The sequence below is a fragment of the Streptomyces zhihengii genome (assembly GCF_016919245.1).
Taxonomy (GTDB): Bacteria; Actinomycetota; Actinomycetes; order Streptomycetales; family Streptomycetaceae; genus Streptomyces; species Streptomyces zhihengii.
Map to the genome: position 1 here is coordinate 2,735,632 of NZ_JAFEJA010000001.1, position 227,469 is coordinate 2,963,100.

The 227,469-nt window shown below is 73.0% G+C and carries 201 protein-coding genes, 3 tRNA genes and 1 riboswitch (2 of these 205 cut by a window edge); of the genes, 92 read left to right on the forward strand and 112 right to left on the reverse strand.

The window, feature by feature from the left end:
• The 5 genes from JE024_RS11100 to glgB form a co-directional block, all read left to right on the forward strand.
• A protein-coding gene (locus JE024_RS11100; RefSeq protein WP_205373425.1) for an alpha-1,4-glucan--maltose-1-phosphate maltosyltransferase crosses the window boundary here: on the forward strand, nt 1-874 show its 3' end. 1,235 nt of this gene lie to the left of the window's left edge; the window shows 874 of its 2,109 coding nt (coding positions 1,236-2,109); the start codon falls outside the window, past its left edge; it ends in the stop codon at nt 872-874.
• Entirely contained in the window at nt 871-2,649 is a 1,779-nt protein-coding gene (treS, locus tag JE024_RS11105; RefSeq protein ID WP_205373426.1) for a maltose alpha-D-glucosyltransferase, read from the forward strand. Before JE024_RS11100 ends, treS begins: the two co-directional genes overlap by 4 nt.
• Before the next feature lie 184 nt (nt 2,650-2,833).
• Nucleotides 2,834-4,213, forward strand: coding sequence for a maltokinase N-terminal cap-like domain-containing protein (locus JE024_RS11110; RefSeq protein WP_205373427.1), 1,380 nt, complete (start codon nt 2,834-2,836; stop codon nt 4,211-4,213).
• A 54-nt stretch (nt 4,214-4,267) separates the two neighbouring features.
• Nucleotides 4,268-5,152 (forward strand): hypothetical protein, encoded by an 885-nt coding sequence (locus tag JE024_RS11115; protein WP_205376772.1) that lies wholly within the window; start codon nt 4,268-4,270, stop codon nt 5,150-5,152.
• Nucleotides 5,104-7,302 carry a 1,4-alpha-glucan branching enzyme gene (glgB, locus tag JE024_RS11120; protein WP_205376494.1) on the forward strand — a complete coding sequence of 733 codons (2,199 nt, stop codon included), beginning with the start codon at nt 5,104-5,106 and terminating at the stop codon, nt 7,300-7,302. Before JE024_RS11115 ends, glgB begins: the two co-directional genes overlap by 49 nt.
• 57 nt (nt 7,303-7,359) lie before the next feature.
• Here glgB and JE024_RS11125 read toward each other — a convergent pair whose 3' ends face one another.
• Nucleotides 7,360-9,660, reverse strand: coding sequence for a HelD family protein (locus JE024_RS11125; protein WP_244882766.1), 2,301 nt, complete (start codon nt 9,658-9,660; stop codon nt 7,360-7,362).
• A gap of 267 nt (nt 9,661-9,927) precedes the next feature.
• Between JE024_RS11125 and JE024_RS11130 the strand changes: the two genes are divergently transcribed.
• Complete coding sequence (locus tag JE024_RS11130; protein ID WP_205373428.1) at nt 9,928-11,367, forward strand: WGR domain-containing protein; 1,440 nt, start codon at nt 9,928-9,930, stop codon at nt 11,365-11,367.
• 44 nt (nt 11,368-11,411) lie between these two features.
• Here JE024_RS11130 and trxA read toward each other — a convergent pair whose 3' ends face one another.
• Together trxA and JE024_RS11140 are read right to left on the reverse strand one after the other, a co-directional pair.
• Nucleotides 11,412-11,762 carry a thioredoxin gene (gene trxA, locus JE024_RS11135; RefSeq protein WP_280521555.1) on the reverse strand — a complete coding sequence of 117 codons (351 nt, stop codon included), beginning with the start codon at nt 11,760-11,762 and terminating at the stop codon, nt 11,412-11,414.
• Nucleotides 11,759-12,160 carry a MerR family transcriptional regulator gene (locus JE024_RS11140; protein ID WP_205373429.1) on the reverse strand — a complete coding sequence of 134 codons (402 nt, stop codon included), beginning with the start codon at nt 12,158-12,160 and terminating at the stop codon, nt 11,759-11,761. Before JE024_RS11140 ends, trxA begins: the two co-directional genes overlap by 4 nt.
• A 112-nt stretch (nt 12,161-12,272) precedes the next feature.
• Here JE024_RS11140 and JE024_RS11145 point away from each other — a divergent pair, with 112 nt between their 5' ends.
• The gene (locus JE024_RS11145) at nt 12,273-12,614 is read left to right on the forward strand and encodes a hypothetical protein (protein ID WP_205373430.1); all 342 of its coding nucleotides are present in this window, start codon (nt 12,273-12,275) and stop codon (nt 12,612-12,614) included.
• A 142-nt stretch (nt 12,615-12,756) separates the two neighbouring features.
• Here the strand turns inward: JE024_RS11145 and JE024_RS11150 are convergent, their stop codons facing one another.
• Nucleotides 12,757-14,121, reverse strand: coding sequence for a cation:dicarboxylate symporter family transporter (locus tag JE024_RS11150; protein ID WP_205373431.1), 1,365 nt, complete (start codon nt 14,119-14,121; stop codon nt 12,757-12,759).
• A 128-nt stretch (nt 14,122-14,249) separates the two neighbouring features.
• Between JE024_RS11150 and JE024_RS11155 the strand changes: the two genes are divergently transcribed.
• From JE024_RS11155 to JE024_RS11165, 3 genes are all read left to right on the forward strand, one after another.
• Nucleotides 14,250-15,875: a sensor histidine kinase gene (locus JE024_RS11155; RefSeq protein ID WP_205373432.1), complete on the forward strand. Its 1,626-nt coding sequence runs from the start codon at nt 14,250-14,252 to the stop codon at nt 15,873-15,875.
• Nucleotides 15,872-16,552, forward strand: a complete 681-nt coding sequence (locus tag JE024_RS11160; RefSeq protein WP_205373433.1) for a response regulator — start codon at nt 15,872-15,874, stop codon at nt 16,550-16,552. The genes JE024_RS11155 and JE024_RS11160 overlap by 4 nt, the downstream gene beginning before the upstream one ends.
• 142 nt (nt 16,553-16,694) lie before the next feature.
• The gene (locus tag JE024_RS11165) at nt 16,695-17,375 is read left to right on the forward strand and encodes a helix-turn-helix transcriptional regulator (protein ID WP_372449791.1); all 681 of its coding nucleotides are present in this window, start codon (nt 16,695-16,697) and stop codon (nt 17,373-17,375) included.
• 49 nt (nt 17,376-17,424) lie between these two features.
• Here JE024_RS11165 and JE024_RS11170 read toward each other — a convergent pair whose 3' ends face one another.
• Nucleotides 17,425-18,450, reverse strand: coding sequence for an ATP-dependent 6-phosphofructokinase (locus JE024_RS11170; protein WP_205373434.1), 1,026 nt, complete (start codon nt 18,448-18,450; stop codon nt 17,425-17,427).
• Nucleotides 18,451-18,708: 258 nt separating this feature from the next.
• On the opposite strand from JE024_RS11170, the gene pta reads away from it, so the two are divergent.
• The 3 genes from pta (at nt 18,709) to pyk (ending at nt 23,562) form a co-directional block, all read left to right on the forward strand.
• Nucleotides 18,709-20,835 carry a phosphate acetyltransferase gene (pta, locus tag JE024_RS11175; RefSeq protein ID WP_205373435.1) on the forward strand — a complete coding sequence of 709 codons (2,127 nt, stop codon included), beginning with the start codon at nt 18,709-18,711 and terminating at the stop codon, nt 20,833-20,835.
• The gene (locus JE024_RS11180) at nt 20,832-22,052 is read left to right on the forward strand and encodes an acetate kinase (RefSeq protein ID WP_205373436.1); all 1,221 of its coding nucleotides are present in this window, start codon (nt 20,832-20,834) and stop codon (nt 22,050-22,052) included. The genes pta and JE024_RS11180 overlap by 4 nt, the downstream gene beginning before the upstream one ends.
• 82 nt (nt 22,053-22,134) lie before the next feature.
• Nucleotides 22,135-23,562: a pyruvate kinase gene (gene pyk, locus JE024_RS11185; protein WP_205373437.1), complete on the forward strand. Its 1,428-nt coding sequence runs from the start codon at nt 22,135-22,137 to the stop codon at nt 23,560-23,562.
• A 130-nt stretch (nt 23,563-23,692) separates the two neighbouring features.
• Here pyk and JE024_RS11190 read toward each other — a convergent pair whose 3' ends face one another.
• From JE024_RS11190 to JE024_RS11205, 4 genes are all read right to left on the reverse strand, one after another.
• A complete protein-coding gene (locus tag JE024_RS11190) occupies nt 23,693-24,961 on the reverse strand; it encodes a hypothetical protein (protein ID WP_205373438.1) in 1,269 nt (422 codons plus the stop codon).
• On the reverse strand, nt 24,951-25,538 hold the full coding sequence (locus JE024_RS11195) for a DUF6114 domain-containing protein (RefSeq protein WP_205373439.1): 588 nt from the start codon (nt 25,536-25,538) through the stop codon (nt 24,951-24,953). Before JE024_RS11195 ends, JE024_RS11190 begins: the two co-directional genes overlap by 11 nt.
• A gap of 95 nt (nt 25,539-25,633) precedes the next feature.
• Nucleotides 25,634-26,278 carry a DUF6230 family protein gene (locus JE024_RS11200; protein WP_205373440.1) on the reverse strand — a complete coding sequence of 215 codons (645 nt, stop codon included), beginning with the start codon at nt 26,276-26,278 and terminating at the stop codon, nt 25,634-25,636.
• 682 nt (nt 26,279-26,960) lie between these two features.
• Nucleotides 26,961-27,926 carry a tetratricopeptide repeat protein gene (locus JE024_RS11205; RefSeq protein WP_205373441.1) on the reverse strand — a complete coding sequence of 322 codons (966 nt, stop codon included), beginning with the start codon at nt 27,924-27,926 and terminating at the stop codon, nt 26,961-26,963.
• Nucleotides 27,927-28,154: 228 nt separating this feature from the next.
• Between JE024_RS11205 and JE024_RS11210 the strand changes: the two genes are divergently transcribed.
• Nucleotides 28,155-28,790, forward strand: a complete 636-nt coding sequence (locus tag JE024_RS11210; protein WP_205373442.1) for a TetR/AcrR family transcriptional regulator — start codon at nt 28,155-28,157, stop codon at nt 28,788-28,790.
• 133 nt (nt 28,791-28,923) lie between these two features.
• Here JE024_RS11210 and icmA read toward each other — a convergent pair whose 3' ends face one another.
• The 4 genes from icmA to JE024_RS11230 form a co-directional block, all read right to left on the reverse strand.
• Nucleotides 28,924-30,624: a coenzyme B12-dependent isobutyryl-CoA mutase large subunit gene (gene icmA, locus JE024_RS11215; RefSeq protein WP_205373443.1), complete on the reverse strand. Its 1,701-nt coding sequence runs from the start codon at nt 30,622-30,624 to the stop codon at nt 28,924-28,926.
• A gap of 88 nt (nt 30,625-30,712) precedes the next feature.
• Nucleotides 30,713-31,045: a DUF3817 domain-containing protein gene (locus JE024_RS11220; protein WP_205373444.1), complete on the reverse strand. Its 333-nt coding sequence runs from the start codon at nt 31,043-31,045 to the stop codon at nt 30,713-30,715.
• 92 nt (nt 31,046-31,137) lie between these two features.
• Nucleotides 31,138-31,647 carry a MarR family winged helix-turn-helix transcriptional regulator gene (locus tag JE024_RS11225; protein ID WP_205373445.1) on the reverse strand — a complete coding sequence of 170 codons (510 nt, stop codon included), beginning with the start codon at nt 31,645-31,647 and terminating at the stop codon, nt 31,138-31,140.
• 9 nt (nt 31,648-31,656) lie between these two features.
• Nucleotides 31,657-32,946: an MFS transporter gene (locus JE024_RS11230; protein ID WP_205373446.1), complete on the reverse strand. Its 1,290-nt coding sequence runs from the start codon at nt 32,944-32,946 to the stop codon at nt 31,657-31,659.
• Nucleotides 32,947-33,021: 75 nt separating this feature from the next.
• On the opposite strand from JE024_RS11230, the gene JE024_RS11235 reads away from it, so the two are divergent.
• The gene (locus JE024_RS11235; RefSeq protein WP_205373447.1) at nt 33,022-34,011 is read left to right on the forward strand and encodes an ArsR/SmtB family transcription factor; all 990 of its coding nucleotides are present in this window, start codon (nt 33,022-33,024) and stop codon (nt 34,009-34,011) included.
• 160 nt (nt 34,012-34,171) lie between these two features.
• Here the strand turns inward: JE024_RS11235 and JE024_RS11245 are convergent, their stop codons facing one another.
• Nucleotides 34,172-34,465, reverse strand: coding sequence for an MTH1187 family thiamine-binding protein (locus tag JE024_RS11245; protein WP_205373448.1), 294 nt, complete (start codon nt 34,463-34,465; stop codon nt 34,172-34,174).
• Nucleotides 34,462-34,806 carry a DUF3817 domain-containing protein gene (locus JE024_RS11250; RefSeq protein WP_205373449.1) on the reverse strand — a complete coding sequence of 115 codons (345 nt, stop codon included), beginning with the start codon at nt 34,804-34,806 and terminating at the stop codon, nt 34,462-34,464. Before JE024_RS11250 ends, JE024_RS11245 begins: the two co-directional genes overlap by 4 nt.
• 170 nt (nt 34,807-34,976) lie before the next feature.
• Between JE024_RS11250 and JE024_RS11255 the strand changes: the two genes are divergently transcribed.
• From JE024_RS11255 to JE024_RS11270, 4 genes are all read left to right on the forward strand, one after another.
• Nucleotides 34,977-35,615 (forward strand): AIM24 family protein, encoded by a 639-nt coding sequence (locus JE024_RS11255; protein ID WP_187742430.1) that lies wholly within the window; start codon nt 34,977-34,979, stop codon nt 35,613-35,615.
• Nucleotides 35,615-36,265 (forward strand): AIM24 family protein, encoded by a 651-nt coding sequence (locus JE024_RS11260; RefSeq protein WP_205373450.1) that lies wholly within the window; start codon nt 35,615-35,617, stop codon nt 36,263-36,265. The genes JE024_RS11255 and JE024_RS11260 overlap by 1 nt, the downstream gene beginning before the upstream one ends.
• Entirely contained in the window at nt 36,262-37,044 is a 783-nt protein-coding gene (locus JE024_RS11265; protein ID WP_205373451.1) for an AIM24 family protein, read from the forward strand. Before JE024_RS11260 ends, JE024_RS11265 begins: the two co-directional genes overlap by 4 nt.
• Nucleotides 37,045-37,169: 125 nt before the next feature.
• Nucleotides 37,170-37,646, forward strand: a complete 477-nt coding sequence (locus tag JE024_RS11270; RefSeq protein ID WP_205373452.1) for a MarR family winged helix-turn-helix transcriptional regulator — start codon at nt 37,170-37,172, stop codon at nt 37,644-37,646.
• A 23-nt stretch (nt 37,647-37,669) separates the two neighbouring features.
• On the opposite strand, the gene JE024_RS11275 is transcribed toward JE024_RS11270, so the two are convergent.
• From JE024_RS11275 to JE024_RS11285, 3 genes are all read right to left on the reverse strand, one after another.
• Nucleotides 37,670-38,983 carry a sulfite oxidase gene (locus JE024_RS11275; RefSeq protein ID WP_205373453.1) on the reverse strand — a complete coding sequence of 438 codons (1,314 nt, stop codon included), beginning with the start codon at nt 38,981-38,983 and terminating at the stop codon, nt 37,670-37,672.
• 568 nt (nt 38,984-39,551) lie between these two features.
• Nucleotides 39,552-40,991: a sensor histidine kinase gene (locus JE024_RS11280; RefSeq protein WP_205373454.1), complete on the reverse strand. Its 1,440-nt coding sequence runs from the start codon at nt 40,989-40,991 to the stop codon at nt 39,552-39,554.
• Complete coding sequence (locus JE024_RS11285; RefSeq protein ID WP_205373455.1) at nt 40,988-41,653, reverse strand: response regulator transcription factor; 666 nt, start codon at nt 41,651-41,653, stop codon at nt 40,988-40,990. Before JE024_RS11285 ends, JE024_RS11280 begins: the two co-directional genes overlap by 4 nt.
• Before the next feature lie 119 nt (nt 41,654-41,772).
• Here JE024_RS11285 and JE024_RS11290 point away from each other — a divergent pair, with 119 nt between their 5' ends.
• Complete coding sequence (locus JE024_RS11290) at nt 41,773-42,396, forward strand: PepSY domain-containing protein (RefSeq protein WP_205373456.1); 624 nt, start codon at nt 41,773-41,775, stop codon at nt 42,394-42,396.
• Between the two features lie 504 nt (nt 42,397-42,900).
• Here the strand turns inward: JE024_RS11290 and meaB are convergent.
• Nucleotides 42,901-43,857, reverse strand: coding sequence for a methylmalonyl Co-A mutase-associated GTPase MeaB (meaB, locus tag JE024_RS11295; RefSeq protein ID WP_205373457.1), 957 nt, complete (start codon nt 43,855-43,857; stop codon nt 42,901-42,903).
• Between the two features lie 29 nt (nt 43,858-43,886).
• On the reverse strand, nt 43,887-45,089 hold the full coding sequence (locus tag JE024_RS11300; RefSeq protein WP_205373458.1) for an acetyl-CoA C-acetyltransferase: 1,203 nt from the start codon (nt 45,087-45,089) through the stop codon (nt 43,887-43,889).
• Between the two features lie 143 nt (nt 45,090-45,232).
• Between JE024_RS11300 and mce the strand changes: the two genes are divergently transcribed.
• The 7 genes from mce (at nt 45,233) to JE024_RS11335 (ending at nt 54,991) form a co-directional block, all read left to right on the forward strand.
• A complete protein-coding gene (gene mce, locus JE024_RS11305; protein ID WP_205373459.1) occupies nt 45,233-45,661 on the forward strand; it encodes a methylmalonyl-CoA epimerase in 429 nt (142 codons plus the stop codon).
• 166 nt (nt 45,662-45,827) lie between these two features.
• The gene (gene scy, locus JE024_RS11310) at nt 45,828-49,805 is read left to right on the forward strand and encodes a polarized growth protein Scy (protein WP_205373460.1); all 3,978 of its coding nucleotides are present in this window, start codon (nt 45,828-45,830) and stop codon (nt 49,803-49,805) included.
• A gap of 114 nt (nt 49,806-49,919) precedes the next feature.
• A complete protein-coding gene (locus JE024_RS11315; RefSeq protein ID WP_205373461.1) occupies nt 49,920-50,858 on the forward strand; it encodes a coiled-coil domain-containing protein in 939 nt (312 codons plus the stop codon).
• Between the two features lie 242 nt (nt 50,859-51,100).
• The gene (locus JE024_RS11320) at nt 51,101-52,081 is read left to right on the forward strand and encodes an ABC transporter ATP-binding protein (RefSeq protein ID WP_205373462.1); all 981 of its coding nucleotides are present in this window, start codon (nt 51,101-51,103) and stop codon (nt 52,079-52,081) included.
• A 3-nt stretch (nt 52,082-52,084) separates the two neighbouring features.
• A complete protein-coding gene (locus JE024_RS11325; RefSeq protein WP_205373463.1) occupies nt 52,085-52,864 on the forward strand; it encodes an ABC transporter permease in 780 nt (259 codons plus the stop codon).
• 136 nt (nt 52,865-53,000) lie between these two features.
• Nucleotides 53,001-54,161: an ABC transporter ATP-binding protein gene (locus JE024_RS11330; RefSeq protein ID WP_205373464.1), complete on the forward strand. Its 1,161-nt coding sequence runs from the start codon at nt 53,001-53,003 to the stop codon at nt 54,159-54,161.
• Nucleotides 54,158-54,991 (forward strand): ABC transporter permease, encoded by an 834-nt coding sequence (locus JE024_RS11335; RefSeq protein WP_205373465.1) that lies wholly within the window; start codon nt 54,158-54,160, stop codon nt 54,989-54,991. Before JE024_RS11330 ends, JE024_RS11335 begins: the two co-directional genes overlap by 4 nt.
• 42 nt (nt 54,992-55,033) lie before the next feature.
• On the opposite strand, the gene JE024_RS11340 is transcribed toward JE024_RS11335, so the two are convergent.
• Nucleotides 55,034-55,363: an Rv1322 family protein gene (locus JE024_RS11340; RefSeq protein WP_205373466.1), complete on the reverse strand. Its 330-nt coding sequence runs from the start codon at nt 55,361-55,363 to the stop codon at nt 55,034-55,036.
• Between the two features lie 213 nt (nt 55,364-55,576).
• Here JE024_RS11340 and JE024_RS11345 point away from each other — a divergent pair, with 213 nt between their 5' ends.
• Nucleotides 55,577-56,608, forward strand: a complete 1,032-nt coding sequence (locus JE024_RS11345) for an LLM class flavin-dependent oxidoreductase (protein WP_205373467.1) — start codon at nt 55,577-55,579, stop codon at nt 56,606-56,608.
• 121 nt (nt 56,609-56,729) lie between these two features.
• Here the strand turns inward: JE024_RS11345 and JE024_RS11350 are convergent, their stop codons facing one another.
• Nucleotides 56,730-57,122: an SCO5389 family protein gene (locus JE024_RS11350; protein ID WP_205373468.1), complete on the reverse strand. Its 393-nt coding sequence runs from the start codon at nt 57,120-57,122 to the stop codon at nt 56,730-56,732.
• Between the two features lie 240 nt (nt 57,123-57,362).
• Here JE024_RS11350 and nucS point away from each other — a divergent pair, with 240 nt between their 5' ends.
• On the forward strand, nt 57,363-58,025 hold the full coding sequence (nucS, locus tag JE024_RS11355; protein WP_205373469.1) for an endonuclease NucS: 663 nt from the start codon (nt 57,363-57,365) through the stop codon (nt 58,023-58,025).
• 79 nt (nt 58,026-58,104) lie between these two features.
• Here the strand turns inward: nucS and JE024_RS11360 are convergent, their stop codons facing one another.
• The 4 genes from JE024_RS11360 to JE024_RS11375 all read right to left on the reverse strand — a co-directional run bounded on the left by JE024_RS11360 (nt 58,105) and on the right by JE024_RS11375 (nt 62,958).
• On the reverse strand, nt 58,105-60,459 hold the full coding sequence (locus tag JE024_RS11360; RefSeq protein WP_205373470.1) for a chromosomal replication initiator protein DnaA: 2,355 nt from the start codon (nt 60,457-60,459) through the stop codon (nt 58,105-58,107).
• Between the two features lie 406 nt (nt 60,460-60,865).
• Complete coding sequence (locus JE024_RS11365; RefSeq protein ID WP_147988162.1) at nt 60,866-61,189, reverse strand: STAS domain-containing protein; 324 nt, start codon at nt 61,187-61,189, stop codon at nt 60,866-60,868.
• Nucleotides 61,190-61,341: 152 nt separating this feature from the next.
• Nucleotides 61,342-62,190: a 3-hydroxyacyl-CoA dehydrogenase family protein gene (locus JE024_RS11370; RefSeq protein ID WP_205373471.1), complete on the reverse strand. Its 849-nt coding sequence runs from the start codon at nt 62,188-62,190 to the stop codon at nt 61,342-61,344.
• Between the two features lie 129 nt (nt 62,191-62,319).
• On the reverse strand, nt 62,320-62,958 hold the full coding sequence (locus JE024_RS11375; protein ID WP_205373472.1) for a TetR/AcrR family transcriptional regulator: 639 nt from the start codon (nt 62,956-62,958) through the stop codon (nt 62,320-62,322).
• A 79-nt stretch (nt 62,959-63,037) separates the two neighbouring features.
• On the opposite strand from JE024_RS11375, the gene JE024_RS11380 reads away from it, so the two are divergent.
• The 3 genes from JE024_RS11380 (at nt 63,038) to JE024_RS11390 (ending at nt 65,306) form a co-directional block, all read left to right on the forward strand.
• Nucleotides 63,038-63,820: an ABC transporter ATP-binding protein gene (locus tag JE024_RS11380; RefSeq protein WP_205373473.1), complete on the forward strand. Its 783-nt coding sequence runs from the start codon at nt 63,038-63,040 to the stop codon at nt 63,818-63,820.
• Nucleotides 63,821-63,964: 144 nt separating this feature from the next.
• Nucleotides 63,965-64,720: an ABC transporter permease gene (locus tag JE024_RS11385; protein ID WP_205373474.1), complete on the forward strand. Its 756-nt coding sequence runs from the start codon at nt 63,965-63,967 to the stop codon at nt 64,718-64,720.
• A 13-nt stretch (nt 64,721-64,733) separates the two neighbouring features.
• On the forward strand, nt 64,734-65,306 hold the full coding sequence (locus JE024_RS11390) for a cob(I)yrinic acid a,c-diamide adenosyltransferase (protein WP_205373475.1): 573 nt from the start codon (nt 64,734-64,736) through the stop codon (nt 65,304-65,306).
• Between the two features lie 72 nt (nt 65,307-65,378).
• On the opposite strand, the gene JE024_RS11395 is transcribed toward JE024_RS11390, so the two are convergent.
• Nucleotides 65,379-65,957, reverse strand: coding sequence for a hypothetical protein (locus JE024_RS11395; protein ID WP_205373476.1), 579 nt, complete (start codon nt 65,955-65,957; stop codon nt 65,379-65,381).
• Nucleotides 65,958-66,109: 152 nt separating this feature from the next.
• Here JE024_RS11395 and JE024_RS11400 point away from each other — a divergent pair, with 152 nt between their 5' ends.
• The 3 genes from JE024_RS11400 to JE024_RS11410 all read left to right on the forward strand — a co-directional run bounded on the left by JE024_RS11400 (nt 66,110) and on the right by JE024_RS11410 (nt 70,023).
• Nucleotides 66,110-67,324 (forward strand): sensor histidine kinase, encoded by a 1,215-nt coding sequence (locus JE024_RS11400; protein WP_205373477.1) that lies wholly within the window; start codon nt 66,110-66,112, stop codon nt 67,322-67,324.
• Entirely contained in the window at nt 67,321-68,013 is a 693-nt protein-coding gene (locus JE024_RS11405; RefSeq protein WP_205373478.1) for a response regulator, read from the forward strand. Before JE024_RS11400 ends, JE024_RS11405 begins: the two co-directional genes overlap by 4 nt.
• 150 nt (nt 68,014-68,163) lie before the next feature.
• Nucleotides 68,164-70,023: a glycosyl hydrolase family 18 protein gene (locus tag JE024_RS11410; protein ID WP_465270492.1), complete on the forward strand. Its 1,860-nt coding sequence runs from the start codon at nt 68,164-68,166 to the stop codon at nt 70,021-70,023.
• A gap of 139 nt (nt 70,024-70,162) precedes the next feature.
• On the opposite strand, the gene JE024_RS11415 is transcribed toward JE024_RS11410, so the two are convergent.
• From JE024_RS11415 to JE024_RS11535, 25 genes are all read right to left on the reverse strand, one after another.
• The gene (locus JE024_RS11415) at nt 70,163-70,609 is read right to left on the reverse strand and encodes a DUF2550 domain-containing protein (protein WP_205373479.1); all 447 of its coding nucleotides are present in this window, start codon (nt 70,607-70,609) and stop codon (nt 70,163-70,165) included.
• A gap of 148 nt (nt 70,610-70,757) precedes the next feature.
• Nucleotides 70,758-71,132: a F0F1 ATP synthase subunit epsilon gene (locus JE024_RS11420; RefSeq protein ID WP_205373480.1), complete on the reverse strand. Its 375-nt coding sequence runs from the start codon at nt 71,130-71,132 to the stop codon at nt 70,758-70,760.
• A 192-nt stretch (nt 71,133-71,324) separates the two neighbouring features.
• Nucleotides 71,325-72,767, reverse strand: coding sequence for a F0F1 ATP synthase subunit beta (gene atpD / locus JE024_RS11425; RefSeq protein ID WP_205373481.1), 1,443 nt, complete (start codon nt 72,765-72,767; stop codon nt 71,325-71,327).
• Nucleotides 72,767-73,681: a F0F1 ATP synthase subunit gamma gene (locus tag JE024_RS11430; protein ID WP_205373482.1), complete on the reverse strand. Its 915-nt coding sequence runs from the start codon at nt 73,679-73,681 to the stop codon at nt 72,767-72,769. Before JE024_RS11430 ends, atpD begins: the two co-directional genes overlap by 1 nt.
• Nucleotides 73,682-73,702: 21 nt before the next feature.
• The gene (atpA, locus tag JE024_RS11435; protein ID WP_205373483.1) at nt 73,703-75,301 is read right to left on the reverse strand and encodes a F0F1 ATP synthase subunit alpha; all 1,599 of its coding nucleotides are present in this window, start codon (nt 75,299-75,301) and stop codon (nt 73,703-73,705) included.
• A gap of 137 nt (nt 75,302-75,438) precedes the next feature.
• Nucleotides 75,439-76,254, reverse strand: coding sequence for a F0F1 ATP synthase subunit delta (locus JE024_RS11440; protein WP_205373484.1), 816 nt, complete (start codon nt 76,252-76,254; stop codon nt 75,439-75,441).
• Nucleotides 76,251-76,799, reverse strand: a complete 549-nt coding sequence (locus tag JE024_RS11445; RefSeq protein ID WP_147988147.1) for a F0F1 ATP synthase subunit B — start codon at nt 76,797-76,799, stop codon at nt 76,251-76,253. The genes JE024_RS11440 and JE024_RS11445 overlap by 4 nt, the downstream gene beginning before the upstream one ends.
• A 39-nt stretch (nt 76,800-76,838) precedes the next feature.
• A complete protein-coding gene (gene atpE, locus JE024_RS11450; protein ID WP_147988146.1) occupies nt 76,839-77,075 on the reverse strand; it encodes an ATP synthase F0 subunit C in 237 nt (78 codons plus the stop codon).
• Between the two features lie 80 nt (nt 77,076-77,155).
• Complete coding sequence (gene atpB / locus JE024_RS11455) at nt 77,156-77,974, reverse strand: F0F1 ATP synthase subunit A (RefSeq protein WP_484600522.1); 819 nt, start codon at nt 77,972-77,974, stop codon at nt 77,156-77,158.
• Nucleotides 77,975-78,200: 226 nt separating this feature from the next.
• Nucleotides 78,201-78,638: a Cg1360 family ATP-synthase-associated protein gene (locus tag JE024_RS11460; RefSeq protein ID WP_205376499.1), complete on the reverse strand. Its 438-nt coding sequence runs from the start codon at nt 78,636-78,638 to the stop codon at nt 78,201-78,203.
• 274 nt (nt 78,639-78,912) lie between these two features.
• Nucleotides 78,913-80,292 carry an MraY family glycosyltransferase gene (locus JE024_RS11465; protein WP_205373485.1) on the reverse strand — a complete coding sequence of 460 codons (1,380 nt, stop codon included), beginning with the start codon at nt 80,290-80,292 and terminating at the stop codon, nt 78,913-78,915.
• Nucleotides 80,293-80,391: 99 nt separating this feature from the next.
• Nucleotides 80,392-81,651, reverse strand: a complete 1,260-nt coding sequence (gene glyA, locus JE024_RS11470) for a serine hydroxymethyltransferase (RefSeq protein WP_205373486.1) — start codon at nt 81,649-81,651, stop codon at nt 80,392-80,394.
• A 597-nt stretch (nt 81,652-82,248) separates the two neighbouring features.
• On the reverse strand, nt 82,249-82,896 hold the full coding sequence (locus tag JE024_RS11475) for an arsenate reductase/protein-tyrosine-phosphatase family protein (RefSeq protein WP_205373487.1): 648 nt from the start codon (nt 82,894-82,896) through the stop codon (nt 82,249-82,251).
• A complete protein-coding gene (locus JE024_RS11480) occupies nt 82,893-83,540 on the reverse strand; it encodes an L-threonylcarbamoyladenylate synthase (protein ID WP_205373488.1) in 648 nt (215 codons plus the stop codon). Before JE024_RS11480 ends, JE024_RS11475 begins: the two co-directional genes overlap by 4 nt.
• Nucleotides 83,541-83,568: 28 nt before the next feature.
• Nucleotides 83,569-84,414, reverse strand: a complete 846-nt coding sequence (prmC, locus tag JE024_RS11485; RefSeq protein WP_205373489.1) for a peptide chain release factor N(5)-glutamine methyltransferase — start codon at nt 84,412-84,414, stop codon at nt 83,569-83,571.
• A gap of 60 nt (nt 84,415-84,474) precedes the next feature.
• Entirely contained in the window at nt 84,475-85,554 is a 1,080-nt protein-coding gene (prfA, locus tag JE024_RS11490) for a peptide chain release factor 1 (protein ID WP_205373490.1), read from the reverse strand.
• Nucleotides 85,555-85,668: 114 nt separating this feature from the next.
• The gene (rpmE, locus tag JE024_RS11495; RefSeq protein WP_147988138.1) at nt 85,669-85,890 is read right to left on the reverse strand and encodes a 50S ribosomal protein L31; all 222 of its coding nucleotides are present in this window, start codon (nt 85,888-85,890) and stop codon (nt 85,669-85,671) included.
• 186 nt (nt 85,891-86,076) lie between these two features.
• A complete protein-coding gene (locus tag JE024_RS11500; protein WP_205373491.1) occupies nt 86,077-87,210 on the reverse strand; it encodes an LCP family protein in 1,134 nt (377 codons plus the stop codon).
• 272 nt (nt 87,211-87,482) lie between these two features.
• Nucleotides 87,483-89,522, reverse strand: coding sequence for a transcription termination factor Rho (rho, locus tag JE024_RS11505; RefSeq protein WP_205373492.1), 2,040 nt, complete (start codon nt 89,520-89,522; stop codon nt 87,483-87,485).
• A 394-nt stretch (nt 89,523-89,916) separates the two neighbouring features.
• Entirely contained in the window at nt 89,917-90,837 is a 921-nt protein-coding gene (gene thrB, locus JE024_RS11510; protein ID WP_205373493.1) for a homoserine kinase, read from the reverse strand.
• Nucleotides 90,838-91,186: 349 nt separating this feature from the next.
• A complete protein-coding gene (thrC, locus tag JE024_RS11515; protein ID WP_205373494.1) occupies nt 91,187-92,257 on the reverse strand; it encodes a threonine synthase in 1,071 nt (356 codons plus the stop codon).
• A gap of 7 nt (nt 92,258-92,264) precedes the next feature.
• Nucleotides 92,265-93,554 (reverse strand): homoserine dehydrogenase, encoded by a 1,290-nt coding sequence (locus JE024_RS11520; protein WP_205376500.1) that lies wholly within the window; start codon nt 93,552-93,554, stop codon nt 92,265-92,267.
• Between the two features lie 98 nt (nt 93,555-93,652).
• The gene (lysA, locus tag JE024_RS11525; protein WP_205373495.1) at nt 93,653-95,044 is read right to left on the reverse strand and encodes a diaminopimelate decarboxylase; all 1,392 of its coding nucleotides are present in this window, start codon (nt 95,042-95,044) and stop codon (nt 93,653-93,655) included.
• A 14-nt stretch (nt 95,045-95,058) separates the two neighbouring features.
• Nucleotides 95,059-96,240: an ArgS-related anticodon-binding protein NrtL gene (gene nrtL / locus JE024_RS11530; RefSeq protein WP_205373496.1), complete on the reverse strand. Its 1,182-nt coding sequence runs from the start codon at nt 96,238-96,240 to the stop codon at nt 95,059-95,061.
• A gap of 103 nt (nt 96,241-96,343) precedes the next feature.
• Complete coding sequence (locus JE024_RS11535) at nt 96,344-96,955, reverse strand: response regulator (RefSeq protein ID WP_205373497.1); 612 nt, start codon at nt 96,953-96,955, stop codon at nt 96,344-96,346.
• A gap of 161 nt (nt 96,956-97,116) precedes the next feature.
• On the opposite strand from JE024_RS11535, the gene JE024_RS11540 reads away from it, so the two are divergent.
• The 3 genes from JE024_RS11540 (at nt 97,117) to JE024_RS11550 (ending at nt 99,185) form a co-directional block, all read left to right on the forward strand.
• Nucleotides 97,117-97,188, forward strand: a tRNA-Arg gene (locus tag JE024_RS11540).
• A gap of 140 nt (nt 97,189-97,328) precedes the next feature.
• Nucleotides 97,329-97,994 carry a hypothetical protein gene (locus tag JE024_RS11545; protein ID WP_244882770.1) on the forward strand — a complete coding sequence of 222 codons (666 nt, stop codon included), beginning with the start codon at nt 97,329-97,331 and terminating at the stop codon, nt 97,992-97,994.
• A 192-nt stretch (nt 97,995-98,186) separates the two neighbouring features.
• Complete coding sequence (locus JE024_RS11550; protein WP_244882773.1) at nt 98,187-99,185, forward strand: helix-turn-helix transcriptional regulator; 999 nt, start codon at nt 98,187-98,189, stop codon at nt 99,183-99,185.
• A gap of 194 nt (nt 99,186-99,379) precedes the next feature.
• On the opposite strand, the gene JE024_RS11555 is transcribed toward JE024_RS11550, so the two are convergent.
• Both JE024_RS11555 and JE024_RS11560 read right to left on the reverse strand, forming a co-directional pair.
• On the reverse strand, nt 99,380-99,646 hold the full coding sequence (locus tag JE024_RS11555) for a hypothetical protein (RefSeq protein WP_307840697.1): 267 nt from the start codon (nt 99,644-99,646) through the stop codon (nt 99,380-99,382).
• Nucleotides 99,643-100,992, reverse strand: a complete 1,350-nt coding sequence (locus tag JE024_RS11560) for an amidohydrolase (RefSeq protein ID WP_205373499.1) — start codon at nt 100,990-100,992, stop codon at nt 99,643-99,645. The genes JE024_RS11555 and JE024_RS11560 overlap by 4 nt, the downstream gene beginning before the upstream one ends.
• 337 nt (nt 100,993-101,329) lie before the next feature.
• Here JE024_RS11560 and JE024_RS11565 point away from each other — a divergent pair, with 337 nt between their 5' ends.
• Nucleotides 101,330-101,506 (forward strand): thiazolylpeptide-type bacteriocin, encoded by a 177-nt coding sequence (locus tag JE024_RS11565; RefSeq protein ID WP_015609023.1) that lies wholly within the window; start codon nt 101,330-101,332, stop codon nt 101,504-101,506.
• A gap of 109 nt (nt 101,507-101,615) precedes the next feature.
• Here the strand turns inward: JE024_RS11565 and JE024_RS11570 are convergent, their stop codons facing one another.
• From JE024_RS11570 to JE024_RS11625, 12 genes are all read right to left on the reverse strand, one after another.
• The gene (locus JE024_RS11570) at nt 101,616-103,643 is read right to left on the reverse strand and encodes a TOMM precursor leader peptide-binding protein (protein WP_205373500.1); all 2,028 of its coding nucleotides are present in this window, start codon (nt 103,641-103,643) and stop codon (nt 101,616-101,618) included.
• Nucleotides 103,640-104,395: an ABC transporter permease gene (locus JE024_RS11575; protein ID WP_205373501.1), complete on the reverse strand. Its 756-nt coding sequence runs from the start codon at nt 104,393-104,395 to the stop codon at nt 103,640-103,642. Before JE024_RS11575 ends, JE024_RS11570 begins: the two co-directional genes overlap by 4 nt.
• A gap of 52 nt (nt 104,396-104,447) precedes the next feature.
• A complete protein-coding gene (locus tag JE024_RS11580; protein WP_205373502.1) occupies nt 104,448-105,368 on the reverse strand; it encodes an ABC transporter ATP-binding protein in 921 nt (306 codons plus the stop codon).
• 89 nt (nt 105,369-105,457) lie between these two features.
• Entirely contained in the window at nt 105,458-106,570 is a 1,113-nt protein-coding gene (locus JE024_RS11585) for a M50 family metallopeptidase (protein WP_205373503.1), read from the reverse strand.
• Complete coding sequence (locus JE024_RS11590; RefSeq protein WP_205373504.1) at nt 106,567-107,616, reverse strand: lantibiotic dehydratase C-terminal domain-containing protein; 1,050 nt, start codon at nt 107,614-107,616, stop codon at nt 106,567-106,569. Before JE024_RS11590 ends, JE024_RS11585 begins: the two co-directional genes overlap by 4 nt.
• On the reverse strand, nt 107,613-110,561 hold the full coding sequence (locus JE024_RS11595; RefSeq protein ID WP_244882774.1) for a lantibiotic dehydratase: 2,949 nt from the start codon (nt 110,559-110,561) through the stop codon (nt 107,613-107,615). Before JE024_RS11595 ends, JE024_RS11590 begins: the two co-directional genes overlap by 4 nt.
• Before the next feature lie 27 nt (nt 110,562-110,588).
• Complete coding sequence (locus JE024_RS11600) at nt 110,589-112,214, reverse strand: SagB family peptide dehydrogenase (protein WP_205373505.1); 1,626 nt, start codon at nt 112,212-112,214, stop codon at nt 110,589-110,591.
• Between the two features lie 79 nt (nt 112,215-112,293).
• On the reverse strand, nt 112,294-114,228 hold the full coding sequence (locus JE024_RS11605; RefSeq protein WP_205373506.1) for a TOMM precursor leader peptide-binding protein: 1,935 nt from the start codon (nt 114,226-114,228) through the stop codon (nt 112,294-112,296).
• Nucleotides 114,229-114,230: 2 nt separating this feature from the next.
• Nucleotides 114,231-116,666: a TOMM precursor leader peptide-binding protein gene (locus JE024_RS11610; protein ID WP_205373507.1), complete on the reverse strand. Its 2,436-nt coding sequence runs from the start codon at nt 116,664-116,666 to the stop codon at nt 114,231-114,233.
• 4 nt (nt 116,667-116,670) lie between these two features.
• Nucleotides 116,671-118,458 (reverse strand): AfsR/SARP family transcriptional regulator, encoded by a 1,788-nt coding sequence (locus tag JE024_RS11615; RefSeq protein ID WP_205373508.1) that lies wholly within the window; start codon nt 118,456-118,458, stop codon nt 116,671-116,673.
• An 8-nt stretch (nt 118,459-118,466) separates the two neighbouring features.
• Nucleotides 118,467-118,775 (reverse strand): hypothetical protein, encoded by a 309-nt coding sequence (locus JE024_RS11620; RefSeq protein ID WP_205373509.1) that lies wholly within the window; start codon nt 118,773-118,775, stop codon nt 118,467-118,469.
• A 455-nt stretch (nt 118,776-119,230) separates the two neighbouring features.
• Entirely contained in the window at nt 119,231-120,694 is a 1,464-nt protein-coding gene (locus JE024_RS11625; protein ID WP_205373510.1) for an MFS transporter, read from the reverse strand.
• A gap of 156 nt (nt 120,695-120,850) precedes the next feature.
• Between JE024_RS11625 and JE024_RS11630 the strand changes: the two genes are divergently transcribed.
• Complete coding sequence (locus JE024_RS11630; protein WP_205373511.1) at nt 120,851-121,306, forward strand: MarR family winged helix-turn-helix transcriptional regulator; 456 nt, start codon at nt 120,851-120,853, stop codon at nt 121,304-121,306.
• Between the two features lie 358 nt (nt 121,307-121,664).
• On the opposite strand, the gene JE024_RS11635 is transcribed toward JE024_RS11630, so the two are convergent.
• A complete protein-coding gene (locus JE024_RS11635) occupies nt 121,665-124,487 on the reverse strand; it encodes a helix-turn-helix transcriptional regulator (protein ID WP_205373512.1) in 2,823 nt (940 codons plus the stop codon).
• A 401-nt stretch (nt 124,488-124,888) separates the two neighbouring features.
• Between JE024_RS11635 and JE024_RS11640 the strand changes: the two genes are divergently transcribed.
• From JE024_RS11640 to JE024_RS11655, 4 genes are all read left to right on the forward strand, one after another.
• Nucleotides 124,889-125,830, forward strand: a complete 942-nt coding sequence (locus JE024_RS11640) for a carboxypeptidase-like regulatory domain-containing protein (RefSeq protein ID WP_205373513.1) — start codon at nt 124,889-124,891, stop codon at nt 125,828-125,830.
• Between the two features lie 369 nt (nt 125,831-126,199).
• The gene (locus tag JE024_RS11645) at nt 126,200-126,409 is read left to right on the forward strand and encodes a DUF5988 family protein (RefSeq protein ID WP_205373514.1); all 210 of its coding nucleotides are present in this window, start codon (nt 126,200-126,202) and stop codon (nt 126,407-126,409) included.
• A gap of 75 nt (nt 126,410-126,484) precedes the next feature.
• On the forward strand, nt 126,485-128,092 hold the full coding sequence (locus tag JE024_RS11650; RefSeq protein ID WP_244882776.1) for an acyl-CoA carboxylase subunit beta: 1,608 nt from the start codon (nt 126,485-126,487) through the stop codon (nt 128,090-128,092).
• 20 nt (nt 128,093-128,112) lie between these two features.
• Nucleotides 128,113-128,316, forward strand: a complete 204-nt coding sequence (locus JE024_RS11655; protein ID WP_205373515.1) for an acyl-CoA carboxylase subunit epsilon — start codon at nt 128,113-128,115, stop codon at nt 128,314-128,316.
• 152 nt (nt 128,317-128,468) lie between these two features.
• On the opposite strand, the gene JE024_RS42270 is transcribed toward JE024_RS11655, so the two are convergent.
• The 3 genes from JE024_RS42270 to ku form a co-directional block, all read right to left on the reverse strand.
• Nucleotides 128,469-128,543: a 50S ribosomal protein bL37 gene (locus JE024_RS42270; protein ID WP_372449862.1), complete on the reverse strand. Its 75-nt coding sequence runs from the start codon at nt 128,541-128,543 to the stop codon at nt 128,469-128,471.
• A gap of 83 nt (nt 128,544-128,626) precedes the next feature.
• Nucleotides 128,627-129,259 carry a hypothetical protein gene (locus JE024_RS11660; RefSeq protein ID WP_205373516.1) on the reverse strand — a complete coding sequence of 211 codons (633 nt, stop codon included), beginning with the start codon at nt 129,257-129,259 and terminating at the stop codon, nt 128,627-128,629.
• 78 nt (nt 129,260-129,337) lie between these two features.
• Entirely contained in the window at nt 129,338-130,603 is a 1,266-nt protein-coding gene (gene ku / locus JE024_RS11665) for a non-homologous end joining protein Ku (protein ID WP_205373517.1), read from the reverse strand.
• 50 nt (nt 130,604-130,653) lie between these two features.
• Between ku and ligD the strand changes: the two genes are divergently transcribed.
• The 8 genes from ligD to JE024_RS11705 all read left to right on the forward strand — a co-directional run bounded on the left by ligD (nt 130,654) and on the right by JE024_RS11705 (nt 140,505).
• Complete coding sequence (ligD, locus tag JE024_RS11670) at nt 130,654-131,529, forward strand: non-homologous end-joining DNA ligase (RefSeq protein ID WP_205373518.1); 876 nt, start codon at nt 130,654-130,656, stop codon at nt 131,527-131,529.
• Nucleotides 131,526-132,434: an ATP-dependent DNA ligase gene (locus tag JE024_RS11675; RefSeq protein WP_244882778.1), complete on the forward strand. Its 909-nt coding sequence runs from the start codon at nt 131,526-131,528 to the stop codon at nt 132,432-132,434. Before ligD ends, JE024_RS11675 begins: the two co-directional genes overlap by 4 nt.
• 104 nt (nt 132,435-132,538) lie before the next feature.
• Complete coding sequence (locus tag JE024_RS11680) at nt 132,539-132,970, forward strand: Cif family virulence factor (protein WP_205373519.1); 432 nt, start codon at nt 132,539-132,541, stop codon at nt 132,968-132,970.
• A 280-nt stretch (nt 132,971-133,250) separates the two neighbouring features.
• Nucleotides 133,251-135,347, forward strand: coding sequence for a HEAT repeat domain-containing protein (locus JE024_RS11685; protein WP_244882780.1), 2,097 nt, complete (start codon nt 133,251-133,253; stop codon nt 135,345-135,347).
• A gap of 55 nt (nt 135,348-135,402) precedes the next feature.
• Nucleotides 135,403-135,717 carry a zinc-ribbon domain-containing protein gene (locus JE024_RS11690; protein ID WP_205373520.1) on the forward strand — a complete coding sequence of 105 codons (315 nt, stop codon included), beginning with the start codon at nt 135,403-135,405 and terminating at the stop codon, nt 135,715-135,717.
• A 168-nt stretch (nt 135,718-135,885) separates the two neighbouring features.
• Nucleotides 135,886-137,268: an FtsW/RodA/SpoVE family cell cycle protein gene (locus JE024_RS11695; RefSeq protein WP_205373521.1), complete on the forward strand. Its 1,383-nt coding sequence runs from the start codon at nt 135,886-135,888 to the stop codon at nt 137,266-137,268.
• Entirely contained in the window at nt 137,265-138,722 is a 1,458-nt protein-coding gene (locus JE024_RS11700; RefSeq protein ID WP_205373522.1) for a penicillin-binding transpeptidase domain-containing protein, read from the forward strand. The genes JE024_RS11695 and JE024_RS11700 overlap by 4 nt, the downstream gene beginning before the upstream one ends.
• A 682-nt stretch (nt 138,723-139,404) precedes the next feature.
• Nucleotides 139,405-140,505, forward strand: a complete 1,101-nt coding sequence (locus JE024_RS11705) for an amidase family protein (RefSeq protein ID WP_205373523.1) — start codon at nt 139,405-139,407, stop codon at nt 140,503-140,505.
• A gap of 25 nt (nt 140,506-140,530) precedes the next feature.
• Here the strand turns inward: JE024_RS11705 and JE024_RS11710 are convergent, their stop codons facing one another.
• Complete coding sequence (locus JE024_RS11710) at nt 140,531-141,655, reverse strand: ferritin-like domain-containing protein (RefSeq protein WP_205373524.1); 1,125 nt, start codon at nt 141,653-141,655, stop codon at nt 140,531-140,533.
• 175 nt (nt 141,656-141,830) lie between these two features.
• Between JE024_RS11710 and JE024_RS11715 the strand changes: the two genes are divergently transcribed.
• From JE024_RS11715 to JE024_RS11725, 3 genes are all read left to right on the forward strand, one after another.
• Complete coding sequence (locus tag JE024_RS11715) at nt 141,831-142,766, forward strand: AurF N-oxygenase family protein (RefSeq protein ID WP_205373525.1); 936 nt, start codon at nt 141,831-141,833, stop codon at nt 142,764-142,766.
• A 151-nt stretch (nt 142,767-142,917) separates the two neighbouring features.
• The gene (locus tag JE024_RS11720) at nt 142,918-143,646 is read left to right on the forward strand and encodes a TetR/AcrR family transcriptional regulator (RefSeq protein WP_205373526.1); all 729 of its coding nucleotides are present in this window, start codon (nt 142,918-142,920) and stop codon (nt 143,644-143,646) included.
• Between the two features lie 81 nt (nt 143,647-143,727).
• Nucleotides 143,728-144,003, forward strand: a complete 276-nt coding sequence (locus tag JE024_RS11725) for a DUF8847 domain-containing protein (RefSeq protein WP_205373527.1) — start codon at nt 143,728-143,730, stop codon at nt 144,001-144,003.
• Between the two features lie 530 nt (nt 144,004-144,533).
• Here the strand turns inward: JE024_RS11725 and JE024_RS11730 are convergent.
• Nucleotides 144,534-144,776, reverse strand: a complete 243-nt coding sequence (locus JE024_RS11730) for a hypothetical protein (RefSeq protein WP_205373528.1) — start codon at nt 144,774-144,776, stop codon at nt 144,534-144,536.
• Nucleotides 144,777-145,720: 944 nt separating this feature from the next.
• On the opposite strand from JE024_RS11730, the gene JE024_RS11735 reads away from it, so the two are divergent.
• Nucleotides 145,721-146,914 carry an outer membrane protein assembly factor BamB family protein gene (locus JE024_RS11735; protein WP_205373529.1) on the forward strand — a complete coding sequence of 398 codons (1,194 nt, stop codon included), beginning with the start codon at nt 145,721-145,723 and terminating at the stop codon, nt 146,912-146,914.
• Nucleotides 146,915-147,210: 296 nt separating this feature from the next.
• A complete protein-coding gene (locus tag JE024_RS11740) occupies nt 147,211-148,056 on the forward strand; it encodes a hypothetical protein (protein ID WP_205373530.1) in 846 nt (281 codons plus the stop codon).
• A gap of 74 nt (nt 148,057-148,130) precedes the next feature.
• Here the strand turns inward: JE024_RS11740 and JE024_RS11745 are convergent, their stop codons facing one another.
• From JE024_RS11745 to JE024_RS11765, 5 genes are read right to left on the reverse strand one after another with little or no spacing between them, the layout of a single operon-like run.
• Nucleotides 148,131-149,366, reverse strand: coding sequence for a styrene monooxygenase/indole monooxygenase family protein (locus tag JE024_RS11745; protein ID WP_205373531.1), 1,236 nt, complete (start codon nt 149,364-149,366; stop codon nt 148,131-148,133).
• 43 nt (nt 149,367-149,409) lie between these two features.
• Entirely contained in the window at nt 149,410-150,126 is a 717-nt protein-coding gene (locus tag JE024_RS11750; protein ID WP_372449793.1) for a GTP-binding protein, read from the reverse strand.
• On the reverse strand, nt 150,107-150,517 hold the full coding sequence (locus JE024_RS11755; RefSeq protein WP_205373532.1) for a DUF742 domain-containing protein: 411 nt from the start codon (nt 150,515-150,517) through the stop codon (nt 150,107-150,109). Before JE024_RS11755 ends, JE024_RS11750 begins: the two co-directional genes overlap by 20 nt.
• Nucleotides 150,514-151,002: a roadblock/LC7 domain-containing protein gene (locus tag JE024_RS11760; RefSeq protein WP_205373533.1), complete on the reverse strand. Its 489-nt coding sequence runs from the start codon at nt 151,000-151,002 to the stop codon at nt 150,514-150,516. The genes JE024_RS11755 and JE024_RS11760 overlap by 4 nt, the downstream gene beginning before the upstream one ends.
• Entirely contained in the window at nt 150,999-154,295 is a 3,297-nt protein-coding gene (locus JE024_RS11765; protein WP_372449794.1) for a nitrate- and nitrite sensing domain-containing protein, read from the reverse strand. The genes JE024_RS11760 and JE024_RS11765 overlap by 4 nt, the downstream gene beginning before the upstream one ends.
• Before the next feature lie 365 nt (nt 154,296-154,660).
• Here JE024_RS11765 and JE024_RS11770 point away from each other — a divergent pair, with 365 nt between their 5' ends.
• Nucleotides 154,661-155,455: a protein phosphatase 2C domain-containing protein gene (locus JE024_RS11770; protein WP_205373535.1), complete on the forward strand. Its 795-nt coding sequence runs from the start codon at nt 154,661-154,663 to the stop codon at nt 155,453-155,455.
• A 49-nt stretch (nt 155,456-155,504) separates the two neighbouring features.
• On the opposite strand, the gene JE024_RS11775 is transcribed toward JE024_RS11770, so the two are convergent.
• Nucleotides 155,505-155,936 (reverse strand): MarR family winged helix-turn-helix transcriptional regulator, encoded by a 432-nt coding sequence (locus JE024_RS11775; protein WP_205373536.1) that lies wholly within the window; start codon nt 155,934-155,936, stop codon nt 155,505-155,507.
• Between the two features lie 281 nt (nt 155,937-156,217).
• Between JE024_RS11775 and JE024_RS11780 the strand changes: the two genes are divergently transcribed.
• A complete protein-coding gene (locus JE024_RS11780) occupies nt 156,218-157,039 on the forward strand; it encodes a lysozyme (protein WP_205373537.1) in 822 nt (273 codons plus the stop codon).
• Nucleotides 157,040-157,085: 46 nt separating this feature from the next.
• Here JE024_RS11780 and JE024_RS11785 read toward each other — a convergent pair whose 3' ends face one another.
• Together JE024_RS11785 and lon are read right to left on the reverse strand one after the other, a co-directional pair.
• On the reverse strand, nt 157,086-157,883 hold the full coding sequence (locus tag JE024_RS11785; RefSeq protein WP_205373538.1) for a pentapeptide repeat-containing protein: 798 nt from the start codon (nt 157,881-157,883) through the stop codon (nt 157,086-157,088).
• Nucleotides 157,884-158,038: 155 nt separating this feature from the next.
• Complete coding sequence (lon, locus tag JE024_RS11790; RefSeq protein WP_205373539.1) at nt 158,039-160,456, reverse strand: endopeptidase La; 2,418 nt, start codon at nt 160,454-160,456, stop codon at nt 158,039-158,041.
• A gap of 211 nt (nt 160,457-160,667) precedes the next feature.
• Between lon and JE024_RS11795 the strand changes: the two genes are divergently transcribed.
• The 6 genes from JE024_RS11795 to JE024_RS11820 all read left to right on the forward strand — a co-directional run bounded on the left by JE024_RS11795 (nt 160,668) and on the right by JE024_RS11820 (nt 168,509).
• Entirely contained in the window at nt 160,668-161,315 is a 648-nt protein-coding gene (locus JE024_RS11795; protein ID WP_205373540.1) for a GNAT family N-acetyltransferase, read from the forward strand.
• Nucleotides 161,316-161,454: 139 nt separating this feature from the next.
• A complete protein-coding gene (locus JE024_RS11800; RefSeq protein ID WP_205373541.1) occupies nt 161,455-162,156 on the forward strand; it encodes a spermidine synthase family protein in 702 nt (233 codons plus the stop codon).
• Nucleotides 162,157-162,259: 103 nt separating this feature from the next.
• The gene (locus JE024_RS11805; protein ID WP_147988102.1) at nt 162,260-162,997 is read left to right on the forward strand and encodes a response regulator transcription factor; all 738 of its coding nucleotides are present in this window, start codon (nt 162,260-162,262) and stop codon (nt 162,995-162,997) included.
• Complete coding sequence (locus tag JE024_RS11810; protein ID WP_205373542.1) at nt 162,994-164,097, forward strand: HAMP domain-containing sensor histidine kinase; 1,104 nt, start codon at nt 162,994-162,996, stop codon at nt 164,095-164,097. The genes JE024_RS11805 and JE024_RS11810 overlap by 4 nt, the downstream gene beginning before the upstream one ends.
• A 268-nt stretch (nt 164,098-164,365) precedes the next feature.
• On the forward strand, nt 164,366-168,175 hold the full coding sequence (locus JE024_RS11815) for a multifunctional oxoglutarate decarboxylase/oxoglutarate dehydrogenase thiamine pyrophosphate-binding subunit/dihydrolipoyllysine-residue succinyltransferase subunit (protein ID WP_205373543.1): 3,810 nt from the start codon (nt 164,366-164,368) through the stop codon (nt 168,173-168,175).
• A 151-nt stretch (nt 168,176-168,326) separates the two neighbouring features.
• Nucleotides 168,327-168,509 (forward strand): DUF6104 family protein, encoded by a 183-nt coding sequence (locus JE024_RS11820; protein WP_005312030.1) that lies wholly within the window; start codon nt 168,327-168,329, stop codon nt 168,507-168,509.
• A 55-nt stretch (nt 168,510-168,564) separates the two neighbouring features.
• Here the strand turns inward: JE024_RS11820 and JE024_RS11825 are convergent, their stop codons facing one another.
• Entirely contained in the window at nt 168,565-169,350 is a 786-nt protein-coding gene (locus JE024_RS11825) for a hypothetical protein (RefSeq protein WP_205373544.1), read from the reverse strand.
• Nucleotides 169,351-169,656: 306 nt separating this feature from the next.
• On the opposite strand from JE024_RS11825, the gene JE024_RS11830 reads away from it, so the two are divergent.
• Together JE024_RS11830 and JE024_RS11835 are read left to right on the forward strand one after the other, a co-directional pair.
• Complete coding sequence (locus JE024_RS11830; protein ID WP_205373545.1) at nt 169,657-170,517, forward strand: DUF4097 family beta strand repeat-containing protein; 861 nt, start codon at nt 169,657-169,659, stop codon at nt 170,515-170,517.
• A gap of 1 nt (nt 170,518) precedes the next feature.
• Nucleotides 170,519-171,487 carry a PadR family transcriptional regulator gene (locus JE024_RS11835; protein WP_205373546.1) on the forward strand — a complete coding sequence of 323 codons (969 nt, stop codon included), beginning with the start codon at nt 170,519-170,521 and terminating at the stop codon, nt 171,485-171,487.
• 72 nt (nt 171,488-171,559) lie between these two features.
• Here JE024_RS11835 and JE024_RS11840 read toward each other — a convergent pair whose 3' ends face one another.
• Together JE024_RS11840 and JE024_RS11845 are read right to left on the reverse strand one after the other, a co-directional pair.
• Nucleotides 171,560-172,525: a zinc-binding dehydrogenase gene (locus JE024_RS11840; RefSeq protein ID WP_205373547.1), complete on the reverse strand. Its 966-nt coding sequence runs from the start codon at nt 172,523-172,525 to the stop codon at nt 171,560-171,562.
• A 153-nt stretch (nt 172,526-172,678) separates the two neighbouring features.
• Entirely contained in the window at nt 172,679-173,890 is a 1,212-nt protein-coding gene (locus JE024_RS11845; RefSeq protein ID WP_205373548.1) for an NAD(P)-dependent malic enzyme, read from the reverse strand.
• 516 nt (nt 173,891-174,406) lie between these two features.
• On the opposite strand from JE024_RS11845, the gene JE024_RS11850 reads away from it, so the two are divergent.
• Genes JE024_RS11850 through JE024_RS11860 form a run of 3 tightly spaced genes read left to right on the forward strand, consistent with a single transcriptional unit; the run spans nt 174,407 to nt 177,136 of the window.
• Nucleotides 174,407-175,372, forward strand: coding sequence for an ABC transporter substrate-binding protein (locus JE024_RS11850; protein WP_205373549.1), 966 nt, complete (start codon nt 174,407-174,409; stop codon nt 175,370-175,372).
• Between the two features lie 43 nt (nt 175,373-175,415).
• Nucleotides 175,416-176,378 (forward strand): amino acid ABC transporter permease, encoded by a 963-nt coding sequence (locus JE024_RS11855; RefSeq protein ID WP_205373550.1) that lies wholly within the window; start codon nt 175,416-175,418, stop codon nt 176,376-176,378.
• On the forward strand, nt 176,375-177,136 hold the full coding sequence (locus JE024_RS11860; RefSeq protein WP_280521556.1) for an amino acid ABC transporter ATP-binding protein: 762 nt from the start codon (nt 176,375-176,377) through the stop codon (nt 177,134-177,136). Before JE024_RS11855 ends, JE024_RS11860 begins: the two co-directional genes overlap by 4 nt.
• Nucleotides 177,137-177,219: 83 nt before the next feature.
• Here the strand turns inward: JE024_RS11860 and JE024_RS11865 are convergent, their stop codons facing one another.
• Complete coding sequence (locus tag JE024_RS11865) at nt 177,220-177,987, reverse strand: class I SAM-dependent methyltransferase (protein ID WP_244882785.1); 768 nt, start codon at nt 177,985-177,987, stop codon at nt 177,220-177,222.
• Between the two features lie 89 nt (nt 177,988-178,076).
• Here JE024_RS11865 and JE024_RS11870 point away from each other — a divergent pair, with 89 nt between their 5' ends.
• Nucleotides 178,077-178,706, forward strand: coding sequence for a CGNR zinc finger domain-containing protein (locus JE024_RS11870; RefSeq protein ID WP_205373551.1), 630 nt, complete (start codon nt 178,077-178,079; stop codon nt 178,704-178,706).
• On the opposite strand, the gene sodX is transcribed toward JE024_RS11870, so the two are convergent.
• Nucleotides 178,610-179,029 carry a nickel-type superoxide dismutase maturation protease gene (sodX, locus tag JE024_RS11875; protein ID WP_205373552.1) on the reverse strand — a complete coding sequence of 140 codons (420 nt, stop codon included), beginning with the start codon at nt 179,027-179,029 and terminating at the stop codon, nt 178,610-178,612. The two genes, JE024_RS11870 and sodX, sit on opposite strands and share 97 nt — an antisense overlap.
• 146 nt (nt 179,030-179,175) lie before the next feature.
• Here sodX and sodN point away from each other — a divergent pair, with 146 nt between their 5' ends.
• Nucleotides 179,176-179,571 carry a superoxide dismutase, Ni gene (gene sodN, locus JE024_RS11880; protein ID WP_100109020.1) on the forward strand — a complete coding sequence of 132 codons (396 nt, stop codon included), beginning with the start codon at nt 179,176-179,178 and terminating at the stop codon, nt 179,569-179,571.
• Nucleotides 179,572-179,729: 158 nt separating this feature from the next.
• Here the strand turns inward: sodN and JE024_RS11885 are convergent, their stop codons facing one another.
• Complete coding sequence (locus tag JE024_RS11885) at nt 179,730-180,707, reverse strand: LysR family transcriptional regulator (RefSeq protein WP_205373553.1); 978 nt, start codon at nt 180,705-180,707, stop codon at nt 179,730-179,732.
• A gap of 227 nt (nt 180,708-180,934) precedes the next feature.
• Between JE024_RS11885 and snpA the strand changes: the two genes are divergently transcribed.
• Complete coding sequence (gene snpA / locus JE024_RS11890) at nt 180,935-181,600, forward strand: snapalysin (RefSeq protein ID WP_205373554.1); 666 nt, start codon at nt 180,935-180,937, stop codon at nt 181,598-181,600.
• Between the two features lie 176 nt (nt 181,601-181,776).
• Here the strand turns inward: snpA and JE024_RS11895 are convergent, their stop codons facing one another.
• From JE024_RS11895 to JE024_RS11905, 3 genes are all read right to left on the reverse strand, one after another.
• Nucleotides 181,777-182,220, reverse strand: a complete 444-nt coding sequence (locus tag JE024_RS11895) for a DUF6304 family protein (RefSeq protein WP_205373555.1) — start codon at nt 182,218-182,220, stop codon at nt 181,777-181,779.
• Nucleotides 182,221-182,489: 269 nt separating this feature from the next.
• Nucleotides 182,490-182,681: a hypothetical protein gene (locus JE024_RS11900; protein ID WP_205373556.1), complete on the reverse strand. Its 192-nt coding sequence runs from the start codon at nt 182,679-182,681 to the stop codon at nt 182,490-182,492.
• A 63-nt stretch (nt 182,682-182,744) separates the two neighbouring features.
• Complete coding sequence (locus JE024_RS11905) at nt 182,745-183,788, reverse strand: family 2 encapsulin nanocompartment cargo protein polyprenyl transferase (RefSeq protein WP_244882788.1); 1,044 nt, start codon at nt 183,786-183,788, stop codon at nt 182,745-182,747.
• 178 nt (nt 183,789-183,966) lie between these two features.
• On the opposite strand from JE024_RS11905, the gene JE024_RS11910 reads away from it, so the two are divergent.
• Nucleotides 183,967-184,905: a 1-aminocyclopropane-1-carboxylate deaminase/D-cysteine desulfhydrase gene (locus tag JE024_RS11910; protein ID WP_205373558.1), complete on the forward strand. Its 939-nt coding sequence runs from the start codon at nt 183,967-183,969 to the stop codon at nt 184,903-184,905.
• Nucleotides 184,906-185,152: 247 nt separating this feature from the next.
• On the opposite strand, the gene JE024_RS11915 is transcribed toward JE024_RS11910, so the two are convergent.
• Entirely contained in the window at nt 185,153-186,748 is a 1,596-nt protein-coding gene (locus JE024_RS11915; protein WP_205373559.1) for a Na+/H+ antiporter, read from the reverse strand.
• Nucleotides 186,749-186,792: 44 nt separating this feature from the next.
• Here JE024_RS11915 and JE024_RS11920 point away from each other — a divergent pair, with 44 nt between their 5' ends.
• From JE024_RS11920 to JE024_RS11930, 3 genes are all read left to right on the forward strand, one after another.
• Nucleotides 186,793-187,053 carry a UBP-type zinc finger domain-containing protein gene (locus JE024_RS11920; RefSeq protein WP_205373560.1) on the forward strand — a complete coding sequence of 87 codons (261 nt, stop codon included), beginning with the start codon at nt 186,793-186,795 and terminating at the stop codon, nt 187,051-187,053.
• A 239-nt stretch (nt 187,054-187,292) separates the two neighbouring features.
• The gene (locus JE024_RS11925; protein ID WP_018845530.1) at nt 187,293-187,706 is read left to right on the forward strand and encodes an ATP-binding protein; all 414 of its coding nucleotides are present in this window, start codon (nt 187,293-187,295) and stop codon (nt 187,704-187,706) included.
• A complete protein-coding gene (locus JE024_RS11930) occupies nt 187,595-188,665 on the forward strand; it encodes an RNA polymerase sigma factor SigF (protein ID WP_372449863.1) in 1,071 nt (356 codons plus the stop codon). Before JE024_RS11925 ends, JE024_RS11930 begins: the two co-directional genes overlap by 112 nt.
• A gap of 252 nt (nt 188,666-188,917) precedes the next feature.
• Here JE024_RS11930 and JE024_RS11935 read toward each other — a convergent pair whose 3' ends face one another.
• Nucleotides 188,918-189,328 carry a hypothetical protein gene (locus JE024_RS11935; RefSeq protein WP_205373562.1) on the reverse strand — a complete coding sequence of 137 codons (411 nt, stop codon included), beginning with the start codon at nt 189,326-189,328 and terminating at the stop codon, nt 188,918-188,920.
• Between the two features lie 71 nt (nt 189,329-189,399).
• Here JE024_RS11935 and JE024_RS11940 point away from each other — a divergent pair, with 71 nt between their 5' ends.
• Together JE024_RS11940 and JE024_RS11945 are read left to right on the forward strand one after the other, a co-directional pair.
• Complete coding sequence (locus JE024_RS11940; RefSeq protein WP_147988078.1) at nt 189,400-190,368, forward strand: diacylglycerol/lipid kinase family protein; 969 nt, start codon at nt 189,400-189,402, stop codon at nt 190,366-190,368.
• Nucleotides 190,369-190,687: 319 nt separating this feature from the next.
• Nucleotides 190,688-190,945 carry a WhiB family transcriptional regulator gene (locus JE024_RS11945; protein ID WP_003953983.1) on the forward strand — a complete coding sequence of 86 codons (258 nt, stop codon included), beginning with the start codon at nt 190,688-190,690 and terminating at the stop codon, nt 190,943-190,945.
• A 237-nt stretch (nt 190,946-191,182) separates the two neighbouring features.
• Here the strand turns inward: JE024_RS11945 and JE024_RS11950 are convergent, their stop codons facing one another.
• The 6 genes from JE024_RS11950 to JE024_RS11975 all read right to left on the reverse strand — a co-directional run bounded on the left by JE024_RS11950 (nt 191,183) and on the right by JE024_RS11975 (nt 199,079).
• Nucleotides 191,183-192,658: a GAF domain-containing sensor histidine kinase gene (locus JE024_RS11950; RefSeq protein WP_205376510.1), complete on the reverse strand. Its 1,476-nt coding sequence runs from the start codon at nt 192,656-192,658 to the stop codon at nt 191,183-191,185.
• A 360-nt stretch (nt 192,659-193,018) separates the two neighbouring features.
• The gene (locus tag JE024_RS11955) at nt 193,019-194,098 is read right to left on the reverse strand and encodes an SIS domain-containing protein (RefSeq protein WP_205373563.1); all 1,080 of its coding nucleotides are present in this window, start codon (nt 194,096-194,098) and stop codon (nt 193,019-193,021) included.
• A gap of 81 nt (nt 194,099-194,179) precedes the next feature.
• Complete coding sequence (locus JE024_RS11960; protein WP_205373564.1) at nt 194,180-195,721, reverse strand: glycoside hydrolase family 3 protein; 1,542 nt, start codon at nt 195,719-195,721, stop codon at nt 194,180-194,182.
• A gap of 9 nt (nt 195,722-195,730) precedes the next feature.
• On the reverse strand, nt 195,731-196,612 hold the full coding sequence (locus JE024_RS11965) for a carbohydrate ABC transporter permease (RefSeq protein ID WP_205373565.1): 882 nt from the start codon (nt 196,610-196,612) through the stop codon (nt 195,731-195,733).
• Nucleotides 196,609-197,619 (reverse strand): carbohydrate ABC transporter permease, encoded by a 1,011-nt coding sequence (locus JE024_RS11970; RefSeq protein ID WP_205373566.1) that lies wholly within the window; start codon nt 197,617-197,619, stop codon nt 196,609-196,611. Before JE024_RS11970 ends, JE024_RS11965 begins: the two co-directional genes overlap by 4 nt.
• Nucleotides 197,620-197,771: 152 nt before the next feature.
• Nucleotides 197,772-199,079, reverse strand: a complete 1,308-nt coding sequence (locus tag JE024_RS11975) for a sugar ABC transporter substrate-binding protein (protein ID WP_205373567.1) — start codon at nt 199,077-199,079, stop codon at nt 197,772-197,774.
• A 306-nt stretch (nt 199,080-199,385) separates the two neighbouring features.
• Here JE024_RS11975 and JE024_RS11980 point away from each other — a divergent pair, with 306 nt between their 5' ends.
• The 6 genes from JE024_RS11980 to JE024_RS12005 all read left to right on the forward strand — a co-directional run bounded on the left by JE024_RS11980 (nt 199,386) and on the right by JE024_RS12005 (nt 206,620).
• Nucleotides 199,386-200,150, forward strand: coding sequence for a GntR family transcriptional regulator (locus tag JE024_RS11980; protein ID WP_205376511.1), 765 nt, complete (start codon nt 199,386-199,388; stop codon nt 200,148-200,150).
• A 277-nt stretch (nt 200,151-200,427) separates the two neighbouring features.
• The gene (locus JE024_RS11985; RefSeq protein WP_205373568.1) at nt 200,428-200,700 is read left to right on the forward strand and encodes a DUF3311 domain-containing protein; all 273 of its coding nucleotides are present in this window, start codon (nt 200,428-200,430) and stop codon (nt 200,698-200,700) included.
• Nucleotides 200,697-202,331: a monocarboxylate uptake permease MctP gene (mctP, locus tag JE024_RS11990; RefSeq protein WP_205373569.1), complete on the forward strand. Its 1,635-nt coding sequence runs from the start codon at nt 200,697-200,699 to the stop codon at nt 202,329-202,331. Before JE024_RS11985 ends, mctP begins: the two co-directional genes overlap by 4 nt.
• 97 nt (nt 202,332-202,428) lie before the next feature.
• Nucleotides 202,429-202,926 carry a GNAT family N-acetyltransferase gene (locus tag JE024_RS11995; RefSeq protein ID WP_205373570.1) on the forward strand — a complete coding sequence of 166 codons (498 nt, stop codon included), beginning with the start codon at nt 202,429-202,431 and terminating at the stop codon, nt 202,924-202,926.
• A 64-nt stretch (nt 202,927-202,990) separates the two neighbouring features.
• Nucleotides 202,991-203,115: riboswitch (cobalamin riboswitch) on the forward strand.
• Between the two features lie 137 nt (nt 203,116-203,252).
• The gene (locus JE024_RS12000) at nt 203,253-205,607 is read left to right on the forward strand and encodes a ribonucleoside-diphosphate reductase subunit alpha (protein ID WP_205373571.1); all 2,355 of its coding nucleotides are present in this window, start codon (nt 203,253-203,255) and stop codon (nt 205,605-205,607) included.
• The gene (locus tag JE024_RS12005; RefSeq protein ID WP_205373572.1) at nt 205,598-206,620 is read left to right on the forward strand and encodes a ribonucleotide-diphosphate reductase subunit beta; all 1,023 of its coding nucleotides are present in this window, start codon (nt 205,598-205,600) and stop codon (nt 206,618-206,620) included. Before JE024_RS12000 ends, JE024_RS12005 begins: the two co-directional genes overlap by 10 nt.
• 67 nt (nt 206,621-206,687) lie before the next feature.
• Here the strand turns inward: JE024_RS12005 and JE024_RS12010 are convergent, their stop codons facing one another.
• The 9 genes from JE024_RS12010 to JE024_RS12050 form a co-directional block, all read right to left on the reverse strand.
• Nucleotides 206,688-207,425, reverse strand: coding sequence for a D-Ala-D-Ala carboxypeptidase family metallohydrolase (locus JE024_RS12010; protein ID WP_205373573.1), 738 nt, complete (start codon nt 207,423-207,425; stop codon nt 206,688-206,690).
• Nucleotides 207,426-207,667: 242 nt separating this feature from the next.
• On the reverse strand, nt 207,668-208,309 hold the full coding sequence (def, locus tag JE024_RS12015; protein ID WP_205373574.1) for a peptide deformylase: 642 nt from the start codon (nt 208,307-208,309) through the stop codon (nt 207,668-207,670).
• Nucleotides 208,310-208,390: 81 nt separating this feature from the next.
• A complete protein-coding gene (locus JE024_RS12020; protein ID WP_205373575.1) occupies nt 208,391-209,371 on the reverse strand; it encodes a tetratricopeptide repeat protein in 981 nt (326 codons plus the stop codon).
• A gap of 159 nt (nt 209,372-209,530) precedes the next feature.
• Nucleotides 209,531-210,862, reverse strand: coding sequence for an HD domain-containing protein (locus JE024_RS12025; RefSeq protein WP_244882791.1), 1,332 nt, complete (start codon nt 210,860-210,862; stop codon nt 209,531-209,533).
• Entirely contained in the window at nt 210,859-212,196 is a 1,338-nt protein-coding gene (locus JE024_RS12030; RefSeq protein ID WP_205373576.1) for an HD-GYP domain-containing protein, read from the reverse strand. The genes JE024_RS12025 and JE024_RS12030 overlap by 4 nt, the downstream gene beginning before the upstream one ends.
• A 173-nt stretch (nt 212,197-212,369) precedes the next feature.
• Nucleotides 212,370-212,666, reverse strand: coding sequence for a mycothiol system anti-sigma-R factor (rsrA, locus tag JE024_RS12035; protein WP_205373577.1), 297 nt, complete (start codon nt 212,664-212,666; stop codon nt 212,370-212,372).
• A complete protein-coding gene (locus JE024_RS12040; protein ID WP_205373578.1) occupies nt 212,663-213,328 on the reverse strand; it encodes a sigma-70 family RNA polymerase sigma factor in 666 nt (221 codons plus the stop codon). The genes rsrA and JE024_RS12040 overlap by 4 nt, the downstream gene beginning before the upstream one ends.
• 263 nt (nt 213,329-213,591) lie before the next feature.
• Nucleotides 213,592-214,209, reverse strand: a complete 618-nt coding sequence (locus tag JE024_RS12045) for an alpha/beta hydrolase family protein (RefSeq protein ID WP_205376513.1) — start codon at nt 214,207-214,209, stop codon at nt 213,592-213,594.
• Between the two features lie 74 nt (nt 214,210-214,283).
• The gene (locus JE024_RS12050; protein WP_205373579.1) at nt 214,284-215,099 is read right to left on the reverse strand and encodes an SOS response-associated peptidase; all 816 of its coding nucleotides are present in this window, start codon (nt 215,097-215,099) and stop codon (nt 214,284-214,286) included.
• 50 nt (nt 215,100-215,149) lie between these two features.
• On the opposite strand from JE024_RS12050, the gene JE024_RS12055 reads away from it, so the two are divergent.
• The 4 genes from JE024_RS12055 to JE024_RS12070 all read left to right on the forward strand — a co-directional run bounded on the left by JE024_RS12055 (nt 215,150) and on the right by JE024_RS12070 (nt 218,734).
• Nucleotides 215,150-215,878 (forward strand): M50 family metallopeptidase, encoded by a 729-nt coding sequence (locus JE024_RS12055; RefSeq protein WP_205373580.1) that lies wholly within the window; start codon nt 215,150-215,152, stop codon nt 215,876-215,878.
• 83 nt (nt 215,879-215,961) lie between these two features.
• Complete coding sequence (aroA, locus tag JE024_RS12060; protein WP_205373581.1) at nt 215,962-217,299, forward strand: 3-phosphoshikimate 1-carboxyvinyltransferase; 1,338 nt, start codon at nt 215,962-215,964, stop codon at nt 217,297-217,299.
• Between the two features lie 4 nt (nt 217,300-217,303).
• Nucleotides 217,304-218,317 carry a ribosome small subunit-dependent GTPase A gene (gene rsgA, locus JE024_RS12065; RefSeq protein WP_205373582.1) on the forward strand — a complete coding sequence of 338 codons (1,014 nt, stop codon included), beginning with the start codon at nt 217,304-217,306 and terminating at the stop codon, nt 218,315-218,317.
• 93 nt (nt 218,318-218,410) lie between these two features.
• Nucleotides 218,411-218,734, forward strand: a complete 324-nt coding sequence (locus JE024_RS12070) for a DMT family transporter (RefSeq protein ID WP_205373583.1) — start codon at nt 218,411-218,413, stop codon at nt 218,732-218,734.
• Nucleotides 218,735-218,747: 13 nt separating this feature from the next.
• Here JE024_RS12070 and JE024_RS12075 read toward each other — a convergent pair whose 3' ends face one another.
• Nucleotides 218,748-219,071 carry a TetR/AcrR family transcriptional regulator gene (locus tag JE024_RS12075; protein ID WP_372449795.1) on the reverse strand — a complete coding sequence of 108 codons (324 nt, stop codon included), beginning with the start codon at nt 219,069-219,071 and terminating at the stop codon, nt 218,748-218,750.
• Nucleotides 219,072-219,238: 167 nt separating this feature from the next.
• Here JE024_RS12075 and hisN point away from each other — a divergent pair, with 167 nt between their 5' ends.
• Complete coding sequence (gene hisN / locus JE024_RS12080; RefSeq protein WP_205373584.1) at nt 219,239-220,039, forward strand: histidinol-phosphatase; 801 nt, start codon at nt 219,239-219,241, stop codon at nt 220,037-220,039.
• 190 nt (nt 220,040-220,229) lie between these two features.
• Nucleotides 220,230-220,631, forward strand: a complete 402-nt coding sequence (locus tag JE024_RS12085) for a CBS domain-containing protein (protein ID WP_205373585.1) — start codon at nt 220,230-220,232, stop codon at nt 220,629-220,631.
• Nucleotides 220,632-220,703: 72 nt separating this feature from the next.
• Here the strand turns inward: JE024_RS12085 and JE024_RS12090 are convergent, their stop codons facing one another.
• Complete coding sequence (locus JE024_RS12090; protein ID WP_205373586.1) at nt 220,704-222,155, reverse strand: catalase; 1,452 nt, start codon at nt 222,153-222,155, stop codon at nt 220,704-220,706.
• 159 nt (nt 222,156-222,314) lie between these two features.
• On the opposite strand from JE024_RS12090, the gene JE024_RS12095 reads away from it, so the two are divergent.
• Complete coding sequence (locus tag JE024_RS12095; RefSeq protein ID WP_205373587.1) at nt 222,315-222,734, forward strand: Fur family transcriptional regulator; 420 nt, start codon at nt 222,315-222,317, stop codon at nt 222,732-222,734.
• Between the two features lie 237 nt (nt 222,735-222,971).
• On the opposite strand, the gene JE024_RS12100 is transcribed toward JE024_RS12095, so the two are convergent.
• From JE024_RS12100 to JE024_RS12115, 4 genes are all read right to left on the reverse strand, one after another.
• Nucleotides 222,972-223,045 (reverse strand) — tRNA-Met (locus tag JE024_RS12100).
• Nucleotides 223,046-223,122: 77 nt separating this feature from the next.
• Complete coding sequence (locus JE024_RS12105) at nt 223,123-225,180, reverse strand: tetratricopeptide repeat protein (protein ID WP_205373588.1); 2,058 nt, start codon at nt 225,178-225,180, stop codon at nt 223,123-223,125.
• Nucleotides 225,181-225,408: 228 nt separating this feature from the next.
• Nucleotides 225,409-225,482, reverse strand: a tRNA-Met gene (locus JE024_RS12110).
• Between the two features lie 96 nt (nt 225,483-225,578).
• A protein-coding gene (locus JE024_RS12115) for a UPF0182 family membrane protein (RefSeq protein WP_205376514.1) crosses the window boundary here: on the reverse strand, nt 225,579-227,469 show its 3' portion. The gene runs 989 nt beyond the window's last position; only the last 1,891 of its 2,880 coding nucleotides appear in the window; its start codon lies off the right edge, out of view; it ends in the stop codon at nt 225,579-225,581.

Genomic DNA, 227,469 nt, shown 5'->3' on the forward strand with positions numbered 1-227,469 from the left:
GATGGACCGCGGGGTGCGCATCTTCCGGGTCGACAACCCGCACACCAAGCCGGTGGTGTTCTGGGAGAAGGTGATCGGCGAGATCAACGGCGCCGACCCCGACGTCATCTTCCTGGCGGAGGCGTTCACCCGGCCGGCGATGATGCACGCGCTGGCCGCCGTCGGCTTCCAGCAGTCGTACACGTACTTCACCTGGCGTAACACCAAGCGGGAACTGACCGAGTACGCGACGGAGGTGTCCGGCGAGGCCGCCTCGTACATGCGGCCGAACTTCTTCGTGAACACGCCCGACATCCTGCACGCCTACCTGCAGCAAGGCGGCCGTCCGGCCTTCGAGGTGCGCGCGGTGCTCGCCGCCACCCTGTCGCCGTCCTGGGGCGTGTACGCGGGGTTCGAGCTGTGCGAGAACACCCCGGCGCACCCCGGTGGCGAGGAGTACCTCGGCTCGGAGAAGTACCAGCTCAGGCCGCGTGACTGGGAGTCCGCCGAGCGCGCGGGCCGCACCATCACCCCGCTGATCACCGCGCTCAACCGGCTGCGCCGCCGCCACCCGGCGCTCCAGCAGCTGCGCGACATCCACTTCCACCACACCGACAACGACGCGGTGATCGCCTACTCCAAGCGCAGCGGCCAGGACGTCGTCCTGGTGGTCGCCAACCTCGACCCCCACCACACCCAGGAGGCCACGGTCTCGTTGAACATGCTGCGACTCGGGTTCGAAGAACACGAGACCGTACCGGTGCGCGACGAGCTCACCGGCGAGACCTATCACTGGGGCAGGGCCAACTACGTGCGCCTCGAACCGGGCAAGGCCCCGGCGCACGTCGTCGCCCTGCGACCGTCCCCGCAGACCGGAGGGTCACCCACCTCATGATCGTCAACGAGCCCGTCCCCGACACCTTCGAGGACACCCCCGCCCGCGACCGCGACCCCGACTGGTTCAAGCGCGCCGTCTTCTACGAGGTCCTGGTCCGCTCCTTCCAGGACAGCAACGGCGACGGCGTCGGTGACCTGAAGGGCATCACCGCCAAGCTGGACTATCTGCAGTGGCTGGGCGTGGACTGCCTGTGGCTGCCGCCGTTCTTCAAGTCCCCGCTGCGCGACGGCGGTTACGACGTCGCCGACTACACCTCCGTGCTGCCGGAATTCGGCGACCTGGCCGACTTCGTCGAGTTCGTCGACGCGGCCCACCAGCGCGGCATGCGGGTGATCATCGACTTCGTCATGAACCACACCAGCGATCAGCACGAGTGGTTCCAGCAGTCCCGGTCCGACCCGGACGGCCCCTACGGCGACTACTACGTCTGGGCCGACGACGACAAGCAGTACCAGGACGCCCGCATCATCTTCGTGGACACCGAGTCGTCCAACTGGACGTTCGACCCGGTACGCAAGCAGTACTACTGGCACCGGTTCTTCTCTCATCAGCCGGACCTCAACTACGAGAACCCGGCCGTGCAGGAGGAGATCATCTCCGCGCTGCGGTTCTGGCTCGATCTCGGGATCGACGGCTTCCGGCTCGACGCGGTGCCGTACCTCTACCAGGAGGAGGGCACCAACTGCGAGAACCTCCCGCGCACCCACTCGTTCCTCAAGCGGGTCCGCAAGGAGATCGACGCGCACTACCCGGACACCGTGCTGCTCGCCGAGGCCAACCAGTGGCCGGAGGACGTCGTCGACTACTTCGGCGACTACTCGGCCGGCGGCGACGAGTGCCACATGGCGTTCCACTTCCCCGTGATGCCGCGGATCTTCATGGCGGTGCGGCGGGAGTCGCGCTACCCGGTCTCGGAGATCCTGGCGAAGACGCCGTCCATCCCGCAGAACTGCCAGTGGGGCATCTTCCTGCGCAACCACGACGAGCTGACGCTCGAGATGGTGACGGACGAAGAGCGCGACTACATGTACGCGGAGTACGCCAAGGACCCGCGGATGCGGGCCAACATCGGCATCCGCCGCCGTCTCGCGCCGCTGCTGGACAACGACCGCAACCAGATCGAGCTCTTCACGGCCCTGCTGCTGTCGCTGCCCGGCTCGCCGATCCTCTACTACGGGGACGAGATCGGCATGGGAGACAACATCTGGCTCGGCGACCGGGACGCCGTTCGCACCCCCATGCAGTGGACCCCGGACCGCAACGCGGGCTTCTCCTCCAGCGACCCCGGCCGGCTGTACCTGCCGACGATCATGGACCCGGTCTACGGCTACCAGGTCACCAACGTCGAGGCGTCGATGTCGTCGCCCTCGTCGCTGCTGCACTGGACCCGCCGGATGATCGAGATCCGCAAGCAGAACCCGGCCTTCGGGCTCGGTTCGTACACGGAACTGCCCTCGTCCAATCCGGCCGTCCTGGCCTTTCTGCGGGAGTACCAGGACGACCTGGTGCTGTGCGTCCACAACTTCTCCCGCTTCGCGCAGCCGACCGAGCTGGACCTGCGGGCGTTCAACGGACGCCATCCGGTGGAGCTGATCGGCGGCGTGCGGTTCCCCGCGATCGGCCAGTGGCCCTACCTCCTGACCCTCGCCGGCCACGGCTTCTACTGGTTCCGGCTGCGCAAGGACGCCGCTCCGGGCATCGCGCCGGGCACGTCGGCCGGCACCACGACCGGTCCGGCGGCGGGTGCCGCGGCGGGCGGTCTCACCCCCTGACGGCCCGTGGGGAGAGCCGGGGGCGCGCAGGTCCGAAAACGCACCCCCTGCTCCGGCGGGGCGGTTTCCACCGCCCCGCTCCGGGCACTCTCCCCTTCATCCCCGCGCGCCGCCGGACAGCAACCGCTGCAATCCGGGACACTTTGCGCATTCGTGGTGTACCCGGGGAAAGGACGCGATGCCCATGTCGGAGGCTGCTTCCACCCGGACCTCGCCCGCACTACTTGCGTCGCTCGCACCGCTGCTGCACTCCTGGCTGCCGGCACAGCGCTGGTTCGCCGGCAAAGGATCACCGGTCACCGGCTTCACCCTCGACCTCGCGACCGAACTGCTGCCGGTGCGCGGCTCCGGCGGACCGGGCCTGCTGCATCTGCTCCTGCGGGTCCACCAGCCGGACCGGCCGCCGAGGGCCGAAGGCGACTGCTACCAGCTCCTGATCGGCACCCGTCCCACCCTGCCGCCCGCCCTCGCCCCCGCGCTCATCGGCCACGCCGCCCAGGGCCCGCTGGCCGGACTCACCCTCTACGAGGGGACCCACGACCCCCGCCTCGCGGGCCTGCTGCTGGAACGGCTGCGCACACCCGGCACGTTGGGCCCCCTGCGCTTCGAACGGTTCGACGGCTCCGCCCCGGTCCCCCGCGACCTGCCGGCCCGCCCGCTCGGCGCCGAGCAGTCCAACTCCTCGCTCGTATACGGCGACAGCTACATCCTCAAGATCTTCCGCAGGCTGCACCCAGGCGCCAATCCGGACCTGGAGCTGCCGCTGGCCCTCGCCCGGGCCGGATGCCGCCGGGTCCCCACGCCCGTCGCCTGGTACCGGTCCGCCGCGCCGGAACCTTTCACCCTGGGCGTGCTCCAGCCCTTCCTGCCCGGCTCGCGGGACGGCTGGGTGCTGGCCCTCGACGCACTGGCGGCCGGCCGCTCGTTCCGTGCCGAGGCGCGTGAACTGGGCCGGGTGACCGCCGAGGTGCACACGGCACTCGCCGACGCGCTCCCGGTGGTGAAGCTGAGCGGCCCCCAGTCCGAGCGGCTGGCGGCCGGGATGACCGACCGGCTGGAGGCCGCCGCGCGCGCGGTCCCCGCGCTGGGCCCGTACGCGCCCCGGCTGCGCACGGCCTTCGAGGCCGTCGGCGTGCTCGGCAGACGCGGCCGCATCTGGGCGGCGCAGCGCGTCCACGGCGATCTGCACCTCGGCCAGATACTGCGCGGCCCCGTGGACACGCCCTGGTCCGTCATCGACTTCGAGGGCGAGCCGGCCAGCCCGCTCACGGAACGCTGCCGTCCGCAGCCCGCCGTCCGCGACGTCGCCGGGATGCTCCGCTCGTTCGACTACGCCGCCCGCACACACCGCCCGTGGAACCCGGCCTGGGCGGAGGCGTGCCGCGACGCCTACTGCGCGGGCTACGCGGAGGCCGCGGGCTGCGACCCGCGCGAGGAGCCCGAGCTGCTGCGCGCGTACGAGACCGACAAGGCCGTCTACGAGGCCGTCTACGAGGCACGCCACCGGCCCGACTGGCTGCCCGTCCCGATGGCCGCGATCGAACGCCTCGCGTCGGTCGGCTGACTCCCCCCACTCCCCCGTCCCACCTCCCTTTCCCGTGCCCAGGAGGCCGAACCCGTGACCCCCCGCCGTGCCCCTCGCCCCTCCGACTCCTCGCCCACTCCGCAGCCCCCCGACGCCACGGGCGCGCAGGACGCCCCGCCCGCCGCGGAGACCGGCCCGACGGGCGCGGCGGCCGCCCCGGACGCCGCGCCCGCCGGTTCCGGCGGGCCGGCGGACACCGCCGGTCCGGGGCGATCCGCACGCAGGGCCCGGGCGAAGTCCGGGTCGGCGGCGGACGCTCCCCCGGCGGCGAGCACGGACGCGGACGGCGCGGGCGAAGCAGGTGCGGCCGACGCCCTCGGGGCGGCGGGGCGCACCGGGGCCAAGGCCAAGGGCAAGGGCAGGAAGGGTGCCAAGGGGGGCGGCAAGGCCGCCCGGGACGGCGCCCTCGCGGAGCCGGGGGTGCCCGGAGCCGAGCCCGGGAAGGCGGCGGAGGCCGAGCCGGTCGCCGAGGTGGCGCGGCCCGGAGCGGAGACGGGCGCACTCACCGGGACGGAGGCGCCCGGCCTGCCCGGACAGGGCGCGCCGGCCGCGGCGAAGGCGCCCGGTCTGCCGGTGCAGGGGCGTCTCGACGACGCCGTGCCCGCCGCGATGGCGAGCGCCGGCACCGGCCCCGCCCGTTCGGCGTCCCGGTCCGCACCGGGCACCCGGGCCACCGAGCCGCCGGGGCCCCGGCGGCCGCCGGACGGCGGTCCGCCACCGGCGGCACGGGCGGCACCGGCGGACGCGGCGGGGCCCGTGACGCGGGCTCCGCATCCGGATCCGGCCGCACCCCGCGTGCCGCGGCGGCGGACGGCACCGCCTCCGGGCCCCGGAACACCGCCGCCGCCCCCGCACCCCGCCCCGGCGGCCTGCGGCCCGCGGCGGACCTGGGCGACGAGGACCGCGGGCGGCTGCTGAGCGGCGGCCACCACGACCCCCACTCCCTGCTCGGGGCCCACCCGGTGCGCGGCGGCGTGCAGTTGCGGGTGCTGCGCCCGCACGCCACCGCGGTCACCATCCTGGCCAAGGGGCTGCGCACCGAGCTCCACGACGACGGCGACGGCTTCTTCTCCGGTGTGCTGCCGCTGCGCACGATGCCCGAGTACCGGCTGCTGGTCGCCTACCCCGACCACGCGGAGGGCTACGAGACCGACGACCCGTACCGCTTCCTGCCCGCCCTCGGCGACCTGGATCTGCATCTGATCGGGGAGGGCCGGCACGAGGAGCTGTGGAACGCGCTCGGCGCGCACCCCCTCACCCACCAGGGCGTCACCGGCACCCGGTTCACCGTCTGGGCGCCCAACGCCCGCGGGGTGCGGGTGGTCGGCGACTTCAACTACTGGGACGGCACCGGCTTCCCGATGCGCTCGCTGGGCTCCACGGGCGTGTGGGAGCTGTTCCTGCCCGGGGTCGGCGAGGGCGCGCTCTACAAGTTCGAGATCATGCGCCCGGACGGCTCGCACACCCTGCGGGCCGACCCGATGGCGCGCGCCACCGAGGTGCCGCCGGCGAACGCCTCCGTGGTGACCCGCTCGCGGCACGAGTGGACGGACCACGAGTGGATGGCGCACCGCGGCGACCGGCCCGTCCACGAGGCGCCCCTGTCGGTCTACGAGGTGCACCTGGCCTCCTGGCGACCCGGGCTGACCTACCGCCAGCTCGCCGAGCAGCTCCCCCGCTACGTCAGGGAACTCGGCTTCACCCACGTCGAGTTCATGCCGGTGGCCGAGCACCCCTTCGGCGGCTCCTGGGGCTACCAGGTCACCGGCTTCTACGCGCCGACCTCCCGGATGGGCAGCCCGGACGACTTCCGCTTCCTCGTCGACAGCCTGCACCGGGCGGGCATCGGCGTGCTGGTCGACTGGGTGCCGGCGCACTTCCCCCGCGACGACTGGGCGCTGGCCGAGTTCGACGGCCGCCCGCTGTACGAGCACGGCGACCCCTCGCGGGCGGCGCACCCCGACTGGGGGACGCTGGAGTTCGACTACGGGCGCAAGGAGGTGCGGAACTTCCTCGTCGCCAACGCGGTCTACTGGTGCGAGGAGTTCCACATCGACGGCCTGCGGGTGGACGCCGTCGCCTCGATGCTCTACCTCGACTACTCCCGCGAGGACGGCCAGTGGTCGCCCAACGAGCACGGCGGCCGGGAGAACCTCGACGCGGTGGCCTTCCTCCAGGAGATGAACGCCACGGTCTACCGGCGCTGCCCCGGGGTGGTCACCATCGCCGAGGAGTCCACCGCCTGGGACGGCGTCACCCGCGCCACCCACCATGTGGGCCACGGCGGCTTCGGCGGCCTCGGCTTCGGCCTGAAGTGGAACATGGGCTGGATGCACGACTCGCTCGGGTACATCGAGCACGAGCCCGTGCACCGCAAGTTCCACCACAACGAGATGACGTTCTCGATGGTGTACGCCTACAGCGAGAACTACGTGCTGCCGATCTCGCACGACGAGGTGGTGCACGGCAAGCGGGCGCTGGTCAGCAAGATGCCCGGCGACTGGTGGCAGCAGCGTGCGAACCACCGCGCCTACCTGGGCTTCATGTGGGCCCACCCGGGCAAGCAACTGCTGTTCATGGGACAGGAGTTCGCCCAGGGCGCCGAGTGGTCGGAGGGCCACGGCCCGGACTGGTGGCTGCTCGACCCGTCGTACGCGGCCGAGCCCGACCACCGCGGTGTGCGCGACCTGGTGCGCGAGCTGAACACGGTCTACGCGGGCACCCCGGCGCTGTGGCAGCAGGACACGGTGCCGGACGGCTTCGACTGGGTGGACGGCGGCGCCGCCGAGGACAACGTCCTCGCCTTCCTGCGCTTCGACCGCGACGGCGCCCCGCTGCTGGCGGTGAGCAACTTCTCGCCCGTGGTGCGCCACGGCTTCCGGCTCGGCGTGCCCGGTTCCGTGCCGGTGTGGTCGGAGGTGCTCAACACCGACGAGGAGCGGTTCGGCGGTTCCGGAGTGGTCAACGCGGACCCGGTCAAGACCGAGCAGGCCGAGTCCCACGGCCGCCGGACGTCGGTGACGCTGACGCTGCCGCCGCTGGCGACGCTCTGGCTGCGGCCGGCCTGACCCGGGGCGGCGGGGGCGCGGTCACCGGGGCGGTGACCGCGCCCCCGGCCCGTCCGGTCACCGCCCGGGCGTCCGGCCGCGGACGACGCCGAGGCGCTGGGTCGCCCGGGTGAAGGCGACGTACAGGTCGTTCACGCCGTAGGGGGAGGCGTCCCGGATGGTCTCCGGCTCGACCACGATCACGGTGTCGAACTCCAGCCCCTTCGCGGCCTTCGGGTCGAGCACCACGACCGGGCGGGTCAGGTCCGGATCGGGCCCCGTCCCCGCGTCCGGCAGCCGGGCGGCGAGTTCGCGGTGGAGTGCCGCCGGGGCGATCACGGCGGTCCGGCCCTCGTCCGGTGTCCCGGCCACCCGCCCGGCCACGGTGGCGGCGATCTCCTCCGGCGCGACGGACACCTCCCAGGGCTCCACCCCGGTGGAGCGCACCGAGCGGGGCGGCTCGAAGGCGGGGTCGGCGGCGCGGCGCACCGCGGCGGCGAGCTCCATGATCTCGGCGGGCGTGCGGTAGTTGACGCCCAGCCGGGTGTGTTCCCAGCGGTCGCCGACGAACGGTTCGAGGATCTCCCGCCACGATCCGCAGCCCGCCTCGTCGCCGGTCTGGGCCGGGTCGCCGACGAGGGTCATCGAGCGGGTCGGGCAGCGGCGCATCAGCAGCCGCCACGCCATCGCGGACAGCTCCTGCGCCTCGTCGACGATGATGTGCCCGAAGGCCCAGGTGCGGTCTGCCGCGGCGCGTTCGGCGGCGGTGCGGTGGTCCGCCTCCTCGTGGCGTTCGGCCATCCGCTCGGCGTCGATGACGTCGTGCGCCGCGAGGACCTCGGACTCCTCGTCCTCGAACTCGTACGTCTCGGAGCCGTGGGAGAGCTCCAGCACGCCCTGGGCGTAGGCGATGCGGTCCTGGCGCTCGGCCTCGGCCGCGGCGCGGGCCGCGCTGTCGTCGGTGCCGAGGAGTTCGGCGGCCTCGTCGAGCAGCGGCACGTCGGCGGGGGTCCACGGGCCGCCCTCGCGCCGTACGGCGTCGGCGTCGGCGGCGTCCAGGTACTCCTCCGGTCCGGCGAGCAGGTCGGCGACGAGCCGCTCGGGGGTGAGCGGGGGCCACAGCGCGTCGACGGCGGCGTGCACCTCGGCGCTGGTGGCGATCTCCTTGCCGAGCTGGGCGATGTCGTCGGGGCCGAGGAGGTTCTCCCCGCCGAAGGGGTCGGCGCCGAGCCGGTCGGCGAGCTGGGCGGTCAGGGCGTCGATGATCCGGAAGGCGAAGTGCGGGCGGGCCAGGTTGTGGGGCAGTCCGGTGGAGCGGGCGCGGTCGCGGGCCTCGTACGCCATCTCGCGGTGCAGCAGCAGTGTCCCGTAGCCCTCGTGGTCGATCTCCAGCGCCGGTTCGGGGACTTCGCCGTGGTCCTCGCCGCTGGTGGCGGGCACCGCCTCGGGCAGGGTCTGCCGGTCGGCGACCGCGCGGGCGAGGACGGCGGCCATCGAGGCCCGCCCCTTGACCGCGGCGGCGCGGGGGGTGTCGGTGCCGGTGGCGTGCACTCCGGGGAAGAGTTCGCCCATGGTCGACAGCAGGACGCCGGTCTCGCCGAGCGACGGCAGCACCTCCCCGATGTAGCCGAGGAAGGCGGGGTTCGGACCGACGATCAGCACCGCCCGGCGGGCGAGCTGCTCGCGGTACTCGTAGAGCAGGTACGCGGCGCGGTGCAGCGCGACGGCGGTCTTGCCCGTGCCGGGACCGCCCTCGACGACGAGCACGCCGTGCCGGGGCGCGCGGATGATGCGGTCCTGCTCGGCCTGGATGGTCTGCACGATGTCGGCCATGCGTCCGGTGCGCGCCGTCGCGAGCGCGGCCAGGAGCACCTCGTCGGCGTCACGGGACTCGTGGCCCGTGCGGGTCGGGTCCGTCAGGTCGAGGATCTCGTCGTGGAGCGCGGTGACGGTGCGGCCCGTGGTCCTGATGTGCCGGCGGCGCACGAGTCCCATCGGCTCGAATCCGGTGGCGAGATAAAAGGGGCGGGCCACGGGAGCGCGCCAGTCGATGAGCAGCGGGGTGCGCCGGGCGTCGTCCAGGCGCATTCCGACGCGGCCGATGTGGCGGGTCGTGCCGTCCTTCTCGTCGATACGGCCGAAGCACAGTCCGTCGTCGACCGCGTTGAGCGCGTTGAGGTGGGCGAGGTGCTCGGCGACGCCGATGTCGCGCTCGACCCGGGCCTGCCGACCGGTCGTGACCTGGGCCGCGGTCGCGGTGGCGGCGTTCTCGGCCTGCTCCCGGAGCGCGTCGAGACGCTCGTAGAGCCGGGCGACGAATTGCTGTTCGTTCCGCAATTCCTCGGTTGACAATTCAGCTCCTGACGCGATATGGTTCATCCAGTGAAGCCCCCTCCGTAAATTCTCCGAACATAACGGTTCGAGGAATCCACGAGCAGGGAACCATCAAATATACGCAGGCAATACCCCCGGCCGTCAATTCGGTTCCGGGGATTTTTTGTGTTCCCGGCCGAGTCCGGCCGCGGCGCAGGCCCGCCGTCCGGCAGCCCCCCGCGCACCGGCGGTGTCAGTGGCCCCCCGTAGCGTTCTCGTCAGTGGGAACGAGCCGGAGACGGACGGCTGTTCCGTCCCGGGGAGGGGTCTGTCATGTCTGGTACGACGACATATCTGGAGCTGTCGCAGGACGACGGCTCGGCGCACAAGTTCTACGAGGTGACGGTGGACGGGACGGCGGTCTCGGTGCGCTACGGGCGCATCGGCGCCGGCGGTCAGCTCCAGACCTCGTCGTTCCCGACGGCGGAGAAGGCGCAGGCGGCGGCCGCCCGGAAGATCGGCGAGAAGGTGCGCAAGGGGTACGCCCCTGCCGTGCGCGGACAGCGCGCGGCCCGCCCGGTGACCCGCCGTCAGGTGTCGTCCGCACCGTCCACCGCGCGCTCCACGGCTCCGGTGCTGTGGCGGTTCCGCACCGGCTCCGCGGCCTTCGGCATCCACATCGACGAGGACCGCTGCTGGGTGGGCAACCAGGCGGGCGACGTCTTCACCGTCAGCCACGGGGGCGACGTGCTCGCCCGGTTCTCGCTGCCGGAGGGCGTCAAGTGCCTGGTGGCGGACGACTTCTGGATCTACGCGGGCTGCGACGACGGCAAGGTGTACGACCTCTCCTCCAAGCTGCCCTTCGCCGCCTACGACATCGCCGCCGACGTCGACATCTTCTGGCTCGACATCCGCGAGGGCGTGCTCAACGTCTCGGACGCCGACGGCGGTCTGACGGTCATCGACCACGAGGACGAGTACCAGTGGGCCCGCCGGTCCGCCGGCGGCCAGGCGTGGATGGTGCGCGCCGACGACCGGGGCGTCTACCACGGCCACCAGAGCGGTGTGACGGCCTACGCGCCCGACGGCAGCGGGGAGTTGTGGCACACCCGCACCTCGGGCGGAGTGCTCTTCGGCTGGCAGGAGGACGAATCCGTCTACGCGGGCACCGCGCGCCATGTGGTGCAGCGGCTCTCCAAGGCCACCGGCGCGGTGGAGGCGACGTACCGCTGCGACACCGCCGTCTACTCCTGCGCGACCTCGCCCGACGGGCGGCATGTCTTCGCCGGCGACTCGGCGTCCTCCGTGTACTGCTTCGACACCGACGGCACCCGGCTGTGGAAGCTGCGCACGGGCGGCGGCTCGGCGCTGTCCATGCAGTACCACGACGAGAAGCTGTACATGGTCACCACGGACGGCTCCCTGGTGTGCGTGGACGCGAGCGAGGCCGCGGTGGCCGCCGCCCAGCAGGGCACCGTCCCGGTCGCGAGGGACGTCAAGTCCGCCGCCGCGCTGCCGACGTACACCCCGGCCGTCTCGGCGGCCTCGGTGGCGACGGTCTCGGAGCCGCCCGCGGGCGGTGTGGTGGTCGAGTGCGTCGGCAGCGGCGGCCGGGTGCGGGTGCACGTGGTCTCCGAGGGCTACGACCGCTCCTGGTACGTGCAGTTCCCGCGCGGCATACGCGAGGTGGGCGCCCGGTACGTGGTCGACGCCCTGCACCCCGCGCAGGCCGGGTTCTACCGGGTGCGCGGCGAGATCCGGCGCCTGGTCTGAGCCGTGCCGGGCGCCGGCTCCGCGGGGAGCCGGCGCCCGGGGGCTCAGGTGCCGAGGACGTCGGCCAGTTCCTGGAGCAGCTTGCGCTTGGGCCGGGCGCCGGTCATCGAGCGCACCGGCTCGCCGCCGTCGAACACCAGCAGCGTCGGCAGCGACAGGACGCCGTAGCGGGCCGCCGTCTCCGGATTGGTGTCCGCGTCGATCTCCACCACCTTCAGCCGGTCCGCGTGCTCGGCCGCCACGGCCCTGAGCACCGGGGCGAGCTGACGGCACGGACCGCACCAGGCGGCGGAGAACTCCACCAGGACCGGCCGCCCGGCCGCGAGGACCTGGGCGCCGAAGTCCGCGTCCGTCACCCTGGTGACGCCTTCTGTACCGATCTCCGTACCGATCACCGCTCGACCTCCGAGAATTCGCAGTGGGGTTCCGGGCCCTCGGGCAGCTGTGCCTCGGCCCGCAGCAGCGACGCCGCGACCTGCGCCCGCACGGTGGCGAGCTGCTCGATCAGGACGTCCAGCTCCGCGAGCTTGGCCCGGTAGACGGCGAGCGAGGCGGGGCAGGAGTCGCCCTCCGGGTGCCCGGCCCGCAGGCATTCGACGAACGGCCTGGTCTCCTCCAGGCCGAAGCCGAAGTCCTGCAGCGTCCGGATCTGGTGCAGCAGCCGCAGGTCGTCCTCGTCGTACGTCCGGTAGCCGTTCACCGTGCGCCGCGCGGGGAGCAGCCCCCGGGCCTCGTAGTAGCGCAGGGCCCGGGTCGTGGTCCCGGCCCGCTCCGCAAGCTCGCCGATTCGCATGCCGCGACGGTATTCCTTGACGTCGGCGTCAAGGCAAGGGCGGTGTCGGGACAAGGGCGGTGTCCCGCCTGCCCTGCGCGTCCGTGCGCCGCGCGCGAGACTGGAGGTGGGGGTGGACGAGGCCCGGCCCGCACCGGCGGTGGTCCGCGAGGGCGCCGTCCGCGAGGGCGTGCCGGGCGATGTCCCGGACACGGAGGCGGTCATGACGGAGCAGCGCGAGCGGGCGGGCACGGTCCCGGAGGAGTTCGGCCAACTGGTCACGGAGTTCCGCGGTCTGCTGGAGAGGTATCCGGGCGCGGACGGGTTCTTCGCGCTCGCCTACCACCCCGACGGCCTCGGGGACGGACCGGAGCGGCCGGGCACGATGAGCACGGCGGGCATCACCCAGCCCGTCTACGAGTGCGAGAAGATCGAACCCGGCCTCCAGCAGTGCAGGCGCGCCCCGGAGCAGTGACCGGAGGCACGCCGCCCCGCCTTACCGCCGCCCGGCGCACCGCGCCGCCCCGTCGGCCGGCCGGCCACAGCGCATACGCGCAGGCCCCCGGCGTCGACGGTGCGTCGGCGCCGGGGGCCTGCGCGGAGCGGGCGGGGAGGGGTCAGACCTTGACCGGCTCCCGCTCGTCGTCACGCGGCTCGGGGAGTGCGGCGGTCTCCTCGGCGGGGCTGTGGTCGTCGGTGAGGGTGGCCTCGTCGAAGGGGGCCTTGCCCGCCAGCACGAGTTCGACCCGCTCCTTGTCGATCTCCTTCGTCCAGGTGCCGACGAGGACGGTGGCGACGGCGTTGCCCGCGAAGTTCGTCAGGGCGCGGGCCTCGCTCATGAAGCGGTCGATGCCGACGATCAGGCCGACGCCGTCGACGAGTTCGGGGCGGTGCGACTGCAGACCGCCGGCCAGCGTCGCCAGACCGGCGCCGGTGACGCCCGCCGCGCCCTTCGAGGCGATGATCATGAAGACCAGGAGCGAGATCTGCTCCCCCGCGCTCAGCGGGTCACCGGTGGCGTTGGCGATGAACAGCGAGGCCATCGTCAGGTAGATGGCGGTGCCGTCCAGGTTGAAGGAGTAGCCGGTGGGCACGGTGATGCCGACCACGGGCTTGCTGACGCCCAGGTGCTCCATCTTCGCGATCAGCCGCGGCAGGGCCGACTCGGAGGAGGACGTGGACACGATCAGCAGGAACTCGCGGCCCAGGTACTTCAGCAGCGAGAAGAGGTTCACCCCCGCGACGAAGCGCATCAGCAGTCCGAGGATCACGAAGACGAACAGCGCACAGGTGACGTAGAAGCCGATCATGATGACGGCCAGCGACTTCAGCGCGTCGAGGCCGGTCTCGCCGACGACCGCGGCGATCGCGCCGAAGGCGCCGACGGGCGCGGCCCACATGATCATCGCGAGGATGCGGAAGACGAGGCGCTGGATGTGGCCGATGCCGCGGAGGACGGGCTCGCCCGCCGAGCCCATCGCCTGGAGCGCGAAGCCGGCGAGCAGGGCCACCAGCAGGGTCTGGAGCACCTCGCCCTCGGTGAAGGCGGAGACCAGGGTCGTCGGGATGATGCCGAGGAGGAAGTCCGCGGTGCTCTCCCCCGTGCCCTCGGCCTGCGCGGCGCCCGCCTCGCGGGTCGCCTCCGTGATGTGCAGGCTGGAGCCGGGCTCCAGCAGGTTGCCGACGAGCAGGCCGATGGCCAGGGCGACGGTCGACATCACCAGGAAGTAGCCGAGGGCGAGCCCGCCGACGGCGCCGACCTTGGCGGCCTTCCGTACCGAGCCGATGCCCAGCACGATGGTGCAGAAGATCACCGGCGAGATCATCATCTTGATGAGGTTCACGAAACCGGTGCCGATGGGCTTGAGCTCGACAGCCACCCCGGGGGCGGCGAACCCCACGGTGATACCGAGAGCGACCGCGGCGATGACCGCGATGTAGAGATAGTGCGTACGGTCCCGCCTGCCGTTGGCTGTGGCCACGGGGTCCTCCTCGTCGAGTGTGCGCGTCCATGTCCCGATGGATCCCCGCGACTATCCACCAGCGCTGTGACCCCGGTCACCGTTGCGTTCGTTTCGTTCACACAATTCCGGCCAGGCAGACTGAACGCATGCGCCTCCCCCGTCCCCGCAGCCTCGCGGGCCAGCTCTTCGCCATGCAGGTCGTGCTGGTCGCGGCGATCGTGGCGGGCTGCGCGCTCTTCGCCTACCTCACGGACCAGGCCCAGGCCGAGGAGTCGGCCCGGCACCGGACCACGGCCACCGCGGCCGCCGCCGCCCGCTCGCCCTCGGTCGCCGAGGCGGTGCGCTCCGCGGACCCGTCGGCGGTGCTCCAGCCGTACGCCGAGGCGCTGCGCAAGGACGCCGGCATGGACTTCGTCGTGATCATGGACCCGCGCGGGCGGCGCTGGACCCATCCGACGCCGGAGCGGATAGGGGAGACCTATCTCGGCCACATCGGGCCCGCGCAGCGCGGCGGCGTCCTCAGCGAGCAGTTCGAGGGGACGCTCGGTCTGTCCGTGCGCACCGTGGCGCCGGTGCGCGACGGCGGGCAGGTCGTCGCCATCGTGAGCGCCGGCATCACCGTCGAGGAGATCACCCAGCAGGTGCGCGAGCAGGTCACCGCCCTGCTCGTCGCCGCGGGCGCGGCCCTCGCCCTCGGCGGCGCCGGCACGTATGTGATCAACGCCAGGCTGCGCCGCCACACCCACGGGATGAACGCCGCGGAGCTGGGCCGGATGCACGACTTCCACCAGGCGGCGCTGCACGCCGTGCGCGAGGGCCTGGTGATGCTCGACGGCGGCCGGCGGATCGTGCTGGCCAACGACGGCGCACGGGAGCTGCTGGGGTTCGGCGACGAAGCGGTGGGCCGGCCCGTGGCGGAGCTCGGTCTGCCGGCGCCGCTCACGGGGGCGCTGCTCGCCTCCGAGCCGCGGGTGGACGAGGTGCATCTGACCGCCGACCGGGTCGTGGTGGTGAACACCCGGCCGGTGGTCGGCGGCGAGCAGCGCGGCACCGTCGTGACCCTGCGGGACCACACCGAGCTCCAGGCGCTCTCCGGCGAGCTGGACTCGGAGCGCGGCTTCACCCAGGCGCTGCGCTCGCAGGCCCACGAGGCGGCGAACCGGCTGCACACCGTGGTCTCGCTGATCGAGCTCGGCCGGGCCGAGGAGGCGGTCGAGTTCGCGACGGCCGAACTGGAGCTGGCGCAGGTGCTGACGGACCGGGTGGTCGGGGCGGTGGGCGAGCCCGTCCTCGCGGCGCTGCTGCTCGGCAAGACGGCGCAGGCCAACGAGCGGGGCGTGGAGCTGGTGCTGGCCGAGGACAGCCGAATCGACGACCACGTGCTGCCGGGGACCCTGCCGCCCCGGGACCTGGTGACCATCCTGGGCAACCTGATCGACAACGCCGTCGACGCGGCGGGGGGTGTCCCCGGGGCCCCGGCGCGTGTCACCGTGACGCTGCGGACCGAGCGCACGGAGCTGGTGGTGCGGGTGTCCGACAGCGGTCCCGGGGTGTCGCCGGACCGGACCGAGGACGTGTTCCGGCGCGGCTGGTCCACCCACGGCCCCGGACGCGGCATCGGCCTGGCGCTGGTGCGGCAGGCCGTGCGCCGCGGCCACGGCACGGTCGCGGTGGGGCGCGGCGCGGACGGCGGGGCCGAGTTCACGGTCCGGCTGCCGCTGATCACCGCCGGGAGACCGGCGCCGGACCGGCCGACGGAGACGCACGCATGACCATCAGGGTTCTGGTCGTCGAGGACGACCCCGTCGCAGCGGACGCCCACGCGCTCTACGTGGGCAGGGTGGACGGGTTCGCCGTCGTCGGTGTCGCCCACTCGCGGGCCCAGGCCGTCCGGGCGCTGGAGCGCACCGAGGTGGATCTGCTGCTGCTCGACCTGTACCTGCCGGACGGGCACGGCCTCCAGCTCGTGCGGTCGCTGCGCGCCGCCGGCCACTCGGCCGACGTGATCGCCGTGACGTCCGCCCGCGATCTGGCGATCGTCCGGGAGGGGGTGTCGCTCGGCGTGGTGCAGTACGTGCTGAAGCCCTTCACCTTCGCCACGCTCCGCGACCGGCTGGACCGCTACGCGGAGTTCCGGGCGGCCGCCGGGGAGGCCAGCGGCCAGGACGAGGTGGACCGCGCGCTCGCCGCGCTGCGCGCCCCGCGCACCGGTACGACGCTGCCCAAGGGGCTGAGCGGGCCCACCCTGGAGGCGGTCACGCGCACCCTGCGCGAGTCGCCGGAGGGCCTGACCGCGACGGAGGCCGCCGCGGCGGTCGGGATCTCGCGCATCACGGCCCGGCGCTATCTGGAGCACCTGGTCACCGCGGGCCGGGCGGACCGGGCGCCCCAGTACGGGCAGGTCGGCCGGCCGGAGCTCCAGTACCGCTGGCTGAGCTCCCGCCGCTGACGCCGCGGCCCCCGCGCCCTCGGGCGGGGGCGCGGGCTACCCCCGGGTAGCCGGAACACCCGCCGGCCGTCTCGGACCTTTCCACAAGCTGTGGCTTGGGGTGAACGCACCGTAGTCGCCGCCGGTCCCCCGACCGTACGGTGTGCGCGTGCAGCCCTCCTCCCCGCCCTTCGACTCCCTCGCCGCGCGCCGTCTGCGCGAGGCCCTGGGCATGGCCCCCGGTCATGTCTCCTACGGCCTGCGGGCCCAGTACGGCCTGGCCGTCACACCCGACACGGTCGTCGCCTGGGAGCGGGGCACCGCCACCCCCGGCACCCGTGAACTGACCGCCCTCGCGGGCGTCCTGTGGTGCTCGCCCGCCGAACTGCTGGCCGGCGCGACCACCTTGCGTGAGCACCGCATCGCCCGCGGCTGGACGGCCGCCGACCTGGCCCGCCGGGTCGGCCTGGACGCCGGGGCGTACACGCGGATGGAGGAGTCCCGCCGCTGGCGCGGCAGCGAACGGCAGACCGCCGCCCTCGCCGAGGCGCTGGAGCTGTCCCCCCGTGACCTGCTGGCCGCGACCGGCCGGGACCAGGAGCTGGCCGAGCTGCTGCGCGGCGCGGTCGGCGCGCGGTGGCAGGCGTACGTCCGCCCGGTCGCCCGGATGCTGCCGATGGAACGCGGCCCGCTCGAAGCCGTGCTCCAGCGGCTGCACTCCGACTACCAGTCGCGCACGGTGGCGACGCTGAGCTGGGGGGACGCCTCGGAGGACACCGGCGGCCCCGGGCGGGACTTCCTGGACCGGATCCTCGAACACTTCTGGGCCCTGGCCCGCGACTGAGGCCCGGCCCGGGCGGTGCGCCGGGCCCCGCCGGCGCCGCCCGCACCGGTCAGAAGACGGACTCCGCCTCGAACATCCGGTCCGCGGGCACCGTCTTCAGCCGGGTGACCGCCTCGGCCAGCGGCACCATCACGATCTCGGTGCCCCGCAGCGAGGTCATCATGCCGAACTGGCCCCGGTGCGCGGCCTCGACGGCGTACCAGCCGAAGCGGGTGGCGAGGACGCGGTCGTACGCGGTGGGTGTGCCGCCGCGCTGCACATGGCCGAGGATGACGGGCTTGGCCTCCTTGCCCAGCCGCCGCTCCAGCTCGGCGGCGAGCCGGTTGCCGATGCCCTGGAACCGCTCGTGGCCGAACTGGTCGATCTCGCCCTTCTCGTACGCCATGGACCCCTCGGCGGGGTGGGCGCCCTCGGCGACGCAGACCACGGCGAACTTCTTGCCCCGGGCGAAGCGCTCCTCGACCATCTTGACCAGGTCGTCGACCTGGAAGGGCCGCTCGGGCAGGCAGATGCCGTGGGCGCCGCCGGCCATGCCGGACTCCAGCGCGATCCAGCCGGCGTGCCGCCCCATCACCTCGACGACCATCACCCGCTGGTGGGACTCGGCCGTGGTCTTCAGCCGGTCGATGGCCTCGGTGGCGACCATCACGGCGGTGTCGAAGCCGAAGGTGCGGTCGGTGGCGAAGATGTCGTTGTCGATCGTCTTGGGGACGCCGACCACGGGCATCCCGGCGTCCGCGAGCATCCGGGACGCGGTGAGCGTGCCCTCGCCGCCGATTGGGATGAGCGCGTCGATGCCGTAGCGCTTCGCCAACTCCGGCGCGTTCTCGGCCGCTTCGCGCAGCCGGCCGCGCTCCAGGCGGGTGGAGCCGAGGATGGTGCCGCCGCGCGCGAGGATGCCGCCGACCGCGTTGAGGTCGAGGGGCCGGTAGTGGCCGTCGAGCAGCCCCCGGAAGCCGTCCTCGAAGCCGATGACCTCGTCGCCGTGCCCGGTCAGGGCGCGGTGCACCACTGAGCGGATCACTGCGTTCAGCCCCGGACAGTCGCCGCCTGCGGTGAGAATGCCGATGCGCATCGTGCTGTCTCTCCTGCTCCTCGCCGAACGTGTGAGCCGGTCCGATTCTCCCACGGGCCCGCCGTGCGCCGCGCTTCCGGCTGCTCCGGCGGCTCCCCGCCCGCCCTTCTGCCCGGCGGGCGCCCTATCTACACGCGAGGGTATTGTCAAGAGGGCGAGGCCGCCCCGGGGCGGTTTCCGCGCGTCCGGCCCCGCCGTCCGGCGGCGGCGGGCACCGTGGAGCACGACGGACGACGACACAGGGACGGGAGAGCACGCGTGACGCGGAGCGTGTACGTGACCGGGATCGACCGCGGCGACGGCCGGCAGGTGGTCGAGCTGGGGGTCATGGAGCTGCTGACCCGGCAGGTGGACCGGGTGGGCGTCTTCCGGCCGCTCGTCCACGACGGTCCCGACCGGCTCTTCGAGCTGCTGCGGGCGCGCTACCGGCTCTCCCAGGACGCGTCCGCCGTCCACGGCATGGACTACCACGAGGCGGCCACCCTCCAGGCCGAGCGGGGCACCGACGAACTGGTGTCCGCACTCGTCGAGCGCTTCCTGTCGGTGGCCCGGGAGTACGAGGTCGTGCTGGTCCTCGGCACCGACTACGCCGCCACCCAGCTCCCCGACGAACTCGCGCTCAACGCGCGCCTGGCCAACGAGTTCGGCGCCTCCCTGATCGCCGTGGTCGGCGGGAAGGACCAGACGGCGGAGTCGGTGCGGGCCGAGGCCCGCAACGCCTACCGCGCCTACGAGGCGCTGGGCTGCAACGTCCTCGCCATGGTCGCCAACCGGGTGGCCCCCGAGGAGCGGGACACCATCGCCGAGCGCCTCGCGGCCCGCCTCCCGGTCCCCTGCTACGTGCTGCCCGACGAGCCCGCGCTCGCCGCGCCCACGGTCGCCCAGATCACCCACGCCCTCGGCGGCACGGTGCTGCTCGGCGACGACTCGGGCCTCGCCCGCGACGCCCTGGACTTCGTCTTCGGCGGCGCGATGCTGCCCAACTTCCTGCCGGCGCTGACCCCCGGCTGCATGGTGGTCACCCCGGGCGACCGGGCCGACCTGGTCGTCGGCTCGCTCGCCGCGCACTCCGCCGGCACCCCGCCCATCGCGGGGGTGCTGCTCACCCTGAACGAGCGGCCGAGCCAGGAGATCCTCACCCTCGCCGCCCGCCTCGCGCCGGGCACACCGGTGATCTCGGTCGCCGGCAACAGCTTCCCCACCGCCGCCGAACTCTTCGGCCTGGAGGGCAAGCTGAACGCCTCCACACCCCGCAAGGCGGAGACGGCGCTGGGCCTCTTCGAGCGCCATGTGGACACCTCCGACCTGCTGGACCGGCTCGCGGTGGCCCGCAGCGGGCGGGTGACGCCGATGATGTTCGAGCACGAGCTGCTGGAGCAGGCCCGTGCCGAGCGGCGCCGGGTGGTGCTCCCCGAGGGCACCGAGGAGCGGGTGCTGCGCGCCGCGGACGTGCTCATCCGCCGCGACGTGTGCGACCTGACCCTGCTCGGCGACGTGGACGTGATCCGCAAGAAGGCGGCCGACCTGGGCGTCGACCTGTCCTCCGCGCAGCTCGTCGACCCCGCCGTCTCCGAGCTGCGCCAGGAATTCGCCGAGCGGTACGCGGCCCTGCGCGCCCACAAGGGCGTCTCCGTGGAGCTGGCCCACGACGTGGTCACGGACGTCAACTACTTCGGCACGCTGATGGTGGCCCAGGGCCTGGCCGACGGCATGGTGTCGGGCGCGGTGCACTCCACGGCCGCGACCATCCGGCCGGCGTTCGAGATCATCAAGACCACGTCGTCGGGCGCGCCCTCGGGGGAGAAGCCCGCGGGCGGGGCGGCGATCGTGTCGTCCGTCTTCTTCATGTGCCTGGCCGACCGGGTGCTGGTCTACGGGGACTGCGCGGTCAACCCGGACCCGGACGCCGAGCAGCTCGCGGACATCGCGATCCAGTCGGCGGCGACCGCGGCCCGCTTCGGCGTGGAGCCGCGGATCGCGATGCTCTCGTACTCCACCGGCACCTCCGGCTCCGGCGCGGACGTCGACAAGGTGCGCGAGGCCACCAAGCTGGTCCGGGCCTCCCGGCCCGATCTGCTCATCGAGGGCCCGATCCAGTACGACGCGGCCGTCGACCCCTCGGTGGCGGCGACCAAGCTGCCCGGCTCCGAGGTCGCCGGCCGGGCGACGGTGCTGATCTTCCCGGACCTCAACACCGGCAACAACACCTACAAGGCCGTGCAGCGTTCGGCGGGCGCGGTCGCCGTCGGCCCGGTGCTCCAGGGGCTGCGCAAGCCCGTGAACGACCTGTCCCGCGGGGCGCTCGTGGGCGACATCGTCAACACGGTCGCGATCACCGCCATCCAGTCCCAGGACCCGTCCAAGGCTCAGGAGTACTCCGCATGACGGCCACCCGTGTCCTCGTCCTCAACTCCGGTTCGTCGTCGCTGAAGTACCAGCTCCTGGACATGCGCGACGCCGCGCGGCTGGCGACCGGGCTGGTCGAGCGGATCGGCGAGGCGACGTCGCGTCTCGTGCACACCCCGCTCGCCGGCGGGGCCGCGCCGCGCGAGCGGACCGGGCCGATCGCCGACCACGACGCCGCGCTCAAGGCGGTGGCCGGCGAACTGGCCGAGGACGGCCTCGGCCTGGACTCCCCCGAACTGGCCGCGATCGGGCACCGGGTGGTGCACGGCGGGCTGCGCTTCACCGAGCCGACGGTGATCACCGACGAGGTGCTCGCCGAGATCGAGCGGCTGGTCCCCGTCGCGCCGCTGCACAATCCGGCGAACCTCACGGGCATCCGGACGGCGCAGGCGCTGCGGCCCGAGCTTCCCCAGGTCGCCGTCTTCGACACCGCCTTCCACACCACGATGCCGGAGGCGGCGGCCCGCTACGCCATCGACGTGGAGACCGCCGACGCGCACCGCATCCGCCGCTACGGCTTCCACGGCACCTCGCACGCCTACGTGTCGCGGGCGACGGCCCGGCTGCTCGGCAAGGACCCGTCCGAGGTGAACGTCATCGTGCTGCACCTCGGCAACGGCGCGTCCGCCTCGGCGGTGGAGGGCGGGCGGTGCGTGGAGACCTCCATGGGACTGACCCCCTTGGAAGGGCTGGTGATGGGTACCCGCTCGGGCGACATCGATCCGGCCGTCACCTTCCACCTCAAGCGGGTCGCGGGCATGTCGGCCGACGAGATCGACGTCCTGCTGAACAAGCGGAGCGGTCTGGTGGGACTCTGCGGCGACAACGACATGCGGGAGATCCGCCGGCGCGTCGACGAGGGCGACGAGCGGGCGAAGCTGGCGTTCGACGTCTACGTCCACCGGCTGCGGAAATACATCGGGGCCTACTACGCCGTGCTCGGCCGGGTGGACGCGGTGGCGTTCACGGCGGGGGTCGGCGAGAACGCGGCGCCGGTGCGGGAGGCGGCGATCGCCGGTCTCGACCGGCTCGGGCTCGCCGTCGACCCGGACCGCAACGCCGTGCGCTCCGGGGAGGCGCGGCTGATCTCGCCGGACGGCGCCGGGGTCGCGGTGGCCGTCGTGCCCACCGACGAGGAACTGGAGATCGCCCGTCAGACGCATGAATTGGTGAAAAGGGTGAACGCCCGAACGTGAACGCCTGAGCGGGCGGGCGCCCATTTGTACATTCCACCAGACGGAATATTCCGCAGGGAAACAAACCGATAGGATCCGCCTTATGCGCCGTTCCAAAATCGTTTGCACACTGGGCCCCGCCGTCGACTCCTACGAGCAGCTGAAAGCGCTCATCGAGGCCGGCATGAACGTGGCCCGATTCAACATGAGCCACGGGTCCCACTCGGAGCACGAGGAGCGGTACCACCGCGTGCGCCAGGCCTCCGAGGACACCGGCCGCGCCGTGGGCGTCCTGGCCGACCTCCAGGGGCCCAAGATCCGCCTGGAGACCTTCGCCGAGGGGCCGGTCGAACTGGTCCGCGGCGACGAGTTCGTCATCACCACCGAGGACGTGCCCGGCGACAAGTCGGTCTGCGGGACGACGTACAAGGGTCTGCCCGGTGACGTCTCCAAGGGCGACCAGATCCTGATCAACGACGGCAACGTCGAACTGCGGGTCGTCGAGATCGAGGGCCCCCGGGTCAAGACCATCGTGGTCGAGGGCGGTGTCATCTCCGACCACAAGGGCATCAACCTGCCCGGTGCGGCGGTCAACGTGCCCGCGCTGTCCGAGAAGGACATCGAGGATCTCCGCTTCGCCCTCCGCATGGGCTGCGACCTGGTCGCGCTCTCCTTCGTCCGCGACGCGAACGACGTCAAGGACGTGCACAAGGTGATGGACGAGGTGGGCCGCCGGGTCCCCGTCATCGCCAAGGTGGAGAAGCCGCAGGCCGTCGAGAACATGCAGGACGTCGTGATGGCGTTCGACGGCGTGATGGTGGCCCGCGGCGACCTGGCGGTCGAGTACCCGCTGGAGAAGGTCCCGATGGTGCAGAAGCGCCTCATCGAGATGTGCCGCCGCAACGCCAAGCCGGTGATCGTCGCCACCCAGATGATGGAGTCGATGATCACCAACTCCCGCCCCACGCGCGCCGAGGCGTCCGACGTCGCCAACGCGATCCTGGACGGCGCGGACGCGGTCATGCTCTCCGCGGAGTCCTCCGTGGGCGCTTACCCGATCGAGACGGTCAAGACGATGTCGAAGATCGTCAGCGCCGCCGAGGAGGAGCTCCTCTCCAAGGGCCTCCAGCCGCTGGTCCCGGGCAAGAAGCCGCGCACCCAGGGCGGTTCGGTCGCCCGTGCCGCCGCGGAGATCGCCGACTTCCTGGACGGCAAGGCCCTGATCGCCTTCACCAAGTCCGGCGACACGGCCCGCCGGCTGTCGCGCTACCGCGCCCAGCAGCCGATCCTGGCCTTCACCACGGACGCCGCCACGCGCAGCCAGCTCGCGCTGAGCTGGGGCGTCGAGTCCTTCGTGGTCCCCCACGTCAACAACACCGACGCGATGGTGGACCTGGTCGACGCGGAGCTGCTGAAGCTCCAGCGCTACAACGAGGGCGACACCATGATCATCACGGCCGGCTCCCCTCCGGGCGTCCCCGGCACCACCAACATGGTCCGCGTCCACCACCTCGGCGGCGACAAGGCCTGACGGCCCCGCCCCGGCGGGCCCGCGTACGAAGAGGCCGTGGGCCGCACCCCCCTGAACGGGTGCGGCCCACGGCCTCTTTCGCGGCTCCCGGTGGTCCGGGGCGACGGCCTCGCCGGGCCGACGGGCCTGCCTACTTCTCGATGTAGTTGTGCAGGCCGGGGATCGTCAGCGTGCCGCCGAACTGGCCGGCCTGACGGACCTTGGCGTTGGTGAACATCGCGAACGGGACGTTCAGCGGCGGCGGGGACTCCGGGCTGAAGGTGATCGGGATGATGCCGAAGAGGTTGCCCTTCAGCTCCTCCGTGTACATGGTCACCGTGCCGCCCCGGATGGTCGACGTCGACCCGGACCGGGCCTCCACGTGCCCCTTGGTGCCGTTCGGCCCCTCGGTGATCTGGTGCAGGTCCTTGATGTCCACGCCGTCGGCGGTGAACTTCAGGACCTTCTTGACCTTTCCGCTGCCCGTCTTCACCTCGACGATGCCGTGGTAGTCGAGCCCGGTGAGGGTGAGCATGGAGGTCTCGAGGATCCACGGCTCGTCCGGGAGCAGCGGGATGCCCGGCTCCAGTTCGGCGGCCGCGAGCGCCTCGGGGTCGGCGGTCGGACACGGGAAGCGCGGCTTGGCGCCCTCGGGTATCTCCTCGTCCTTCCGGGGCTCCAGACCCTTGGCGTCCTCGTCCAGCTCCTCGACCGTGGCGCCGGCCTTGTCGGCGGCGTCCTTGATCGCGTCCTTGGCCGCGTCGGCCGGGTCCGCGGGCTTCTCCGACGGCTTCTCGGACGGCTTCTCGGAGGGCTCCTCGGCGGGCTGGGACGGCTCCTCGGCGGGCGTGGTGCTCGCGGAGGGCGTCGGGGTCGCCTCGGGCTCCTTCTCCTTGCCGATGCCGTCGAACAGGTCCTTGAGGGCCTCTCCGACGCCCAGCGGGTCCAGCGGGTTCCTGGTCTCGCTCGGGGCCGGTGCGGGCTCCTCGGACGCCTTCTGCTGCTCGGCGGCGTCCACCGCGGCGCTCTCGGCGGGCGCGGGCTCACCGCTGTCGGCTCCAGCCGTCTCGCCGGCCGTGGGCTCGGGCTCGGGCTCGGCGGACTGGGACGCGGACGGCGTCGGCTTCGGCTTCGCCGTCTCGTCGGGCTTCGGCGTCTCCTCCTCCACCGGCTCGTCCGAGCGGGTCACGCACGGACCGGGCGCGAAGGGGATGTCCTTGTTGTCGGCCAGGGCCAGTTTGGGAGTGAGACCCATGCCCACGAACACGGCGGTCGGCATCGCGGCCAGGGCCACGGCCTTCGTCGCGGGCAGGTGGAGCTTGGTCAGCAGTGATTTCCGGGGGGCGGCGTGGCGCGGCCCTCTTCTCTCGCGGATCTCACCGCCGTCAGCCGCGCTCGGCTGCAGTTCGTCACCCCGCACTGTTCCTCCCGCCGTCGGCGTGGGCAGTCGTTCCGGTCACGTTCGGGTCGTACACCTCGTCGGCACGCGGCGCCGGCAGGGTCGGCTCGTCCCTGTGGTCGGGCTCGTCCAGGGGGTGCCGTCCGGCCGCCGGCTCGGCGGTGTCCGACGGCCCGGCCGCCTCGGCGGCCGGCTTGCCCGGCGCCCAGGAGATGGCGAGGGCGCCGCCCAGCAGGGCGCACAGGAAACCGATGAGGAAGCCGCCGATGTTGGCCACCGGGATGGAGATCAGGGCGAGCACGATCGCGGCGATGCCCGAGAACACGCGGACGGGGGCCTGGAACCACATGGTGAGGCCGAGCGTGACCAGGAGGACGCCGATGATGAGGGACCCGGCGCCGGCCGTGGTGGCCATCGCGAGGGTGATGTTGCCGAGGCGGAGGTCCGCGTACGGCAGGTACGCGATCGGCAGCCCGCCCAGCATGGTGAACAGACCCGCCCAGAACGGCCGCTGGCCCCGCCAGGTGCGAAAGCTCCGCTGGAATACGCGCAGGAAGTGCTCGTCCCGCCCCTGTGCTGCTGAAGTCTCGGCGCTCATGGAAAAAGCTCCCTGATGCTGGTGGTGCGATGTGATGGGGGACGGGCGGGCGGAACCACGGGGGCCCACCCGCCCGTTCCCAGGGGCGTCAGCCCTTAAAAGCACTCCTTGACGCCCTTGTGGAGCTTGAGCGACAGGCCGCTGAGCTTGAAGGTGCCGGCGGTGGTCGCCCACGCCTTCTGCTCGACGCCGGTCAGCTTGGCCGTGTCGGCGCGCTGGGCGAAGCCGTACGGGTTGGCCTTGGTCCCGGGCTGGATGCCCGGGTCGCCGTCCTTCTTGGCCAGCGAGCCCGCGGCCACACCGATGTCGATGTTGCCGAACTCGGCGTCCGCCTTGAGCTCGGAGACATCCAGGTAGAGGTTGGACGCCTCGACCGGCTTCTTCGGGTCCGTACCGGCACGCAGCTCAAGGCTGACGCTGCCGAGGAACGGGACGTCGGGCGTGACGACCGACTGGCACATGTTCGTGATGGTGGCGCTCTTGAACCCGGACACGGCCACCGGAGCGGCGAAGTCCTTGCCGTCCAGGGTCTTGCCGGACGCGACGCTGCCGTACTGCACGAAGTTGGTACCGGCCAGGCTGTCAGCCTTGACCTTGAACTCCTGGCCGGAAATGCTGAACGACGCGGCGAGCGCGCCCTGGGCCAGGCCGATGCCTATCGCGGCCGTCGCGGCCACACTCGGCACCATGACAAGGGCGAACCGCTTCCATCTGGTTCCGCCTCGAGCCACAGACTCCATGACTTTCCTCCTTCTCGGACGTACATCTCCGGTCCGGACCGTCGGCCCGTCCTGGGATGGGAGAAGTGCTACGTCCTCGGGAAGGAGAGCGCCCGTACCTCCGGCCGCGTACGCGTCCGGAACACCGGCGATCACCCCCGAGCGACAACCACTGGCCGCACTCTCGCGCAACCGGTCGGACAGGCCCCGCCGTTCGGCAGGAACCCCCCTGTCCGCGGCCGGCGCCACTGCCGCCGGCCGGCCCGGTGGGGACCCAACGGACCGCGGCACGACTGGGAGCCGGGCTGGTGCGGTATTGGACCGAGCGTCGCCGATCGTTGTCCATTACCCGCCCTGGCACAAGGGGGTTCGTTACTCGCTAGTAACGGCCTGATAACCACGCCACAACTGGCTGACGCCGAGCGTGTACACAGGGTGTCGCTTTGTGACGAACCACAAAGGAGGAAAGGAGGCGATAACCGGACAGATGCGCCGAGTTGGAGTACTCGCAGTAACAGCCGCCCCGATTGCCAAGTTTTGGTAAAGCAACCACGCGTTTTGTCACCGTGTCGCCAAAACGGCGGCGGCACCGAGGCGGCGCCACCGCCGTAAAACCGTCAGAAGCACCCGTACGGGACGCCGTTGTCAGATGTGCTGTCAACGTGACGCCAACAGGGTGTCCGCGATCCGGACCGGCGGGGTCTCAGAAGAGCACCCGCGCCAGCGCCTGGCGTGCGGCGGTCACCCGCGGGTCGTCGGGTCCGACGACCTCGAAGAGTTCGAGCAGCCGCACCCGCGCCGCGTCACGGTCGGCTCCGGCCGTGCGCCGCACGGTCTCCACCAGCCGGCCGAAGGCGTCCTCGACATGGCCCCCGACGAGATCCAGGTCCGCGGCGGCGATCTGCGCCGGGACGTCCGCGGGACCGTCGGCGGCGGCCTTGCGCACCGCCCCCGCGTCCATGCCCGCCACCCGGCCCAGCAGTTCGGCCTGGGCGAGGCCGAGCTTGGCCTCCGTGTTGCCCGGGTCGTCCGCCAGGACGTTCCCGTACGCCCGGACGGCGCCGTCGAAGTCGCCGGCGTCCAGCGCGTCCATGGCGGCGCCCAGCAGCCCGTCGTGCGGGCCCGCGACGGGCTCCGCGGCCTCCGGGGCCGCTCCGTCCGCGTCGACGGTGAGCCCGGTCAGCCCGAAGCGCTCCTCGGCGACCTGGACGAGCTGGTCGAGGGTCTGGCGGATCTGCGCCTCGGGAGCGGCCCCCTGGAAGAGCGGCAGCGCCTGGCCGGCCACCACGGCGAACACGGCCGGAATGCCCTGCACACCGAACTGCTGCATCAGCATCTGGTTGGCGTCCACGTCGATCTTGGCGAGGACGAAGCGGCCGTTGTACTCGTGGGCCAGACGATCGAGCAGCGGGCTGAGCTGCTTGCACGGCTCGCACCACTCGGCCCAGAAGTCGATGACGACCGGGACCTCGGTGGAGCGCTGCAGGACGTCGCGCTCGAAGCCCGCCTCGTCGGTGTCGATCACCAGGCTCGCGGGCGGCACGGCACCGCCGCCGCCCTGCCGGGCGGCCTCGGCGCGGGCCTGCTCGGCCTTGGCCTTGGCCTCACCGGCCGCCTTCACCGCGGCGAGGTCGACGACGCCGCTCATGGACATGTTCCTTGGCTGCATGCGTACATCCTCCCCCCTCCGCGCGCACATGTGAAAAGCCGGACGCAGGTTCCGGCGGTACGGCGCCGGGTCCCCACCACGGCGCCTTGTGGTCGTCGCTCGGCCCGGCCGGTGCGGACGGGCTTTCGCTACGCGTCGTAGCGTATCTGTCCGGGGCCGGACGGGTGTGAGATTTACCCGGTGAACTGCCTCACAGGGAATCGCCTACCGGCCGGTATGGTCTCGGTCATGTCCAGCAGAAGCCACCCCGAACCACCGCGTAAGGGTCGTACCGGCCGGCCCCGGAGCACCGAGGCGGACGCGGCGATCCTCCGCGCCACACGGGAATCGCTGGTGGAACTGGGCTGGTCGAAGCTGACCATGGCCGATGTCGCCGCCCGCGCGGGCGTCGCCAAGACCACCCTGTACCGCCGCTGGGCCAACCGGAACGAACTGGTCGTCGACGCGGTCGCCGTCCTCTTCGACGAACTCGAACTCCCCGACCGCGGCAGCCTCGCCGCCGACGTGGAGGGCGTGGTCCTCCAGTTCGCCGATCTGCTCGGACAGCCGGAGACCAAGACGGCGCTGATGGGCGTCGTCGCCGAGTCCACCTGCGACGACGCGCTGCGCGCCCGGATCCGCTCGGCGATCGTGGAGCGGCAGAAGCGGCTGGTGGTCGACGGCCGCCGCCGCGCCCAGGAGCGCGGCGAACTGCCCTACGAGGACGACCCCCGGGCCGCGGCCGGCAACACCGACCTGGTCTTCGACGTGGTCGCCGGCGCCGTGGTGCACCGGACCCTGGTCAGCGCGGAGCCCGTGGACGCGGAGTGGGCCCGCCGCTTCACCCTGCTGCTCCTCTCCGGCCTCGGCGCGCTCTCCGGCTGACGCGGGGGGGCGTACGGGCCCCGGGGACGCCCCCGAGCGGGCCCGGGCCCGGAACGCCCCGAGCGGGCCCGGAACGCGAACGCCGCGAGCGCCCGCCCGGGCACGGCCCGGGCGGGCGCTCGCGGCACCGCCGTCAGAAGCCCGCGGGCTCCGTGTAGACGCCCCACTCGTCCCGCAGGACGCCGCAGATCTCGCCGAGCGTCGCCTCGGCGCGCACCGCCTCCAGCATCGGCCCGATCATGTTGGAGCCGTCACGGGCGGCGGCCAGCATCGCGTCCAGCGTGGACCGCACCCGGGCCTCGTCGCGCCCGGCCTTGCGGTCGCCGAGCGCCCGCACCTGCTCCCGCTCGACCTCGTGGCTGACCCGCAGGATCTCCAGGTCCCCGGTGACGGAACCGGTCGCGGTGTTGACGCCCACGACCTTCTTCTCGCCCTTCTCCAGGGCCTGCTGGTAGCGGAAGGCCGACTCGGCGATCTCGCCGGTGAACCAGCCGTCCTCGATGCCGCGCAGGATGCCGGAGGTGATCGGACCGATGGGGTGCCGGCCGTCGGGGTGGGCCCGCAGCCCCCGCTCCCGGATCCGGTCGAAGATCTTCTCGGCGTCCGCCTCGATGCGGTCGGTGAGCTGCTCCACGTACCAGGAACCGCCCAGCGGGTCCGCCACGTTGGCGACGCCCGTCTCCTCCATCAGCACCTGCTGGGTGCGCAGGGCGATCTCCGCGGCCTGCTCCGAGGGGAGCGCCAGGGTCTCGTCCAGGGCGTTGGTGTGGAGGGAGTTGGTGCCGCCGAGGACGGCGGAGAGCGCCTCGACCGCGGTGCGCACCACGTTGTTGTAGGGCTGCTGGGCGGTGAGGGAGACACCGGCGGTCTGGGTGTGGAAGCGCAGCCACTGGGCCTTGTCCGTCTTCGCGCCGTAGACCTCCTTCATCCAGCGCGCCCAGATCCGGCGCGCGGCGCGGAACTTGGCGATCTCCTCGAAGAAGTCGAGGTGTGCGTCGAAGAAGAAGGAGAGCCCGGGGGCGAAGGTGTCGACGTCCAGACCGCGGGAGAGCCCGAGCTCGACGTAGCCGAAGCCGTCGGCGAGGGTGTACGCGAGCTCCTGCGCGGCCGTCGCCCCGGCCTCGCGGATGTGGTAGCCGGAGACCGAGAGCGGCTTGTACGCGGGGATGCCCTGCGCGCAGTGCTCCATCAGGTCGCCGATCAGGCGCAGGTGCGGCTCGGGCTGGAAGAGCCACTCCTTCTGCGCGATGTACTCCTTGAAGATGTCCGTCTGGAGGGTGCCGTTGAGCACGGCCGGGTCGACGCCCTGGCGCTCGGCCGCGACCAGGTACATGCAGAAGACGGGGACGGCCGGACCGGAGATGGTCATGGACGTCGTGACGTCGCCGAGGGGGATGTCCTTGAACAGGACCTCCATGTCGGCGGCGGAGTCGATGGCGACACCGCAGTGGCCGACCTCGCCGAGCGCGCGCGGGTCGTCGGAGTCGCGGCCCATGAGCGTGGGCATGTCGAAGGCGACCGAGAGCCCGCCGCCGCCGGCGGCGAGGATCATCTTGTAGCGCTCGTTGGTCTGCTCGGCGTTGCCGAAGCCGGCGAACTGGCGGATCGTCCAGGTGCGGCCCCGGTAGCCGGTGGCGTGCAGGCCCCGGGTGTACGGGTACTCGCCGGGCCAGCCGATGCGCTCGAAGCCCTCGTAGTGGTCCCCGGGGCGCGGGCCGTAGACCGGCTCCACCTCGTCCCCGGAGAGCGTGGTGAAGTCCGCGTCCCGCTTGCGGGCCTTGTCGTAACGGGCCTGCCAGCGACGGCGGCCTTCCTCGATGGCGTCAGCGTCCATGCTTCGAATTTACTAGGACGTCCTAGTATCTGTCGACGGCAAAGCGCCGCGAGCCGTGCCCGCGGCGCTTCGGACCGCTCCGGTGGCCCTACGCCTCGGCGCGGGCGGGGGCGGGCGTGCCGCCCTCGATCAGGGCGCGGGCCTCGCGGGAGACCTTCGGCTCCACGAAGAAGGAGGCGAAGGGGATGCAGCCCGCGGCCAGCACCCACAGCAGCTTCCCGAACGGCCACTTCGCCTTCGAGCCCAGGTCGAACGCGAAGATCACGTAGACGATGAACAGCACACCGTGGATCTGCGAGATCAGCATGGTGTCGCCGGTGTCGAACCCGTACTTCAGGACGATGGCGCCCGTGAACACGAGCAGCCAGACGGCGGTGATGTACGCCATCACCCGGTACCGGGTCAGCACATTCGCTTTCATGCCGTCGAGCGTAACCGGGCCCGACGGGGCGATCTTCGACGGGGTTCCCGGGGGCGGGGCCCCGCGCCCGGCGGGTGGCGGGCCCGCGTGGCCTACGTCTCGTCGAAGTCCTGCGCCGCGACCCGCAGGGGCCGGAGCATCGCGAAGATCTCCGCGCACTCGTCCGCGTCGTAGGTGCCGAGGCCGAAGTCCATGCCCATCAGGTCGCGGGTGGCCGCCTCGACCACCTCGCGGCCCTTGCCGGTGATGGAGGCGAGGGTGCCGCGCCCGTCGTTCGGGTTGGGGCGCTTGGCCACCAGCCCGGAGCGGACCAGCCGGTCCACGGTGTTGGTCACCGACGTGGGGTGCACCATCAGCCGCTCGCCGATCTTCGACATCGGCAGCTCGCCCGCCTTGGAGAAGGTGAGCAGCACCAGCGCCTCGTAGCGGGCGAAGGTCAGGCCGTACGGCTTGACGACCGCGTCCACCTCGGAGAGCAGGATCTGATGCGCCCGCATGATCGAGGTGATCGCCGCCATCGAGGGCACGGGCCCCCATCGCTGCTTCCAGAGCTCGTCGGCCCGGGCGATGGGATCGAAGGAGAGACTGAGCGGCTTCGGCACGGCATGACCTTACCTACTGGTCACATGGCGGTCAGCCCCGTCTCGCACCTCGGTCGGCGCGGGTGCTCCGGGGCCCACTCCGTGCCGCCGCGCCCGCCCCACCAGCACCAGGCAGCACAGCGTCCCGACGGCTCCGGAGCCCGCCACCACGTGGTGCACCGGCCAGAATTCGGCGGCGAGCCCGGCGAGCGCCATGCCCACGCCCTGGGCGGTCATCAGGCCCGCGGTCATCAGGGTCATCGCCCGCCCGCGCAGTTCCCCGGGCACCGCGTCGACGAACCAGCGGTCGAGCCCGATGAGGTAGGCGGCGCTCATGCCGCTCACCACCAGCAGGAACAGCGCCCAGCCCAGGCCGGGCAGCAGCAGGTAGCCGGTCAGCGGCAGCACGCCGAGGGCGGCGAGCGGGAGGACGATCCGGTCCCGGGCGCGGGGGCCGAGCCGGGACCCGGCGTACAGCTCGGAGCCCACGTGCCCGACGGCCATGGCGCTCATCATCAGCCCGACGGCGCCGGGGCCCGCGCCGAGCGCGTCGGCGTAGGGGGCGGCCAGCGCCTCGGGCGCGACGACGAACAGCGCGGGGATCCAGAAGAGCAGCATCAGCAGCCGGACCCGCCGGTCGGACAGCAGCAGCCGGGCGGCGGCGAGCGAGTCCGCCGTCGCCCGGGCAGCGCCGGGCGCCGCGGCCCGCGCGGGCCTGGCCCGGGTGCCGAAGCGCAGCAGCAGCGCCGAGCACAGGAACGTCAGCACGGTCAGGCAGATCGCCCGGCGCGGTGACACGACGGCGAGCAGCAGGCCGCCCGCGCCGAACCCGGCGAACATCGCGCTCTGGGAGACGATCCGCAGCACCGAACGCCCGAGGACGTAGAGCTCCCCCTCGCCGAGGATGTCGGTGAGGGCGGCGGCCCGCGTCCCGGTGAAGACGGGCGCGACGGCGGCGAGGGCGCAGCGCAGCACCAGCAGGGCCGCGACCGGGGTGCCGGGGAGCGCCATCAGCAGCGCGCAGGCCCCGCACACCAGGTCGCAGACGACGAGCACCCGCCGGGCGGGGTGGCGGTCGGCCACCGAGGCGAGCAGCGTCCCGCCGGCGAGGTAGGGGAGGAAACCGAGCGCGAAGGTCAGCGCGCTCAGCAGCGGGGACCCGGTGAGCCCGTAGACGAGGACGGTGAGCGAGATCTCGGCGACGACGACGCCCAGCAGGGAGAGCAGATGGGCGGCGAAGACGGCACGGAACTCGCGGACGCGGAACACGGCGCGGTAGCCGGGGAGGGCGGGCTCCTCCGGGTGACTGGGGCTCGACATGGCGAACAGCGTGCCGGGACCACCCCGGGCTCCCTAGACTTTCGCCCCCAGCCGAATCTCCGCCCCGGGGGCCGGATGCCGTTCCAGTTGCTGCTCGACGAACAGGACCTGCTGCGCTGCCGGTTCGCGGTGTCCCCGCTGTGGGAGACCCAGGAGGCCGTGCGCACCCTGGACCGGCCCCGGCGCCACGGCTACCACCTGCCGTGGCTGCGGCGCATCAGGGAGGCGGCGGCCGGACTCGATCTGCGCCCGCTGTGGACGCTGATGCCGGACGGCGGTCACAACCCGGACTTCTTCTGCCCGATGCCCCGCGGGCCGGTGGCGTCGTTCGAGGAGGAGATCGCGCGGGTACGGGCCACGCCCGCCGAGGCCGCGCTGACGGACATCGGGGCGGCGCTGGACTCCGTCCCCGGGGGGCGCGGCAGCCCGGCCGGGCGCGAGCTGCTCGCCGACCCGGCGCGCACGGTCCGCAGGACGGCGGACCTCCTCGAACAGGCGTGGCACGTCCTGGTCGAGCCGGAGTGGCCCCGGCTGTGCGCGCTGCTGGAGGCCGATGTGGCCTACCACTCGCGCCGGCTGGCCGAGGGCGGCTTCGCGCAGGTGGTGGGCGAGCTGAGCCCGCGGCTGGTCTGGGAGGAGTCCACGCTCACCATCTCCGGTATGCGGGGCGACCACACCCGGGTCCTCGGAGGCGCCGGCCTGGTGCTGATGCCGAGCGTGTTCTGCTGGCCGGACGTGATCAGCGGGTACGAGCCGCCGTGGCAGCCGGCCGTGATCTACCCGGTGCGCGGGATCGGCGGTCTGTGGACCAGGCCGACGGGGCGGACCCCGGCGGCGCTGGGCGCGCTGCTGGGCCGGGTGCGCGCCGATGTGCTGTGCGCGCTGGACGAGCCGGCCGGGACCTCGGTGCTGGCCCGGCGCCTGTCCCTCGCGCCGTCGACGGTGTCGGCGCATCTGTCGGTGCTGCGGGAGGCGGGGCTGCTCACCTCCCGCCGCTACGGTCACCAGGTGCTGTACGAGCGCACCCCGCTCGGGACCACCCTCGCCGCCTCCCCGGAGGACTGACCGCGCGGCCCGGGGCCCGTGCGAGGGGCCCCGGGTCAGCGGCGCGCGGCGCGCTTCACCCGGAGGCGGACGGCACGCCGGGCGACGGGCCCCAGGGACTCGAAGGCGGCGAGCAGGACGCCGGGCTGCTCCAGCGCGTCGAGGGCCCGGCCCACCGGGGTCAGGCGCCGAGGTGCCGCTCCACCGTCTCCACCTTGGCGGTGAGACCGTCCGTGACACCGGGGCGGATGTCCGCCTTCAGCACGAGCGAGACGCGCGGCGCGCGGGCCTCGACGGCGGCGACGGCCCGCTTCACGACGTCCATCACCTCGTCCCACTCCCCCTCGACGGAGGTGAACATCGCGTCGGTGCGGTTCGGCAGCCCGGACTCGCGGACGACGCGCACGGCGTCGGCCACGTAGGCGCCGACGTCCTCGCCCACACCGAGCGGTGTGACGGAGAACGCGACGATCATGCGCTCACCGTGCCCTCGGCGCGGGCGCGGGAGGCGATGACGGCGTCGGCGGCCTCACGCTTCAGCCGGCGCTCGGCGAAGAACCCGCCGAAGGGCAGCACGGACATCGCGAAGTAGAAGGCGGCGGTGCCGAGGCCCCACTTGGTGCGGTTCCAGGCGTCCAGCCAGAAGAGGACGTAGACGACGAAGAGGAAGCCGTGGATCGCACCCATGACCGGGACCGCGTTGAAGTCAGTGGTGCGCTTGAGCACCGAGCAGACCAGCAGCAGGAGGAAGGACACGGCCTCGGGAGCCGAGACCAGGCGGAGACGGTGGAGGGAGGATGCGGTCTTGATGTCCACGTGAGGCACCTTCGACGTCGAAGCGGGCATGGCGGGGCGAGGCGATCTTGTGAATCGGTGCACAAGCGCCGGACCCATTGTGGCAGCCTTCCTTGCCAAGCCTTTGTCAGGGTCCGGATCCTCCTCGAGGGCCCTGTCCGGGGGCGGGATGACCCGTTAACGTCCTGTCCGTGGCAACGTTCCGGCTCCAGGGGAGCAAGGTGCTCGCCGTCGACATGACGGGCGACACCGTGAAAGCGAAGAACGGCTCGATGGTCGCCTACGACGGCCAGATGGCGTTCAAGAAGATGACCGGCGGCGGTGAGGGTCTGCGCGGCATGGTCACCCGGCGGCTCACGGGCGAGCAGATGACCGTGATGGAGGTGAAGGGGCAGGGGACCTGCTGGTTCGCCGACCGGGCGAGCGAGATCAGCCTGGTGCACCTGCGGGGCGAGACCCTCTACGTCGAGTCCAGCAACCTGCTGTGCACGGACGCCGGACTGCGCACGGGCACCACGTTCACCGGCCTGCGGGGCGCCTCTCAGGGCAACGGCCTGTTCACCACGACCGTCGAGGGCAGCGGCCAGGCCGCGATCATGTCCGACGGGCCCGCGGTCGTGCTGCGGGTCACGCCCCAGTACCCGCTCTCCGTCGACCCCGGCGCGTACATCGCCCATCAGGGCGACCTGCGCCAGGACTTCCAGTCGGGTGTGACCTTCCGCACCTTCCTCGGCGAGGGCGGCGGCGAGGCGTTCCAGATCCGCTTCGAGGGCGACGGCCTGGTGTACGTGCAGCCCAGCGAGCGCAACACGGTGGGGGGCGACGTCTGATGCCGTTCCGCGAGGTCAACTCCCGGGTGGTGGAGGCGGTGATCGCCCCGGGCCAGAAGATGTTCTCCCAGCGGGGCGCGATGCTCGCCTACCGCGGCGAGGTCTCGTTCACGCCCAACGTCCAGGGCGGCCAGGGCGGGGTGATGTCCATGATCGGGCGCCGGGTGGCGAACGAGGCGACGCCCCTGATGACCGTCGAGGGCAACGGCACGGTCATGTTCGGCCACGGCGGACACCACATCCAGGTGATCCAGCTCTCCGGCGACACCCTGTACGTCGAGGCCGACCGGCTGCTGGCCTTCGACGGCACCCTGACGCAGGGCACGATGTTCATGGGCTCGCAGGGCGGGGTCATGGGCATGGTGCGCGGACAGGTCACCGGCCAGGGCCTGTTCACCACCACCCTGAAGGGCCACGGCGCGGTCGCGGTGATGGCCCACGGCGGGGTGATCGAACTGCCCGTCACCCCGGGGCGGGCCGTCCACGTCGACCCGCAGGCGTACGTGGCCCACCACGGCGACGTGCGCAACAAGCTCTCCACCGCGCTCGGCTGGCGCGACATGGTGGGGCGCGGCTCGGGCGAGGCGTTCCAGCTCGAACTGAGCGGCAGCGGTGCGGTCTACGTCCAGGCGTCGGAGGAGAAGCTGTGAGCACGCCCGTCATCCACGACCCGACGACCCTGCCGAGCGACGACAACGTCGACGCGTACACCTTCTGCGTGGAGCTCAAGGGCAGCCCGTGGTTCCTCCAGAAGGGCAAGATGATCGCCTACTACGGGCGCATCGAGTTCAACGGAATCGGCCACGGGCGGCTCGACCGGCTGATGCGGACCTCCTTCCACTCGCCGCTGCACGCGGGCGACTGGGTGGTCGCCGAGGGCAGCGGCAAGATGCTGCTGGCGGACCGCGCCTTCGACGTGAACTCCTTCGACCTCGACGACGGCAATCTGACGATCCGCGCCGGCAACCTGCTCGCCTACCAGCCGACGCTGGCGCTGAAGCAGTCGATCGTGCCGGGATTCCTGACGCTGATCGGGACGGGGAAGTTCGTGGCCGCGTCCAACGGACCGGTGGTGTTCATGGAGCCCCCCGTGCGGGTGGATCCGCAGGCGCTGGTGGGCTGGGCGGACTGCCCCTCGCCCTGCCACCACTACGACCACGGGTACATGTCCGGGGTCATGGGCGGACTGCGCGCGCTCACCGGTGTGGGCGGGGCGTCCGGCGAGGAGCACCAGTTCGAGTTCGTCGGCGCCGGTACGGTGCTGCTGCAGTCCAGCGAGGTGCTGATGCCGGAGCAGACGACCGGTGCGGTGGGCGGCGGGCCGGGTGTTCCCGGCGGGCACCAGGGGGCGCCGGGCGGCGGTCAGCACGGATCCGCACCGCGTCTTCCCGGCCAGCTCGGCGACCTCCAGCGTCGCTTCGGCCTGTGAGCGGTAGTCTGCGGAGTGTGACGTCGAACGTCTGCACCCCTGGCGCGCACGCTTGCGCGCGGGGTACCGGACGTCACACTCCCCAACTTCGTCCATATTTCAACTTCTTAGGATAGTATCTCTATATGGAGACCGATACGGCCACGCGCTGGCTGACCGACGAAGAGCAGTGCACCTGGCGCACGCACCTGGAAGTCAACAAGCTGCTGATGCACCAGCTCGAAAAGGACCTCCAGCCGTTCGGCCTGACCAACAACGACTACGAGATCCTGGTCAACCTCTCCGAGTCGCCCGAGCGGCGCATGCGGATGAGCGACCTCGCCGCGGCCACCCTCCAGTCGAAGAGCCGCCTCTCCCACCAGATCACCCGCATGGAGACCGCCGGCCTCGTCCGGCGCGAGAACTGCGAGTCGGACCGCCGCGGCCTGTACGCGGTGCTCACCGACGACGGCGTCGACACCATGCGCAAGGTCGCGCCGCACCACGTCGCCTCCGTGCGCAAGCACTTCATCGACATGATGTCGCCCGAGGCGCTCGCCGAACTGCGCGCCTCGCTCACCCCCGTCGCCGAGCACCTGCGGGGCAGGCGCGGCAAGCTCTGACCGGCACGGCCGCCGGCACCCGGTCAGACCACGGTCACCGGGTGCCGTACGACCGCGTCGAAGAGATAGCCCTGGGTGTTGTGCACCGACACGTCCGGCTGGGTCCGCCCCGCGCGGTCCGTCGCCCGGGCGAGCAGCACGGCGGGCCCGGGGGTCCGCGGCACCCAGCCGGCGGACCAGCGCACCCAGCTCCCCGGGCGGGGCGCGTCGTGCAGACGCGCCCGGCGCCAGTGGGCGCCCCCGTCCGTACTGATCTCCACCTCGCGCACCGGCGCCGCGCCGGACCAGGAGCGCCCGGTGAGCAGCACCGGCCGCCGGGCCGGCAGTGCCGCGTCCCGGTCCAGCTCGAAGGCGCTCTTCAGCGTCTGCCGGGTCAGCGGAGCGCTGCCCTCCGGCGGGTGCTCCGGGCCGAAGAGGCGGTACATGTCGGTGTTCCACGGGGAGTAGAGCGGCTCGTCGCTCACCTCGATGTCACCGAGCCACTTCACCGAGGAGATGCCGACCCAGCCCGGCACGATCAGCCGCACCGGGTGGCCGTGGTCGGGCGGCAGGGGCTCGCCGTTCATCTCGTACGCCAGCAGGACGTCGTCCAGCGCCTTGGCGAGCGGCAGCGGCCGGCGCACCCGGCCCAGGTTCACGCCCGCGCTGACGACCTCGTCGTCGAGGCCGCGCGGCAGCACGTCGACGGCGCCGCGTGTGACGCCCGCCCGGCGCAGCACCTCGCCCAGGCGCACCCCGCGCCAGCGGGCGACACCGATCGCGCCGAGCGTCCACGCGGTACCGCCGACCTGCTGGCCCTGCTGGGTGGCGTAGAAGCTGCGGCCGTTGCCGGCGCACTCGACGAAGGCGGTCACCGTGCTCGCCGGCAGCGCCCTCAGCTCGTCGTACGAGAACCGGACCGGACCGCCGGCCAGCCCGCTCCCCCACACCGTCAGCTCCCAGCCGGCCGCGTCGATGCGCGGGGTGACGGTGTGGTTCCGGACGAAGAAGCGGTCTGCGGGGGTGAGCACACCCGTGCCGCGCAGGGACGAGAAGACCGTCTCGGCGTTGGTCCCGCGCACCGTGAACAGCTCCGGCGGCAGCGGCTTGACGATGCCGGGGGCGGTGGCGGTGGCGGTGGCGGGCGCCACGGGGGCGGTGGGCGCGGTGGGCCCCGCGCCGGGGGCGGCCGCCGCGCTGCCCGCCGCGGCGCCCACGAGCGGGGCGGTGGCCCCCGCCGCGGCCAGCAGCCGCAGCATCGCGCGCCGGTCCAGGCCGGCGGTGCGGGCCTCGCCCCGCGACCACTGGCGCAGCCGCCTGCGGTCGTAGGCGGACTCCGACAGGTCGTGGTGGGCCATGGTCGCTCCTCGGTCGCGTGCGCGGACGGCGGCCGGCGCGGCCGTGCTCCCGGCGGCCCGGCACCGGACCCCGGGGTTCCGTCAGGGCCCCGGCGGGCTCGTGCCCTGATCCGGACGAGACCCTAGGGTCGCCCCGGACCGGGCGGAAGAGCGCTCCGGCGGTTGGCCAGAAGACTGCAACACCGCCGCAACATCCGGGCGCCCGCCGCGGCGGGGCGCCCCGGGCGCGTCACGGCGGACGCCGCGCCGGGGGCGGGCCGGGGAAGGCGTCACCGCCCCCGCCGTACCCGAGGCACCCCGGGAGACGCCACCGCCCCCGCCGTACCCGGGCGCCCCGGGAGGCGTCACCGCCGCCGCCGTACCCGGGCGCCCCGGGAGACGCCACCGCCTCCGCCGCGAGGCCGGGCGGCCCGGGGGGCGTCACCACCCCCGCCGCACCCGAGGCACCCCGGGAGACGCCACCGCCTCCGCCGCGCCCAGGGCGGCCCGGGGGCATCACCGCCGCCGAGCCGACGACACCCGCAGGGGCGTCACCACCCCCGCCGTACCCGAGGCACCCCGGGAGGCGTCACCGCCTCCGTCGCTGGGCCGGGCCATCGCCCGCCGGTGGCAGGCGGAGTTCGAAGAGCGCGCCGCCCCGGGGCGAGGAGCCCACGGTGAGCGTGCCGCCGTGGCGCCGGGCCACGTCCCTGGCGATCGCCAGACCGAGCCCGGCCCCGCCGTCGTCCCGGGTGCGGGCGTCGTCGAGGCGCACGAACCGCTCGAAGATGCGCTCCCGCTCGGCCGGGGGGACGCCCTCCCCGTCGTCGGCCACCGTCAGCACGACCCCGCCGCGCTCGGACCGGACGGCCGCGGCGACCTCGGTGGCCGCGTGGCGCTGGGCGTTGTCCAGCAGATTGCCCACCACCCGGGCCAACTGGCCGCGTGCTCCGCTCACTTCGAGCCCGTCGCCGGCGTCCACGGTGACCGTCACCCGGTCGCCGGACCGCTGGGCCACCTCCTCGCGCAGCAGCCGCCCCATGTCCACCGTGGCACCGCCCGGCCGCTCCCCCGCGTCCAGGCGGGCCAGCAGCAGCAGATCGGCGGCCAGTTGCTGGAGCCGTACGGTGTCCTCGACCGCCCCGGGCACGTCCAGCAGCTCGGGATGGGCGGCGCCCACCTCCAACTGGGTGCGCAGCGAGGCGATCGGGCTGCGCAGTTCGTGCGAGGCGTCGGCCACGAAGCGCCGCTGGCGCTCCACCGACGCCTCCAGCGCGGCCAGCGTCTCGTTGGTCGTGCGCGCCAGCCGGGCGACCTCGTCCCGCGAGGCGGGCTCCGGCACCCGGCGCGAGAGGTCCTCGGAGGCCGTGATCGCCGCCATCTCGCGCCTGATGCCCTCGACGGGCCGCAGCGCCCGGCGGGTCACCAGCCAGGTCACCGACCCCACGACGGCCAGCAGCAGCGGCAGGCCCACCAGCATCGCGTCCCGGACCGTGCCGACCGCGTCCTGCTCGGTGGCCAGGGGCGCCCCGGCGTGCACGGTGTAGGTCTGCCGCTCCCCCGACGTCACCTCCACCGAGGCGAACCGGTAGTCGGCCCGGTCCCCGTCGACCGTCGCCGCCCCGGAGGAGAAGCTCGGCTCGTCGCCCGAGACCTCGCCCCGCGCGGGGTCGTCGTCATCGTCATCGTCGTCGTCGCCCGCGGCCCCGTCCCGCGCCGGACCGGGCAGCACCTCGGAGCTCGACGTCCCCGAGATCGCCTCCAGCTGCTTGCTGACCGCCACGACCCGGCCGTCCTCGGCGACCACCTGCACCGGCCGCCGCTCGTCGTCCGGGAGTTCCAGCCGGCCCGGCGGCACGTCGGTCGCGAGCTGCGCCGCCACGTCGCGGGCGACGACCTCGGCCTCCAGGTCCGTACGGTCGATCAGGCTGGAGCGCAGCGTCAGCAGCACCGCGGCGCCGGCCGCGATCAGCGCCACCGCGACGACGACCGTGGCCCCGATGGCCGCCTTCGCCCGTACCGACCTCATGACGCCTCGACCAGCCGGTACCCGGCGCCGCGCACCGTCTGGATGCGCCCGGCCCCGAGCTTGCGGCGCAGGGTGCTCACATAGACCTCGACGATGTTCGGATCGCCCTCGTAGGCGAAGTCCCAGACGTGCTCCAGGATCTCCGGCTTCCCGACCACCTGGCCCGCGCGGTGGGCGAGCTGCTCCAGCACGGCGAACTCCTTCGCCGTCAGCGTCACCTCGGCCTCGCCGACGTGCACCCGGCGGGCCGCCGTGTCCACCCGCAGATCGCCGACCGCCAGCACCGGCGACCCGCCGGCCCGGCCCCTGCGCCGCAGCAGCGCCCGGATCCGGGCGAGCAGCACCACGTACGAGAAGGGCTTGGTCAGATAGTCGTCGGCGCCGGTGTCGAGGCCCTCGGCCTCGTCGTACTCGCCGTCCTTGGCCGTCAGCATCAGGATCGGCATGTCGTGCCCGGCGGCGCGCAGGGCGGCGCACACCCGGTAGCCGTTCATCCCGGGCAGCATGATGTCGAGCACGACCAGGTCGTGCACACCCTCGGCCGCCCGGTGCAGGCCCTCCAGCCCGTCGTGGACGACATCCACGGCGAAGCCCTCGGCGGTCAGCCCGGCGGCGAGGGACAGGGCGAGCCGCTTCTCGTCCTCCACGATCAACAACCTCATGAGGTCAGGGTCGCAAACCGCGGCTGAAGATCCCTTCAGCCGGCTTCAGGGCCGCTTCAGCTTGCCGGGGCAACAGTGTCATCCGGGAACGACGACGGAACGATCCGGGAGGAATCCTCATGAAGCGCAAGCTGGTCATCGCCACCCTCACGGCGGCGGTCCTGGTCGGCGGCGGCGCGTACACGGCGGTGGCCGTGTCGGGCGACGACGCGCCGCGGACGACGAGCACGGGGGCGGTGGCGGACGAGGACGGCGGGCGTGACGACGACCGCGGCGACGACCGTGACGACGCCCGGGACGAGCGGGACGACCGCGACGACCGCGACCGGGCGGCACCGGCCGGCGGTGTCACGGCGGCGCAGGCCGCGGCGGCCGCCCTCGGGAAGACCCCCGGCACGGTGGAGTCGGTCGACCTCGACGACGACGGCCACTGGGAGGTCGAGGTGCTGGGCCGCGACGACCGGGAGCACGAGCTGACCGTCGACACCTCCGACGGCACGGTGCGGGTCACCGGCAAGGACGACGACTCCGACGATTCCGACGACGCGGGCGACCGCAAGGCGCTGCGCGACGCCCGGACCGACGCGGGCGAGGCGATCGCCGCGGCCCTCAAGGCCCACCCGGACGCGCAGGTGACGTCGGTGGACTTCGACGACGACGGGTCCGACCACTGGGAGGTCGAACTCCACGACGACCGCGAACTCCACGTGGACGCCCGCACGGCAGCGGTCTCGGCCGACTGACCCGGCACCCGCGCTCCGCGCGGTGTCCTCGATCGCCGGACGGGCTGCACGGCAGGCCCCGCCGGCGATTGAGGCACGGCGGCCCGGGGCAGCGCCCCCGCGAAGACCTCCCGCCCGCGGGAACGCAGGCCCCGGGGCACTCGCCCCCGGGAGACCTCACACCCTCCAGACCGCGTGTGCGGGCCCCGGGACCGCGCTCCGCGCGGTGTCCTCGCACGCCGGACGGGCTGAAAAGGCCCGGCGCCCCGGCGCCGAACGGGCATACACCGTCAGCCCCGCCGGCGATTGAGGCACGGGGGCCCGGAGGCAGCGCCCCCGCGAAGACCTCCAGCCCACGCGAACGCAGGCCCCGGGGCACTCGCCCCGGGAGACCTCACGGGCGGGCCCAGACCCCGGGCTCCGCCCGGGGAACCGCGCTCCGCCCGGTGTCCTCAAGCGCCGGACGGGCTGAGGAGCCGGGCACCCTGCGTCGAACGGGCAGACAAGGTCAGCCCGCCACCCCCGTCAGGAGGACGTCAGGCCCGAGACCAGTTCGTCCGCCGCCCGGTACGGGTCCAGCTCGCCCGCGACGATGCGGCCCGCCAGCGCCCCCAGTCGCTGATCCCCGTGGAGGTCGCCGATGCGTTCGCGCAGGGCGGTGACGGCGATCGTCTCGACCTCCGTCGCCGCGCGGCGGACCCGGCGTTCGGCGAGGACGCCGTGCTCCTCCATCCAGGCGCGGTGCTTCTCCAGGGCCTGGACGACCTCGTCCACCCCCTCGCCCCGCGCGGCGACCGTCTTGACGATCGGGGGACGCCAGTCCCCCGGCCCGCGGGCCTCGCCCAGGCCGAGCATGTGGTTGAGCTCGCGGGCCGTCGCGTCGGCCCCGTCCCGGTCCGCCTTGTTGACGACGTAGACGTCGCCGATCTCCAGGATCCCCGCCTTCGCGGCCTGGATCCCGTCGCCCATGCCGGGCGCGAGCAGCACCACGGAGGTGTCGGCCTGGGAGGCGATCTCCACCTCCGACTGGCCGACACCGACCGTCTCGACGATGACGACGTCGCACCCGGCGGCGTCCAGCACCCGGATCGCCTGGGGCGCGGCCCAGGCGAGGCCGCCGAGGTGGCCCCGGGTGGCCATGGAGCGGATGTAGACGCCCGGGTCGGAGGCGTGGTCCGACATCCGGACCCGGTCGCCGAGCAGCGCACCGCCGGAGAACGGCGAGGACGGGTCGACGGCGAGCACGCCGACCCGCTTGCCCGCCCTGCGGTAGGCCGAGACCAGCGCCGAGGTGGAGGTGGACTTGCCGACGCCGGGCGATCCCGTCAGACCGACGACGTACGCGCCGCCGGTCAGCGGCGCCAGCGCCGCCATCACCTCCCGCAGCTGCGGGGACGCCCCCTCGACGAGGGAGATCAGCCGGGCCACGGCCCGGGGCCTGCCCTCTCTCGCCTGGGCCACCAGTTCGGGGACGTCCACCATGACGCAATCGCTCCTTGACTAGCCGGGACTTACTTGGCCGGGACCCGCACGATCAGCGCGTCGCCCTGGCCGCCGCCGCCGCACAGCGCGGCCGCGCCGACGCCTCCGCCGCGGCGCCCCAGCTCCAGCGCGAGGTGGAGGACGACACGGGCGCCGGACATGCCGATGGGGTGGCCGAGCGCGATGGCGCCGCCGTTCACGTTCACCTTCTCCGGGGTGACGCCGAGGTCCTTCATCGACTGGTGGGCGACCGCGGCGAACGCCTCGTTGATCTCGATGAGGTCCAGGTCGCCGACCTGGAGGCCCTCCTTCTTCAGGGCGTGCGCGATGGCGTTCGACGGCTGCGACTGGAGGGAGTTGTCCGGGCCCGCGACGTTGCCGTGCGCGCCGATCTCGGCGATCCACTCCAGGCCGAGCTCCTCGGCCTTGGCCTTGCTCATCACGACCACGGCGGCGGCGCCGTCGGAGATCTGCGAGGAGGTGCCGGCGGTGATGGTGCCGTCCTTGGCGAAGGCGGGGCGCAGCTTGCCCAGGGACTCGGTGGTGGTCTCCGCGCGGATGCCCTCGTCCTGGGAGAAGACGATCGGGTCGCCCTTGCGCTGCGGGATCTCGACGGGCGTGATCTCGGCCTCGAAGATCCCGTTCTTCTGCGCGGCGGCGGCCCGCTGGTGGGAGAGGGCGGCGATCTCGTCCTGGACGTCGCGCGGGATGCCGAGGCGGGTGTTGTGCTTCTCGGTGGACTCGCCCATGGCGACGTTCTCGAAGGAGTCGGTGAGACCGTCGTAGGCCATGGCGTCGAGCATCTCGATCGCACCGTACTTGTATCCCTCGCGGGACTTCGGCAGCAGGTGCGGCGCGTTGGTCATGGACTCCTGGCCGCCGGCGACGATCACGTCGAACTCGCCGGCGCGGATGAGCTGGTCCGCGAGGGCGATGGCGTCGAGGCCGGAGAGGCACACCTTGTTGACGGTGAGGGCGGGGACGTTCATCGGGATGCCGCCCTTGACGGCCGCCTGGCGCGCCGGGATCTGCCCCGCCCCGGCCTGGAGCACCTGCCCCATGATCACGTACTGCACCTGGTCGCCGCCGATGCCGGCGCGCTCCAGGGCGGCCTTGATCGCGAAGCCGCCGAGGTCGGCTCCGGAGAACGACTTCAGCGAGCCGAGCAGGCGGCCCATGGGCGTACGGGCGCCCGCGACGATCACGGAGGTGTTACCGGTCGTTTCAGACATGTGCACGATCCCCTTTCAGCCGCAGCTGAGGAGTGAACGAGGGTTTACTCAAATGTACTGAGCGCGGCTCATCCGGGTCACCGGCCCGCGGGTGTGATCGCGCGCACGTTGCGTAACGGGCCGCCGAGCGCTGCACTTGGGGGATGCTGACGCGAATCGACCACATCGGGATCGCCTGTTTCGACCTCGACAAGACCGTCGAGTTCTACCGGGCGACATACGGCTTCGAGGTGTTCCACTCCGAGGTCAACGAGGAGCAGGGCGTCCGCGAGGCCATGCTCAAGATCAACGAGACCTCCGACGGCGGGGCCTCCTACCTCCAGCTCCTGGAGCCCACCCGCGAGGACTCCGCGGTCGGCAAGTGGCTGGCGAAGAACGGTGAGGGCGTCCACCACATCGCCTTCGGCACCGAGGACGTGGACGCGGACGCCGCGGACATCCGCGACAAGGGCGTCCGCGTGCTCTACGACGAGCCGCGCAAGGGCTCGATGGGCTCCCGGATCACCTTCCTGCACCCCAAGGACTGCCACGGTGTGCTGACCGAACTCGTCACCTCTGCAACGGAGCACTGACCGACCCTTTCCCGGCCCGGTAGAGTGGGCCGTTCCGGGCCGGGGCCGGGTCGGGGCCGTTCCACGTCTCCGTCGTCGATCTGTCACCATTCCCCGGGGGGCCGTTCGCCGGGGAACGGTGCTCGTTTGGAGACAGTTGCGACCAGGGGACGGATGGGACCGCGCAGTGCGGGGCTACGAACGCCAGGAGAGCCACCGAGCTGACGACGACCACCTCTCGCGGTTCGAAGCCGAGATGGACCGGCTGAAGACCGAGCGGGAGAAGGCCGTCCAGCATGCCGAGGACCTCGGCTACCAGGTCGAGGTATTGCGTGCCAAGCTCCACGAGGCACGCCGCAATCTCGCCTCCCGCCCCTCCTACGACACCGGCGATCTCGGTTACCAGGCCGAGCAGTTGCTCCGGAACGCGCAGATCCAGGCGGACCAGCTCCGCTCGGACGCCGAGCGCGAGCTGCGCGAGGCCCGCGCCCAGACGCAGCGCATCCTCCAGGAGCACGCCGAGCACCAGGCCCGGCTCCAGGCGGAGCTGCACGCCGAGGCGGTCCAGCGCCGCCAGCGGCTCGACCAGGAGCTGGCCGAACGCCGTCAGACCGTCGAGTCGCACGTCAACGAGAACGTCGCGTGGGCCGAGCAGCTCCGCGCCCGCACGGAGTCCCAGGCCCAGCGCCTGGTCGACCAGTCCCGTGCCGAGGCCGAGCAGGCGCTGGCCGCGGCCCGCGCGGAAGCCGCCCGGGTCGCCGAGGAGAGCCGCAGGCGGCTCGGCAGCGAGGCGGAGGCCGCCCGTGCCGAGGCCGAGGCGCTGCTGCTGCGGGCCCGCAAGGACGCCGAGCGCCTGCTGAACGCCGCCTCCAGCCAGGCGCAGGAGGCGACCGCCCACGCCGAGCAGCTCCGCACCTCGACGACCGCCGAGTCCGACCAGGCCCGTCAGCAGGCCGCCGAGCTCAGCCGCACCGCCGGGTCCCGCCTCCAGGAGGCCGAGGAGAAGCTCCGCGAGGCCCGCTCCGAGTCGGAGAAGCTGGTCTCGGAGGCGAAGGAGTCGGCCGCCAGGCAGCTCGCGTCGGCCGAGTCGGTCAACGAGCAGCGCACCCGTACCGCCAAGGCGGAGATCGCCCGCCTGGTCGCCGAGGCGACCAAGGAGGCCGAGACCCTCAAGGCGGAGGCCGAGTCCGCGCTGGCGGACGCACGGGCCGAGTCCGAGAAGCTGGTGGCCGCCGCGGGCGAGAAGGCCCGCACGGCGGCGGCGGAGGACTCCGCCGCCCAGCTCGCCAAGGCCGCCCGCACCGCCGAGGAGGTGCTCACCAAGGCGTCCGAGGACGCCAGGGCGACCACCAGGGCCGCCGGCGAGGAGGCCGAGCGCATCCGGCGCGAGGCCGAGGCCGAGGCGGACCGGCTGCGCGGCGAGGCCGCCGAGCAGGCCGACGAGCTCAAGGGCGCGGCCAAGGACGACACCAAGGAGTACCGCGCCAAGACGGTCGAGCTCCAGGAGGAGGCCCGCAGGCTGCGCGGCGAGGCCGAGCAGCTGCGCGCGGAGGCGGTCGCCGAGGGCGAGCGGATCCGGGGCGAGGCGCGGCGCGAGGCCGTCCAGCAGATCGAGGAGGCGGCCAGGACCGCCGAGGAACTGCTCACCAAGGCCCGCACGGACGCCGACGAGCTGCGCGCCAAGGCCGCGGGCGACAGCGAGAAGGTCCGCACCGAGGCGATCGAGCGGGCCACCGCCCTGCGCAAGCAGGCCGAGGAGACGCTGGAGCGCACCCGCGCCGAGGCCGACCGGCTGCGGGCCGAGGCGGAGGAGCAGGCGGACGCGGTGCGCTCCGCCGCCGACACCGCCGCCGACGAGCTGCGCGCGGACACCGAGCGCGCGGTCGCGGCACGGCAGGAGGAGGCCGCCGGCGAGCTGACCCGGCTGCACACCGAGGCCGAGAGCCGGCTGGCGGGCGCCGAGGAGAACCTGGCCGAGGCGCGGGCCGAGGGCGAGCGGATCCGGCGCGAGGCCGCCGAGGAGACGGAGCGGCTGCGCACCGAGGCCGCCGAGCGGCTGCGCACGCTCCGGGAGCAGGCGGAGCAGGAGGCCGACCGGCTGCGCACGGAGGCCGCGTCCGACGCGTCCGCCTCCCGCGCGGAGGCCGAGGCGCTGGCGGTGCGGCTGCACAGCGACGCCGCGGCCGAGGCCGAGCGGCTGAAGACCGAGGCGCAGGAGACCGCGGACCGGATCCGCACCGAGGCCGCGGCGGCCGCCGAGCGCGTCGGCGCCGAGGCCGCCGAGGCACTCGCCGCGGCCCAGGAGGAGGCCGCCCGGCGCCGCCGGACGGCGGAGGAGACCCTCGACTCGGCGCGTGCCGAGGCCGACCAGGAGCGCGAGCGGGCCCGGGAGCAGAGCGAGGAGCTGCTGGCGTCCGCCCGCAAGCGGGTCGAGGAGGCGCAGGCCGAGGCGCAGCGGCTGGTCGAGGAGGCCGACCGCCGTGCCACCGAGATGGTCGCGGCGGCCGAGCAGACGGCGCAGCAGGTCCGCGACTCGGTGAACGGGCTCCAGGAGCAGGCCGAGCAGGAGATCACGGGTCTGCGCAGCGCGGCCGAGCACGCTGCGGAGCGCACCCGGGGCGAGGCGCAGGAGGAGGCGGACCGGGTCCGTGCCGACGCCTACGCCGAGCGGGAGCGGGCCGCCGAGGACGCCTCGCGGCTGCGGGAGCGGGCGCAGGAGGAGACGGACGCGGCGAAGGCGCTCGCCGAGCGCACCACGGCGGACGCCATCGCCGAGGCGGACCGTCTGCGGTCCGACACCGCGGAGTACGCCCAGCGGATGCGCACCGAGGCGTCGGACGCGGTCGCGACGGCCGAGCAGGACGCCTCGCGCACCCGTGCCGACGCCCGCGAGGACGCCAACCGGATCCGTTCGGAGGCGGCCGCGCAGGCGGACGCGCTGGTCGGTGAGGCGACCTCCGAGTCGGAGCGGCTGCACACGGAGGCGTCGGAGCTGCGGGCCGCGGCCGACGCCGAGACCACCCGGCTGCTCACCGAGGCCGAGCAGATCAAGGTGGACGGCGAGGCCGAGATCGAGCAGATGCGCGCCGCGGTGCGCGCCGAGCGCGAGCAGGTCCTCGACGAGGCGCGCAGGGCGGCCGACAAGCGGCGCGCCGACGCGGCGGCCCAGGCCGACCAGCTCGTCGCCGAGGCGGCCGGCGAGGCCGAGCGGCTGCGCGCGGAGGCGTCGGAGACGGTCGGGTCGGCGCAGCAGGCGGCCGAGCGCATCGCGGCCGAGGCACGCCGGGTCAAGGCCGAGGGCGAGTCGACCGCCGAGCGGATGCGTTCCGAGGCGCGCACGGAGGCCGACCGGCTGCTGGACGAGGCGCGCGAGTCGGCGGCCAGGCGCCGTGCCGACGCGGCCGAGCAGGCCGACCAGTTGATCGCGAAGGCCCAGGAGGAGGCGCTGCGCGCCGCGACCTTGGCCGAGGAGCAGGCGGACACCATGGTCGGCGCGGCCCGCAAGGAGGCCGAGCGGCTGGTCGCCGAGTCCACCGTCGAGGGCAACTCGCTGGTGGAGAAGGCCCGTACGGACGCCGACGAGCTGCTGGTCGGCGCGCGCCGGGACGCGACCGCCATAAGGGAGCGCGGCGAGGAGCTGCGGGCCCGGGTCGAGGCCGAGATCGAGGAACTGCACACCCGGGCGCGGCGGGAGACGGCCGAGCAGATGAAGACCGCCGGCGAGCGGGTCGACCATCTGGTCAAGGCCGCCGAGGAGCAGCGCGCCGAGGCGGAGGCCAAGGCCAAGGAGCTGGTCGCGGACGCCAATTCGGAGGCGAGCAAGGTGCGCATCGCCGCCGTGAAGAAGGCGGAGACCCTCCTGAAGGAGGCCGGCGCCAAGAAGACCGAGCTGGTCCGCGAGGCCGAGCGCGTCAAGGCGGAGGCCGAGCAGGAGGCCGAGCGGATGATCGCGGAGGGCAAGCGGGAGCTCGACGTGCTGGTGCGGCGGCGCGAGGACATCCAGGCGGAGATCTCCCGTGTCCAGGACGTGCTGGAGGCGTTGGAGTCCTTCGAGGCTCCGACGGGGGGCAAGGGTTCGGCTCAGAGCGGCTCGGGCGCGGGGGGCGTCAAGGCGGGAGCCGCCGCGGGGGGCACACGTTCGAGTGGCAAGCCATCCGACGGCTAGCCACTCAAAAGGCTGGACATTCTCCAGATCAAACCGGCATCCGCTCGATGACACGCCGCTTCGGCCCCTAGGATTCCCTCTAACACCTCACCGGTCTCTTTCGACAGGAACCCCATGAGCGACACTTCCTCCCCCTTCGGCTTCGAGCTCGTGCGGCGTGGTTACGACCGCGGTCAGGTGGACGACCGCATTACCAAACTCGTCGCCGACCGTGATAGTGCTCTGACCCGAATCACCTCTCTGGAAAAGCGCATCGAGGAGCTCCACCTCGAAACGCAGAACGCCCAGGCCCAGGTCAACGACGCCGAGCCGTCGTACGCCGGTCTCGGCGCGCGTGTCGAGAAGATCCTCCGCCTCGCCGAGGAGGAGGCGAAGGACCTGCGCGAGGAGGCCCGCCGCGCCGCCGAGCAGCACCGGGAGCTCGCCGAGTCCGCCGCCCAGCAGGTGCGCAACGACGCCGAGTCGTTCGCCGCCGAGCGGAAGGCCAAGGCCGAGGACGAGGGCGTCCGGATCGTCGAGAAGGCCAAGGGCGACGCCCAGACGCTGCGCGGCGACGCGCAGAAGGACGCGCAGTCCAAGCGCGAGGAGGCGGACGCCCTCTTCGAGGAGACCCGCGCCAAGGCCGCCCAGGCCGCCGCCGACTTCGAGACCAACCTGGCCAAGCGCCGCGAGCAGTCGGAGCGCGACCTGGCCTCGCGTCAGGCCAAGGCGGAGAAGCGTCTGGCGGAGATCGAGCACCGCGCCGAGCAGCTCCGCCTGGAGGCCGAGAAGCTGCGCACCGACGCCGAGCGCCGCGCCCGCCAGACGGTGGAGACCGCGCAGCGCCAGGCCGAGGACATCGTCGCCGACGCGAACGCCAAGGCCGACCGGATCCGCAGCGAATCGGAGCGCGAGCTGGCGGCGCTGACCAACCGCCGCGACTCGATCAACGCCCAGCTCACCAACGTCCGCGAGATGCTGGCCACGCTGACGGGCGCGGCCGTGGCCGCGGCCGGCACCCCGGCGGACGACGAGCCGATCTCCCGCGGCGTCCCGGCGCAGCAGTCCCGCTGACGCGAGGGCGCCCGGCGCCCCGCGTCCACTCACCGGTGCCCGGTGCCTCCACGAGGCGCCGGGCACCGGTGTGTGCGCGGCCGTCACCCCGGGCGTGTCCCGGGCCCGCGGGAGCCTGCCGGCGCCACCTCGCCCCGGCGCACGGCCCGTTGGCGCCGGGGCCGCCCGGCCGACGCACGATCGACGTGTCCCGTTGGGCGAACCGGGTGGCGCGGGCCATGCCGCCCCCGTAGCGTGACCGCATGATCGAGCTCGAGGGTCTCACCAAACATTTCGGCAAGAAGGTCGCGGTCGACAACCTCTCCTTCACGGTGCGCCCGGGGGTGGTGACCGGATTCCTCGGTCCCAACGGGGCGGGCAAGTCGACCACGATGCGCATGATGCTGGATCTGGACAACCCCACCCGCGGGAGGGTCCGGATCGACGGCAGGCACTACCGGGACCTCGACGAACCGCTCAAGTACATCGGCGCGCTGCTCGACGCGAAGGCCATGCACGGCGGTCGCAGCGCGTACAACAACCTCCTCTGCCTCGCCCAGGCCAACCGCATCCCCGCGCGCCGGGTCGCGGAAGTGCTCGACGTCGTCGGTCTGACGGCGGTGGCGAAGAAGAAGTCCAAGGGATTCTCCCTTGGTATGGGCCAACGCCTCGGAATCGCCTCGGCGCTGCTCGGCGACCCCGAGATCCTGATGTTCGACGAGCCGGTGAACGGTCTGGATCCCGAGGGAATTCACTGGATCCGCAATCTGATGAAAGCCCTCGCGCAGGAAGGCCGGACGATCTTCGTCTCGTCCCACCTGATGAGCGAAATGGCCCTCACGGCGGACCACTTGATCGTCATCGGACAGGGCAAGCTGCTCGCCGACACATCGATGGCCGATTTCATTCACAAGAACTCCCGCAGTTATGTACGACTGCGCACCCCGCAGCGCGAACGCCTCCTCGACGTCCTGCACGGCGCCGGCATGATCGCCGTCGAGTCCGGCAACGGCACCCTGGAGATCGACGGGGCGACGACCGAGGCCCTCGGCGAGCTCGCCGCCGAGCACCGGATCACGCTGCACGAGCTGAGCGCCCAGCGCGCCTCGCTCGAAGAGGCCTTCATGCAGATGACGGCGGGAGCCGTGGAGTACCACGCGCACTCCACCGGCGACCTCCCCGACGCACCCCCGCCGACCGGCCCCGCCGCCCCGCAGTGGGCCCCGCGCAACGAGGGAGCCTGACCCATGGCATCCGTACCCGCCGTCCTGACGTCCGAGTGGACGAAGATCCGTACCGTCGCGTCGACGACCTGGACGCTGATCTGCGCGTTCGCCGTGACGCTGGCCATGGGCGCGGCGCTGAGCGCCCTGATGAACTCCACCTTCGACGACCTCAACGAGGCCGAGCGGCTCACCTTCGACCCGACGCTGATCAGCTTCTCGGGGATGATCCTCGGCCAGCTCGCCATGGTCGTCTTCGGCGTGCTGGTCGTCGGCACCGAGTACAGCTCCGGCATGATCCGCACCTCGCTCGCCGCCGTGCCGCAGCGGGCCACCTTCCTGTTCAGCAAGATCGCGGTGGCCGGACTGCTGGCGCTGGTGGTCGGCCTGGTCACCAGCTTCCTGACCTTCTTCGTGGGCCAGGCGCTGCTGGGCGGGCACCGCACCACCATCGGTGACGAGAACGTGCTGCGGGCGGTGTTCGGCGGCGGCCTGTACATGGGCCTGATCGCGGTCTTCTCGATGGGTGTCGCGGCGATGCTGCGCAGCTCGATGCTGTCGCTCGGCATCCTGATGCCGTTCTTCTTCCTGGTGTCGCAGATCCTCGGTGCCGTCCCCGGCGCCAAGGAGGTGGCGCGCTACTTCCCCGACCAGGCGGGCGCCAAGATCATGCAGGTCGTGCCGAACGCCCTGAACAGCGACGCGGCGCCGTACGGCCCCTGGGGCGGGCTCGGCATCATGCTGCTGTGGGTGGCGGCCTCCCTGATCGGCGGCTACCTGGTCCTCAAGAAGCGCGACGCCTGAGGCACCCGGGGCGGGAGGGATCCGGGACGGGTCTTGGCCGGAACCGTCAAGGCCCGGATATCCTCCTAACTCTTACGGGGGCGTACGGCAGCACGGCCAGGGCCCCGACGACCCGACAGTCGATGGGGCTGGAGAAATGATCGAGGCAGTCGGCCTGACGAAGCGCTACGGCGCCAAGACGGCCGTGTACAACCTTTCCTTCCAGGTGCGGCCGGGTGCCGTGACCGGCTTTCTCGGACCCAACGGCGCCGGCAAGTCCACGACCATGCGGATGATCCTCGGCCTGGACACCCCGACCTCGGGCCAGGTCACCATCAGCGGACGTCCGTACCGCCGGCTCCCCAACGCCCCCCGGCAGGTCGGCGCGCTGCTGGACGCCAAGGCGGTCCACGGCGGACGCAGCGCCCGCAACCACCTGCTGTCGCTCGCGCAGCTCTCCGGCATCCCGGCGCGCCGCGTCGACGAGGTGCTCGGGGTCGTCGGCCTCCAGGACGTCGCCAAGCGGCGTTCCGGCGGCTTCTCGCTCGGTATGGGCCAGCGCCTGGGCATCGCCGCGGCGCTGCTCGGCGACCCGCAGGTGCTGCTCTTCGACGAGCCGGTCAACGGCCTCGACCCCGAGGGCATCCTCTGGGTGCGCAACCTGATGAAGCAGCTCGCCGCCGAGGGCCGGACCGTCTTCGTCTCCTCGCACCTGATGAGCGAGATGGCCCTGACGGCGGACCATCTGATCGTCATCGGCCGCGGCCAGCTCATGGCGGACATGAGCGTCAAGGACTTCATCTCGCACAACTCGGCGGACTTCGCCCGGGTGCGCACCCCGCAGCCGGAGCCGCAGCAGCGCGAGAAGCTGTCCGCCGCGCTGACCGAGGCCGGCGGCCAGGTCATGCCCGAGCCCGACGGGGCGCTGCGGGTCACGGGGCTCGCCCTGCCGCGCATCAGCGACGTGGCGCACGAGGCCGGTGTGCGGCTGTGGGAGCTGTCGCCGCACCAGGCGTCGCTGGAGGAGGCGTACATGCGGATGACGCAGGGCGCCGTGGACTACCGCTCCACCGACGACCAGAAGGCGGGGCTGATGCAGCAGCCGCCCATGGGCTACGTGCCGCCGCAGCAGATCCCCGAGGTGCCCCAGCAGGGCTGGTACGCCCCGCCGGCGCCCGGCCAGAACCCGTACGCGACCCCCGCGCCGGGCGCTCCGGCACAGCCCGCCCCGCAGGCTCCCGCCGCACCGCCCGCCGCTCCCCCGGCGGCTCCGCCCGCCGCGCCCGCCGACCTGACCAAGCCCGAGGACGCCCGATGACCACCTCCTACCACCAGCCGGGCGCTCCCGCGTACGCCTCGCCCATCCCGATCCGCGGCGCACACCTCGGCGACGCGCTCACCTCCGAGTGGACCAAGATCCGTTCGGTGCGCTCCACCATGTGGACGCTGGGCGTGATGATCCTGCTCATGGTCGGCATCGGCCTCGGTGTCGCCGCGCTCATCTCCGCAGCGGGCGACTCCGCCGGCATGGGCGAGGAGTCCGCGCTCGCCCTGGGCTTCTTCGGTCTGCTGCCCGGCTCGATCTGCGTGGTGACCCTCGGCGTGCTCACCATCACCTCGGAGTACGGCACCGGCATGATCCGGACGACGCTGACGGCCTGCCCCAGCCGGGGCCGGGTGCTGGCGGCGAAGGCGGTCGTCTTCTTCGTGATCGTCTTCGTGCTCACCACCGTGGTGGCCACCCTCGTCGCGGTCATGCAGCACGCGATCGTGGACGCCGCCGAGCCGAAGGGCGGCGAGTGGCTGCGGGCCACGGTGGGCGTCGGTCTGTTCGTCGGGGCGCTCGGTCTGGTCTCGCTCGGCGTGGGCGGCATGATCCGGCACTCGGCGGGCGCGATCACGACCATGATCGGCGTCATCCTGATGCCGCTGGTCGCCGCGATGTTCATGTTCTCGGAGAACCTCGCCGACCTCCAGGAGTTCCTGCTGGAGTACGCGATCCCGAGTCAGCTCATCGGGATCTACGGCGAGGCCGCGTCGGGCGGTTCGTCGGGCCCGCTGGGCTGGACGCCGGTCGCCATCATGGCGGGCCTCGCCGTGGCCTCGCTCGGCGGCGCCTTCGCGGTGATGAGCAGCCGCGACGTCTGAGTCCGTGCCGCGCGGCACACCGCCGCACGGCCCGCGGCGCGGTCAGTGCCGGGGCGCGTTCCGGGACCGCTGCACCTTGGTGGTGCGGCGGTCCTTCGCGTTCCAGCAGGCCTTGTGCCAGTGACGCCGGTCGTCCACCCCGCCGTGCTCGGGCCAGGCCACCACGTGCGGGACGCCGGAGGGGATCTCCTGGTCGCAGCCGGGGCAGCGGTACGACTTGCCCGCCGCGCTCGCTCCGGCGACGTGCCGCACCGACCAGTCCTCGCCCTGCCAGGACTCGCTGCGCCCGAAGCCGCCGTACCGACCGCCGCTCTCGTCGCCTCGGTCGGTCGGGTTGTCGCCGCCACGGGGGCGGTTGCGGCGCGGGGACACGGTTCACCTCACGGGTGGTCGGGCTGGCAGTCGGCTTCCAGCGTAAGCGCCCGCGTACGGGGCACCCGTCGGCTCCCGGCCGCCGCCGGGCGGGGCGACGGCTCCGGTTAGCGGAAAATCGCAACAACTTCCCGCCGGGCCGTGCCTTTGGCACGTGTCAGGCGTTGATGCCCGTGAGGGGGAGACGCGTCGGCCGCAAGGAGGCAATTGGCGATGCGCGTTGGCACTTTCGTACTGGCGGCCCAGTTCCCCGGCCAGGGACAGGGGGAGACACTGCACCGCGCGGTGCGGTCGGCCGAGGTGGCCGAGGAGTCCGGGCTGGACTCCGTCTGGCTGGCGGAACACCACTTCGTACCGTACGGGGTCTGCCCGTCCGCCGTGACGCTCGCGGCACTGCTGCTCGGCCGCACCCGCCGGATCCGCGTGGGCACGGCGGTGAGCGTGCTGCCGACCGCGCACCCGGTGGCACTCGGCGAGCAGACCGCGCTGCTCCATCTGACCTCGGGCGGCAGGTTCACCCTCGGTGTGGGGCGCGGTGGCCCCTGGGTCGATCTGGAGGTCTTCGGCTCCGGACTCCCGGCGTACGAACACGGGTTCCCGGAATCGCTCGATCTGCTGCTGCGCTGGCTGCGCGAAGCGCGTGTCGGCGCGGACGGCGAGCGGTACGCCTTCCGGGAGGTCGCGGTCGTCCCGCGTCCCGCCGAGCGGATCGACGGCCCGGACGGCGGACCCGAGGTGGTCGTCGCCTGCACCTCCCCGAAGAGCGTGAAGCTCGCCGCGGAGCGGGGGCTGCCGATGCTGCTGGGCATGCACTGCCCGGACGAGGAGAAGGCCCGGATGGTCGGCCTGTGGCGCGACCACGCGCTCGCGGCGGGCCGCACGCCGGAGGAGGTCGCCGCGGCGGGCCATGTGTCGGCCGGCGTGGTCCAGATCGCCGACGGCGCGTCCGAGGCGCGGGAGACGCTGGTCAAGGCGATGCCGGGCTGGCTGAAGCAGGGGCTCGACGCCCATGTCACCGTGGACGGCCGGCACCGCGCGATGCGCGACCCCGTCGCCTACACGGAGATGCTCTGCTCGCTGCACCCGGTGGGGCCCCCGCGGCTCGCGGCGGACCGGCTGGCCGCGACGGCGGAGCGCACCGGCATCACCCGCTTCGCCCTCCTCGCGGAGGGGTCCGGCGACCTCGCGGCCACCGAGGAGAACGTACGGCGCCTGGGGACCGAGGTGCTGCCCCGGCTCGTCTGAGCCGGACGCCGTGGTGCGCGCCCGGCCGGGCCCGTCGTCCCGGCCGGGAGCCGTACGAGATGTCACCGGGCCCCACCACCGCTCCGGCATCCTTCCCACGATGCGGGAGCGGCGGCGCGGCTCAGCAGTCGCGCAGTTGAGGGGACTGGTTGAGAAGCTGTCCCCGTACGGAGGTGAAGCGGGCGAGCCGCTCGTCCGCCGAGGAGTCCAGCGGGAACACCGCGACACGGTGGCAGTTCTGGAAGGCCAGACGCACACCGAAGTGCCGCTGGAGCGCCCCGCGAATGGCGTCACTCGCGAGCGCGCGCAGCAGCTGACCACGTGCCTGCTCGTTGGGCGGCGGCGTCTGGTTGTCGGCGAAGTCCCCGCCGTCCACCTTCAGCTGAGCCACCAGAGAACTGATCATCTCCCATGCGAAGGGCAGGGAGGTCCGGACGCAGTCGACGAAGGCTGCTTCGTCGACCTCGCCTCGCTCGGCCTGTTCCAACAGAGCCGGTGAGACGTCGAGCGACATGGGTTCTCCTCTCGCGACCCCGAAGAGGGGTCTTACGGGCATGGAGGGAGAAAGCGGGCGAAACGACGGCATACGAATAACGTAAGACGACGCAGCGTGCACGACCGGCGACCTCCCGCTTACACGGTAAGTGCGCTGTCTTGGTCGCACCAGGAGATTGGGAACACAACCGGCCAAATAAGAAGGGGGCTTCCGGGGCGAATCGCGCACGGGGGCGGCAGTCGAGTAGCGTTGCCGACCATGCGTCTCGTCATCGCCCGCTGCTCCGTGGACTACGCGGGCCGGCTCACCGCCCATCTGCCGTCCGCCCCCCGATTGATCCTGGTCAAGGCCGACGGCAGTGTGTCCATCCACGCCGACGACAGGGCGTACAAACCACTGAACTGGATGTCGCCGCCCTGCACGTTGAAGGTGGGCGACGACGACGTGTGGACCGTCGTGAACAAAGCGGGCGAGAAACTGATCATCACGATGGAAGAAGTCCTCCACGACTCCTCCCACGAACTCGGCGTGGACCCCGGCCTCATCAAGGACGGCGTGGAAGCGCACCTCCAGGAGCTGCTGGCCGACCGGATCGAGACACTCGGCGCCGGATACAGCCTGATCCGCCGCGAGTACCCCACGGCCATCGGCCCGGTGGACATCCTGTGCCGGGACGCCGACGGCGCGACGGTGGCGGTCGAGATCAAGCGCCGGGGCGAGATCGACGGCGTCGAGCAGCTCACCCGCTATCTGGACCTGCTCAACCGCGACCCGCATCTGGCGCCGGTCAAGGGCGTCTTCGCGGCCCAGGAGATCAAGCCGCAGGCGCGCGTGCTGGCCACGGACCGCGGCATCGGCTGTGTGGTGCTCGACTACGACGCCCTGCGCGGCATCGAGGACGACAAGCTCCGCCTGTTCTGACCTCGGGGAGGCACCGCGCACGGCGCGGAGGACACGCACACGACCGCGCGGCCGTCACCGGCCGCGCGGTCGTGTGCGTTCAGGACGGCTGGAGCGGGGAGGACGGCGAGCCCTCGGCGGAGCTCTCGCTGTTGGAGGGGCTCGGCGACGGCGGCAGCGTGGGGTTGCTCGCCGACGGGGACGGCGACTGCGTCGTCGGGGTCCCCGAGGGGGTGGGCCTCGGCGTGGGCTTCGAGGTGGGCGGCCGGGACGTCTGCGTCGGGCTGCCCGGGCGGGGCGAGCCCGTGGAGGGCGTGGGCTCCGCGGAGGTCGGGCCCCCGGACGGCGCGCCCGTGGCGCCCGACGCCGAGGGCGAGGGCTTCGCGGTGGTCTTCCCGTCCGAGGTGCCGGAGGGCTCGTCGGCCGGGACGGGCTCGTCCGTGCCCCAGTCGTCGTCCGCGCCGCCGTCGGTCTGCTGGCCGTTCCTGACGCCCTCCGCGGGCGGTTCCTCCGTCCCCGAGGTCGCCCCCAGGGTGACGACCGTGCCGAGGACGACCGCCAGGACGGCGCCGGTGCCGACGGCGACCAGGTTGCGCCGGGCGCCGACGAGGACGCCGAGGCGCCGGACGGGCGACCGGTCCTGCGCGGGACGGGGGAGCGCCCGGGTCGCCGGGGAGGCGTCCTCGGCCCCGGTCAGCGGCAGCCGGGCGGTCGCGGCACCGGCGGACGGCAGGGCGAGCGGGACGCCGCGGGGCGGCGAGTGCGGCCCCTCCGGGCGCGGGGTCGGTGTCTCGGGGTTCGGCGCGAGTCCCTGCGTACGGTCCTCGACGAGCGCCAGCGTCCGGCGCCCCGCGACCGTGCCGTTCCTGTCGGCGAGGGCCCCGCGCATGGCTATGGAGGCCTCCAGCTCCGCCCTGGCCCTGTCCAGGTTGCCCGTGCACAGCGCGAGGACGCCCAACTCGTGGTGGAAGTAGGCGTCTTCGGCGACCTCGCCGGCGATCCTGGCGGCCTGGGAGCCGACCCGCAGGGTCCGCTCCCAGGCGCCCCAGTGCCGTCCGGCGGCGAAGGCGGGGGCGGCGCTGCGGGCGAGCAGCACGGCCGTGCCGGCGTACCCGGCGTCGCCGGCGGGCACCAGGGCGGCGAGCGACGCCAGCAGCGCGTCGGCCTCGGAGGCCGCCCGCTCCGGCGTCACCGAGGGGTGGCCGGCCCACCAGGTGTAGTGCTGGGCCACCGTGCGGGCGTGGCCCTCGGCGCCCTCGTCGTAGCCCTTCTCCCGGAGCTGGGCGAGCACTCCGGCGGCGAGGCGGTAGCGCGGGCCGGCGGGCGAGAGCAGGCCGCAGGACATGAGCTCGCCGACCGCCGCGTCCGCGTGGGTGTCGCCGATGAGGGCGGGCAGATGGGCCTGGTGCGGCACCTCGCCGCCGAGCGCGACGGCGAGGCGCAGGGTGGCGCGGGCGGACTCGGTCAGCCGGGAGGCGAGCAGCGGCGCGGGCGCCGCCCCCTCCCCCAGCGACGGCAGCGGGACGTCCCTGCCCTGCACGGCGTCGAACGGCGCGAACTCCTCGAACGCCTCCGGGTCGCCGCGCAGGTCGTCGCACTGGCGCAGCAGCGCGCCGGCCTGGACGAAGCGCAGCGGCAGCCCCTCGGACTCGAACCAGAGGTCGCCGGCCCAGTTGGCCTCCTCCTCGGTCAGCACCCGTCCGACGACCTGGCGCAGCAGGTCCAGCGCGGTGGCCCGGCCGAGGCCGCCGAGGAAGACCTCTTCGAGGGGCGAGTCGGCGGAGGGCGCGGCCACCTCGGGGGTGGCGGCGAGCAGGAAGGCGCACTCGGGGGCGGCGTCGAGCAGTTCGTCGAGGGCGGCGCCGCCGAACTCCAGGTCGTCGAGGACGACGACGGCCCCGATGTCGCGGACGAAGCCGGCGAGGGCGTTGCGGTCGGGGCGCTGTCCGGGGGCGGAGTAGACGGCGGCGAACAGCTCCTGGAGGAGTTCGCCGGGCGTGCGGTGGAGTCCGTTGAGCCGGACGACGCCGTCGGGGGCGACGGCGGCGCACTCCTCGGCGACGGCGTCGAGGAGGACGGTGCGCCCGGATCCGGCGGCGCCCGTGAGGCGGACGGAACGTCCCTGGCCGAGCAGCCGGACGAGACGCTCCCGCGGCTCGTCGCGCTCCAGCAGCGGCAGCCGCGGCGCGGCGGGGCCGGCCGGGACGGGCGGCAGGGCGGCGCGCGTCACCTCGGCACGCTCGGCGGCGGTGTGCCGGACGGGCCGGGCGGGCGTCCGCACGGGCGGGCAGAGCTCGATCTCGCTGCCGTCGACGGGGTTGACGGTCAGCAGGAAGTCGCCGGTGACGAGCTCGACCGTGCGCACCGGCGCGGGAGCCGACGGCACGGCCTGCTTGATGGCGTCGCGCGGCGGCCGCCCGTGTCCGGCCAGGTCGCCGAAGCTGTCGTTGTCCATGGTGAAAGCCCCCAGATGCGGTTCCCCGGCCTCGCTCCGCCAGGATCGCTCGAATCCTGGGGCCGGAGCCGCGTGCTCGTCGCCCTCCGGCCGCTGGGCACGCGCGCCGTCGCTTCGGTCCGGTGCCCGCCTGACAAGTCCTTCACAGGGGCGGGCGATCGAACCCTAGACGCTGTGCGGGGATCGCGGAACAGCGGGTTCCCGCACAGCCTGGGACGTCATGGTCTCGGGAGGTTTGCACGCCTCGTACCGTTCGCACCCGTGGTGCCGCTCGTACCGCGAAGGTCCCATGGCGGCCGGATGGGCCGCTCTGTCCCGCCGGTCCGGCCCGGTCCGCGCCGCGCCGCCGGGTGGGCGGCCGGGGCGTCCGCCCGCCGGCTCCCCCGCGGGGCGGCGGCGCGGGGTGTCAGACGCGCGGAAGCGATTCCGCCGCGATGCCGCCCTCGATCGCCAGGATGCGGTGCAGCCTGGTGGCGACGAGCAGCCGCTGCATCTGCGGCGGCACCCCGCGCAGCACCAGGCGGCGGCCGCAGCGGCCGGCCCGCCGGTGCGCGCCCATGATGACCCCGAGCCCGGTGGCGTCCCAGGAGTCGAGGTGCGTCAGGTCGAGCACCAGGTCGCCGACGCCGTCGTCGACGGCCGAGTGCAGGACCGTACGGGCGTCCGCCGCGCTGCGGACGTCGAGGCGGCCCCCGACGACCAGCTCGGCGTGGTCGCCCCTGATGTGCATATGCGCTCCCCGAGAGAAAGTGTGGTCTGCCCCGTGTCCGTCGATTCCCCGTCTCGCAACAACTGACTGCCGTACATGCGGTGGGGTTGCTGCTTGTAAGCGAACCGATACCGAATTCACCCCCACGGGCGATAACGAATCGGTCGATAGCGTCAGTGCTTGTAGAAGCCCTGCCCGCTCTTGCGGCCGATGTCACCGGCGTCCACCATCCGGCGCATCAGCTCCGGCGGCGCGAACTTCTCGTCCTGCGACTCCGTGTAGATGTTGCTCGTGGCGTGCAGCAGGATGTCGACGCCGGTCAGGTCGGCCGTGGCCAGCGGTCCCATGGCGTGCCCGAAGCCGAGCTTGCAGGCGATGTCGATGTCCTCGGCGGTGGCCACGCCCGATTCGTACAGCTTCGCCGCCTCGACGACGAGGGCCGAGATCAGACGGGTGGTGACGAAGCCGGCGACGTCGCGGTTGACGACGATGCAGGTCTTGCCGACGGATTCAACGAACTCCCGCGCGGTGGCGAGGGTTTCGTCGCTCGTCTTGTAGCCGCGCACCAGTTCGCAGAGCTGCATCATCGGTACCGGCGAGAAGAAGTGGGTGCCGACGACCCGCTCCGGCCGCTCCGTCACGGCCGCGATCTTGGTGATCGGGATGGCGGAGGTGTTGGAGGCGAGGACGGCGTCCGGCCGGACGAGCTTGTCGAGCGTCCGGAAGATCTCGTGCTTGACCTCGAGCTTCTCGAAGACGGCCTCGACGACGATGTCGGCGTCGGCCACGGCGTCGAGGTCGGTCGTGGTGGTGATGCGGGCCAACGCGGCCTCGGCGTCGGCCGCTTCGAGCTTGCCCTTGGCGACGAACCGGTCGTACGACGCCTTGATGCCGTCGCGGCCCCGGGCCAGCGCCTCGTCGGTCACATCGCGCAGCACGACGTCCCAGCCGGCCTGGGCCGAGACCTGTGCGATGCCGGACCCCATGAGTCCGGACCCGATGACGGCGAGCTTCCTGGCCACTGCTGCACCCCTTAACGACTGTTTACATGTGCGCTCTCTGCCGGAGGTTAGCGCCCGTGAGGGGCGCTGTGACCGCCAAGAGACGCGCGTCACGTCCCACATGGCGGACATCACACTCCGGCCGGGCGGTCAGCCGCCACGGACGGCGTAGCCGAGCACCTTCTCGCCCAGCAGTTCCTCCATCTCGTCGAGGAGGACCAGAGCTTCACGGGACACCTGGTCCGGTTTGCGCCGCTTGACCATCTCCGCGCCGATCCACCCCATCAGCGTCCCGTGGAGCCACGCGAGTTGACCCGCGACCAGATCCGGCAGCATGTCCCCCTCGGCGGCGCCGCCCTCCGTGCGCATCGTGCCCACCAGGTCGAGCAGGCTCTCCTGCTGGATCGCCCACAGCCGCGAGCGCAGGGTGTCCGCCTCGACGATGACCTTCATGAAGTCGGCGTAGCCCTCGAAGAGCCCGACGGCCGGGGACATCCCCTCGACGGCCGCGCGCAGCTCACGCAGCACGGCGGCGGCGGCCGACTCGCCCGGCCGGCGGCCGCGCACCCACCGGGAGAGCCGGTCGGTGACGTCGGCGCCGCGGTCGAGGAAGAGGTCCTCCTTGACCGGGAAGTAGTTGTAGACGGTGTTGACCGAGACGTCGGCGGCCTCGGCGATCTCGGCGATCGTCACCGCACCGAATCCGCGCTCCACGAAGAGCCCGGTGGCCACGTCGGAGATGTGCTGCCTGGTCTGCCGCTTCTTGCGTTCCCTGAGCCCTTCCACCATGCCCCGATCCTAGCTTCGGTGCACCCGCCCAAACTTTGGAGTCGTTGCAAAATTTAAGTGACTCTGTTTTTCTGGAGCCATGGCAATCATCAGCACCGCCGGGCTCGCCCGGACCTTCCGCACCCGCGGCGGGACCGTGGAAGCCGTGCGCGGCATCGACCTCACCGTCCGGCCGGGCGAGATCCTCGGCTTCCTCGGCCCCAACGGCGCCGGCAAGACCACCACCCTGCGCATGCTCACCACACTGCTCCCGCCCACCGGCGGCGCCGCCACCGTCGCCGGACACGACCTGGTACGCGACCCGGGAGGCGTCCGCCGGCGCATCGGCTACGTCGCCCAGTCCGGCGGCGTCGACCCGACCGTCCCGGTCCGGGAGGAGCTGGTCACCCAGGGGCGGCTGTACCGGCTGACGGCGACCGCGGCCGCCACCCGCGCCGGCGAACTCGCCGAGGAGCTCGGCCTGACGGAGCTGATGGACCGCAAGTGCGCCGCGCTCTCCGGCGGGCAGCGGCGCAGACTCGACATCGCCATGGCCCTCACCCACCGGCCGGAGGTCCTCTTCCTCGACGAGCCGACCACCGGTCTGGACCCGGCGAGCCGGGCGGACCTGTGGGAGCTGGTGCGCCGCATCCGCGACGAGCGGGGCACCACCGTCTTCCTGACCACGCACTACCTCGACGAGGCCGACGCCCTCGCCGACCGCCTGGTCGTCGTCGACCGGGGCGTCGTCGCCGCCGAGGGCACCCCGGCCGACCTCAGGTCGCGGTACGGGGGCTCCCCCGAAGCGGGTCTCCAGGAGACCTTCCTCGCCATCACCGGGCGCAGTGCCGCGCCACGGGACGCCTCACCGATCGCGGTCTAGGCCCTCCCGGTCGGATCCCGGCGGGCTCGCGTGCCCCGGTGCCGCGCCTCGCCCCGGCCGGCACGGCTCCGCCGTGCGATCCACGGCACCGGACCCCGTTCGCCGATCCACCCCGATCCCCACGAAAGGCCCACGGCCCCCGACATGCCGGAACTCCTCTCCGACACCGCGCTGATCTTCGGGCGGTACGCCCGCCAGACCCTCGGCTCGCGGTTCCAGATCCTCTTCGGTGTCCTGATGCCGCTGCTGTACCTGCTCTTCTTCGGGCCGCTGCTGTCCGATCTGCCGCTCGGGTCCGAGGGCGACTCGTGGCAGGTGCTCGTACCCGGACTCCTGCTCCAGCTGGGCCTCTTCGGCGCCTCGTTCGCCGGGTTCGCGGTGCTGATCGACAAGCAGACGGGGGTCGTCGAGCGGATGCGGGTGACCCCCGTGAGCCGGCTCGCGCTGCTGCTGGGCCGGGTGCTGCGGGACGCCGCGCTGTTCGTCTTCCAGGCCGTGCTGCTGGTGCTCGCGGCCCTGGCGATGGGGCTGCGGGCGCCGCTCGGCGGCATCCTGATCGGCTTCGCCTTCGTCGCGCTGCTGACGGTCTCGCTCGCGGCCCTGTCATACGCGCTCGCGATGACGGTCGGCACCCCGCAGGAGTTCGGCCCGGTGGTGAACGCGGTCAGCATGCCGTCGATGCTGCTGTCCGGGCTGATGCTGCCGATGGCGCTGGCGCCGGCCTGGCTGGACGTGCTGTCGCACTTCATGCCGTTCCGCTACCTGGTCGACGCGGTGCGCGCCGCGTACGTCGGCGACTACGCCGGATCCGCGATGGCGTACGGCGTGCTCACGGCGCTCGCGCTGGCCGCGGTGTCCGTGACGGTCGGCACACGGGTGTTCCGCGGGGCCGGAGCGTAACTACGCTGGCCGCATGGTCAATCTGACGCGCATCTACACCCGCACCGGCGACCAGGGCACCACCGCCCTGGGCGACATGAGCCGCACCGCCAAGACCGATCTGCGTATCTCGGCGTACGCCGACGCCAACGAGGCCAACGCCGTGATCGGTACGGCGATCGCCCTCGGAGGGCTGGACGAGGAGGTCGTGAAGGTCCTCGTCCGGGTGCAGAACGACCTGTTCGACGTCGGCGCCGACCTGTCGACCCCGGTCGTCCCCGACCCGAAGTACCCGCCGCTGCGGGTCGAGCAGTCCTACGTCGACAAGCTGGAGGCCGACTGCGACCGGTTCCTGGAGGAGCTGGAGAAGCTGCGGAGCTTCATCCTGCCCGGCGGAACGGCGGGCGCGGCCCTGCTGCACCAGGCGTGCACGGTGGTCCGCAGGGCCGAGCGGTCGACCTGGGCGGCGCTGGAGGTGCACGGCGAGACGATGAACGCGCTGACCGCGACGTATCTCAACCGCCTCTCCGACCTGCTGTTCATCCTCGCCAGGACGGCCAACAAGGAGGTCGGCGACGTGCTGTGGGTGCCCGGCGGCGAACGCTGAGAACCGGTCCCGGGGCCGTTCGGCGGCTCCGGGACCGGCAGGTCCCGTCGTGCTTCGGGTCGTGCGCGGTGCTCAGCGGTCGACGCGGACCGGCTCCCGGTCGGACTTCTCGCCGGTGCCGGGGTCCTTCTTCGGCCACACCGCGTAGGTGAGGGCGATCAGCCCGTGGATGCCGGCCACCCGCCAGGCGGTGTACATCCAGCTCTCCAGGGAGCCGGTGCGCGACGGATCGCCCACGTACCACATGGCGGCCAGCAGCAGGCCGCTGGCGACGGCGGCGGCGGTCACCGTGCCGAGCCAGACACGGCCCTCGTGCCGGGCGCGGGCCATGCCGTAGCGGGGCGGCTTCGGGGGCGGCGGCGCGCCGCCGAAGCGGTGGGCGGCGTGGCCGTCGAGCCACTTCACGGTCCGGTGCCCGTGGCCGACGGTGTAGCCGATGTACAGCGCGGCCAGACCGTGCTTCCAGCTCGGGTCGGCCCCGTTCTTCAGGTCGATCGCCGTGACCACGAGCAGCAGCACCTCCAGCAGCGGCTCGCACAGCAGCAGCGCGGCTCCGGCCCGGGGCCTCCTCAGCAGGTAGCGGACGGCGAGCCCGGCGGCCAGCAGCACCCAGAACCCGATCTCGCAGACGATGATCAGTGTGACGATCACGGCGGCTCTCCTCTCGTACGGTTCCAGACTGGCGGCCCGGGGCCGCGGGGTCGTCGTCGCGAGTGACGAAAGGCGACTGCATCTTTCGATGTAGCCGCATCTCGGACCGCGCGGCGAGGCACACGGGTGCCCGGGGCGTGTTTGATGGATCCGTGACCCTGCCCCGCCCCCACCGCGACGACGTCCTCATCGCGGTCACCGGCCTGCTCGGCGGTCTGGTGCTCTGGTCGTTCGACCTCCACACCAACGGCTATCAGGCCCCGCTGCCCGGCTGGGTGACGCTGCTGCCGCTGACCGCCATGGCCGCCCTGGAACTGCTGCGCCGCAGCATGCCGCGGACCGCCCTGCTGGCGGGGACGGCGGTGATGGTCTGCGATCTGTTCACCCCGGGCAGCCTGGCCACCGTGATGATGTTCGCCGACCTCTCCTACGCGGCGGTGCTCTACGGCTCACCCGGTGCGGCCCGCCGCATCCCGGTGATCACGGGCATGCTCACCATCGCGGTGACCATCGGCTTCCTGGCCTGGCTGCGCAACCCCGGCGCGCTGCTGATCGGCGTCATCACGGGTCTCGTCACCTTCGGTCCCGCCACCACCGGCGCCATCGTGCGCAACCACCGGGAGGCCGCGGACGCCGCACGGCTGCGGGCCGAGCAGACCGCCCTGCTCGCGGAGATGGACCGCGCGCAGGCGGTGGTCGCCGAGCGGGCCCGGATGGCCCGCGAGCTCCACGACATGGTGGCGAACCATCTGTCGGCGATCGCCATCCACTCCACCGCGGCGCTGTCGCTGGACGACGAGGCGACCACCCGGCAGGCGCTCGGGGTGATCCGGGAGAACAGCGTCGCGGGACTGGACGAGATGCGCCGGCTGATCGGCCTGCTGCGGGACAGCGCGGGCGGTGACACGGAACCGGCGGCGGCGCCGACCCTCGCCGGCCTGGAGGCACTGGTGGCACAGGCGCGGGCGAACGGCGCGCCCAGCGGACTCCGCTTCACACTGCACGACGCGCGCGACGGCGCGGGCGCCCTGCCCGCGCCGGTGGAACTGGCCGCCTACCGGATCGTGCAGGAGTCCCTGACCAACGCCCTCAAGCACGCGGAGGCGGGCGAGGTACGGGTGACGGTGGAGCTGGACGACGCGGAGCAGGTGCTCTCCGTCGGTGTGCGCAGCCCCTTCGGGCGGCGTCCCGGGCCGCGCGCCCCCGGCTCCGGGGCCGGGCTCGTCGGCATGGAGGAGCGGGTGGCCCTGCTGGGCGGCAGCTTCGAGGCCGGCCCGGCGGAGGGGACCGAGGGCGGCCCGCACCCGGTCTGGATCGTCCGGGCGACCCTGCCCCTGCTCGTCGACGACAAGGAGTTCTCGGCATGACGGACACGGCGGCCGCCACCGGGCCCGTACCAGGGCGACGGGTGAGGGTGCTGGTCGCGGAGGACCAGAGCGCGGTGCGCGCCGGACTGGTCCTGATCCTGCGCAGCGCACCGGACATCGAGGTGGTGGGCGAGGCGCCGGACGGCGAGGAGGCGGTCCGGCTGGCCGCCGAACTGCGGCCGGACCTGGTGCTGATGGACGTCCAGATGCCCAAGCTGGACGGGGTGTCGGCGACCCGCGAGGTGGTCTCCCGGGGGCTGGCGGACGTCCTGGTGCTGACGACGTTCGACCTCGACGCCTATGTCTTCGGGGCGCTGCGCGCGGGCGCCGCGGGCTTTCTGCTGAAGAACACCGAAGCGGCCGCGCTCATCGACGCGGTGCGCACGGTGGCACGCGGCGAGGGGATGATCGCGCCGGCCGTCACGCGGCGCCTGATCGCGGAGTTCGCCGCGCCCCGGGGCGGACGCCCGGCACAGGAGCGCCCCGATCCGTCGGTCGCCGACGTGCTGACGCGCCGCGAGCGCGAGGTGCTGTCGTGTCTGGGGCGGGGGATGTCGAACGCGGAGATCGCGGAGCACCTGGCGATGGCGGAGGCGACGGTGAAGACGCACGTCAGTCGGCTGCTGGGGAAACTGGAGCTGCGCAGCCGGGTGCAAGCGGCCGTACTGGCGCAGGAGTTGGGGATCTGAGGGACGCCGGGCGGACCGCTCCGACGTTGGTCTGGACCTATTGACGATTGGTCCAGACCACCCTACTCTCGCCGAGCACGCTGCGGTGAGCCACGCAGCGGTGTGCACGGACCAACCCCGAACTGTCCGCACACGACTCGAGGAGCTTCCTTGAGCACTCAGGCCACAGACATCCCCCACGCGAGACGGCGCCTCAGATCACGGGCGACCGCGGGACTCACCGCACTGCTGCTCCCCCTCGCCGCCATGGTCGGTCTCGCCTCCCCCGCCGAGGCGGCCACCTCCGCCACCGCCACCTACACGAAGTCCTCCGACTGGGGATCCGGCTTCGAGGGCAAGTGGACGGTGAAGAACACCGGCACCACGACCATCAGCTCCTGGACGGTCGAGTGGGACTTCCCCGCCGGCACCCGGGTGACCTCCGCGTGGGACGCCACCGTCACCAACTCCGGTGACCACTGGACCGCCAAGAACGTCGGCTGGAACGGCACCCTCTCCCCCGGCGCCTCCGTCTCCTTCGGATTCAACGGATCCGGCACCGGCTCCCCCAGCGGATGCAAGCTCAACGGCGCCTCCTGCGACGGCGGTTCCGTACCCGGCGACACCCCGCCCTCCGCCCCCGGCGCCCTGACCACCTCCAACGTCACCGACACCTCCGTGCGGCTGGCCTGGGGCGCGGCCACCGACGACAAGGGCGTCAAGAACTACGACGTGCTGCGCGACGGGACGAAGGTCGCCACGGTCACCGGCACCACCTGGAACGACAGCGGGCTGACCGCCGGCACGGACTACTCCTACGCCGTCCAGGCCCGCGACACCGCCGACCAGACCGGTCCGGTCAGCGCCTCGGTCTCGGTGCGCACCACCGGCGGTGGCGGCGGCGAGCCCCCGACCGGCGACAAGGTCAAGCTGGGCTACTTCACCAACTGGGGCGTCTACGGGCGCAACTACCACGTCAAGAACCTGGTGACCTCCGGCTCGGCCGCGAAGATCACGCACATCAACTACGCCTTCGGCAACGTCCAGGGCGGCAAGTGCACGATCGGCGACGGCTACGCGGACTACGAGAAGGCGTACACCGCCGACCAGTCCGTCGACGGCGTCGCGGACACCTGGGACCAGCCGCTGCGCGGCAACTTCAACCAGCTCCGCAAGCTGAAGGCCAAGTACCCGCACATCAAGATCCTCTGGTCCTTCGGCGGCTGGACCTGGTCCGGCGGCTTCGGCCAGGCGGTGCAGAACCCGACCGCCTTCGCCCAGTCCTGCTACGACCTGGTCGAGGACCCGCGCTGGGCCGACGTCTTCGACGGCATCGACCTGGACTGGGAGTACCCGAACGCCTGTGGCCTGACCTGCGACACCAGCGGTCCGGCTTCGATCAAGAACATGATGCAGGCCATGCGCGCCAAGTTCGGCGCCAACAACCTGGTCACGGCGGCCACCACGGCCGACGGCTCCAGCGGCGGCAAGATCGACGCGGCCGACTACGGCGGCGCCGCCCAGTACATCGACTGGTACAACGTGATGACGTACGACTTCTTCGGCGCCTGGGCGGCGCAGGGTCCCACCGCCCCGCACTCGCCGCTGAACTCGTACGCGGGCATCCCGCAGGCGGGCTTCAACTCCGCCGACGCGATCGCCAAGTTCAAGGCCAAGGGCGTGCCGGCGAAGAAGCTGCTGCTCGGCATCGGCTTCTACGGCCGCGGCTGGACGGGCGTGACCCAGGCCGCGCCCGGCGGCACCGCGACCGGCCCGGCGCCCGGCACCTACGAGCAGGGCATCGAGGACTACAAGGTCCTCAAGAACAGCTGCCCCGCCACCGGCACCGTCGCGGGCACCGCCTACGCGCACTGCGGCACCAACTGGTGGAGCTACGACACCCCGGCCACCATCGGCTCCAAGATGACCTGGGCGAAGAACCAGAGTCTCGGCGGAGCGTTCTTCTGGGAGTTCAGCGGCGACACCAGCAACGGTGAGCTGGTGAGCGCGATCAACAGCGGCCTCGGATAACACGGCCGTACACACGAAAGAAGCCCGGGCGGGGATCTCCCCGCCCGGGCTTCCTCGCATCCGGTTCACATCGCGCCGGGCCGGCGCCCGGCGAAACATCCCGTCCACGCCCCGCCGGGCCGGCACCCGGCGGACCGGCTCAGGCCACGTTGACCCGCTGGCCGGGCGGGGCCGCCTCCAGCCAGGCGAGGAAGCCGGTCAGGGCGTCCTCGCTCATCGCGAGCTCCAGGCGGGTGCCGCGGTGCAGGGCGCCGAGGACCACGGAGTCGGACAGCAGGGCCAGCTCCTCCTCGCTGTCCGGGATCCGGCGCGCCAGCACCTCGATCGCGGAACGCTCCAGGGTGCGGCGGGGACGGGGCGCGTAGGAGAAGACACGGAACCACTCGATGCGGTCGCCGTTGTAGCGGGCCACCCCGTAGACCCAGCCCTTGCTGGACGGGTCGCCCTTCTCCGGGACGTTCCAGCGCAGGCTGCAGTCGAAGGTGCCGCCGGAGCGCTGGATCAGCCGCCTGCGCAGGCCGAACACCAAGAGCGCGACCACCACCAGTAGGACGACCAGGCCGCTCACAAGAAGAGCGAGGAACATCTCCACCGACCTCCTCGCATCGTCCCGTTAACCGAATACCACGTGCACCTGCATCGCCTCAGCCGCGGCACGCTCCGGAGGGGCTCCGGAACGGCCGCGGCTGAGGGAAAAACCTGATCGGCGGTGTCGCCAGGTCCTGGGTGAGGACCTAGCCGGCCGCCACCGCACGCAGCCTGACGTCGGCGCGGCGCTCGGCGGCGCCGTCCGTGTCGGACTTCGCGCGCTCCAGCGCGCGCTCGGCGCGCTTGACGTCGATCTCGTCCGCCAGCTCGGCGATCTCCGCGAGCAGAGACAGCTTGTTGTCGGCGAAGGAGATGAAGCCACCGTGAACGGCGGCCACGACGGTCGATCCCTCAGTCGTACGAATGGTCACCGGGCCCGATTCCAGCACACCCAGCAGCGGCTGGTGACCGGGCATGACGCCGATGTCGCCGGACGCGGTGCGCGCGACCACCAGGGTGGCCTCGCCGGACCAGACACTGCGGTCCGCGGCGACCAGCTCGACGTGCAGCTCAGCAGCCAAGGTTGGCTCCTCGGGTCACCACCCGGCGGTCGTGCCGGGTGTTGGGTCATCAGTCTAGTAGGGCCCGGAGCACCGAAGTGCCCCGGTCCCGTCCGGCCCTCGGGCCGGGTGCTCCCGCGCACTCCCGGAGACCGGGCTGCGGGCGCGACGAAGGGGGCGGGACGTGCCCGCCCCCTTCAGCGAGTCGACGACTCAGGAGACGCCGAGTTCCTTGGCGTTGCTCTTGAGGTCCTCGATGCCACCGCACATGAAGAACGCCTGCTCGGGGAAGTGGTCGTACTCACCGTCGCAGATCGCGTTGAACGCGGAGATCGACTCGTCGAGCGGCACGTCCGAACCGTCCACGCCGGTGAACTGCTTCGCCGCGTGGGTGTTCTGGGACAGGAAGCGCTCGACACGACGGGCACGGTGGACGACCAGCTTGTCCTCCTCGCCCAGCTCGTCGATACCGAGGATCGCGATGATGTCCTGGAGGTCCTTGTACTTCTGGAGGATCCCCTTGACGCGCATCGCGGTGTCGTAGTGGTCCTGCGCGATGTAGCGCGGGTCCAGGATGCGGGACGTGGAGTCCAGCGGGTCCACCGCGGGGTAGATGCCCTTCTCCGAGATCGGACGGGAGAGCACCGTCGTCGCGTCGAGGTGGGCGAACGTGGTGGCCGGCGCCGGGTCGGTCAGGTCGTCCGCGGGGACGTAGATCGCCTGCATCGAGGTGATCGAGTGACCACGCGTCGAGGTGATGCGCTCCTGGAGCAGACCCATCTCGTCGGCGAGGTTCGGCTGGTAACCCACCGCGGACGGCATACGGCCGAGCAGGGTGGACACCTCGGAACCGGCCTGGGTGAACCGGAAGATGTTGTCGATGAAGAAGAGCACGTCCTGCTTCTGCACATCGCGGAAGTACTCCGCCATGGTCAGACCGGCCAGGGCGACGCGCAGACGGGTGCCCGGGGGCTCGTCCATCTGACCGAAGACCAGCGCGGTCTTGTCGAGAACGCCGGACTCCTCCATCTCCGCGATCAGGTCGTTGCCCTCACGCGTACGCTCACCGACACCCGCGAAGACGGAGACGCCCTCGTGGAGGTTGGCGACACGCATGATCATTTCCTGGATCAGCACGGTCTTGCCGACACCGGCACCACCGAACAGACCGATCTTTCCACCCTTGACGTACGGGGTGAGAAGGTCGACGACCTTCAGGCCGGTCTCGAACATCTCGGTCTTGGACTCGAGCTGGTCGAAGGCCGGGGCCTTGCGGTGGATCGGCCAGCGCTCACCGACGTTGGCGTTCTCCTCGGGGTGGTTCAGCACCTCACCGAGGGTGTTGAACACCTTGCCCTTGGTGAAGTCGCCGACCGGGACGCTGATGCCCACGCCCGTGTCGGTCACCGTGGCCTGGCGGACCAGGCCGTCGGTGGGCTGCATCGAGATGGTGCGGACGATGCCGTCACCGAGGTGCTGCGCCACCTCGAGGGTCAGCGTCTTCTTGGCGCCTTCCTCGGCGGGGTCGGCGACCTCGACGTGAAGGGCGTTGTAGATGTCGGGCATCGCGTCGACGGGGAACTCCACGTCGACGACCGGGCCGATGACCCGGGCGACGCGGCCCGTGGCAGCAGCCGTCTCAACAGAGGTCGTCATTACTTGTCACTCCCCGCGGTCGCGTCGGCCAGGGCTGCGGAGCCACCGACGATCTCGCTGATTTCCTGGGTGATTTCGGCCTGGCGGGCCGCGTTGGCAAGTCGGGAGAGCGTGTTGATCAGCTCGCCCGCGTTGTCGGTGGCCGACTTCATCGCCCGGCGACGGGCCGCGTGCTCGGAAGCCGCGGCCTGCAGCAGTGCGTTGTAGACACGGCTCTCGACGTAGCGCGGCAGAAGGGCGTCGAGGACGTCCTCCGCCGACGGCTCGAAGTCGAACAGCGGAAGAATCTCGTTCTTCCCCTGCGTCTCCTCCGCCTTCTCGAGGCTGAGCGGCAGCATCCGGTCGTCGACGGGGTTCTGCGTCATCATCGACACGAATTCCGTGAAGACGATGTGCAGCTCGTCGACGCCACCCTCCGCGGTGTCCTTCTGGACGGCCTCGATGAGCGGGGCGGCCACCTTCTTGGCGTCCGAGTATTCCGGGCTGTCCGTGAACCCGGTCCACGACTCCGTGACCTTGCGCTCACGGAAGCCGTAGTACGCGACACCCTTGCGGCCGACGATGTAGGAGTCGACCTCCTTGCCCTCGCCGCGCAGCCGCTCGATGAGACGGTCCGCCGCCTTGATGGCGTTGGAGGAGTAGCCGCCGGCCAGACCGCGGTCGCTCGTGACGAGCAGCACCGCGGCGCGGGCCGGGGTCTCGGCCTCCGTGGTCAGAGGGTGCTTCGTGTTCGACCCGGTCGCCACCGCCGTGACCGCGCGGGTGAGCTCGGTCGCGTACGGCGTGGAGGCCGCCACCTTGCGCTGCGCCTTGACGATGCGCGAGGCGGCGATCATCTCCATCGCCTTGGTGATCTTCTTCGTCGCGGTGACGGACCGGATGCGACGCTTGTAGACCCGGAGCTGCGCTCCCATGAGTCAGGTCCCTTCCTTACGTCACTTCGAGACGTTGACGGTCGCCGGAGCGTCCTCGCCGAGCAGCTTGCCGTCGTGCGTCTCGAACTGCTTCTTGAACGCCGCGATGGAGTCCGCGACCTTGGTCAGGGTGTCGTCCGACATCTTCCCGCCCTCGCGGATGGACGACATGAGGCCGCCCTCCTCGCGGTGCAGGTAGTCCAGCAGCTCCCGCTCGAAGCGGCGGATGTCCTGGACCGGGACCTCGTCCATCTTGCCGGTGGTGCCGGCCCAGACGGAGACGACCTGGTTCTCGGTGGACATCGGCTGGTACTGGGCCTGCTTCAGCAGCTCGACCATGCGCTTGCCGCGCTCCAGCGACGCCTTCGAGGCCGCGTCCAGGTCGGAACCGAAGGCGGCGAACGCCTCCAGCTCACGGAACTGGGCGAGGTCGACACGGAGACGGCCGGAGACCTGCTTCATGGCCTTGTGCTGGGCGGAGCCACCGACACGGGAGACCGAGATACCGACGTTCAGGGCCGGACGCTGGCCGGCGTTGAACAGGTCGGACTCCAGGAAGCACTGGCCGTCGGTGATGGAGATGACGTTGGTCGGGATGAACGCCGACACGTCGTTCGCCTTGGTCTCGACGATCGGAAGACCGGTCATCGAACCGGCGCCCATCTCGTCGGAGAGCTTGGCGCAGCGCTCCAGCAGACGCGAGTGCAGGTAGAAGACGTCACCCGGGTAGGCCTCACGGCCCGGCGGGCGGCGCAGCAGCAGCGACACGGCGCGGTAGGCGTCGGCCTGCTTCGACAGGTCGTCGAAGATGATCAGGACGTGCTTGCCCTCGTACATCCACTGCTGGCCGATGGCCGAGCCGGTGTAGGGGGCGAGGTACTTGAAGCCGGCCGGGTCGGACGCCGGAGCGGCGACGATCGTCGTGTACTCCAGGGCACCGGCCTCCTCCAGCGCGCCGCGAACGGACGCGATGGTGGAGCCCTTCTGGCCGATGGCGACGTAGATGCAGCGGACCTGCTTGTTCACGTCGCCCGAGCGCCAGTTGTCGCGCTGGTTGATGATCGTGTCGACGGCCAGGGCGGTCTTGCCCGTCTGGCGGTCGCCGATGATCAGCTGACGCTGGCCACGGCCGATCGGGGTCATCGCGTCGACGGCCTTGTAGCCGGTCTCCATCGGCTCGTGCACCGACTTGCGCTGCATGACCGTGGGGGCCTGCAGCTCGAGGGCGCGGCGGCCGGACGTCTCGATCTCGCCGAGACCGTCGATCGGGTTGCCGAGCGGGTCGACAACGCGGCCGAGGTAGCCCTCGCCGACGGCGACGGACAGGACCTCGCCGGTGCGGGTGACCGACTGGCCCTCCTCGATGCCGCTGAACTCACCGAGGACGATCGCGCCGATCTCGCGCTCCTCGAGGTTGAGGGCGAGACCGAGGGTGCCGTCCTCGAACTTCAGCAGCTCGTTTGCCATGGCCGAGGGAAGACCCTCGACCTTCGCGATGCCGTCGCCGGCAAGGCTGACCGTACCGACCTCCTCGCGCGAGGCCGCGTCCGGCTGGTACGTCTGGACAAAGTTCTCCAGCGCGTCCCGGATCTCCTCCGGCCGGATCGTGAGCTCCGCCATCTGGGTTCCCTGCTCTCCTTGTTGGGCCCGAAGTTTCTTTGGGGGTCTGGGGGCCGACCCCCAGGAATCTTCTGCAATCTCTGCACGGCCCAACCGGGCCGCTGGTCTTGCCAATTCTGTTGTGCGTGGCTGACGCGTCAGCCGGCGATCCGACGCTTGGCCTCGTCGATGCGCTCCTGGACGGTGCCGTTGATCAGCTCGTCGCCGACCCGGACCGAGATGCCGCCGAGAACCTCGGGGTCCACCTCGAGGTTCAGGTGCATCTCGCGGCCGTAGATCCGTGCCAGACCCGCGCCGAGACGCTGCTTCTGCGCCTCGGTGAGCGGCACCGCGGAGGTCACGACGGCGACCATCCGGTCCCGGCGCTCCGCGGCGAGCTTGGAAAGGGAGTCGAGTCCCGCTTCCAGGCTACGTCCCCGCGGGTGCGTGACGAGACCGACGATCAGACGCTCGGTGACCTTCTCGGCCTTGCCGCCGAGCAGGGAGCCGAGCAGCTCGCCCTTGGCGGCCGCCGTGGCGGCACGGTCGGTCAGCGCCGAGCGGAGCTCGGGGCTGGTGGCGAGGATCCGCCCGAAGCGGAACAGCTCGTCCTCGACGTTGTCCAGACGCCCGGTCTTCTGCGCGGAGGTGAGGTCGGCGGTGGCCGCCAGCTCCTCCAGCGAGTCGACCAGGTCGCGCGACTGCGACCAGCGCGCGCGGACCATGCCCTTGATCAGGTCGACGGTCTGCCCGCCGATCTGTCCGTCGAGCACACGCCCGGCCAGCTCGGCCTTGGCCTCGCCGGACTGCGCCGGGTCGGTGAGGACCCGACGCAGCGACACCTCACGGTCGAGCAGCGCGGTGACGGCGGCCAGCTCGCCGGCGAGCTTCGCCGCGTCGGCCGACGTGGAGTCGGTCAGCGCGTCGAGGGACTCGTGCGCGGCGGCCAGCGCCTCGCGGCTGGCTCCGTTCATCGCGCGACCTCGGCCTTCGCCTCGAGCTCGTCGAGGAAGCGGTCGATGGTGCGGCTCTGGCGGGCGCTGTCCTCGAGGGACTCACCGACGAGCTTGCCGGCCAGGTCGGTGGCGAGCTTGCCCACGTCCTGGCGCAGCGCGGCGGCAGCGGCCTTGCGGTCGGCCGCGATCTGGGCGTGGCCGGCCGCGATGATCTCCTCACGCTGCCGCTGGCCTTCCGCCTTCATCTCGGCGATGATCGCGGTGCCCTGCTCGGTCGCCTCCTGGCGCAGGCGGGCGGCCTCGTGGCGGGCCTCGGCGAGCTGGGCCTTGTACTGCTCCAGGACGCTTTCGGCCTCGATCTTGGCCGCATCGGCCTTCTCCATGCCGCCTTCGATGGCCTCGCGACGCTCCTCAAGAACACGGTTGATGTTCGGAAGGAGCTTCTTCGCGAAGAAGAAGAAGACGATGGCGAAGGCGATCGTGCCGACGAGCAGCTCGGGGCCCGGGGGCAGAAGCGGGTTCTGCTCCTCCCCGGCCGCCAGCTGAACGATGTTGGCGATCACATCAGTGCCTTTCGTCGAAAAGTGTCGTCAGTGAGGTGATTACTGACCGAACACGAACGGCATAACGATGCCGATCAGGGCGAGCGCCTCACAGAAGGCGAAGCCCAGGATCTGGTTGGCACGGATCAGGCCGGCGGCCTCGGGCTGACGGGCCAGAGCCTGGGTGCCGTTGCCGAAGACGATGCCGACGCCGATGCCGGGGCCGATCGCGGCGAGGCCGTAGCCGATGGAGCCGAGCGAACCGGTGACCTGGGCAAGGGTCTCAGTGGCAGCCATGCTGATTCTTCCTTTTCATTTACCGGACCGGTGGTGGTTGGCCACCGGACGATTGGGGGTGGGTGCGGGCGTCAGGTGTCTCAGTGGTGCTCGGCGAGAGCGCCCTGGATGTAGGTGCAGGCCAGGAGGACGAAGACGTACGCCTGGACGGCCTGCACGAAGAGTTCGAAGACGATCATGGCCATGGTCATCACGAACGAGACGCCCGCGGCCGGGATCATGTAGCTGTTCAGCAGGTACCAGGAGGCGACGGTGAACATCACCAGCATCAGGTGACCGGCGAACATGTTGGCGAAGAGTCGCACGGCGTGCGTGAACGGCCGCACCAGCAGGTTCGAGAAGAACTCGATGAACGACACGAGCCACTTGATCGGGCCGAGCGACGGGTCGTAGCCGGTGATGTTCTTCCAACCGCCCACGAAACCGTGGCGCTTGAAGGTCAGCGACACCCAGATCACGTAGACGATCAGCGCCAGGACCGCGGGGTAGGCGATGATCGACGAGACCGGGAACTGCGCCAGCGGGATCACGGACCAGATGTTCATGATCCAGACGAAGAAGAAGATCGAGACCATCAGCGGGACGTACTTCTCGCCCTCCCGCTTGCCGAGCGTCTCGTAGACGATGCCGCGGCGGACGAAGTCGTAGCCCGCCTCACCGATCATCTGGAGCTTGCCCGGGACGACCTTGGCCTTCCCGAAAGCCATCGTGAAGAACGTGACGACGACGAGCGTGGTGATGAGCGCGAGCAGCATCACCTTGTTGAACTCGAAGCCGCCGACGGTGAAGATCGGCTTGAAGAGGAAGGAGTGCAGGCCCGGCGCCGGAAAGCCACAGCCGTTGTCGGCCAGGATGCGGCAGCTCCAGTCAAAGGCGAGCGTGGTCTGTTCAGCACTCACCGCGGGCTCCTTCGGCGTGACGCATGGGTTCGGCAACCTCGTTGTGTCGGAGCGGCGCGCAGCCGCGAGTCGGCACCGGACTGGTGTTTCGGATGTGGGGGCGGCCCTCAGGCATCAAAGCCTCGCGATCGAGCAGGCGTCAGCTCGGATGCCCGCGCCCGCAGTGCCGCAGTTGGCACCGGACGATAGCAGGGTCCCGAACGCTGCTTTATCCCGGCCCTACCTGTCACGACGACAGGCCCGTCTTCTCGCCCTTGCGGGTGTCGGAGGATTCGGGCTCGACGTAGAGAATCTTGGCCTTCATGAACGCGCGGGCCTGCGCCGCCACCCAGACCACCGTCGCGGCGACGATGGTCGCGGCGAACGCCTTGGGGTTGAACAGCGTGGTGTCCTTGAAGACGGCGACGAACACGAACAGCACGAGCAGCTGGGTCGTGTAGAGCATCAGCCCCATCGCCTGGAAGAGCTGCGGGAACTGCTTGGCAGTCCGCTGGAGGACGACGATGCCGCCCCCCATGAAGAGGATCACCACCAGCGTCGCGACGATCGCGCCCACCGCCCCCTTGCCGCCCGCGACCACGCCTGCGATCACGGCGGCGATCGCGCCGGCGGCAGCGGTGGGTACGACGGTCATGAGAAGTGAGCGTGCGTCGGTGGACGGCATGGCGGCAGCTCCGCTTGCTGGTGGGGGCAGTGGTGTCGTCATGGACGAGCGTAAGCCCGGTCCCGAGTTGGGCCTCGGGGGCCAACGGACCGTCGCACTACGGTCCTTCGGCTCTGTCTCCGGGTCTCGTGAACGGTATCACAAACTATTTGATGAGGTCTTTACCCGCAGGTGTGCCAACTCTCACACATGAGAGTGACACTGCGCGTGTGTGCACGACAACCATCGGTTTCGTCTGGTAAAGGGCGGAAATGCGCCCGCGGACCGGCGAACGTCAGCCGCGCGTACCGGCCTTCCGCCGGTCAGGAAGGCGCGAACGAGCGCCCAGCGCGGTCGCCCCGTTGACGCCGCCGACACCCACCCGCACCCGGGCGTACTCGTCCTCGTCGCCGTCCGTCCGCTCCGGGTGGCCGTCACCGGCCGCCCCGGACTCCTGCCGGGCGGTCCCGGCCGCCTCGTCCGCCGGCGACGGACGCCGGCCCTTGCGGCGGCGCCGGTAGCGCGGCGGCACGAACGACTCCGCCCAGCGCGGCGCCCGCGGCCGGAACCGCGGCAGCAGCAGGAGCACCAGACCCACCGCGCTCAGCCCCGCGATGGCCAGCACGATCCACATCGACGCCGAGTGCACCGAGTACGCGACGGTGCCGAAGGCGATCAGCGCCGACCAGAAGTACATGATCAGCACCGCGCGGCTGTGCGAGTGCCCGATCTCCAGCAGCCGGTGGTGGAGATGGCCGCGGTCGGCGGCGAACGGCGACTGGCCGCGCCAGGTCCTGCGCACGATGGCCAGTGCCAGGTCGGCCACCGGCAGCGCGGTGATGGTCAGCGGCAGCAGGAGCGGCATGAAGACCGGGAGCATCGCGTGGGTGGCCTCGCGCTCGCCGCCGACGAAGATGCCGAGACGGTCCGGGTCCACCTGGCCCGTGATGGAGATGGCGCCGGCCGCGAGCACCAGGCCGATCAGCATCGAACCGGAGTCGCCCATGAAGATCCGGGCGGGATGCATGTTGTGCGGCAGGAAGCCGAGGCACATGCCCATCAGGATCGCCGCGAACAGCGTCGCCGGGGCGGCCTCCTCGATCCCGTACCCGTACCAGAGGCGGTAGGCGTACATGAAGAAGGCGCCGGAGGTGATGCACACCATGCCGGCCGCGAGACCGTCCAGGCCGTCGACGAAGTTGACCGCGTTGATGGTGATGACGACCAGCGCCACCGTCAGCAGGTTGCCCTGCCAGGCGGTGAGCGAGACGGTGCCCACACCGGGCACGGGGATCCACAGGATCGTCAGACCCTGCGCCACCATCACACCGGCGGCGATCATCTGGCCGCCGAGCTTGATCAGGGCGTCGATCTCGAACTTGTCGTCGAGGACGCCGATCAGCCAGATCAGCGCCGCTCCGGAGAGCAGCGCCCGCGGCTCGTTCGACAGCTCGAAGACGTCGTTGAGGTGCGCCAGATGGTCCGCGACCAGCAGACCTGCGCACAGACCGCCGAACATGGCGATGCCGCCGAGCCGCGGTGTCGGTTCCCGGTGCACGTCACGCGCACGGATCTCCGGCATCGCGCCGGCTGCGATGGCGAACTTCCGCACCGGTCCGGTCAGCAGGTAAGTCACCGCTACCGTGACACAGAGCGTCAGCAGGTACTCGCGCACTGAATCCCCATGTGTTGGACGACGCGCCGTTCCATACCCTAGGACATACGACGAGCGGGAACGGCCGACGGTTGCACTGCGGATGAACGCCGGGTGGCCTCAGCGGCCGTACGCCGGGAAGCGTCCGGCCAGCTCGCGCACCCGCGCGGCCACCCCGTCCTCCTCGCGGATCGCTGCCGCGAACAGCTGCGCGATGCGGACCATCTCACGCTGCCCCATGCCCTGGGTGGTGACCGCCGCGGTGCCCAGCCGGATCCCCCGGCCGTCGCCGTAGGGCAGGGCGCAGGTGTCGAGCACGATGCCCGCGGCCGCGAGCCGTCCCCGGGCCGTCCGGCCGTCCACGCCCAGCGCGGCCGGGTCCGCACCCACGATGTGGGTGTCCGTACCGCCCGTGAGCACCGCGAGACCCTCGCCGGCCAGCGCGTCCGCGAGCTCCCGCGCGTTGGCGACCACCTGGTGGGCGTAGGAGGCGTACGCGGGCGTCGCCGCCTCCCCGAAGGCCACCGCCTTGGCCGCGATGGTGTGCATCTGCGCACCGCCCTGCGTGAACGGGAACACCGCGCGGTCGACCCGGTCGGCCAGTTCGCTCCCGCACAGGATCATCCCGCCGCGCGGCCCGCGCAGGACCTTGTGCGTGGTCGCGCACACGATGTCCGCGTACGGCACCGGGCTCGGCGCGGCCCCGCCCGCCACCAGCCCGATGGGGTGCGCGGCGTCAGCGATCAGATACGCGCCGACCTCGTCGGCGACCTCGCGGAAGGCGGCGTAGTCGGGGTGGCGCGGGTACGAGATCGAGCCGCAGACGATCGCCTTCGGGCGGTGGTGCCGGGCCAGGGTGCGGAGCTGGTGGTAGTCGACGAGCCCGGTCTCGGCGTCCACGCCGTACGCGACGAAGTCGAACCAGCGGCCGGAGAAGTTCGCCGGCGAACCGTGGGTGAGGTGCCCGCCGTACGCCAGCCCCATCGCCAGCACCGTGTCCCCGGGGCGCAGCAGGGCCGCGTAGGCGGCCAGCACCGCCGAGGACCCGGAATGGGGCTGCACATTGGCGTGCTCGGCCCCGAAGAGCGCCCTGGCCCGCTCCACGGCGAGGCGCTCGGCGGCGTCGGCGAACTCGCAGCCGCCGTGGTGCCGGGCGCCCGGGTAGCCCTCGGCGTACTTGTTCGCGAGCGGCGACCCGAGGGCGGCGAGTACGGCGGGCGAGGTGAAGTTCTCGGCGGCGATCATCTGGAGCGAGCCGGCCTGCCGCGCCGCCTCGCCGTACAGGATGTCGGCCGCCTGCGGGTCCTGCCGGCGCAGCGCCTCGAAGCCGGGGCTGTCGTCGACGACCGGTGCGGGGCGCGCTTCGTGTGTCACGGACATGACGGCTCCGGTGCTCGGGCCTGGGGGGCGGCCCCTCCAATGTAGAACCGGCCCCCCGTTTCCGCCCTGCGGGCACGTGCCGGCCCGTCCGGCACGGGGACGTCGTTTCTCGGCCCCCGGCGCGGGCTCCGGCACGGGGCCGCCGATGTCAGCCCGTCCGGCGTGGGGCTCCGGCACGGGGGCAACGTTTTCAGCCCGTCCGGCGATTGAGGACACCGCGCGCAGCGGGGTACCGCGACCACCGGCGGGCAGCCGGGTCCGTACGCGCGGCCGGGTCCGGCGGGGCAACCCAAACCCGTCCGGCCCGGGCTCGGAGCGGGGCCGCCGATGTCAGCCCGTCCGGCGTGGGGCTCCGGCACGGGGGCAACGTTTTCAGCCCGTCCGGCGATTGAGGACACCGCGCGCAGCGGGGTGCCGCGAACCACCGGCGGGCAGCCTGCCCCGTACGCGCGGCCGGGTCCGGCGGGGCTCCGCCCCGCACCCCGCGCCTCAAACGCCGGCGAGGCTGAGGTTGCCCGCCTGCACCGGCCCCACGCGGAAGCGACACACCCCACGGGCCGGGAGCCCGACCGCCCGCGACCGCCTCCGGCGGTCAGCTCAGACCTTGGGCGGCACGCCCGTCAGGGCGGTCACCACGGGGTCCAGCGCCTGGTGGATCTCGTCGCCGATGGAGCGGAAGAACGTGATCGGCGCCCCGTACGGATCGAACACCTCGTCCGCGTCCGGGCTCGGCGCCAGCAGCCACCCGCGGAGGGCCGCCGCCGCGCGCACCAGGGCGCGGGCGCGTTCCACGACGCCCTCGTGCGGGTCGGGCAGCGTGGTCGGGTCTATCGCCCGCACCAGGCGGGTGAACTCCTTCAGCGTGAAGGTCCGCAGCCCCGCCGAGTGCCCCATGGAGATCACCTGGGCCCGGTGGTCACGGGTCGCCGTGAGCACCAGGTCCGCGCGGATCACGTGCTCGTCCAGGAGCTCCCGCCCCATGAACCCGCTCGCGTCCGCGCCGAAGTCCGCGAGGACCACCTCGGCGTTGGCCTCCATCGGGGCGCCCTCGTGCCCCCAGGTGCCGGCGCTCTCCACGATCAGGCCGCCCGTGAGGGGATCGCCGAGGCGGTCGCTCAGGGCATGGCGGGTCAGCCGCTCGGTGATCGGCGAGCGGCAGACGTTGCCGGTGCTGACGTGGAGGATGCGGAAGGTCGGTCCCGTACTGCTGGTCTCCGCTATGCCACGCCCCTGCGGGGCGGTCAATTGGCCACCTCGAGGTCGGGTACCACCTTGCGCAGCTCGTCGGCCGTCAGGGCGCCCTCACGCAGCAGCACGGGCACCTTGCCGGTGACGTCGACGATCGAGGACGGCACGATCCCGGGGGTCGGCCCGCCGTCCAGGTAGACGGAGACCGAGTCCCCGAGCATCTCCTGGGCCGCGTCGCAGTCCTCGGGAGAGGGGTGTCCCGTGAGGTTGGCGCTGGAGACCGCCATCGGGCCGGTCTCGGTGAGCAGCTCGATGGCGACCGGGTGCAGCGGCATCCGGATCGCGACGGTGCCGCGGGTGTCCCCGAGGTCCCACTGGAGCGACGGCTGGTGCTTGGTGACCAGCGTCAGCGCGCCCGGCCAGAAGGCGTCGACGAGCTCCCACGCCTGCTCGGAGAAGTCCGTGACCAGGCCGTGCAGGGTGTTGGGCGAGCCGATGAGGACGGGGGTGGGCATGTTGCGGCCGCGCCCCTTGGCGTCCAGCAGGTCGGCGACGGCCTCCGCGGTGAAGGCGTCCGCACCGATGCCGTAGACGGTGTCGGTGGGCAGCACGACGAGCTCTCCGCGCCGGACGGCCGATGCGGCTTCGCGCAGGCCGGTGGCGCGGTCCGTAGCGTCGTTGCAGTCGTATCGCCGAGCCATCAGCGGGCCTCCTGGTACACGTGCTTCGTCATGGCATCGCCTTGCGTGCGGTCGCGAACCGCGGCCGCCTGTTCAGATCGGGGTGGTCGGCCGCGTCCGCCCAGCCGGATTCTTCGCTGAAGATCCACGGCACCTGGCCGCCCTGGGTGTCCGCGTGCTCGACGACGACGAGGCCGCCCGGCCTCAGCAGCCGGTGCGCGGTCCGCTCGATGCCGCGGATGGTGTCGAGGCCGTCCTCGCCGGAGAACAGCGCCATCTGCGGGTCGTGGTCGCGCGCCTCGGGCGCGACGTACTCCCACTCGGTGAGCGGGATGTACGGGGGGTTGGAGATGACGAGGTCGACCTGTCCGTCGAGCTCGGGCAGGGCCCCGAGGGCGTCGCCCTGGTGGACGGTGACCCGGGAGCCCTCGGCGTTGCGCCGGGTCCACTTCAGGGCGTCCTCGGACAGCTCCACGGCGTGCACCCGCGAGCGGGGCACCTCCTGCGCCATGGCGAGCGCGATGGCGCCGGAGCCGGTGCACAGGTCGACGATGAGCGGCTCGACGACGTCCATGGCCCGGACGGCCTCTATGGCCCAGCCGACCACGGACTCCGTCTCGGGCCGGGGCACGAAGACGCCGGGGCCGACTTCGAGCTCCAGGTAACGGAAGAACGCCCGTCCGGTGATGTGCTGGAGCGGCTCGCGCGCCTCGCGGCGCGCGACGGCCTCCCAGTAACGGGCGTCGAAGTCGGTGTCCTTGACGTTGTGGAGCTCCCCCCGCTTCACACCGTGCACGAACGCGGCGAGCTCCTCCGCGTCGAAGCGCGGCGACGGCACGCCGGCGTCGGCCAGCCGCTGGGTGGCCTGGGCCACCTCGGCAAGCAGCAGGTTCACGCTGGTCCTCCGGTGCAGATGCGGTGCGGGTGCGGGTGGTGCGGTCGGGGCCGCCGCGGGTTACTGCGCGGCGGCGAGCTTGGCGGCCGAGTCGGCGTCGACGCACGCCTGGATCACCGCGTCGAGGTCGCCGTCGAGGACCTGGTCCAAGTTGTACGCCTTGAAGCCCACCCGGTGGTCCGAGATCCGGTTTTCCGGGAAGTTGTACGTCCGGATCTTCTCGGACCGGTCCACCGTGCGGACCTGGCTGCGGCGCGCGTCCGCGGCCTCCTTCTCGGCCTCCTCCTGCGCGGCGGCGAGCAGCCTGGAGCGCAGGATACGCATCGCCTGCTCCTTGTTCTGGAGCTGGCTCTTCTCGTTCTGGCAGGAGGCGACGATGCCGGTCGGCAGGTGGGTGATGCGCACCGCGGAGTCGGTGGTGTTGACGGACTGGCCGCCGGGCCCGGAGGAGCGGTAGACGTCGATGCGCAGGTCGTTGGCGTGGATCTCGACGTCGATCTCCTCGGCCTCGGGCGTGACCAGCACACCGGCGGCGGAGGTGTGGATGCGGCCCTGGGACTCGGTCGCGGGCACCCGCTGCACGCGGTGCACCCCGCCCTCGTACTTCAGGCGCGCCCAGACGCCCTGGCCGGGCTCGGTGGCGCCCTGGCCGCCCTTGGTCTTCACCGCGACCTGGACGTCCTTGTAGCCGCCGAGTTCGGACTCGGTGGCGTCGATGATCTCGGTCTTCCAGCCCACGCGCTCCGCGTACCGCAGGTACATGCGCAGCAGGTCGCCCGCGAAGAGGGCGGACTCGTCGCCGCCGGCGCCGGCCTTGACCTCGAGGATGACGTCCTTGTCGTCGCTGGGGTCGCGCGGGACCAGGAGCAGCCGCAGCTTCTCGGTGATCTCCTCGCGCTGCTTCTCCAGCACCTTCACCTCGGCGGCGAAGTCCGGGTCGTCCGCGCCCAGTTCACGGGCGGTGTCGATGTCCTCACCGGTCTGCTTCCAGGAGCGGTACGTGCCGACGATGGGCGTCAGCTCGGCGTAGCGCTTGTTCAGCTTGCGCGCGTTCGCCTGGTCGGCGTGGACCGAAGGGTCGGCGAGCTTCTTCTCGAGATCGGCGTGCTCGCCGATCAGTTCCTCGACCGCCTCGAACATGCGGGGGCTCCTGGTTTCCGTGACGCTGACGCGAAGGGGGCTGCTGCTCAGAACGGACAAAGCGCCGGTCCCGGCCCCCCGGACGGGGCGGCCGAGGACCGGCGCAGTGGCTCGCTACTTCTTGGAGCCGGCAGCCTTGCCGAAGCGGGCCTCGAAGCGGGCCACACGGCCACCGGTGTCGAGGATCTTCTGCTTGCCCGTGTAGAACGGGTGGCACTCGGAGCAGACCTCGGCACGGATGGTGCCGCCGTCGATCGTGCTGCGGGTGGTGAACGACGCGCCGCAGGTGCAGCTGACCTGGGTCTCGACGTACTCGGGGTGGATGTCGCGCTTCAAGGTGTCTCCTAGGTTCCGGAGGGCTCCGGGTCGCACGCGCGGGATGCGGGTGCGTGAACCGGGGCCGACGTACCAGTCTGCCAGGACCGGCCGTATCTCCCAAAACCGGGGTGGCCCCCCAGGTATTCCCCGGGGGCCGCGGGGGTAGGGGGATTCGTTACGGCCGCGTGCCGGACGGGCGGGGTGTCACGTTCCGTTCCCGGCCGGCGACGCTCCGGCCACCACGTCCGCCGCCTCGCCCTTGTCGCCGGCGGAGTCCTCCAGGGCCGCGGCCGGGATCGGCCGGTCCTGCTTGAGGGCGCGCCACACCTGCGCGGCGTCCGCCTCGACGGGGACGACCCGGTTGGGGTCCTGGGGGTCGTAGCGGACGGGCATGGTGACCATGTGGACGTCCTCGGAGCCGAGCGAGCCGAGGCTGCGGGCGAAGCCGGTGAGCTCGTTCACGGAGTCGAGTTCCGAGTCCGGGGTGATCGCCTTGGTCGCGGCGTCGGCGAGGTCCAGCATCTTCTTCGGGTTGCCGAACACACCGACGTCCCTGACCTGGTCGACGAGCGCCTTGATGAACGCCTGCTGGAGCTGGATGCGGCCGAGGTCGCTGCCGTCGCCGACGCTCTTGCGGGTGCGCACCAGGCCGAGGGCCTGCTCGCCGTCGAGGGTGTGGGTGCCCGGTTCGAGGGCGAGGTGGCTCTTGGAGTCGTCGATGCGCTCGGTGGTGGTGATGTCCACACCGCCGAGTTCGTCGATCAGCTTCTTGAAGCCGTCGAAGTCGATCTCCAGGTAGTGGTCCATGCGGATGCCCGACATGGCCTCGACGGTCTTGACCGCGCAGGCCGGGCCGCCGGCCTCGTAGGCGGTGTTGAACATGGCCCGCCGGGCGCCGGGGGCGTCGGAGCCGTCGGCGTGCGTGCAGTCGGGGCGTTCGATCAGGGTGTCGCGCGGGATGGACACCACCGACGCCTTCTTGTGGCCCTGGTGGACGTGGACGACCATCGCGGTGTCGGAGCGGGCGCCGCCCTCGTCCTTCCCGTAGGCGGAGTTGGCGCCGGACCGGGAGTCGGAGCCGAGGACGAGGATGTCCATGGAGCCGTCGTCGAGGTTCTTGGGCCGCTCGGTGCCGAGGGCCTGGTTGATGTCGACGCCGTCGAGGTTGCCGTTGACCTTGAAGTAGACGTAACCGAGGCCGGAGCCGCCGGCGAGCAGCAGGGCCGCGGCCGACCAGGCGGTGACCGTCCAGGCCCGGCGGGCGGCGGACGGCGGCTTCCGCCGTGCGCCGCCGCCGCGTATTCGGCCGCCGCTCTTCGTGCTGCTCTGCTCGGTCATGCTCTCCTCGGCTCTGTCGGGGCCCCCGTCCGCGCCGGGCGCCGGCGGGCCGGACGCGGCGGTCCGGCACATGTCCGTCTTTCCGGGGGACGGTGAAGCATCCCTCAGGGTTGCACGGGCGTCTGAGATCCCCCTGAGAACGACGTGTGCCCACCACGCGGGCGTGGTGGGCACAGGAGCGAGCGGTCTCCCCGTCTCCACCAGGCGGTTCACCGGTGGCCGGGAGAGCGCCGGGGACCCGCGGACGGGCCCCCGGCTGTGGTGAAGCTCTCTCAGTCGTTGTTGTTGCCGGCCGACGGAGTCGTCTTCTGGATCTGCAGAAGGAACTCGCCGTTCGACTTCGTCTGCTTCATCTTGTCCAGGAGCAGCTCGATGGCCTGCTGCTGGTCGAGGGCGTGCAGCACACGGCGCAGCTTCCAGGTGACCGCCAGCTCGTCGCTGCCGAGCAGGATCTCCTCCTTGCGGGTGCCGGACGCGTCGACGTCCACCGCGGGGAAGATGCGCTTGTCGGCGAGCTTGCGGTCGAGCTTGAGCTCCATGTTGCCGGTGCCCTTGAACTCCTCGAAGATCACCTCGTCCATGCGCGAGCCGGTGTCGACCAGCGCGGTGGCCAGGATGGTCAGCGAGCCGCCGTCCTCGATGTTGCGCGCGGCACCGAAGAAGCGCTTCGGGGGGTAGAGCGCGGTCGAGTCGACACCACCGGACAGGATGCGGCCGGAGGCCGGCGCCGCCAGGTTGTAGGCGCGGCCCAGGCGGGTGATCGAGTCCAGCAGGACGACCACGTCGTGACCCAGCTCGACGAGGCGCTTGGCGCGCTCGATGGCCAGCTCGGCGACGGTGGTGTGGTCCTCGGCGGGACGGTCGAAGGTCGAGGAGATGACCTCGCCCTTGACCGACCGCTGCATGTCGGTCACCTCTTCGGGACGCTCGTCGACGAGGACGACCATCAGGTGGCACTCGGGGTTGTTGTGCGTGATCGCGTTGGCGACGGCCTGCATGATCATGGTCTTGCCGGTCTTCGGCGGGGCCACGATCAGACCGCGCTGGCCCTTGCCGATCGGCGACACGAGGTCGATGATCCGCGTGGTCAGCACGCCCGGGTCGGTCTCCAGACGGAGCCGGTCCTGCGGGTAGAGCGGCGTCAGCTTGTTGAACTCCGGGCGGCCGCGGCCGGATTCGGGCGCGGCGGCGTTGACGGAGTCCAGGCGCACCAGCGCGTTGAACTTCTCGCGGCGCTCGCCGTCCTTCGGCTGGCGCACGGCACCGGTGACGTGGTCGCCCTTGCGCAGGCCGTTCTTGCGGACCTGGGCGAGGGAGACGTACACGTCGTTCGGGCCGGGCAGGTAGCCCGAGGTCCGGATGAACGCGTAGTTGTCGAGGATGTCCAGGATGCCCGCGACGGGGATCAGGACGTCGTCGTCGGAGACCTGCGGCTCGCCGCCGCCGGCGAAGTCCTCGCGGCCACGGCGCCCGCGGCGGTCGCGGTAGCGTCCGCGCCGTCCGCGGCGGCCGCTGCCGTCGTCGTCGAAGTCGTCCTGCGGACCGCCGCCGCCCTGCTGGCCCTGCTGGCCGCCCTGGCGCTGCTGGCGCTGTCCGCCCTGCGGCTGGTCGTCGCCCTTGCCGCGGCGGTCGCGCTGACGGTCGCGGCGCTCACCGCGCTCCCCGCGCTCGCCGCGCTGACCGCGGTCCTGGCGGTCGCGGCGGCCCTCGCCGTCCTGGCCGGCGACGGCGGACTCGGCCTTGGCGTCGGTACCCGCCTCCGGCTTGGTCTCGGTCTTCACGTCGACGGCGGTGTCGGTGCGGGACTCGGTACGGCTCTCCGGGGAGCCCGCCTGCGCGGTGGCGCGGCGGCGGCGGCGCTCACCGGCCGGCTGGTCTTCCGCGGGCTGGGAGGCCCCGCCGGCGGGCTGACCGGGAATGTCGATCTGCTGCTGGGCGACGGCCTTCTCGGCCTTGTCGGCCTTGGCGGACTTCTCCGCGGCAGGGGCGGCTTCCTCACCCGTACGGGCCTTGGAGGTGGCGCGGCGCTTCGGCTTCGCCGGGGCATCGGCGTCGGCGGGCTTGGCCGCGGAGGAACCCCCGGCCTGCGCCTCCTTGATGACCTCGATCAGCTGGCTCTTGCGCATCCGCGCAGTGCCCCTGATGCCGAGGCCGGACGCGACCTGCTGCAGCTCGGCCAGGACCATGCCCTCGAGGCCGGTGCCGGAGCGGCGGCGCCGTGTGGTGGTGCCGGAGGCGGCACCTTCGGCGGGCGCGGCGGTGTCGACGTTGTTGTCGGCAGTAACGCCCATCAGATCGGTGGTGTCGCTCACGAAGGGTCCTTCCCTGGAGCGGACGTCGGCCTTCTGGCTCGGCGACCGGTTGTGCTGTCCGACGGCGGGTCCCGGGGTACGGACCGTGTCGGAGCGGTGGTCCCGCCGGTGCAGATCAACGGCGGAGAGATATACATGCAATGACGTGCAAGGCCCGGCCCGATGACCCCCTGCTCGACCCACTCCTGGCTGAGCGAGGGGTGTCGTGCCGGTTCCGGAGCGTGCTCGACGCTGCTCAGGCAGGCTGCTCAGGCAGTGTGGGAGGCTCTCGGAAGAATGGTCGTCCCGATACGGGACGCGCAGCACCGCGCCGCTTCGACGACGGTTGCAGACTTGAGGTTAACACTACCGGCTCCAACAAACATTCCCCCTCTCACTCACCGGCAATCGTCGATCACTGCGGGGACAGCGGCAGAACGCTCGCCCCCGCCGCGTCGAAGGCGAGCCGGTTCGCGGCCCAGCCCTCGCCCGCCAGCAGCGCGACCTTGTCGGCCGTGCCGTCCTCGGCCAGTGCGAGGACCGTGGGGCCCGCACCGGAGATGACCGCGGGGACGCCGTCGGCGCGCAGTCGGTTGACGAGCGCGATGCTCTCGGGCATCGCGGGAGCGCGGTACTCCTGGTGGAGACGGTCCTCGGTGGCCGGGAGCAGCAGCTCGGGACGCCTGGTCAGAGCCTCGACGAGGAGTGCGGAGCGGCCCGCGTTGGCGGCGGCGTCGACATGCGGGACGGTGCGCGGCAGCAGGCCGCGGGCCGTCTCGGTGAGCACCGGCCTGCCGGGCACGAAGACCACCGGAACGACGGAGTCGGCCGGGTCCATCCTGATCGCCCGGGCGGCGCCGGCCTCGGTCCAGGCGAGGGTGAAACCGCCGAGGAGACAGGCGGCCACGTTGTCGGGGTGACCCTCGATCTCGGTCGCCAGTTCCAGCAGCGCCGCGTCGTCGAGACGGGCGTCGCCGCCTATCGTGACCGCGCGGGCGGCGACGATGCCGGCGCAGATGGCGGCGGACGACGAGCCGAGACCGCGGCCGTGCGGGATGCGGTTGGCGCAGACGACCTCCAGGCCGCGCGGCTGTCCGCCGAGCAGGTCGAAGGCCGTGCGCAGGGCGCGCACCAGCAGGTGGTTCTCGTCGCGCGGGAGGGTGTCGCCACCCTCACCCGCGATGTCGATGTGCAGACCGGAATCCGCGACCCGCACGACGACGTCGTCGTACAGGCCGAGCGACAGCCCGAGGGCGTCGAAGCCCGGACCGAGATTGGCGCTGGTGGCGGGGACGCGCACCCGGACGGCGGCGGCGCGGAACGCTGGACCGGCCATCGCTCGACGTTTCTCCTTGGTTCTGAACTGTGGGGATGTACGAGATCTTCCGAGAGGTACGAAGACCCGGACCCGTGGCGGCAACGGCGGCGGCAACCGCAGGGCATATGCGGCGGACGGGTTCGGGTACAGCCTATCGAAGGAAGGTTCACCTGCGACATAGGGCGCACAGGAGGCGCACGATGCGTGTCGCGGGCCCGCCCGTGCACCCCGCGCCCGGTGTTGTCCCGGTTGCCCGGACATTTCCGTACGCGCGTACCTCCGGCATGTGCCACAGGGCAACGAGGGGGCGGGCGACGGCCCTTGGGCCGTACCGGCGCGACGGCCGGTACGGCTCCAGCGGCATGCGTCAGGCGAGACCGAGGCGCTCGGCCGCCGCGTCGGCGTCGACCGGGACGGTGACCGGCTGCGGTGCGCCGGCGACCGCCCAGTCGGGGTCCTTGAGCCCGTTGCCGGTGACGGTGCAGACGATCCGCTGCCCCGGGTCGACCTTGCCCTGCTCGGCCGCCTTCAGCAGACCGGCGACCGAGGCGGCCGACGCGGGCTCGACGAAGACGCCCTCCTGCGAGGCCAACAGACGGTAGGCGCGCAGGATCTCACGGTCCGTCACCTCGTCGATGAAGCCGCCGGACTCCTCGCGCGCGGCCAGCGCCTGCGTCCAGGACGCCGGGTTGCCGATGCGGATCGCGGTGGCGATCGTCGACGGGTCCTTGACGACCTCGCCGCGCACGATCGGCGCCGAGCCGGACGCCTGGAAACCCCACATCCGGGGCTTGCGGCCGGACATGCCGTCCGCCGCGTACTCCGTGTACCCCTTCCAGTACGCCGTGATGTTGCCGGCGTTGCCGACGGGCAGCACATGGATGTCGGGCGCGTCGCCGAGGGCGTCGACGATCTCGAAGGAGGCCGTCTTCTGGCCCTCGATGCGGTACGGGTTGACCGAATTGACCAGCGCCACCGGGTAGTTCTCCGACAGGCTGCGGGCGAGGTTCAGGCAGTCGTCGAAGTTGCCGTCGACCTGCAGGATGCGCGAGCCGTAGACCAGGGCCTGACCCATCTTGCCGAGCGCGATCTTGCCCTGCGGCACGAGGACCGCGCAGACCATGCCCGCGCGCACCGCGTACGCGGCGGCGGAGGCGGAGGTGTTGCCGGTGGAGGCGCAGATGACGGCCTGCGCGCCCTCCTCCTTCGCCCGGGTGATCGCCATCGTCATGCCGCGGTCCTTGAAGGACCCGGTGGGGTTGGCGCCCTCGACCTTGAGATGCACCTCGCAGCCCGTGCGCTCGGAGAGGACCTGCGCCGGGACGAGCGGCGTGCCACCCTCACGGAGCGTGACGACCGGCGTCGTGTCCGTGACCGGAAGGCGGTCCCGGTACTCCTCGATGATGCCGCGCCACTGGTGGGTGCCGTTCTGGGTCATGGGTCCCTTACTCCCCTTCAACACGCATGATGCTCGCGACACCGCGCACGGTGTCGAGCTTGCGCAGCGCCGCGACCGTGCCCGAGAGGGCGGCGTCGGGCGCGCGGTGGGTGACGACGACGAGCGATGCCTCGCCGTCCTTGCCTTGCTGGCGGACGGTGTCGATCGAAACGCCGTGCTCGGCGAAGACCGTCGCGACCTGGGCGAGCACGCCCGGTTTGTCGGCCACGTCGAGACTGATGTGGTACCGCGTGACCACGTCGCCCATGTGACTCACGGGCAACTGCGTGTACGCGGACTCGCCGGGCCCCGTTGCCTCGGCGAGCTTGTTGCGGCACACGGCGACCAGGTCGCCGAGGACCGCGGACGCGGTCGGCGAACCGCCCGCGCCGGGACCGTAGAACATCAGCCGGCCGGCCGCCTCCGCCTCGACGAAGACCGCGTTGTACGCCTCGCGGACGGAGGCCAGCGGGTGGCTGAGCGGAATCATCGCGGGGTGCACGCGGGCGGTCACCGACCGCCCGTCGGCCGCGCGCTCGCAGATGGCGAGCAGCTTGACGGTGCATCCCATGCGCTGCGCGGACACCATGTCGGCGGCGGTGACCTCGGTGATGCCCTCGCGGTGCACGTCGTCGAGGCGCACCCGGGTGTGGAAGGCGATCCCGGCGAGGATCGCGGCCTTCGCGGCGGCGTCGAAGCCCTCCACGTCGGCGGTGGGGTCGGCCTCCGCGTACCCGAGGGCGGTCGCCTCGTCGAGCGCCTCCGAGTAGCCGGCGCCGGAGCGCTCCATCTTGTCGAGGATGAAGTTGGTGGTGCCGTTGACGATGCCGAGGACCCGGTTGACCTTGTCGCCCGCCAGGGACTCGCGCAGCGGGCGGATCAGCGGGATGGCACCGGCGACGGCGGCCTCGAAGTAGAGGTCGCGGCCGTGCTTCTCGGCGGCCTCGTAGAGGGTCGCGCCGTCCTCGGCGAGCAGCGCCTTGTTGGCGGAGACCACGGACGCGCCGTGCTCGAAGGCGGTGGTGATGAGCGTGCGGGCCGGCTCGATGCCGCCGATGACCTCGACGACGACGTCGATGTCGCCCCGCGAGACCAGCGCGGTGGCGTCGGTGGTGACCAGCTCCGGCGCGATGCCCTCGCGCACCTTCTGGGGGCGGCGCACGGCGACCCCGGCCAGTTCCACCGGGGCCCCGATACGCGCGGCGAGGTCGTCCGCGTGCGTCGTCATGAGTCGCGCCACCTCTGAGCCGACCACACCACAGCCCAGCAGCGCCACCTTCAGCGGACGCGTACGCATCATCCGACCTCGTTTCGTTTCCTTCTACGGTTCGACCAGTCTCACCCACCGGACCGGAGTTTCTATCCCCCGTCCGGCATGCGAGACATCTATCTCAACTATCCGACATCGAGACGCAGGAGATCTTCCTCCGTCTCGCGCCGGACGATCACCCGCGCCGCACCGTCCCGCACGGCGACCACCGGCGGACGGAGCGCGTGGTTGTAGTTGCTGGCCATGGAGCGGCAGTACGCGCCGGTGGCCGGCACGGCGATCAGGTCGCCGGGCGCCAGGTCGGCGGGCAGGAACGCGTCCTTGACCACGATGTCACCACTCTCGCAGTGCTTGCCGACGACCCGGCTGAGCATCGGCTCCGCGTCGGACGTCCGCGACACCAGCGCCACGCTGTACTCGGCGTCGTAGAGCGCGGTGCGGATGTTGTCCGACATCCCGCCGTCGACGCTCACATACGTCCGCAGCCCCTCCAGCGGCTTGACCGTGCCGACCTCGTACAGCGTGAACGCCGTCGGACCGACGATCGCGCGGCCCGGCTCCACCGAGATCCGCGGCGTCCGCAGCCCGGCCGCCTCGCACTCCCGGGTGACGATCTCGCCGAGCGCCTTGGCGATCTCGTGCGGCTCGCGCGGGTCGTCGTCGGAGGTGTACGCGATGCCGAGGCCGCCGCCGAGGTCGATCTCCGGCAGCTCCACACCGTGCTCGTCGCGCACCTCGGCCAGCAGCTGCACCACCCGGCGCGCCGACACCTCGAACCCGGCCATGTCGAAGATCTGCGAGCCGATGTGCGAGTGGATGCCGATCAGCTCCAGGCTGTCCAGCCGCAGCGCCCGGCGCACCGCCTCGGCGGCCTGCCCGCCGGCCAGCGCGATGCCGAACTTCTGGTCCTCGTGCGCGGTGGCGATGAACTCGTGGGTGTGGGCCTCGACGCCGACCGTCACCCGGATCTGCACCCGCTGGCGGACGCCCGCCTCCTGGGCGACGTGCGCGACCCGCACGATCTCCTGGAACGAGTCGAGCACGATCCTGCCGACCCCGGCGCCGACCGCGCGGCGGATCTCGCCGTCCGACTTGTTGTTGCCGTGGAAGGCGATGCGCTCGGCCGGCATCCCGGCGTCGAGGGCGGTCGCCAGCTCTCCCCCGGAGCACACGTCCAGGTTGAGCCCCTCCTCCTTCAGCCAGCGCACCACCGCGCGGCTGAGGAACGCCTTGCCGGCGTAGAAGACGTCGGCGTCCTTGCCGAACGCCTCCGCCCAGGCGCGGCAGCGGGCCCGGAAGTCCGTCTCGTCGAGGAAGTACGCGGGCGTGCCGAACTCCTCGGCCAGCCGCGTCACTTCGATCCCCCCGACGGTGACGATGCCCTCGTCGTTGCGGCCGACCGTCCTCGCCCACACCTTCTCGTCGAGGGTGTTCAGGTCGGCCGGCGGCGCGCTCCAGTGGCCCTCGGGCAGGACGTCCGCGTGACGGGGACCGGCGGGGTGTGCGGATCGGCTCATCTGTCTCTCACATCTCACAGGTGTTCGGGTGCGCTGATGCCGAGCAGGGACAGGCCACCGGCGAGCACCGTCCCGGCGGCCTCGGCGAGGGCCAGCCGGGAACGGTGGGCGGCCGAGGGTTTCTCGTCCCCTGCGGGCAGCACCGTGTGCTGGAAGGCCAGCAGGGCCTCGGCCGTCGCCTCCAGATGCCTGGCGAGCCGGTCCGGCGCGCGCAGCCGGGCGGCGTCGGCGACGACCACGGGGTGGTCGGCGATCGCCTGCGTCAGCACGGGCGCGTCCACGACCTCCTCGGCCGCGGCCTCGAACCCGAGCAGCCCGGCCCCCCGCGTCAGCGCCCGCGCCCGCGCGTGGGCGTAGCGCACCTTGTACAGCGGATTGCGCTCGTGCTGCACGAGGACGTTGTGGGTACGGGGGCGGTCGTGCGCCGCGGCGGAGAGCATGGCCCAACGGGCGGCGTCCACCCCGACCTCGGCCACGAGGCCGGGAGGGGCGGGGGTGACGTGGAGGTGGGGGGCGGGTGCGTGGGGCTCGGGTGAGCGGTCCGCGGCTGGGCGCGGCTCGGCGACCCGGGGCTCGGCGGGGTTGGGCTCCGTGGGGTTGGGCTCGGCCGGGCGGGGCTCGGCGACCCGGGGCTCGGCGCCCATACGGTGGAGGACCTCGGCCCAGAGGGCGGCGCGGTCGTCGGGGGTCGGCAGCGGGTACACCCGCTGGGTCAGCCGCACGGAGGTGGCGTCGCCGACGACGGCACCGACCGCGGGCCGCCGGCCCCTCGTGCCTTGATCCGGCCGGACCACGGACGCCCCGGAGGGCTCCGCGGCCGCGACGGGCGCGTCCACGGGCCGTCCCCCCGGCATGCCGTAACCGGTCCCGGCCGCACGCACGGCCTCGACCAGGCGCTGCTGGGCGCTGCCCTCCAGGGTGACGTTCAGGAATCCGGGGCCGGTGATCTCGACCCGCTCGACGCCGGGGGCGCGGGCGATGCGCTCGCCCAGCACACCGGCCACCTCCCGGGGCGGCCGCCCGGCGGGCCCGGCGAGCCGCAGCGCGATCCCGGTCGCCCAGTCCCCGGTGCCCCCGGGCCGCGGCCGCTCCACGCGGACACTCGACGCCTCGGGGACCTCCACGGCCAGTGCGCCCTCCTCGACCGCACGGCACACGGCACGCGCGACGGTACGGGACAGCTCGGCGGGGGTCACGGGACAAGCGTATGGGAGGAAGGGGGTCCCTCCGCCAACCGGTTTCGCCATGCGGGCAGAGGCCTCGTGACCTGGGGCGCGTCAGCCGTGCGCGGGGCGGGACTCACCCGTGTGCGGGGCGGGGCGCGGGGTCGAGCCCGGCGGCACGGCCACCGCCCGGGGTGCCGCCCTCGACGGAAGGGGGCTCCTCTCCCCGCTCGCCCGGGTCCCTTTTCTCACGCTGCTCCCGCTGCTCGCGCTGGTCCCGCTGCGTCAGCCGGCGCACGACCCGGACCAGCTCGGCCGGCTCGAAGGGCTTGGCGAGGAACGCGTCGACACCGGCGGCGACGCCCGTCTCCACCTCGTACGGTGTGCAGGCACTGATGATCGCGAGCGGCAGATGCCTCGTCCGCGCGTCGGCTCTCAGGCGGGCGGCGGTGCGCAGCCCGTCGAGACGGGGCATGACGACATCGAGCGTGATGGCATCGGGCTGCACCCGGTGCACGACGTCCAGACACTCGACACCATCGGCCGCGGTCACGACCTCGAAGCCCTCCAGCTCGAGGTTGACCCTGATCAGCTGCCGAATCACCCGGTTGTCGTCGACAACGAGCACTCGGCGCGGCACGCCGGACACAACTCGAGAGTAGGTCGCACGGCCCGACGGCGTCCGGCTTTTCCCCACTTCCGACCCCTCCGGGGGACGCGGGAGCACGCCGGGGGCGCGCGGGAGCATTACCCGTGACGCAACCCCGTGCACCTGCCCGCCCGTTGCCCGCACCACGACCCTCCGGACGATCTTCACGACCCGCCCCCGAGGACTCGAAATACCTGTTCACGGAGACCCTCCACGAGCTGGTAGGGTTCTACCCGTCGCCCCGCAGCAGCGAGGCGCACGCCCCCGTAGCTCAGGGGATAGAGCAACGGCCTCCGGAGCCGTGTGCGCAGGTTCGAATCCTGCCGGGGGCACTTCGCAGGAAGTGCCCAAGACCCCGTCATCAGCGGAAACGCTGAGAACGGGGTCTTCGCGTATGCGCGGGCGGATGCCGGCATCGCTGCGCCCGCCCGCGCGAGTGCGAGGTGTCCGACGGGTGCGCTTGGATGCCCGTGTGACCGTTCATGATGTGGCCCGGCAGTTGCCCGGGATCGAGGTGCTCCGGGAGCACTGTCGGGCGATGGCTGCGCTGGAGGCCGTGCTGAGTCCCGGGTGGGAGGCTCGGTACTACTCGTTCGATCAGCGCTGGTCCGCGACGGAGTCGGTGGCCTCGATGCGGAACGGGTCCGGGGACGAATACTCCATCGTGTTCTCGCCGGCCGGGGCGTACGTCCGCGGGTTCGATCATGAGTCGCCCATGAGCCCCTACGTGGAGGACGGGCCGTGGCCGGGCGTGGTCGATGAGGTTCCCGGGGTGTTCCGGGCGTACGTGGAGGAGCCCGCTTTCTCGGACGAGGACGGGATGCCTGTCGTGACCGCGTGCCTCTGGCGGGAGGCCGGGGGCGAGGCGTGGAAGGCCGGGGAGATCGAGTTCCCGGAGCGGGCCGGCCGCGACCCGGACGGGGCGGGGCAGTTGTTCGGGCTGTTGGCGGATCGTTCGCCGGAGGCGTTCCGGCGGTGGGCCGAGGACTACTACGAGAAGCCGGTCGACCTGGAGGCCGTCAGGTATGTGTTCGCCGGGCGTCCGCTGACCGAGGAGGTCGTCACGGCGCTGAACGCGGACGTCGGACTGCCGGATCTCGCGGGCGAGTTGGCGGTGATCGGGTGGCCGGCGGGCTGACGGGACGCCAGTGGGCGGGCGGCCGGTACGGACCATTCCCCCGACTCCCCACAGTTCACCGCCGGTTCGCCCACGGAGGGCTCACGACGCCTCCCCGGGATGTCGGATGATCGTCTAATGTGGCGACGACCACAGCGGTGGCCGCGCAACCCGTACCGTCACCGTGGAACTGCGCAGGGGGGCGGTGCGGACGTGGCCGGGAACGATATGGGCGTGTTCGGGGTCACGGCACGGGAGGAAGAGCTCTACCGGCACTTCCTGCGGAACCCCGGTACCCCTGCCGACGACGTGCACCTGCTGCTGGGCACCGATCCCGACGAGACGCCCGGGTGCCTGGAACGGCTGCGGGATCTGGGGCTGTTGCAGCCGTCCGGGACGGACGGGCTGGTGACGCCGGTGGATCCGGAGCGGGCGCTGGCGCGGCTGACGGACCGGCGGCTGAACGAGCTGCACGAGGAGCTGCGGCGGGTCACCCGGGCGCGGCACGTGATCGACGGGCTCCGGGCGGAGGCCGCCGCGCGCAACGGGGCCGCCGCCGGGATCGAGCAGTTGGAAGGGCTCGCGGACATCCGCAACCGGATCGACGACCTGGCGTTCTTCGCTCGGGAGGAGATCCTTGCGGTGGAGACGTACCCGCGGCTGTCGGCGGAGAACATCGCCCGGTCCCGGCCGCTGGATCTGAGGTGTCTGCGCCGTGGCGTGCGGATCCGGAACGTGGTCGTGCGCCGCGCGCTGGAGGACGGCCCGACAGCGGCGTATCTACGCGAGTTGACCGCGCACGGGGCCGAGATCCGGGTGACCTCGGAGACGGCCGAGCGGATGCTCGTCTACGACCGGAGCACCGCGCTGGTGCCGCTGGATCCGCAGAACACCGCGCGGGGCGCGCTGCTGGCGCACAAGAGCGGGCTGGTCACCAACATCATCGCGCTCTTCGAGAAGATCTGGGACGCCGCCGAGGATCTGGCGGAGGTGCTGCGTCCGGGCCGGCCGGTGGCGGAGTCGGAGCTGACCGAGCGGGAGCGGCGGGTGCTCACGTTCATGTGCACCGGGGGGAAGGACGAGGCCGGGGCGCGGGAGTTGGCGGTCTCCGTGCGGACGTACCGGCGCTATGTGGCGGAGCTGTTGCAGGCGCTGGGGGCGAACAGCCGGGCGCAGGCGGCGCTGCTGGCCCGTGAGCGGGGCTGGATCTGAGGGGTGGGCGGGGCGGCGCGGCCGGTGGCCGCGGCGGGGGGGGGCCGCAGGGCCGGTCGGCGCCCGCTGCGGGGCCGGGTCCTACCGGTGAGGTGCGGCTGCGGGGGCGGTTCCGACGGGTGGGCGGGGCCGCAGGGCCGGTCGGCGGCTGCCGAGGCGGGTGGGCGGGCGGCGGACAGCCCGGACGGCCCGGGTCACGGCAGGGTGCGGTGGGACCAGCCGCGTAACGCGGTGTCCGTGAAGGCGGCGGAGAGCGCGTGATGAACCGCCGTGAGGCCGGTGCGGGGCCCCGGGGTGATACGGAGGCGGACGCGGTCGGCGGCGACCTCGGGCTTGCAGGTCCAGTCCGGGGGGAGCAGCCAGAGCAGGCGGAGCACGGTGGTGGGGCCGGCCGGGGCGCGGCCGTCGTGGCGGACGGCCACGACGTCGACGTGGCGGGCGTCGGTGTCCGTCGACATCATGCCGAGGCCTCCGGGCGGGTCGAGCGGGACGGGGCTTCGGGACGGGCGGGGCGGGACGGGGCCTCCGCGTGGTCCGGGTCTGACGGGGGCTGCGCGCCCTCCGGGCGGGCCCGGAGGGTGTGGAGGGCAGCGGAGGTGAGGGCCGTGATGCCGGTGGGCAGGGCGGTGCGGACGTCGGGGGCGAACTCCGGGGAGTGGTTGGGCGGGAGGGGGGCGCCCGTGGCGAGGGCCTCGCGCCAGCGGCGGGCGCCGGTGGTGCCCAGGAGCCAGTACGCGAGGGGGACGCCGCCGGCCCCGAAGTGGGCGTAGTCCTCGACGGCGCCCAGGACCGGTGCGGACATCACCCGGCCCGAACCGAGCGCCGCCGCGTGGACGCGGCGCAGGGCGGCGGTGGCGGCCGGGTCGGGGGTCAGGGCGGGCGCGCGGGAGGTCACCGTGATGTCGGGCGGGTCCTCGCTCCCGGAGGCGGCGCACTCGGCGCGGACGACGCGTTCCACGGCGGCGCGCACGCGGTCCAGGGCCCGGTCGTCCACGGCGCGCAGCGAGAGGGCGAGTTCGGCGCGGTCGGGGATGACGTTGGCCCGCTCCCCCGCCCGCAGCGATCCGACGGTGAGGACCACCTGTTCGGCGGGCGCGCACTCGCGGGAGACCACGGTCTGGAGGCGCAGCACCACGGCGGCGGCGGTGACGACCGGGTCGACGGCGAGGTGGGGGGTGCCGCCGTGGCCGCCGCGGCCGCGGACGACGACGTCCAGGGTGGTGCCGGCGGGCATCAGGGGCCCGTGTCCCGCGTGGGCGACCGCCCCGGCGGGGAGGGGGGCGGCGTGCTGGGCGAGGACGACGGCGGGGGTGCCGAACCGTTCGTAGAGCCCGTCCGCCAGCATGGCCCGCGCCCCGTCGAGGGTCTCCTCCGCGGGCTGGCCGACCAGGACGACGGTGCCCCGCCAGGTGTCGCGCGCCGCGGCGAGGGAGGCGAGGGCGCCCGCGGCGGCGGCCAGGTGCAGATCGTGGCCGCAGGCGTGCATCACCCCGGGGACGGTGCTGGCGTACGGGAGTCCGGTGCGCTCGGTGACGGGGAGGGCGTCCAGTTCGGCGCGGAGCATGACGGTGGGGCCGGGGCCGTTGGCGAGGACGCCCACGGTGCCGTGTCCCCCGCCGACCCCGCGGGTGACGGCGCACCCGTGGTCGTGGAGCCAGCCGGCCAGGCGGTCGGCGGTGCGGTGCTCGTGGCCGGAGAGTTCGGGGTGGGTGTGGAGGTCGAGGTAGAGCTCCAGCGCCGGCCTCAGGGAGGGAAGGGCGGGCGCCGGGGCGGGGGCATCGGGCGCGGTGACCGTCTCGGACTCCACGGGGTCCTCCACTTCGTCGTGCCGGTGGGTGGTGCGTCGCGGGCTTCGGGCCGGTGGTGCGGTGGGGCGGCCGTGCGGTCGTCCGGTGGGCCGGGGGCGGGGCCTTGGGCCGGTGGCGATGCACCCCCGGGGGTGGCGCGCCCCCGGCCGGTGGGTGCGCTGGTCGACAGGGTGCGGTACGGGGTGCGCACGGGGACGTCGGGCCGCTGTCAGGGGGTGACAGCGGACTGACAGCGGGCGGCGGGCCGATGTGACAGCGGCGGGCGCTGCAATGGAGTCCTCGCAAGGGAAGCGCCGCCGGACCGCCGGCGGCCCCCGGTGACCGAAGGAGAACGCCATGGCCCCGAAGACGGAGCTCGCCACCCTCGCCGACGAGATCCTGGAGCTGGAGTCGGAGACCTTCGAGATCTCGGACTACTCGGACGCGGTCGAGGTCGTCCTCGCCGGCTGCACCTCGTCCTCCTCGACGTCCACCTGCTCCAGCACCACCAGCACCACCTCCTGCAGCGCCTGATCCGGCGCCTGCGGATCGACCGTCGGCCCCTTTCCCGGGGGGAAGTCCCCGGGAAAGGGGCCGCGGCACGTCCCGGGGCCGCCCGGGGGGACGGAGCGGCCCCGGGGGCTCAGGGGAACGGATGCGGCACGGCCTTGATCTCGTCCTCGCGCAGGTCGCGGGGGTGGCGTCCGGACGTCCTCGGGGCGGTGCGCAGCCGGGGCATCAGCAGGGCGCGCTGGCGGGTCCAGCCGAAGTCGATGGGCAGCAGTCCGGGCACGGTGGTGCTGACGGTGTGCAGGCCCATCCGCCGCTGTTCGGGGGTGGTCTGGTCGACGGCGACGACGTCGTGTCCGGCGCGGACCAGGTCGTCGGTCAGCAGGCGGAGGTCGTCCATCAGGTCGCCGGTGCGGGGCCGGCGCGGGGTCCAGTCGGCGAAGGCCTCGGCGAGCGGGAGGACGGCGGACGGCTCCAGGAACTCGCGTGCGTGCACGGCCATCGCGGGCAGTCCGTAGAGCTGGGCGTGGTCCTTGAGGTGGAGCACCTTGGTGAAGTCCCCGGCCATGGCCTCCAGTTCGCCGATCCGGTCGGCGACCTGGTAGGGCAGGTGGGGGATGTAGGTGAGCACCTCGGACAGGGCGGCCTCGACGGTGGCCTCGGGGTCGAATCCGGCCGCGGCGCTGAAGGAGAGGGTGCCGGGGCCGCCGTCGCGCCGGACGGCGAGGGCGGTGACGACGGGGACGGCGAGGTCCATCCGGGTGTCGTAGGCGTGGACGTCGTAGCCGTGCAGGGCGGCCCGGTCGAGCATGGCGCGGACGGCGCGTCCCCGGCAGCCGGCGAGGTCGATCTCGGTGAGCCGGGTGCGGCCGTACCAGGCGACCAGGAAGGCGTCCCGTTCGACGAGTTCGAGCAGGCCGAAGAGGATCGCCTCGGCCAGGCTGCTGCCGGTGGCGCAGCCGTTGGAGCACTCGAAGACGAAGTTGTCGGCGTCGACGCCGGCTCCGTAGTGGGCGAGGCGGGCGGGGACGAGGAGCGGCCGGTCGTCGCGGAGCGAGTGCCCCCACACCCAGGGGATCTCCCGGTCGGGGTCGAAGGGGCTGACGAGGTGGTCGCGTTCGTAGGTCTCGGGGGCGTAGAAGCCGCAGTCTGCGGGGTCGAGGGCGGGGGTGCCGGCGGCGAGGAGGGCGCGGTGGGAGGCGGTGACGGGCGAGGTGCCGCGCCGGCGGTGGGTGCCCGCGTACCGTTCGAGCCCTTCGAGGTGGGCGAGCCGGCGGCTGGTGGCGTAGGAGTTGGCCTGGCCGCTGAAGGTGACGTCGTTGAGCCCCGCGTAGCCGCGGACGAAGTGGGTGCCGGCGACGGGGGCGGTGGTGGTGGACGCCGGGTTGATCCAGGTGTCGGAGCCGAGGGCGCCGCAGACGGGGTTGGCCAGGGCGGCGGTGGGGAGCGGGTAGGAGCCGAGGGGGCGCAGCCGGTAGCCGTCCGGGTCCGGTTTGGGGGTGGGGCCCAGGGTCATCCGGGCCGCTTCGGCGGTGTCGGGGCGTTCGGTGACGCAGGACGGGCACAGCGGCTCGGGCAGCAGCGGGAAGGTGGCGGTGGCCAGGGTGCCGAGGTCGACCCGGGTCACCCGGGGCAGGGCTCGGTCGGCGTCGGAGACGGTGGAGGGGGCCGGGCGCCCGCCGGGGAGCATCGCCTGCCAGGCGGCCCAGACGGCGTCCACCGCCCAGTCGGTGAACACGGGCCAGGCGGTGGCGCCGTGGGGCTCGTAGCCGAGTTCGAGCGCTTCGCGCTCCGAGCGGCTGCGCAGGCGCTGCCAGCGCATGGCGAGGCACTGGCCGCACGCGCCGGCGGTGCCTGCGCCGCCCCAGGGGCCGATGAGCACGGCCCGCGAGGTGAGGTGGACGGTGGCGGCGGGGCGCACGGCGGCGTACGGGTCGGGCCGGCCGAAGCCGAGGGTGTCGGTCGAGCCGAGCGGCACGACCAGCGGCGCGGGGAGAGCGCCGGGGGTGGTGTCCGGTGCGAGGAGCCCCGTGTGGCGGGCCGTCAGGGCGCGCTGGAGGTGGGCGCGGGCGGCCTCCAGCGGGGTGTCGGCGGACACCTCGGGGGCGACCTCGGGCGCGCGGGCGGCGCGGGCGGGCGGGGCGGTGGCGGTGGCGGTCATGTCCGGTCGCTCCAGCGGAAGGTCTTCAGCGCGACGGCGCCGAGGACGAGGGCGACGCCGGCGAGGACCCCGCAGGCCAGGGCGATGTCGGAGCCGGAGCCGCTGCCGGTGAGGGCGGCGGAGACGCCGTCGTTGAGGTAGTAGAGCGGCAGGGCGTGGGCGAGGTCCTGCATCCAGCCCGGCATGGCGTCGATCGGGAAGAAGGAGCCGGAGAGGAACGCCATGGGGATCATCAGGCAGTTGGCGACCGCGGCGACGGCCTCCGGGGTCTTCGCGAAGGTGCCGACGATGACGCCGACGGCGAGGAACGCGGTGATGCCGAGCACCAGCACCGGCAGGACCAGCGGCCAGCTCCCGGCGGGGGCCAGTCCGAAGAACGGCAGCATGGCCACCGCCACGAAGAGCACCGCCTGGACGACGCCGATGGCCACGGCGAGCACATAGCGGGAGGCGAGCACGGCGGGCAGCCGGACCGGGGTCATCCGGATCAGCCGGAGGATGTCGTCGCGGCGCCACTGCATGAGGACGAAGCCGATGCCGAAGACGGCGGCGTTGGCGACGCCCCAGGAGAGCACGCCGGGCGCGATGTAGTCGATGTAGGGGGCGCCGCTCTGCTCGACGTCCTTGCCGCTGAAGATCAGGCCGAAGACGACGAGGAAGAGCAGGGGGAAGGCGAAGGTGAAGAAGAGGGTGGTCCTGTCGCGGGTGTAGGCCTTGTGGCCCGCCCGGGTGAGTGCGGCGTATGCGCTCATGGCGGTGGTCTCTCCGTAGTCCGCTTGCGGTCCGGTGCCTGGGGGCGGGTGGTCAGGACGTGTTGCCGGTGAGCTGGAGGTAGACGTCCTCCAGGCTCGCGGTGAGCGTCCTTACGCCCCGCAGGCCGGCGATCTCGTCGACGGCGGCCAGCACGGGGCCGGAGTCGAGGGTCTCCAGGACGACGGTGTCCGCCTGCTCGGTGGCGGCGAGCACGCCGGGGATGGCCCGGGCGGCGTCGAGGGTGATCCGTCCGGCGGGGACGACCAGGCGGGTGGTGGTGGTGCCGTCGGCGACGAGGCGGGCGGGGGTGTCCAGGGCGCGGATGCGGCCGTCGACGACGATGGCGACCCGGTCGCAGAGCGCCTCGGCCTCGTCGAGGTGGTGGGTGGTGTAGACGATGGTGCGGCCGGCGCCCTTGAGGTCGCGGAGCACCTGCCACAGCGCGCGCCTGGCCTGCGGGTCGAGGGCGGCGGTCGGCTCGTCGAGGAAGATCAGCTCGGGTTCGTGGACGAGGGCGGAGGCGATGGCGAGGCGCTGGCGCTGGCCGCCGGAGAGGTCCTCGACGCGGACGGCGGCGTGGTCGGTGAGGCCGACGGAGGCGAGCGCCCGGTCGACGGCCTCGCGGCCGGCGCCGTAGAGCGCGGCGACGGTCTCCAGGTGCTCGCGGGCGCCGAGCCGGACGAAGAAGGCGGACGCCTGGGTCTGGACGCCGAGCCGGGGCAGCAGGCGCACGTTGCGCGGCCAGGGGCTCTGCCCGAACACGGCGACGGTGCCGGAGTCGGCCTGCCGCTGGCCCTCCATGATCTCGACGAGGGTGGTCTTGCCGGCGCCGTTGGGGCCGAGCAGGCCGAAGAACTCGCCCCGGGGGACGGTCAGCGAGATGCCGTCCACGGCCTGGACGGTCCCGTACCGCTTGCGCACGGAGTCGAGGACGATGGCCGCGGTGGGCTCCGCCGGTGGGGTGGGGGGCATGGGACTCTCCTCGGTCGCGCGGCTCGGGCCGCCGTCGGCAGGTGTGGTCACGCGGCTCGGGCCGCCGTCAGCGGGTGTGGTCACGGGGCTCATGCCGCCGTCAGCAGGTGGTGGACGAGTGCCGCGGCCGCCGCGGCGAGCAGGCCGATGACGAGCAGGGAGCCCAGCCCGTAGGCCGTGTAGGCGGTGCGGGCGCGGCGCGGGTACGAGGCGGCGGCGGGGTCGCGGCGGACCGCGAGGCGGAGGTAGGCGCGGCTGGAGGCGGCGAGTTCGGTGGCGCCGGCGAACTGCGCGGCGATCTTGTAGCCGTCGAGCGGTGGGAGCGGGACGAGCATGGACAGCGCCTGGACGGTGCCGAGGAACAGCAGCGCGGCGACGGCGTCCCGGGTGGCCGCGTCCAGCGGTGCCCAGAGCCAGAGGGCGGAGAACGGCAGCAGGAAGAGCAGGTTCGTCACGGAGCCGGCGAGGGCGGTGGCGATCCGGGCCCGCCGGGTGGGCAGGTAGAGGTAGTCGTCCACCGTGCAGTACATGATCACCATCGGCAGCCGCCAGCGCAGGCCGATCTCGGCGACGGTGCCGCCGTGGTGGCGGGCGACCACGCCGTGGGCCAGTTCGTGCAGGGCGGTGCTGAGCCACAGCAGGCAGGCGGCGGCGGTCAGCGGGACGGGCCGGGTGAAGAGGTCCAGGGCGGCGGCTGCCAGTTCGCCGACATGGAGGACGAGGACCGTCTCCATCGCGACGACGGCGGCCAGCAGCGCGGTGATCCAGGCCGGGTGCAGCAGGAAGCCCAGGGCGCGGTGGAGGCGCCCCGCGGTGGCGTCGGCGTCGGCCACCAGGCGGAGGGTGCCGCGCAGCAGGGTGCGGGGCGGTTCGGGGGCGGGCTCGGGGCGGGGCGCCGCCGGGGAGCCGTCGAGCAGCCCGCGGGTGCCGAGCATGCCGAGGAGCTGTTGCCAGTGGGCGTCGCCGAGGCGGCGTCCGTACCGTCCGGCGTACTCGTCGCCGATCTCCGCGAGGCTGCGGGTGCCGTCCATCCGGGAGATGAGGAAGGACTCCTTGTCGCCGACCTTGAAGGACTGGCCGCGGCCGGTGTCCTTGATAAGCCGGACGGTGGCGGGGCCGTGCAGCAGGACGTCGCTGACCAGGACGCCGGACCGCAGGGCGGGCCGGTACGGGGCGGGTGCCGCGGCGGGTCCGGCGCTCACGCGGACTCCCGCAGGCACCGGCCCAGCACATGGGAGAGGTACGCCTCGTCCTGGATGGTCACATGCAGCCGGTTGTTGGTCATGTGCATGTACGGAGAGAGGAGCAGGGGCAGGGCGGCGGCCGGGTCGGTGACCCGCTCGGCGCGCTCGCCGTCCCAGGAGCGGAAGACCAGGTCGCCGTCGGCCGCCAGCCGCCGCGCGCGGTCGCGCAGTTCGGCGCAGTGCTCGGCCCAGCCGGCCAGGAACGCGGGCAGCCGGCCCTCGGTGCCGCCCGCGACGGCGGCGCGGACGGCGGCGAAGCGGGCGGTCAGGCCGGGGGCCATGGCCGTCCAGTTGCGGTCGTACTCGTCGGTGCCGATGAAGCCGGTGCCGGGGAAGGCGCGGTGCCAGAAGTCGTAGTAGCTGTCCAGGTAGCCGGCGAGGTCGTCGCGGTCGGGCAGGAAGGTGCCCGACATGACCATCATGAGCTGGGCCGAGGTGCCGAGCAGGACGGTACGCAGGTGGAGGTTCTTGGTGGCGAAGGCGTCGAGCACCAGCTCGCTGGAGTACCGGAAGTGCCACTCGGCGAGCTCGATCCCGGCCGGGCCGCCGTACTTGCCGTACTCCGGCTCGTAGGGCTCGGCACTGCGCGAGTTGTTGGGGCGCAGGTTCATCCGGCCCTGCTCGTCGAGGTAGGGGGTGCGTTCGGTGCCGGGGAACTCGATCTCGAACAGGGTGTTGTAGAAGTCGTTGAGGAAGCCGGAGTCCACCTCGTACAGCGCCGGACGTTCGGCGAGGAAGCGGTCGACCGCCGCCTCCGTGCGGCGGCGCACCTCCGCCTCGGCCGCCGGGGAGGCCGGCCGCAGGCGCAGCCGGACATGGGGGCCTTCGAGCCAGTAGTTGATGAAGAACCAGTTGGCCAGCAGCCCTTCGGCCTCCAGTTCGGCGACCAGCGGGCGGACGCACTGGAGCAGCATCGGGCGGGGGTTGGCGGCGTAGAAGACGTGCGTCGCCTGCCAGGCGCCGGTGCCGGTGGCCGCGGGGGCGGCGGGTGTGGTGGTGGTCATCGGACGTGCTCCCCTCGGGGCTCGGCGGCCGGCGCGGTGGCCGGGGCCTGCGGTGTGGTCTCGACGGCGAGCTCCGCGACGTGCCGGCCACGGGCGGAGCTGACGTGCAGGTCGTCCTCGTCGGGCAGGGCCTCCCGCAGGACCACCCGGGCCTCGGGGCTCTTGACCAGCGCCTCCAGGGCGGACAGGGACAGCGGGCTGTCGAAGTCGACGTACTGGGGCTTGGCGCCGGTCGCGCCGCGCGCGCCGCTGTCCGAGACGGTGGCGAACACCCGGTCGGGCAGGCCGTGGGCGCGGCGGAAGCGGTGCCAGCCGAGGAACCACTCCGCGTCCTGCGCGCCGCCGGGCGCCTGGAGCGGCAGCGCGGTCGCCGGGGCGCTCCAGCTCCGCCGGCTGAGCACCAGGGCGCCGTGCCGCACCCGGGGCCGGGTGGTGACGCCGTCCACCGGGTCGCTCTCCGGTACGCCGCCCCAGACGTTCAGCGGGGCCATCGAGGTGGGCGAGAGCAGCAGCAGGGTGCGGGCCAGTTCGGGCAGGGCCAGCGGCACCAGATAGCCGAGGTACACGGGGACGACCTCGCGGCCGAGGCGCTCCGAGCGCAGCACCAGCCGGTCGGCCGTCTCGTCGTGCTCGATGTACAGGTCGTCCAGGCCGATGCGGAACTCCTCGGCCAGGGTGCCCTGTTCGCCGGGGCAGACGATCTCGTGCCCGGTGAGCCGGCCGTGCAGGTTGAGGTTGCTGGTGACGGGGCCGCCGGTGACCTCGGCGAACACGGCGCCGGGCGGGCACAGGGCCGCGGAGGCGTCCCGCAGCCGGTCGTCGAGGCCGTCGAAGCAGTGGGTGAAGCGGCTGAACGGGAAGGACAGGCCGCCGTAGGAGCGGTTGAGGACGACGAGCGGGTCCCCGGGGCGGTCGGCGAGCTGCACATGGTGGCTCATCGGGGCGAAGTGCGGTGCGACAGGGGTGAGTTCCTCGGCGACGGCGGTGAGGAACGCCTCGTCGACGACGATCTCGGCGGCGCCGCCGGGGCGGGACTCCCACAGGGACCGCATCCGCTCCGTAAACGTCAGCCGGGCGGTGTCCAGGGCCTTGAGCTCGGGCAGTCCGAGCCAGTTCACCTCGGGCACGTACCGGCCGTCCGCGTCGAACGCGGTGCGCTGCGCGGTGAACGACATGTACTGGTCGAAGAAGTCCTCGTGGAAGTCGTGGACCAGCTTCAGCACGTCGTCGCAGCGCCCGCCCCGGCCGTGGCGGGCGAGGAAGAACCCCTTGAGCACCAGCCGCTGGGGCAGCGTCAGGTCGAAGGCCGGCAGCACCCGCTCCACCGCGGCCAGCGGCCGGTGCGCGATCCGGTCCCAGACCTCGCGGTCCGGCGCGCCGGTGTACCCGGCGGCGGCGTCCTCGTAGAGCACGGTCTGCGGGACCCTGCCCTGCCCGGCACCCAGCTCCTCCTGGATCTCGCGCAGTTCGGTGCGCAGCGCCGCGAGGATCGCCGGCCGGTCCGCGGGGGCGGCACGGGCGAAGCGGTCGACGTGGGAGACGGGGCCGTCCAGTCGCGAGGCGAGGGTGTCCGCCCAGGGGCGTCCCACGGCCCTCAGGGAGTCCTGGAACGCCCGCAGCGGGTCGGTGTCGTGGACCTGGGTCCGCAGGCACGGGACCTGCACCATGCCGACGTCGAGCAGGGCTTCGAGATAGCGCTCGACGTCGCCGGCCCCGGCGCCGTGCTCGACGGCGAGCCAGCCGGCGAGTTCGCCGTACCGCAGGCTGCCCCGCTCCTCGAAGAGGCCGAGCAGGCGTTCCAGGGTGCCGCTGCGGCGCAGGAAGAACAGGCGGTCCTGGACGGCGTCGAAGGTGACGGCGGTGTCCTCGTCGCCCGCGGTGACCCAGCGGCGCACATAGCGGACCCGGTCGTCGTCACGGCCCCAGCCGGAGGCGAGCGCCACGGGCAGGTCGGCGCGGCGGCCCGGGTCGGCGACGACGGTGTCGGCGAGCCGGCCGAGGGCGGCGACGTTGAGCCGGGCGTGCCCCGTCCAGACGTCGCCGACCCGCAGCTCCAGCCCGCTCGGCGTCCCGGCGTCGCCGGAGGTGCCGGGGCGCCCGGCGGGGGCGGGGCCGGCGCTGCCGGTGGTCCCCGTGGCGCCGGTACTCCCGGCGTCGGCGGTCACGGCGCTCCCGGTGGCCCCCGTGCTCCCGGCGTCGGCGGTCACGGCGCTCCCGGTGGCCCCCGTGCTCCCGGCGTCGGCTGGCCCGGTGGTCCCCGTGCTCCCGGTACCCCCGGCACTCCCGGCGAAGGCCGCCCCGGCGCTCCCGGGGCCGTCGGCGGTGAGGCCGCCGACCGCGACGCCGGTGAAGGTGGAGAACGGGCTCGTCTTGCAGACCGTGCGGTACAGGTACGCCAGCAGCGACCGCTCGATCTTGCGGCCCTTCTTGTCCGGCACGGCCGCGGGATCGGCGGCCCACCTGCGCACCTGGGCGTCCAGTTGCGCGTCCAGCGCGGGCGAGGCGAGCAGCAGCGCCCGGCGCAGCCGCTCCTCCCCCGCCAGGCGGTGGAGCGCGGCCCGGCTGCGGGCGGTCTCCTCGGCGAGCACCCGGGCGCCCTCGCGCCCGTGGCGCTCCAGCTCCCCGCGGGCCTCCAGCCAGGCGCCGAGCGCGCGGCCGGCCACGGGGTCGAGGCCGCGCACCAGCGCCAGGGCGGCGTCCGCGTCCCGGGGCAGGCGGCCGTTGAACACCTCCCGGCGCAGGGCGAGCAGCCGCCGGCGGACGGCGTCGTCCTCGCTGCCCCCGATCAGCGGGTGCAGCAGGTCGCCGACGGCCTCGCCGCCGGCGCGCACCGCGTCGGCGGCGGTGACGGTCTCGTCGGCCCAGCGGCGGCTGCCGGGGCAGCGCAGCTCCCGCACGCTCGCGGCCGGCAGTCCGGCCACCCGCAGCATGAACGGTCCGGTCATCCCTCTCCCCCTCGCTCGTCCCATGGCTCAGGCGATCTCGTAGCGGAAGTCGGCGGGCCCGGGGCGCTCGTTGCCGATCAGCATGATCAGCAGCGGCGCCTCGCCCGTGCCGTCGAGGCCCAGCTCCTCGATGTACGAGATGTTGTCGAAGCCCAGGGCGACGCCGCAGCCGAGGCCGAGGGCCGACGAGGCGGTGTAGACGGCCTGGGAGACGGCCCCGACGGTGGCGTTGACCAGGCGGTAGCCGCGGTCGCCGACGGCGTCGAGGACGGCGGCGGTGCGCACGGTGGGCACCAGGACCGCGCCGGCCTGCTCCAGGTTGTAGTTGGACAGGAAGTAGTTCTTCTGGAGGAAGGCGCCGGGGCGTTCCTCCGAGATCAGCCGCAGGCCGCGGGTGCCGGGGTCGTACTCGTAGGAGCCGGGCGCCAGGCCCTCGACGTGGTTGACGAAGGCGTACAGCTTGGCCAGCCGCACGTCGTCGCCGCCGGTGTCGCCGCCGAGCCGCGCGCCGGCCGCCGCGGCGGCCAGACAGGCGGCCAACTGGTCGGCGGCGACCGGCCGCTGGGCGTCGAAGCGGCCGAAGCTGCTGCGCCGGCGGCGCAGCGCGGTGCGCACGTCCGTGTCCATGGGGCGGGCCGTGGGGAGCGGGACCTCGGGGGCGCCGGGGCGGGCGGGCGGTGCGGCCGCCGGGGCGAGCGCCCCGGGGGCGGGGCGGGCGGCGGCGTCGCGGGAGGTCGCCCGCTGCATCTCGCGCACGGCGTCGAACGCGAGGACGGTGCGGGAGCGTTCGGCGTCGGTCCGCCGCACGGAGGCGGCGGCGGGAGCGGTCCGGGCGGGGGTGCCCGTCCAGTGCAGCGGGACGACGGCGAAGACGCCCTCCTCCTCGGTGCGCACCCCGAGCAGCCGGGCCAGGCGCTCCTCGTCGAACCACATCAAGGGCGCGACGGCGAGGCCCCGGGCGCGGGCCCACATCCGCCAGGTGCCGACCACGGTGCCGATGTCCATGCTCACGGCGTGGAACGAGAAGCTGTTGTACTTGAAGGCGTTCTGCCAGTACTTGACGCCGAGGACGAGGTACTGGTCGGTGCCGGCGCCCGGCGCGTCCTCGCCGAGCGCCGCGCGGACCTCGCCGGTCACGTCGCCGGTGAGCAGCCGCTGCATCGCGTGGCGGCGGGTCGCGTAGTAGTGCACGCCGGGGGGCACGGGGCCGCTCGGGCCGGAGACCCAGTAGACGCCGACCGGGTAGAGGCCGCCGCCGGAGGCGGTGCCCCGCGACCAGTTGGCGAGCGGGTAGTCGGGCAGCGCGTGGAGGTCGGTGTTGGCCTGGACGCCGAGGCGCCGGCCGGTCAGCCCGTAGGAGTCGCGCAGCATGCCGGAGAGGGTGCCGAGGTCGAAGCGCGCGGTGCCTTCGGGCGCGCGGCCGTCGGCGGGAGCCGGGCCTCCGGGCGCGCCGCCGTCGGGGCCGTCGGCGAGGCCGAGGTCGAGGGTGGCCCCGGCGGGGTAGCCGGCGGCGGGCAGCGGGAGGGTGTCCGCACCCGGGTAGAACTTGGTCTTGCGGGGGCCGTCGGCCCAGTCGGGGACGAAGTCGGCCGGGGGCATCGGGACCCGGCCGCGCCGCATGATCGCGGCGGCGTAGTCGTGGGCGTACCCCATGGGGAGCTCCTTGGTCGCAGTCTCGGGCGGGTGCGGGTGCGGGTGCGCGGTCACGCGGGGACGGGGGCGGCCGTGCCGGTCACGGGAAGGGGTGCGGGGCGGGGTTGAAGTCCTCGGGGACGAGGTCGCGGTCACGCAGACCCGCCTCGCGCAGGGCGGTCCGCAGCCGCGGCATGCCCAGCGCGCGCTGCCGGGTCCAGCCGAAGTCGATGGGCAGCAGCCCGGGCACCAGCACGCTGACGGTGTGCAGTCCGAGCCGGCGCTGCTCGGGCATGGTCTGGTCGACCACGATCACGTCGAAGCCGGCCGCCGCCACCGCGTCGGCGCAGCGCGTCAGGTCCTCCAGCAGGTCGTCCGAGACGGGCAGCAGGGAGCCGTCGCCGTAGACGTCGGCGAGGGAGCGCTTCGGCGGGCGGGGGGCGCCCGGTTCGCCGAGCAGGAAGTGGGCGTGGTCGCCCATCTCGGGGATGCCGTACGACAGGGGGTGGTCGTGCAGCGCCTCCACCTTGTCGAAGTCGTACGCCATGGCCCGCAGGCGTTCCTCGTCGCGCTCGGTGCGGCTCTGGAGGTTGACGGAGTCGGTGGCGATCTCGCAGAGGGCGCCCGCGAGGGCCGCCTCCGGGTCGAGGCCGGCGCCCGCGCCGAAGCACATCCGGCCCGGCCCGCCGTCGGGGCGCACCGCTACGCCGGTGACCACGGGCACCGGGAAGGAGATCCGGGTGTCGAAGAACCGGGCCTCGTAGCCGTACATCTCCAGCCGGTCGACCATGTGGCGGGTCCGGCGGCTGCCGCTGGTGCGCGGGTCGATCTCGGGCAGCGGCTGCCGCCCGTACCAGGCGAGCAGGAACGCGTCCCGCTCGACGACCTCCATCAGGCCGAAGTAGGCCGCCTCGGCGAGACTCCCGCCGGAGGCGCAGCCGTTGGAGGACTCCTGGACGAAGCGGTTCTCCAGACCGGGCGCGTGATAGTACGTCAGCACCTCCGGCACCAGCACGGGCTCCCGGTCGCGCAGCGACCAGCCCCACACCCAGGGGATCTCGCGGTCGGGGGTGAAGGGGGTGACCCGGGGGTTGGCCCGGTGGAACTCCGGCGAGTACAGGCCCACCACGCGCGGGTCCAGGGCGCGCTCGCCGCGGGCGGTGAGGGCGTCCAGGCTGTCGCGCACCCCGGCCCGCTTGGCGCGCGCCCGCATGCCCGCGTACCGCTCCAGGCCCTCCAGCACCCCGATGCGCACGCTCTGCGCGAAGGTGTCGGCGTGGCCGCCCCAGAACGTCTCGCGCAGGTAGTCGCCGGAGCGCATGGAGAAGCAGCCGATGGTCGCGGACGTGGAGAGCGAGGCGACGTCCTGGACGACGGAGGGCCCGAGCGACCCGCAGACCGGGTTGGCGTACGGCTCGACGGGCAGGTCGTAGTCGGCGATGTCGCGCACCCGGAAGCTGCCCGGCCGGTGCTTGGGCGCGGGCCGCAGATCGGGGCGGGCGGACCGCGCGGTGTCCTCCTCGGCCCGGCCGCAGCGGTGGCACTCCGGGTCGGGGACCAGCGGGTAGTGGCGCACCCGCAGCGAGGCCAGGTCGACCAGGTGCACCACGGGGAACACCCGCTCGGCGGGCCCGAGTCCGGCGGACCGGGCGGCGATCAGCGCGGCGAGCGCGTCCGCCGCGAAGGGGGTGGCGTACGGGGAGTCGCCGGCGGCCCGGGTGCCCGAGCCGATCTCCAGCGCCTCGCGCAGCGCCACCGAACGCACCGCCTGCCAGCGGCGCTCCAGGCAGGTGCCGCAGGGGTCGTCGCCGCCCGGTCCGCCGGGGAACGGGCCGACGACGGCCTGCCGGCCGTAGAAGCGCACCGGCACGGAGCCGGGGGCGGCCGGCGGCCGCTCCGTGCGGAAGGCGTCGGCGACGCCGAGCGGCGCGACGTCCGCCGCGGCGGCCCCGCCGTGCGCGGCGAGCGCGGTACGCAGCCGCCCGGCCAGCTCCTCGGCGGAGCGGGCCCAGGGCGCGGCCTCGGCGACGCTCATCGTCACCGCTCCCCGGGGGTCGCGGCGGGCGCGGCGGGCTGGGCGGCGGTCGCGTCAGCGCCGGCCGTGCCGGAGGCGTCGGCGGCCGGCGCGGGCCGGGTGCCGGTGGTGAGGAGGACACGGGCCGTGCTGATGCCGCAGGCCGCGAGGTCGGCGGGGGTGGTGGCCACATGGAGGACGTCCCGGCCGGCGGCGCGCAGCCGGTCGAGCACCGTGTCGAAGGCGGTCGCAAGCGCGGTCGGCGGGCAGGGCCCCGGCTCGGTGACGGCCACCGTCCCGGGGGCGAGGTCGCCGACGAGGGGCAGCCCGGGGTCGTAGGCGTACTCCGGGTCCTCCGACGCGAGCTGCACCTGGCCCAGCAGATCGCGCAGCGCCTCGCAGGCGGCGTCCCGGCGGGAGAGCCCCGCGCCGAGCGCCCAGCGCCCGTCGCCGCCGGTCTCCCGGGCCAGCACCGCGTACGCCGACGAGCGCTCGTCCTCGCCGAGGTCGAGCAGTTCGGCGGCAATCTCCAGGGTGCCGGCGGAGGTGAGGAGGAAGGCCAGTTCGGGGTCGTCGTCGGGTGCGCCGACGGGGGTCACCCGGGTCGTGCCGCTGACCGCGCGCAGCAGGGCGTCGTGCGCGAGGGCGGAGAGCAGGCCGCGGCCCGCCGCCTCCTGGGGGCCGGGGCCCGCGCCGGTGCCCGCCCCCGTCGCCAGGTGCAGCCGGTCGTCGTTGAGGGCGCCGAGGGTGCGCACCGCGGCCGCGGGCACGGCGACGGTCTCCTTGGTGAGCAGGGAGGTGGCCGTCGTCCAGGCGGTGACGGCGTCCGCGGCCGTGCCCGTGCCGCCGCCGGTGGTCAGGGCGTCGGGCGCGAGCCGGGCGCCGGTGCCGGCCGCGGCCTCGGCGGCGGGCGGCACCACGTGTTCGGTGTACACCTCGGCCGCCGCGTACAGCGCGCGTGTCCGGGCGCCCGCGAGGTGGTGCACGTCGAAGGCGGCGACGGTGCGGCGCCTGCCGTGGCCGACCGCCAGCTCGACCCGGCTGACCTTCAGCGGGGTCTGGGTGATCTCCTCGTCGGCGTAGCGGGTGAAGACACCGGCGTGCGGGCGGACGAGGGCGGCGCTGATCCGGTTGAGGTCCTCGACCACGGCCTCCGCCTCGCGGGCGGTGTCCACGGACGGTGTCGCGGGCAGGGCGAGCGCGGCCGGCGGCGCGCCGTCGGGCCCGGCCGGGGTACGGCCGGCGCAGCGGACGCAGCGCGGGTGGGGGTGGACCGGTTCGGCGACGACGTCCAGCGAGCGGAGGTCCTGGAGGAGGACCTGGCCGTCGGTCTCGGCGGGCAGCGCACCGGTGGTGACGCGGAAGACCTCGTAGCCCAGCAGGTTGCCGGACATCGCGGCGACGGGGCCGGTGAGCGGGGAGGCGGCGTCCGGCAGCACGCCGGCGACCTCGGCCCACAGGTCGGCTGCGGCGGCGCCGGCGTCCGGTCCCGCGCCGAGCCGCAGCGCGGCGCAGGACCAGCAGCCGGCCGTGGCGGCGGTGGACAGCGGGCCGGTGACCCGGTGTTCGCCGAAGGTCCACGCCGGGATCAGGGTCCGGCCCTCCGGCACACCGGCGGCCAGCAGCCGGTGGGTGCGGGCGGCGGCGCCGGCCCCGGTGACGACGACGACGTCCCAGTCGGCCAGCGCCGTCCAGCCGTCGTCGGCGCCGAGCCGGTCGACGCGTACGGGGCACCCGTCGGCCTCGGCCTCGGCGGCCTCGGCCGTCACGTCGGCGAAGTCGGCGGCGACACCGACGCGGGCGCAGCCGTTGCGGACGAGGGAGAGCGCGCACCAGCGGGCGGTCTCGTCGCCGCCGAGCACGGCCACCCGGGTGCCGCGGAAGCGGGCGAACCGCTCGGGCGCGGCGTCGGCGTAGTGGTCGACGTAGGCGATCTGGGCGGCGAACCTGCGGTGCACGGCCTCGTCGGCACCGGTCGCGCCGGGGGCGGTGAGGTCGGCCTCGGGGACGTCCCGGGCGAAGGAGCGCGCGTAGAGCGTCCGCACGAGTTCGGCGGCCATGGCCCGCTGGGCCGGTCCGAAGCCCGCGCAGAGTTCGGCGAGGGTGTGGTGGCCGGTGAGGTGCGGGACGACGAGGGAGGCGAAGCGGTAGGCGGTGCGGCCGGTGAGGTGGAAGCCGCCGTCGGCGTTGTGGAAGAGCACCCCGCCGGGGGTCTCGGTGAACAGCACGTCGCGGCGGATCCGCGGCCGGGTCGCCCCGAGCGCCTCGAAGGGGTCGGCGGCGGCCGGGGCCGCGCCGGTCGCGGGGGCGGCCGGCGCCGGGTCGGTGCCGGCGGCTGCTCCGGTGCCGGAGTCACTGCCGGTGCCGGAGTCGCTGCCCGTGCCGGTGCCGGAGTCGCTGCCGGCGGGCGTGCGCGTGGCCGTGGTCGAGCCGTCAACCTGTGCAGCCGTGTCGGCCATGTCGTCACACCTTCTCTGTCGGTCGGGAACGTTCGGCGATGCGTCGCGCGTATCTGCGCAGCAGGTCGTGCATCCGGTACGGGCCGGGCGGCCCCTCCTCCAGGAACCCGGAGTCGGCGAGCCGCTCCAGCACGCCCTCGGCCTCGGCCGCGCAGCCTCCGAGCGCGGCGGCGCCGTCCTCGGTGCGGAACCCGTCGGCGGACAGCGCGCCGGTCCGCACGAAGGCGTCGGCGTGCCGGGGGTCGAGCCGCTCCAGGGCGCCGTTCAGCACCCGGTCGACGGACATCCCGGGGGTGTCGGTCAGCGAGAGCCGGGCCAGCGGATCGTCCGCGAGCCAGTCGGCGCAGTCGGCGAGCCGCAGTTCGGGCCGGGTGAGCAGCCGGGCGGCGGCGATCCGCAGCGCCAGGGGGAAGTGGCCGCACAGCTCGCCGAGACGGCGGGCGGCCTCGGGCTCGCGCTCCACGCGTTCCGCGCCGAGGGCGAGACGGAGCATCAGGTCCGACTCGTCGGGGGTGAAGACGGACAGCCGGTGGACCCATCCGCCGTGGGTGGCGATGAGCCCGGCGAGACCCATGCGGCTGGTGACGACCGCGGCCCCGCCCGGGCCGACCGGCAGCAGCGGACGCACCTGGTCCGCGTCGACCACGTCGTCGAGGACCAGCAGCACGCGGCCGGACCGCTCGCGCTCGCGCAGGCCGGCCGCCACGGCGGCGGCGACCTCGTCACCGGGGCGCGGCACACCGTCGGCGCCGGACATCCGCACCAGGTACCGGCCGCCGGGGAACGCGTCGCGCACCAGGTGGGCCACATGGTGCGCGAGCGCCGACTTGCCGATGCCGGGGGCGCCCGAGACGAGCACGGTCACCGCTTCGTCGCGGTCCTCGGTGAGGCGGGCAGCCATGGCGGACACCTCGGCGGCCCGGCCGGTGAAGGAGGGCACCACCGGCACGGACGACAGCGGGGACGGGGGCGCCGGCTTCGGCGCGGCGCCCGTCCCGGCGGCCGGCGGCCTCTCGCCCCCGGCGGTGCCGAGGTCGTCGCCCGCCGGGCCGAGGTCGTCGCCGCGCAGGATGGCCAGCTCAAGCCGGCGCAGCGCGGGCGAGGGGTCCACGCCCAGCTCGTCGAGGAGGTATCCCTTGATGCGCCGGTACTCGGCGAGCGCCTCGGTCTGCCGGCCCGTCCGGTACAGCGCCTCGATCAGCTGCTCGTGGAAGCGCTCGTAGCCGGGGTGCTCGCGGGTGACGCCCCACAGTTCGGTGAGCGCCTCGCCGCAGCGGCCGAGCGACAGCTCCAGGTCGCAGACGCGCTCGACGACCCGCAGCCGTTCCTCGGCGAGCCGGGGGACGACGTCGCGGTGGAGGACGTCGGAGCGGACGTTGGCGAGCAGCGGGCCCTGCCACAGCGAGAGGGCGTCCTTGAGGAGGCGCAGCCGGGCGGCGGCGTCGCGGGCGGGGCCGGCGGCCTGCCGGACCTGCTCGCGGAAGGCGATCAGATCGAGGGTGCGGGGGCCGGCGGTGATCCGGTAGCCGCCGGGCACCGCTTCGATGGGGACCTCGGTCACCGCGTGCTTGGCGAAGAGCCGGCGCAGCCGCAGGACGCAGGTCTGCAACGCGGCCTTGGCGGTGGCCGGTTGCTCCTCGCCCCAGATGGCCTGCTGGAGGTGGTCGGCGGAGACCACGCCGTTGGCGTGGAGCAGCAGCGCGGCCAGCAGGTTGGTCGGCTTCGACGGCTGGAGCACGACGGACTCGGGGCCGTCCGCGATGCTCAGCGGCCCGAGAAGCTGAAACCGCATCGTGCGGCCTAGTCCCAGCCGTTGACCAGCTTGCACACCGGCGCCCCGCCGGCGGGGAGGGACAGCTCGGCCGCGAGGGCCTCCCAGCGTGCGCACAGCTCCTCGGCGAGCTCCTGCGGGAGGCCGTGCACGGGGCCGGCCTGGCGGTGCTGCGCGGCAACGTCGCCCACCGCGGTCGCGTGCGAGTCGGCGGGCCCGGCGGACCCGGCGGAGGAGGGGCCCGCCGAGAGCACGAGGGCGGTGAGTGCCAGCGCCACGACGGATGCGCCGCGGCGCATCCGGCCGGCGGGCTTCTTCGAACAGGAGGAGCTGTTCATGGTTTCCCCGTTTCCCCTGGGCGTCTCGGTTCGACGTGATCCATACGCTCGGCGCGGCCGGATCGTGTCCGGCCGACCCTGACGACGATGCCAGCGGGGAACGGGGGAATGCCCGGGCGGCCGTGTCAGCATCCTGAACCCGCCTTGTCAGCTTGCTGACACGGCCCGCCGGGCCGGGGTGGGACAGGGGGTGACCAGGGGTGGCGGCGGTCGGACGCGACGCGCCCCGCCTGCCGGACGCCCAGCATGCCGTCGCACCCGAAGGGCCGGCCGGCCGCCTCGCGGAGTTGCCGGGGAGGGACTACCGCCCCCGCGGCGCCCGGAACCGGGCACCGCGGGGGCGGGGGCGTGGCGCGGCGGGGCACCGCGGGGCGGGAAGGCGTGGCGGAGCTCCCGGCCCCGGACGAGGCGCCGGCGTGCGCCACAGGCCCCCCGCCCCGTCGGCCGACGGGGCGTCAGGCCGGGTTGTCCGCCCGCACGGTGGGCAGGGGCGTGCCCTCGTCGCCGGACGCCGCGTCCGGCGCGGACGCGGCGCGGACGGGGATGAGGAACGCGGCGACGGCCGCCAGCACACCCACGGCGCAGCCGATCAGCATCGCCGTGCGGAAACCCTCCTCGGACGGCAGCGCGAACCCGGCGAAGTCCGTGGTCATCTGCGCCAGGACGACGCCGATCACCGCGGCCGACACGGAGCTGCCGATGGACCGCATCAGGGTGTTGAAGCTGTTGGCCGACGCGGTCTCCGACGGGGGCACCGCGCCCATGATGAGCGCGGGCATCGCGCCGTAGGCGAAGCCGATGCCGGTGCTGCACACGAGGGTCACCACCAGCAGACCGGCCGTGGAACCGAGCAGCGGCAGCGAGACGCCGTAGCCGGCGGCGATGATCAGGCTGCCGACGACCAGGGTGGTCCTCGGTCCCCGCGCGGCGGAGAGCTTGGCGCCGAGCGGCGAGACGACCATCATCATCAGGCCCGCCGGGGCCATCCACAGGCCCATCGCCAGCATGGAGTGCCCGAGGCCGTAGCCGGTCTCCTCGGGGAGCTGGAGGAGCTGGGGCACCACCAGGGACTGGGCGTACATGGCGAAGCCGACCAGGATCGAGGCGGCGTTCGTCATCAGGATCTGGGGGCGGGCCGTCACACGCAGGTCCACCAGCGGTTCGGCGGTGCGCAGTTCCCAGCGGCCCCAGGCCAGCAGCACGACGACGGCGGCGGCGAGGAGCCCGAGGGTGGTGCCGTCGGTCCAGCCCCAGTCGCCGCCCTTGGAGACGCCGAGCAGCAGGCAGACCAGGGCGGTGCCGAGGCCCACGGCGCCGGGCAGGTCGAAGCGGGCCGCGGCGGCGGCGGGGCGGTCGCCGGGGACCAGGAAGCGGATCAGCGCGCCGATCAGCACGCTGAGCGCGGCCACCACCCAGAACAGCACCCGCCAGTTCGCGTTCTCGGCGATGGCGGCGGAGAACGGCAGGCCCAGCGCGCCGCCCACCCCCATGGAGGCGCTCATCACGGCGATGGAGGAGCCGAGCCTCTCCGCCGGCACCACGTCGCGCAGCAGGCTGATGCCGAGCGGCACCACGCCCATGCCCATGCCCTGGAGGGCCCGGCCGGCGATCATCGGGACCACCGACGAGGAGAGCGCGCAGAGCACGGAGCCGGCGATCAGCGGCAGCGTGGAGACGAGCAGCATGCGGCGCTTGCCGTACATGTCGCCGAGGCGTCCGGCGACGGGGGTCGTGACGGCGGCGGCCAGCAGGGTGGCCGTGACCACCCAGGAGGCGTTGGACGCGCTGGTGCCGAGCAGCCTCGGCAGGTCGCCGATCAGCGGGACGACGAGCGTCTGGGTGACGGCCGCCACGATGCCCGCGAGGGCGAGGATGCCGACGATCCCGCCGGTGCGGTCGTCGGCCTTGGATCGGTCCACTGGGCTCCTTCTGGCTTCTCCGGCCCTGCGGGTCGCCGGCCGATCGAGTGTGCATCATACACATCGCATGTATCGTGCACATACCGCGTGGTATACAGGCGGGGCACAGGCCGCCCCGGCCCGGCGAGGGGCGGCAGGGAGCCGGAGGAACACCGCGTGGACAAGCCCGTTGACCTGATCGAGTTCGAGACGATGCTGCTCGGCAGGTACGTGCACCTGCTCACGCCGCGCGCCCGCGGCGCGGACGACCGGCTCGACCGCAGCGCCTATCTGCTGCTCAGCCGTATCCGCGCCGAGGGCCCGATGACCATCGGCCGGCTCAGCGCGGCGTTCGGCCTCGACGCCTCCACGCTCAACCGGCAGACCGCCGCGATGCTCCGGGCGAAGGTGGTCCGGCGCATCGCCGACCCCGACGGCGGGATGGCCCGGAAGTTCGCCATCACCCCCGAGGGCGAACGCCGCCTGGACGCCGACCGGGGCCGCAACATCAGCGGTCTGGAACGGGTGATGGCGGAGTGGACCCCCGAGGAGGTCGCCGACTTCGCCGCCCACCTCAGCCGGTTCAACCGCGACATCGAACGCCTCGACGGCCGCCCCTGGCCCCGCGACTGACCTCGCGACCGACCCCGACCGCCGGGCGCGCGCAGGCGCGCCCCGTCAGGCGGGCAGGACGTGCGCACCACCCGCCCCGGCCGGGGAGCCGGCACCGTCACGGCGGCGCGGTCCGTCACGGCGGCGGGGCGGTCACGGCAGCGCGGGCCGGCTCCGCGGCCGGGCGGTCACAGCGGCGGGGCGGTCACGGCAGCACGGGCCGGCTCCACAGCCGGGCGGTCACAGCAGCACGGGCCGGCTCCGCAGCAGGGCGGTCACAGCGGCCGGGCGGTCACAGCAGCGCGGGCCGGCTCCACAGCCGGGCGGTCACAGCAGCACGGGCCGGCTCCGCGGCAGGACGGTCACAGCAGCCGGGCGGTCACAGCAGGGCGACGGGGAGCCGCGGGTCGGGGGCCGGCAGGTCCTGGCGGCGGCTCACGTTGAGCTTGCGGTAGACCCGGGTCAGGTGCTGCTCGACGGTGCTGACGGTGATGTGCAGCTTCCGTCCGATGTCGCGGTTGGAGTACCCCAGCGCGGCGAGTGCGGCCACCTTGCTCTCGGCTCCGCTGAGTTCCGCGCCGCCGGGCAGCGCCGGTGCCCCGCCGTCCGCCGCCGCGGGCGTCACCGGCCCCGTGCCGGGCGGGCGCAGCCGCGCCAGCAGTCCGTGCGCGCCGCAGGACTCGGCGGCGCCGCGCGCCCTGCGGGCCGCGTACCGCGCGCGCTTGCTCTCGCCCAGGGCCTCGTGGGCGTCGGCGGCGTCGACGAGCGTGCGGGCGAGCTCGTAGCGGTCGCCGGACGCCCGGAGCACGTCGACGGCCTGCCGCAGGATCTCCGGCCGCTGCTCGGGCCGGGACACCGCGGCCAGCGTCCGCAGGGCGACGCCGTACGAGCGGCCGGGCGGGGCGGCCCGGAGCGTGTCCAGCTCCTCGGAGACCAGCCGCCGGGCGCGGGTCGCCTCGCCGATCCGGGCCAGCGCCTCGGCGGCGGCGGTGCGCCAGGGGACGAGGCCCGGTGTGTCCATCCGCCAGCGCTGCACCAGCACCCCGCAGTCGAGGAAGTCGCGCAGCGCGGCGTGCGGCCGGGCGGTCTGGAGGCAGTAGCGGCCCCGGGCGTAGCGGTAGTGGAGTCCGGCGCGGCCCTCGTGCGTCTCGGCGGGCACCGGGCGCTGGAGCAGGGTGCCCGCGTCGTCCGGCCGGCCGGCGGCGAGCCGGACGAGCACGGCGGTGGCGAGCGGGGTGCCGATCTCGGCGCCCCAGTCCCCCGCCGTCATCCCGGACAGCGCCGCGGTGGCGAACCGCTCGGCGTCGGGCAGCATGCCCTGGCGCAGCGCCGCCTGGGCGGCCAGCGAGCTCAACTGGGCACGCCAGGCGGGGGCGTGGGCGAGGTCGGTCCCGGCGAGCAGCGCGGCGCACCAGGCGGATGCGGTGGCGGCGCGGTCCGCGTAGACCAGGGCGGACAGCGCGAGTGTCAGCGGTTCCAGGGTGTGTTCGGTGACGTGGTAGATCCGCAGGGCCTGTTCGGCCTCGTGGATGCCGCGCTCGTCGGCGGTGCCGCCGAGGACGGCGGCGAGCAGCCGGGTGGCCCGCCGGCGGAGGGCGTCGCCGTCCGACTCGGGCCCGCGGGCGTGCTGCCAGGGTGCGGCGTCGGGGTCGATGCTCCGGGCGACGCCGGGGTAGGAGACCGCGAGCCACAGGCCGAGCAGGCCCTTGGCGGCGGCGGCCGGGCCGTGTCCGTCGTCCGTCCCGTCGAGCCGGCGCAGGAGTTCGCGGGCCTCGTCGTGGCGGCCGTCCTGGAGCAGGCAGCGGACCATCACCGCGGCGTGCGCGGCGTCGAACCTCCCGGCGGTCAGATGGCCGACGACCGGGTCGAGACGCCGGAGGGCGGCGCGGGGGCTGCTGCGGCGCTGGAGCCGGGCCAGCGCGACGAGTATCGCCGCCCGTTCGCAGCCGCCGGACGCCGCCCGGTGGGCCTGCTCCAGGTAGGCCGTGGCCTGCGGGACGCGGTTCTCCGCCGCGGCCAGTTCGGCGGCGTCGCGCAGGACGGGCACGGCCCAGGTCCACCGTTCGTCGGCGACGTCGAACGGGGCCGGGGCCGCGGTGAGATAGGACGCGACCACGGGGGACGGCGCACCGGAGTCGTAGAGCACGCGCGCGATCCGGGACTCCAGCCCCGTGCGCACGGCTTCCGGGGTCTGCGCGAGGACGGCCGCCCGGACGGCCGGGTGCCGGAAGCCGTCGTCGGTGACCAGGCCGGTGCCGCGCAGCAGGCCGAGCAGGCGGTCGGCCGTCCGGGGACCGATGTCCAGGGTGCGCCCGACGAGCGCCGGGTCCGCCCCTTCGCCGAGGAGGGCGAGCACCCGCGCCGCCTCCAGCGCCTCGGCGCCCGAGCGGCGCAGACAGAGAGTGACGGCCTGCCGGAAGGCGTCGCCGACCGCTTCCCCGGCGCTCACCGGTACGGCGGGGGCGTTCGATTCCACATCGGCGGCGAAAGCGCGCACCAGCAGAGGATTACCGCCGGTTACCTCGGCACAGGAATCCACGACCGCACTGGAATTCCCGTGCCCGAGGCGTTCGCAGAGAATTGCGGATATCCCCGCACGGGAAAGGAGCGAGAGGCGGATGTAATGCACGTCCGTCCGCTGGTGCAGTTCGTCCTGGAACAGCGGATAGACGGGCAGCATTTCGTCCGATTCGACGAAGACCATCGCGGTACGCACCGTATGGGAGCGCCGGATGAAATAGAGCAGGTATTTCAGTGAATGCGCGTCGGCGTGCCGGATGTCGTCGACGACGATGCCCACGGGCGTCCGGGCGGAGACGTCCACCACGACCGACCACAGCTCCTCGGCGACGGCCGCGTCCGCGGGCCCCATGTGCGCGGACTCCTCGCCCGCCGCGGCGCCCGCCTCCTCCGCTCCCCTGCGCAGCAGGTCCGCGACCTGCCGCGCCCGGTCGGCGCCCACGGCGGGCCCGGCGAAGAGCTGCCGGATCACCCCCAGCGGGAGGTTCTGCTCCGCGCGGGAGCAGTGGGCGCTCAGCAGGGCGACCGGGACCGCCAGGCCGTCCACGGCCTCCTTGAGGAGCGCCGTCCTGCCGCTGCCGGCGGGGCCGCCGACGACGACGATCCGCCCTCTTCCTCCGCCGACCTCCGAGAACACCTGCCGCAGCCGGCTCGTCTCACCGCTTCGTTCCGCCAGAAACATCGACCGTTCAACCCCCGTTGCGCAACGCCGATATACGCAGGACGCCTCGCACCGAAAAGGCCGGGCGGGCCCCGGATGTTTTCCCCGCACATCCGGGAAGGGCAAGAATTCTCCGTGTCGGATCGATCCCCCGTGACACCCGCGGACGCCCTCGTCCGCGCGTCGCGTCATGCAACCTCAAACATAACCGTTTCCAGGTAAAGCATAGGTAAAATACTCCCCATGCAACCTTAAAGTCGCAGTTCATCCGTTGACCATTGAAGTAAACAATGGATGACCACGCACCGCGACCATCGGGCGGAATGCGTCATTCCACGTCATTCCCGTCACCGGCCCCTCCCTTTTCCGCGGCGGGAGCGGCATACTCGGCCCGCCACGGCGGACAGGAGGGGCGGGACGGGATGGGAACGCTGAGCACCATGGCGGCCGTCGCCGTCGCCGTCGGCGCGCTGCTCGCCCCCGGACCTCGCCCGCGGCCCTCCCGGCGTTCCCGTGAACTGCCCCCGGCGACCGTGCACGCGTACGCCGCCCGTCCCGACGGACGGCCCGTGCCCCGTGCGGAGTTCACCCTCCTCGGCCCCGACGGCCGCCCGCTCGCCCGCGCCGTCGCCGACGAGGAGGGGGCCTGCGTGCTCCGGGCGCCCGGCCGGGCCGGGTACCTCCTCGTGGCCACGGCGGACGCCGCGCGCCCGGCGGCCGCCGAACTCGCCCCGGAGCCGGGCCGGCCGGTGCTCACCGCCACGCTGACCCTGCCGCCCTCGGCCTCCACGGGCCGGGTCGCGGCGCCCCCCGCCGGCATCGTGCGGGACGGCGGCGGCACGGCTCCGCTGCGCGGTGCGCTGGCGGTGCTGCTGGAGGCCGGCGGCACGCTCGTGCGGATCGCGGCGACGGACGCGGACGGCCGCTTCTCGCTCCGGGACGCACGGCCGCGCACCGGGGCCGCCGGCCGGCCCGACCGCCCCCGGGTGCTCGTCGTCCACAGCCCCGGGCACCGCCCGGCGGCCTTCCCGGTGGGACCGCCGCCGCCCGGAACGCCTGCCTCCGCAACTCCGGGGCCCGCCCGGGAGACGACCGTCGTCCTGACCCGCCGCGCCGATCTCGGGACCCTGAGGGGCATCGTCACGGACCGGCAGGGGGTGCCCCAGGGGTCCGTCCGGGTCACCGTGACCGACGGGTCGGGCATCGCGCTGGCGGCCGTCACCGGGCCCGACGGCACCTGCCGCCTCACGGGCCTGCCCACCGGCCGTTTCCATGTGGCCGTCGCCGGAAGAAGAGACACCACCGTGCGGATCGCGGTCTTCGCGGACGACCGCTCCGAGGCTTTCCGGCTGGAGCTCTCCTGACGTCTCCGCACCCCCGCCGGCGGCCGTTCACGAAGGGGTCCACTGGGGCGATTAGGGGTTGTTCCGCGGGATTCCAGATGTAAGCCTCGTCACGTCAGCCCCCATGACGATGCACTGGAGCATTCCCGTCGCCGGACCCCGGTCCGTCTCCCGCACGGATCCCGGCGTCCGTACCCGTGTCCGGCTCTCCCGCCGGCGTCGCACCCCGCGGCTCCTCGCCGTCGTGTGCCGCGACGGCCCCGGGAAAGCGCAGGCCGGGGACGTGCGCACGGCTGTACGCCGTGACGCCCGCCCCCGGCTCGGCACACCGGCGGGCCCTGGGGATGCGCCGCCCTGTCAGACGAGATTTCCCGTCCCGGAGGTGTTCATATGTCGCAGATCAAGGTACTGCTGGTCGGTGGACCGTCCTTCTTTCCTTCTGAAGAGCGGGTGCAGTTCACGGCCTCGCTGACGGAGAAGATCAAGCACCGCTTCGGCGCCGGATACGAGCATTTCCTGCACGAGGGCGAATACGAGAAGCTCGACGGCGACGACATCCCGGTGTTCCGCTGGAAGACCCGTACGGCGATAGCGGAATGAGCACAGCCGGCGGCCGGTCACCCGGCCGCCGTCCTCGTGCGCCCATCGACGGATGATCCCGGAAGAGGTGTGTCCATGACGATCGCGCCGGAAGCCCTGCCCAGCGGGAGCGCCCCCGAGGTGACGTCGCATCAGGAGACCCGCGGGCGGGTCGCCCATCTGCTCTCGCTGCGGGAGCAGGCGGAGCGTGGCCCGAGTGACCGGGCGACGGAGGCGCAGCATGCCAAGGGCAAGCTGACGGCGCGTGAGCGGATCGCCCTGCTGCTGGACGAGGGGTCGTTCCGTGAGGTCGAGCAGTTGCGGCGGCATCGTGCGTCGGGGTTCGGTCTGGAGGCGAAGAAGCCGTACACGGACGGTGTGGTGACCGGCTGGGGCACGGTGGAGGGCCGGACGGTCTTCGTGTACGCGCACGATTTCCGGATCTTCGGGGGTGCGCTGGGCGAGGCGCACGCGACGAAGATCCACAAGATCATGGACATGGCGATCTCGGCGGGTGCTCCGCTGGTGTCGCTGAACGACGGTGCGGGTGCGCGGATCCAGGAGGGCGTGAGCGCTCTGGCCGGGTACGGGGGGATCTTCCAGCGGAACACGAGGGCGTCGGGTGTGATCCCGCAGATCTCGGTGATGCTGGGTCCGTGCGCGGGCGGTGCGGCCTACAGTCCGGCGCTGACGGACTTCGTGTTCATGGTCCGTGAGACCTCGCAGATGTTCATCACCGGTCCGGACGTGGTGAAGGCGGTGACCGGCGAGGAGATCACGCAGAACGGTCTGGGCGGCGCGGACGTGCACGCCGAGACCTCGGGTGTCGCGCACTTCGCGTACGACGACGAGGAGACCTGCATCGCGGAGGTCCGCTACCTCCTGTCCATGCTCCCCTCCAACAACCGCGAGCTGCCCCCTCGTTCGGAGCCGTCCGACAGCGCGGAGCGGCGCTGCGACACCCTGCTGGACGTCGTGCCGACCGACGGCGGGCGCCCGTACGACATGCGCGAGGTGATCGCCGAGATCGTCGACGACGGCGACTGCATGGAGGTCCACGAGCGGTGGGCCACCAGCGTCATCACCACCCTCGCCCGCCTCGACGGCCAGGTCGTCGGCATCGTCGCCAGCCAGCCCCGCTCCTTCGCGGGTGTGCTCGACATCCACTCCTCGGAGAAGGCCGCGCGCTTCGTGCAGATGTGCGACGCCTTCAACATCCCGATCGTGACCCTGGTGGACGTGCCGGGCTTCCTGCCGGGCGTGGACCAGGAGCACGGCGGCATCATCCGCCACGGCGCCAAGCTGCTCTACGCCTACTGCAACGCCACCGTGCCCCGGATCTCGCTGATCCTGCGCAAGGCCTACGGCGGCGCCTACATCGTCATGGACTCGCAGTCCATCGGCGCCGACCTCACCTACGCCTGGCCCACCAACGAGATCGCCGTCATGGGCGCCGAGGGCGCGGCGAACGTCATCTTCCGCCGCCAGATCGCCGACGCCGAGGACTCCGAGGCCATGCGCACCCGCATGGTCAAGGAGTACAAGGCCGAGCTGATGCACCCCTACTACGCCGCGGAGCGCGGCCTGGTCGACGACGTCATCGACCCGGCGGAGACCCGCGAGGTCCTCATCCGGTCCCTCGCCATGCTCCGCACCAAGCACGCAGACCTGCCGTCCCGCAAGCACGGCAACCCCCCGCAGTGACGAGTCCCGAGGAGCGACCTGTGGAAACCGGCAGCGCACAGCCCCTGCTGCACGTGACGAAGGGGACCGCGAACCCCCTCGAACTGGCCGCCGTGACGGCGGTCCTGATGGCCCGCGCGGGCGCACGCGGGACGCCGGAGCGGCAGCCCGGACGCCCCGCCGGCCGGCGTCCCCTCCCCCGCCCCGCGTTCCTCACCGCCCACTCCTGGCAGGGCGGGTCCTGAGGGACCGCGCCCCGGGCGGCCCACGGCGGGCGTCACCCGGCGGAGACCGCACGCCGGGGCCACACGCGGGGAGCCGGACCCGGTGACCGGGTCCGGCTCCGCAGGGCGCCGTCGCACCGCGTCGGGTGACACCGTCGAGTGACGTGCCGCCGTCAGCAGTTGGGGCGCTTGCCGTGGTTCGCGCCCTTCTTCTTGCGGGCACGGCGCTTGTTGCCTCGCTTCGACATGCGGACCAACTCCCTCGATTCGGAACATCACGGGCGCTGGCCAGTCTAGGTTCGGCGGCGCTCCGGCGCCTGTGCGCGGCCGCTCAGCACAGACCGCGGCCCTCGGCGGGCCCGGGCCTGCCCGTGGCGGGGTCGACGTCGACGTACTGGGTGCGCGCCGTCCCGCCCTCCCCCGAGACCAGCCGGATGCGGTGCGGGCCGTCCCAGGCGGCCTCCGTCAGCGCGTCGCCGGGGTCGTCGCCGTTGAAGCACGCGAGCGGCCAGCGCCGCACGGTGAGACCGCTGCCCGTGTCGAGGGACACCCACCACACGGGGTCGATCATGTCGGCGCCCTCCTCGACCACGAGCCGGCGGTCGGACCGTTCCGGTGCGGCCCGGTCGACGGTCGTCTCCGGCCACGGCAGCGAGAACAGCACGAGCATCAGCGAGACGGGGACGGCGACGAGCGCACCCGCCCCGGCCAGCACCCCGACCAGCACCCGCCACGCGGTGCGCCGCAGCCCGGCCAGGGCGGCCGCGACCAGCGCGCCGGCCGTCACCCAGCCGAACAGCAACGGGTGGTCGGCGACGCGCGCGACCAGCAGCAGCCCCCCGGGCCGTGCCGCCCACAGGCCCGCCGCCTGCGCCGCGACCCCCACCGCGGCGATCCCCAGCAGCACCCTGACCGTGCGTATGCGGCGCTCCTCGGCGCGCGGCTCCCCCACGGATTCCGTCATCCGGTCCTCCCTCCCCTGCCGCCCCGGCCCACCGGGGCGGCCCCGGCCGGAGTATCGCACCGGCCGGGGCGGGCGGGCTCACGCCGAACTGCGCCCGCGCGAGGCCGTCTTCCGGGCCGCGGGCTTCGCGGACGACTTCGCCGCCTTGCCCGCCGCCCCGCCGGTGCTCTTCTTCGCGGCGCCCCGGCCGCCCGACGAGGCGGCCGCCTTCCCCGAGGCCGCCTTCGCCGCGGTCTTCGCCGCCGGCTTCCCGGTGGACTTCCCGGTGGACTTCGCGGTGGACTTCCTCGCCGGGGACGCCGACGACGAGGCGGCGGTCTTCTTCGCCGTGCTCTTGCGCGCACCCGCGGCGCTCTCCTTCGCCGAGGACCCGCCGCCCCGGCCCCCACCGGACGCCGCCCCGCCGGACGCCGCCTTCCCCGAAGCGGACTTCCCCGAGGCGGCCCTGCCCGAAGCGGACTTCCCCGGCGACGACGTGCGGGAAGCGCCCGACCCCGAGGGGCGCTTCAGCGGCGTGACCTCGGCGCCCGCTCCCTCCCCGCCCCCTCCGTCGCCCTCCTCGTCGCCGTGCGCCTTCCTGGCCGCCCGCACACTGCTCTCCAGCGCCGCCATCAGATCGATGACCTTGCCGCCCGTGTCGGCGGGCTCCGCCGGGGCACTCGCGCCGCCGCCCTCGACCTTGGCGGCGATCATCGCCTCGACCGCCTCGCGGTAGTCGTCGTGGAGCGAGTCCAGGTCGACGTCGCCGAGGGTGTCCATCAGGGCGTCGGCCAGGTCGAGTTCGGCGTCGCGCACGGACACGTCGGCGCCCGGCGCCACGGTGTCCGGTTCGCGGATCTCGTCGGGCCACAGCAGCCCGTGCAGGGTGATGACGTCGTCGACGGCGCGGAGCATGCCGAGCCGTTCGCGGCCCCGCAGGGCGAACTTGGCGACGGCCACCTTCCGGCTCCGCCGCAGCGCCTCGCGCAGCAGGGTGTACGGCTTGGCCGCCGGCGTCCCGTTGGAGGCGAGGTAGTAGGCGGTGTCCATCTGGAGGGGGTCGATCTCGGACGCGGGCACGAAGGCGACGATCTCGATGGTCTTCGCCGTGGGCAGCGGGAGGGCGGCCAGGTCCTCGTCCGTGATGGGGATCATCGAGCCGTCGGCGTCCTCGTAGGCCTTGCCGATCTCGTCGCCCGAGACCTCCTTCTCCTCCAGTTCGCACACCTTGCGGTAGCGGATCCTGCCGCCGTCGGCGGCGTGGATCTGGCGGAAGGAGAGCGAGTGGTTCTCGGTCGCGTTCATCAGCTTGACCGGAATGCTGACCAGCCCGAAGGAGATCGCACCGTTCCATATCGAGCGCACGCCGTGCCCCTTCCGCGCCTTTGGTCCCGAAATCATGGGATTCTCATCGTATGACGCCGATCACCGAGGTGGAGGGGCGACGGCTGACGCTCACCAACCTCGACAAGGTCATCCACCCCGCCACCGGGACCACCAAGGGCGAGATCGTCCACTACTACGCCGTCACGGCCGGCGCGATCCTCCCCCATCTGAGGGACCGGCCCGTCTCCTTCCTGCGCTATCCGGACGGGCCCGGCGGGCAGACGTTCTTCACCAAGAACCCGCCCCCCGGGATGCCCGGGTGGGTGCGCACCGCCCCGGTGCCGCGCTCCGACGACCCCGGCGCCCGCCAGGTCGTCGTGGACGACCTGGCGTCGCTGGTCTGGGCGGCCAATCTGGTGGTCGAGTTCCACACGCCGCAGTGGCGGGCCCCGGATCCGGGCGTGGCCGACCGGATGGTGTTCGACCTCGACCCCGGCCCGCCCGCCGGGATCGAGGAGTGCCGCGAGGTCGCACTCTGGCTGCGCGACCGGCTGGCCGAGGACGGCCTCGACGCCTACGCGAAGACCTCGGGCTCCAAGGGCCTCCATCTGCTCGTCCCGCTGACGCCGACGCCCTCCCCACGGGTCTCGGCGTACGCGAAGGCCCTGGCGGTGGCGGGCGAGGCGGCACTGCCCCGGCTGGTGCTGCACCGGATGGCGCGGTCACTGCGGCCGGGGAAGGTCTTCGTCGACCACAGCCAGAACGCGGCGGCCAAGACGACGGCGACCCCCTACACCCTCCGGGCCCGCCGGGAGCCGGCCGTCTCGGCCCCCGTGGGCTGGGACGAGGTCGAGGGCGGCGGGGAGCTGGTGTTCACCATCGGCGACATCGCCCCGCGCCTCGCGCGGCTGGGCGACCTGTTCGCGCCGCTGATCGCTCCGGAGCGCCCGGGGAGCCTGCCGTGAGCGCGCCGGTGCCCCCGCTGCGGGTGGCGTCGGCGGTGACGGTGAGCACCCTGCCGCGCGGGGCGGACCTCGCCTACGAGCCCAAGTTCGACGGCCACCGGATGGTGGTCTTCGTCCGGGAGGAGGGCGTGCTGCTCCAGGCGCGTTCCGGGCGGATCGTGACGGCCGCGTTCCCCGACCTGGCCGGCGCGGCACGGCGGCTGCCGGCCGGCACGGTGCTCGACGGCGAGGTCGTCGTGTGGCGCGGGGGCCGCACGGACTTCGCGGCCGTGCAGCGCAGGGCGGCCGCCACCCCCTCGCGGGCGCCCGCGCTCGCCCGGGCGCTGCCCGCCTCGTACGCGGCCTTCGACCTGCTCGCCGAGGGCGGCGAGGATCTGCGGCCGCTCGCCTACCGGGAGCGGCGGGCCCGGCTGGAGGCGCTGGTGGGGCCGCTGGGGCCGCCGCTCCAGCCCGTGCCGATGACCCGGGACGCCCAGGAGGCGCTGACGTGGTTCGGGACGCTGCACTCCATCGGCGTCGAGGGGCTGGTGATCAAGCGGGTGGACCAGGCGTACCGGGGCGGCGGCCGTGCCTGGCGCAAGCTGCGGCACACCACCGCCGGGGACGCCGCGGTGACCGGCTACACCGGTCCGGCCGCGCGCCCGTCCGCCCTGGTGCTGACGCTGCCGGACGACGACACCCCCGTGGTCTCGGCCCCGCTCCCCCCGGCGCTGCGCGCCCAGGCCGGGCGGGTGCTGGCCGGCCGGACGCGCGCGGGCGAGGGCACGGCGACGGCGGCCGGCCTGGGCGAGGTCGCCTACCGGCCGGTGGCGGCCGGCACCACGGCCGAGGTGGAACGGGGGACCACCAGGCACCCGGTCGTCACGGTGCTGCGGCTGCGGCTGCCGGAGGAGCTGGAGCCCTGACGGGCGGCGATCGGGACCGGTTCGATTAATCAAGTTTGACTAGCTGAGCTCGCGGGCATGACCGTCGAGCACGAGCAGTCGAACTCGACCAGCAAGGAGTACGCATGACCGTCCCGCCCGAGACCGGCTACACCCCCACCCCCGGGGAACTGGCGGAGATCGACAGGTGGTTCGCCGCCTTCGACGCGCTCAGCGCCGCACGGGACGTGGAGGGCATGGCCGACATGGCCGTCTTCCCGCTCAATCTGATCAGCGACGACGCCGCCGCCCGGGGCGCCTCGGCCCAGTGGGACCGGGAGCGGTACGTCGCCACCATGAAGCAGGTGATGGACCAGGGCGGCGAACCGCTCTCGTTCACCTCCGAGCGCACGCCCGTGTTCCTCTCGCCCGCGATGGCCGTGGTCTTCACCGACTCGGTCATGACCGCGGGCGAGGCGACCGAGCGGCTGCGGTACGCGGACATCCTGATCCGCCGTGCCGACGGATGGGCGTTCCAGACCATGGTCCAGAGCGGCTGGGGTGAGAACCTGCGCTGACCCGTACCCGACGGGAACCACTTGATCCGGCCGTTGTGCGGCGCCCGCCCCGAGCGGGCCCGCACGCCCGGAAGATCCGGGAAAAGCACGACCCGTCCGTTGTTTCGTGCGCGCTTCAACCGCATTCCCCGCAAGCCGCGGTCACGGCGTATGCACGGGACGCGACCGAGTCGGCCGGTGACGGCGGCCCGACGGGCCGGCGGGCGGCGTGATACCGGTCGCCCTGTCCGCGACGTGGGGCACACTCTCCCCAGACACATGGACGGCGCAAGGTTCCTGGATGGGGGCAATGGTGTTCGCGGGGATCGACGAGGTCGACTGGGCATCTCTCGAGCATTCCTACGGCCCGGCCGAGAACGTGCCGGAGTTACTGCGGGGCCTGGCCTCCGCCGACCCCGCGGAACGCGAGAGCGCGCTCGACGGGATGTACGGGACGGTGCACCACCACGGCGACGTGTACGACTCGACGCTCGCCTGCATACCGTTCCTGATGGAGCTCGTGGCCGATCCGCTGGTCGAGGACCGGGGGGCGATCATCGAGCTGCTGACCAGCATCGGCGGCATCGACCTCGACGGGGACGACGAACTCGACCCCGACGACGAGGGGTTCGAGGACGCCGCCAACTACGCGATGGCCGCGTCCGCGGTGACCGCGGGCTGCGAGGTGTTCCTGGAGCTCGCCGAGGACCACGACCGCGAGGTGCGGCTGGTGGTGCCGCTGACGCTGGCGAGCCTGCACAGCGACCCGGTGCGGGTGCTGCGCCTGCTGCGGCACCGGCTGGAGGTCGAGAAGGACGACGAGGTGCGCCTCGCCTGCGTGGAGGCGGGCGGGCGGATAGCGCTCCGGCACAAGGACCTGACGCCGGACGTCGTCGAGTGGCTGACGGCGGTCATGAGCCCGGCCTACTGCACCGGTCTGCGCCTGGGCGCCGTCGCCCAGCTCGCCCGCTGCGCGCCCGCGTCGCTGCCGGACGACGTGGTGCCCTGGGTGACGGGGATGCTGCGCCGGCTGGACGAGGAGCCGGAGGTGATGGGCGTCGCCGATCCGCTGCCGGCGTCCTTCACGGCCCCGCCCCGGGAGATCCGGGCGGCCGCGGTGGCCGGCCGGGCGGCGCCCTGGACCGCGGAGCTGCTGCGCACCCTGCACACCGGTCTCGCCGACCGGGTGGACGACCGCGTCGCCCTGCTGGCCGACCAGTTCGGCAGGCCCGACCGGGAGCGCCGGCTGGACGCGGTGCGGATGAGCGAGAACCTGCTGCGCACCTGGCGCGGCGCCTACGGCGAGCTGGTCGTCCTGCTCGGCGAGCAGGTCGGCGACTGCGAGCCCCAGCTCGCGGACGCGGCCGCCGGTGTGCTGGGCGGGCTGTTCGAGCTCGCCCGGCCCGCCGCGGACGCCCTGCTGGAGCGGGTGGAGACGGACCCGGACTGCTGGGTGCGCTCCTGGGGCGAGGGCGCGGCCCGGCTGGGCCGGCCCGTCATGGCGCTCGTCAGGGCGGGCGACGCGCGGGTCGTGCCGATCCTCTCCGGGATCCTCGGGCAGGGCGACGCCGCGGGCGACCTGGCCTGTTCGCTGGACAGCCTGGGCCCGTCGGCGGCGCCGCTGGCGCCCGCCCTGTGCGACCTGCTCTCCGGCGTCCGGCTGGACGGGCGGCTGCACGAGCGGGCCACTCCGCTGCTGCGGGGCCTGTCGGCGCTGCGGGCGGCGGATCTGCTGCCGGACGCGGTGCCCGCGGTGCTGCGGGTGCTGCGCGGCGCGCCCGGCCGGGGCGGCGGGCCGGTCGTCGGCGAGGCGCTGCGGACGCTCACGGCCTTCGGTCCCGCGGCGGGCCCCGCCGCCCCCGAGCTGCGGATGCTGATCGGCGGGGCGTCGGCCGGGGTGTCCGCCGAGGCGGGCGCGCAGGCGGCGGGCGCGCTCTGGGCCATCGAAGGCGAGGCGGACGCGGTCCTGCCGGCGCTCTGCGGCCTGCTGAACGGCCCCGATCCGGACGGCCGGCGCACGGCGGCCTCGGTGGCCGGGGCCCTCGGAGCGGCCGGCGCCGAGACGGCTCCCCTGCTCGGCTCGCTGCTGCGCTCGCCGGAACCGTGGACACGGATCGAGGCGGCGACGGCCCTGTGGCGGGTGACCGGCGATCCGCGGCGGGCGTGGCCGGTGCTGCGCCGCGCGTGGACGGAGATGCCCTACGCCCGGGTGCGGGTGGCCGGCGCCCTCGCCGAGCTGTCGACGCGCGAGGCGGAGGGCGCGGACCGGCTGGTGGACCGCGAGCTGCTGACGGTGCGCCGCCACAACGCGATGGGCGGCGGTGCGGGCGGTCATGACATCTTTGACGACGAGAGACTGCTGGCGCTGTGCAGGCGGGCGGTCACGGGGACACCATGACCCCACGGGCCCCGGCCCACCGGCGAGCGGCGGATCACGACGGAGGACATCGGACATGATCATCTTCGGCACCAAGGGTTACCTGTACCAGCTGGCGATCCTCACGCTGGTCTGCGGCCACTGCGGCAACCCCTCGGCCCACACCCTGCGCAAGCGCGTCACCAAGTTCACCCTCTTCTTCATCCCGCTGTTCCCGTTCTCGACCAAGTTCGCGACGCAGTGCACCTTCTGCGGAGCCGAGCAGCAGATCACCGGGGCGCAGGCCGAGCAGCTCCAGCTCCAGGCCGCGGGCGGCCAGCCGCAGGGCGGGCAGCAGTACGGCCAGGGCCACGGTCAGACGGCGGGGCAGCAGAACCCCTACCAGCACTGAGGAAACGTCACTTCCCGTGAGGCCGCCGGGCGGACGGCCCGGTGGCCCGGCCGGGGCCCGGCGCCGAGGCCCGGGCCGGGGCCGGCGGGTTCGGGCCGGCCCGGCAGGCCTAGGACGCACTATGACATAAAGGGACAAACGCTCTGACGGCTTGCTACGTTGCGTGGCATGACCGCACCGACGGCGGAAGCGTCCCCGCCCGAGCAGCGCCCCGCACGGCGGCGGGGCGTCGAACTGTCGCTCCTGGTCTGCGCCGTCCTCGTCTCCGTGTTCGGCTACGTCTGCGTCGGCCTCGCCCGCCAGGGCGCCGTCCCCCCGGACGCCGCCCGCTACGGCGCCGGGCTGGGCGCGCTGGCCCTGGTCGCCCACCTCGCCGTCCGCTTCCGCGCCCCCTGGGCGGACCCGCTGCTGCTGCCGATCGCCGTGCTCCTCAACGGCCTGGGCCTGGTGCTCATCCACCGCCTCGACCTGGAGACCCCGGGCGACGTCGCCGCCCCCACCCAGCTCGTGTGGTCCGCGCTCGGGGTCGCGCTCTGCGTCGCCACCGTCATCGCCCTGGGCGACCACCGGGTGCTGCGCCGCCACGCGCGCGCCTGTGTCGTCGCGGCGCTGCTGCTGCTCTGCGCCCCCGTCCTCTTCCCGCCGGTCAACGGCGCCCGCATCTGGATCAGGATCGGCGAACTCTCCCTCCAGCCCGGCGAGTTCGCCAAGGTGCTGCTGGCCGTGTTCTTCGCCGCCCATCTGGCCGCCCACCGGGAGGCGCTCACCGCCGCCGGGCGGCGCGCCCTCGGGGCGGTGCGGCTGCCGGCCGGACGGGCCGCCGGCCCCGTCGTCGGCGTCTGGCTGCTGAGCATGCTGGTGCTGGTCCTGGAGCGCGACCTCGGCACCTCGCTGCTCTTCTTCGGGCTCTTCGTCGTCCTGCTGTACGTCGCGACGGGGCGCGTCGGCTGGATCGCGCTCGGGCTGCTGCTGGCCGCCGCCGGGGCGTACGCCGTCGGCACCCTGGAGCCGCATGTGCACGGCCGGGTGGAGGACTGGCTCGACCCGTACGCGGGGATCGAAGCCGGGCAGGGCACCGGCCAGCTCGCCCAGTCGCTGTTCGCCTTCGGCACCGGCGGGGTGCTCGGCACCGGCCTCGGGCTCGGCCACTCCGTCCTCATCGGCTTCGCCGCCAAGTCCGACTTCATCCTCGCCACCGCGGGCGAGGAACTGGGGCTCGCCGGGCTGACCGCCCTGCTGCTGCTCTACGCCCTGCTGGTCGGCCGCGGCTTCCAGGCGGCGACCCGTCTGGACGACGCCTTCGGCACGCTGCTCGCGGTCGGGCTGTCCTCGATCGTCGCGCTCCAGGTGTTCGTCATCGCCGGCGGCGTGACGGGACTGATCCCGCTCACCGGCATGGCGATGCCGTTCCTCGCGCAGGGCGGCTCGTCGGTGGTGACCAACTGGGTGATCGTGGCCCTGCTGATCCGGCTCAGCCACGCGGCCCGCGCGCCGCGCCCGGCGCCCGCGGAGCCGGCGGCGGCCCCGGCCCGCCCGGTGGTCCTGCGGTGATCCGCTGCACACGGCACGCGGCGTGGTTCTGCGCGCTGCTGCTGACGGCCCTGCTGGTGAACGCGGCCCGCGTCCAGGTCGTCGAGTCCCCCGGGCTCGACCGCAACCCCGGCAACCGGCGCGCCGACATCGCCCGCTACAACGTGCCGCGCGGCGACATCCTGGTCGACGCCGGACCGGTGACCGGCTCCCGCGACACCGGCGGCCGGCTCCGCTACGAACGCACCTACCGCGACGGGCCGCTGTACGCGCCGGTGACCGGCTACGCCTCGCAGACCTACGGCACCTCCCTGCTGGAGAACCTGGAGGACGGCATCCTCGCCGGCACCGATCCGCTGCTGTCCCCGCTGCCGCTCTGGGACGGCCTCAACCGGATCCGGCCGCCCGGCGGCCATGTGGTGACCACCATCAGGGCGGCCGTGCAGGAGGCCGCGTACCGGGGCCTGGACGGGCGGCGCGGCGCCGTCGCCGCGATCGAGCCCTCGTCCGGCCGGATCCTGGCGCTCGTCAGCAGCCCCTCGTACGACCCCGGCCGCTTCGCCGGGACGGACGGCGCGAGCGCCGACGCCTGGACCCGGCTGAACGGGGCGCCGGCGCAGCCGATGCTCAACAGGGCCATCCGGCAGACCTATCCGCCCGGGTCCGCGTTCAAGATCGTGACGGCGGCGGCGGCGCTGGACTCGGGCGCGGTCGACGACGTGGACGCCCCGACCCGCACCCCCCACCCGTACGTCCTGCCCGGCACCACCACGGTGCTGCCCGACACCGCCGAGGGGTGCGAGAACGCCTCGCTGGCCTACGCCCTCCAGTGGTCGTGCAACACGGTGATGGCCGGCCTCGGCGCCCGGGTGGGCCTGCGGGGCATGGTGGAGGCGGCGGCCGGCTTCGGCTTCAACGACCCCCGGCTGCGGATCCCGGCGGCCGTTTCGCGCTCCAACTTCGACACCGACATGTCGGTGGACCAGCTTGCGCTGTCGTCGATCGGCCAGTTCAACACCACCGCGACGCCGTTGCAGATGGCGATGGTGGCGTCGGCCGTCGCCGGGGGCGGGGTGCTGCGCCACCCGTACCTCGTGGAGAAGGTCACCCGGGCCGGCGGCGCCACCGCCGAGCACCACGGCCCCCGGGCGTACCGGCAGGCGATGAACCCGGCCACCGCGATGCGGCTGCGCGAGATGATGGTGCAGGCGGTCGAGGAGGGGACCGGCCGCAAGGCCGCCATCGGCGGCGCGACGGTCGGAGGGAAGACCGGTACCGCACAGCACGGGGTCGGCAACAAGGGCACCCCGTACGCCTGGTTCATCTCCTGGGCCCAGGCCGACGACGCCCCGCAGCCCGGGGTGGCGGTGGCCGTCGTCGTCGAGGACGCCTCCGCCGACCGCGCCGAGATCAGCGGCGGCGGGAGCGCGGCACCGATCGCCCGCGCGGTGATGCGGGCGGCGCTGCGCGGGTAGCTCGCGGGGCTCGGTCTCCCGGGGGCCTGCTTCCGCCGGACCCGGCCGCGCATGCGGACCCGGCCGCGCGCCGGTGGGCCTGGCACGGCCTGCGGGCGTGTCCTCAAACGCCGGACGGGCTGAGTTGCCCGGGCTGGAGAGGTTAAGCCCCGCATGGGGGGTACCTCCCACGGCCGCCAGGCCGTAGGGGGGATTGAGGCGCAGGGTGCGGGGCGGAGCCCCGCCGGATCCGGCCGCGCAATGCGGACCCGGCCGCGCGCCGGTGGACGCGGCACGGCCTGCGGCCGTGTCCTCAAACACCGGACGGGCTGGAGTTGCCCGGGCCGGCGCAGCCCGAGAGTCGGGCGCTGGACGGGGTGCCTCTTCAGCCCCGCATGGGGGGTACCTCCCACGGCCGCCAGGCCGTAGGGGAGTTCGAGGCGCGGGGTGCGGGGCGGAGCCCCGCCGGACCCGGCCGCGCATGCGGACCCGGCCGCGCGCAGGTGGACGCGGCACGGCCTGCGGCCGTGTCCTCAAACGCCGGACGGGCTGGAGTTGCCTGGGCTGGCGCAGCCCGAGAGTCGGGCGCCGGAGAGGTTCAGCCCCGCCGGACGGGCTGAGGTTGCCCGGGTCGGCGCAGCCCGAGTGGAACACCCCACGGGCCGGAAGGAACGAGCCCTCGTCGCAGCGGGAGGATGAGGGGATGGAGTTGGCGGAGGCACTGGAGAACATCGAGCGGCTCGACCCGCAGGTGAGCGCGTTCACCGAGGTCTGGGCCGAGGAGGCCCGCGCCGCCCGCCCCGCAGGGGCGCTGCCGCTGGCCGGGGTGGCGCTGGCCGTGAAGGGGCCGGCCGGTATCCGTGCCCACGCCGCGCGGCGGCTGATCGCGGCCGGTGCGGTCGCCGTCGGCGCGACCTCGGTGCCCGGGCCCGGCTCGGAGTGGATGACGTGGGGGCTCGGGGCGCACGGGCCGACCCGTAACCCGTGGCGGGCCGACCGGACGCCGGGCGGCTCGTCGGCCGGGGCGGCGGCGGCCGTCGCGACGGGCATGGCCCGCGTCGCCACCGGCGGCGACGGTGCGGGCTCGGTGCGCATCCCGGCCGCGTGGTGCGGGGTGTTCGGGCTGAAGACGACCAACGGCCTGCTGCCGAGCCCCGACCGCACCGGCCTGGCGTCGGCCGGGCTGCTGACCCGCACGGCGGAGGACGCCCGCCCGTTCCTGCACTGCCTCCTCGACACGAACGCGCACGCGAACGCACACACGCCCACGCACGCAGACACCGGCGCGCACACCGACCCGCCCGGGCGGCGACTGCCGCTGCGCGCCGTCTGGTCCCCGGCGCTCGGTTTCGCCGAGGTGGACCGGGAGGTGCTCGCCGTCACCGGCGCCGCGGTGGCCCGGCTGGAGTCCGCCGGGGTGGTCCGCCTGTCGGGGCGGGACGCCGTCCTGCTGGATCCGGGGGACGCCTGGACGGCCGTGCGGGCCGGCCGCCCCGCGGACGGGGCGGCGGTCCGCGCGGAGAACGACCGGAGGCTCGACGCCCTCTTCGCCGAGGCGGACGTCCTGCTGACCCCGGCGACCCCCAACCGCCCGCACGGCCACGACGGCCCGGGCGCCGTCTACTCGACCTCGCTGGCCTGGGCGTTCAACCTGAGCGGGCATCCGGCGGCCTCCGTCCCCGCCGGGTTCACCGCGGACGGCTGCCCGGTGGGCCTCCAGCTCGTCGCGCGGCGCGGCGCGGACGCCTGGCTGCTGGAGGCCGCGGTGGCGGCACAGCGGCGGCTGTTCACGATGCGGCCGTGAGGGGCACGCGGCCGGGGGCCGGCGCTCAGGCGGAGGCGTTCCCGGCGAGCCCGGCGCCCTCGTCGATCGCCCGGGTCACCTCGGCGACCCGCTCGTTCTCCTCCGCGGCGAAGCGCTCCCGGTCGAGCTGTTCGGCGATCTCCTCGTCCTGGGTCATGAGCAGGTCGAGGCTGGCGTCCCCCAGGTCGAAGACGCCCATGTCGAGGTACGCCTTCTGGAGCCGCTCGCCCCACAGGCCGATGTCCTTGACACAGGGCACGATCCGGCTGAACAGCAGCTTGCGGAAGAGGTGCAGGAACTCCGACTGCTCGGTGTACTCCTCCGCCTCCTTCTTCGAGACGCCGAAGTTCTCCAGGACCTCGATGCCGCGCAGCCGGTCGCGCATCAGGTAGCAGCCCTCGATGACGAACTCCTCGCGCTCGCGCAGTTCGGCGTCGCCGAGCTGCCGGTAGTAGTCGCGCAGGGCCATCCGTCCGAAGGCCACGTGGCGGGCCTCGTCCTGCATGATGTAGGCCAGGATCTGCTTGGGCAGCGGCTTGGTGGTGGTGTCGCGGATCATGCCGAACGCGGCGAGCGCGAGCCCTTCGATGAGCACCTGCATCCCGAGGTACGGCATGTCCCAGCGCGAGTCGCGCAGCGTGTCCCCGAGCAGGGACTGGAGGTTGTCGTTGATCGGGTAGAGCATCCCGACCTTGTCGTGCAGGAAGCGGCTGTAGATCTCGGCGTGCCGGGCCTCGTCCATGGTCTGCGTGGCGGAGTAGAACTTGGCGTCGAGGTCGGGCACCGACTCCACGATCCGGGCCGCGCAGACCATGGCGCCCTGCTCGCCGTGGAGGAACTGGCTGAACTGCCAGGAGGTGTAGTGCCGCCGCAGGTCGGCCTTGTCCTTCTCGGACATCTTCGCCCAGTGGCGGGTGCCGTACAGCGTCAGCGCCTCGTCGGGGGTGCCGAGGGGGTCGTAGGGATCGACCTCCAGCTCCCAGTCGATGCGCGTGGCACCGTCCCACTGCTTGTCCTTGCCCTTCTGGTAGAGGGCCAGGAGCCGGTCGCGCCCGTCGTCGTACTCCCAGGTGAAGCGGGCCGAGCCGGTGGCCGGGACCTGCCAGAGGGTGCTCTGCGGGGCTGTCGTGTAGCGGTCCTGCGTCGACACGGGGCGGCTCCTCGGTCTCGTCGTCCGTTGCGTACTCACCGCTGTGCAGGGGCAGTTGGCAGAGTCACACGGTGGTAGACACGGAGTCAACAAGTCGTGCGCGAAGGATTGACGGCTCTGCTGACAAGCGGTCTCATAACTTGCGAACCGCCCGAGCCCATCGCGAGGTGCCCTCATGACGACCGCAGCCCATGACGACATCCAGCTGCTCCGCGACGCGCTGGGACCCCTCCGGGACCGCGAGCAGGTCGCGGCCCGGCTGCTGGAGTCCTCGGCGAAGCACTCCTTCGACCCCGACAAGGAACTCGACTGGGAGGCCCCCCTCGAGGACGGCAAGTGGTTCTGGCCGCCGGAGCTGGTGTCCCTCTACGACACCCCGATGTGGCGCCGGATGTCCGAGGAACAGCGGATGGACCTGGCGCGGCACGAGGCCGCGTCACTGGCGTCGCTCGGCATCTGGTTCGAGATCATCCTGATGCAGCTCCTGGTCCGCCACATCTACGACAAGTCGGTGACCAGCAACCACGTCCGCTACGCGCTCACCGAGATCGCCGACGAGTGCCGGCACTCGATGATGTTCGCGCGGATGATCCAGAAGGGCGGCGCCCCCGCCTACCCGGTGCCCCGGATCCACCACAACCTCGCCCGGGTGCTGAAGACCGTCTCCACCACGCCCGGTTCGTTCGCGGCGACCCTGCTCGGCGAGGAGGTCCTCGACTGGATGCAGCGTCTGACGTTCCCCGACGAGCGGGTGCAGACGCTGGTGCGGGGCGTCACCCGCATCCATGTGGTGGAGGAGGCCCGCCATGTGCGGTACGCGCGGGAGGAGTTGCGCCGCCAGATGGTGACCGCACCGCGCTGGGAGCAGGAGCTGACCCGGCTGAGCTGCGGCCAGGCGGCCCGGGTGTTCAGCGTCTGCTTCGTCAACCCCGAGGTGTACGAGAACGTCGGCCTCGACCGGCGCGAGGCGGTGGCCCAGGTGAACGCCAGCGGGCACCGCCGGGAGGTCATGCAGAGCGGCGCCCGCAGGCTGACCGACTTCCTCGACGACATCGGTGTGCTGCGCGGCCCCGGCCGCAGGCTGTGGAAGAGCTCCGGACTCCTCGCATGAGACCGTGCGGGCGCGGGGCGCCCTCCAGCCCGGACCTCCGGCGCCGCCCGGCCTCGCGCGGGGGCCCGGCGCCCTCCCGGGACCCGCGGTTCCGGGCGTCCCGCGTGCGGAACGGGGAGACGCGGTGAAGACGGCGGTTAGTCTGCGGTACATGACCAGTCCCGCTTCCGCCGGCCCCGCCTACCGACGGCTCAGTGTGGAGGAGCGCCGGGCGCAACTGCTCGTGTCCGCGCTCGGACTCTTCGCGCACCGGCCGCCGGAGGACGTCTCGCTCGACGACGTGGCGGAGGCGGCCGGGGTGTCCCGGCCCCTCGTCTACCGCTACTTCCCCGGCGGGAAGCAGCAGCTCTACGAGGCGGCGCTGCGCTCGGCCGCCGACCAGCTGGAGAGCTGCTTCGCCGAACCGGCCGCCGGGCCGCCGACCGAGCGCGTCGCCCGGGTCCTCGACCGCTATCTGCGGTTCGTCGACGAGCACGACGCCGGGTTCAGCGCGCTGATGCGCGGCGGGAGCGTCGCGGAGACCTCCCGCACGACGGCCATCGTCGACGAGGTCCGCCGGGCCGCTGCCGAGCAGATCCTCGTCCATCTCGGGGTGGTCCGTCCCGGGCACCGGCTCGGCATGATGGTCCGCACCTGGATCGCGTCCGTCGAGGCCGCGTCGCTGATCTGGATCGACGAGGGCAAGGTGCCGCCGGCCACCGAGCTGCGCGACTGGCTGGTCGACCATCTGCTCGGGCTGCTCGCGGTGACGGCCGCCTCGGACGAGGAGACGGCGGCCGTCGTCGTCGCGCTGCTGCCCCAGGAGGAACCCGGCGGGCGGGTCGCGGGGCTGGCGGAGCGCCTGGGCCCGGTGCTGGGCGGCGCGGCCCATCTGATCTGAGCGGGGGTGCGGCCCCGGGCCCGCAGCGGGGCCCGGGGCAGCCGCTGTGTCCCCGGGCCCGTCTGCTGTGACACTGTCCGGGTGAGAAGCGAGAACACGCCGTTCGTCGGCGGCCCCCTCGACGGGCGCGTGCTGCCGGTGCTGACCGGCCCCACCGGCCACCCGCCCAAGTGGTACCGGATCCCCGTCCCGAACGACGACGACACCCCGCCCACCGTGCACGTCTACCGCCGGGTGCCCGCCGGCTACACCCGCCGACTCGGTCTGCTGCGCGGCTGGAAGTACGAGTACGCGCCCGACGGCGTCGAGCGGCGCGAGCTGCGCTGGCCCTGGTCGAAGCCGAACACCACGCCATAGGATCACGGCGACCTTGCACATACGGCGAGTGAGCCGAAGGGGCGCGGGCGGTGCCGAAAGGGAGAGCGCGCGGAGGTCCCGAGGAACGAGGGACCGAGCACGGTCGACCGTCGGGACCGTCTTGAGCGCCCCGGAGGCGAACCGAGCCCCGAAAAAAGGGGGCGCGGGCGGTGCCGAAAGGGAGAGCGCGCGGCCCTCGTGTGGCGAGTGAGCCGAAGGGGCGCGGGCGGTGCCGAAAGGGAGAGCGCGCGGAGGTCCCGAGGTACGAGGGACCGAGCACGGTCGACCGTCGGGACCGTCTTGAGCGCCCCGGAGGCGAACCGAGCCAGGAATCAAAGGGGGATGCTTGCGATGGAGCCGTTGCACCAGGACGATCCGCTGCGGATCGGGCCGTACCGTGTGCTGGCCAGGGCGAGGGAGTCGGCCGGTTCGGTGCGCTACCTGGCGCTCGCCGCCGACGGCACGCCGTCGGTGGTGGCACTGGTCCGGCCACGGCTCGCCGAGGTGCCCGTCTACCGGCGCCGCTTCGGTCAGGAGACGCGCACGGCGCAGCGGTTGGCCGGGGGCTGGGTCGAGCCGGTCGAGGCGTCCACGGACGGTACGCCGCTGTGGACGGCGAGCGGGTACGTGCCGGCGGTCACCCTGCGGGAGGCGATCACGCTGGCGGGGCCGCTGCCCGAGCGGACGGTGCGGGTGCTGGGCGCCGCGATCGCCGAGACCCTGTCGCGGGTCCACGCCACCGGGACGGTGCTCCAGGGGCTCTCGCCGGACACGGTGCTGCTCGCGGCGGACGGCCCGCGGCTGACCGCCCTGGGCCCGCTGGGCGCGGCGGTGGTCGCGGAGGCGGGGGAGGACGGGCAACTGACGGTGAAGCTCGGCTACCTCACCCCGGAGCAGGCCGCCGGGGCGCAGCCCGGGCCCGCGTCGGATCTCTTCGTGCTGGGCCAGTTGCTCACCTACGCGGCCACCGGCACGACCCCGCTGGCCGACGCGGACGCCATCGCGCACGGTGAACCCGATCTGGGGCCGGTCGCCGACGGGCTGCGTCCGGTCGTCGCCCGGTGCCTGGCGAAGTCTCCCGAGGACCGGCCCCCGGCCGGGACGGTCGCGGCGGATCTCGCCCTGGAAGGCGCAGCCGCCCTCGCCCGCGACGGCTGGCTCCCCGACGCCGTGACCGCCGCGCTGTCGGCCCAGTCGGCCGAGGTCGCCCGTCTGGCGGCCGTCCCACCGGGGACGGGCACGCGGGCGGAGGGCGGGGAGGACCGGGCCACGGTGCTGGTGCGCAGGGGCGGGGCGGGCGCGCGCCCGGCCCCGGGCAGGGACACCACGCCGCTGCTGGTGAAGGACCTCGTCCCCGCGGAGCCCCGCGGCACGGCGTCCGTGGTGCCGCGGCTGGCGGCCGCCCCCGCGCGGCAGGCGGCCGTCGGGCCCCCGCGCCCGTCGCGGCGCTCCCCGCCGCGGGCGCCGCGCCGCTCCCGTACACGGCGCGTGCGCTGCCGCCCGCCACGGGCGGCGGGGCACTGCCTCCGCTTCCCCGGGGCCGAGCGCGGCCGGGCGGGACGATGCCGCCGGGATCGGGCGGCGCGGGCTGCTGGTCGCGGCGGCGGCCGGGGCCGCCGGGCTGGTCGTCGGCGGCACGGCCGTGGGCGCCCTCGCGGGTGGCGAGGCCCCGGAGCCGCCGGCGCAGAAGCCCGCGCCCGCCGCGAAGCCCCGCCCGATGGCGGGGTTCGCTCCCGGGCCGCAGTGGCGCTACGAGCACCCCGCGGCGCCCGGGCCGTCCGACGGGGCCCCCGCGGGGCCGCTGGGCGCGGTCGTGTGGCAGGACCGGCTGCTGCTGCTCACCGACTCGCAGGGCACGGCCGCCGTCGATCTGCGCACGGGGCGGCGGGTGTGGAAGCTGGACGAGGCGGCCTCCGCCTCGCGGGTCGTCCCCGTCGGCACGTACTGCCTCGTCGACACGGTCGAGGAACTGCTGTGGGTGTCGGCGGCCGACGGCCGGGTCGGCCAGCGCCTCGCGAAGAACACCCTGGCCCGGCCCGGGGAGACGCTGACGATCGGTCAGGTGCTCGGCTCCGAGGGCTCCACCGCCTGGTTCACCGCCCATGTGCGGCGGACCGGTGAGCGGTCGGTCAAGGGGCGCAAGCAGAAGGTGACCGTGCACGAGGCGTATGTCGTCGCGTACGACCTGGCGGCCCGCGCGCAGCAGTGGCGGGCGCGTGTGCCCGAGGGGCGCGCTCCCCACACCCCGGCGTACCAGCTCGTGGCGGTCCGCCGGGACGACGTCCTCGTCCGCCAGGACGGCGGGAGCCTGACGCCCGCGCAGCAGAAGGCGGCGCGGGGCGGCTCGTCGCTGCTCTCCCTGGACCGCGCCACCGGCGCGGCCCGCCCGGGCACCCTGCTCACGGCCGTCGGCGCGACGGCGGCGGTCACGGGCGACACCTCGGGCCGGCTGTACGCGGCGGCGGGCGGGGAGCTGCACGCCTACACGGGCACGGACGGCCGTCGGCTGTGGCGGGTGGCCGCCGCGAACACCCGTGGCGAGCCGGGGGTGTTCGCGTACGGGACACCGCTGGTGGCGGGCCAAGTCCTGTACGCGGCCAACCGCTTCCAGCAGGTGTGCGCCGTGGACGGCGCGACCGGCCGCGAGCTGTGGCGCCGCTCCACCCAGGCACCCGCGTGGCGCGAGACCCCGGTGACGGCGCTGAGCCCGAGCGGCCGTACCGTCCTCACCGGCGACGCGGTCCAGCTCACGGCGTTCGCGGCGCGCGACGGCAGGCGGCTGTGGAAGTTCCAGGAGGCGGGCGCCGACGACGCGCCGGAGCAGGCGGCGCCGCGCTATGCCGCGTTCCCGGCGGGCGCCCGTACCGTCGTGCGGCGCGGCCGGACGTTCTACTCCCTCCCCGTGGACTGACCGGCCCCCCGCCCCGGCCACGGAGCCACCGGGCCGCGAAGCCCGCGGACCCGGGACCGCGGACGCGGCGGGGCGCGGGCCCGCCGGACGCACGGAGCAAGAAGCCAGGAGCCACCGAGCACCGGGCCACCGGGCCACGACGTCACGGAGTCGTGCAGGCGCGCGGGCGGACGGCCGGAACATGCCGTCGCGGGTGACCGCGTTGCGCCGTCCCGACCATCCGGTGTGGCGGCGCGGCCCGCGCCGGTCACCCTCTGTGCGGGGCCCGTTCCGCCCCCGCGTCCGGAGGTGATGGCATGTCAGGCAGGCTGCCCGCCGGGGTGTGCGCGACGGCGCTCGCCGTCGCCACCGCCTTGGCCGCGACCCCGGTGTCCGCCGGCCCCGTGCCGGAACCGCCGCCGCGCGGCGCCGTCGCCCGGGTGCTGGGCGACCTCGGCGACGGCGTCGTCGAAGCGCTCACCGGGGGCGCCCCGGAGCGCGGTGAGCCCGGGCCGCCGGTGCACGGGGCGGCCGTGGTGGCCCGGGTGCGGGAGCTGTACGCGCAGGCGGCGGACGCCGAGCGGAGCGCCCGGGAGGCGTCCCTGGCCCTGCGCGAGAGCCGTGCCGCGACCGCCCGGCTCCAGCGGCGGTTCACCGCCGCGCGCGCGGCGCTGGCGGCGAGCCGAGGGGACGCCGGTCGGATCGCGCGGGTGCAGTACCAGGGCGGATCCGAACTCTCCGACCGGCTGCGGCTGCTCCTCGCCAGGAACCCGGAACAGGCCCTGGAACAGGACTACTTGATCGAGCGTGCCGCCGTCGCCCGCCTCGCGGCGACGACCCGGCTGACGGCCGCCGAGGCCCGCGCCCGCACGCTGGCCGAGGCGTCACGGGCCGCGCTGGACGAGGAACTCGTGCTGGTCGTGAGGCAGGAGGCGGCACGGACGCGGGCCGTCGCCCGGCTGCGCTCGGCCGAGGCGCTCCTCGCGACCCTCTCCCCCGAGGACGTCGCCGCCCTCGACGCGCCGCCCGCCCCGCCGGACGCCGGGAACGTCCCACCCGCCCCCGGCTCCCCCGGCTCCTCCGGCTCCCCGTCCCCACCGGCATCGCCCGCGGCACCGACATTCCCCGCGGCACCGGGGTCGGCCGCCTCACCGGCGCCCTGAGCGACGGTGTCCGGCGCCGGAACGGCCGCGCCCCCGGTCCTCGTCGAAGGACCGGGGGCGCGGCACGCACCGGATCAGGCGCCGGAGACCGAGGCCAGGTAGGCGCCCGTCTTCTCCGGGTCGTAGAAGAAGTTCTCGAAGTCCGAGGGATCGTCGAACCCGTTGGCGAAACGGTCCGCCACCGGCTGGAGCTGGCCGGCCGCGCCGATCAGGTTCAGCACGTGCTCCGGCGGCACGCCGAGCATCGCGTTCGTCCACTTGGTGACGTGCTGCGCCGTGTCCCAGTAGCGGTCGAAGGCGGACTGCATCCACTCCGCGTCGAACGGGCGGTCCCCGTGCTCGACGATGGAGGCGAGGTAGGAGGCGGCGCACTTGGACGCCGAGTTGGAGCCCTGACCGGTGATCGGGTCGTTGGCGACCACGACGTCCGCGACACCGAGCACCAGGCCCCCGCCGGGGAGCCGGCCGATCGGGTTGCGCACGGTCGGGGCGTAGCGGCCCGCGAGGGTGCCGTGGGCGTCCGTCAGCTCGACCTTGGTGGCCCGCGCGTACTCCCACGGGGTGAAGCGCTCCATCAGCTCCAGCGTCAGGGAGAGGTGCTCGGCCGGGTCCTTGACGCCCTGGAAGGCGTCGAGCGGGCCGCCGGGCACACCCTCCCAGAAGAGGATGTCGGCGCGGCCGGAGGTGGTGAGCGTGGGCATCACGAAGAGTTCGCCCACGCCGGGCACCAGGTTGCAGCGCACGGCGTCGAAGTCCGGGTGCTCCGGGCGCGGCCCGAGCCCGTGGACGTAGGCGACCGCCAGCGCGCGCTGCGGCTCGGCGTACGGGGAGCGCGAGGCGTCCCGGCCGAACATCGACACCAGTTCGCCCTTGCCGGCGGAGACCAGCACCAGGTCGTAGGTGCGGGAGAAGTAGTCCAGGTCGGAGACGGCGGCGCCGTGGATGACGAGCTGTCCGCCGCGCTGGGCGAACGTCTCCATCCAGCCGGCCATCTTCACGCGCTGGTCGACGGACTGCGCGAAGCCGTCCAGCCGGCCGACCCAGTCGACGGCCCGGGAGCTGTCGGGGGCGGCGACCGAGACCCCGAGGCCCTCGATCCTGGGGGCCTGCGACTCCCAGAAGTTGATGCCGAGGTCGCGCTCGTGCTGGAGGGCGGTGTGGAACATGCACTGCGTGGACATGACCCGGCCGGACCGGATCTCGTCCGCCGTGCGGTTGGACATCAGGGTGACCTCGTAGCCCTGCGACTGCAGGCCGAGGGCGAGCTGGAGACCGGACTGTCCGGCCCCGACGACGAGTATCTTCCGCATGGCGGGACTCCGTGGTGGTTCGGGAGACGTGGTGGCTCGGGGGCTATTCGGGGGTTGCCTCGAGGGCGTGGGCGACGAGCGCGAGCAGCGACTCGATGACCGTGACGCGGTTGCGCGCGTCCATGATCACCACCGGTACGTGCCCGGGCACCGTCAGGGCTTCCCTGACGTCCTCGGCCTCGTAGGCGGTGGTTCCCTCGAAGTGGTTGACGGCGACGACGTACGGCAGCCCGCAGCTCTCGAAGTAGTCGAGAGCGGGGAAGCAGTCCGGCAGCCGCCGGGTGTCCGCCATCACGATCGCGCCGATCGCCCCGCGCACCAGGTCGTCCCACATGAACCAGAAGCGCTGCTGGCCGGGCGTGCCGAAGACGTAGAGCACCAGGTCGTCGTCGAGCGTGATCCGGCCGAAGTCCATCGCCACCGTGGTGGTGGTCTTGTCGGGCGTGGCCGTGAGGTCGTCCGTGTCCTCACTGGCCTGCGTCATCAGCGCCTCGGTCTGGAGCGGGGTGATCTCCGAGACCGCGCCGACGAACGTCGTCTTGCCCACGCCGAAGCCGCCCGCGACCACGATCTTCGTCGCGATGGGGGCCCGGGTGGTGTCGAGCTGCCACGCCTGGACGCCCTCGTCGGAGAGCGGGGTTCCGGAGTCGCCCGGGCCCTGCCCGCCGGGTATGGGGCGGGCGGGATCCGGATCCGCCGTGGCATGGGGGTCTCCCGCCTGGGGGCGGGCGAAGAGCGTGTCAGAGGCGGCGGAGTCCACTCAGCACCCTTTCGAGCAGTGCGCGGTCGGGCTGGCCGGCACCGTGACCGGTCCCGTACACGCGGATCTTTCCCTGGTCGGCCAAGTCGCTGAGCAGCACCCGGACGACACCCAGCGGCATCTTGAGCAGCGCCGAGATCTCGGCGACGGTACGCATCCGGCGGCACAGCTCGACGATCGCCCGCAGTTCCGGCATGACACGCGAGGTGAGGTTGCCGTTCGGCAGCTCACGGCGCTCCGGCGGGGCGTCGAGCGCGGCGACGAACGTCTCCACCAGCAGGACGTGACCGAAGCGGGTCCGGCCGCCGGTCAGCGAGTACGGGCGGACCCGCGCGGGCCGTCGCTCCTGCCCGCGCACCGGGAGTTTGGGGGACGAGGCGGCGGCGGTCATCGGGTGCTCTCCATCGATTTGCGCAGTTCGCTGCGGACTTCGGGGGTGAGTACATGTCCGGCACGGCCCACGAAGAGGGCCATGTGGTACGCGACGACGCTCATGTCGCAGTCGGGGGTGGCGTGGACGCCGAGCAGGGAGCCGTCGCTGATGGACATGACGAGCACGCTGCTCTCGTCCATGGCGATCATGGTCTGCTTCACCCCGCCGCCGTCCATCAGTCCGGCGGCGCCGATGGTCAGGCTGCCGATGCCGGAGACGATGGTGGCGAGGTCGGCGCTGGAGCCGCGGGGACCCTCCGGGCGGGCGGCGGGGGCCACCTGACCGGCGGGCTCGGAGTCGGGGTCGGAGGAGAGCAGCAGCAGGCCGTCGGACGAGACGACGGCGACCGAGCGGACTCCTGGCACCTCCTCCACGAGATTGCCCAACAACCACTGCAGATTACGGGCTTCGCTGCTCAGCCCGAATGTGCCGGTCGCAGTCAACTGCGTGCCTCCTCGACTGTGTCCCCCGCTTCTGTGTCCGGTGTGTCCGGTGCGTCCGGTGTGTTCGTCGCGTTCTCGTGCTGCGTGTCCGTGCGGTGCGCTGTTCCGTGCGGCCGGCCGGTGTGGGGGGCGGGCGTGGTCTCGGCTCCCGGCGCGCTCCGCGGGATCTGTGTGCTGTGTGGGGCATGTGGGGGCTGCGTGTCGTGCGTGGCCTGGGTGATCTCGGCCTCGGCGTCGCGGCGGCCGTCCCTCGCGCCCTGCTGGAAACCGCCCAGCCTGCGGCGCAGGGCGTCGGCGTCGACGGTCCCGGTGCGTCCGGCGGCCGGGGCGGCGGGGGCGACGTTCCGGGGCGTCCGCTTGGGGAGCCCCTTGTCGGTGATCCGGTCCCACGCGGGCGCCGCCGCCTCGGGGGCGTCCGCCGCGTGGCCCTCCGCCGTGGAGGCGCCGGGGGCCGGAGCGGGCTCGCTCGGGGCTGGGGCCGTGGGGGTGTGCCCCTGGGGGGCGAAGGGGGCGGGGTCGTCGGCCGGGGCGGGCTGCCGGGGCAGCCGCATGGTGAACGTCTCCTGGTCGATCCCGTCGGTGACGGGCTCGCCGTCGGCGTTGCGCTCGTGGGTCTCCTCGGCCTCGGCGGCGCGCACCGCGCGCTCGGCCGCGGCCACGAAGGGGTCGGCGGACTCGGGGGCGGTCGGCGCGTCCGGCGCGTGCGCGCCGGTGAGGCCCGGGCGCTCCGCAGCGGGAGACGTGCCCGTGCCGGTGGAGCCGGCGCCCGCGGCAGCAGGAGACGTGCCCGTGCCGGGAAGCTCCGTGCTCTCGGGGCCGGCCTGCGACGGGCCGGCCTGCGGAAGCGAGCCGCCGGGCGCTGCGGCGGCCGGCAGCCCGGCCTCGGCCGATCCGGCGCCCGGGTGCCCGGCCTCCGCCGCTCCGGCGCCGGGCAGCGAGCCGCCCGGCTCCCCGGCCGCCGCCTCCGGCGACGGCTCGCCCGCCGCCCCGGAGGCCGGGGCGTCCGGGGCCTGGGGACGGGACGCCGGGCCGCGCCGGGTGGTCGGGGGCAGGGCGTTGGAGTTGGCCTCGGCGACCGAGCCGGGCAGCTGGACGGCGGGCGCCTGGCCCGCCACCGACACCGACTGCGCGGGTGCCGCGGGAAGTCCCTCGGGGAGCAGCGCGGCCGGTACGACGACGACGGCCGTGACACCGCCCTGCTTGTGCTCGCGGAGCTGGAGGCGGACGCCGTGGCGCGCGGCCAGCAGGGCGGCCACCCGCAGACCGAGGCCCTCGGTCTCGCGGCCGCCCGGCGTGTCGTACACGGCGGGGTCGGCCAGGCCGGCGTTGACCTCGTCCAGGCGCTCGGGGGTCATCCCGATCCCGGTGTCCTGCACCGAGAGCATGATCTCGCCGCTCTCCAGGAGCCAGCCGGACATCTCGACCTGCGCGTCCGGCGGGGAGAACGAGGTGGCGTTCTCCAGCAGTTCGGCGACGAGGTGGCTGAGGTCGTCGGCGGCGAAGCCCGCGACCTGGGCGTGCGGCGGCAGGGACTGGATGACGACCCGGTCGTAGCGCTCGATCTCGCTGACGGCCGCCCGCAGCACGTCGACCAGCGGCACCGGCCCGACATGGCCCTGGCCGTGCTCGGTGCCCGCGAGGACCAGCAGGTTCTCGCTGTGGCGGCGCATGACGGTGGCCATGTGGTCGAGCTTGAAGAGGGTGGCCAGACGCTCCGGGTCCTGCTCGCGCTCCTCCAGCTTCTCGATGACGCCGAGCTGGCGTTCGACGAGCCCGAGGGTCCGCAGCGAGAGGTTGACGAAGGTGTGGTGGACGGTGTGGCGCAGCCGCTCCAGCTCGCCGGTCAGCTCCGCCGTGCGGGCGCCCAGCTCGGCGCGGGCGGCGGCGAGTTCGGCGGCGGCCGCCTCGCGGGAGCCGACCAGGTCGCCGCGGTCGCTGTCGAGGCGCTCCACGCGTCCGGCGAGTTCCCGGAGCTGCCCGTGCAGGGCGTTGAGGGAGCGGACGACCTGGGCGAACTCGTCGTTGCGCCCGGTGAAGCGGACCGGGTCGCCCGCCCCTTGGCCGTCGGCGAGCCGGGCGGCGCCGATGCGCAGCACGGCGAGCGGCCGGGTCAGGGTGCGGGAGATCGCGGCGAGGACGCCGACGGTGATCACGAGCAGACCGCCGAGCAGGGCGATGCGTATCTCGAGGGCGGTGACGTCGTCGTCGCGGAGCTGTTCGAAGGCGGCGAGCCGGTCGGCGGCCAGGGCCGTCTCGGCGCCGCGCATCTGCTCGATCCGGGCGGTGAGCGCGGCCTCCAGCTCGGCGCGGTCGGTGCGGCGCTCGCTGCCGGTGAGCCGGGGCTGGTCGGTGAGGCGGGCGAGGAAGGCCTCGGCGGTCTTGACCTCGGAGCCGGTGACGGTGGCGGCCAGCTTCTCGCGGGCGGACGTGCCGGCGGACTGGTCGAAGTCGGCGAGCGCGCCGAGTTCGCGCACCCGGGCCTGCTGGGCGGCGGCGGTCAGGGCGTCGCGGGTGCGGGCGTCCTCTCCGGTGTCCTCGCCGTCGGTCTCGACGGGCAGGCCGGTGATCGGGTCGTAGCTCAGCACGGGCTCGGGCCGCGGCACGGACAGGGCCGCGAGCAGCAGGCCGCGTACGGCGGACGCCTGTTCCACGGCGTGGCCGAGGTCGGCGGTGGCCCGGGTCCCGTCGGCGGCGCGCGGCGGCGTCCGGTCGGAGAGCTCGGAGGCGAGCGCGTGGAGCCGGTCGATCACCGCGGTGTAGGAGCCGTGCACCTCGACGGGGGTGCTCTTGCCTTCGAGGGCGGTCCGGCGCAGGGTCGGCACGGTGGCGAGGCTGCGGCCCAGCTCGGCGTGGTCGCCGGTGGCCTCCTCGCGGATCTCGTCCATCTGGCGGTCGACGCGGGCGCTGAGACCGTCCGTCAGGGTGCGGCGGTCGGCCTTGTCGCCCTTCTGGTTCTCGCCGCCCGCGGCGAGCCAGGCGACGACCTCGTCCCGCTCGTCGGAGAGGGAGTGGGCCAGCGTGACCGCCTGGCGGTCGAGGGCCGAGAGGGTCACGAGCTCCTGGGACGAGGTCAGATCCGCCGACACGGCCAGGACGCCGGGGACACCGGCTCCGACCACGGCGAGTCCGGCGAACGCGACACCGGCCACCAGCCTGGTGCGCACCCTGACCGGGTGTCCTTTGGGGGTCGTGTCGTCCTTGGGGGGCAGGGGGGCCGCCGTCGCCGGGGCGGGCGTACCGCCCGCGTTCTCCGTGGGCCTGCCGCCTTTGCCCCGAGGCCGCTTCTTCTGCACCGGTGCTCGCAATCTTGCTTGACTCGTCCACCCATGAAGCAGAGATGACGACCGGTCACACGCGAGAGCCCCACCCCTGGTACGGCTTCCGACCATTCCAGTGCCTTCGGGAGGGAGGCGCGCATCGGCCGCTCCGCCACCCGAACGAGTGAACAACATGCCGGAGTTGGCGAACAACTCACGCGCCCGGTCCGGCACGGCCCGTGCGGCGCGCGGGTTGGACCTCGGGCCCGCCCTTTGGCAGGATGCCCGCCCGCAGGTGCGCACATGCCCCAATCGGGCCGAAGCCACCCGCCTGACCTGCTGGTACGGGCCAATCCGCGCTTCGTGCAGGAGGCGTGAAGGAGTCATGCAGACTGACCTTCATGCGTATCGACCTCGCGACCGAGCCCGGCAGCCGGGAACGACCCAACGAGGATTGGGTGTCGGCGTCCCTGCCCGCTTCGGGCCAGGGCGGAACGCTGGTGCTGCTGGACGGCGTCACTCCGCCGAGCGGCGACGCCGGGTGCGTGCACGGCGTCCCCTGGTTCACCGCCCGGCTGGGCGGGGCGCTGACCGAACTGTCCGCTTCACGGCGCGATCTGCCCCTTCCGGAGGTCCTCGCGGAGGCGATCCGGCGCACCGCGGACGCCCACCGCGGCACATGTGACCTTTCTCACGTCCGCACTCCGCAGGCAACCGTCGCGCTGGCCCGCTGGGGCGGGCCAGCGGAGGAGGTCGAGTACCTCGTGCTCTCGGACTCCGCGCTGCTGCTGGAGTCACCGGACGGCACGGTGACCGCCCTGCTGGACGACCGGCTCGACCGGCTGCCGCGCGAGGCCCTGCGCACCCATGCCTCGGCGGACGCTCTGCGCAACGCGGAGGGCGGCTTCTTCACGGCGGCGGCCGACCCGGCGGTGTCGGCACGCGCGGTGTCGGGCACCGTCCCCCGGGCGGGGGTGCGGGCGCTGGCGGCGCTCACCGACGGCGCCTCGCGCTGGGTCGACCTGTTCGGGGAGGGCGACTGGCGGGCGTGCGTGGAGGTGCTGCGCAAGGAAGGGGCCCGGTCGCTGATCGACCGGGTGCGGGCACTGGAGGCCGCGGACGCCGGGCAGCGCCCCGGGGCCCCGCGGCGCTTCAAGCTCCACGACGACGCGTCCGCGGTGTTCGCGGAGCTGTGACGCCGGGCCGGGGCCCCGGCCCGGCACCCGCCGCTCGCGCCGGGGGCCGTCAGCTCTCGGCGCTCGTGTTGAGCTGGTGGAGCAGCCGGGCCAGCTCCGCGACCTCGCCGCGGTCCCAGCCGGCGAGCTTGCTCATGTAGCGGTCCCGGCGCGCGTCGCGCACATGGCGGAACCGGGCCACCCCTTCGCCGGTGAGCCGTACGAGGGACGCCCGGCCGTCCGCCGGGTCCGGCTCACGGGTGACGAGGCCGACCTCCTCCAGCGCGCGCAGCTGCCGGCTCATGGTCGCCTTGCCGACCCCGAAGTAGCCGGCGAGCTCGGTGCCGCGCTGCGCCCCGGCCTCCTCCAGGCGGACCAGCAGCCCGTAGGCGGCGGGCTCCAGATCGGGGTGGACCTCCCGGGCCATCTCTCCGGACGAGGCCCGCGCCCGCCGCAGGAAAACCGCCAACTCGCGTTCGAGCGCGAGGAATTCGCGGTCCATACCACTTCCCCCCTTGAGTCCGGCTTCACTCGCCGTACCACTTTCGTGCACGTCAGCACCCATCGCGCGCTTTCCCGGTTCTGAAAGTTTCCTCCGCGGGCGGTCATCGCCGCAGTTGGGCAAGTATTTCGCAGGCATAGACCAACGACGGAACCCGGGTACTCTTCCTCCGCGAGGTCTACGTGCGTAGAGTTTTTGCTGGCATGTCCACACCACATGGTCCGCCACGACATGTCGACACGTCGTCAGATCCCCCCCACCGAGGTCTTCGGAGGCACGCTATGCCCGTGCACAGATCCGGAAAGACCGGTCGTACGCGTCTCGCGGCGGCCGGCACTCTCGTCGCAGTCATCTCCCTCCTCCTCACCGCCCCGGGGGCCGCCGCCGACCCGAAGCCGGAACGCGGCTCGGCCCACATGGGCATGGGCGTCGTCGCCCACGACGGCCAGGGCGGCACCCCCCGCGACACCCGCGCGGTCCAGACCGAAGGCGTCGACGTCTCCAGCCACCAGGGGAACGTCGACTGGTCCGGCCTGTGGAACAGCGGCGTCAAGTGGGCCTACGTCAAGGCCACCGAAGGCACGTACTACAAGAACACGTACTTCACCCAGCAGTACAACGGCTCCTACAACGTCGGCATGATCCGGGGCACGTACCACTTCGCGACCCCGGACACGACGACCGGCGCGGCCCAGGCGGACTACTTCGTCAACAACGGCGGCGGCTGGTCCAAGGACGGCAGGACGCTCCCCGGCGCGCTCGACATCGAGTGGAACCCGTACGGCGCCGCCTGCTACGGCAAGTCGCAGTCCGCGATGGTCACCTGGATCCGCGACTTCCTGAACCGCTACAAGGCCCGCACCGGCCGGGACGCCGTGATCTACACGGCGACGAGCTGGTGGACCCAGTGCACCGGCAACTACGCCGGTTTCGGCGCCACCAACCCGCTGTGGGTGGCCCGCTACAACACCACGCCCGGCACCCTGCCGGCCGGCTGGCCCTACTACACGATGTGGCAGTACACGTCGTCGGGACCGATCGTCGGCGACCACAACAAGTTCAACGGCGCCTACGACCGCGTCGTGGCGCTCGCCAACGGCTGAGCCGGCGCGCACCGCTTCCCCCGGGCCCGCCCCGCGCCGCCGGTCGTCACGACCAGTGCGCGGGGCGGGTCAGCCCGTCCGGGATCAGCGTCGCCCCGTCGCCGCGCGCGGCGTTGAGCTGCGGCTGGGTGAGGAAGAACGCGCCGGTCAGATCCGCGCCCGCCAGCCGGGCGTCCCGCAGGTCGGCCCCGATCAGATCGGTGAGCCGCAGATCGGCGCCCGTCAGGTCGGCGGCGATCAGACAGGCGCCGCGCAGGCTCACCCCGCGCAGATCCGCTCCCCGCAGCCGCGCGCCCATCAGGTCCGCTCCCCTGCGGTCCTTCTTCTTGCGCCGGACCTCCGCGCGCACCACGTCGCTGGTGCGCAGCAGCAGGGTGTTCACCTCCGCGCGGCGGGCGGCGACGTCCAGTTCCAGCAGGGCGGCGGGAGCGAGCCCGGTCAGCTCGCCGACCGAGGCGCGCAGCGCGCGCAGACCGGGGCGCAGCCCGGCGGCGGCCGGCAGGGCCAGCGCCTCGTCCAGGTACCGCAGCAGTTCGTGGAGCTGCCGGACGACGGGGAAGACGGCGAACATCTCCGCCGCCGTGTCCGGCGCCGTGCGCCAGTCGGTGCCGCCGTAGGTGATCTGCGAGACCTGCTGGCCGGCCCCGAAGCAGTCGTAGACGGTGCAGCCCTGGTAGCCGACGTCGCGCAGCCGGTCGTGGATGCCGCACCGGAAGTCGGTGCGGAGGTTGGCGCACGGCGTGCCGGCCGCCTTGTCGGTGGCGAAGTCGGCGGAGGCGGCGAAGGGCAGGGCGACGCAGCAGAGCCCGAAGCAGTTCGAGCAGTCGGCTCGCAGGGTGTCCATCCGTCCATTGTGCGGGGAGCCGTGCGGGGAGCCGTGCGGGGAGCCGTGCGGGAAGCGATCACCCCGCCGGTCCCCACCGTCCGGCGCACGCCGAGGCCCGGCCGCGGACGGGTCGTCCGCGGCCGGGCCCCGTGGCGTTCCCCGGCGGCCGCCCGTCAGGCGGCGGCCGTGACCAGCGCCCCGGCCGGCGAGAGCGCGAGCTCCAGCACCTGCCGCACATCGGTGACGGGGTGCACGTCCAGCGTGTCGAGGATCTCCGCCGGGACGTCGTCCAGGTCGGCCTCGTTCCGCTTCGGGATGATCACGGTGGTGATGCCCGCCCGGTGGGCGGCCAGCAGCTTCTGCTTGACGCCGCCGATGGGCAGCACCCGCCCCGTCAGCGACACCTCGCCGGTCATCGCCACGTCCGTGCGCACCTGGCGTCCGGAGAGCAGCGAGGCGAGGGCCGTGGTCATCGTGACACCGGCGCTCGGGCCGTCCTTGGGCACCGCGCCCGCCGGGAAGTGGATGTGCACGCCCCGGTCCTTGAGGTCGGCGACCGGGAGCTCCAGCTCCGCGCCGTGCGAGCGCAGGAAGCTGAGCGCGATCTGCGCCGACTCCTTCATCACGTCGCCGAGCTGGCCGGTCAGGGTCAGTCCGGCCGCGCCCGTCTCCGGGTCGGCCAGTGACGCCTCCACGAAGAGGACGTCCCCGCCGGCGCCGGTGACGGCGAGCCCGGTGGCCACGCCCGGCACCGCGGTGCGGCGCTCGGACGGGTCCTGGGCGGACTCCGGCACATGGTGCGGCCGGCCGATCAGCGCCCGCAGATCGCCGTCGGTGACGGTGAACGGCAGCTCCCGGTCGCCCAGCTCGTGCTGCGCCGCGATCTTGCGGAGCAGCCGGGCGACGGAGCGCTCCAGGTTCCGGACGCCGGCCTCGCGGGTGTACTCGCCGGCGAGCCGGCGCAGGGCCGAGTCGTCGAGGGTCACCTCGCCGGGCTCGATGCCCGCGCGCTCCAGCTGCCGCGGCAGCAGGTGGTCCCGGGCGATGACGACCTTCTCGTCCTCCGTGTAGCCGTCGAGCCTGACCAGTTCCATCCGGTCGAGCAGGGCCTCGGGGATCGATTCCAGGACGTTGGCGGTGGCGAGGAACACCACGTCGCTGAGGTCGAGTTCGACCTCCAGGTAGTGGTCGCGGAAGGTGTGGTTCTGGGCCGGGTCGAGGACTTCGAGCAGGGCCGCGGCGGGGTCGCCGCGGAAGTCGGAGCCGACCTTGTCGATCTCGTCGAGCAGGACGACCGGGTTCATGGAGCCGGCCTCCTTGATCGCCCGCACGATGCGGCCGGGCAGGGCGCCGACGTAGGTGCGCCGGTGGCCGCGGATCTCCGCCTCGTCGCGCACGCCGCCGAGGGCGACGCGGACGAAGGTGCGGCCCATCGCGTGCGCGACGGACTCGCCGAGGCTGGTCTTGCCGACGCCGGGCGGACCGACCAGCGCGAGCACGGCGCCGCCCCTGCGGCCGCCGACCACGCCCAGACCCCGGTCGGCGCGCCGCTTGCGCACCGCCAGGTACTCGGTGATCCGTTCCTTCACGTCGGCCAGGCCGGCGTGCTCGGCGTCGAGCAGGGCCTTGGCGCCCTGGATGTCGTAGGCGTCCTCCGTGCGCTCGTTCCACGGCAGTTCGAGGACGGTGTCCAGCCAGGTGCGGATCCAGGAGCCCTCGGGCGACTGGTCGCTGGCGCGTTCCAGCTTCTCGACCTCCTTGAGGGCCGCCTCGCGGACCTTCTGGGGGAGGTCGGCGGCCTCGACGCGGGCCCGGTAGTCGTCGGACTCGTCGCCCTCCGCCTCGCCGTTGAGCTCGCGCAGTTCCTTGCGGACGGCGTCGAGCTGGCGGCGCAGCAGGAACTCGCGCTGCTGCTTGTCCACGCCTTCCTGGACGTCCTTGGCGATGGTCTCGGCGACGTCCTGCTCGGCGAGGTGCTCGCGGAGCTGGCCGATGGCGAGCCGCAGCCGGGCGACCGGGTCGGAGGTCTCCAGCAGTTCGATCTTCTGCGCGGTGGTGAGGAACGGCGAGTAGCCGGAGTTGTCCGCGAGCTGGGCGACGTCGTCGATCTGCTGGACCCGGTCCACGACCTGCCAGGCGCCGCGCTTCTTCAGCCAGGCGGTGGCGAGGGCCTTGTACTCGGTGACCAGTTCCAGGACGGCGCCGGGGGCGCCGGTGACGGCCTCCTCGACCGCGGTCCCCTCGACCCAGAGCGCCCCGCCGGGCCCGGTGGTCCCGGCCCCGATGCGCACCCGCCCGACGCCGCGGATCAGCGCGCCGGGGTCGCCGTCGGACAGCCGGCCGACCTGCTCGACGGTGCCGAGCACGCCGGTCGCCGCGTAGGTGCCGTCGACCCGGGGAACGAGCAGCACCTCCGGCTTGTTGCCCGAGGGACGGTCCGCGGCCTGTGCGGCCTCGACCGCGGCCCGCACCTCGGTGTCGGACAGGTCGAGCGGCACGACCATGCCCGGCAGCACCACTTCGTCGTCGAGCGGCAGCACGGGCAGGGTGAGCGGCGAACGGACCGTGAAGTCCTCGGCATCGGCAGCCATGATCTCCCCTAACGCAGTCAAGTTGAGCTGTATGGACTCAATGCATGTGAGCCCGGAGATGTTCCCCCGGCCGCGTTCGCTCTGAGCGATCACCCCGCACACGCCGCCCGGCCGGGACGTGGCCCGCGTCACATCGACGCCCCGCAGCCCATCCGCTGTAATAGCCACTGACGCATTGAGTCCATTACATGCACTGACACGGGGAGCACCGATGTCCTTCGAGTCCACCACCGCCGCCGTCGACGCCTGGGTACGCGGCTGGGTCGTCTCCCGCGGAGCCGCCGACCCGGTGGCCACCCCCTGGGGGTTCACGGTCGACGTCGGCCAGGTCCGGCACGCCACCCGGCACGTGCTGACGGCCGGCGACGAGGCGACCGTGCGCGCGGTCGCCGCCCGGGTCGCGGCCCCGACCGTGTGGCTGAAGGTCTTCGCCGAGCCCGCCGACGTCGTCCGGTGGGCCGGGCCCGACTGGCAGGTCGACGAACCGGGCTGGCTGATGTGGACCGCCCTGCGCCCCGCGCCCGCCCCGGCCGTCCCCGCCGGACTCACCCTGCGGACCTGGAGTCGCGGGGGCGTGGTGCGCGTCCTGGTGACCGCCGCCGACGGCTCGTTCGCGGCCCGCGGCCAGGTCGCCGCGACCGGCGCGACCGCCGTCGTCGACCAGATCGAGACCGCTCCGCACCACCGGCGCAAGGGCCTCGGCCGCCTGGTGATGCACACCCTCCAGCAGGCCGCGCTCGACCAGGGCGCCGGCATCGCGGTCCTCGGCGCCTCCCCCGACGGCCGTGCGCTGTACGAGTCCCTGGGCTGGCACGTCCAGGCCCCGCTGGTCAGCCTCTTCCACACCGTCGGCCACTGACCGGCGCGGCACGCACCCCGCCGCCCGGATCGCGCGTAGGACGGCCCCCCGCGGGAAGTGGTTTGAACGCACCGCCCGTTTCCCGTGAGGATGGAGCAGATCCCTGTCGTCACCTGCCAGCCGCCCGGAGGTCACCGTCATGCCGTTCCCCGCGTCCGTCCCCCCGGAGCCCCTCGTCCTGGACCGGCGCGAGGGTCCGTACGGGGAGGTGGTGCTGCGCAGGCGGGAGACCGGCGAGGGGCCGGTGCACGAGATCATCGCCAACGGCTGCTTCCTGATGGACACCTCCGACGGGCGCTCCGAACGGCGGCTGATCGACGCCGCCTTCGAGGCGCTGGAGACGGGGAACGTCGCACCGAGCCTGCTCATCGGCGGGCTGGGGGTCGGGTTCTCGCTGGCGCACGCGGCCGAGGGCGAGCAGTGGCGGCACATCGTGGTGGTCGAGCGCGAGGAGGCGATCATCGAGTGGCACCGCGCGGGGCCGCTCGCGGCGATCTCCGGCACGGCGCTCGGTGATCCACGGAGCGTGATCCTCCACACCGACCTGGTGGAGCACCTGCGCATCACCGAGGACCGGTTCGACGCCCTGTGCCTGGACATCGACAACGGGCCCGACTGGACGGTCACCGAAGACAACGGCGAGCTGTACTCACCTGCCGGACTGGCCTCCTGCGCACGGGTGCTGAAGCCCGGCGGGGTGCTCGCCGTCTGGTCGGCGCAGCCGTCGTCCGCCTTCGAGGAAGCGATGCGGAATGCCGGATTCACCGGGGTAAGAACCGAAGAGATCCGCCTTGCCCGGGGCGTACCGGACGTGGTGCACCTCGGAGTTCGCCCTGCGTAGCCGCGACCCCGCCGATGCCCTTACGCTGCTGGGACACAAACGGGCCCGGCAGCGGTCCGTAACCATGTGCAGCACGCAGTGAACAGGTAACAGGGGCGGGGCGATGGAGCAGACACACACCACGCACAACGGCGTCGCGGCCACGCCAGGAGCCCAGCGCCGGGTGCTCGTCGTCGAGGACGACGCCACGATCGTCGATGCCATCGCGGCACGCCTGCGGGCCGAGGGCTTCCTGGTCCAGACGGCGCTCGACGGCCCCGCCGCAGTCGACGCCGCCGAGGCGTGGCAGCCCGATCTGATGGTGCTCGACGTCATGCTGCCCGGCTTCGACGGCCTGGAGGTCTGCCGCCGGGTGCAGGCCCAGCGCCCCGTACCGGTGCTGATGCTCACCGCGCGTGACGACGAGACGGACATGCTGGTCGGACTGGGCGTCGGCGCCGACGACTACATGACCAAGCCGTTCTCGATGCGCGAGCTCGCCGCCCGGGTGCACGTCCTGCTGCGCCGTGTCGAGCGCGCCGCCCTCGCCGCCGTCACCCCGCGCAGCGGCATCCTGCGCCTGGGCGAGCTGGAGATCGACCACGCACAGCGCCGGGTGCGGGTGCGGGCCGAGGACGTCCACCTGACGCCGACCGAGTTCGACCTGCTGGTGTGCCTGGCCAACACCCCGCGCGCCGTCCTCTCCCGCGAGCAGCTGCTCGCGGAGGTCTGGGACTGGGCCGACGCCTCCGGCACCCGGACCGTCGACAGCCACATCAAGGCGCTGCGCCGGAAGATCGGCGCGGAGCGGATCCGCACCGTCCACGGTGTGGGCTACGCCCTGGAGACGCCGGCGCCATGAGCGGGCGGCCGCGCGGCGGGCTGCGCAGGCGGCTGGGCACCCGATCCCTCACGATCTCGATCAAGACCAAGCTGAGCACGCTGGTCGTCGTCTCGGTCCTGATCACCACCGGTCTGATGCTGATGGCGTTCCACAGCAAGACCGAGGTGCGGTTCATCACCATCTTCACGATGATCGCCACGCTGCTGATCACCCAGTTCGTGGCGCACGGCCTGACCGCGCCGCTGGACGAGATGACCAAGGTCGCCCGGGGCATATCGCACGGCGACTACACCCGCCGGGTGCGCGGCGCCGACCGGCGCGACGAGCTGGGCGACCTCGCGTCGACCATCAACCGCATGGCCGACGACCTGGAGGCGGTGGACCGCAACCGCAAGGAGCTGGTCGCCAACGTCTCGCACGAGCTGCGCACGCCGATCGCCGCGCTGCGCGCCGTGCTGGAGAACGTGGTCGACGGGGTGTCCGCGGCCGATCCGGAGACCATGCGCACCGCGCTGAAGCAGACGGAGCGCCTGGGCCGGCTGGTGGAGACACTGCTGGACCTCTCCCGGCTGGACAACGGGGTGCTGCCGCTGCGGGCCCGCAGGTTCGAGGTGTGGCCGTACCTGTCGGGGGTGCTGAAGGAGGCCAACCTGGCGTCCTCGCAGCGCGGGCTCGCCTCCGGCTCGGGCCACCACACGCGCACGGACGTGCATCTGCACCTGGACGTCTCGCCCCCGGAGCTGACCGCGCACGCGGACGCCGAGCGGCTGCACCAGGTAGTGGCGAATCTCATCGACAACGCGGTGAAGCACTCGCCGCCGCACGGCCGGGTCACGGTCCGCGCCCGGCGGGGCTTCGGCCGGGAGTCGCTGGACCTCGAAGTGCTGGACGAGGGGCCGGGCATCCCGGAGCAGGAACGGCACCGGGTCTTCGAGCGGTTCAACCGGGGCCAGGTCGCCGCGCCGCACGGGCCGGGCAGCGACGGCGGCACGGGGCTCGGGCTGGCGATCGCGCGCTGGGCGGTGGATCTGCACGGCGGTCGCATCGGAGTGGCCGAATCCGCACGCGGATGCCGGATACGGGTCACCCTTCCGGGAGAACCCGCACCAAGAGGTTGACGTAGGGTTCGAACCGGAGCGCGTCGTTCTGCGTGGATAGAGGCAGAGCGGGCAGAAGGCTGCAGGCCACACGGGTGCAGCCGTGAAGCGGCGATCCCGCACAGAGGCGAAACTGGACTAGTTTCCCGCCATTCACAAGCCTGAAACCCGCCTTTCGGTGTGACTTGCGCGACGATGACCGGCCCGGCCTGCACCTCTCGGCCAAGGAGGCGTAGCCTTTATTTCCGCTGTCCATCACCTTGTGAAGCGGAAGAGGGCGGTTCTCGCCGTGTCGTCTCAGTCCCCCAGTAACTCAAGCCTCCAGGCCGACCAAGGCGCCCAGGGTTCCAACCCTGCCGCCGCGTTCGGTGCCAATGAGTGGCTCGTCGACGAGATCTACCAGCAGTACCTCCAGGACCCGAATTCGGTCGACCGGGCCTGGTGGGACTTCTTCGCCGACTACAAGCCGGGAGCCGGCGCGGCGGACAAGGACAAGGCGGCGCCCGCCGCCACGACCACGACCGCCCCCACCACGACTGCGAGCGCGCCCGCCGCGCAGCAGGCGGCGCCCGCCCAGGCCGCCCCCGCCCCGGCGAAGCCCGCCGCGGCTCCGGCTCCGGCCCCGGCGAAGCCCGCCGCCGCCGCGCCGGCCGCTCCGGCGCCCGCGCCCAAGGCCGCCCCGGCGAAGGCCGCACCGGCCAAGGCCGCGGCCGCCCCCGCGGAGTCCGCCGACGGCCCCGAGTTCGTGACGCTGCGCGGCCCGGCCGCCGCGGTCGCCAAGAACATGAGCGCCTCCCTGGAGCTGCCCACGGCCACGTCCGTGCGCGCGGTGCCGGTGAAGCTGCTGTTCGACAACCGCATCGTCATCAACAACCACCTCAAGCGCGCCCGGGGCGGGAAGATCTCCTTCACCCACCTCATCGGGTACGCGATGGTGCAGGCCATCAAGGCCATGCCGTCGATGAACTGGTCCTTCGCCCAGAAGGACGGCAAGCCGACGCTGGTGAAGCCGGAGCACGTCAACTTCGGCCTGGCCATCGACCTGGTGAAGCCGAACGGCGACCGCCAGCTCGTCGTCGCCGGCATCAAGAAGGCCGAGACGCTGAACTTCTTCGAGTTCTGGCAGGCCTACGAGGACATCGTCCGCCGCGCCCGCAACAACAAGCTGACGATGGACGACTTCACCGGCGTCACCGTCTCGCTGACCAACCCCGGCGGCCTCGGCACCGTCCACTCGGTGCCGCGTCTGATGCCCGGTCAGTCCGTCATCATGGGCGTCGGCTCGATGGACTACCCGGCCGAGTTCCAGGGCACCTCGCAGGACACCCTGAACAAGCTGGGCATCTCCAAGGTGATGACCCTCACCAGCACCTACGACCACCGCGTCATCCAGGGCGCCGCGTCGGGCGAGTTCCTGCGCATCGTGGCGAACCTCCTCCTCGGCGAGGACGGCTTCTACGACGACATCTTCGAGTCGCTGCGCATCCCCTACGAGCCGGTCCGCTGGCTCAAGGACATCGACGCCTCGCACGACGACGACGTCACCAAGGCCGCGCGGGTCTTCGAGCTGATCCACTCCTACCGGGTCCGCGGCCACGTCATGGCCGACACCGACCCGCTGGAGTACCGCCAGCGCAAGCACCCCGACCTGGACATCACCGAGCACGGCCTCACCCTGTGGGACCTGGAGCGCGAGTTCGCCGTCGGCGGCTTCGCCGGCAAGTCGATGATGAAGCTGCGCGACATCCTCGGCGTGCTGCGCGAGTCGTACTGCCGCACCACCGGCATCGAGTTCATGCACATCCAGGACCCGAAGCAGCGCAAGTGGCTCCAGGACCGGGTGGAGCGCCCGCACCACAAGCCGGAGCGCGAGGAGCAGCTGCGCATCCTGCGCCGCCTGAACGCCGCCGAGGCGTTCGAGATCTTCCTGCAGACGAAGTACGTCGGCCAGAAGCGCTTCTCCCTGGAGGGCGGCGAGTCCGTCATCCCGCTGCTCGACGCGGTCATCGACTCCGCCGCCGAGTCGCGCCTGGACGAGGTCGTCATCGGCATGGCCCACCGCGGCCGCCTCAACGTGCTGGCCAACATCGTCGGCAAGTCCTACGCGCAGATCTTCCGCGAGTTCGAGGGCAACCTCGACCCGAAGTCGATGCACGGCTCCGGCGACGTGAAGTACCACCTGGGCGCCGAGGGCACCTTCACCGGGCTGGACGGCGAGCAGATCAAGGTCTCCCTCGTCGCCAACCCCTCCCACCTGGAGGCGGTCGACCCGATCCTGGAGGGTGTCGCCCGCGCCAAGCAGGACGTCATCAACAAGGGCGGCACGGACTTCACCGTCCTGCCCGTCGCCCTGCACGGTGACGCGGCCTTCGCCGGCCAGGGTGTCGTCGCCGAGACGCTGAACATGTCCCAGCTGCGCGGCTACCGCACCGGCGGCACGGTCCACATCGTCATCAACAACCAGGTCGGCTTCACCGCCGCCCCGGAGTCGTCGCGCTCCTCGATGTACGCCACCGACGTGGCCCGCATGATCGAGGCGCCGATCTTCCACGTGAACGGCGACGACCCGGAGGCCGTCGTGCGCGTGGCGCGGCTCGCCTTCGAGTTCCGCCAGGCGTTCAACAAGGACGTCGTGATCGACCTCATCTGCTACCGCCGCCGCGGTCACAACGAGGGCGACAACCCCTCGTTCACCAACCCGCAGATGTACAACCTGATCGACAAGAAGCGCTCGGTGCGCAAGCTCTACACCGAGTCGCTGATCGGTCGCGGCGACATCACCCTCGAAGAGGCGGAGCAGTCGCTCCAGGACTTCCAGGGCCAGCTCGAGAAGGTCTTCGCCGAGGTCCGCGAGGCCACCAGCCACCCGGCCCCGACGCACGTCCCGGACGCCGAGCCGGAGTTCCCGGTCGCGGTCAACACGGCGGTCTCCCAGGAGATCGTCAAGCGGATCGCGGAGTCCCAGGTCAACATCCCGGACACCATCACGGTGCACCCGCGGCTGCTGCCGCAGATGCAGCGCCGCGCCGCCTCCGTCGAGGACGGCACGATCGACTGGGGCATGGGCGAGACCCTGGCCATCGGTTCGCTGCTGATGGAGGGCACCCCCGTCCGGCTGTCCGGCCAGGACACCCGCCGCGGCACCTTCGGCCAGCGCCACGCGGTGCTGGTGGACCAGGAGACCGGCGAGGACTACACCCCGCTGCTCTACCTGACCGAGGAGCAGGCCCGCTACAACGTCTACGACTCGCTGCTCAGCGAGTACGCGGCGATGGGCTTCGAGTACGGCTACTCGCTGGCCCGCCCGGACGCGCTGGTCATGTGGGAGGCGCAGTTCGGTGACTTCGTCAACGGCGCGCAGACCGTCGTCGACGAGTTCATCTCCTCGGCCGAGCAGAAGTGGAGCCAGCACTCCGGCGTCACGCTGCTGCTGCCGCACGGCTACGAGGGCCAGGGCCCGGACCACAGCTCCGCCCGCCCCGAGCGCTTCCTCCAGATGTGCGCGCAGGACAACATGACGGTCGCGATGCCGACCCTGCCGTCGAACTACTTCCACCTGCTGCGCTGGCAGGTCCACAACCCGCACCACAAGCCGCTGATCGTCTTCACCCCGAAGTCGATGCTGCGTCTGAAGGCCGCGGCGTCCAAGGCGGAGGAGTTCACCACCGGCGGCTTCCGCCCGGTGATCGGGGACGACAGCGTCGACCCGGCCGCCGTGCGCAAGGTCGTCTTCTGCGCGGGCAAGGTCTACTACGACCTCGACGCCGAGCGGCAGAAGCGCGGCACCACGGACACCGCGATCATCCGTCTGGAGCGCCTGTACCCGCTGCCGGGTGCCGAGCTCCAGGCCGAGATCGCCAAGTACCCGAACGCCGAGAAGTACCTGTGGACGCAGGAGGAGCCGGCGAACCAGGGCGCCTGGCCGTTCATCGCCCTCAACCTGATCGACCACCTCGATCTGGCCGTCGGCGCGGACATCCCGCACGGCGAGCGCCTGCGCCGCATCTCGCGCCCGCACAGCTCCTCGCCGGCCGTGGGCTCGAAGAAGCGTCACGAGCAGGAGCAGGAGCAGCTCGTCAACGAGGTCTTCGACGCCTGACCGGACACCTGACCGGACACCGGGCGGGGCGCCCCCGCGGGCGTCCCGCCGATACGTGAAGGGCCCGGCACCCCTCGGGGTGCCGGGCCCTCGCGCGTGCTGCGCGGCTCCGCCGTACCGCACGCCGCCCGGCACTCGTTACGCTGTGCGCATGTACTTCACCGACCGCGGCATCGAGGAACTGGAGAAGCGGCGGGGCGAGGAGGAGGTCACCTTCGAGTGGCTCGCCGAGCAGCTCCGGACGTTCGTCGACCTCAACCCGGATTTCGAGGTCCCCGTCGAGCGTCTGGCCACCTGGCTGGCACGGCTGGACGACGAGGACGACGAGGAGTGACCCGCCGCGCGCCCCGGCCGGGTGAGCCCGCCGCCGGGAGCGCTCCGCGGGGCCGTCAGGCCGCGGGGGTCCGCAGGCGGGCGTAGAGCAGCCCGAGCACCCCGTGGCCGACCAGCAGCGCGCCGGCCGCGGCCCAGCCGGGGCTGCGGCGGCTCAGGGCCCAGGCGGTCAGCGGAAGGCCGGCGGCGAGCTGGGCGGTACCGAGGACCCGGGCGCCCGGGCCGTGCAGCCACGGCTCCAGCGCGCCCTCCTCGACGGCGTCCCGCCAGCCGGACCAGGCGAGGTGCTCGGCGCCCCGCGCGCGGGCGGCCGCGCGCAGCCACTCGGCCGGCTGCCCGGGCGTCAGCCCCTCGGGCAGGTCGAGCCCGGTCCGGGCGAGCACCGCGAGGAGGCCGGTCGTCCGGGCGTGGGCGTCGGCCTCCGGATCGGGCAGGGTGAGCGGTTCCAGGGCCTGGAGATCGAGCACGGGGTCGAGGCCGAGGCGCGCCGCGAAGGTGCGCATGGCCTCGTCCTCGCCCACCGGGGTGCCGTCGGCGAGCCATACGTAGCCGACCGGGCGGCGGAAGCCGGAGACGAGGGTGAAGCCGGCCCGGTCGCCGTCCCACCAGAGCGCGAGGGCGGGCCGGTCCGTGCCGACGGCCGCGGCGGCGGCCCAGCCGGAGAGCACCGCGTCCACGGGTTCGCCGCCGTCCAGCCACGGCCGCCCCTCGGGGACGATGACGCTCCAGCCCTCGCCCGCCGGGGCCAGGAGCAGGTTCTCGCGCAGCAGCCGGACCTGCTGCCGTACGGCGTCGGGCTCGGCCCGGCAGAGCAGCAGGGCGCCCACGGGTGTCGCGTTCATGTCTCCACGCTAGGCCGCGTCCGGCACATCCCGCCTGGCGTGCCGCGGGCGGACGGCGCTCCGTGCGGACCCGGCCCGGGGCGCGGCACGACCGGAAGACACGGGCGCACGACGCCGGGAGGCCCGGGGCGCGGCACGACCGGAAGCCGCGGAGGCGCGCGACGCCGGAAGGCCCGGGGCGACACCGGAAGACGCGGAGGCGCGCGGCGCCGGGAGGGCGGCGCTTGACATCGAACCGCCGCGATATATCGTGTCTCGCAGGAGACGCGATATGTTGCGTCGTGGCGGCCGCGGGAGGTCAGCACCATGGCAGAGACGACATGGGAAGTCGCCGAGCCCAAGAAGCTCGACTTCGACGACCCGGTGACCACCCTCAAGGTGCGCATCGTCAACGGAACGGTCAACGTCGTCGGCACCGACGACGGTTCCGCCCGGCTGGAGGTCTCCGCGATCGAGGGCCCGCCGCTCGTCGTCACCCGGGACGGCCCCACCCTGACCGTCGCCTACGAGGACCTTCCCTGGCAGGGCTTCCTCAAGCTCCTCGACCCCAAGGAGCGCCACCGCAGCGCGGTCGTCTCCCTCGTCGTCCCCGCCGACGCCTCCGTCGAGGTCGGCGTCGTCGGCGCGGGGGCCGTCGTGTCCGGCGTCCAGGGCACCACCTCCGTACGCGGCGTCACCGGCGACACCACCCTCGTCGGGCTGGCCGGCCCGGTCCTCGCCGAGACGGTCTCGGGCAACCTGGAGGCGCAGGCGCTGACCGGCGCCCTCCGCTTCCACTCCGTCTCCGGCGACCTCACCGTCGTCGACGGCGCCGGCTCCACCGTGAAGGCCGAGACGGTGACCGGCGACATGGTCGTCGACATCGGCACCACCGGGGAACCGGCCGACATCCGGCTGACCACGGTCTCCGGCGAGGTCGCCATCCGGCTCCCCCACCCGGCCGACGCCACGGTCGAGGCCAACACCGCGAGCGGCGCCGTCTCCAACGCCTTCGAGGACCTGCGGGTCCGCGGGCAGTGGGGCGCCAAGCGGATCACCGGCACCCTCGGCGCGGGCACCGGCACCCTCTCCGCGACCACCGTGTCCGGCTCCATCGCCCTGCTGCGCAGGCCCCCGGCGGACGAGGACGGGACGTACGCCGACGCCCCGACCGGAAAGGCGCTCTGACATGCCCCCCGTATTCGCCCACGGCCGTCTGCGGCTCTACCTGCTCAAGCTGCTCGACGAGGCCCCGCGCCACGGCTACGAGGTCATCCGGCTGCTGGAGGAGCGCTTCCAGGGCCTGTACGCGCCGAGCGCCGGCACCGTCTACCCCCGGCTGGCCAAGCTGGAGGCCGAGGGCCTGGTCACCCACGCCACCGAGGGCGGCCGCAAGGTCTACTCGATCACCGACGCCGGGCGCGCCGAACTCGCCGGACGCGGCGCCGAACTCGCCGACCTGGAACTGGAGATCCGCGAGTCGGTCTCCGAGCTCGCGGCGGAGATCCGCGACGACGTGCGCGGCGCGGCGGGCAGGCTGCGCAGCGAGATGCGCGCGGCGGCCGGCGAGGCCCGCGGCGGCGGCGCGGCGGACGCGAAGGGCTTCGCGGGCCCGGCCCCCGAGGCCGACGGCTGGCAGACGGCCAAGGAGGAGCTGCGCCGCGCCCGCCAGGAGTGGAAGGAGCAGGCGCGCCGGGCGAAGGACGAGTCCCGGCGGGCGCGCGAGGACGCCCGGCAGGCCCGCCGCCAGGCCGAGGAGGCCCGGGAGCACGCCCGTTCCGAGATGCAGCGCATCGCCCGCCAGGTGCAGGACCAGGTCCAGGACCACTTCGCGCGCGGCGACTGGCCCGCCGGGGTGCGCGACGGCCTGTCCGAACTGGCGGGCCAGCTCGGCGGGCTGGCCCGCGGCACCGCCTGGCCGCCGTACGTGAAGCCGGAGGCGGCCGCCGCGGATCCCGACTGGGCGGAGGACACCGTCGCGGAGCCCTCGGCCGATCCCGTACGGGACCTGGAGCGGCTGCTGGACCGCTTCCGCGACGACGTGCGGGACGCGGCGCGCGACCGCGGGGTGAGCGCGGACCAACTGGGCGAGGCGCGGCGCCATCTGTCCACGGCGGCGGCGCACATCGTCGCGCTGCTGAACACCCCCCGCGGCTGAGCCCGCCGGATGCCGCCGTGCCCCTCGGGCGCGGCGGCATCCGCAGTGGCGGCCCGGCGGGACCGGATCCCGTCAGGCCCCGGTCAGCACGATCTTGCCGAAGAGGTCGCCCTTCTCGATCCGCTCGAAGCCCTCGCGGGCCCGGTCCAGCGGAAGCACCTGGTCGATCACCGGCCGGACCCCGGTCACCGCGCAGAAGGACAGCAGGTCCTCCAGCTCGTCCTTCGACCCCATGGTGGAGCCGACGACCTTGAGCTCCAGGAAGAAGATGCGGGTCAGTTCGGCGTGGGACGGGCGGTCGCCGCTGGTCGCCCCCGAGATCACCAGAGTGCCCCCGGGGCGCAGCGACTTGACGGAGTGGGACCAGGTGGCGGCCCCGACCGTCTCGATCACGGCGTCCACCCGGCGCGGCAGCCGCGCACCCGGCTCGAACGCCTCCTCGGCGCCGAGTTCGACGGCGCGCCGGCGCTTGGCCTCGTCGCGGCTGGTGGCGTACATCCGCAGCCCGGCCGCCCGGCCGAGCACCAGCGCGGCGGTCGCGACACCGCCGCCCGCGCCCTGCACGAGGACCGAGTCACCGGGGCGCACACCGGCGTTGGTGAAGAGCATGCGGTACGCGGTGAGCCACGCCGTCGGCAGACAGGCGGCCTCCTCGAAGCTGAGCTCCCGCGGCTTGGGCAGCACGTTCCAGGTGGGGACGCTCACCTGCTCGGCGAAGGTGCCCTGGTAGCGCTCGGTGAGGATGGACCGGGGCTCGCCGGGGCCGACCCCGTGGCCGCTCTGGCCGATGACGGAGTGGAGCACGACCTCGTTGCCGTCCTGGTCGACGCCCGCGGCGTCGCAGCCCAGGATCATCGGCAGCTTGTCCTCGGAGAGGCCGACGCCCCGCAGCGACCACAGGTCGTGGTGGTTGAGCGAGGCGGCCCTGACGGTCACGGTCGTCCAGCCCGGACGCTCCTGCGGCGCGGGCCGTTCCCCGAGTTCGAGACCGTTCAGCGGCTGGTCACGGTCGATGCGTGCGGCGTAGGCGGCGAACATGACCATGAGCGTAGGACGCGGCCCGCCCCCGCGGAACCGCCCACCCCTGTGACACGCCCCGCACACCCCGGGCCCGTGACACGCCGACGGGCCGGCCGCACCCCCGCGAGGGGATGCGCGACCGGCCCGTCGGGCGAAACCGCGAGCGCCGCCTCAGCGCCGCGCCACACCCTCCGCACGCGCCGCGGCCGCCACGGCAGCGGTCACCGCGGGAGCCACCCGCTCGTCGAACGGGGAGGGGATCACGTAGTCGGCCGACAGGTCGTCCCCGACCACGTCCGCCAGCGCGTTCGCCGCCGCGATCTTCATGCCCTCGGTGATGCGGGAGGCCCGCACCTGGAGCGCGCCCGCGAAGATGCCCGGGAAGGCGAGGACGTTGTTGATCTGGTTCGGGTAGTCCGAACGCCCGGTCGCCACGACCGCCGCGTACTTGTGCGCGACGTCGGGGTGGACCTCGGGGTTCGGGTTGGCCATGGCGAAGACGAACGCCCCCGGCGCCATCGTCGCGACGGCCTCCTCCGGGACGGTGCCGCCGGAGACGCCGATGAACACGTCCGCGCCGGCGAGCGCCGTCTCCAGCGTGCCGGAGAGCCCGGCCCGGTTGGTGAGCCCGGCGATCTCGCGCTTGACCGCGGTGAGGTCCTCGCGGTCCCGGCTGACGATGCCCTTGCGGTCGGTGACGGCCACGTCGCCGAGGCCGGCCTCCAGCAGGAACTTCGCGATGGCCACACCGGCCGCGCCGGCGCCGGAGATGACCGCGCGGAGGTCGCCCAGACCCCGGCCGGTCAGCTTGGCCGCGTTGCGCAGGGCCGCGAGGGTCACCACGGCGGTGCCGTGCTGGTCGTCGTGGAAGACGGGGATGTCGAGGCGCTCCTGGAGCTTGCGCTCGATCTCGAAGCACCGCGGCGCCGAGATGTCCTCCAGGTTCACGCCGCCGAAGGAGGGGGCGAGCCGGACGACGGTCTCGACGATCTCGTCGGTGTCGGTGGTGGCGAGGGCGATCGGGACCGCGTCCACGCCGCCGAACTGCTTGAAGAGGATCGCTTTCCCCTCCATGACCGGGAGGGAGGCCTCCGGGCCGATGTCGCCGAGGCCGAGCACCGCGGTCCCGTCCGTCACGACGGCGACGACCTGGGACTTCCAGGTGTAGTCGTGGACGAGCTCGGGCTGCTCGGCGATTGCGGTGCACACCTTGGCGACGCCGGGTGTGTACGCGAGGGACAGATCATCCTTGTCCCGCACCGGCACGGTGGCCTGGATGGCCATCTTGCCGCCGCGGTGCAGGGCGAACGCCGGATCGAAGGGCTCGTCGGCACTCTCCGTCGTGGCGCTGTCGCTGCGAGGATTGACGATCTCCGCTGCCATTGGGTTGACCCCTTAAGTCTGCATGGTGAGGGTGGCCACTCCTGGTTGAGGAGGGGTGGGCGGACCCGCGTACGACCTCTGCGTCAGGCGGTTGGCCCGCCGTGGCAGGGGGTGTCTCGTACGCGCGGGCGCGCCGCACAACGCGCCCTGAGCCCCGGATGAGGGGTGTAAGGATCCTTCTTACCGGACAGACCGCACCGCGCACGAGTCGTTTCCTTCGCGGTGACACGCCTCATAGCGGGGAAGTCGGTCAACTCCCGCTGTACGGCGGAATCCGCCCAGAAGGCTCACCGGCGAAAGATCTTCCGGCGAGCAGCAGGCATCTCGGCGAATGGTCCGGTCCAGGTATGCCGTCGCCGATGTTCGGGGATCACCCGTTACCCGATTTTGACATGCGAGGCCCCCTGAATGGGCTAGTCCGAATGGCAAGATGCCGAAAACACACAAGGTCGCGACACTCGAAAGTGAGTGCACGACTCGTCGCAGTCCCCTCTACACAGCCGGAGGACCCCGATCATGACCGCAAGCACCACCCGTCGCTCGACTGCCGCCAGGTCCAGGATCACCGCGGTCGCCGCGATCGCGGTCGTCGGCGCCCTGACCCTCACCGCATGTGGCGACCAGACCAACTCCGGCTCGGACACCGCCACCAGCGAGGGCACCAAGGCAACCGGTGCGCCGCTCTTCGACAAGCTGCCCGAGAACATCCAGAAGGCCGGCGTGATCAAGGTCGGCACCGACGCCGCCTACGCGCCCATGGAGTACGAGGAGGGCGGCAAGATCGTCGGTATCGACCCCGACATCGCCGCCGCCCTCGGCAAGGAGCTGGGCGTCAAGTTCGTCTTCACCAGCGGCACCTTCGACGGTCTCATCTCCTCGCTGAACACCGGCCGCCAGGACGTCGTCATGTCGGCCATGAGCGACACCAAGGCCCGCCAGGAGGGCCTGGACGACACCGGCAAGAAGACCGGTGACGGCGTCGACTTCGTCGACTACTTCACCTCCGGCGTCTCCCTGCTGGTCAAGAAGGGCAACCCGGACAACATCAAGTCGCTGGACGACCTGTGCGGCAAGAAGGTCGCCGTGCAGCGCGGCACCATCTACCACGACACCTTCAAGGCCCAGGCCGAGACCTGTAAGAAGGACGGCAAGGGCGCCCTGACGATCGAGGCGTTCGACACCGACGCCGAGGCGCAGACCCGGGTGAAGTCCGGCGGCGCCGTGGCCGACCTGAACGACTACCCGGTCGCCGCGCACATCGCCAAGACCGCGGGCGGCGGCAACGACTTCGAGGTCGCGGGCGGCCAGACCGACGCCGGCCCGTTCGGCATCGCCGTCAACAAGGACAACACCCAGCTGCGCGACGCCCTCAAGGACGCGCTGAACGCGATCATCGAGAACGGCGAGTACCAGAAGGTCCTGGAGAAGTGGGACGTCACGAACAGCGCCGTGACCGAGGCGACCATCAACGCCGGCAAGTGATTCCGGCGCCCTCGCCTCACGCGTTCACCGAAGGGCAGTCATCGTGACTGACAAGTTCGACAAGACCCCCGCAGGCGGGCCGTCCGCCCACTCGGCGGTCGACAAGGGGACGTCCACGCCCCCTGAGCAGATCAAGGCCATCCCGGTCCGCCACTGGGGGCGCTGGGTCAGCGCCGTGATCGTCGTCGCCCTGCTGGGCACGCTGATCTACTCGTTCTCCCAGGGCGACGTGAACTGGGGGACGGTCGGCGATCTGATCTTCGACGACCGGATCGTCCGGGGCATGGGCGCCACGCTGCTGATCAGCGTGCTGTCCATGCTGATCGGCCTGGTGCTCGGCGTCCTCTTCGCCGTCATGAGGCTGTCGAAGAACCCGGTCACCGGCGCCGTCGCCTGGCTGTACATCTGGTTCTTCCGCGGTACCCCGGTCTACGTCCAGCTCCTGCTGTGGTTCAACCTGGCGCTGATCTTCCCCGTCCTCAACCTTGGTTTCTACAAGGACGAGATGGTCGACGTGATGACCCCGTTCATGGTCGCCCTGCTGGGTCTGGGCCTGAACGAGGGCGCCTACATGGCGGAGATCGTCCGCGCCGGCATCCAGTCGGTGGACGAGGGCCAGACCGAGGCCTCCAACGCGCTCGGCATGTCCAGCTCCAAGACCATGCGGCGCATCGTCCTCCCGCAGGCGATGCGGGTGATCGTGCCGCCCACCGGCAACGAGTTCATCAACCTGCTGAAGACCTCGTCGCTGGTGTCGGCCGTGCAGTACACCGAACTGCTGCGCGCCGCGCAGAACATCGGCTCCACATCGTTCGCGATCATGGAGACGCTGCTGGTGGCCTCGGTCTGGTACCTGGCCCTGACCAGTGTGTTCAGCGTCGGCCAGTACTACGTCGAGCGGCACTACGCCCGCGGGTCGCTGCGCCAGCTGCCGCCCACCCCGTGGCAGCGGGTGAAGAAGAACCTGCTGAACGTCACCGGCAAGCGCGAAGGGGCGTGGTCATGAACGCCATGGTGAAGGCCGAGGGCGTCCACAAGTCCTTCGGCGCCGCGCACATCCTGCGCGGCATCGACCTGGAGGTCGCCCCGCAGGAGGTGTTCTGCCTGGTCGGCCCGTCCGGCTCCGGCAAGTCCACCTTCCTGCGGTGCATCAACCACCTGGAGAAGATCAACGCCGGCCGCCTGTCGGTCGACGGCCATCTGGTCGGGTACCGGCAGAAGGGCGACAAGCTCTACGAGCTGAAGGACAGCGAGGTCGCGGCGCAGCGCCGGGACATCGGCATGGTCTTCCAGCGCTTCAACCTGTTCCCCCACATGACGGCGCTCGCGAACGTCATGGAGGCGCCGATCCAGGTCAAGGGCGAGACCAAGGCCGTCGCCCGTGCCCGGGCCGAGCGCCTGCTCGACCGGGTCGGGCTGTCGGACAAGGCGGGGAACTACCCCTCCCAGCTCTCCGGCGGCCAGCAGCAGCGTGTCGCCATCGCCCGTGCGCTGGCGATGGAGCCGAAGCTGATGCTCTTCGACGAGCCGACCTCGGCCCTCGACCCGGAGCTGGTCGGCGAGGTCCTCGACGTGATGCGCGGACTCGCCGAGGAGGGCATGACGATGATCGTCGTGACCCACGAGATGGGCTTCGCCCGGGAGGTCGGCGACTCGCTGGTCTTCATGGACGGCGGCGTGGTGGTCGAGTTCGGCAACCCGCGCGACGTCCTGACCAACCCGCAGCACGACCGCACCAAGGCGTTCCTCTCCAAGGTGCTCTGAGCCGGGTCCCCGGCACGGGGACGCGCACGGCCTACGCCGCAGGGGCGGTACGGGATCTCCCGTACCGCCCCTGCGGCGTAGGTCTACCTGACCGCGAGGACCAGGGCGTCGCTCGGCGAGGCCCACACCGGGCGGGCCTCGCCGAAGCCGGCCGCGCGCAGGGTCTCGGCGTGCCAGGCCGCCGAGGGGGTCTCGCCGTCCGCGTGCTCGCCGTAGATGCGGAAGCGTTCGGCGGTCGGGGCGGCGAGCACCGGGTCCGCGGCGGCCAGCGCCCACCAGTCCGCCCAGTCGAGCACGCCCGCCGCCCGGGCCCGGTCCATGCCCGCGTGCCGGTGGGCGCGCTCGGCGGCGTTGATCCGGGGGGTCGACGCGTCCTTCATCCGGTCGGCGTTCAGGAACACGCCGTCGGCGCGGACCAGACCGGCGAGCTGCCCGTAGAGGGTGGCGAGCGGCCCGGCGCGCAGCCAGTGCAGCGCGGTGGCGGTGAGCACCGCGTCGTACTCGGGGTGCGGCAGGGCGGCGGTCCAGCCGGGGTCGGTGAGATCGGCCGTCACGAAGGCGACCCGGTCGTCCCCGGCGAAGTAGCCCCGGGCGATCGTCAACAGCGCGGGATCCAGGTCCACACCCGTGCTGGTGGCGTCCGGGAACCGGGCGAGCAGCCGGTCCGTGATACTGCCCGTACCGCAGGCGAGGTCGAGCACCCTGGGGGCGGGGCCCACCGTGGCCTCGACCATGTCCAGCATCACGCGGAACCGCTCCTCGCGGTCGGGCATGTACCACTCCTGCTGGCGGTCCCAGCTCTGCTGCCAGGCCCGCCAGTCGCTTCCCGTGTCCGCCGTGGTTCCCGCCACCGGAACCCTCCCGTCCGTAATACCCTCGAATCCATAGCAGCTGTTACGGCTGTATCGCCGACAGTAGACCGTTGCAGTAAGGACTACAAGTGGAACTGGCCCATTACTCGGATTACGCCGTACGCCTGGTCAACACCGAGGAGCCGGCCCGCAGCAAGGACTCGCTGACCTCCGTCGACGCGGTACGCGAGCTCTTCGGCGCCTCCGCCCAGATGGCCCGGCGGGCCACGGACGCGGACGTGACACGGTTCCGCTCGGTCCGGGCCCGGCTGCGCGCCGTCTTCACGGCCGCCGACGCCGGGGAGGAGACCCGGGCCGTCGACCTGCTCAACTCGCTGCTGCTGGAGTTCCCGGTCAGTCCCCAGATCTCCGGGCACGACCAGCGCGACGACGACGGCCGCCCGCTGTGGCACATGCACCTCGCGGACCACTCGTCCAACGCGACGACGGGGTACGCGGCCATCGCCGCCATGGGGCTCGCCTTCCATCTGACCGAGCACGGCGTCGACCGCCTCGGCCTCTGCCAGGCCGCCCCCTGCCGCAACGCGTACCTCGACACCTCGACCAACCGCTCGCGCCGCTACTGCTCCGACCGCTGCGCCACCCGCGCCAACGTCGCCGCCTACCGCGCCCGCAAGCGTCTGGAGAGCGAACGGTCCGGCAGCACCGGCCTGAGCGCGGACACCAGCCAGGACGCCACCGCCGCCACCGACCGCTGATCCGGCGGGCGCGGCCGGAACCGGGTGCGCACCCGCCCGAGCAGCAGTTCGGGCGGCACCACACCGAACTCCCGGCTGTCGCCGTGGGCGTGCGGATTGTCCCCCAGCACCCACCAGCCGTCCGGCCGGCGCTCGGCGAGCCGTTTGACGATGAGCAGATCCTGCTGGAGCGGATGGCGCAGCACGGCCACGTCCCCCTGCCGCAGCGCCGCGCGGTAGTCCACCAGCAGCTGATCGCCGTGCACGAGGGTGGGAACCATCGACGGCCCCGTCACCTCGGCCAGCCCGAACCGCGCCCCGGGCTCCTGACCCTGCTCCGCCATCGGTAGCCTCCCGCTCCCGTCGTTTCCGCCCGCGGTCCCGTACCGGCCCCGGACTTTTGCCCTAAGCCCCAGGGGGCACTCGCGAAATCAGGCTTCTCACGGAGTAATGTCCCACCTGAGAAGACGATCACGAGGAAGGACAGCTCATGCTCTCCCGCCTGTTTGCCCCCAAGGTCAAGGTCAGCGCCCACTGCGACCTGCCCTGCGGCGTCTACGACCCGGCCCAGGCCCGCATCGAGGCGGAGTCGGTCAAGGCCGTCCAGGAGAAGTACCAGGCCAACGAGGACCCGCACTTCCGCGCCCGCGCCACCGTCATCAAGGAGCAGCGCGCGGAGCTGGCCAAGCACCACGTCTCGGTGCTCTGGAGCGACTACTTCAAGCCGCCGCACTTCGAGAAGTACCCGGAGCTGCACCAGCTCATCAACGACACCCTGAAGGCCCTCTCCGCCGCCAAGGGCTCCACCGACCCGGCGACGGGCCAGAAGGCCCTCGACTACATCGCCCAGATCGACAAGATCTTCTGGGAGACCAAGAAGGCCTGACCCGGCCCTTCTCGGAAGGACCCGGCCGGCACCCCCGGCCGGGTCCTTTCGCGTCCGGGGGCGGTCGCCGGGCCGTGACGGGCCGTCCGGTGCGCGCGCCATGACCGCGCGGGCGGGCGGGCGGGCGGCGCGGGCACGTTCAGGCCGCGCGGGCACGTTCAGGCCGCGGGCACCGGGGTCGGGTCCGCGGGGCTCAGCAGCGGGCTCCCCTGGCGCAGCAGCCACTGGCGGTACGCCCCGGCGCCGAGCGCCGCCTCCCGGTAGGCGGCGGCCAGGTCCGTGTAGGCCGCGTCGAACAGCTCGCGCGCACCGGGGCGTGCGCAGAGCAGCAGCCGCACGGCGAGCGGGTCGCCGCGCAGCGGACGGACCGCCATGTCGTCGCGCGGCACGGAGGTGGGCTGGCAGGGCGCGACCGCCTCGCCGACGGCGATCAGCGAGGCCGCCGTGTGGTAATCCCCGTGCAGCACCGGCGGGTTGATCCCGGCCGCGGCCAGCACCCGGCGCAGCCCGTCCCATTCGCCGTCCACCGTGGGGTCGACCATCCACCGGTCGTGGGCGAGGTCGGCGATGTCCACCTCGGCGGCCCCGGCGGCCGGATGGTCACCCGCCAGGGAGACGAACTGCGGCTCCCGGTCCACCAGAACGCGGACGTCGAGGCCCGCAGGCATCCGCAGCGGGCAGCCCTCCACCTCGTGCACGAAGGCCACGTCGAGCTGTCCCGCGGCGGCCATCGACAGCAGGGCGTTGGCGGAGACGTCCATGTGGAGCGAGAGGTCGGTGCCCGGGAACCGCGCGCGCAGCAGCCGCAGCCAGCCCGCGAGCGCCCGGCTCGCGGTGGATCCGATGCGCAGCACCGGCCCGCCTTCGCGCGCCGCGGCCGCCTGGGCCTCGGCGACGAGTGCCGTCATCTCGCCGACCAGCGGGCGGGCGCGGCTCAGCACGGCACGCCCCAGCGGGGTCGGCCGGCAGCCGGTGCGCTCGCGCGCGAACAGCGGCGCGCCGAGGTAGTTCTCGATCCGGCGCAGCTGGGTGGTCAGGGACGGCTGGCTGACACCGAGCCGACGGGCCGCTTTGTGCAGGCTGCCGGTGTCGGCAATGGCGCACAGCGCACGCAGGTGCCTCACCTCGAGCTCCATGCGGTCGAGCGTAGAGCTGTCCCCAACCGTCCCACCAGACACCCGAGTCGGGACAGGCCGGACGGATCCGGACACGTCCGCCGACCGGTTCGCGCGCCGTCGCCGAAGCGCCCCGCCCGGCGGGTGATGCGCTCGTGCTATCGCCTCCCGGCATCCTCCCGGCCGGTCCTGGGCTCCCCCACACTCGGCTCACCGCACTTCGTCAACCGGACGAGCAGGAGCCCCCCATGCGTCATCCCCGTACGTTACTTTCCGCCGCCCTCGGCATCGGCCTCGCCGCCGCGCTGGGCGCCGTGCCCGCGACCGCCGTCACCACCACCGCCGCCGGCTCCCCCACGGCCACGGCGGCCACGTCCTCCTACGCCGCCTACGAGGGTTCGGCCGAGGACGAGAAGGCGACGCAGGCGTTCTTCGACGCCGTCGTGGCGTCGGTCGCGAAGAAGCGCGCCGCCAACCCCGGTGCCCAGGCCGTGACCGTCGTCTACAGCGCCGCCAACGCCCCGAGCTTCCGATCCCAGATAGCCAGCAGCACCAGGATCTGGAACGGCTCGGTGTCCAACGTCCGGCTGGTCGAGGGCTCCGGCGCGGACTTCACCTACCGCGAGGGCAACGACTCGCGCGGCTCGTACGCCAGCACCGACGGCCACGGGCGCGGCTACATCTTCCTGGACTACCGCCAGAACCAGATCTACAACTCGACCCGGGTCACCGCGCACGAGACCGGCCACGTGCTCGGTCTGCCGGACCACTACTCGGGCCCGTGCAGCGAGCTGATGTCCGGCGGCGGCCCCGGCACCTCGTGCACCAACGCCTACCCGAACTCCGCCGAGCGCTCCCGGGTGAACCAGCTCTGGGCCAACGGCCTCGCGGCGGCGATCGCCCGCGTGTCCTGACCGGCGCCGTCGCGGCGGCCCCCGTGGCCGCCGCGACGGCCCCCGGTGAACGCGCGCGCCCCGCCGGGCAATCCGGCGGGGCGCGCTTCTTCGCACCCGGGGGAAGGGAAGGGAAGCGGACCGCGCCGTGCGCCGGCGCGGTCCGGAGGTGGCGCGGTGGCCCCGCGCGGCAGGGCTCAGGCCTGGGCGGGTTCCCGGCGCACCAGGGCGGCGTCGGGGGGCAGTTGACGGTGGATGCGCCCGAGGGCGTCGTCGAAGTCGCCGTCCGACACGGCCACTTCGTACGCCGCACCGCCGTGGTGCAGGGTGAGGCTCAGATCCGAGCGGTCGAGGCCCGCGCCGCCGCCGTCGGCGGGCTCGCCCAGCGTCAGCAGACAGCCGAGCGTGGCGTGCTGGACGGCTCCGTCCCGCAGGACCGGCAGCGGCATGTCCCATTCCAGGACGCAGGACGAGAGCAGGGCCCCGCTCTCGGACCGCAGCGCGGCGAAGGTCGTGCCGGTGTATTCAACGCCCCTGATACAGGTGCTCACTTGGCCGCCGGTCGCGGTTATCGCGACGGCTTCCGCGCTGGCCCGGTCGCGGTACCAGCCCGCCCAGGCTTCAGTCGACTCCGATGACATGCGCGGACTGTAGCGGTACCCGGGCTTCCGGCGCGGAGCAGGTGCCCTTTCGGGCACCCGGGACCCGCCGGAGCGGCCGGGCGACGGCCCTCCGCCGGAGTCACCCGCGGCACCCACGCCCGGAAGCGGCCCGCCGGAGCGGCCGGACCGCGGCCTCCCGCCGGTGTCCCCCGCGGCGCCTACCCCCGGCAGGAACCCGCCGGAGCGGCCGGAGGGTGCCTCCTGCGCCGGAACCCGGCCGGACGGCCTCGGCGGGCTCCCGGCGGGCGCTAGCCGGTCCTCTTCGCCTCCCGGGCGGCGGAGCGGGAGCAGTCGGGGTTGTCGCAGGGGCCCGGCCCCCAGTGGGGGACGAACGTGCCGAGTGTCTTGTGCCGGGTGACCACGGTCGGTACGGGGCGGCCGCAGCCGGGGCAGACCGAGCCGGCCTGCGCGTCCCGGGCTTTCTGACTCCTGGTGCCCATATGACCAGAATAGGCCGGTCGTTCCGGGCCGGACAGCGGGCGGCCCGGCGCCGGCCGCCCCGCTCAGCGGTTCCGCCGGGTGACGAACTCGGCCAGCGACAGCAGGTCACCGGCCGCCCCCAGGTCCGGCACCGCGCGGGCGAGCTCCCCGACGGCCCGGGACATCCGCTCGCCGGCCTGCGACTGCGCCCAGTCCCGGCCGCCGGCCCGCTCCACCGCGTCCGCCGCCCGCGCCACCGCCGCCGCGCCCATCGGGCCCCGGTACAGCTCGGCCAGCTCGGCACCCGCCCGGGTGCCCGAGGCGAGCGCCGCGACCACCGGCAGGGACTTCTTGCGGGCCGCGAGGTCGGCCCCGGCGGGCTTCCCCGTCCGCTCCGGGTCTCCCCAGATGCCGATCAGGTCGTCGATGAACTGGAAGGCCAGGCCCGCCTCCCTGCCGAAGGCGTCCATCGCGCGCACCTTCTCCTCGCCCGCCCCGGCGTACAGGGCGCCGATGGCGCAGGAGGCGCCCAGCAGCGCCCCGGTCTTGGCGGTCGCCATGCCCATGCACTCCTGCGGGGTGACCTCCTCCGGCAGGCGCTCCTCGAAGGCGCAGTCGATCTGCTGGCCGGCGCAGAGCTCGATCACGCATTCGGCCAGCCGGGCGGACGCCCGCGCCGAGCACGGCAGCGGGTCCTCGGCGAGCAGCCGCAGGGCGAGGGCCAGCATCGCGTCGCCCGCCAGCACGGCGTCGGCGGTGCCGAACACCGTCCAGGCCGTGGGGCGGTGCCGGCGGGTGGCGTCCTCGTCGATGACGTCGTCGTGCAGCAGGGTGAAGTTGTGCGCCAGCTCCACGGCGGCCGCGGCCCGCACCGCGCGGTCCGGGTCACCGCCCAGCGCGCGGCAGGAGGCCAGCACCAGCGCGGGCCGGATGGCCTTGCCGCCGGCGCCGGCGCCGGGGCCGGGGCTGCCGTCCGCCTGCTCCCAGCCGAAGTGGTACATCGCCACCCGGCGCATCGGCCCGGGCAGCGTCTCGCACGCGCCGCGGATCTCGGGCTGGACCGCGGCGCGGGTGCGGTCCAGCAGATCGACGGCCTCACGGGCCTCGACGGTGTCCGGGATGGTCAACGGGCGGTCCTTTCCGGGGCGGGAGCGGTCACGGGCCGGGGTCAGCGGGCACATGAGGCGTGGGGGAAAAGCCTTTCAGCACGGAGTGTCGTCGCACCATTACACAAATGAGTGGGAATCGAATCGCCGGGAAGCGGGCAGGGGACGGCCGCTTCGCGCCCCTGGCGACAATGGGGGGATGAACAGCCCGACGCCCGATCCCGCCGACGCGCTGCGTCCCCGGCTGCCGTCGCCGCTGCGGCCCGTCGCGGACGAGCGGTTCGAGCGCCACGGCGTCCGCCTGCTGCTCAAGCGGGACGACCTGATCCACCCCGACCTGCCCGGCAACAAGTGGCGCAAGCTCGCGCCGAACCTGCGCGCCGCCCGGGGGCGGACGGTGCTCACCTTCGGCGGCGCGTACTCCAACCATCTGCGGGCCACCGCCGCCGCCGGCCGGCTGCTCGGCTTCCCGACCGTCGGCGTCGTCCGGGGCGACGAACTGGCGGACCGCCCCCTTAACCCCTCGCTGAGCCGCTGCGCCGCCGACGGCATGCGGCTGCTCTTCGCCGACCGGACGTCCTACCGCGCCAAGCACGAGCCCGCCGTGCTGGCCCGCTTCACCGCCGACGCGGGCGCCGCCGCCGGGACGGATCCGCAGGACGTGTACGTGGTGCCCGAGGGCGGCTCCAACGCCCTGGCTGCCCGCGGCTGCGCGGAGCTCGGCGCCGAGCTGCGCGACGACCCGGAGGGCGTCTCCGTGGCCGCCGTGGCCTGCGGCACCGGCGGCACCCTCGCCGGGCTGGCCGCCGGTCTCGGGCCCGGGCGGCGGGCCCTCGGCGTCGCCGTGCTGCGGGGCGGTTTCCTCGGCGGCGAGGTCCGGGGTCTCCAGCGCGCGGCGTTCGGCGGACCGGCGGGCGACTGGTCGCTGGAGGAACGTTTCCACTTCGGCGGCTACGCGCGCGCCACCCCGGCGCTCGACGCCTTCGCCGCCGATTTCGAGGACCGCCACGGCCTGCCCGTCGAGCGCCTCTACGTGGCCAAGCTGCTGTACGCCCTGAGCACGCTGGCGGCCGAGGGCGCCTTCCCCCGCGGCACCGCCCTGGCCGCCGTGATCACGGGCCGCCCCGACGCGCCCTGACCCCTGCCCCGGCCCGTCGGCGGCCCACCCCGCGGAACGCGGCGCCGGCGGCAGGGCCCGGCAGGGCGGAAGGCGCCCGGGCCCGCGGGGCGGGACCAGCCCGGCAGAACGGAGGGCCCGGCGACCCGGCGGCCGAGGCGGCCCCCAGAGCGAGACCCGGCCCGGCGGCGCGACGCGCCCCCCAGAGCGAGACCCGGCCCGGCGGCGCGGCGCGCCCCGCAGGGCCAGACCCGGCCCCGCAGGGCGGTCACCCGTCCTCGCGGTAGGCGGCCGCCTCCTCCAGGTCCAGCCGGCGCAGCAGCGTGCGCATCATCTCGTCGTCGATCCGCCGCTGGTCGCGCAGGGAGACGAAGACGTCCCGTTCCGCGGCGATCATCTCGCGCGCGAGCCTGCGGTAGATGTCGTCCGCGGACTCCCCGGTGATCTCGTTGACCGCGCCCAGCCGCTCCCACACCGCGTTGCGCCGCCGCTCCAGCACCGTGCGGAGCCGGTCCGCCAGCGGCTGGGGCAGCGTGTTGCGCTCGTCGGCGAGGAGTTCGTCGAGCCGCCGCTCGGCCGCCGCCGACGCCTCGCTCTGGGCCTGCGCCTCGGCCAGCGTCTCGGCGTACACGTCCCGCCCCGGCAGCTTCAGCAGGCGGATCAGCGGGGGCAGCGTCAGCCCTTGCACGACGAGGGTGCCGATCACCGTGGTGAAGGTCAGGAAGAGGACCAGGCTGCGGGCCGGGAACGGTTCGCCGTCCTCCATGACCAGCGGGATCGAGAACGCGATGGCGAGCGAGACCACCCCGCGCATCCCGGCCCAGCCGACGATCACCGGCGCGGTCCAGTTGGTGTCCGGCTCGCGTTCCCTGACCCGCCGGGAGAGCCTGCGCGGCAGGAAGGTGGCCGGGTAGACCCACACGAAGCGCACCACGACGACGGTGACGAACACCGCCACCGCGTACCAGAGCGCCTCGCCCACCCCGTACGGCCCGAGGTCCTCCACCACGATGGCGAGCTGGAGTCCGATCAGCGCGAAGACCGCCGACTCCAGGACGAAGGAGACCATCTTCCAGACCGCCTCCTCCTGGAGCCGGGTCGCGAAGTCGACCTGCGAGGAGTGGTGCCCGAGCCAGAGCGCGACGACGACGACCGCGAGCACACCGGAGGCGTGCACCTCCTCGGCCGCCGCGTACGCGATGAACGGGATGAGCAGCGACAGGGTGTTCTGGAGCAGCGGCTCCTTCAGCCGGGTGCGCAGCCAGTGGATCGGCAGCATCAGCACCAGTCCGACGACGATGCCGCCGACCGAGGCGAGCAGGAACTCGCCGAATCCGGCGGCCCAGCTCGCGCCCGCGCCGATCGCGGCGGCCAGCGCGACCTTGTAGGCGGTGATCGCCGTGGCGTCGTTCACCAGGGACTCGCCCTGGAGGATCGTGGTGATGCGGTGCGGCAGCCCCAGCTTGCGCGCGATGGCCGTGGCGGCGACCGCGTCCGGCGGCGCGACCACCGCGCCGAGGACCAGGGCCGCGGTCAGCGGCAGATCCGGGACGAAGACGTACGCGAGGTAGCCGACCACGACCGTCGCGAACAGGACGTACCCCACGGACAGCAGGGCGACCGGCCGGATGTTGGCCCGCAGGTCGAGGTAGGAGCTGTCCAGGGCGGCCGTGTGCAGCAGCGGGGGCAGGATCAGCGGCAGCACGATGTGCGGGTCGAGGTGGTACTCGGGCACCCCCGGCACGTACGAGGCGATCAGGCCGACGGTCACCAGCAGCAGGGGGGCCGGCACGGGTGTGCGGCGGGCGGCCCCCGCTACCGCGGCGCTCACGGCGATCAGCCCCACCAGGGGCAATGCTTCCATCACTGGGACCTCACGTCAGTCTGCTGCGTCGTAATCTGGCAATCATGAGCGAGTGTCCGCATGTAACAGAGCTTCCGCGCCCGGAACCGGTACCGCTGAGCATGACGTGCACCGAGTGCGAGGCGGCCGGGACCCATCCCGTACAGCTCCGGCTCTGCCTGGAATGCGGTCATGTGGGCTGCTGCGACTCCTCGCCGCTCCGGCACGCCCGGGCGCACTACGGGGACACGGCACACGCCGTGATGCGCAGTTTCGAGCCAGGTCAGGTGTGGCGCTGGTGCTTCGTCGACGATTCGATCGTCTGACGTCTGGGTACGTCAACCATCCGCCGGATCCGCGCAATTGGGCGGCATCGACCTCTAGCCACTGTGCGTGACATACGCTTACCATGAGTGACAGACACCGGCTCAGGGGTCCCCGGCGACAGAGAACCACGGATCGCGATAGCGTCGCCAGGCCAATACCGGCTACGTAACCACGTGCCGCACACCCGCGGGAGATTTCCCGCGGCCCAGAAAGAGCTTGTGCCACCTTGGAGGTGAGGGTGTCCCAGATCGCAGGCGAGCCCGGGACCCAGGACTTCGTGGAAGTCCGGCTGCCGGCTGCGGGTGCCTACCTGTCCGTGTTGCGTACGGCCACCGCCGGACTCGCAGCACGCTTGGACTTCACCCTCGACGAGATCGAGGATCTGCGGATCGCGGTCGACGAGGCGTGCGCGATCCTGCTCCAGCAGGCCGTACCCGGCTCCGTCCTGAGCTGTGTGTTCCGGCTCGTCGACGACTCGCTGGAGGTGACGGTCTCGGCGCCCACGACCGACGGCCGCGCGCCGGAGCGCGACACCTTCGCCTGGACGGTGCTCTCGGCACTGGCCGGAAAGGTGGACTCCTCGGTCGCCGACGACCGTACGGTCTCCATCAGCCTGTACAAACAGCGCGGCGCGGGACCCGGGCCGGCGTGAGCGACGGAAACGGGGATGGTCCGATGCGGGAGGACGAGGAGCGTAGCCCCCGGGTGCTGAACGCGTCGGCCGGCATCCCGGAGCAGCAGGCGCGCCCGCACCCGGTGGTGGACGAACCCGAGGGCCTCGCGGCCCCGGTGAAGCAGGCGCAGGCGCGGGCAGAGCGGGCGGACCGTATGAACGAGCACGGGCAGAGGCAGGATCCGCACGACCGCAGCGGGGCGCGTGCCCTGTTCATAGAGCTCCGCGCACTGCCCGAGCAGTCGCCCCAGCGGGCCGAACTGCGCAACCGGCTCGTCCGGATGCACCTGCCGCTCGTCGAGCACCTGGCGCGCCGCTTCCGCAACCGCGGGGAGCCGCTGGACGACCTGACCCAGGTCGCGACGATCGGTCTGATCAAGTCGGTGGACCGCTTCGACCCGGAGCGCGGTGTCGAGTTCTCGACGTACGCGACGCCGACCGTGGTCGGCGAGATCAAGCGGCACTTCCGCGACAAGGGCTGGGCGGTACGGGTGCCGCGCCGGCTGCAGGAGCTGCGGCTCGCCCTGACCACGGCGACCGCGGAGCTCTCGCAGCAGCACGGCCGCTCCCCGACCGTCCACGAGCTCGCCGAGCGCCTCGGCATCTCGGAGGAGGAGGTCCTGGAGGGCCTGGAGTCGGCGAACGCCTACTCCACGCTGTCCTTGGACGTCCCCGACACGGACGACGAGTCACCGGCGGTGGCGGACACGCTGGGCGCGGAGGACGAGGCGCTGGAGGGCGTCGAGTACCGCGAGTCCCTCAAGCCGCTGCTGGAGGGGCTGCCGCCGCGGGAGAAGCGCATCCTGCTGCTGCGGTTCTTCGGGAACATGACGCAGTCGCAGATCGCGCAGGAGGTGGGCATCTCGCAGATGCACGTCTCGCGCCTGCTGGCGCGGACCCTGGCGCAACTCCGCGAGAAGCTCCTCGTCGAGGAGTAGCCCTCGGGCGGGCGGCGCTTCCGGGGTCCGCTCCCCGGGGGCGCCGCTTTCCGCTGCGCGGGGACTTGCTGCGCAGCCGGGCGGTTCGCGGGTGCGGGCCGGTGGTCGTCGCACCCCGCTGCGCGCGGTGTCCTCGATCGCCGGACGGGCTGGATTCTCCAGCCCGTCCAGGGGGCACCTCCCACGGCCGCCAGGCCGTGGGGGGAGATGGAGGACACCGGCCCCGGCGCGACGCCTCCGCCCCCGCGAGCGTCAGCGAGCCTGCGCTCCGATGCCCAGCGCCTTCGCCGTGGTCGGGTTCACCAGCAGCACCAGCCCCGTCACCGCGACCGCCGCCAGCACGATGCCGAGGGGGATCAGCGGCCCGGAGGCGCGCAGCAGCGTCCAGGCCGGGATCAGGGCGATGAGCTGGGTGATGATCGCGGGCCCCCGGCTCCAGCTCCGCCGGAACCACAGCCCGCGGGCCGCGGCGAGCGGGATCACGCCGAGGACGAGCAGGGTCACCCCGCCCGTCTCCGCCGAGACCGAGTCTCCGGGGTCTCCGAAGAGGCCCATCACCAGCATGTACAGCCCGCCCGCGACCAGCGCCAGCCCCTCGGCGGCGCAGACCGCGGCCGCGGCGGTGAGGCGGGTGGGGCGGGGGGTGGGGTCGTCACTGCTCACCCCAGCAGGGTAGCCCCCGCCCCGGAACCCCGGACTGGGCCAGGTACCCCTCAGTAGGTACCCTTCGTCGCATGCGCGCACTTCTCGTGGTCAATCCGGCAGCAACCACCACCAGTGCCCGCACCCGCGACGTGCTGATCCACGCGCTCGCGAGCGAGATGAAGCTGGAGGCCGTCTCCACCGAGTACCGCGGCCACGCCCGCGACCTCGGGCGGCGGGCCGCCGAGGCGGACGACATCGACCTGGTGGTCGCCCTCGGCGGCGACGGCACGGTCAACGAGGTCGTCAACGGACTGCTGCACAACGGCCCCGACCCGGAGGGCCTGCCGCGTCTCGCGGTGGTCCCCGGCGGCTCGACCAATGTGTTCGCCCGCGCGCTGGGACTGCCGAACGACGCCGTGGAGGCGACGGGCGCCATCCTGGACGCGCTGCGTGAGCGGACGGAGCGCACGGTCGGCCTCGGACTGGCGGCCGGCACACCGGGGACGGACGACGAGGGCGTGCCGCAGCGCTGGTTCACGTTCTGCGCGGGGCTGGGCTTCGACGCCGGCGTCGTCGGCAGGGTGGAGCAGCACCGGGAGCGCGGACGGCGGTCGACGCACGCGCTGTACGTCCGCCAGGTCATGCGCCAGTTCCTCGACGATCCGCACCGCAGACGCGGCACGATCACCCTGGAGCGGCCGGGCGCCGACCCGGTGCAGGACCTGGTGCTGTCCATAGTCTGCAACACCTCCCCCTGGACCTACCTGGGCAATCGCCCTGTATACGCGTCCCCGAAGGCGTCCTTCGACACCGCTCTGGACGTGCTCGGTCTGAAGAAGCTCTCGACGCCGGCGGTCGCCCGCTACGGCACCCAGCTCCTCACGTCGAGCCCCGAACGGGGGCCGCACGGCAAGCACGCGGTCACGCTGCACGACGAGACGGACTTCACCTTGCATTCCAAGGTGCCGCTGCCGTTCCAGATGGACGGTGACCACCTCGGTCTGCGTACGAGCGTGACGTTCACAGGCGTTCGCCGTGCACTGCGTGTGATTGTGTGAGTGGAAGGACCGAAAGTCCTTTATCTCGAACGTATGGGCGCGGCTCCACCCCATAGAAGTACGGCTGTGACCTAGTCGACACCGAGGAATCAAAAAAAACTTTCCGGAAGGGGTTGTATCCGCCGCCGAGGTTTGCGAATCTCTACATGGCGATCGGGACGGCCCGCAACATCGGCCCCAACAGACCGCCGGAACCCCTCAACGAATCCAGGACCCAACGCCGGGCAACTGGCGATCGGCCCTTCCCTCGCGGAGGGATTCGTGAAAGCGTTCACATTCACAAGCAACGTGCATGAAATACCAAGGAGAGGTAGCAGCCATGGACTGGCGTCACAACGCCGTTTGCCGCGAGGAAGACCCCGAGCTCTTCTTCCCCATCGGCAACACCGGTCCTGCGCTGCTGCAGATCGAGGAAGCCAAGGCCGTCTGCCGTCGCTGCCCCGTCATGGAGCAGTGCCTGCAGTGGGCGCTCGAGTCCGGCCAGGACTCCGGCGTCTGGGGTGGCCTCAGCGAGGACGAGCGCCGCGCGATGAAGCGCCGTGCCGCTCGCAACCGGGCGCGTAACGCCAGCGCCTGACGCCCCCAGCTACCGGCATCCCCGGCGGCGCGTGCAGCGAGCACGCACTCACCGCCTTCGAGCCGCAGCGCGCAGTACCCCCGATGCGCATCGCACACGCGAGCAACGAGCTTCGAGCCCCGGACGGCCGACACGGTCCGGGGCTCTTCGCTGTCCGCGACGCACTCCGGCCCCGCCCGGTCCGGTCCTGCCCCGCCGCCGCCCGGTCCGGTTCCGCCCCTGACCGGGCCGGCGGCGTCAGCGCTTCTCGGTCACCGGGATGTCGAGCACCACACGGGTGCCGCGGCCGGGTGCGGGCACCGGCACCATGTCGAAGGTGCCGCCCAACTCCCCCTCCACCAGGGTCCGCACGATCTGCAGCCCCAGGTTCCCCGCCTGCTGGGCGTCGAAGCCCTCGGGCAGTCCGCGGCCGTCGTCCTGGACGGTGATCAGCAGCCTGGCGTTCTCCACCCGGGAGTCGCCGCGCACCGCCGACACCTCGACCGAGCCGTGCTCGGCCGGCGCGAAGGCGTGCTCCAGGGCGTTCTGGAGCACCTCCGTGAGCACCATGGAGAGCGGGGTGGCGATCTCCGCGTCGAGGATGCCGAAGCGCCCGGTCCGCCGGCAGTCGACCTTGCCCGGCGAGATCTCCGCCACCATGGCGATGACCCGGTCGGCGATCTCGTCGAACTCGACCCGCTCGTCCAGGTTCTGGGACAGCGTCTCATGCACGATGGCGATGGAACCGACCCGGCGGACGGCCTCGTTGAGCGCCTCCCGGCCGCGCACCGAGTCCATCCGGCGGGCCTGGAGCCGCAACAGGGCAGCCACCGTCTGGAGGTTGTTCTTCACCCGGTGGTGGATCTCCCGGATGGTCGCGTCCTTGGTGATCAACTCCCGCTCCCGGCGGCGGAGTTCGGTCACGTCCCGGAGCAGGACCAGGGAGCCGATGCGGACCCCCTTGGGCTTGAGCGGGATGGCGCGGAGCTGGATGACACCGCCGTTGCCCTCGACCTCGAACTCGCGCGGCGCGTAGCCGCTGGCGAGCTTGACCAGGGCCTCGTCGACCGGGCCGCGGGAGGGGGCGAGTTCGGCGGTGATCTGGCCGAGGTGGTGGCCGACGAGGTCGGAGGCGAGGCCGAGCCGGTGGTAGGCGGAGAGGCCGTTGGGGCTGGCGTACTGGACGACCCCGTCGGCGTCGAGGCGGATCAGCCCGTCGCCCGCCCGGGGCGAGGAGTCCATCTCGGTCTGCTCGTCGGGGTACGGGAAGGAGCCCGCGGCGATCATCTGCGCGAGGTCGGACGCGGACTGGAGGTAGGTGAGCTCCAGCCGCGAAGGGGTCCGCACGGTCAGCAGGTTGGTGTTGCGGGCGATGACGCCGAGGACCCGGCCCTCCCGGCGCACCGGGATGGACTCGACCCGCACGGGCACCTCCTCGCGCCACTCGGGGTCGCCCTCGCGCACGATCCGCCCCTCGTCCAGGGCGGCGTCCAGCAGGGGCCGCCGGCCGCGCGGGACGAGATGGCCGACCATGTCGTCCTGGTACGAGGTGGGGCCGGTGTTGGGGCGCATCTGGGCGACCGACACATAGCGCGTGCCGTCCCGGGTGGGGACCCACAGCACCAGGTCGGCGAAGGAGAGGTCGGAGAGCAGCTGCCACTCCGAGACCAGCAGATGGAGCCACTCGAGGTCGGAGTCGCTCAGAGCGGTGTGCTGGTGGACGAGGTCGTTCATGGAGGGCACAGATGCGAGGGTACCCGCGGGCCGCGGCGCCGCGACGGGACCCTCAACCCGTACGGCACCGCAGCCCGGAGTTGCCCGGCCGACGGGTGTGCGGTCCCGCTCGGCCGTTTCAGAGGTCTCGGCGCAGTCAGGGCAGAGAGCGCCGCGGACCTCGTTCCACCCTCCTGTGCGGTGGAGGGCGGAGGCTCTTCACGAAGGTGTCCGGAACACAGCCATTGTGGACTAGACCATTTGGCACTGTCCACGTCCGGGACGAGTTTAGTTCCCGCGCCATACTTATGCACGAGACAAAAGGGACGTCCGTGATGGGTGCGCCTTCCCGCCGCTCCCCCGCCGCCGCCCGGCCGGCCCTCAGCGGGTCTCGGTGACCTTCGCCAGCGCCCGCGGCGCGTCCGGGTCCTGGCCCCGCGCGATCGTCACCTCGTACGCCATGAGCTGGAGCGGAAGGATCTCCAGGATGGGCTGGAGCTCCTCCGCGACCCCCTCCACCGGCAGCACGAAGCCCGCGGAGGCGGCCGCGACCTGGGCGGCCGGGCCGACCACGAAGAGATCCGCGCCACGGCCCCGCAGCCGGTCCAGGACGGGCTGGAGCGCCTCGCCGCCGCGCCCCTGGGTGACGACCGCGATCACCGGCGAGATGTTGTCCACCATGGCGAGCGGGCCGTGCAGCAGGTCGGCGCCGGAGTAGGCGAGCGCGGGGATGTAGCTCGTCTCCATCAGCTTGAGCGCCGCCTCCTTCGCCGTCGGGTAGCCGTAGCCGCGCGAGGTGATGACCATCCGCTCGGCGAAGCGGTAGCGGGCGGCCAGAGCCCGGATCTCGTCCTGGCGCCCGAGGATGTCCGCGGCCAGGCCCGGCAGCGCCGCGGCGGCGGCCGTGTCGCCGTCGCGCAGCCCCTCCGTGAAGAGGTACAGCGCCAGCAGGGAGGCGGTGTACGTCTTGGTGGCCGGCAGCGCCTTCTCGGGCCCGGCCATGATGTCGACGTGGAACTCGGAGACCGCGGCCAGCGGCGAGTCCGGGTTGTTGGTCACCGCGAGGGTGATCGCGCCCGCCTCGCGGGCGGCCTTGGTCGAGGCGACGAGGTCGGGGGACCCGCCGGACTGGCTGACGGTGATCACCAGCACGTCGGTCAGGTCGGGCCGGGCGCCGTACGCGGTGGTGGTGGACATCGAGGTGAGCCCGCAGGGCAGGCCGAGTCGGATCTCCAGCAGGTACTTGGCGTACAGCGCGGCGTTGTCGGAGGTGCCGCGGGCGGTCAGCAGCACGAAGCGCGGCCGGCGGGCGGCGACGGCGGCCGCCGTCTCACGGATGCGCGGCGCACCCTCGTCGAGGATGCGCCGCAGGACCGCGGGCTGCTGGGCCATCTCCCCGGCCATGATCCGGCCGGGGGGCTCGTCGTGCTCGGTGTGCTCGGCCGGGTTCGGGGCGGACATGCCGGGTGCCTCCAGGACGGTCCAGGTGCCGGGTGGCCGGCACGATCCCGGCTCACCCCGGCACAGCACGGTCCGCGTCGGTCAGGCCCCGGCGCTCCTGCCGGTGACGACCTCGGCGGCGGCGCGTCCGCAGACGCGGGCGGCGCCGTGGGTGGCGATGTGCAGCGCTCCCCTGGGCTCGGCCAGCCCCAGGCCCATCTCGACCACGATCGTGTCGGGACGGGCCGCGAGCAGGGCGTCCAGGGCGTCCGCCATCCAGGTGTGACGGTGGACGTCGCGCACCACAGCGACGATCCTACGGTCCGCCGCGTCGGCCAGCACGTCTGCGGCCAGGGCGTCCGTCCCCGTGCCGGCGGCGTACGAACCGGTGGTGGTGCCGGGCAGCAGCCGGACCAGTTCGGCGGCCACGCCCCAGGGGGTCTCGTCCCCGACGGCGATGTTGGCGACCGGGGTGAGGGCGGCGACGTGGACGGCCTCGGTGAGCGGCTCGAAGGCGCCGTCCCGGTCCGTGACCCGGGTCGCGCGCCGCGCGGCGACGAGCCCGATACCGGAGCCGGGCGCGGTCCCCTCCTGTGCAGCCGCGCCCGGCTCTGTACGAGCCCCCCTGGCCCGCTGCGTCCACTCCGCGAGGGCGCGCACCCGCGCCGCCGCGTCGGCCAGCCGCTCCTCGGGCAGGTCTCCGCCCCGCACCGCGGCGACGAGGGCGTCACGCAGCCGCAGCACGGTCTCCTCGTCGGCGAGGCCGCCGCCGACGCAGATGGCGTCGGCTCCGGCCGCGATCGCGAGGACCGATCCGCGCTCGATGCCGTACGTCGACGAGATGGCCTGCATCTCCATGCCGTCCGTGACGATCAGGCCCTGGTAGCCCAGTTCCTCGCGCAGCAGTCCGGTGAGGATCTGCGGGCTGAGCGTGGCGGGCCGGTCGGGGTCGAGCGCGGGGAGAAGAATATGCGCACTCATGACCGCTTTGGAACCCGCCGCGATCGCCGCCCGGAAAGGCACCAGCTCACGGGCGTGCAGTGTGTCGAGGTCCACATCGATGCGCGGCAGCGCGTGGTGGGAGTCGACGCTGGTGTCGCCGTGTCCGGGGAAGTGCTTGGTGCAGGCGGCGACACCGGCCGCCTGGAGCCCCTCGACATAGGCGACGGTGTGGCGGGCGGCGAGCTGCGGGTCGGCGCCGAACGAACGGACGCCGATGACCGGATTGTTCGGGTTCGAGTTGACGTCGGCGGCCGGCGCCCAGTTGAGGTCGACGCCGCAGTCGGCCAGCCTGCGGCCGAGTTCACGGGCCACCTCGCGGGTCAGGTCGACGTCGTCGACCCGGCCGAGGGCGTAGTTGCCGGGGAAGGACGAGCCGTCCCTGACCTCCAGCCGGGTGACGTCGCCGCCCTCCTCGTCGATGGCGACGAGGACGTCGTCGCGCTCGGCGCGCAACTGCGCGGTGAGGGCGGCGAGCTGGGCGGGCGAGGTGATGTTGCGGCCGAACAGGCCGACGGCCGAGAGCCCTTCGGCGACCTGGCGCAGCAGCCAGTCGGGCGCCCGGGTGCCGACGAAGCCGGGCTGGAGGACGGTGAGCGCGTCCCGGGTGAGCGTGTCGGACGATCCGCGCAGAAGTGTCGTCATGGGTCCCCGTTATCCCTTCACGGCGCCGGACGTCAGGCCGGTGGCCATCTTCTTCTGGATGATCATGAAGAAGACGACGACGGGCAGGGCGATCAGCGTGGAGGCGGCCATCAGGGCGCCGTAGTCCGTTCCGCGCTCGGTGGTGAACGTCATCAGCCAGACGTTCAGCGTGTACTTGGAGTTGTCGTTGATGAGGATGTACGCGAAGAGGTACTCGTTCCAGGCGTTCACCAGGGCGAAGATCGACGCGGCGGCGAGCCCGGGGGCGAGCAGCGGGAAGATCACCCGGCGGAAGGCTCCCATCCGGGTGCAGCCGTCGACCATGGCCGACTCCTCCAGCTCCACGGGGATGTTGACCACGAAGCCGCGGATCATGACCACCGCGAAGGGCAGCGTCGAGACCAGGTAGACGACGATCAGGCCCCAGTACTCGTCGAGGCCGCCCATGGCGTTGAGCTGGGCGTAGATCGGAATGAGCATCGCCGTCGGGGGCAGCATCTGGACGAGGATGAGGATCATCAGCAGGGCCTTGCGCCCGAAGAACCGGAAGCGGCCGATCGCGAGGGCCGCCAGGGTGGCGATGACCATGCCGCCGAGGACGGCGGTGACGGAGACGATGAGGCTCGACTGGACGGCGGTGGCGAAGTTCTCCTGCTTCACCGCGCGCGCGAAGTTGTCGAACGTCAGCGAGGAGGGCCACAGGGTCTGGTCGTAGGACCGGATCTCGTGGTTGGGCCGCAGGGAGCTGATGATCAGCCAGTAGACCGGGAAGGCCATGACGACGGCGGTGACCAGGCCGATGACGTCGTAGTGCCAGCGGGTCCTCTTGCGGTCCGGCCGGACGGTCTGCTGCTCGGTGTCGGCCGGCGAGGGGGCGGTGGAGGTGCTCATTCGACCTCTCCTGTCTTCATCAGCTGGCGCAGGTAGTACACGGCCACTCCGGACAGCAGCACGACCGTGATCAGGGCGATCGCGGTGCCCTGGCTGAACGAGGTGGACTCGAAGGCCTTGGAGAAGGAGTAGAGGCCGAGGGTCTCGTACTCGGGCTCGGGCTTGTTGCCGCGCAGCAGCCAGATCTGCCCGAAGACGTTGAAGTCCCAGATCACGGAGAGCGTGGTGACCATCGTGAAGACCGGGCGGATGACCGGCCAGGTGACGAAGGTGAAGACCTTGAGGACGTTGGCGCCGTCGAGGGCCGCCGCCTCCTCCAGCTCCTTGGGGACCTGGGTGAGGGCCGCGTAGAGGGTGATGACCACGAAGGGGATGGCGCCCCAGATGACCAGCAGGGAGATGATCGCGAAGCCCTGCTTGGGGTCGAGGAACCAGTTGTGGCCGAGGAAGTCCTCGCCGACGACCTTGGCGATCAGGGTGTTGATGAGGCCGTAGTCGGAGTCCGACAGCCAGCGGAAGATCGACGCCGCCACCATCAGGGGCATCGACCAGGCGGCCACCAGGCAGGCGGTGAGCACCAGGCGCACCCAGGTCGTCAGGCGCATCATCAGCATGGCGATCAGCAGGCCCGCCGCCATGGTGACGGTGACGCAGACGGCCATGAAGACCACGGTCCGCCCGGTGACCGACCAGAACTCGCTGTCCCCGAGGATGTTGGTGAACTGGTCGAGGCCGACCCACGGCGGGGCGTCGCCCGTCCAGAGCTCCTTGCGGCCCATGTCCTGGAAGGACATGATCACCGTCTTGCTGAGCGGGAAGGCGTAGACCGCCGCGATGGCGACGATGGCCGGGAGGATCAGCAGGTACGGAAGGAGCGCGCCCTTCTTCCGCTGCCGTGGCCCGGAGCCGGGGCTTCCTCTGCCGGGCCCCTTGCGGACGCGGTCCGGCTCGGGGGCACGTGGTACGGGTACCGGCGGACCGGCGGCCTTGGTGTCGGCGGCAGTCACGTGGCTGACCTTCCGTTTGTTCTGTACACCGAAAGGGTGGGGCGGGCCGCGGGTGCGGCCCTGCCCCACCGGTGAATCCTGGTGGCCTCCGGCGGACACGGGGAGGCTCGCGGGCCGTCCGGCGGTCGGTGGACCGCCGGACGGCTGCCGGCTCAGGACTCCTGGTTGATCAGCTCGTTGATCTTGGCGTCGGCGGCCTTGGCGGCGTCGGCGACCGAGGTGCCCTTGAGGATGGACAGGAGCATGTTCTCCAGGACCTCCTCCTTCTCGATGGAGGTCCAGCCCGGGGCGATCGGGGTGAACCAGGCGTCCGGCACCGCGTTGGCGATCGGGGCGGTCTCCGGCTTGGCCTTCAGCGGCTCGAGCTGCTTGGTGTTGTTCGGGAGGATGTTCTTGGAGGCGAGCACCTCCTGCGACTTCTCGCTGGTGAACATCGAGATCCACTCCTCGCCGAGGTCCGCGACCTTCGACTTGCCGGTCACGGCGAGGTCGGAACCACCGATGAAGGACGGCAGGGCCTTGCCGTTAGGGCCGGGCATGCCCGCGGTGAGGATCTTGCCCTCGAGCTTCGGGTTGCCGTTGTTCTTGCCGTCGACGACGGAGCCGGACTCCCAGCCGTTGCCGTAGAGAAGGGCGGCCTTCTCGTTGGCCATGACGTTGGCGTGGTCCTGCTCGTCCTTGGTCTGGTCGGCCTTGTTGTACTTCTTGACCAGGTTGATGAAGTGCTCGATGCCCTTCTGCGCCTCGGGCGAGGAGAGCGAGGCCTTCCACTCCTTGCCGCCCTCGTCGTACTCGGCGATCTTGCCGCCGTACGCGGCGACGTACGACATGGCGGCGTACCAGTAGCGGCCGGGCAGGTAGAGGGACGAGAAGCGCTTGTCCTTCTTGGAGTACTCGGCGGAGACCTTGTCCATGGCGGACAGCAGCTCGGCCTCGGTCGTGGGCAGCGTGTCGATGCCCGCGCCCTTCTTGAGCATCTCGGTGTTGTAGATCGCGACGCGGGCGCCGGCGTAGTAGGGCACGCAGTACTGCTTGCCCTCGTACGCGCAGGTGTCCTTGAGACCCTGGATCCAGGTGTCCGAGTTGTCGTACTTCTTGGGGTCGATCTCCGCGAGGGCCCCGTTGAGGATGTACTGCATCGTCTCGGTGTTGCCGAGCTCCACGACGTCCGGGAACTTGTCGCCGCCGAGCGCCGTGTCGAGCTTCTTCGCCTTGTCCGCCCACTGCTGGTACTGGACATCGACCTTCACGCCGGGGTACTTCTTGTTGAACTGCGCGTTGACGTCCTTGACCAGCTCCGGCCAGGTGGACTGGGCGTCGACCATCAGCCAGACGGTCAGCGTCTCCTTGCGGTCCTTCGGGTCCTTCGCAGCCGAGTCACTGCCGCCGTCCGAACCACATGCCGCGACCGACGCCATCATGGCCGCCACACCCACCGCTGCTGCGAGCTTGCGCTTCACGCCACCCTCCTCAAAGGGATGCAAGAGTTCCACCCCCCACCACCCGGGAGTCGCGCAGCACTTGACGGACTTGCGCCAGATTCTGCCCTGGGGCTGGGACCTGGTCTCTAATGGTTTAGACCAGTACCGGGAGCTTGGCCTAGACCTTTAGGGGTGTCAAGGGTGTATAAGAAGGGCTGTCGTGTCCGTTATAGGACCGACACCTGAGGGAGGGCGACGACCCGTGAGCGGTCCGTGCCACCATGTGAGCCGCGACAGACGGAGGAGCCGGTGACGGCACGAGCGCAGCAGTCGGAAAGGCAGGCCATGACCTCGGACGGGAATGGCACGGAGCCCGAGGGCGGAGCAGGCACCCGCATCGCGCGCGTGCCCAAGTACTACCGGCTCAAGCGGCACTTGCTCGACATGACCGAAACCCTTCCCCCGGGCACCCCCGTACCGCCGGAGCGCACCCTCGCGGCCGAGTTCGACACCTCCCGCACCACCGTGCGCCAGGCCCTCCAGGAACTGGTCGTGGAGGGCCGGCTGGAGCGGATCCAGGGCAAGGGCACCTTCGTCGCCAAGCCCAAGGTCTCGCAGGCCCTGCAACTGACCTCGTACACCGAGGACATGCGCGCCCAGGGTCTGGAGCCCACGTCTCAGCTGCTGGACATCGGATACGTCACAGCCGACGACACCCTCGCCGGGCTCCTCGACATCTCCGCCGGCGGCCGGGTGCTGCGCATCGAGCGCCTGCGGCTGGCCAGCGGCGAGCCCATGGCGATCGAGACCACCCACCTGTCCGCGAAGCGCTTCCCCGCCCTGCGCCGCAGCCTGGTCAAGTACACCTCCCTCTACACCGCCCTCGCCGAGGTGTACGACGTGCACCTCGCGGAGGCCGAGGAGACCATCGAGACCTCCCTCGCCACGCCCCGCGAGGCCGGGCTGCTCGGCACCGACGTCGGCCTGCCGATGCTGATGCTCTCGCGCCACTCGCTGGACGCCCGGGGCGAGCCGGTGGAGTGGGTCCGCTCCGTCTACCGCGGCGACCGCTACAAGTTCGTCGCCCGCCTCAAGCGGCCCACCGACTGACCCGGCCGCACCTCGCTCCCCCCGCCCGCCCGACGGGCACCCCGACAGCCACGCCCCACCGGCGTGGCTGTCGCCGTTCGGCGGCCGCACCCGGCGCCGGCAGGGAAAACACCGCGGACGAACGGTCGTTCCGGAGCGCCCAGCGGTCCCCCTGGAGCGCCCAGTGGTCGTCATCCGTCCGTTATCCGGGCGGGGGTTCCGTGGAGGGCACACGTCCCTTAGATTTCCTGCCCGTTACGCAAGGTGATCCGTGGAACCAGTGAGGGGACGGAGCCACATGTCAGCAGAGCCCGAGGCGCCACCTGCGCCGAACACCGAACCACCCGTCGTCACCCCCGTGCGTGTGGTCATCGCCCTGTGCCTGATCGCGCCCTTCGTGGCGATGCTCTGGGTCGGTTCCTACGCGAAGATCGAACCGGTCCTCATCGGCATCCCGTTCTTCTACTGGTACCAGATGGCCTGGGTCGTGATCTCGACCGCGCTCACCATGGTCGCCTACGTGCTGTGGCAGCGTGACCAGCGCGCCCGCAAGGGAGGTGCGTCGAAGTGAAGGACGGCGTGAACGGCGTCGCACTCGCCGTCTTCATCTTCTTCTTCCTGGCCGTCACGGTCATGGGCTTCCTCGCCGCGCGCTGGCGCAAGGCGGAGAACGAGAACAGCCTCGACGAATGGGGCCTCGGCGGCCGCTCGTTCGGCACCTGGGTCACCTGGTTCCTGCTCGGCGGCGACCTCTACACGGCGTACACCTTCGTCGCCGTCCCCGCGGCCGTCTACGCGGCGGGCGCGGCCGGCTTCTTCGCCGTGCCGTACACCATCCTGGTCTACCCGCTGATCTTCACCTTCCTGCCGCGCCTGTGGTCGGTCTCCCACAAGCACGGCTACGTGACCACCTCGGACTTCGTCCGCGGCCGGTTCGGCTCCAAGGGTCTGTCGCTGGCGGTCGCCGTCACCGGCATCCTCGCGACCATGCCGTACATCGCCCTCCAGCTCGTCGGCATCCAGGCCGTGCTGGACGTCATGGGCGTGGGCGGCGGCGAGAACACCCACTGGTTCATCAAGGACCTGCCGATCCTGATCGCCTTCGGTGTCCTCGCGGCGTACACCTACTCCTCGGGTCTGCGGGCGCCGGCGCTCATCGCCTTCGTCAAGGACACCCTGATCTACCTGGTGATCGCCGTGGCGATCATCTACATCCCGATCAAGCTCGGCGGCTTCGACGCCATCTTCTCCGCGGCGAGCGAGAAGTTCTCGCAGACCAACGAGGCGACCGGCAAGCCCGTCGGCGCGCTCGCGCCCGGCGACGCCGGGCACTGGGGCTACGCCACCCTCGCCCTGGGCTCCGCACTGGCGCTGTTCATGTACCCGCACTCGATCACGGCGACGCTCTCCTCGCGCAGCCGTGAGGTGATCCGCCGCAACACCACGATCCTGCCGCTGTACTCGCTGATGCTGGGCCTGCTCGCGCTGCTCGGATTCATGGCGATCGCGGCCGGCGTCAACGTGGCCAACGGGCAGCTCGCCATCCCGCAGCTGTTCGAGAACATGTTCCCCGACTGGTTCGCGGGCGTGGCCTTCGCCGCGATCGGCATCGGCGCGCTGGTGCCCGCCGCGATCATGTCCATCGCCGCGGCGAACCTCTTCACCCGCAACATCTACAAGGACTTCCTCAAGCCGGACGCGACCCCGGCCCAGGAGACCAAGGTCTCCAAGCTGGTCTCGCTGCTGGTCAAGGTCGGCGCCCTCGCCTTCGTCCTCACCATGGACAAGACGGTGGCGATCAACTTCCAGCTCCTGGGCGGCATCTGGATCCTCCAGACCTTCCCGGCCCTGGTGGGCGGTCTGTTCACCCGCTGGTTCCACCGCTGGGCGCTGATCGGCGGCTGGGCCGTCGGCATGGTCTACGGCACGGCCGCCGCCTACGGGGTCGCGAGCCCCACCCAGAAGCACTTCGGCGGCTCCTCGGCCGAGATCCCCGGCATCGGCGAGATCGGCTACATCGGCCTCACGGCCTTCGTGCTGAACGTCGTGGTCACCGTGGTCCTCACCTTCGTCCTGCGGGCCCTGAAGGCCCCCGACGGCGTCGACGAGACCAGCCCGTCCGACTACACCGCGGACTCGGGCGACCCGGGCGTCAAGACCGAGCTCCCGCCCGCCACCGCGGGTGCGCCCGGCGGTCACTGAACCACCGCTCCACCGGCCATGGGAGGGCCGTCGCACCCCGCGCCCGCGCGGGGAAATGCGGCGGCCCTCCGCCGTCGCCTGATGCACACTGCCCGGCATGGACATCACCATCAGGCGGATCGAGCCGGGCGAGTACGGGCCACTGGGGGAACTGACGGCGCAGGCGTACCTGCGGGGCGGCCTCCTCGACTTCGGGGAGGAGGACCCTTATCTGGAGGTCCTGCGGGACGTCGCGGGGCGGGCGGCGCACACCGAGGTCTACGTCGCCGTGGACGAGGGCGGCGGGCTCCTCGGCGGTGTGGCGTTCGTCCCGGAGCCCGGGCCCTACGCCGATGTCGCGGGGCCGGGCGAGGCCGAGTTCCGCACCCTGGCCGTCGCCGAGGAGGCCCGCGGACGGGGCGCGGGCGAGGCGCTGGTGCGGGTCTGCGTGGACCGGGCGCGGGCGCTGGGACGCGCGCGGCTGGTGCTGTCCACGCAGTCGGCGATGCACACGGCGCACCGCGTGTACGGCCGGATGGGCTTCGTCCGCACCCCCGATCGCGACTGGTCGCCCATCCCGTCGGTTCCGCTGCTGACGTACGCGCTGGAGCTCTGAACCCCTCGGCGGCACGCCGGGGACACAACATGTGGGGGCACACTCAGCACCCCGCCCCCACATGTATGCTCATCTCGCTGTCGCCGCAGGGGAATCCGGTGCGAATCCGGAACTGTCCCGCAACGGTGTGCTGTGGTGCGCTTTGTCGTACCCGCGAGTCCGAGGACCTGCCGACGGTGCGCCCGGCTCGACCGATCCGGGTGCCCAGACGTCCGGGCCTCGCGGTTGGGCCGGTGGACGCCGTGCGCGGTGCCGTCCCGGCATGTCCCGCCACGGCCCTGCCACCTCCTCGCGCCGTTCGGAGCCGAGCGAGGGAGAGCACCACCGTGACCATCGCGCCCGCCGATCCGGTATCGGCCACGCAGCACGACGGCCCCGGCACCGCACTGCTGCGGACCCTGACCGAGCTGACGGCCGACCTGCCCGACACCGACCCCGGCAGGGTCGCCGCCGCCGCGCTGCGCGGCCGCCACAGCGGTTCCGACGAGGCCGAGCTGCGCTCCCTGGCCGTCGACGCCGCCGCCGGTCTGATCTCCGAGGACCCGGCGTACTCCCGGCTCGCCGCCCGGCTGCTGGCCCGTGCCATCGCCGAGGAGGCCGCGGGCGAGGGTGCCGTGTCGTTCTCGGCGTCGGTTGCGGTGGGACACCGCGAGGGCCTGATCGCCGACCGCACGGCGGCCCTCGTCGCGCGGCACTCCGCCCGGCTGGACGCGCTGATCGACCCGGTGGCCGACGACCGCTTCGGCTACTTCGGCCTGCGCACCCTCTACAGCCGCTACCTGCTGCGGCACCCCCTCACCCGCAAGGTCGTCGAGACGCCCCAGCACTTCCTGCTGCGGGTCGCGGCCGGTCTCGCCGAGGACGACGGCCCGCGGGCCCTGGACGAGGTCGGCGCGCTGTACCGGCTGATGAGCCGGCTCGAATACCTGCCGTCCTCCCCCACCCTCTTCAACTCGGGCACCCGCCACCCCCAGATGTCGTCCTGCTATCTGCTGGACTCCCCGCTGGACGAGCTGGACTCCATCTACGACCGGTACCACCAGGTCGCGCGGCTGTCGAAGCACGCCGGCGGCATCGGCATCTCCTACTCCCGTGTCCGCGCCCGCGGTTCGCTCATCCGGGGCACCAACGGGCACTCCAACGGCATCGTGCCGTTCCTCAAGACGCTCGACGCCTCCGTCGCCGCCGTGAACCAGGGCGGCCGGCGCAAGGGAGCGGCCGCGGTCTACCTGGAGACCTGGCACGCGGACATCGAGGAGTTCCTGGAGCTGCGGGACAACACCGGCGAGGACGCCCGGCGCACCCACAACCTCAACCTGGCGCACTGGATCCCCGACGAGTTCATGCGGCGGGTGGAGACCGACGGCACGTGGTCGCTCTTCTCGCCCGCCGACGTGCCCGAGCTGGTCGACCTGTGGGGCGACGCCTTCGACACCGCGTACCGCGCCGCCGAGGCGGCCGGCCTCGCCACGAGGACGCTGCCCGCGCGCGACCTCTACGGCCGGATGATGCGCACCCTCGCCCAGACCGGCAACGGCTGGATGACCTTCAAGGACGCCGCCAACCGCACCGCCAACCAGACGGCGGAGGCGGGCCGGGTCGTGCACTCGTCCAATCTGTGCACCGAGATCCTGGAGGTCACCGACGACGGCGAGACGGCCGTGTGCAACCTGGGGTCGGTCAACCTGGGCGCGTTCGTGGACACCGCGGCGGGCGGCATCGACTGGGAGCGGCTGGACGAGACCGTGCGGACCGCGGTCACCTTCCTCGACCGGGTCGTCGACATCAACTTCTACCCGACCGAGCAGGCCGGGCGGTCCAACTCCCGCTGGCGCCCGGTGGGCCTCGGCGCGATGGGGCTCCAGGACGTCTTCTTCAAGCTGCGGCTGCCGTTCGACTCCCCCGCGGCGAGGGACCTGTCGACGCGGATCGCCGAGCGGATCATGCTGGCCGCCTACGAGGCGTCCGCCGACCTCGCCGAGCGCCACGGCCCGCTGCCCGCCTGGTCGAAGACCCGTACCGCGCGCGGTGTGCTGCACCCCGACCACTACGGCACCGAGCGCGCCTGGCCCGAGCGGTGGGAGGCGCTGCGCGCCCGGATCGCCGCCACCGGCATGCGCAACTCGCTGCTGCTGGCGATCGCGCCGACGGCGACGATCGCCTCGATCGCGGGCGTCTACGAGTGCATCGAGCCGCAGGTCTCCAACCTCTTCAAGCGCGAGACGCTCTCCGGGGAGTTCCTCCAGGTCAACTCGTACCTGGTGGACGAGCTGAAGGCGCTCGGGGTCTGGGACGCGCAGACCCGTGAGGCGCTGCGTGACGCGGGCGGCTCGATCCAGGGCTTCGGGTGGGTGCCCGAGGAGGTCCGCGCCCTGTACCGCACGGCCTGGGAGATCCCGCAGCGCGGCCTGATCGACATGGCCGCGGCCCGGACTCCGTACCTGGACCAGAGCCAGTCGCTGAACCTGTTCCTGGAGACGCCGACCATCGGCAAGCTGTCGTCGATGTACGCGTACGCCTGGAAGCAGGGCCTGAAGACGACGTACTACCTGCGTTCGCGCCCGGCGACCCGGATCGCCCGCGCCGCGTCCGCCGCCGTTCCCGTACCCGCGCAGGCGACACCCGAGGATGCCGTCGCCTGCTCCCTCGAAAACCCCGAGTCCTGCGAGGCATGCCAGTGACCACCCCCGCCGAGAAGAACCTGCTGGATCCCGGGTTCGAACTGACGCTGCGCCCGATGCGCTACCCCGACTTCTACGAGCGCTACCGGGACGCGATCAAGAACACCTGGACGGTGGAGGAGGTCGACCTCCACTCGGACGTCGCCGACCTCGCCAAGCTCACCCCCGGTGAGCAGCACATGATCGGCCGGCTGGTCGCGTTCTTCGCGACGGGCGACTCGATCGTGGCGAACAACCTGGTGCTGACGCTGTACAAGCACATCAACTCGCCGGAGGCGCGGCTGTACCTGAGCCGTCAGCTCTTCGAGGAGGCCGTGCACGTCCAGTTCTATCTGACGCTGCTGGACACCTATCTGCCCGATCCCGAGGACCGTTCGGCGGCCTTCGCCGCGGTGGAGAACATCCCGTCCATCCGCGAGAAGGCGGAGTTCTGCTTCCGCTGGATGGACAGCGTGGAGAAGATCGACCGGCTGGAGACCGAGGCGGACCGCCGCCGCTTCCTGCTGAACCTGATCTGCTTCGCGGCCTGCATCGAGGGCCTGTTCTTCTACGGCGCCTTCGCCTACGTCTACTGGTTCCGCTCCCGCGGGCTGCTGCACGGTCTGGCGACCGGCACCAACTGGGTGTTCCGGGACGAGACGATGCACATGAACTTCGCCTTCGAGGTCGTCGACACCGTCCGCAAGGAGGAGCCGGAACTCTTCGACGAGGAACTGGGCCGCCAGGTCACCGAGATGCTGAAGGAGGCCGTGGAGGCGGAGCTCCAGTTCGGCCGCGACCTGTGCGGCGACGGACTGCCGGGCATGAACACGGCATCGATGCGCGAGTACCTCCAGTGCGTGGCGGACCAGCGGCTGACGCGTCTCGGCTTCGCTCCGGTGTACGGGTCCGAGAACCCGTTCTCGTTCATGGAGTTGCAGGGTGTGCAGGAGCTGACGAACTTCTTCGAGCGGCGCCCCTCGGCCTACCAGGTCGCCGTGGAGGGCTCGGTCGCCTTCGACGACGACTTCTGATCCCGCGCCCGGCACACCGCGGCCCGCGCCGCCCACGGGGGGAGGCGCGGGCCGCGGGTGTGTCCGGTCAGACGCCGCAGGTGGGCGCGGACCAGTACTTGCTGGGGCGGTGGTCGACGTGCGCGTGGTCGTTGTGACCGGGGTAGCCCGGGCCCAGGATCCCGTTGAACCCGTGGTTGCGGGCCTGCTTGGCCAGCGTGCACAGCGAGTGGGGGCCGGAGCCGAGGTCGGCCGCGTCACCGTACAGGTGGCGGCTGTTGGAGGCTCCGCCGACCGCGCTGTTGCAGGAGGTCGACCGGAATCCGCTGGTCACCCGGATCGGCTGGTCGCCCAGCGCGTGGCGCAGGGCCTCCAGCTTCCACATGGTGCGCAGCGCGTTCGACTTGGCGGTGGCCGCGCTCACCGCGCCACCCGCCCACGTCGAGTTGCAGTTGTTCAGCTCGGCGTAGGTGAAGTGGATCGGCGTGCAGTCGTTGTCCTGCAGCGCGTAGATCTTGTTGAAGGTGTTCGGTCCGGCGACACCGTCGGCGGCCAGCCCGTAGGCGGCCTGGAAGCGCTTGACGGCGGCCGCGGTGGCCGGGCCGTACGAGCCGTCGATGGCGAGGACGGAGTTGTAGCCCGGGTAGCCGGCGACCCGGATCTGGAGCTGCGTGACATCGGCGCCGGTCGCGCCCTGGTTCAGCGTCCTGCCCCAGGTGTAGCAGCCGTCCGCCTGTGCCGATCCGGCGGTGGCGACGACACCGGCCAGCCCGGCGACAGCGAGCATGACCATGGACAACAGAAGTCGTGCCGTTCGTCTCAGCATTGCGTCTCCCTGTTGTGAAAGCTGTGTACGCACGAGACTGGCGTGACACGCTACGCGCGTCAACACCCCACGGAATACTGAGACTTGACCTCTCCATGACCATCCGGCGACGAGGCGCCCCGCCGGCGGACGCGCAGCCCCCGGCCCGGCGCCGCGCCCCCGGCACACCCGAAGGGCCCCGCTCCTGGTGAGCGGGGCCCTTCGGCCGCTGCCGCCGTGATCGAGCGCGGCGGGAGTACGCGTCAGTCGTTGGGGACGACCTCGTAGCGCGGGGTGCCCTCGGCCATCTGCCGCAGCGCGTCCTTGCGGTCCCGCTTGGAGAGCCGGTCGATGTAGAGGTAGCCGTACAGGTGGTCCGTCTCGTGCTGGAGGCAGCGGGCGAAGTACCCGGTGCCGCGCACCTTGATCGGGTTGCCCTGGGCGTCCTGGCCGCGCACCACCGCGTAGTCGGGCCGGGCGAGGGAGGCGTACGCGGTCGGGACGGAGAGGCAGCCCTCGTTGGAGTCGTCGAGGTTGCGCTGCTCGGGGGCGAGCTCCTCCAGCACCGGGTTGCAGACGACACCGGTGTGACGGACGCCGTCGTCGTCGGGGCAGTCGTAGACGAAGACCTTGAGGTCGACGCCGATCTGGTTGGCGGCGAGCCCGACGCCCTCGGCGGTGCGCTGGCTGGCGAACATGTCGTCGATGAGGGACGCGAGCTCGTCGCCGAACTCCGTGACGTCCTTGCACTCCTTGTGGAGCACGGGGTTGCCCACCACCGTGATCGGACGCGAGGTGCCGCGCTCGCGGTACGCCAGCTCGCGCTCCTCGCAGTTCTCCGTGTCGACGACGAAACCGTCGTTCACCTGCTCGTCCGTCTGCTGCTGCGACTGCTGCGACGCCATGTCAGCCTCTGCGCCCTTCTCCGTACCGCCATCCCGGCCCGCTGCCGGTCACGCTGTGTCCGTACAGCCTACGGGCAGCGGTCAGCAGACTTCCTCGAGATCGCGCCACTCCCGGGAGTCCGGACTGTCCGCGACCCAGCCGTCCAGCAGCCCGCGCACCAGTCCGGGAGGAGCGGCTATGCCGCACTCGCGCTCCGGCGACCACAGGTCCCCGGCGGTGCGGTGGCCGAGCGGTCCGGGGTGACCGGGCTCGCTGTGGTCGTGGGGGTCGAGGTGCTCGCCCTCGCCCTCGGCGCTGGGCATCCGGCCCTCGGAACAGGCGCGGCACAGCAGCCGCACGGACGACGACCAGTCCTCGGCGGCGAAGCCCGCGTCGGCGGCCAGCTTCTCCAGGGCGTCCCGGTCGGCCTCGGTGGCCGCCTCCAGCAGCACCACCCAGGTCGGCACCGGTGACGGCGCCCACAGCTCGATCTCGTCGAAGACCGGGTAGGACGGCCCGGCGCTGGTGGTCCGCTCGCCGTTGGGCACCCCGTCGTGGAGCACGACCTCGCCCCAGCGGCGGCCCGACGAGGGCAGCGGGATGGAGAGCACCTCGATGCGTGCCGGGTCCAGCCGGCGGCCCCACACCACCTCGGCCTCGCCCTCGGGCGACAGCCGCACCGCGGCGCTGCCGAGGTCCATGCCTACGGGCTCGGCGCCGGCCGCGACCGCGCCGGGGACCTTCAGCCCGTACGCCTGCCAGGCACGACGGGCCAGCGGCCAGTCCTGGAGGGCGGTGGCCGCGATGCCGACGTTCCACCAGTCGGGGGCGCCGGTCTCCTTGTCGAGCAGGGCGACCGCGCGCAGTCCGGCGGCCCGCGCCTGCTCCCAGTCGTGCCGGAACTTGTGCAGCAGCGCCAGGTTGAACCAGGACTCGGAGAGCCACGGTTCAAGGTCCGCCGCCTTCGTCAGCAGCGCACCCGCGTCCTCGTACCGGCCGTCGCCGATCAGCGTGAACGCGCGGTCGGTGGCCTGCCGCCACGAGGCGGAGGGCCGATGCCGTACCTTCCCGAAGATCTTCACGCTTCCCGCCTGCCGGTCGCTCGGGCCAGGGCCCCGGACATGCCTGTGCACCTCTTCAGTGCCTTCTTTCGCATCCAACCATGCCCGGTCGCAGGCTCGCTCATTACCCATGGGTTACCCCGGTGGGAGCGGGGTTCACCCTGTGCCGCGGGCCCGCCCTCAGCCGGAGGCGCCGGGCCCCGCGCCCCGCCCGAGCACCCGGGCCAGCGCCTCGACGACCGCGGGCGCGTAGTCGTGCCCGGTCCCCAGGCGCAACTGCTCCAGCGCCGCGAGAGCTCCTCCCGCACTGGCTCCGCTTCCCCCGGCCAGGTCCTCGTATGCGTTGGCGGCGCGGACGATTCTCGCGGTGAGCGGCTGTTCCCGGTACGGATCGGCCTGCCGCTCCACGACGGCCGCCACCGCGGACGCGACGCCGGTCGTGCGGACGACCGCGCCGCCGAGCAGGGCGATACGGCGCTGCTCGGCGGCCGGCAGCGGTGCGGTCGCGCCGCCGGGCACCGGGTCGACGAGGGAGAGCTGACCGATGTCGTGCATCAGCGCCGCGTACTCCAGCACCGTCAGCTCCGGCCCGGGCAGCCGCAGCTCGCGGCCGACGGCGACACTGAGCGCGGCGACCCTGCGGGCGTGGCCGGACGGCGTGTAGCCGGCGATCTCGGTGGCCCGGGCCAGCGAGACGATGGTCTGCCGGTAGGTGGTGCGCACGGCGGCGTACCGGCGCAGCGCGAGCTGGGTCAGCAGCAGCGGGACACAGAAGACCGGCAGCGCCCACAGCCCCGCGACGGCGACGGCCAGGGCCATCACGGCCCCGGTCGCGCACACGGCGGGGCCTATGCCGCGCAGCTCCCCCACCTCCTCGCGCAGGGCGCTCCCGAAGGGGGACCCGGTGCGGGCGCTCAGCAGGGCGGCGGCCAGCACGGCGTCGCACAGGGCGGTGAGCCCGAGCAGCACCAGCAGGAACAGCGCGTACGCGCTGCCGTGCCCGAGCTCCTCGTCCAGCGTGCCCGCGTTGTAGAGGGGCTGGAAGCAGACCGCGGCGAAGGCGGTGGTCAGCACCCGCCTGGCCACCCGGTCGGGCACCGCGCCGTCGCCCCGGGCCACCCGGGGCACCGCGCCCACCAGCGCGGCGGCCAGCACCACGGCGACGACCTGGAGGGCTCCGTGGCCGGTGGGGCGCCCGGCGCACTCGCCGAGCAGGGCGTAGGCGAGGGAGCCGGCGGCGGCGAGCGGCGCGGGCTCCCGCCCCCACGGCTCGCGGGGCACCGCGACCGGCCCCGCGTCGGCCGGCGCGCTCCACCGCGCCAGTTCGCCGACCGCGGCGAAGGCGCCGAAGGCCAGGGCGACGGCCGGATCGACGAGCCCGGTGTGCGCCGTGGCCGCCACCGCCCAGACGGCGAGGGCCGCGGCCGCGCCGTGCACGAGGGGGGCGACCAGCCCCCGGGGCGAGGCCCCGGCCCGTGCCGCCCCGTGCGCTCCCGCCGCCGCGGATCTCATCCGGACCTCGACCGGTCCGCGCCGGCGCTCCCCCGCTGAGGTGCCGGGAGGGATCCCGGTTCGTCGGAGGTGACGGCCGTCTCCCAGCCCTCCCGCTCCACGGCGCGCACCAGCGCGCCCACCATCAGCGGGTCGAACTGGGTCCCGGCGCAGCGCCGCAGTTCGGCCAGGGCGTCCGCGACCGGGCGGGAGCGCCGGTAGGAGCGGGTGGAGGTCATGGCGTCGAAGGCGTCGGCGACGGCCACCACCCGGGCGGACTCGGGGATGGACCCGCCGGCGAGTCCGTAGGGGTAGCCGGTGCCGTCCAGCCGTTCGTGGTGGTGGAGGATGGCGGCCCGCGCCTCCCCGAGGAAGCCGATGCCGCGGACCATCTCGTGCCCGTACTCGGGATGCAGCTCGATCACCCGCCGCTCCTCCGGGGTGAGCGGGCCGTCCTTGCGGAGCACCCTGGTCGGTACGCCGAGCTTGCCCACGTCGTGCAGGATCCCGGCGAAGCGGATCGTCTCCAGCCGCCCCTCGGGCATGCCCAGCTCGCGGGCGATCAGCACCGAGGCCCGGCCGACCCGCTCGCTGTGGCCCCGGGTGTAGCGGTCCTTGAGGTCGACGGCGTGCACCAGGGCCCGGATGGTCGCCCGGTGCGCCGCCCGTTCCCGGTGGTACTGCGCGAAGATCCAGCAGGAGATGTACATGGGCAGCAGCACGAAGAGCGCGGACACCGGCCCGTAGGAGCTGCGCCACAGCACGGCCATCATCAGCCCGGCCAGGCCGTGCACGGCGTGCGGGGCCGGCGCGAGCGGCCGCAGCGCGCCCCGGCGCGGCGGGGTGCGCTCGGCGCTCGCCCGGATCAGGGTGTCGAGGGCGCCGAGGGCCAGTCCGAAGGCGAGCGCCGCGGCGAGCACGGGCACCAGGACGTACGGGAAGTCCGCCGCGTCCAGGGCGGTGGCGCCGCCCGCCCACGCGTACACCGCCGCGGCGGCCCGGGTGGCGAGGGCCAGTTCGGCGGCGTGCCAGGCGCGCCGGATCCAGGGCGCGGTGCCGCTGCCGTCCATCGCGCCGAGCAGGGCGCCCGGCACGGGGACGAGCGCGGCGGCGGCCGGCGGCAGCAGGAAGGCCGCGGCGAGCAGCACGGGGAAGAAGGAGCCGGCGCCGACGGCGGCGGGGACGCCCCGCCCGGTGCCGCGGCCGGGCAGTTCGCACACCGCGTACACGCAGGCCAGCAGGGCGACGGCGGTCCACGGGACACCGGGCGCCGTCAGCGAGGGAGCGGCGCACAGGGCGGCGCCGAGGGCGGCAGCGCAGATGACGGCGCCTGCCGCCCTGGGTGTGGCCGTCACTGCCCGCGTCCTCCTCGACTCCCGCGTCACGCTAGCGAGACGGGAGGCGGGCCGGGGCGCTTCGGAGCCGTTTCCCACGTACGGGTGAACAGCCGGGGCGGGGACATGACGAAGGCGCGGACCCCTGGTCCGCGCCCTCGCAAGCGTTCCCCGTACGGCACCGCCGGGCGGTGCTACTCCTGTGCGGCGGCCACGTCCTGGTCGGGCACGGCCTGGCCGGAACGGATCAGGTCGATCCGCCCCATCACCTTGGCCCGCAGATCGGCGGGCACGTCGTCCTGGCCGCAGCACCGCTTGACCAGCTTCTTCACCGCCTGCTCCAGGCCGTACTTCTCCAGGCACGGGGAGCACTCCTCGAAGTGCACCTCGAACTTGGTGCAGTCACTGTCGGGCATCTCGTGGTCGAGGAACTCGTAGAGATGGTCCAGGACCTCAGAGCAGTCCGTCTCGTGCGGCTCTCCGCAGCTCATGAGCCCGAGCCTTTCGCGTCGTTCGACTCCCCCGCACCGGCCGGGACCAGCCCGCGCTCGCGGGCGTAGTCCTCCAGCATGCCGCGCAGCTGGCGGCGGCCGCGGTGCAGGCGGGACATCACCGTACCGATGGGTGTCCCCATGATGTCCGCGATCTCCTTGTACGCAAAGCCCTCGACGTCGGCGAGATACACCGCGATGCGGAACTCCTCCGGAATCGCCTGAAGGGCGGCCTTCACGTCGGAGTCCGGCAGGTGGTCGAGGGCCTGGGACTCCGCCGAGCGCAGACCGGTCGACATGTGCGACTCGGCCCGTGCGAGCTGCCAGTCCTCGATCTCCTCCGCCGCGCTGCGCTGGGGTTCGCGCTGCTTCTTGCGGTACGAGTTGATGAAGGTGTTGGTGAGGATGCGGTACATCCACGCCTTGAGGTTGGTGCCCTCGCGGAACTGGTGGAACGAGCCGTACGCCTTCGCGTACGTCTCCTGCACCAGGTCCTCGGCATCGGCCGGGTTGCGCGTCATGCGCAGCGCCGCCGAGTACATCTGGTCGAGAAAGCCGAGGGCGTCCCGCTCGAAACGGGCGTTGCGCTCCGCCGTCGTCTCCTCGGACTGCTCCGCCCGGCCGTCGTCGGTCCCCGCGTCGGTCCCAGTGACCGGACCCACCTCCTCCAACGCTGTGGCGGGACCGAAAGCGGACCCGCTCGCATCGGAGAATAGTCGACCTTGCCTCGCCGGGGCCTGCTCACCGGTGCCGCCCGCCACGGGAACGGCCCCGGTCCCGCCCTGTGACAGCACTGTCCAGTCCAGCCCTGAGGCGCGGCCGGCTGCCGGGCAGAAGGTCGTTCCCATGTGGTGGACTCCCTACTCCGAATTCGTTTCTGACATCCGGCTCAACAGCGGGGCGCCGCCGCGCATTCCCGGGCCCGTCAGCCCAGCGCGGCCGTCCACCGCACCACCGCGCCGGTGATCGTCTCCAGCGTCCGCTCCTCGGTGGTCCCCGACCGTCTGGGCACCGCGAAGCCGTGGTCCGCGTGCGGGACTTCGGTCATCTCCCAGGGCCCCTCGGGAAACTCGTCCGGATGCCCGAACGGATCGTTGCCGCCCTGCACCACCAGCGTGGGCACACCGGCGCCGAGCAGCTCGGGCGCCCGGGACTTCTCCGGCCGGCCCGGCGGGTGCAGGGGGAAGGAGAGCGCGAGCACCCCGGCCGCGCCGAGCGCGGTGGCCGTGCGGCAGGCGACGCGCGCCCCGGCGCTGCGGCCGCCGGCGACCACCGGCGGGCCCGCCTCCGTCAGCACCGGCCACACTCCGTGCCACCCGGCGTCGAGGGTCCTCGGCGCGGGGGCGAGCTTCTTGCCGGCCACCCGCCAGGGCTGCTCCACCAGGGCGACGGTGACGCCGTGCGGGGGGAGCGCGGCGGCGATCGCCGCCAGGTCCCGCGCCCCGATCCCGCCGCCGGCCCCGTGGCCGAGCGCCAGCACCAGGCGCGCTCCGGGTGCCGTGAACCAGGTGACGCGGGCCTCGCCGGCGTCCGTTGCGACCATCTGCGTACGACTCACGCCCCCATCCTCCCGCCCGGGGCGCGGCCGTCCGGCAGGCGCCCCGGGCGGACGGCGTGTCAGAACAGCACCGGCTCCTCGGGACCGGCCAGCTCCTCCAGCAGCTCGGGGCCGTTGTTGCGCACATTGCTCACCGCGGTGGCCACCGGGTAGGCCCGCATCAGCCCCTCCGGCGGCGGGGCGAGCAGCCCCCGCAGCTCGTCCGGATCGGTGCGGGCCGGGTCCAGCCAGGCGTCCCAGCGGTCGGGCGTCAGCATCAGCGGCATCCTCGGGTGGATGTCGGCCAGCGACCCGGGGCCCTCGGCCGGTGCCACGCCCAGCGGGCCCTTCTCCGCCTCGGTGGTGATCACCGAGCAGGTCACCCACCAGGCCCGGGGGTGGTCGTCGGGCAGGGTGCGGTCGCGCCAGAACTCGTAGAGGCCGGCCATCGCGAACACCGAGCCGTCGGCGGGGGTGACGAAGTACGGCTGCTTGCGCGGCCTCTTCTTCCGCCCCTCGACCTCCAGTTCCCGCTCTCCGGTGCCGGTGACCCATTCGTAGTAGCCGTCGGCCGGCAGGATGCAGCGCCGGGAGAGGAACGGCCTGCGGAAGGACGGCTTCTCGTGGACCGTCTCCGCCCGGGCGTTGATCATCCGGGCGCCGCCCTCCGGCGTCTTCGCCCAGGACGGCACGAGGCCCCACTTCAGCACCCGCATCTGGCGAACCGGCCGGCGGTCGGCCGCGTCCTTCACCGGACGCTCCAGGATCGCGTAGACCTCCTTGGTCGGGGCCACGTTCCAGTCCGGGGCGAGCGCCTCCTCGGGCTCCCACTTCTCGACCTGGAACAGGCCCGTCAGGTCCTCGGGCCGCCGACTCGCTGCATACCGTCCGCACATAAGTGCCACACTGCCACTTCGATACGCCGTACGAGGGAGCCGCCCGCGAAATGGTCACGACACACACCGCCACGGCCGCCGCGGGCGATCTGTGGGACCGCCTGAGCGGCACCCAGTCCGGCCCCGAACTCTGGCTCGTCGCCGTCACCGGTCTGGTGGCGCTCGCCGCGGTGCTGCCGGGCTCGCTGTGGCGTCTGTCACGCAACGCCGTCACCATCGCGCACGAGGGCGGCCACGGGCTGGTGGCCCTGCTCACCGGCCGCTCGCTCCAGGGCATCAGGCTCCACTCGGACACCAGCGGCCTCACGGTCAGCCGCGGCAAGCCGACCGGCCTCGGCATGATCCTCACCGCGGCGGCCGGCTACACGGCCGCGCCGCTGCTCGGGCTCGGCGGCGCGTGGCTGCTGGCCGCGGACCGCATCACCCTGCTGCTCTGGGTGGCGACCGGCCTGCTGCTGGCCCTGCTGCTGATGGTCCGCAACGCCTACGGGCTGCTGACGGTGACCCTGACCGGCGCCGCGTTCGTGCTGGTGTCCTGGCTGACGGAGCCCGACGTTCAGTCCGCCTTCGCCTACACGGCCGTGTGGTTCATGCTGCTCGGCGGCGTCCGCCCGGTGTTCGAGCTCCAGTCGAAGCGCCGCGGCGGCGGCGCCCCGGACTCCGACGCGGACCAGCTCGCGCGCCTGACCCATGTGCCGGCGGCGGTCTGGCTGGGCTTCTTCCACCTGGTCTCGTTCTGCTGCCTGATCGGCGGCGCGCGCTGGCTGCTCGGACTGTAGGGGCCCGCCCCGGCGCCCACGGCGCCCCGGTGCCCCGTTCCGGCGCCGGGGCGGGCCGCTGACGAGCCACTAAAGTGAGGGCCATGACCGAGAGCTCCGTGCACCCCGTCCTGTGGCCCGCCCCCCGAGCCGGCGGACCCGTCGAAGCGACGGTCACCGTGCCCGGATCGAAATCGGTGACCAACAGGGCCCTGGTGCTCGCCTCCCTCGCGGCCGAGCCCGGCTGGCTGCGCCGCCCGCTGCGCTCCCGCGACACCCTGCTGATGTCCGCGGCCCTCCAGGCCATGGGCGTCGGCATCGAGGAGACCGTCTCCTCCAGCACGACCGGCGGCAAGGGCGAGGCGTGGCGGGTCATCCCGGCCGGCCTGCACGGTCCCGCCACCGTCGACGTCGGCAACGCCGGCACGGTGATGCGCTTCCTGCCGCCGGTCGCCGCGCTCGCCGACGGCCCCATCCGCTTCGACGGCGACCCCCGCTCCTACGAGCGCCCGCTCGGCGGCGTGATCGGCGCGCTGCGCACCCTCGGCGCCCGGATCGACGACGGCGGCCGCGGGGCGCTCCCGCTGACGGTGCACGGCGGCGGCGCGCTGGAGGGCGGGGCCGTCCGTATCGACGCCTCGTCGTCCTCCCAGTTCGTCTCGGCCCTGCTGCTCTCCGCCCCCCGCTTCAACCAGGGCGTCGAGGTGCGGCACGTGGGTTCGGTGCTGCCCTCGATGCCGCACATCCGGATGACGGTCGACATGCTGCGCGCCGTCGGCGCCCGGGTCGACGAGCCGGAGACGGGCGGCGAGCCGAACGTCTGGCGGGTGGCGCACAGCGCGCTCCTCGGGCGTGACCTGACCATCGAGCCGGACCTCTCGAACGCCCAGCCGTTCCTGGCCGCGGCGCTGGTCACCGGCGGCCGGGTCACCATCCCCGACTGGCCGGAGCGGACCACCCAGCCCGGTGACGCGCTGCGGCGGATCTTCACCGAGATGGGTGGCTCCTGCGAGCTGACCACGACCCCGGACGGCACCGCGCTGATCTTCACCGGCAGCGGCCGGATCCACGGCATCGACGTGGACCTGGGCGAGGTGGGCGAGCTGACGCCCGGCATCGCCGCCGTCGCCGCGCTCGCCGACTCCCCCTCGACCCTCCGCGGGGTGGCCCACCTGCGGATGCACGAGACGGACCGGCTGGCCGCGCTCACCAAGGAGATCAACGAGCTCGGCGGCGACGTCACCGAGACCGAGGACGGCCTCCACATCCGCCCCCGCCCGCTGCACGGCGGTGTCTTCCGCACCTACGACGACCACCGGATGGCCACCGCGGGTTCGGTGATCGGGCTGGCGGTTCCCGGTGTGGAGATCGAGAACGTGGAGACCACGGCCAAGACCTTGCCCGACTTCCCGCGGATGTGGGCCGAAATGCTCGGGGCCTGACGTCATGCGCCGCTACGGCAAGCACACCGACGAGGACGACATCCGCTCGCGCCCGAACCGCAAGGGCAACCGGCCGCGCACGAACATCCGCCCCAAGCACGAGGACGCGGCCGAGGGCATGGTCCTCACCGTGGACCGTGGCCGGCTCACCTGCCTGGTCGACGACCGGATCGTGACGGCGATGAAGGCGCGCGAACTCGGCCGCAAGGCGGCGGTCGTGGGCGACCGGGTCGACATCGTCGGCGATCTGTCGGGCGACAAGGACACCCTGGCCCGGATCGTGCGGATCGGGGAACGCGCCTCGGTGCTGCGGCGCACCGCCGACGACGACGACCCCTTCGAGCGCGTGGTCGTCGCCAACGCCGACCAGCTCGCCATCGTCACCGCGCTGGCCGACCCCGAGCCGCGCCCCCGGCTGATCGACCGCTGCCTGGTCGCCGCGTTCGACGGCGGCCTGGAGCCGCTGCTGGTGCTGACCAAGTCGGACCTGGCGGCCCCGGACGAGCTGCTGGAGATGTACGGCGCGCTGGGCGTGCCCCATGTGGTCACCACCCGCGAGGAGTTCGTCGACGGGCTGGCCGCCGAGCGGGTGCGCGAGCATCTGACCGGCAGGACGACGGCCTTCGTCGGCCACTCCGGCGTGGGGAAGACGACGCTGGTCAACGCGCTCGTCCCGGAGGAGCGGCGGCGCAGCACCGGCCATGTCAACGCGGTCACCGGCCGCGGCCGGCACACCACGACCTCGGCGCTGGCCCTGCCGCTCGCGTCCGAGGAGGGCGGCTGGGTGATCGACACCCCCGGCGTGCGGTCGTTCGGACTGCACCATGTCGACCCGTCCCGCGTCATCCACGCCTTCCCGGACCTGGAGCCCGGCACGGAGGGCTGCCCGCGCGCCTGCTCCCACGACGAACCGGACTGCGCCCTGGACGCCTGGGTGGCCGAGGGCCACGCGGACCCGGCCCGGCTCTACTCGCTGCGGCGGCTGCTGGCGACCAGGGAACGACGCGAAGGCGACTGACGCGCGAGGCGCATACGCCCGAAAGCGCCCGGTAAGGGCATAATCGCACCGAGTCAGACACGGCAGTCACCGAGCTCGGGAGGTCCTGGACCAATGGCGTGGCTGCTGGTCGTGGTCGCCGGATTCCTGGAGACGGGTTTCGCCGTCTGCCTCAAGCTCTCGCACGGGTTCACCCGGCTCTGGCCGACGGTCGCGTTCTCCATCTTCGCCCTCGGGAGCTTCGGCCTGCTGACCCTCGCGCTGCGCAAGCTGGACGTCGGCCCCGCGTACGCGGTGTGGACGGGCATCGGCGCCGCCGGGACGGCGATCTACGGCATGGTCTTCCTCGGCGACCTGGTCTCCACGCTCAAGATCGTCTCGATCTCCCTGGTGATCGTCGGCGTCATCGGCCTCCAGCTCTCGGGCTCCTCCCACTGACGCACCCGGCCCCTCACCGGCCCGCCCGACCCCCCAGCAACGGGCGCCCCGCCATCCGCCCGGCGGTCCACTCGGCGAGGCGCACACACCGCTCCATCTCCCCGGCACCGCTCTCGCCGGCTTCGGCGACCACCCGCCCCGCGCCCCGCAGGAACCCCTCCGCCTCCCGGCGCACCAGGGCGCCCGCCAGCCCGTCCTTCCCGCCGAACTCGTTGTAGAGGGTCTGCCGCGACACCCCCGCCGACGCGGCGACCTCCACCATCCGCACGGCGGACCAGGGCCGTGCCCGCAGGGCCGCGGCCGCGGCGTCGAGCAGGGCCTCGCGTGCTGCGGGCATGGGCGCCTCCCGGGGCCTCGCCCGGCCGCGCCGGGCGCGTGCTCCGGCCGCAAGGGCGGCCTGTGCGGACAGAGTTGGGGCGCGGCCCGCACCTGTCAAGGCATCCGGCGGCCCGCGCCCTTCCGCCGTCCCTCGGGGGCGGCGAGGGGCACCGATAGAGTGACGTCATGCCCGACTACCACGATGATCTGCGCCTCGCCCATGTCCTCGCGGACGCCGCCGACGCCGTCACGATGGAGCGCTTCAAGGCGCTCGACCTCAAGGTCGAGACCAAGCCGGACATGACGCCGGTGAGCGAGGCGGACAAGGCGGCGGAGGAGCTGATCCGCGGCCAGTTGCAGCGGGCACGGCCACGGGACGCGATCCTCGGCGAGGAGTACGGCATCGAGGGCACGGGCCCGCGCCGCTGGGTCGTCGACCCGATCGACGGCACCAAGAACTACGTGCGCGGCGTGCCGGTGTGGGCCACCCTGATCTCCCTCATGGAGGCGGGCGAGGGCGGCTTCCAGCCGGTGGTCGGCGTGGTGTCGGCCCCGGCGCTGGGCCGCCGGTGGTGGGCGGCGAAGGGCGCGGGCGCGTACTCCGGGCGCAGCCTGTCGTCCGCGACCCGGCTGCGGGTCTCGAAGGTGGAGCGCATGCGGGACGCCTCCTTCGCCTACTCCTCGCTGAGCGGCTGGGAGGAGCAGGGGCGGCTGGACGGCTTCCTCGACCTGACCCGGGCCTGCTGGCGCACCCGCGGCTACGGCGACTTCTGGTCCTACATGATGGTCGCCGAGGGCTCGGTGGACATCTGCGCGGAGCCCGAGCTGTCCCTGTGGGACATGGCGGCCCCGGCGATCGTGGTGCAGGAGGCGGGCGGCCTGTACACGGGCCTCGACGGCACCCCCGGTCCGCACGGCGGGAACGCGGCGGCCTCGAACGGGCTGCTCCACCGGGAGCTGCTCGGTCATCTGAACCAGCGCCGCTGACGCCCGCGGGGGCGGTTTCGCCGGCGCCCGGGGCGCGTCACCAGCGGCTTCGCGGGGCGCCCGGGACGGGTGCCGCACGCCCTCTTGCCGCCTCCTCCCAGGACTGGGACTCTGAGAGCTCTCCCACTTGTGAACTTGTGAATCGGTTCTCCAGCTGGAGAGCCGGACACGAAGGAGGTGGCTCAAGTCCATGCTCGTCCGTGACGCCATGAGCACGGTGGTGCTGACCATCGGACCCGCCCACACACTCCGGCAGGCGGCCGGCCTGATGGCCGCGCGCCGTGTCGGAGCGGCCGTCGTCCTCGACGGCGATTCGAGTCTCGGGATCCTCACCGAACGGGACATCCTCAACGCGATCGGCGCAGGCCAGAACCCGGATCTGGAGACGGCCGGGGCCCACACCACCACCGACGTCGTCTTCGCCGCACCCGCCTGGACCCTGGAGGAGGCGGCCGAGGCCATGGCGCACGGCGGATTCCGCCATCTCATCGTCATGGACCGGGACGGCCCGGTGGGCATCGTCTCCGTCCGCGACATCATCCGCTGCTGGGTGCCCGCCAGGCGCCACGCCGGTACCGTCGCGGCGGGCTGAGGGCGGAGCCCGGACGCACCGGGGCCGGACCCCCGGTGGACGGGGGTCCGGCCTCGGGCCGACGGCAGGCGGTCAGCCGCGCAGGGCCTGGACCGCGGCCTCCAGCCGCTTGCCGAAGTCCGCGTCCGCCTGACGGAAGTTGCCGATCGCGCGCTCGGCGATGTCGTCACGGGACACCTTGGCGATGAAGCCCGCCAGGTTGCCGATCAGACGGTCCTTCTCGTCGTCGGACATCAGCCGGTAGAGGTTCCCCGCCTGGACGAAGTCGTCGTCCTCGGCGTGGACCGCGGCCGCGTGGTCACCGGTGACACCGGTCACCGCGGTGCCCGCCCACAGCGGGCGGTCCGTCTGGAAGGGGCCGCCGAAGCTGTTGGGCTCGTAGTTCTTCGCGCCCTTGTGACGGCCGTCGTAGAGGAAGCCGTCCCGGCTGTGCGTGCGCGCCTCGGTGGCGTGCGGGCGGTTGACCGGCAGGTGGTCGGCGTTGATGCCGACGCGGTAGCGGTGGGCGTCGCCGTAGGCGAAGAGCCGGCCCTGGAGCATCTTGTCCGGGGACGGGCCGATGCCGGGGACGAAGTGCGCCGGGCTGAAGACCGACTGCTCGACCTCGGCGAAGACGTTCTCCGGGTTGCGGTTGAGCTCCAGCCTGCCGATCTCGATGCGCGGGTAGTCGGCGTGCGGCCACACCTTGGTGAGGTCGAACGGGTTGAAGCGGTACGCCGCCGCCTCGGCCGCGGGCATGATCTGGACGTAGACGGTCCAGCTCGGGAAGTCACCGCGCTCGATGGACTCGCGCAGGTCGCGCTGGTGGGAGTCGGGGTCCTGGCCGGCGAGCCGGTCGGCCTCGTCCTGGGTGAGGTTGCGGATGCCCTGGTCGGTCTTGAAGTGGTACTTGACCCAGAAGACCTCGCCGGCCTCGTTGTTCCACTGGAAGGTGTGCGAGCCGAAGCCGTCCATGTGGCGGTAGGAGGCGGGGATGCCCCGGTCGCCGAAGAGCCAGGTCACCTGGTGGGTCGACTCGGGGCTCAGGCCCCAGAAGTCCCAGACGTTGTCGGCTTCCTGGCTGCCCGTGTACGGGTCGCGCTTCTGGGTGTGGATGAAGTCCGGGAACTTGATGGCGTCCTTGATGAAGAACACCGGGGTGTTGTTGCCGACGAGGTCGTAGTTGCCCTCCTCGGTGTAGAACTTCAGCGCCCAGCCGCGGGGGTCGCGCACCGCGTCGGCCGAGCCGAGGTTGCCCGCGACGGTGGAGAAGCGCAGGAAGGTCTCGGTCTCCTTGCCGACCTCGGAGAGGAACGCCGCCCGGGTGTACTTCGTCACGTCGGCGGTCACCGTGAAGGTGCCGTACGCGCCGGCGCCGCGGGCGTGGACCACCCGCTCCGGGATGCGCTCGCGGTTGAAGTGGGCGAGCTTCTCCAGCAGGAGCTGGTCCTGGACGAGGACCGGCCCGCCGACGCCCGCGGTCTCGCTGTTCTGGTTGTCGGCGACCGGGGCTCCGGCCTCGGTGGTCAGCGGTCCCTGCGTCACGTGCGCCTCCTGCGTCCTGTACTGCGTTCGTCGTCCGCACACGCCGCCTGTCCACGCCGTGTGTCGAACTCGATCCTACAATGGACTTTGTCCAAGTCAATCAGCCATCCAAAGTCACACCTATTCAGGATTGGCCGGAAACGCTGTTACGCTGTCCTCATGAGCGACCTGTTGGAACGACTGCGCGGACGCGGCTGGCGCATGACCGCCCAGCGGCGCGTCGTGGCCGAGGTCCTCGACGGCGAGCACGTGCATCTGACGGCCGACGAGGTCCACGCACGCGCCGTGGAGCGACTGCCCGAGATCTCCCGGGCCACCGTCTACAACACGCTCGGCGAGCTGGTCACCCTCGGCGAGGTGCTCGAGGTGTCGACCGACCGCCGCGCCAAGCGCTACGACCCCAATGCCCATCGCCCGCACCAGCACCTGGTCTGCGCGGGATGCGGCGCCATCCGGGACGTCCACCCGGCGGGCAATCCGCTGGCCGACCTCCCCGACTCGGAGCGCTTCGGCTTCACCGTCTCGGCCGTCGAGGTCACCTACCGGGGCACCTGCCCCGCCTGCGCGGCGGCAGCCTAGGACAGCGGCACACGCACGAAGGCCCCGGACACCGCTGGTGTCCGGGGCCTTCGCGTACCGCCCGGCTTTCGCGTACCGCCCGACTTTCGTGCACTGTCCGGCTTTCGTGCACCGCCCGGCTCTCGCGTACCGCCCGGCTCTCGCGTAACGCCCGGGAGCGCGGCCGGCTCGGGGACGACAAAATCCCGGACACACCGAAGGCCCGGATCTTTTGAGGATCCGGGCCTTCGGTTTCAGTAGCGGGGACAGGATTTGAACCTGCGACCTCTGGGTTATGAGCCCAGCGAGCTACCGAGCTGCTCCACCCCGCGTCGGTGAACACCACCTTACGGGACCCCGTCGACCAGCGCAAATCACTTCCGCGGGCGCCCTGGGCCGGCTCCGCGGCCTACGCCGTCAGCTCCTGGAGCAGTGCCTCGCGCAGCTTCGCGGCCCGCTCGGCCACCTCCTCGGGCCCCAGCTCCACGGCCTTGGCGCACCAGCGCTGCCCCTCGGCCAGCTCGCCCCGGCGGGCGGCGAGCAGCGCCAGCCGCAGGGCGGCCCTGCCGTGACCGGCCCGGGCCGCGCGCGTCCACCACAGCGACGCCTCCCGCTCGCTGCCCTCGCGGGCGAGCAGCAGCCCGAGGTTGAAGGCGCCGCTGCGGCTGCCGGCCTCGGCCGCCTCCCGGTACCAGCGGGCCGCGTCGTCCATGTCGCCGCGCGCGGCGGCCAGCATGCCGACCCGGACCTGGGCACGGCGGTGCCCCTGCTCGGCGGCCCGCTCGTACCACTCCTCGCACTCGCTCTTCTCCGCGCGGGGCTCGCCCAGGGCGGGCGGGCCCGGCGGCGGCTGCCGCGCGTCGAGCACCGTGGCGAGACGGAACGCCGCCTCCGCGTTGCCGCCCCCGGCCGCGCACCGCAGGTGCCGCTCCGCCTCGTGCTCGTCGCCGTCCCTCAGCCGGGCGATGCCCACCTGGAGCGCCGCCTCGGTGTGCCCCGCGGCCGCCGCCCGCTCGTACCAGGTCAGCGCCGTCCGGTCGTCGTCGCGGCCGACGTGGAGGATGCCGAGGTTGAACGCGGCGTCCACGCTGCCGGCCTCGGCCGCCTTGGAGAACCAGGGCTCGGCGCCGACCGGGTCCCCGGCCTGGAGGAGCAGCACGGCGAGCGCGTTGGCGGCCTCCCGGTGTCCCGCGTAGGCGGCACGCCGGTACCACTGCTCCGCCTGCGGCGTGCGGTCCTGGGCGGCGCAGAGCAGCCCGAGGTTGTAGGCGCCGTTGACGTCGCCCGCGTCCATCGCGGCCCGGTACCAGCGCTCGGCGGTCTGCTGCTCGCCGCGGGCGGCGTGCAGGGCGCCGAGGGCGTTGGCGGCGTTCCCGTCGCCGTCCTGGGCGGCGCGCAGCCACCAGACGGCGGCGCTCTCCTCGTCCCCGGCGTCCCGGAGCAGGAAGCCCAGCGCGCAGGCCGCGCGCGGCTCGCCGTCCCTGGCCGCCGTCAGGTACCAGCGGCCCGCTTCCTTGAGCTCTCCGCGCTTCTCCAGGATGGCCCCGAGGTGCAGCGCGGCCCGGCGGTGTCCGCGCGCCGCGGCCTGCCGGTACCACTGCGCGGCCTCGTCGACGAGGCCGTCGGTGCCCGCTCGGGCGGTGTCCTGTGCCGTCCGCCCGTCGCGCCGGGGGCCGGGGCCCGAGGACGCGGTGCGGGGGCCGGCGGTGTCCGGTGCCTCGCCCCGGCCCGCGGGAGGACCGGCGCGGCCGCGGGCGACGATGCCCGCGTCCCGTCCGGCGCCGGGCTCGGGCACGGTGCGCGGGGGCTCGCCCAGGCCGTCGGCCGGCGGGCGGCACTCCTCGGCTGCGCGGCCCTCCAGGGCGCGCGCCAGCCGGTAGGCCGCCTCGCGGTGCCCCTGCTCGGCCGCGGTGCGCAGCCAGCGCTCGGCTCCGCCGTCACCGCGGTGCTCCAGCAGGTCGGCGAGGGCGTAGGCGCCCAGGGCGTGGCCCTGCTCGGCGGACTGGCGCAGCCAGTACTCGGCGGCGGGCTCGTCGCCGCGCTCGCGGAAGTGACGCCCGAGCGCGTGCGCCGCGGCGGCCGAACCGGCGACGGCGGCGATACGCCACCAGCCCGCCGCCTCGTCGGGGTAGCCGCGCTGGTGCAGCAGCACGCCCAGGTTGTTGGCGGCGGCCCGGTCTCCGTCGGCGGTGGCACCGCGCAGGTACGGCTCGGCGCCGTCGAGGTCGCCCCGGCGCAGCAGCAGCGCGCCCAGCACGCTCATCGAGGCGGTGTCGCCCCCGTCGGCGGCACCGCGGTGGCGCGCCTCGGCGCCGGCGGTCTCCTCGGCGTCGGCGGTGCCGTCGTGACGGCCGACGCCCGGCTCGACACCGTCGAGCCCCTGCATCGCGTCCGCCGCATTGCCGGAATGCGGCTGCACAAACCGCCCTGTCTCCAACAGAGTTGCCCTGTCCCCCATAAATTCCATCGTCGCACCACCCGCAACCCGCGTACACCTGGTATACCGCAGCCAGTGAGGTCACTTCAGCGTTTTGTCGACATGCCCACAGAGAGATAAGTCAAACACGACCGGCGCCAACTCATGGCGTCCGGCGCGCACTTCGGGGCAGGTTGTGCCCGAGGACACGCCGCGGCCGCCCCGCGCACAGCACGAAGAGGGCCCGGATCCTGGAAGGATCCGGGCCCTCTTCTTCAGTAGCGGGGACAGGATTTGAACCTGCGACCTCTGGGTTATGAGCCCAGCGAGCTACCGAGCTGCTCCACCCCGCGTCGTTGTGATCTCACCGTATCACGGCGCGGGAGGGGTCCCGACCGGCCTCCGGCGGACCGCCGCGGGTGCGGCGGCCGCCGTCGGCCGGCCCGGGCTCACTCGGTGGCCGGGGCCTCTTCCTTCAGTCTGGCCTCGGCGTCGGCCGCGCGCTGGAGCGCGTCCTGGAGGTCGTCCTGGGCCTTGCCGTAGGCCGTCCAGTCGCCCTTCTTGATGGCCTCCTCGCCGTCCGCGTACGCCTTCTGCGCGTCGGCGATGGCGTCCTTCAGGGCCGCGTCGCCGGTGGCGGGCGGCTCGTCGGGATCGGCCGGTGGCTCGCCGGGCGGAGTGGTGCCCTCGTCGGCACCCTCCTCGCCGAACACCTGGGACAGCGCGCCGCTCAGGTCGTTGGCGAACCCGATCTTCTGGCCGTAGACCACCGCCACCTTGCTCAGCAGCGGATACTCCGACCCGCGGCCCTGTGCGTAGATGGGCTCCACGTACAGGAAGCCGCTGTCCAGCGGGACGGTCAGCAGGTTGCCGTACTTGATCGTCGAGTCGGCGCCCTTGAGGTCGCGGACGAAGTTGGCGATCGGGTCGTGGCGGTTGAGCCGGCTCTGGATCTGCTCGGGTCCGTCGACCTTGTCGTCGGTGACCCGCATCAGTCTGATCTTGCCGTAGTCCTTGCTGTTGGCGTCGGCGTCGACCGCCATGAAGGCCCGCAGATTGGGCCGTCCACTGGGGGTGAACGTCGTCGTCAGCGAGAACTGCTGCTCGGTCTGGCCGGGCAGCTTCATCGACAGGTAGTACGGCGGGACCGCGTTGTTGTCCGACTTGGTCGGGTCGTTCGGGACCTGCCAGGCGTCACTCGCGTTGTAGAACGGGGCGGGCTCGGTGACGTGGTAGAGGCTCAGCAGCTCGCGCTGGACCTTGAACATGTCCTGCGGGTACCGCAGATGGGCCTTGAGGTCCGCCGGGATGTCCGCCTTGTCCTTCACCGTGCCCGGGAAGGCCTTCTTCCAGGTCTTCAGGACCGGGTCGTTCTCGTCCCACTCGTAGAGGGTGACCGTGCCGTCGTAGGCGTCGACGGTGGCCTTCACCGAGTTGCGGATGTAGTTGACCTGGTTCTGCTGGGCGACGACCGCGCGCTGCCGGTCGGTCAGCGAGTCCGCGGTGGTGTCGCCGAGCGTGGTCCGGGAGGCGTACGGATAGCCGTTGGTGGTGGTGTAGGCGTCGATGACCCACTGGATCCGCTTGCCCACGACCGCCGGGTAGGCGTCGCCGTCGATCGTCAGCCAGGGCGCCACCGCCTCGACGCGCTCCTTGGGCGTGCGGTTGTAGAGGATCTGCGAGCCCTCGCCGATGGCTCCCGAGTACAGGATCTGCGGCTCGCTGAAGGAGACCGCGTAGGCGGCGCGGTTGAGCGGGCTGGAGAGGTCGATGCCGCCCTTGCCCTCGTAGCTCGTGGTGACCTGGCCGCCGCCGTCCTTCTCGTAGTCGAGCTCCTTCTGGGGCCCGCCGACGATCGAGTACTGCGTGGTCTTCTCGCCGTAGTAGATCCGCTGCTCGTAGTCGCCGAGGTTGCCCTTCGACGGCAGGCCGGACTCGGTGAACTCCGGGGCGCCCGAGGTGCCCTTGGCCGTCTCCGTGCCCTTCGCGGCGACCGCACCGTACCCGTGGGTGTAGGTGAAGTGGTCGTTGATCCAGTTGCGCTTGTCGACGCCCTGGAGGTTCAGCTCACGCAGACCGATGACCGTGTCCTGGCCGTTGTACCGGTCGACGTCCAGCGTCGCGGGGAACTGGTAGTACTTCCGCTCCTGCTCCAGCTGCTGGAACGTGGGCGAGACGATGTTGGGGTCGTTGATCCGGTAGCTGGCGGCCGCGTCCGCCTGGGCGCGCTGGCTCTTGGCGTCCTTGATCTCGCCCCGGCCCGTGTAGTCGGTCGGCTTGACCTCGTCGATGCCGTACGCCTTGCGGGTGGCCTCGATGTTCTTCTGGATGTACTGCGCT

What these genes read in the sequence shown, in the direction of transcription:
- treS (WP_205373426.1), top strand. Translation starts at nt 871, where the DNA reads ATGATCGTCAACGAGCCCGTCCCCGACACCTTCGAGGACACCCCCGCC.
- JE024_RS11110 (WP_205373427.1), top strand. Translation starts at nt 2,834, where the DNA reads ATGTCGGAGGCTGCTTCCACCCGGACCTCGCCCGCACTACTTGCGTCG.
- JE024_RS11125 (WP_244882766.1), bottom strand. Translation starts at nt 9,660, where the DNA reads ATGAACCATATCGCGTCAGGAGCTGAATTGTCAACCGAGGAATTGCGG.
- JE024_RS11130 (WP_205373428.1), top strand. Translation starts at nt 9,928, where the DNA reads ATGTCTGGTACGACGACATATCTGGAGCTGTCGCAGGACGACGGCTCG.
- JE024_RS11140 (WP_205373429.1), bottom strand. Translation starts at nt 12,160, where the DNA reads ATGCGAATCGGCGAGCTTGCGGAGCGGGCCGGGACCACGACCCGGGCC.
- JE024_RS11155 (WP_205373432.1), top strand. Translation starts at nt 14,250, where the DNA reads ATGCGCCTCCCCCGTCCCCGCAGCCTCGCGGGCCAGCTCTTCGCCATG.
- JE024_RS11160 (WP_205373433.1), top strand. Translation starts at nt 15,872, where the DNA reads ATGACCATCAGGGTTCTGGTCGTCGAGGACGACCCCGTCGCAGCGGAC.
- JE024_RS11170 (WP_205373434.1), bottom strand. Translation starts at nt 18,450, where the DNA reads ATGCGCATCGGCATTCTCACCGCAGGCGGCGACTGTCCGGGGCTGAAC.
- JE024_RS11180 (WP_205373436.1), top strand. Translation starts at nt 20,832, where the DNA reads ATGACGGCCACCCGTGTCCTCGTCCTCAACTCCGGTTCGTCGTCGCTG.
- pyk (WP_205373437.1), top strand. Translation starts at nt 22,135, where the DNA reads ATGCGCCGTTCCAAAATCGTTTGCACACTGGGCCCCGCCGTCGACTCC.
- JE024_RS11195 (WP_205373439.1), bottom strand. Translation starts at nt 25,538, where the DNA reads ATGAGCGCCGAGACTTCAGCAGCACAGGGGCGGGACGAGCACTTCCTG.
- JE024_RS11200 (WP_205373440.1), bottom strand. Translation starts at nt 26,278, where the DNA reads ATGGAGTCTGTGGCTCGAGGCGGAACCAGATGGAAGCGGTTCGCCCTT.
- JE024_RS11205 (WP_205373441.1), bottom strand. Translation starts at nt 27,926, where the DNA reads ATGCAGCCAAGGAACATGTCCATGAGCGGCGTCGTCGACCTCGCCGCG.
- JE024_RS11210 (WP_205373442.1), top strand. Translation starts at nt 28,155, where the DNA reads ATGTCCAGCAGAAGCCACCCCGAACCACCGCGTAAGGGTCGTACCGGC.
- icmA (WP_205373443.1), bottom strand. Translation starts at nt 30,624, where the DNA reads ATGGACGCTGACGCCATCGAGGAAGGCCGCCGTCGCTGGCAGGCCCGT.
- JE024_RS11220 (WP_205373444.1), bottom strand. Translation starts at nt 31,045, where the DNA reads ATGAAAGCGAATGTGCTGACCCGGTACCGGGTGATGGCGTACATCACC.
- JE024_RS11230 (WP_205373446.1), bottom strand. Translation starts at nt 32,946, where the DNA reads ATGTCGAGCCCCAGTCACCCGGAGGAGCCCGCCCTCCCCGGCTACCGC.
- JE024_RS11235 (WP_205373447.1), top strand. Translation starts at nt 33,022, where the DNA reads ATGCCGTTCCAGTTGCTGCTCGACGAACAGGACCTGCTGCGCTGCCGG.
- JE024_RS11245 (WP_205373448.1), bottom strand. Translation starts at nt 34,465, where the DNA reads ATGATCGTCGCGTTCTCCGTCACACCGCTCGGTGTGGGCGAGGACGTC.
- JE024_RS11260 (WP_205373450.1), top strand. Translation starts at nt 35,615, where the DNA reads ATGCCGTTCCGCGAGGTCAACTCCCGGGTGGTGGAGGCGGTGATCGCC.
- JE024_RS11270 (WP_205373452.1), top strand. Translation starts at nt 37,170, where the DNA reads ATGGAGACCGATACGGCCACGCGCTGGCTGACCGACGAAGAGCAGTGC.
- JE024_RS11275 (WP_205373453.1), bottom strand. Translation starts at nt 38,983, where the DNA reads ATGGCCCACCACGACCTGTCGGAGTCCGCCTACGACCGCAGGCGGCTG.
- JE024_RS11280 (WP_205373454.1), bottom strand. Translation starts at nt 40,991, where the DNA reads ATGAGGTCGGTACGGGCGAAGGCGGCCATCGGGGCCACGGTCGTCGTC.
- JE024_RS11285 (WP_205373455.1), bottom strand. Translation starts at nt 41,653, where the DNA reads ATGAGGTTGTTGATCGTGGAGGACGAGAAGCGGCTCGCCCTGTCCCTC.
- JE024_RS11290 (WP_205373456.1), top strand. Translation starts at nt 41,773, where the DNA reads ATGAAGCGCAAGCTGGTCATCGCCACCCTCACGGCGGCGGTCCTGGTC.
- meaB (WP_205373457.1), bottom strand. Translation starts at nt 43,857, where the DNA reads ATGGTGGACGTCCCCGAACTGGTGGCCCAGGCGAGAGAGGGCAGGCCC.
- JE024_RS11300 (WP_205373458.1), bottom strand. Translation starts at nt 45,089, where the DNA reads ATGTCTGAAACGACCGGTAACACCTCCGTGATCGTCGCGGGCGCCCGT.
- mce (WP_205373459.1), top strand. Translation starts at nt 45,233, where the DNA reads ATGCTGACGCGAATCGACCACATCGGGATCGCCTGTTTCGACCTCGAC.
- JE024_RS11315 (WP_205373461.1), top strand. Translation starts at nt 49,920, where the DNA reads ATGAGCGACACTTCCTCCCCCTTCGGCTTCGAGCTCGTGCGGCGTGGT.
- JE024_RS11320 (WP_205373462.1), top strand. Translation starts at nt 51,101, where the DNA reads ATGATCGAGCTCGAGGGTCTCACCAAACATTTCGGCAAGAAGGTCGCG.
- JE024_RS11325 (WP_205373463.1), top strand. Translation starts at nt 52,085, where the DNA reads ATGGCATCCGTACCCGCCGTCCTGACGTCCGAGTGGACGAAGATCCGT.
- JE024_RS11330 (WP_205373464.1), top strand. Translation starts at nt 53,001, where the DNA reads ATGATCGAGGCAGTCGGCCTGACGAAGCGCTACGGCGCCAAGACGGCC.
- JE024_RS11335 (WP_205373465.1), top strand. Translation starts at nt 54,158, where the DNA reads ATGACCACCTCCTACCACCAGCCGGGCGCTCCCGCGTACGCCTCGCCC.
- JE024_RS11345 (WP_205373467.1), top strand. Translation starts at nt 55,577, where the DNA reads ATGCGCGTTGGCACTTTCGTACTGGCGGCCCAGTTCCCCGGCCAGGGA.
- JE024_RS11350 (WP_205373468.1), bottom strand. Translation starts at nt 57,122, where the DNA reads ATGTCGCTCGACGTCTCACCGGCTCTGTTGGAACAGGCCGAGCGAGGC.
- nucS (WP_205373469.1), top strand. Translation starts at nt 57,363, where the DNA reads ATGCGTCTCGTCATCGCCCGCTGCTCCGTGGACTACGCGGGCCGGCTC.
- JE024_RS11360 (WP_205373470.1), bottom strand. Translation starts at nt 60,459, where the DNA reads ATGGACAACGACAGCTTCGGCGACCTGGCCGGACACGGGCGGCCGCCG.
- JE024_RS11365 (WP_147988162.1), bottom strand. Translation starts at nt 61,189, where the DNA reads ATGCACATCAGGGGCGACCACGCCGAGCTGGTCGTCGGGGGCCGCCTC.
- JE024_RS11375 (WP_205373472.1), bottom strand. Translation starts at nt 62,958, where the DNA reads ATGGTGGAAGGGCTCAGGGAACGCAAGAAGCGGCAGACCAGGCAGCAC.
- JE024_RS11380 (WP_205373473.1), top strand. Translation starts at nt 63,038, where the DNA reads ATGGCAATCATCAGCACCGCCGGGCTCGCCCGGACCTTCCGCACCCGC.
- JE024_RS11385 (WP_205373474.1), top strand. Translation starts at nt 63,965, where the DNA reads ATGCCGGAACTCCTCTCCGACACCGCGCTGATCTTCGGGCGGTACGCC.
- JE024_RS11390 (WP_205373475.1), top strand. Translation starts at nt 64,734, where the DNA reads ATGGTCAATCTGACGCGCATCTACACCCGCACCGGCGACCAGGGCACC.
- JE024_RS11405 (WP_205373478.1), top strand. Translation starts at nt 67,321, where the DNA reads ATGACGGACACGGCGGCCGCCACCGGGCCCGTACCAGGGCGACGGGTG.
- JE024_RS11415 (WP_205373479.1), bottom strand. Translation starts at nt 70,609, where the DNA reads ATGTTCCTCGCTCTTCTTGTGAGCGGCCTGGTCGTCCTACTGGTGGTG.
- atpD (WP_205373481.1), bottom strand. Translation starts at nt 72,767, where the DNA reads ATGACGACCTCTGTTGAGACGGCTGCTGCCACGGGCCGCGTCGCCCGG.
- JE024_RS11430 (WP_205373482.1), bottom strand. Translation starts at nt 73,681, where the DNA reads ATGGGAGCGCAGCTCCGGGTCTACAAGCGTCGCATCCGGTCCGTCACC.
- atpA (WP_205373483.1), bottom strand. Translation starts at nt 75,301, where the DNA reads ATGGCGGAGCTCACGATCCGGCCGGAGGAGATCCGGGACGCGCTGGAG.
- JE024_RS11440 (WP_205373484.1), bottom strand. Translation starts at nt 76,254, where the DNA reads ATGAACGGAGCCAGCCGCGAGGCGCTGGCCGCCGCGCACGAGTCCCTC.
- atpE (WP_147988146.1), bottom strand. Translation starts at nt 77,075, where the DNA reads ATGGCTGCCACTGAGACCCTTGCCCAGGTCACCGGTTCGCTCGGCTCC.
- JE024_RS11460 (WP_205376499.1), bottom strand. Translation starts at nt 78,638, where the DNA reads ATGCCGTCCACCGACGCACGCTCACTTCTCATGACCGTCGTACCCACC.
- glyA (WP_205373486.1), bottom strand. Translation starts at nt 81,651, where the DNA reads ATGTCCGTGACACACGAAGCGCGCCCCGCACCGGTCGTCGACGACAGC.
- JE024_RS11480 (WP_205373488.1), bottom strand. Translation starts at nt 83,540, where the DNA reads ATGGCTCGGCGATACGACTGCAACGACGCTACGGACCGCGCCACCGGC.
- prfA (WP_205373490.1), bottom strand. Translation starts at nt 85,554, where the DNA reads ATGTTCGAGGCGGTCGAGGAACTGATCGGCGAGCACGCCGATCTCGAG.
- JE024_RS11500 (WP_205373491.1), bottom strand. Translation starts at nt 87,210, where the DNA reads ATGACCGAGCAGAGCAGCACGAAGAGCGGCGGCCGAATACGCGGCGGC.
- thrB (WP_205373493.1), bottom strand. Translation starts at nt 90,837, where the DNA reads ATGGCCGGTCCAGCGTTCCGCGCCGCCGCCGTCCGGGTGCGCGTCCCC.
- thrC (WP_205373494.1), bottom strand. Translation starts at nt 92,257, where the DNA reads ATGACCCAGAACGGCACCCACCAGTGGCGCGGCATCATCGAGGAGTAC.
- JE024_RS11520 (WP_205376500.1), bottom strand. Translation starts at nt 93,554, where the DNA reads ATGCGTACGCGTCCGCTGAAGGTGGCGCTGCTGGGCTGTGGTGTGGTC.
- lysA (WP_205373495.1), bottom strand. Translation starts at nt 95,044, where the DNA reads ATGAGCCGATCCGCACACCCCGCCGGTCCCCGTCACGCGGACGTCCTG.
- JE024_RS11535 (WP_205373497.1), bottom strand. Translation starts at nt 96,955, where the DNA reads ATGCTCCCGCGCGCCCCCGGCGTGCTCCCGCGTCCCCCGGAGGGGTCG.
- JE024_RS11555 (WP_307840697.1), bottom strand. Translation starts at nt 99,646, where the DNA reads ATGATGTCGACGGACACCGACGCCCGCCACGTCGACGTCGTGGCCGTC.
- JE024_RS11565 (WP_015609023.1), top strand. Translation starts at nt 101,330, where the DNA reads ATGGCCCCGAAGACGGAGCTCGCCACCCTCGCCGACGAGATCCTGGAG.
- JE024_RS11570 (WP_205373500.1), bottom strand. Translation starts at nt 103,643, where the DNA reads ATGACCGCCACCGCCACCGCCCCGCCCGCCCGCGCCGCCCGCGCGCCC.
- JE024_RS11575 (WP_205373501.1), bottom strand. Translation starts at nt 104,395, where the DNA reads ATGAGCGCATACGCCGCACTCACCCGGGCGGGCCACAAGGCCTACACC.
- JE024_RS11580 (WP_205373502.1), bottom strand. Translation starts at nt 105,368, where the DNA reads ATGCCCCCCACCCCACCGGCGGAGCCCACCGCGGCCATCGTCCTCGAC.
- JE024_RS11590 (WP_205373504.1), bottom strand. Translation starts at nt 107,616, where the DNA reads ATGACCACCACCACACCCGCCGCCCCCGCGGCCACCGGCACCGGCGCC.
- JE024_RS11595 (WP_244882774.1), bottom strand. Translation starts at nt 110,561, where the DNA reads ATGACCGGACCGTTCATGCTGCGGGTGGCCGGACTGCCGGCCGCGAGC.
- JE024_RS11600 (WP_205373505.1), bottom strand. Translation starts at nt 112,214, where the DNA reads ATGGGGTACGCCCACGACTACGCCGCCGCGATCATGCGGCGCGGCCGG.
- JE024_RS11605 (WP_205373506.1), bottom strand. Translation starts at nt 114,228, where the DNA reads ATGAGCGTCGCCGAGGCCGCGCCCTGGGCCCGCTCCGCCGAGGAGCTG.
- JE024_RS11610 (WP_205373507.1), bottom strand. Translation starts at nt 116,666, where the DNA reads ATGGCCGACACGGCTGCACAGGTTGACGGCTCGACCACGGCCACGCGC.
- JE024_RS11615 (WP_205373508.1), bottom strand. Translation starts at nt 118,458, where the DNA reads ATGCGGTTTCAGCTTCTCGGGCCGCTGAGCATCGCGGACGGCCCCGAG.
- JE024_RS11620 (WP_205373509.1), bottom strand. Translation starts at nt 118,775, where the DNA reads ATGAACAGCTCCTCCTGTTCGAAGAAGCCCGCCGGCCGGATGCGCCGC.
- JE024_RS11635 (WP_205373512.1), bottom strand. Translation starts at nt 124,487, where the DNA reads ATGTTTCTGGCGGAACGAAGCGGTGAGACGAGCCGGCTGCGGCAGGTG.
- JE024_RS11640 (WP_205373513.1), top strand. Translation starts at nt 124,889, where the DNA reads ATGGGAACGCTGAGCACCATGGCGGCCGTCGCCGTCGCCGTCGGCGCG.
- JE024_RS11645 (WP_205373514.1), top strand. Translation starts at nt 126,200, where the DNA reads ATGTCGCAGATCAAGGTACTGCTGGTCGGTGGACCGTCCTTCTTTCCT.
- JE024_RS11650 (WP_244882776.1), top strand. Translation starts at nt 126,485, where the DNA reads ATGACGATCGCGCCGGAAGCCCTGCCCAGCGGGAGCGCCCCCGAGGTG.
- JE024_RS11660 (WP_205373516.1), bottom strand. Translation starts at nt 129,259, where the DNA reads ATGACGGAATCCGTGGGGGAGCCGCGCGCCGAGGAGCGCCGCATACGC.
- ligD (WP_205373518.1), top strand. Translation starts at nt 130,654, where the DNA reads ATGACGCCGATCACCGAGGTGGAGGGGCGACGGCTGACGCTCACCAAC.
- JE024_RS11680 (WP_205373519.1), top strand. Translation starts at nt 132,539, where the DNA reads ATGACCGTCCCGCCCGAGACCGGCTACACCCCCACCCCCGGGGAACTG.
- JE024_RS11685 (WP_244882780.1), top strand. Translation starts at nt 133,251, where the DNA reads ATGGGGGCAATGGTGTTCGCGGGGATCGACGAGGTCGACTGGGCATCT.
- JE024_RS11690 (WP_205373520.1), top strand. Translation starts at nt 135,403, where the DNA reads ATGATCATCTTCGGCACCAAGGGTTACCTGTACCAGCTGGCGATCCTC.
- JE024_RS11695 (WP_205373521.1), top strand. Translation starts at nt 135,886, where the DNA reads ATGACCGCACCGACGGCGGAAGCGTCCCCGCCCGAGCAGCGCCCCGCA.
- JE024_RS11705 (WP_205373523.1), top strand. Translation starts at nt 139,405, where the DNA reads ATGGAGTTGGCGGAGGCACTGGAGAACATCGAGCGGCTCGACCCGCAG.
- JE024_RS11715 (WP_205373525.1), top strand. Translation starts at nt 141,831, where the DNA reads ATGACGACCGCAGCCCATGACGACATCCAGCTGCTCCGCGACGCGCTG.
- JE024_RS11720 (WP_205373526.1), top strand. Translation starts at nt 142,918, where the DNA reads ATGACCAGTCCCGCTTCCGCCGGCCCCGCCTACCGACGGCTCAGTGTG.
- JE024_RS11735 (WP_205373529.1), top strand. Translation starts at nt 145,721, where the DNA reads ATGGCGGGGTTCGCTCCCGGGCCGCAGTGGCGCTACGAGCACCCCGCG.
- JE024_RS11740 (WP_205373530.1), top strand. Translation starts at nt 147,211, where the DNA reads ATGTCAGGCAGGCTGCCCGCCGGGGTGTGCGCGACGGCGCTCGCCGTC.
- JE024_RS11745 (WP_205373531.1), bottom strand. Translation starts at nt 149,366, where the DNA reads ATGCGGAAGATACTCGTCGTCGGGGCCGGACAGTCCGGTCTCCAGCTC.
- JE024_RS11755 (WP_205373532.1), bottom strand. Translation starts at nt 150,517, where the DNA reads ATGACCGCCGCCGCCTCGTCCCCCAAACTCCCGGTGCGCGGGCAGGAG.
- JE024_RS11770 (WP_205373535.1), top strand. Translation starts at nt 154,661, where the DNA reads ATGCGTATCGACCTCGCGACCGAGCCCGGCAGCCGGGAACGACCCAAC.
- JE024_RS11775 (WP_205373536.1), bottom strand. Translation starts at nt 155,936, where the DNA reads ATGGACCGCGAATTCCTCGCGCTCGAACGCGAGTTGGCGGTTTTCCTG.
- JE024_RS11780 (WP_205373537.1), top strand. Translation starts at nt 156,218, where the DNA reads ATGCCCGTGCACAGATCCGGAAAGACCGGTCGTACGCGTCTCGCGGCG.
- JE024_RS11785 (WP_205373538.1), bottom strand. Translation starts at nt 157,883, where the DNA reads ATGGACACCCTGCGAGCCGACTGCTCGAACTGCTTCGGGCTCTGCTGC.
- lon (WP_205373539.1), bottom strand. Translation starts at nt 160,456, where the DNA reads ATGGCTGCCGATGCCGAGGACTTCACGGTCCGTTCGCCGCTCACCCTG.
- JE024_RS11795 (WP_205373540.1), top strand. Translation starts at nt 160,668, where the DNA reads ATGTCCTTCGAGTCCACCACCGCCGCCGTCGACGCCTGGGTACGCGGC.
- JE024_RS11800 (WP_205373541.1), top strand. Translation starts at nt 161,455, where the DNA reads ATGCCGTTCCCCGCGTCCGTCCCCCCGGAGCCCCTCGTCCTGGACCGG.
- JE024_RS11805 (WP_147988102.1), top strand. Translation starts at nt 162,260, where the DNA reads ATGGAGCAGACACACACCACGCACAACGGCGTCGCGGCCACGCCAGGA.
- JE024_RS11810 (WP_205373542.1), top strand. Translation starts at nt 162,994, where the DNA reads ATGAGCGGGCGGCCGCGCGGCGGGCTGCGCAGGCGGCTGGGCACCCGA.
- JE024_RS11820 (WP_005312030.1), top strand. Translation starts at nt 168,327, where the DNA reads ATGTACTTCACCGACCGCGGCATCGAGGAACTGGAGAAGCGGCGGGGC.
- JE024_RS11825 (WP_205373544.1), bottom strand. Translation starts at nt 169,350, where the DNA reads ATGAACGCGACACCCGTGGGCGCCCTGCTGCTCTGCCGGGCCGAGCCC.
- JE024_RS11830 (WP_205373545.1), top strand. Translation starts at nt 169,657, where the DNA reads ATGGCAGAGACGACATGGGAAGTCGCCGAGCCCAAGAAGCTCGACTTC.
- JE024_RS11835 (WP_205373546.1), top strand. Translation starts at nt 170,519, where the DNA reads ATGCCCCCCGTATTCGCCCACGGCCGTCTGCGGCTCTACCTGCTCAAG.
- JE024_RS11840 (WP_205373547.1), bottom strand. Translation starts at nt 172,525, where the DNA reads ATGTTCGCCGCCTACGCCGCACGCATCGACCGTGACCAGCCGCTGAAC.
- JE024_RS11845 (WP_205373548.1), bottom strand. Translation starts at nt 173,890, where the DNA reads ATGGCAGCGGAGATCGTCAATCCTCGCAGCGACAGCGCCACGACGGAG.
- JE024_RS11850 (WP_205373549.1), top strand. Translation starts at nt 174,407, where the DNA reads ATGACCGCAAGCACCACCCGTCGCTCGACTGCCGCCAGGTCCAGGATC.
- JE024_RS11860 (WP_280521556.1), top strand. Translation starts at nt 176,375, where the DNA reads ATGAACGCCATGGTGAAGGCCGAGGGCGTCCACAAGTCCTTCGGCGCC.
- sodX (WP_205373552.1), bottom strand. Translation starts at nt 179,029, where the DNA reads ATGGCGGAGCAGGGTCAGGAGCCCGGGGCGCGGTTCGGGCTGGCCGAG.
- sodN (WP_100109020.1), top strand. Translation starts at nt 179,176, where the DNA reads ATGCTCTCCCGCCTGTTTGCCCCCAAGGTCAAGGTCAGCGCCCACTGC.
- JE024_RS11885 (WP_205373553.1), bottom strand. Translation starts at nt 180,707, where the DNA reads ATGGAGCTCGAGGTGAGGCACCTGCGTGCGCTGTGCGCCATTGCCGAC.
- snpA (WP_205373554.1), top strand. Translation starts at nt 180,935, where the DNA reads ATGCGTCATCCCCGTACGTTACTTTCCGCCGCCCTCGGCATCGGCCTC.
- JE024_RS11895 (WP_205373555.1), bottom strand. Translation starts at nt 182,220, where the DNA reads ATGTCATCGGAGTCGACTGAAGCCTGGGCGGGCTGGTACCGCGACCGG.
- JE024_RS11900 (WP_205373556.1), bottom strand. Translation starts at nt 182,681, where the DNA reads ATGGGCACCAGGAGTCAGAAAGCCCGGGACGCGCAGGCCGGCTCGGTC.
- JE024_RS11910 (WP_205373558.1), top strand. Translation starts at nt 183,967, where the DNA reads ATGAACAGCCCGACGCCCGATCCCGCCGACGCGCTGCGTCCCCGGCTG.
- JE024_RS11915 (WP_205373559.1), bottom strand. Translation starts at nt 186,748, where the DNA reads ATGGAAGCATTGCCCCTGGTGGGGCTGATCGCCGTGAGCGCCGCGGTA.
- JE024_RS11920 (WP_205373560.1), top strand. Translation starts at nt 186,793, where the DNA reads ATGAGCGAGTGTCCGCATGTAACAGAGCTTCCGCGCCCGGAACCGGTA.
- JE024_RS11940 (WP_147988078.1), top strand. Translation starts at nt 189,400, where the DNA reads ATGCGCGCACTTCTCGTGGTCAATCCGGCAGCAACCACCACCAGTGCC.
- JE024_RS11945 (WP_003953983.1), top strand. Translation starts at nt 190,688, where the DNA reads ATGGACTGGCGTCACAACGCCGTTTGCCGCGAGGAAGACCCCGAGCTC.
- JE024_RS11950 (WP_205376510.1), bottom strand. Translation starts at nt 192,658, where the DNA reads ATGAACGACCTCGTCCACCAGCACACCGCTCTGAGCGACTCCGACCTC.
- JE024_RS11955 (WP_205373563.1), bottom strand. Translation starts at nt 194,098, where the DNA reads ATGTCCGCCCCGAACCCGGCCGAGCACACCGAGCACGACGAGCCCCCC.
- JE024_RS11960 (WP_205373564.1), bottom strand. Translation starts at nt 195,721, where the DNA reads ATGACGACACTTCTGCGCGGATCGTCCGACACGCTCACCCGGGACGCG.
- JE024_RS11965 (WP_205373565.1), bottom strand. Translation starts at nt 196,612, where the DNA reads ATGAGCACCTCCACCGCCCCCTCGCCGGCCGACACCGAGCAGCAGACC.
- JE024_RS11980 (WP_205376511.1), top strand. Translation starts at nt 199,386, where the DNA reads ATGACCTCGGACGGGAATGGCACGGAGCCCGAGGGCGGAGCAGGCACC.
- JE024_RS11985 (WP_205373568.1), top strand. Translation starts at nt 200,428, where the DNA reads ATGTCAGCAGAGCCCGAGGCGCCACCTGCGCCGAACACCGAACCACCC.
- JE024_RS11995 (WP_205373570.1), top strand. Translation starts at nt 202,429, where the DNA reads ATGGACATCACCATCAGGCGGATCGAGCCGGGCGAGTACGGGCCACTG.
- JE024_RS12005 (WP_205373572.1), top strand. Translation starts at nt 205,598, where the DNA reads ATGCCAGTGACCACCCCCGCCGAGAAGAACCTGCTGGATCCCGGGTTC.
- JE024_RS12010 (WP_205373573.1), bottom strand. Translation starts at nt 207,425, where the DNA reads ATGCTGAGACGAACGGCACGACTTCTGTTGTCCATGGTCATGCTCGCT.
- def (WP_205373574.1), bottom strand. Translation starts at nt 208,309, where the DNA reads ATGGCGTCGCAGCAGTCGCAGCAGCAGACGGACGAGCAGGTGAACGAC.
- JE024_RS12025 (WP_244882791.1), bottom strand. Translation starts at nt 210,862, where the DNA reads ATGAGATCCGCGGCGGCGGGAGCGCACGGGGCGGCACGGGCCGGGGCC.
- rsrA (WP_205373577.1), bottom strand. Translation starts at nt 212,666, where the DNA reads ATGAGCTGCGGAGAGCCGCACGAGACGGACTGCTCTGAGGTCCTGGAC.
- JE024_RS12045 (WP_205376513.1), bottom strand. Translation starts at nt 214,209, where the DNA reads ATGGTCGCAACGGACGCCGGCGAGGCCCGCGTCACCTGGTTCACGGCA.
- JE024_RS12050 (WP_205373579.1), bottom strand. Translation starts at nt 215,099, where the DNA reads ATGTGCGGACGGTATGCAGCGAGTCGGCGGCCCGAGGACCTGACGGGC.
- JE024_RS12055 (WP_205373580.1), top strand. Translation starts at nt 215,150, where the DNA reads ATGGTCACGACACACACCGCCACGGCCGCCGCGGGCGATCTGTGGGAC.
- aroA (WP_205373581.1), top strand. Translation starts at nt 215,962, where the DNA reads ATGACCGAGAGCTCCGTGCACCCCGTCCTGTGGCCCGCCCCCCGAGCC.
- rsgA (WP_205373582.1), top strand. Translation starts at nt 217,304, where the DNA reads ATGCGCCGCTACGGCAAGCACACCGACGAGGACGACATCCGCTCGCGC.
- JE024_RS12070 (WP_205373583.1), top strand. Translation starts at nt 218,411, where the DNA reads ATGGCGTGGCTGCTGGTCGTGGTCGCCGGATTCCTGGAGACGGGTTTC.
- JE024_RS12075 (WP_372449795.1), bottom strand. Translation starts at nt 219,071, where the DNA reads ATGCCCGCAGCACGCGAGGCCCTGCTCGACGCCGCGGCCGCGGCCCTG.
- hisN (WP_205373584.1), top strand. Translation starts at nt 219,239, where the DNA reads ATGCCCGACTACCACGATGATCTGCGCCTCGCCCATGTCCTCGCGGAC.
- JE024_RS12085 (WP_205373585.1), top strand. Translation starts at nt 220,230, where the DNA reads ATGCTCGTCCGTGACGCCATGAGCACGGTGGTGCTGACCATCGGACCC.
- JE024_RS12095 (WP_205373587.1), top strand. Translation starts at nt 222,315, where the DNA reads ATGAGCGACCTGTTGGAACGACTGCGCGGACGCGGCTGGCGCATGACC.
- JE024_RS12105 (WP_205373588.1), bottom strand. Translation starts at nt 225,180, where the DNA reads ATGGAATTTATGGGGGACAGGGCAACTCTGTTGGAGACAGGGCGGTTT.